This is a genomic window from Parascardovia denticolens DSM 10105 = JCM 12538 (assembly GCF_001042675.1).
Taxonomy (GTDB): domain Bacteria; phylum Actinomycetota; class Actinomycetes; order Actinomycetales; family Bifidobacteriaceae; genus Scardovia; species Scardovia denticolens.
In genome coordinates, this window is sequence record NZ_AP012333.1 from 1,727,264 (window position 1) to 1,890,857 (window position 163,594).

Here is a 163,594-nt window from a genome sequence, read left to right on the forward strand (position 1 = left end):
TTGGTGGTTTCCTTGCCAAGCTCCCTCTTGCCGCGCTTCTTCTCGCCTAGCTTCTTGTTGCCGGACTTCTTCTTGCCAGCCTTGTCGGATGTTTTGTCGATCTCCACGATGAGTCGAAGGATTCATTTCTACCTCTTTTCCGCCCTTTTCTTTCCGTGTCCGGAAGGGCGTTTTTAATGGCAAGTGTTTTCAACGGCCGGTCATTCGCGAAGACGGACCTTCCCCGTAACGAATGCTTTTCACTGGCGGGCACTGCTGATGGGCGTTTGCGGGAAAAACACCCTAGCCCACGGCCACCATGACCGATATGTCAATCGTATTCGATCGTAGGTCCGTTCGCATCGGCCGAATTCATAAAAAATGACGATGAAAATTGTCGAATTCTACAAGAATCGATGAAATCCGACACCTCGTGGAGCCGGTCTGGGCCACCGGCTGTGGACTAAGTCGAAGTTCAAAAATTCAGGGGCTAAAAATAAGGGGTCTTTTCAGATACTTTGACTTAGTACACGCGCGGAGTGGCATAAGCTGCATAAGCGGCGAGAATAGCCTTAGTGACGAAAACGCCAAGGCAATAAGGTAGGGGGAAGCCAAGCGCGGGCATGAAAGAGGGCCCCAACCACTTGGTTGGGGCCCTCTTTCCGTTTAACCGTTTTATGAGGCGGAGGCTATTTCTGAGCTTGGCGCTTCATCCTCAAAACCACGGACAGGGTCGTCACGGCGGAAACGAAGGCGACCGAGACGGAGATGACGACCAGGGCCAGGAGACCTTCCCGGGAGGAAGGATTGGTGGCGGTGGCGGTCGTCGCGGCATCGGCCTTGCGAACGGCGCCAGTGGCGCCAGAGGCGTTCACGGCTTGAGCCGCGGACTTGTCCTTGACTGTGCGGGCTTCCCGGGAAGCGGCCGCAGATGAATCTTGGCCCGCACGGGCGGACCCGAGCACCCTGGCATCTTTGGCATCCCCAGCCTTATCTGCGTCGTCGGCGGTCCCTGAGGGGTCAACCGAAGAAGCGGAAGCAGGAACCTTGTCCAGACCGGCCGCGGACTTCTTGAAAGCGGGCTTCCTGGAGGAAGACGGAGCGCGGTTCGCAGCGGACTCCTTAGCGGAAGAGCGCGCAGCACCCTTATTCTTCTCAGCCCTCTTCTTCACCTGGGCGTTCCGGGCGTTCCGAGAGGCCTTGCCCGCCTTGAAGATCACCCCGAGGGAGGAAGCGGGAACCCGCTTGCCGGCGTTGGGGTTGGCCTTGGCTGCGTCAGCGGCGGAAGAGACGATCCACTCGGCCTTCCGCACCTGCTGGAGGGCGGACAGCTTGCCGGCGACATCGACCGCGGCCAGGCCGGAGTTGCGGGCATCGGTGGCCCGCTTGGCCTGCTGCTGGGCGGTGGCCTTGGCCGAGCCGGAGGCGCCTGCCAGGGCCGAGGCATCCTGTTGTACCTTCTGCTGGGCCAGGTTCAGCTTGGCGTTGGCCAAGGCCCGCAGCTGAAAGTCCGCTTCCTGGGCGGTGACGGTACCGGCGTTCGCCTGGGCCAGGAGCCCGGCGCCAGCCTGGGGATCGCCGCTGACGGATCGTAGGGCGGCGATCTCATCCAGGGTGAAACTCCGGTCTTCGTCGTTCAGCTTGATGACGGCGCCATTGACCGCGGAGTCCAGATTGCGCTGGGCGGCGGCCAGGGCATCGTTGGATGCCTGGGGCGCGGCGGCGGCTGACTGGGCTGCGGCCAAAGCGGCCTGGACCTTGCTGACGGAGGCGGAGTCATACTTGCCGGTGGCGACCAGTTGACGGGCCCGGACCTCGGAGGCGGAAAGGAGGTCCTTCTGCTCCTGGCTGGCCGCGGGCGATCCGTCGGCGGTCGGCTTGACGGAGGTCACCTGGTAGGAGACGGCCTCGGACTCGTTGCCCGCGGCGTCCACGGTCTTGAAGAAGTAGGTGCCGTTAGCGGCCACCTGCACTCCTTCAGCCGGCAGGTCGCGGTAGGTGGCGCCGTCGTCGGAGCTGAAACGCACGGTCTGTGCCGCGGCCCCGGAAGCCCCGGCCGCCGCGTTCAGTTTCACCACGCGTCCCGAGTTCGCCAAGGAAGCCGTGACGTTCGGCTTATTCAGCGCCTTCTTCGGGGTGTAGTTGACGGTGACGACCTTGGTGACCTTGTTGCCGCCGAAGTCGGAGACGGTCACGGTAATCACGTTCTTGCCTTGCAACAGGTTGACGGTCTCATCGATGTCCATCTTGCCGGGCTGACCGCTGTTCATATCGATGTCGGCGTACTGATTCTTCACGCTGCTGCCGTTGATGAACAGCTGCAGGTAGTTGAGATTGTCGGTAGCGGTGCCACGAATGCGATACTGCGCCTTGTTGACGTTCACCTCCTTATCGGTGGGGTTCTTCAAGGAGAGGGTGGGAGGAACGGAATCCAGCTCGAAGACCAGGGTGTCCTGGACCACCTTCTCCTGGGAGGAATCGCCGTAGATGACGCTGAAAACCTTGCGGCCGGCCTGACCCAGCTTCAGCTGGACGCTGAAGGTGAGGTCGTCGTTGATGTCCACATCCTTGCCATCGATCTTGAGGGTCGTGGTGGGGTGCTTGACCTTGCCGGTGATGGTCGCGATGCCGGTCTTGGCGTCGTAGAAGCGGGAGGTGAGGCCGACCTCGTTCTCGCCGAAGGTGATTCCGTTGTCGAAGGAGACGGCGTTCTTCAGCACATCGGGGTCGTAAGAGGAGGAAACGCTCTTACGGACCGAGGTCTGATTGCCGTCGGCGTCGGTAGCGGTCACGGTCACCGAGTTGTCGCCGTAGATCACGGGCACCTCGGCGCTGAAGCTGCCATCATCCGCGATCTGGGCGCGGACGGTGGAGAAGGAGCCGGAGGAGCGCAGGACGACCATGACGGCGTCGGAGCTGACTTTGCCCTTGACCTCGACCTTCTGCTCGGAGGTCTCATCCTCGCCGCCGTTCACGGTGAGATCGGAGAAGACCGGGGCCTGCAGACGGACCTTGGCGGTCATCTTCTTGAGGACCTTGGTGCGGGCGGCGTTGGTGTACAGGGTCACCGTGGTCTCGTAATCCTTGGCCTCCAGCGGCAGGCTGGCCGCGAACAGGTGGCTTTGGGGATCGTAGGAGACGGTCAGGTTCCGCATCTTGCCATCGGCGTTGGTATAGGTGCCGTAGACCCGGGCCGGGTAGGTGCCGGTGAAGACGAAGCTACCCCCGCTGACCCCGCCGCGGTAGCCGGACGTCAGCTGGGTGATGCTACCGGGCAGGCCGCCCTTGCTCAGGACCAGGCTGTAGACGACGGACTCGGGCTTCTGGGCGGTCACCACATCGTCGAAGACGTTGCTGGCGTTGTCGGTCAGATAGAGTTCCACGATGTTGTCCCCGTCGCCCAGGGTTTTGGCCTGGGCCGGGGTCAGCGGGATCTCGATCTGGGAGTAGCCGTCGGCGGTGGTGCCGGTGACGGTGTAGCTGGCGTCGTTGTTGACCACCTGGTTGATCGCCGTTCCCGCGTTCCTCTTGGCGTCGAGGCCGGACAGGTCGTCCTTGGTCTCGGCGGTCAGGTAGTAAGAAGTGGCGCCGTTTTCCGTCTTGGCCGCCAGATCGATGTTGCGGACCTGGGGGGCCTGGGAATCCAGGGTGAAGGACACGTCGTAGGACTGTCGCTTGGCGCTGCCTTCAGGGGCGGCGGAGATGCGGTAGACGTACTTCCCATCGGCCGCCTTGACGGTCTTGCCGGTGGCCTGATCGTAGTAGCTGCCGTCCCAGCTGGGCGGGTGGAAGTAGACGAAGCGCTGCCCGTTGGAGTAATAGTAGCTCTTGGTCTCTTCCGCGGAAGTGGACAGGGTGGTCACGGACTTGCCTTTGGCGTCCAGGATCTCCACCTTCACGTCGTGCACGTTGCGCAGCAGGTAATACTGCATGCTGATGGCGTTGAAAGTTGCGTCAGGATTGGTGGAGAAGGCGAGGTGGGAGACGTCCACCTTCAGGTTCCCCTTCGCGTCCTGGGTGAGGCCGCCGTAATACTGGCTTCCGTTGGAGGCGTTGGTCAGCAGGGGGATGGTTCCGTAGTTGCCCACGGTCCCGTCGAAGGTGACGCCGTTGATGGCGTCCACGATGTCCAGGCCGGCCCAGTCGCCGAAGAATCCCAGGTAGGGGATGTTGAGACGGGAGCCGTCGTTCCCTTTGAAGTTGAGGAAGCCTTCCACATACTGGTCCTGATCGAAGGTCTTGGGCAGGGTAAGGGTGAAGGTGACCTTCACGGTCTTGCCCGCCTTGACCTTGATGCTTCGCTTGCCGGACTTGATGCTGGCCCCGGCGATCTTGGCGTCGTAAAGGACCCCGTTCTTGGGGTCGATGGCGGACGTGTAGACGCCGTCGGTGTCCTCATTGGAATCCATGGTGTAGACCAAGGTCTTCTTGGTCCGGTTGGTGAAGACCAGCTTGAAGGTCTTCCTGGTGGTGGTGAAGGACTTGAGCTCGACCGCGGGGTATCCGTTTTCGGAGACCACGGTGGAGGGGTTGTTCTCCAGGGCGTCGATGGCGGCCTTCACGTCGACCAGACCCGCGCCTTGGCGGCGGGGAGAGACGATGACGTTGTTGTAGGCCTCATCGTTGATGGGCTGGGCCGTATTCATCTCGATGGCCTTGATGAAGTCGGTCAGCTGGCTGCCCTTGAGGTTCTTATAGTAAGCCTCATAGAAAGCGTTCTTCTTGTTGTTGATCGCCTGCTTGAGGATCGCTTGGGAACCGGCCACGAAGGGGGAAGCCATGGAAGTCCCGGACAGGTTGGTGTAGCCGTTGTTGTTCTGGGTCGACCAGATATTCCCGCCGGGGGCGGTGATGTCCGGCTTGAAGGAAAGGTCGGAAACCGGGCCGTAGGAGGTGAAGTCGGACATCCTGTCCACCGAATACTTGGCGTTGGGCAGGAGGGACAGTTTGATGGCGACGCCGAACGTGTCGTTCGGGTGGGCTTTGACCCATTCCACCAGCTTCCGGCCGGACACTCCGGACAAGCCGAAGGTGGGGAAATCGGCGGACAGGGAGATTGAGGTCAGGGGAACGTCGGTGTCCTGGTTGTTGACGATGATCAGACCCGCGGCTCCGGCCGTCTTGGCGTTGGCCTGCTTGGCGGTGAAGGTCAGGCTTCCCCGACGGACGATGGCGATCTTGCCTTTGACGGCGTCGGTGAAGTCGCCGGGGCTGCCCAGGCTCAGGTTGCCCGAGGCGTCGGTGACGACGGCGAACTGCTTGCGGTCGAAGGCGGAGGCGTACTTGTTGTCGGACAGCTTGACGGCCTGGGGCCCCAGCTGGAAGTCACCATCCGTGATGGTGGCCGCCATGGTGGTGACCTTGGTGTTCTCGCCCGAAGCCACGGTGGTGGCCCCGCGGGAGGTGCCCGGGTTGCCCACGGTCTCGTTGTCCGGCAGGCCGTAGTAATCCTTGTTCACGCCTTCGGTGGACGAACCGGTGGTCCCCGCGTTGCCGGCGGAGATGACGGCGGCCGTGCCCGAGTCGTTGGCGTTCTGGACGGCTTGCTGCTCAGGGTCTTGCAGGCCTTGGTTGCCGGAGGTGGAACCGAGCGACATATTGAGCACGTCGGCCCCGATCTTGGCAGAATCCTCCACGGCCGCCACGATGGTGGTGGTGCCGGTGGTGGAGGAGGTGTTGGAGTTGGTGAAGACCTTCATGGCCAGGAGCTGGGATTCAGGCGCGACGCCCACGACGGAGGTGGCAGGGTCGCTGCCGGTGCCGTTGGCCCCGATGATGCCCGCCACGTGCATGCCGTGCTGCTCATCGACCGTGGTGTCGGTGATGATGGTGTTGTTGTCCGCGTAGTTGAAGCCGTAAGGCACCTTTTCGGTGAAGTACTTGCCATGTTTGGCTTGCTTGATGAACCGGGCCACGTCGGACTTCTTGAGCTTGACGACAGTGCTCTTGCTCAGACGCATGTCCTTGTGGTTGGGGTCGATCCCGGTGTCGATGACGGCCACGACCGTCCCTTCGCCCTTGTACTTGTAAGCCGACCACACGGCCTGCACGTTGGCCATGGAGTTGGCGTTGGCCTCCAAGGGGTAGAAGACCTTTTGCACGGTCACGGACTGGACGCCGGGCACTTGACGTACGCGGGCCAGGTTCTTCACCTGGACCTTGGTGGAGAAACCGTTGATCACGTAACCGTAGCTTTCCCCGGCAGCCTGACCGGTGACGGCCTGGACGGCCTTCTTCACTCCGGCTTGGGCGGCGATCACCTTGTCCGTCGCCTGTTCGATCTCGGCCGTACTGGAATAGTTGGCCTTGACGCTGCCGTTGGTGGAGGCCGGGGCGGCGGTCATCCGCACGACGACGTCCACGTAGGTGTTCTCTTGTTGGACTTTGCTCAGCTTGGAATAATCGATCTTCCTGGCGGCCAGCTGGGCCCGGATGGCCTGGGTGGTGGAATCGTCCTGCCCGTTGATGGCGGCCTGGACCGCTTGGTTGGCGGTCACCTTCCCGAGCAGTTGTTTCCCACCGGCCTTGGCTGACCGGGCGGTTCTCCCTGAGACCTGGGCCACCTGGGCGGCCTGGCTCCCGGGGAGGTCATCGGCGGCGAAAGCCTGCATCCCTGTGAATGGAACGCTGGCGAAGGTGCCGACCGCGACTGTCGCCGCTAGAAAAACCGAGAGATTTTTTCTTTGCGCTCGCATCAATCCCCTCCGTTATCTCATCGAATACCCATAAAAGATATTCTTATCAATCCTTATAACTTTGATAAATAATTCATATCCCCTAGAAGTTATGAAATATTTATCAGAAATTATACCCACAGTACCGACCATATATAAAGGGAGATGCAGGCCCATGTCCGCATATCGGTCAGACGAAGAAAACCCTTATAGGCGATGGATGTTATTATGCAGAGCATAGGTTGAAGAAGCTGAATATTTTCTTCCCTCGCCTAAGCAGAATAAAATGCCGAAACGAACATCCGAAGACCGGCAGGGCCGCCCTCGGATGCCTGGATGCAAACGCAGAAGGAGATGCTTGATGCGGAAGATGAAGACCCCCTTGACCCCCATCCTCGCGACCCTCGCAGCCGCCACCCTCTTGTTGGGCGGTTGCGGATCGTCCCCCAGCGTGGCCACCTACCAAGGCGGGGACGTGAGCCAAGAGGCCTTCTACCAAGAGCTCAAGAGCTCCCCCAGCAGCAAGACCATCCTCGCCAACCTGCTCATCTACCGGGCCCTGGACCATGCCTACGGGTCTTCCGTCAGCCAGGCCCAAGTGGACAAGGCCTACAAGGGCTATCAGGACCAATACGGGTCCGGATTCGACTCCTACCTGAGCCAGAACAACTACACCAAGGACTCCTTCAAACGCAGCCTTCGCACCAATCTTCTGAGCGAAGTGGCCTTGAAGAAACTGAAGAAGGTCTCCCCCGCCCAGCTGGCGGACGCCTGGAAGGACTTCCACCCGCAGGTGACCGTCCAGCATATCCTGGTCAGCGACCAGGCCACGGCCCAGCAGGTGATCGACCAACTGGGCCAAGGCAAGGACTTCTCCGAATTGGCCAAGACCTATTCCCTGGACACCTCCAGCAAGGACGAAGGGGGCAAAGTCACCTTCACCTCCAGCAACCGGGCCTACGACTCCACCTTCAAAGACGCGGCCTACGCTCTGACCCAAGGCAAGTACACGACCAGCCCGGTCAAGGTGGTGGACGGGTACGAGGTGATCAAGATGGTCTCCAACCCCAGCAAGGGCACTTTCGCGAGCCGGAAGAAGGAGCTGACCGAGGCCGTCTACGCCAAGTGGCTGCGCGATTCCACGGTCATGAAGCAGGTGATCAGCCAGGTGCTCAAGAACGAGAAGGTGCAGATCCAGGACAAAGACCTGTCCAACGCCTTGGATTCCTACAAGGTCCCTGCGGCCACCGTTCAGACTAAATAACCTCCGGCCGCCTTCTCCATTAACCGGGACATGGTGTCCAGACTGAAGCCTTCGAAGCTGTTGATGGTCTCGAAGGCCCCGGCCTGGCGGGCCGCCTCGGTCGTGGTCTCCCCTTCCATCCGGACCACCGGGAGCCCCGCGGCCAGAGCGGAACGGATGCCGGGGGCCGAATCCTCAAAGACCAGGCAGGAGGAGAGGGTCCGGGGGTCATCCGGATCCAGGCCCAGGATCTCAGCCCCCATCCGGTAAGGGTAAGGCAGGGGCTTCTTGCGCTCGTCCGGCAAGGATTCATCGCAGACGAAACCGGTGAAGACCCCCTCCGGGGACTGATCCACCAACCCCTGCACCAGGATCCGGGGGGATCCGGTGACCAAAGTCGCGGGGATCCCGGTCTGCCCGACCAGACGCAGGAAGTCCTGGGCCCCCGGTAGCCAAGGCATCTGGGCCTTCTCCCGCTCATACATGTAGTCGATCATGCCTTGGATGGCCTCCTGCCGGCTCATGGGCAGGCCATGGTCGATGAGAACCCGGGCCACGTTGTCCATGGAAGTGCCTTGCAACAAGGCGGGCAGGTCGTCGGTCAGCTCCAGCCCGTGTCTTTCCATGAGGACCTTTTCCGACTGAGCCCAATAAGGCTCGGAATTGATGAGGGTCCCATCCATATCGAAGAAAATCGCTAACGGCTTCATGCCGTCCATTCTCCCATAAGCAGCGGAGCATGGCAACGGAGCGGCCGGAGAGAGGGAGGCCGCCCTAAGTATGAGCTATATGTGTCAAGCATACGCCAAGTATGAGCTAAGTCACACGGTCAAGGGGGAATAGATCCCCTCCGCCAAGCGTTGACCTTCATGTTGCCCCGCCTGCGGGTCGTCCTGATGGGTTTCCTCAAGGATTCCCCCGCGGACTATCCTCACGACCTGTCCTTCCGACCTGTCTTGATGGCGGTCGGCCGGCGGGCATCATCCATCCGTCTCATTTCGCAAGGAGTCATACATGGCTAAGATTCTCATGGTCGTCGCTTCCAATCGTCAGGGGTCCTTCAACCGCCAGCTGGCCGACGTCATCGTGTCCGAGATCGGCGATCGGGCCGAGGTCAAATTCCTCGATTATTCCGCCCTGCCCCCGATGGACCAGGACGCCGAGTTCCCCGCCCCCAAGGCAGTGACCAAGGTCCGCCAGGAGATCAAGGACGCCGATGGCCTCTGGATCGTCTCCCCTCAGTATAACAACTCCTACCCCGGAGTTTTGAAGAACCTGCTGGACTGGGTCTCCCGCCCCGTCGAGGCCGGTGACCGCGACACGGCCGCCGCCGCCGGAGTCAAGGTGACCCTGAGCTCCATCGCCGGCGGGAACGCGGCCGCCCCGATGCTGGAGAAGCTGTCCGAGCTGGTCGAATTCATCGGCATGGACCTGCTCAAGGAACAGGTGAACGGCTTCATCGTCCCCATGGAAGCCTGGACCAACGGCATTGTGGTCCTCACCGACGAAGACAAGGCCCGCGTAGCCGCTCAGGTGGACGCTTTCCTCGACTTCATCGCCTGATCACCAATCGCTTCGTCGCCTGAACAGTCGGCATTTGTCGAGTCGGCGGTCCCCCCCGGGACCGCTTTTTCGTTTTGTTGGGAGAAGAGAAAGTGTTGGGAGAAGAGAAAGCGTTGGGCGGAGAAAAAGGACGCGGGCGGGAACGAATTCCGGAGGAAAACTCAGGCAAGCCCCGGCTCCCTACTTCCCCTTTTTCTTGAGGTCCCGGTTCTTGCGCATGATGTCGAAGACGATCCAGGCGGACAGGATGAAAGCCACCACATAGCCGAGGAAGCCCACGATGGGGATGCCGAAGATCACCGGTTTGATGCGGGCGTAATAGACGATGGACGAGCCTACGAAAAGGCCGACCACGATCAAGGCCATGGTCAGGCGGTCCACCATGAAGGAGAGCTGCCGGATGGGCTCCTCGGACCCCACCAGTTCGATGTTGGTCTTGAGCTGGCCCCGGGTGAGCATCTTCATGGCCGCGCCGGCCTGAACCAAAGCGTTGAGCCCCCCGTGCAAGGCCATCTGCGATTCCAGCCCTAGTTTGCGGGTCTCGTCCGCGACCGACCCCTTGACCGACCGGGAGGTGAGCACATGCTGGGTGATGATCTCGATCATGTTGGCCTGAGGCATGAGGTCGTCGATCAGGCCTTCCAAAGTGACCAAGGACCGGGCGACGGTGGTGATGGTCCCCGGCAGCTTGAGGTTGTTGCGGGAAGCCAGACGGATCATGGACATGATGAATTTGGCTATATCCAGCTCATCCAGGTCCACGTCCCCGTAATCGGCGATGATCAGGTCGATGTCGGCCAGAAGGGTCGCCCGGTCGACGTTCTGCCCGGTCGAAGAGATGTCCGCCAGGCGCAGGAGGCCTTCCTGCAGGGTGACGGAGTCCTTCTGGGGGACGGCGAAGATCATCTGTTTGAGGATGGACCTCATCTCCCCGTTGATCCGGCCGACCATGCCTAGGTCGATGAGGACGATCTGCCCCCCGCGGATGATGATGTTGCCCGAATGCGGGTCGGCGTGGAAGAAGCCGGCGTCCAGGACCTGGGTGGCGTAGTTGTCCACCAGTTTGGTGCCGATTTCGGTGAGGTCGTAACCCTCTTCCTGCAGGCGTTTGGTCTGGGAGATGGCGATCCCGTCGATGTAATCCATGACCAGCACATGCTGGGTGCACAGGTCCAGATAGGGCCGCGGGCAGTCCATGTAAGCGAAACCGTCGGCGAAGGCCTTGAATTCCTGCAGGTTCTTGGCTTCGATCATGAAGTCCGTCTCCGACTGGAAGGTCTCCCACAATTCGTTGACCACGCCCATGAAGTCCACGATCTGGGTGTTTTCCGAGGCGACCTTGGTGGCGGTATTGGCCACGGAACGGATGATCTCTATGTCTTGGGCCATGGTCTCCCGCACGCCCGGGCGCTGGACCTTGATGGCCACGTCCTCCCCGGTCACCAGGGTGGCCCGGTGGACCTGGGCCAGAGAGGCCGAGCCCAAAGGCTTGGGATTGATGGAAGAGAATACCTGGGAGACCGGTTTGCTGTATTCCCGGCTCAGGACCTGCTCCACCAAGGCGAAAGGCATGGGGTCGGCGTCTGATTTGAGTTTGGCCAGTTCCGAGCAGTAGTCTTCAGGCAGGATCTCCGACCTCATGGACAGGATCTGGCCGACTTTGACGAAGGTCGGGCCTAACTCCTCCATGGCCTTACGCAGTTTGACCGGGGTCACTCCCCGGGGGATGTCGTATTTCTGGGCGATGCGGATGATCTGGGCGATGCGGCGGGCCCGGCCATGCGGCCGGCTGTCCCCCAAAACCGGGGTCTGCTGTTGAGCCTGAGCTTGGTCCTGGGCCTGGGACAAGGCCAGGGGATCGATCATTGGATCAGCCATGAAAACCCTCACAGTCACACCGCGCCGCCCGAATCAGGCGCATCGCCGGTGAATCGTTCGCTGGAAAGGCCGTCCCCACGAAGGGGACGGCGACCGGATATTTTACAGGCCTTAAGCCTTGCCTAGTCCTAGTTCTTGCCCAGTCCTAGTCTTTGGCCGTCTCGGCCTCATCGGCCTTGTCGGATTCATCGGCTTCGCCGGCCTCTTCCTTCTTGGCCTTGTCGGCTTCGGTCAGGTCGTCGGCCAGCTTGGCCACGCGGGCGGCGTAGGCCTTGCGCTCGTCTTCGTCCATGGCGGCCAAACGCATGCGCAGCAAACGGTCCTGGGCGTCGGAGATGGTGTCACCGGCCTTGTCCTTGGCCTTGCGGGTCAGCTCCTTATTCAGGTCCCGGCCCTGTTCCACGGTCAACTGGCCTTTCTTGACCAGTTCATCGATCAGCTCCTTGCCCTTGTCGACCCCGATCGCGGCCAGGCCTACCCCTGCCAGGAAAATATCGCGAGCGCCATCAGTCAGCGATTCCAAATTCAAGTCTGCCATAAGTGCCTCCTTCGGCTTAGTGACTCAGCGGATTCGCCCTGAAGCGAAACCGCCCTTCCATTCTAGCCCACCAAGAAGAGGATAATATTTCACTATACGAAATATCTGCCCTAATTCCAGTTGCAGATACAACTATAATGGAAAACCGCATCCCCTCCTCATGATCATCGTGAGAGGAAAATCGGAGAGGAACTATGGCTGGTTTAGACGAGACCCTGGCGGAATTGAGGTCGGACCATTCAAACGAGGCGAGCGGAATTTTCTCCACTGTCCACATCTTCAATCACGTCCTCAACCGCTTGCTCAGCAAGGACACCCGCATCCCCGGCATCACCGGGGTCAACTCAAGAATCATCCTCTACGTGGCCCATCAGGAAAAGCTGGGCAAACCGGTCTACCAGTCGGATGTGAAAGCCCATTTCGGCATCACCCGGTCGACCTGCTCTCGGGTCCTGGGCCTGATGGAGTCCAAAGGCCTGATACAAAGGACCAAGCCCGAAGCGGATGGGCGCAAAAGCGAGTTGCACCTGACGGACAGCTCCCGCCGGTCGGTCTCCCACATCATGGAGTCAGCACGGAAGATCGAGGAGCGGGTCCTGCAGGGGGTGGACCCCCGCGACCTGGAAGTCAGCTACAAGGTCTTCAACCTCATGATGGACAACATCGCCCAAGTGGAGAAAGACCAAGAGGGCTCAGGGACTTCGGGGAATCCGGAAAGCCGCAGGAAACCGGCGGATTCGCGGTCCTGAAAACCGGAGTCAAATTTCAATCAAGGAAAGGAAGTCCATGGAGGATCAATTCTCCGCTGACGACCTGCAGACCGAGTCCAGCCAGGACGCTGCGGGTTTCGCTCGCATCGAAGAACGCATGGAAGAGGAGGCCGCCGATTCCTATGGGGACGACGCCAGCGGTTCTTGGAAGGATTTCGGCCTCCTGTTCAAAAGCCTGCGCGAATTCTCCAAGGCGAACTGGCTGACCCCCGTCCTCATCATCGGCGAAGTGATCATGGAGCTGCTCATCCCCACCTTCATGGCCATCCTGATCGACCGGGGGATCTACGGCAAAAACATGGGCGAAGTATGGAAATGGGGAATCTTCCTGGTCCTGGTCTCCCTGGTTTCCCTGGCCTTCGGCGTGGGGGCCGGCAAAACGGCCGCCGTCGCCTCCTCCGGCTTGGCCAAGAACCTCCGCCATGATCTTTTCGAGAAGATGCAAGGCTTCTCCTTCACCAACATCGACCGTTTCTCCACCGGCAGCCTGGTCACCCGCCTGACCACCGATGTGACCAACGTGCAGAACGCCTACCAGATGCTCATCCGCGTGGCCTTCCGCGCCCCTCTCATGATCATCATCGCCTGGATCTTCACTTTCAACATCAGCCACAGCATCTCCCTGATTTTCCTGATCGTCGCCCCCCTGCTGGGGGTGGCCCTGGTGGCCATCGGACTGGGGGTCCACCCCATCTTCGTGCGGATCTTCCACACCTATGATCGCCTGAACTCGGACGTGGAGGAGAACCTGCTGGGAGTGCGCGTGGTCAAGTCCTTCACTCGCGAGAAGTACGAGGACCGCAAGTTCAAGTCCGTTTCCCAGCGCATCTACGACAGCTTCGTCAAGGCCGAGCTCCGCCTGGCCTGGAACGGTCCTCTGATGCAGATCGCCATTTACTCCACCATCCTCCTGCTTTCCTGGATGGCGGCCCATCAGATCATCGCTTCCGGCAACAACCCGGCCCACGGCCTGACCACCGGCGACCTGACCGCCTTGTTCACTTACACCTTGCAGATTCTCATGGCCCTCATGATGGTCTCCATGATCTTCATCATGGTGGTCATCTCCCGCGCCTCCGTGGGCCGTATCGCGGCCGTCCTGCGCGAGCAAAGCACGGTGACCAACCCCGAGGCCCCTGTGCGGGTCGTCAGGGACGGGGCCATCAAATTCAAACATGTCACCTTCCGCTACAACGAAAGCTCGGAAAGCCCGGTCTTGGACGACATCAATCTGGACATCCCCTCCGGCTCCACCCTCGGCATCGTCGGGGCCACTGGCTCGGCCAAGTCCTCCCTAGTCCAGCTCATCCCCCGCCTGTACGACGCCAGCGACGGGATCGTCAAAGTGGGCGACGTGGACGTGCGCGGTTACGAGCTCGACGCCCTACGCCAGAACGTGGCCATGGTCCTGCAGAAGAACATCCTCTTCTCCGGAACGGTCAAGGAGAATCTCCGCTGGGGCAACCCCCAGGCCAGCGACGAAGAAGTGGAGCATGCGGCCAAGTTGGCCCAGGCCGACGAGTTCATCCAGAACATGCCCAAGAAATACGACACCTATCTGGAGCAAGGCGGTTCCAACGTCTCCGGCGGCCAAAAGCAAAGGCTCTGCATCGCCCGGGCCCTGCTGAAGAAGCCCAAGATCCTCGTCCTCGATGATTCCACCTCGGCCGTGGACACCAAGACCGACGCCTTGATCCGCCAGGCCTTCGCCACGGAAATCCCGGACACGACCATCATCATCATCGCCCAGCGCCTGTCTTCCGTGGAACACGCCGACCAAATCATCATGATGAATGAAGGCCGGATCGCCGCCCGGGGCACGCATGAGCAGCTCTTGGAATCCTCCCCGGAGTACCGCAGCATCTACGAGTCCCAGAACCGTTCGGAGGTGATCGCCGATGACGAGTGAACAGACGCACCCCTTGAGCCAGACAGAACGGCCGGGCCGAGCGAAGCAAAAAGAAACGAAACGAACGACCATGAAAGACGCAAAGAAAGACAAACCGAGGAAGGGGACCACATCCCACCTCCTCTCCTACATCTTCGCCTACAAATGGCAGATGATCGTGGTGGTGCTCTGCATCATCATCTCCGCCGCGGCCAACGCGGCCATGGGCTTCTTCCTGCAGACCCTGATCGACTCCTACATCATGCCCCAAGTGGGCAAGTCCCATCCTGATTTCCTCCCCCTGGCCCAAGGACTGGGAGTGCTGGCCATCGTCTTCACCGCCGGGGTCATCGCCACCCTGACCTACAACCGGATCCTGGTCAAGGTGGAACAAGGGGTGCTCAAGACCATTAGGGACGACATGTTCGCCCACCAACAGACCCTGCCGATCAAGTATTTCGACACCCATCTGCATGGGGACGTCATGAGCTTCTACACCAACGACACCGACGCCCTGCGCCAGGCCATCTCCCAGAGCCTGCCCCAGATGTTCTCTTCGATCATGAGCGTCATCGCCGCCTTCGTGGCCATGCTGCTCATCTCCGTCCCCCTGGCCTTCTTCGTCCTGGCTTTCGCCCTCCTGCTGATCGTCGTCATCCAACGCCTGACTTCCGCCTCCGGCCGCTACTTCGTCCGCCAACAGAAAGAGCTGGGCGACGTGAACGGCTTCATCGAAGAGGCCATCAATGGCCAGAAGGTGATCAAGGTCTTCACCCATGAGGATGCCACCCAGAAAACCTTCGACCAGAAGAACGACGACCTTTACCAGGCCTCCTCCCAGGCCAACTACTTCGGCAACATCACCATGCCTGTCGTCGGTAACATGGGCTATCTCCTGTATGTGCTCGTCGCCATCGTCGGGGCCGGGGCCGTTTTGGGCGGCTTCCGCAACGTCAGCCTGACCGGGTCGGCGGCCCTCACCCTGGGCGGAATCGTCTCCTTCCTCACCCTCTCCCGCAGCTTCATCAACCCGATCGGGCAGATCTCCAACCAGTTCGCCTTCGTCATGATGGCCTTGGCCGGCGCCTCCCGCATCTTCGACTTCCTGGACCAGGCGCCCGAAACCAATTCCGGCACAGTGACCCTGATCAAGGCCCATGTGGCCGAAGACGGAACCATCACCCAGGCCGCCCATCACACCGATAAGTGGGCCTGGCGGGTTCCGGCCAACGTCCAAATCGAAAAGGGCGTGGGCGCAGTGACCAAGACCGGGGCGACCACCCGCCTGGCAGGATGGAGAGCCGCATCCGTGGCCGCCTTGGCCGGCAAGACCTCCCGGACGGCCGCCGGGGCCTATACCCTGCTCAGGGGCGACATCCGCTTCAAAGACGTCAACTTCTCTTATGAGCGCGGGCATCAGATCCTCCATGACATCTCCCTCTACGCCAAGCCGGGTCAGAAAGTGGCACTGGTGGGCGCGACCGGAGCCGGCAAGACCACGATCACCAACCTGATCAACCGTTTCTACGACATCGACAGCGGGTCCATCCTCTATGACGGGATCAACATCCGCGACATCAACAAGAAGGACCTGCGCCAGTCCCTGGGCATCGTCCTGCAGGATGTGAACCTCTTCACCGGCACTGTTATGGATAACATCCGCTATGGCAAGTTGGACGCCACGGATGACGAATGCATCTCCGCCGCCAAGCTGGCCAACGCCGACGGCTTCATCCGCATGCTCCCCCACGGTTATGACACCGTCCTTCAAGGCGACGGATCCGGCCTGTCCCAAGGCCAGCGCCAGCTGATCTCCATCGCCCGCGCGACCGTGGCCGACCCCCCGGTCATGATCCTGGACGAGGCCACTTCCTCCATCGATACCCGCACCGAGCAAATCGTCCAAGCCGGCATGGACGCCCTCATGGAAGGCCGCACGGTCTTCGTGATTGCCCACCGCCTGTCCACCATCCGCAACTCCGATGTGATCATGGTCATGGACCACGGCCGCATCATCGAGCGCGGCACACACGACCAGCTGCTGGAACAGAAGGGCGAGTATTACCAGCTCTATACCGGGGCCTTCGAGCTGGAGTGATTCAAAGCGACCGCACGGCACCGGCGCTTCCACTCTCACCATGCATGCGATGCGAAGGCTGTCTGATTTTGTGAAAAAGAGCTGTCGTCGGACTCGCTTGCGCGGACCATTCAGCGCTTATCCCTGCGAGCCAGCGCTGAAGCTCATGCAACATCCACATCCCTGATGTCGGACTGAGCTTCTCGAACGATCTGCGCTTGACAGGGAGAACTTTTTAACCGGTTGACAATAGATTGACAATGGCCGATTGACAACGTGGTATCACGCGGGCATGGGCTCATCGGCGTCCTTCATACGGAAGATAATTCTCAGGGCAATCCTCGCCTGCCTCGTGCGGCCCAACTGCGGACAGCAGGAATGGCTTATGCATTCCCCGGTTCTCATCGAGGCACATAGAACCAGGTTATACAGCAAGTCCATATTTTGAGAGAACTCTCGACATATTCTCGCTAATATTCTACTATTAGAATTGCAAGTTTATTCACCCGATAATAAGGAGGTGAAAATGCAAACGGCGATTGCAACTGCAGCAGCTGAAACGCTACAAAGTGCGGTCGAAATCAATAACCTTGATTTCGATGCTCTTGAGGAAGAGTTCCTTCAAGACTCCGATTATCTCTTCGAGGATCATTTCTCTCATTGTAGCTGTAGCTCACAGCGAGATGACTAGGAATTCGCTATGCAAGAATTTCGAAAGACGGAAGCGCCGCTTTACCTTTCCAATGCGGTTTCGATTGTCAGTTTAAACACTTTTAAGCAGCAGTATTCGTTGACCAATCGACTCGTCAATTGTTGTAAAATCGTGTTTGGCTCACTGCTAGATCAGCAAAGATGTCTCAATGTCGGCGTTCCGTTTTTCTTCCGCTCTACTGAAGAAGAGAAAAGGTTCTATCGCTTTTATTTCAAAAATAACTTTGCATCTGTCAGATCTCCTTTCTTGGCCGTGCCCAATAGCTCTGTTTTAAATAAGACGATTCAACAATTTTCTCAGTCTCGTATTCTTAGCAGAATATGTATAACTATTCGAAATGCCGACTCAATACCTCAAAGCTATCAAACTCTGTATTCTGATAAAGTTACAGTTATTTTCAATACCGATATAATCAAACCTGATACAGTGCTAGAGGCGATGGGCCATCATGCGCAAACTGGTGCGACCATCATGCTGTCCGACACCCCCATGAGCCAAGTTCAGCCTTATTTTAGAGATATATGGCGAGCTCTTCATCTACACAAACCTTTATACTTCCAAAAAAACAGCTTGACCGCGCAAGGGTTGAACATCGCTCTTAAAGCGCCCATGCTTGCAAATTCTTTAACTGCAAGCATAGCAGAAATTTGGTATAAGCAGCTATTTAATAATCTGAAGGTTATTAATTCTAGTTACGCATAAGGAGAAAGACAGGAGGAAAGCAATATGGTAAGGAAAATGCTGACATTCCGCTTAAACAAGTACACTGATGTATTTGAAGCTGATGATGAACTTATCCTATATAGCTACATTACCAAAAAGCATATTTCAATCAAAAAAGACCAGCTTGACGGAAACGTTATAACTATCCCAGACCAAGACGTCAAACACTACCTTGGCACGCATATCATCGAAAATCAAACGATTGGTTCTTACGAAGAGTACCAAGTTCTGCGTGATATGGCTCGCTATTCTCACAGCCTACTTGACGTTATTCTTCATCTCAACTATGACTGTAATCTCCGGTGCCCATATTGTTATCAAAATAATGTTGACAAAAATGCGATTATGACTGAAGAGACCATAAATAAAGTTTGTGAACAAATCGTCTTTCTCATTGCTCAAGGGCAGTATCACGAATTATCACTTACGCTCATAGGCGGGGAGCCTACACTTCATCCGCGGATTGTACATGAAGTTTCAGACAAGCTGAGCAGTTTATCCTGTCCAATTAGTGGAATTGTCGTTTGCAATGGTACTTCTTTATCGGACCAATTAATTGAGGATTGTCGAAGGCTAGGCTCTTTCACTTTTGATATCACTCTTGACGGAGCTCAGGATTATCACGATCAGTTGCGCTTCTACCCTAATGGACAAGGCTCTTACCATGAAATCATGAGCAATATCAGATACATTCAAAACAAATACCCCAACGAAAAAATCACCATAAACTGCAATCTATCTAAAAAAAATATCTCTGGAATCAAAGGACTTTGCGACGATTTGCAGAGTTTCCATTTCAATGGGCGGCTGATATTTAGTGAAGTCTTTTCATCGCCGCATAGCTCATACGAAGAGATTTTAAATCGGCGAAATTCAGAATGGTATGAAGCAATCAAAATTGCCGAGAGATATGGCTTTGTAAATGATGCGTTCCTACGTACATCTCACTTAGGCTGTGGAATGTACCACTCAGACGCTTACTTTATCGATCCCTTCGGTCAGCTCTTCTCATGTATCAATGCGATTGGAAATTCAGCTTTTCGGCAGACTTCTTTCACAAACTACGAAGAGGCTTCGTTCGATTTTGCCCGTAGCCAAAGAATAGAGAGCGACGGGCTTCTTACAAAGCACTGTCGAGATTGCAAGTTCCTTCCTGTCTGCGAGGGAGGATGCACCTATCTCAATGAAGAAGTGCAAAAGTGGTGCCCCCGCTGGTCTTTTGAACACAATGAGAGAAGAGTATTAAAAGAGCACCTTCTGGAAGGAGTCGAATGATGCCGGAAGGATCCGAAAATGATATGCCGCCCGCCGCACCGATCCTCCTGACCGATCAGGTGAGCAGGGATTTTCACGGAAAACCTGCGGTGAGCAATCTGTCCATCGCCGTCAGACCCGGTCGCATCATGGGCCTGCTGGGGCCCAACGGGGCTGGCAAAAGCACCACTTTACGCATGATGTGCGGCCTCCTGCAGCCCACCAGCGGTCAGATCCTCTTCCATGACCGGCCTTTGGATTCATGGCGGAACTCCCTCTACGAACATCTGTCTTGTGTGCTGGAGGACTCTTCCCTGGCCTACATGTTCCTGACCGGCTGGGATAACCTCGCTTATCAGGGAGGCCTGTACGGCTACGGGCGCAAGGAGACCTTCGAACGCTGCCGGGAGCTCATGGATTCCCTGAAGCTGACCGAGCATATGGATAAGCCGGTGGGCGACTGGTCCCGCGGCACCCAGCAAAAGCTGGCCTTGGTCACCGGCATGATCCCCCGGCCAGAAGCCCTCATCCTCGATGAACCCACTTTAGGCCTGGACGTGGTCTCCAAACGCGACTTCCTCCAGGCGATCACGGCCCTCTCCCGGCAGGGGACAGGCATCATCATCGCCACCCATCAGTCGGAAGTGGTGGATGCGGTGGCCGATGACATCACTCTGATCCACCATGGCCGCACCCAATGGGCCGGCACCTATCCCGACTTCATCCGCGTCCATAGCCGGCGGTTGACCGGTCGGGATGACGCCTCCATGGACTTGGAGCACATTCTTCTGGAACTCTTCACCGTGGATGACGAAGACCAGGGGAATCCGATAGGATCGGTCGAAGCAGGCAAGCCGGGGAAAGCGGCAGAAGGAGAAGAACGATGAATATGACAGAGGATCTCCAGGGTTCCCAAACGTCCCCGGCGTCTCAAGCTTCCCATGGTTCGCGCCGACCAGGCCAGCCCGGCCTGCCGCATCCGTCCCCCGGTCCGCGCCGACCGTCCCATTTGCGCAAATTCAGCATCCTCCTGATCGCCGAACTGCATCGCTACGTTTTGGAGCTGCGCCGGTATCTGAGCAATTACATATCGGACCTGATCCTCACCGGAATCCTGGTGGCCATGATGGCCATGGCCACCAACGTCCGGAAGAATCCCACCGCCTGGCTGGGCTACTTCCTGTGGACGGCTTCGACCTTCCTCATCGAAGAAGGCAGCCTGTCCATCTCCACCGACAAACAGAACGGCACGTTCACCCAACTGATGCTCAGACCCACCTCCCTCTTCACCCAGGTTCTGGTCAAGACCCTCACCTGGAGTCTCATCTCCATCGCCATCAACGCCATTTTCATCGTAGGGCTTTTTGCCGTCATGCGTATACCTATGGTCATGAACCTGACAAGCCTGGGCCTGTGTCTGATCATGTTCGCAGGGCTTTTCGGCTTTACCCTGATTTTCGTCTCCCTGACCGTGGTCTATACCCGCACCCAGGCTTACTCCACCCTTTTCGGCTATGTGCTCATGTTGGTCTCCGGCGTCGTGGTGCCTTTGTCTTCCCTGCCGCCGGCCCTGATTTGGATGGGCCGGATCCTGCCTCTGCAATACGGGATCCAGCTGATTCAGCAATCCTGGACCAGGCCTGTCACCCTTTTCCAATGGGCGGCGGCCGGCGGCCAGAGTCTGGTTTACCTGGCCATCGGCTACCTCCTTTTCCGCCTCATCCTCAAACATGGCAGGAAGAACGGCATCAATATGCGCTACTGATTCAGTGCGCCACTGATTCCGGAGGATCCCGCTGAGGATCCCGCTTATCCTGGTCCGGTGGTCCGGTATGGACGGCAACGGCAAGAGTCAGACTCCGCCCCGCCTAAGAGGTCATGCCGCACCGGGCCTTGACGACCAGGCGGGCCACGTTCTCGGCTGTCCGGGACAGGTTGACGCCGGCACCGGCGATGGCGTCCTGCATGGTCGCCACCCCGGGCATGATGCCGAAGATGGCGTCTATGCCAAGTCCATAAAGCTGGTTGATTCCCTGACCCACGTTGCCAGCGATGGCGACCACAGTGCAATCGGGGGTCACCTCCTTCACGGCTTGGGCCGTGCCCATGGGAGTCTTGCCGAACTGGGTCTGGTAGTCGATGCCGCCTTCACCCGTGATGCAGAGGGCCGCTCCGGCGGCCAGTTCTTTCAGATGGGTGGCTTCCACCACAATCTGAACTCCCGGCTGCATGCTGGCGTCGGTGAAGGCCAGGAAGCCCGCCCCCAGGCCGCCGGCGGCGCCGGCGCCGGGGACATCGCGGACGTCACGGCCCAGTTGGCTTTCAATCACTTTAGCGTAATGGATCAGGGCTTCGTCCAGTTTCTCCACCATGGCCGGGGTAGCCCCTTTCTGCGGGCCGAAGACCGCGGACGCTCCCCGCAGACCGGTCAAAGGGTTGGTCACATCCGAGGCCAAGCGAATGCGGACCTGCTCCAGTCGAGGATCCAGCTGGCTGCAGTCCACCTTGTCCAGTTTGAGCAGGGCCTCGCCCCCGTAAGGCAGCTCGTCCCCATTGATGTCCAGCAGTTGAACGCCCAAGGCTTGAGCCATGCCCGCTCCCCCATCATTGGTGGCGGAGCCGCCCAGCCCGACGATGATCTCCTTGACCCCGTGGTCCAAGGCATCCTTGACCAGTTGCCCGGTTCCATAAGTCGTGGTGATCAGAGGGTTCCGGGTTTGCGCGTCCACGAACTGGATACCCGAGGCCGCGGCCATCTCAATGACGGCCGTGCTCCCATCACCCAGCAGACCATAAGCGGCTTCGGCCGGGCGACCTAGGGGATCCGTCACTTCGGCGGTGACGATTTGCCCGCCGGTGGCGTCAACCAAGGAACGGACGGTCCCTTCGCCTCCATCAGCCATAGGGACTTTGACCAGTTCCGCATCCGGAAGGATTTTACGGATGCCTTCCTCAATGGCATCGGCCGCTTCCTGAGCGGTCAGGCTTCCTTTGAAAGAGTCAGGTGCAATCACGATTTTCATTTTTACGCTCCTTCGCGAAAATCAGCAGATCTTCCGGTCTTCCGGTTTAAAGCACGATATACATGATGGTAGCCACGACTGTCATGGTCAGACCGACCAGGGCTTCGAATGGCAGAACCGACATACGCTCTTTCAAATCCATGTTCATGGCCTTGGCTGTCACATGGAAGTAATTGCCTTGAGGCAGGCCATCAATGACGGTCGCACCTGCCTGCATGGTAACAGCGGCAGCCAGCCGGCTCGTCCCAAAGGAGAGGATGGAGGATCCGAAGGCCTGGGAGCCCAAGATGACGCCAGTCGAGGTGGATGCCGTGGCGGCAGCCATCAGAATGCCGGCGATAGGCGCCAACAAAGTCCCGGGGATGCCGATGTGGTTGATGATGGAAACAATCTGTTGAGGAAGGTCGGACTTGGTGATGAGGGCCCCGATAGCACCGGCGCCGATGAGAATCATGACCACATCGACCATACGACCCAGACCGGCCTTGGTGTATTCCAGAATATGCTTGCCCTGCTTCATGGCCAGAAGACCAATGATTGCGGCCAAAGGCAAAATATACATGGCATCCACCTGGAACTTCTCCAGCAGGGAGATATGCAGCATGGAACCAATCGGGTTGAGGAGCAGAAGGACAACAGCCACTATAGGGGCCACTAGGGAAGCGCCGATGGATGGCAATTCTTTGTCTTCCTTGGTCTTCGCGGAGCTGCCGGTCAGATCGGATTCCTGCACGATCTTCCCCTTCTTCTTCATGAGGGTGGCCAGGAGGACCGCCATGGCCAGGCCGAAAAGTGCGGGAATCAGGCTGGCGACCATCACTTGGGATGGTTGGATGGTGACCGTTTTGGAGCTGAAACCTTCCGCGGCGGCTATGGTGTTGGGGTTGGGAGAAATGATATTTCCCGCCTTCCCGCCGCCGGAAAGCGCGATAAGCAAGGCCAGCTTGGAAATGCTCATACGACTGCCGACTTCTATAGCGATAGGGGCGACGATCAGAACGGCAACGGGGATGAAGACCCCGACGGCGCAGATAATCATGGTAGCGAAGGCCAGGGAGAAGATGGCCAGTTTCTCGCCGAACTTGGAGACGATGGTTCTGGCTATCTGATCGGCTGCGCCGGATTCCATCATGACCCCTGCCAAGACCCCTGCAGCTAAAACACGGATGATGGTACCCATAACACTTTCCCCACCGGCGACGACCACCTCCACCGTCTTGGGGAAGCCGACTCCACCAATCAGGCATCCGACGATGGTCCCTAGCAGGAGCGCGTAAGTAGGGTTCAGTTTCAGAAGGATAAGGATGATGGCGAGCGCAAGCCCTATCAAGGCTGCCCACCAGGCTAATGCTATTGTCATGGTACGTATAACCTCACTGTTAGTACATCTTTGAACTAGTCCCAACGAATTCGGCCTTGATTTTTCGTTGGGATTACTTTTATTATGCGTCTGCCATCCGGTGATTGCCCATGTCCTCGAAGACTGATTATCAGCCTCTCATCAACTCCAAAATGTTACGTGTAACATGTGTATACTGTTGATATGGAGATTGAAGCCGAGCTGGCGCAGACCATCGCCCAAGAGGTCAGCCGCAGCACCCACCACAACATCAATTTTTTCGACACTTCCGGCCACTGCATCGCCAGCACCGATCCCAGCCGCATCGGTAGCTTCCACGAGGCCGCTTTCCTAGCGGCCAATCGCAGGGTCACAGTGGAAGTCGATGACAGCAAACAGTATATCGGGGCCCGCAATGGAATCAACGTGCCCGTCTCCTTCCAGGGGCAGGTGGTCGCCGTCATCGGCATCACGGGCCGCAAACAGGACGTGAAGCCTTTCGGCGACGTGCTCCGCCGCATGACCGAGATCCTTCTCCAAGAGAATTTCGAACGGACGACCCGGTTCGACAAAAGCATGACCATGGCCAACCTGGTCACCCTGCTCCTGACGGACCAGAGCGACCCCTCCATGCTTTCCTACCTGTCTTCCGCCTTGAACGTCGATCTTGCGCAGGACCACATCTGTCTGGTCGCCGCTTTCGACGGAAAAGACCATTCATACCAGGACCGGGCCAGCCTCCTGAACGACATGAACGCCTTTCTGGAAAGGCAGGCCTCCGGCTCCTTCTTCTCCCTTCGCCCGCAGACAGCCACTTTCTTCATCCCCTTGGCATCCATTGGATCCGGGCAAGACAGCATCCTGCAGCTGGCCGACCGCTTGGCCGTCCCCCTGTCCCATCATGTGAAGTCCTTCTTCATCGGCATCAGCGATCCCTTCCACCCGGGAGACCAGGCCGAGGGCCAGGCGGAGGGCTTCCCTGCCGCCTACCAGACCGCCTTTCTCCAAGCCTCTATGGCCGCGGACAGCGCAAGCAGACGCATGACCGGGACTTATCTGACCTTTGATTCCTTGGATATCGACATCCTGCTCAGGTCCAGCAAGGAGGAAGACCGCCGGGTCTTCCTCTCGCATGTTCTGGGAGACATGACAGACGAGGAGATTCGGCAGGCGAGCGACCTCTTCCTGACCTACACCGCCTGCAACGGCAGCATCATCCGCACGGCCCGGGAGCTCTTCCTCCATAAGAACACGGTCCAGAACCGGCTCAACAAGATAACGGACCTGACCGGCTACAATCCCCGCGACCTGAAAGACCATACGGTCCTAGCCTTGGCCTTCGCCATTCAGCGGGCATACGGATATACTGGAAACTGATAGAAAAGCCGATAAACGCCGCCCAAATGCGCGCGCTTGACCGGGAGAATCCCTGGCAGGCGACATCCACGAGGGTAAGGAGACAACAATGGTGGATTCAAGCTCTTCAACCCGTCCCGGAGACCTTCCGGTGGGTTCCATGAATGACTATAACGACGAGGAGGGCCACAGCCAGCCCGGAAGGCCTGGTACGCCTCCTACCCCTCCCATCCGGCACGTCTTCAACCTGCCAACCTGGATGTATTACTTCTTCTGGGCCTTCGTCTGGCTTCTCGGCTTCGGCCTCCTGGCCTTCGCCACCGATAATTTCGGGAAGACCACGACCTGGGGCTATGTCCTCTATACCATCTGCATGGCCATTTCGGTCATCTTCGCCATCATCATCGGCTACGGAGTCGGCACTTCCAAACAAGGCCTGTCCAACGCTGGGCTGGCTGAACATATGATCCAGGGGACCCGGATCTGGGTGCTGGCCTGGCTGATAGCCTTCTTCGTGTGCGAGCTGGCCGTCAACACGGTCGCTTCCCAATACAACTTCAATCCTTCCGGCCTGGGGATCCTCAACTGCATCCTGGTCAGCGCCCTGGTCGGGTTGATGTATCTGACCGGGAGCGCCATTTTCGCCGACGCCCCCATGCTGATCGTCGGCCTGATCCTCCTCTTGGAGGTGCTCATCATCCCGGCTTTCCGCGTCCCGCGGGGCTACTGGATCACCGCCGTCATCTCGGGCATCGCCCTCCTGGCAGCCGGCATCGTGGACTACATCAGCCAGAACCGGAAGGCCAAGGCTTCAAAGACCAAGAAAAACGCTAAGCCGGAATCCTCTTCCCAGACCAAGAAGCGCGGATTCGGCCTCTTCAAGAAGAAGGCTTCATCCGGCAAGTCGGAAAACGAAGGAGGGGCCGGTGTTACCGGTAACAGTGAAGCGTCTACCGGCCCATCCTCATCGGGGACAAGGCAGCCAAGCTCCCGGACCAGCAACTGGTCCTGACGCGGACTCGCGCGGAGCAGAAGAAACTCGTGAGGGGAAAGAGAGGGCGGAGAGAAGAAGGAGAGAAAAGGGAGAAAGGGAGAAAGGGAGAGGCGGAGCAGGAGCAGGGGCGTAGGAAAGAGGACAAACGCACCCATCGCTCATTGCTACCGGGGCCGGGCCATGGCGGACTTGCGCGCCCGGGCGGCTAGACGATTGAGCATGGCCAGCTCCTTCTTCTGACTGGGAGTGCTCGCATCCTCGAATTTCCCATACCGATTCGTTATGGCGGTCTTGATCAGGAAATCGGCGACGGCCGGATTCTTGGGCAGGAGTGAACCGTGCAGGTAGGTGCCGATCACGTTCTTGTAACGGGCGCCTTCGGTGTGGTCCTGCCCGTTGTTACCGGTACCATCGGCATCCACCCGGCCCCATGCCTGGGATCCTGGCCCGAGGAAGGTCTGGCCCGAATGGTTCTCGTAGCCGATCACATCGCCGAATTCCTGGGTATGCTCGGTCAGGTTGCCGATCATCCGGACTTTCTGCCCGACGGTATGGACGTCCAGGAGGCCGATGCCGGAGATCTTCTCCTCCTCCACGGTCTCGAAATCATGGCCCAGCAGCTGGTAGAGGCCGCAAATGACCAGGATGGGCACGCCGGCGTCCGCCAGACCACGCAGCATCGGGGCGATCTTCTCCAAGTCCTCGCCCACGGAAATCTGCCCATGGTCTTGCCCTCCCCCGCCGACCAGGAGATCCGCCCGCTCCGGCCAGGGGTCGCCTACGTTGTACATGTGGACCATCGGCTGGTAACCATAGAGCCGGACCCGGGTCTCGATGACCTTGAGGTTGCCCAAGTCCCCGTAGATGTTCATATCCTGGGGATAAAGACAAACGATGTCCACCTGCTTGGGGGGCGTCTGTCCCGCAGGCTCGTTCTTCGCTTCGTTCACAGTCCCACATCCTCCACATCGGTGATTTGCGACAGGACCTGCCGCACGGTCAGCATGGCCGTATAAGTGCAGTAGATATGATGCGGCTGCTCCGGCTTGACTTGCAGGAAAGCTTTGACGGCCCGCTCGATGTCCGCATCCACCGCGGCGACCTCCACCTGATCATAAGCCAGGCGCAAGGCCATGTCGTCGGCCCGGACCCCGGAGACCATCGCTGCCCCTTCCCCGGCCAGACTGCTGAAATCGACGTCCCAGAGCCAGCTCATGTCACGCCCATCGGCGTACTGGTCGTTGATGACGATCATGGTCTGGCAGCCAGCCGCCGGGAAGGACTTCAAAGCCAAGCGGAAGCCCATGGGGTTCTTGACCAGGATCATCTCCACCGGCGTCTTGCCCACGGTCACGGTCTCCCCGCGACCGAAAGCCGGGGTGACCGCGGCCAGGGCATCAAGCATCCTCTCGGTCCCGATGAAAGTGTTCCTGGCCTTGTTCACATCCCGCATGACGGCCCGGACCAAGGTCAAAGCGGCAGCCGCGTTGTAGAGGTTGTAGACCCCCTCCAACCGCAAAGTCTTGCTATACTCCTGGTCGTCGATCAGATAGGTGGACGTATGCCCGTCCACCTTCGTCAAAACGACGTCGCCCAGGACCCCATGGGTGTCCGAGACCCGGACCCCTTGCGAGGCTTCCTCATGCATGTCGTCATCGGAGGGGAAGAAAGAGACCAAATCATCGGACAGGCCGAAATACTGCTTCTCCGTGGACCAGGGAGCCAAACGGGAGAGGCCGGACACGCGGGAATCCTCCCTGTTGAGGACCAGGACCCCGGTCGTGGCGGCGGCCGCCTTGCCTAAAAGCCTGGCGGTGGTGTCGATCTCGCCGAACCGGTCCAGCTGATCGCGCATGACGTTCAGCAGCAGACAGTACCGGGGCTTGACCTGCTCCACGAAATGGACGGCGTAGGCCTCGTCCAGTTCCAAAACGGCGATGTCAGCGTCAAGCCGCCCCCTCATATCCACTTGGTCGATGAGGGCGGATACCACCCCTCGGGTGAAATTGGACCCGGTGGGGTTGGTGAAGACCCTGAGCCCCAAGGCGGACAGCATGGAGGCCACGATGCGGGTGGTCGTGGTCTTCCCGTTCGTGCCCGACACCAGAACGACCCCGTAAGGCAATTGCCCCAGGGTCCGGGCCAGGAAGCCTCGGTCGATGGACTCCACCACTTTCCCGGGGAAGGCCGAACCGCCGCCTCTGAGACGGGCTAGGGAACGTATGGCTTTGCCGACTGCGGGCGTCAGAATTCTCACTGCCATCTTGACCTCTCAGACCCCTTGGGCGTAATCGTTGGGCATATCGGCGAACTTGGAGGTCGCCCCTTGGAATGCCAGGTGGAAGGTATCGGTGGGACCGTTACGGTGCTTGGCCATGATGATGTCCGCCTCGCCCGGCCGGTCCTCTTTGTTGTAGAAATCCGGGCGGTGGACCAGGAAGACCACATCGGCGTCTTGCTCGATGGACCCGGATTCGCGCAGGTCTGACAGCTGGGGGATCTTGTCCTGCCTCATCTCCGACCCGCGGTTGAGCTGAGAGAGGGCCACCACGGGCACCTCCAGCTCCTTGGCCAGGAGCTTCAGGGCGCGGGAGAACTCGGACACCTCCTGCTGGCGGGACTCGACTTTTTTGCCGGAGCTCATCAGCTGCAGGTAGTCGATGACCACCAGTTTCAGGTCCTCGGTCTGCTTGAGCCGGCGGCATTTGGCCCGAATCTCCATGAGGGACATGTTCGGGGAATCGTCGATGTACAAAGGGGCGTCGTGCAGGCGGTCGAAAGCGGCGTTGAGGGCCCCCCACCTCTCCGGGGTGATTTCGTCCGGCTTACGCAGGGCCCCCAAAGGGATGTTGGTTTCGGCGGCCAGGATGCGTTGGGCCAACTCGGTGGAGTTCATCTCCAAAGAGAAGATGACGGTGGTCAGGCCTTGATGCAAGGCAGCGGAACGGGCGAAGTCCACGCCTAGGGTGGATTTGCCCATGGCCGGGCGGCCGGCGACCACGATCATCTGCCCCGACTGCAGGCCTTGGGTGAGGGAATCGATGTCCCGGAAACCGGTCTTGACCCCTTGCTGGACGTTTCCCTGCTGGATGTCGTCCAACTGTTTGAGGGTCTCGTCGGCCACATCACCGAAAGGCCGGTAATCCTGGCGGACATTGCCCGTCCCCAGCTCGAAGGCCTGGGCTTGGGCCAGGTTGACGATGTCTTCCGCCTCGGACCCGTCCGCCGAGTAGCCCAGCTGGGTGATCTTGGTCCCGGTCTCGATCACATTGCGCAAGATGGCCTGCTCCCGCACGATGTTGGCGTAGAAGGAGGCGTTGGCGGCCGTGGGGACCGACTCCACCAGGCTATGCACGTATTCGGAGCCGCCCACTTTTTCGATCCCCCCGTTGCGGGTCAGCTCGTTCACCGTCATGATGACGTCCGTCGGCTGTGAGGCGCTGTATAGGTCCAGGATGGTGTCGTAGACCATCTGATTCTGCGGCTCGTAGAAATCGTCGGACTTGATCATTTCGCTGACTTCGCCCACGGCTTCCTTGCTCATGAGCATGCCGCCCAGAACGGCTTTTTCCGCCTCGGAATCATGGGGCGGCACACGGTCATAGAGAGAGCGGCCGGTCTGGGTCTGGCCGCCGCCCGCCGGCGCAGAGGAGGCGCCTGAGGCATAAGGATAGGTCTGATTCTGAGGCATATTCCTATTGTAAATGGCACCGGCTATGTGGACGGTGACGCTAAGGAGGCGAGTCTCCCTTGGCCCTGTGGAAAAACACCTGGATAACTTTTTGACTTATCCACATTCTAAGCGTGTCCTTGTGCACGGAAGAAAGACTTATCCACATTTCGTGGATAAGTAAGTGGATAACCTGTGCACGACACGGTTCGACTATGGAGGAAGTGAAAAAGTCGGCGAAAATTTGTCCAGAGTTTTTGCATTCGCATTCAGAGCGAAATCCATAATCAGAGCAAATCCATAAGGGAAACCAAGGAAACCCCTCTCCCCCAAGAAATCTCCTAGGGGAAGACCGAAGGAAAGACCTCCAGGAAGGACCCGCGGCGTATAAGAAGCCCCGAAAGACAAATTTCCTTAAAATATCCTTCCGAATATCCTTATAACATCTTTCCTTACAACATCTTTCCAGAGGCGATCGCGTATATTCAAAAAGAGGATTTCGAGTACTGGAACGGCCATCAAGGCAAGGTTAGCGACGTCATTAGAATGAAAAAGACACAAGCATCCCGGGGCTTTGGGCCTGGAACGGCCGGCTGAACAATCGCGGAGGAGCCGCGAAAGCCGGTAGACGGGCAACCTCGGCCATGCGAAGGGAGCATGATGACTGAAGCATCGCAAACATCACCGATATCATCAACATCACCGATTCCACCGACGGGGCAAGGGGCGCAGCGGCCCTGGGAAGAGCCGGAGGAAGCGGGGGACACCCGCCAGTTCATCGCCTTCAACGCCCGGCAGGTCGGGGAAGAAACCGCCCTGCCGCCGGCCTTGCGGACGGACATGGACCTGGTACTCCAGATCCTGAGGAAAATCCTGGGAGAATACAATCCGGAGATCCTGGCGAAATTCGACTCTTTGCGTGAAGACGTGATCGTGGCCAGCCAGGAACAATTCCATAAGGACGGGGAAGGCTCCGACTTCCATACAGCGGCGAAACGCAGTCTGGACGAGGTCGTCGGCCTGATTGACGATATCTCCATGGACGACGCCCAGGCCTTGGCCCGCGCCTTCGGAACCTACTTCCATCTGGCCAACCTCTGCGAAGAGAACTACCGCATGTCCGTCCTCCTGGAAAGGGAGAACCAGGTGGACACGACCGCTTCCGTGGACCCGCTCAACGCCATCTCCGTGGCCTATAAACAGCTGATCGACGAAGTCGGCCCTGCCGGGGCTCAGGAACTGCTGGAAAAGCTGGAATTCCACCCGGTCTTTACCGCTCACCCCACCGAAGCCAGGCGCAAGGCCGTGGAAGGGAAGATCCGTCGCATCGCCAACCTCCTGGCCATCCGCAAACACCAGGGTGGGTCTCTCCTGACCGAAACGGACCGTCAGCTTTACCAGGAGATCGACTCCCTCTACCGCACCTCCCCCATCGCCTTCAAGAAGCCGACCCCGGTGGAGGAAGCGGACACCATCCTCGACATCTTCGACAATACGCTTTTCACCATGATCCCCCGGGTCTACCGGCGCTTCGACAACTGGATCCTGGGCAAGAAGGCGGGCACGGTACCCCCGGTCTGCCCGGCCTTCTTCCACCCCGGCAGTTGGATCGGCTCCGACCGCGACGGCAACCCCAACGTGACCGCCAAAGTCAGCCGGAAAGTGGCCCTCAAGTTCTACAACCACATGCTGGAGACCCTGGCCCGGGCCACGCACGCCGTCGGCCGCAACCTGACCCTAGGCTCCCGGACCACCCCCGCCAACGAAGAGCTCAAAGCCCTCTGGAGCCGGCAAAAGGAGCTGAGCGAAAAGCTGACCGGCCAGGCCGAGATCCTCTCCACCAAAGAACCCCATCGGGCCTGCCTTTTCGTCATGTCCGACCGGCTTCGGGCCACCCGCGACCGCAACGCCGACCTCATGTACTCCTCATCCGAAGAGTTCCTGGCCGACCTGCGCATCGTGCAGAAGTCCCTGGCCGAAGCCGGGGCCGTCCGCAGCGCTTACGGCCCCGTCCAGGACCTAATCTGGCAGGTGGAGACCTTCGGCTTCCACATGGTCCAGATGGAGTTCCGCCAGCATTCCCTGGTCCATGCCCGCGCCTTGGACGACATCCGCGAACACGGCCTCCACGGGGAACGCGGGCCCCTGGCCCCCATGACCCAGGAGGTCCTCAGCACCTTCCGCGCCATCGGAGCCATCCAGAAGCACAACGGCCGCCAGGCGGCGGGCCGTTATCTGATCTCTTTCTGCAAAAGCGCCCAGCACGTGAGGGACGTCTACGAGCTCAACCGGCTCGCTTTCGCCGACCCTAAAGACGCCCCCGTCCTGGATGTGATCCCCCTCTTCGAGCAGCTGGAGGACCTGGAGAATTCCGTTTCCACCCTAGACGAAATCATCAAGATACCCGAAGTGAAGAACCGGCTCAAGCAGACCGGCAACCGGATGGAAGTCATGCTGGGCTACTCTGATTCGTCCAAAGACGCCGGACCCACCTCCGCAACCCTGGCCCTGCATCGGGCCCAAGGCCGTATCGCCGACTGGGCCAAGCGGCATGAGATCGACCTGACCCTTTTCCACGGCCGAGGCGGGGCCGTCGGTCGAGGAGGCGGCCCCGCCAACAGGGCGGTCCTGGCCCAACCGGTCGGCTCAGTCAACTGCCGCTTCAAGGTGACCGAACAAGGCGAAGTGATTTTCGCCCGCTACGGGAACCCAGTCCTCGCCGCCCGCCACGTGGAGGCCATCGCGTCGGCCATCCTGCTCCAGTCGGCCCCCAGCGTGGAGAAGATCAACACGGACATGACCGCCAAATACCAGCATATGGCGGACGCTTTGGACCTGGCCTCCCGGGAGAAATACGTGAGCCTGCTCACCGCCCCCGATTTCGCCCCCTGGTTCTCCGTGGTCACGCCTTTGACCGAGATCGGCCTCCTGCCCATCGGCTCCCGGCCGGCCAAGCGCGGGCTGGGCGCCCAATCCTTGGACGACCTGCGGACCATCCCTTGGGTCTTCTCCTGGGCCCAGGCCCGCATCAACCTGGCTGCCTGGTATGGGCTGGGCACCGCCTGCGAGAAGTTCGCCGACTTGGGGCAGCTGCAGGCCGCCTACCGCGAATGGCCCCTGTTCACCACCTTCATCGACAACATCGAGATGTCTTTGGCCAAGACCGACGAACGGATCGCCCGCATGTACCTGAGCCTGGGCGACCGGGACGACCTCAGCGCGGCGGTTTTGGACGAGATGGCCCTGACCCGCCGATGGGTCCTGCAGATCGTCGGCGACGACTGGCCTCTGGAACATCGGCACATTCTGGGGCAGGCCATCCGTATCCGGTCGCCTTATGTGGACGCCCTGTCCATCACCCAAGTGAGGGCACTGGGCTCCCTGCGGCGGCGGACGGACAAGGCCGAACTGAGCGAATCCCAGACCGCCGATTACATCTACCTGATTCTGTGCACCGTGTCCGGCGTCGCCGCCGGCCTGCAGAACACGGGCTGATACTTCCACCGAAGTGGCACTAAACGCAAGTATAAAATGAGAAACGGCGGAATTAAGCCGATTTTGATTTGGTACTTACGTTTAGTGCCACTTTATCTCTCAATCATCATGCGTATCATCATCCAAAAAGTCAGCCAAGCCGAGGTCGTCAACCATGACGAGCCGGAAATCCCGGCTCGGGCGATCGGGCCCGGTCTCCTGCTCCTGGTCGCCGTCCAAGACAGCGACGGCGACCGGGAAATCGCTTGGGCCGCGCGGAAAATCGCCCAAATGCGGATCTTCGAAGACCCGGCCGGCAAGATGAATCTCAGCTTCCTGGACGTGAGGGGGAAGAACGTGAAAGGGGAGGTCCTTTCTGTGTCCCAATTCACCCTTTACGCGGATATACGAAAGGGGAACCGGCCGAGTTTCGTCGGCGCAGGAGACCCCGGCCACGCCCGGGCGATCTGGGAGCGTCTTAATCGGACCCTAAGCGACGATTACGACCTCCCGGTAACGACCGGTTGGTTCGGGGCCCGCATGAGGGTCAGTCTGACCAATGATGGACCGGTCACCATCATCCTCGACACCGACCAGATGCCGGGGAAGACCCGAAAGGGCTGAGCCTCCTTATTCGGCTAAGGCCTTTCCCCGTCAGGCCTCTTCCCGCTTGACCTTTTCTCGCCCGGCTGTCTTCCGCCCGGCTGCCTTCGGCTCGAAAATCAGACCGACGAAGGCGGGCAGGACGAAGAAAAGCGGGATGGCGTACCAGGTCAGGGCGGCCGGCGAGAGGAAAAGCTGGATGACGAAGGCGGCGAGGAAGGTCCAAGCCGTCAAAGCGGCCCAGCGACGGCGGAAGAGAAGGAAAAGCCCCACCCCCAGAGGAAGGAAGACGGTATAGAGGGCCAGGGAGCGGACCGAGCTGTCCCAGGGAAGGCCGTCACCTCCTTGAGTCTGGGCGGCGACGGTGGATTCGGCTTCCTGCTCGGCCAGGCAAGTCTCTTTCATCGCCTTCTCCGACAAGGCCTTCACCGGCTGGCGTTCAAACCGCACCTGAGGGCCGGCCGCATCCAGGACGGCCTGTTCCTGCTGGTTTTCCTGCACCTCCTGCGACCTCAGCGCCCTCATGCAGACCGCGAACCCGTTCCGGCGAACGGGCTGCGAAGCGGAGTCCAGGTCCAGCCGGGCCGTCACAGTGGCGACCGCCAGGCGCCGCCACCACGGTTCACTCTCCAAGGTGAGCCTGCCCTCGGCCCGCAGGTCTTCCGTCGTCTCATAAGCGTCCAAAGGGCTATGTACTTCGCGCCCCCACTGGCTCATGTAGCTGGGGCTGAAGATGTAGCCGGAATCCATCGGGTAGCGCACTCCCCCATTGACGGACAGCCAGAGCCGCCACACATACAAGGTCGACATGAGGAAGGTCGCGGCGTTGCCCTTGTTTTTCAGGCCAATCCGGGCCGCAAGGAGGGCGAAATCCACCTTGTGATCCTCCAAGGCCTCGCTGTTGGCCGTATACATGGTCTCGTCTTCGCGATGGAGATTATACCGGTCCGCGGCCGTCGCCAGGTCCATATACCGGTTGACTTCCGCTTTCTCCTCTTTGGTCATGGCTTCGGGCCTGGTCCGCTCCAGCCGGGCCAGGGGCTGGGTGAAGAGACCGTACAGCTCCACCGGAGACCAGGTCGTAGCCCCGGTGACCTTCTGGGACAAAGGCGCCCACAAGGCGTTGGCCAGGACCAGAGGGAGGAGGAGGGACGAGATCACGGCCAAGCCGGCCTTGCCCCCGCTATGGGAGGCGAGGGTGAGGACGGTCAGGAAGAAGCCCGAGAACAGAAGGATCTCCACCCCGGTCCGCTTGATGGCCAGGAAGAGGAAAGCCAGGATGACGAAGGTCAGCAGGACCGGCAACCGCTTCAAGACCTTCCCTCGGGTGAGACAGGCTTCGATGAAGATCAGCGACAGAGGAGTCATGACCAATGCCCAGAGGGAGTCCTTGCTCATGGTGGGGATGGAGGCGACGATGGGATAGGAACAGGCGAAAAAAAGGGTCACCAACCACAGGAAAATCAGAGGCGCCCCTCTTTTGCGCAGATAGACTAGGACCAGGCTGCAATCAAAGGCCAGGCCGATGGCTTGGACCACGGTATAGGCGCCCAGTCCCCAGCTGACATGGCCCCAGGCTTGTCCAAGCCGCCAGAAAAGGCCAAAGATGAAGGTTCCCATCAGGGGGTGACGGGTGTAATACCCGCGGACTCCTTGGGATTGGAAGAACTGGGCCAAGGTATCATCCCGCAGGACGCCCGGCCAGGTCAGGCAGATATAGGGGATCCAGGCGAGGAGGATGAGAAGGAAGAAAATCCAGCCGTATTTCTTGAAGGCGGAGAAAAATCCCATGACCGGGCTGGGGCCGAATACTCGGTTGCGCCACGGTCGATCGTTCTTCGGCTGGCTGCGGCGGGAGACCCTTTCGGCCCAAGCGAAGACCAGGCCGGACAAGAGGAAAGCCACCAGACCGGAGATCAGGCCGGTCCGCAAAAGGGCGTGGAGGCGTTCGTGGGTGTGCGGCAGGCCGGCGACGTTGTCGTCCAAACGCAGGCTGACGATCACCGTCCCTGCGACGATCAGGCCGGTGAAGGCGGCCGCAAGAATCAGGCTGATCACGCCGGCTGGGCCAAGCAGACGGTCCCCCTGCAGTTGGTCGGGCGTGCCGGTGGAGGCAGGCGGATTCACCATGCCGGCGGCGGGAGAGGTAGATGCGGCGGGAGAGGCGGCGGCATCGTTCAATGCGGCCGCCATGGCGAGTCCACTCTCGCCGTGGGGATTTATACTGTTGCTTTTACTTTTCATCGACAGCGGGGTTCTCTTGGAAAATCCGTTCCCAGACCTGGAAGGAGGCCATATCGTAGTCGGCATACCAGCGGGCCAGGTCTTTCCATTTCCTGATGATGGCGCAAGTCAGACGGGCGTTCTTGGTCATGATCCGACGGGCCAGGCGGTCATCGCGGCGCAGCCAGACCCGGCCATTGCCATCGGGGGTGGTCACCAAGGCGGAATCGACCCCCTGCATGGCGATTCCCATCCAGGAAGCATCTTGGGCGGGGATAGACAAGGCCGGTCGCTCCTCATCCCTCCCTTGGGCCCGCGAGCCCAGGGCCATCCGCCCCAGGTAGCGGACCACGGCTTTGAGGTAGTCTTTCATGGTCAGCTGTTGGCGGCGGACTCCCCGATCGGCCAGGTCTTGCTCGGCTTCGGGGAAGGCCTCCGGATCGGTCGACGCTTGAGCGTCGGCGAAACGGGACCTTTCCTGACGGATCTGGGCCAGCTTGGTCGGAAGGGTCGCGACGATGTGTTCGGGCCCCCGCAGGATGTCCGCCAGGCCCAAGGTGTGCAGCCGCATGGCCGAGTAGAGGAAACGCAGGCCCACACTGGTATCCCACCGGAGGTTGACCATGGCCATGTCCACAGGCTTGTCGGGGGAGATCAGCAGGGCGGCGAGCCAACGATTGCGCTGGATGTAATATTCATCCCATCCCCGGGTGGGGTCTTTGTCATGCCAAGCCTGATGCCAGACGGCCACCCCGGGCAGACAAACGGTGGGATAGCCGTGCCGGCGGGCCCGCATGCAGAATTCGACGTCATCGAATTTCAGGAAGAAAGGCTGGGAAAGGCCGATCTCCTTGATGATGGAAACGGGGATCAGACACATCCACCAGCCGTTGTAGTCACTGTCGACACGCTGATGTCTTTCAGGCGTGTCGCGCAAAGTGCGGACCGCGAAATCGAAGTTGTAATCCAGTCCGAGGGAGGGGGCGTTCCAGATCGTCCGCGGGTTCAGGCGCTCGCCCTGGGTATAGAGGGTGGTCCGGTTATCCAGATGAAACATGGCCCCGCCCGTCAACAGGGGTTTGATGGCGTAATCCTCGAACTGCACGGCCCGCAGGATGGATTCGGGCTCGCTGATGGCGTCGTCGTCAAGGATGAGGACGTAATCGCTGCGACCAGCCTTGACCGTCTCGTACATGCCGCGGGAGAAGCCCCCCGACCCTCCCAGGTTCCCCTGACGCAGGTAGACCAGGCTCTCGCCCAAGTCCGCACTCACGGAGGCGAAATCCTCCTGGTCGCGGACCAGATCGGTCCCTTGGTCCACGCAGTAGATGGCGTCAAGCCGCTGGCGCAAGGCCTCAGCTCCGGCCAAGGTCTTCAGCTGCCGCATGCAGTAAGGGGCCCGGTTGAAAGTGGTGATGGCGATGGAGAAGGTGGTCTCATGATGGGCGGCTATCGCCTGGGTCCGATCACTGGCCGGAACGGACCACGACGCGCCGGACACGCGAAGTCCCAGACCGGATGCGGGCTCCTCCCCCACTTCCTGACCGGCGGCGATTTCGGCCTTGGTAACTTTGCCTTCCGCAGCTACTTCACCTTCCGCTTCGGCGTCGAACCAGAAATACCCTCCGTCCACGAGGCCGGTCATGGGGATATCCACGCGAACCGCTTTGCGGCCGTCGCAAACGATGCCATCGGACACCTGATAAATCAGACCCCGGCCGGTGGACCGGAAAAGCCGCAGGCAGCCCCGGCCGCTGACTTCCGCCTGGAAACGGACGGTCTCCACCCGGGTCCACCGCCTCCAATAAGCGGCCGGGAAGGCGTTGAAGAAAGTGCAGAAAGAGGTATGCCCCCCGGGCAGGATCCGGACGCTGGTCCGATCCAAAACGCGGAAGGAGTCGCAGGTGACGCAGGAGCTTCCGGCCGATCTGACCATGTCCTGGAAGGTCCCCCGATCCATGGAGGAGAGGCCGGCCCGGGGCAGGACGGCCGAGACCGCCACCGCCGCTTCGTGCAGGCGGGGGCGGGTCCAATCGATGGCGTACAAGGGCAGGGTCTGCTCGGCGTCTTCCAAGGGAAAGACCACCCGGCAGACGGTCTCCCATTGATCGGATGTTTCAGCGGTCATCATTTCACCGTCCTGAGAAATTCTGAGGGAAATCCTGGGGGAAGTCCGGATCCGCCAGAGGGCTGGGCATCGGCTGCCAGTTCTTGTCACGCAAAATCCTGTGTTCGGCCCGCCACCCTTTGCAGATTTCGACGAGGCCGGAACGGATGCTTTTGCGATCCACCGTCACAAGGCGGATGATCTCTTTGATGAAGGTGATCAGGTTCCCCAGGGCGAAGCCGAAGGGGTAGTAATCGCCGTACGCCATGTAGTACCGGGCCAGGAAGCCCCGGTTGCGCATGAGGTAGTAGCGCTTCACGTCCGACATGGAGTTGATCTGCGGCAGGCCGGCGATCTCCAGGTTGGCCATCTCCCGGGTCCGGCGCAGGACCTTGTCCTCGATGATGATCGGCCGGGTCACCGTGCTCGCCAGATAGCCGTAATTGGCGTCATCCCAAGCGATGAAGAAGCGGGGGTCGGGGAAGCCGATCTTGTCGACCACGGTCCGCTTGAAAAGCCCCCCCTCGAAACACATGGAGTTCATGCGGTGGAAGCGGGCGGGGCCGAAAGCGGGCGGGGAGAAGGGGTTGGGCACCCCCAAGAAGGTGATCGTCTGGTACTGCCAGTAGAAGTCGCCCCCGTCGAAGTCGTAACGGCCGCCTTGGATGGCTTCGTATTTGCCCATCCAGGGATCGAGTTTCTCCAAGGATTCCGGCAAGGCGGCCACATCGTCGTCCATGAGCCAGAACCATTCGGCCCCCCGCCGATAGGCCTCTTTGGTACCGGAATAGAAGCCGCCGGCCCCGCCGGTGTTGGCGGTCAAAGGCAGGTAGACCACATGGTCACTGCCTCCTTTGGCATCCACCGAGTCCGGGTCTTCCGGACGGCGGACGGCGGCCAGGTCGGCTTCCAGCCGCTGACAGATTCCTTTGGTCTCAGGCGAATTCTCGTTGTCCACGACCACGATCCGCCAAGGTTTGACGGTCAGGTGGACGATGGAGTCGAAGAGCTCCTGCAGGAGGCCCTGGCGCTTGAAAGTGACGATGACCATGGCCAGTTTGCCGTTGTTCTTGGCGACGGTCTTGTCATCGTCCTTACCGTTGGTCTTGCCTTGCTCAGTCATCAGCCACCTCATCTGCCGACCCTTGGGATAGGCTCATCGCCGCCTCTCCCTTGGCCGTCCCTTTCTCTGCCTCTTCGGCTGTCGCTTTGGCGGTCGCCTTCGGCTTCTCCTTCACCCTCTCCACAGCCGTGGGGTCAAGCGGCGAAATCATCAGCCCCCGGTCGCTGATCAGGGCGTAATCCCGGTTGCGCTCATCCCTGACGACGAAGTCCAAAGCGTTGTCGTCAATGGCGACGGCCACGAATTCGGCCCCTCCTGCGGATTGGGGGTTGGCCTTCCACAAGGATGTGATCAGGCGGAAATCCCCGTTGTTGAAAATGTCGAGCGGGAACTCGAAGTCCACGGTCTGGTGGCCGTGATGGAGCATCTTGAGCATCTTGTTGCCTGTGTCGTAGGTGATGCCGCCCCGGCGGATGTCGTGCAAGGCGATGGCCAGGTAGAAGTCGCCCGGTTCGTCGAACTGGTATTCCACCTGGAAGTGGAAGGTGTCGGAACTCTTGCAGATCAAGGGGGAAACGGCCGTGGTCCTCAAAATCGGCACCCGTTCGTTCAGGCCGTTGGGATATCCGCCGGCCTCTTCCTGCCGTTTCTCGGCCTCCTTCTTCTCCGCCTCGAGATTGGCCAGAGTGTACTGTTTGGAGACGGCCTCCGGATCGCCGATGGCCTTGACCTTCCCGTCGGAGATCATCATGGCCCGGGAGCAATAGCGGGTGACGGACGACATGTCGTGGGTCACCAGGATGACCGTCTTGGTGGGATCCTTCTTGATCTCAGTGAAGAAGTCGGCGCATTTGCGTTGGAAAGCCTCGTCCCCCACGGCCAGGACCTCGTCCAGGACCAGGATGTCCCCCTGGGCCTTGATGGCCACCGAGAAGGCCAGCCGGACCTGCATGCCGGAGGAATAGTTCTTCAGCTTCTGGTCCATGAAGTCTTCCAGCTCGGCGAAGGAGACGATGTCGTCATACATGGCGTCCACTTCTTCGCGGGAGAAGCCCAGCAAGGCCCCGTTCAGGTAGACGTTCTCGCGCCCGGTCAGCTCCGGGTTGAAGCCCACGCCCAGCTCAATGAAGGGGACCAGTTTGCCTTTGACCGACACCGTGCCCTGTTCCGGGTAGTAAATCTGGGAGATGATCTTGAGCAGGGTTGATTTTCCGCCGCCGTTACGGCCGACGATCCCGAAGAACTCCCCCTGATGGACCTGGAAGGTGATGTCTTTGAGGACATGCTGCTTGGTGTAGCCTTTGATGCCCCGGGTCCAGTTGACGAAGGCCTGTTTGAGGCCGGTCGCCTGCTCGGTCGGCAGCTTGAAATACTTGGAGACATGCTCCACATCCAAGACGACCGGTGCCTTGCTGAAGTCGGTCTTCACCGTGGAATCGCCACGGCCCTGATCCATGGAGTCGGTCATTTCAATCTTGGAAGTCATTACATCACCTCGGCGAAACGCTTACTGTTACGGCGGAAAAGCCAAATGGCAAACCATAGGATGAGAAGGGTGAAAACGATGGGGAAAAGCTTGGCGCACCAACCCAAAGCCGTGTCGTGGTAGAGGGTCCAGACCGTCGGCTGGGTCGCCGGGGCGATGAGATTATGACGGATGTCTTGGATGGCCTGGGCGATAGGGTTGAGCAGCTCCAAACGGCCGAGGACGGAGATGACCCCGCCGCGGTCCAGGACGAAGGACAGGGGGTAGATGATGGGCATCCCGTAGAAAATCACTTGGGAAAGCACTTCCCAGATGTGGGAGATGTCGCGGAAGTAGGCGTACATGGTGGCCATGATCATGGTCAGGGCCAGGGTGATGGCGTACAGCTCGATGATGTTGATCGGCAGGAACAGGGCCCACCAGGTGAAATGGACCCGGGAGATGATGGCGAAGACCATGACCACCACCAGGTTGATCCCATACGAAATCAAGGCTCCGACGGTGGCGGAGACCACGACGATGTAGTTGGGGAAGTGGATCTTGCGTAGGAGGTCGCCGCGGTCGACGATGGACCGCAGGCCAGAATTGGTTGATTCCTGGACGAACTGCCAAGAGCAGGTCCCCAGCAGAAGGACCACGGGATAGGTGGGGGTGCCATCGGTCATCCGCAGGAAGCGGGCGAAAACGATGTACATGACTACGAAAAGCATGAGCGGTTTGAGGACCGACCAGAGGATGCCGAGAAAGGATCCCTGGTAGCGCAGTTTGAAGTCCGTCTTGACCAAGCCTTTGAGCACGGTCCAAGCGTAGCCGTAGCGCGACTTGAGTTTAGATTCGTCAGTGTCCACTTGTTTCACCCTGCCATTCTATCAAGCGCGCTTACAAGGGCCGGGGAAATCGACGATTTCCCAAGTCTCTGCACAGGAACACAGCGCCCGAGGGGCTTCGGCGGCCAAGACCCCCACTATACTGAAGATAGACAGGCCCGGATAAGGCACAACAAACCGCGATAGGCCCCAACAGGCCGTGACAGGTCTCGACAAGATCTCAACAGGCCGACCGAAAGAAATCGAAAACCACCGTCCCAGCAAGGAAGCTTCATGTCCCATCGTTCTCCAGCCGATTCCCCATCAGACCCTTCTTCCCCGTCGAAGAACCATCCTCGGAACCTCCTGCGCTCGCTCAAACGTTTCCTTCCGGTCTCCTCCCGCTCCTTCCACGGGTACGAAGGCGAATTCCGCGATAAATTCGACCAAACCATGCGGGCCGTAAGCGACCAGACCGGCATGATCCGCGACCTGCAGCGCCGCCTAGACGAGTCCCAGGCTCAGGTGAGGGACCTGCAGGGTCAGGTGGCGCAGACCCGCGACCGGCTGGGCGACCTCCAGGAAAAGCATGATTACGAGGAAGACCGGCAGATGATGCTTTTCTGGTCTCTCTGGCGTGAACCGGGGGAATCGGAGGAAGAGGCGAAACTCCGCTTCTTCCGCGGTCTGCCCCAAGCGACCGGCGTCGACCGTCTTTACCAGCGGGCGGAAATCAAACTCTTCAAAACCTTCATCGACATCTGCGAGGAAAACCACATTCTCTACTGGGCCATCGCCGGAACTCTTCTGGGCGCCTATCGCCACGGGGACATGATTCCGTGGGACGACGACATCGACGTCCTCATCCCCCGGGACGAATTGAAGCGCCTGATGACCATCATCAGCGAAGACCCGCGCTACAAGAACGACTACCGCATCACCGAGCTTTGGGACTGGTTCGTGATCTGCCGCCAGATCCGCTTCCGGCTCCAGGACGACGACAATCCCATTTTCGTGGACCTTTTCCCGCTGGATTGGTCCTCCGGCGACGCGACCGCCGATTACAACACCAATCAGGACATCCGCCACCGGTTCTATGACGCCTGTCGGGCCACCTTCGCCGGAACCGAGTGGGAACGGCGGCCCTACCTGCCCGTCAGCGACCCCTTCGCCAGCCAGATGGATCGGCTTTTCGACCGCTTTTACCAGCAGTCGGTCAGCGCCTCCCACATCATTCCCAGCCGGGATGGGGCCACCGGCCTGCTGAACAGCATGGAGAACCTGGACGAACGGCATCCCAGCGGCCCCTACCCCATCGCCGACTGGCTCCCCACAACGACCATGACTTTCGCCGGTTTCCCCATGGCCGTCAACCCTGGCTGGCGCACGTATCTGACCAACATGTACGGCGACTACCTGGCCATTCCGCGGGATATCCATTCCCATAACCACGTGGACAAGAGCCTGGTTTACTCGGATAAGACGATCCGCATCCTCAAGGACTATGTGGGCGACTGATTAAGAGCCACCTGCCTCTTTCTTTGGCTCCTTTTTCGACTTTTAGAGTCTCTTCGCGCCTCTTTGGCGGTCTGTTGGCGGGTCCGTTTGTGTACTAACTCAAAGTTCAAAAAAAGACCCCGCCATTTAAGCCCTTCATTTTTTGTACATTGAGTTAGTCCACAGCCGTGGCAGAAGACGGAGTGACAGACGCGGGCCGGGACCCACGGCGAAAGCGATTGCCCCGAACCGCGCGGACGGCTAGACTGAAATCATGGAAGCCGAGGAAATCCACGAAATCATCGAACGCATGCGCCAGATCGGCAACGACACCCAGGACTGGGAGGTTAAGGAGGCCGCGAAAAAGCTGCCGACCACCTTTGTGGACACGCTTTCGGCCTTTTCCAACACCCAGGGAGGGACCGTCATCCTTGGGGTTTCCGAGAAGAACGGCTTCACCCCCGTGCCCGGCTTCCGCGCCCGCCGCATGCAGGACGCGGTCAGCGAGGCCTGCCAGAAACTCACGCCGCGGGTGCGGCCCATCATCGAGGTGGTTCCTTTCGAAGGCAGCAACATCCTGGTGGCCCAGGTGCCGGCCATGCGCCCGGCCGACCGGCCATGCTACATCACCACTCGGGGCATCTACCAAGGTTCCTTCGTGCGCACGGGCGACGGCGACCACAAACTGACCGCTTACGAGATCGACCGCATGCTGGAGATGAAGGAGCAGCCCCTGTTCGACAACGACCTGATCCCCGGCGCCGAAGTCTCCGACCTGGACCCCGACCTCCTCGGGCCCTTCCTGGCCAGGCAGAAAGGGCTGCATCCCCACGTCTTCGCCGATAAAAGTGACTTGTGGATCCTCTCCGGCTTGCACGTGCTCAGGCCAGACGGGAAGACGCATCGGCCGACTTTGGGCGGGCTCATGGCTTTGGGGACTTTCCCTCAGCAGTTCCAGCCGCGGCTCAATGTGATCATTTGCCAGGAGGGGAAGGATGATCGGACCATCATCGGACCGATCCCCCTGATGGTGGCGGACGCGGTGGATGAAGTCACGAAACGGGCCAAAGCCCACGGCGGTCGCGAAAGCCAAGGCCGCGGCGCCTCGGATTACCCGACCGCCGTTTTGCGGGAGGCGATCACCAACGCGCTGGTCCATCGCGATTATTCGCCGGAAGCGCGTAGCTTCCCGGTCAAGATCAGTCTTTTTGACGACCGGATCGAGATTCTGAACCCCGGCGGTCTTTACGGCAACATCACGGCCGAATCCCTGGTGGACGCGAGGGTCTCCCCCGCCCGCAACCAATACTTGGCGAACATCCTGGAAACCACGCCGGCGGTCGGTGGCGGCTATGTGTTGGCCCACCGAGGCAGCGGCTATCACGCCATGTCTCAGGAGTTGAAAAGCGCGCTTCTGCCTCCGCCTTCGCCGATCAGCACTCTGGCTTACTTCCAGTTGACGCTATACAAATCGCCTCCAAGCCTTGGAATCAACGGGGATCAGCGCTTATGCTTATAAAGAAGGCTCTGTTAAACCAAAGTTGACCTGAGGCCCGCATGTCCACAACTGTAGCTACACTGAGATTACAGTTATGGGGCCATGGGTTTCATCGACAAGATCTGCAACCAATTAAACGGCATGGGCGCATTGGAACGCCAACAGGCCATCGTGGAATTGCGCGAGGTCATCTACGAGGATGCCTAACAGAGCTCGAGGAGCAGAAGAAGAAACTCTCTGCATTCAAGGAGGCGCGTCGGTACCGTTTCGTCCCCGATCTCGTCGGCGGGAAAACGCAGTACGAAGAGAACCTTGCATAGATACGGTCGCTGGAGACCGAACTGGACAATCTCGTAACGGAAACGACGGAGATCCACGACTCCGAAGATATAGAAAAAGTCCGCCTCAAGTCGCAGCTCGATGCTGAAAGGCTGAGACTTGAAACGGACATACAGGTAAAACAGCGCCGGCTCACGCTTCTTGACATGAGCCTTGAATCCGGACTGTATCCGACAGAGGCAGACCTTTCTGCCCTGCAGGAGTATTTCCCGCTGATGAATATCAGGAAGCTGTACGAGGTGGAACGCTACCACCGCAAGCTCGCGAAGATACTGGATGACCAGTTCTCCGTCGAAAAGGAGCAGGTGGAAGTCGATATAGCAGAACTCCAGGAGCAGCTGCAGACGGTGCGCAGCCGGATCAGGGAACTCGGATTCGTCGGGAACGTGTCGAAGGAGTTCCTCGACCGGCATTCCGAACTCAAGGGAAGAATCGATGCACTCAAGGCACAGAACGAAGCTTGGCTGACGCTGCAGGATCTGCAGGACGCGAAGAAGCGGGCTGACGACACGCTTAAATCGGCGATAACAAGCATCCTTGCGGATATTGAGCATGACGTTAACGCCGAGATGAAGAAGTTCAACGACTCCCTCTACGCCGACGCTCGGAAGGCTCCGCGGCTGCATTTCAACAGCTACAACAGCTACACGTTCGAAACGCCGGACGATACAGGAACCGGCACGAACTACAAGGGCATGGTGCTGTACGACCTCGCCGTCCTCTATCTGACGGCGATTCCTGCCATTGCGCACGATTCGCTGATCCAGAAGAACATCAGCGACGGAGCAATCGACGGCATCATGAAGATATACACGGGAACGGAAAAGTAGGTGTTCATTGCCTTTGACAAGCAGGACTCCTACCGCGAGGGACCCGCAGGATACTGGCGGACAACACGGTGCTGAAACTCTCCGATGACGGTTCAGAACTCTACGGAGAGTCGTGGAACAAAGAGGAAAGCCAATGAAAAGAAAAATGAGCTACAAGAAACTGTGGAAGCTGCTGATAGACAGGGATATGAACCGCACGGATCTCCACAAGGACGCAGGAATCAGCTCGTCATCCCTCGCCAAGCTCGGCAAGGATGAAAACGTCACGACCGACGTGCTTCTGCGGATATGCAACTCGCTGGATGTCGAACTGAACGATATAGCCGAAACCGTGCCGGACGAGGAGACTCCCGCAGAGATAAGGCGGAACGCGGGAAGGAGCACGACCCGTTCGCACCGGAGCAGTATGACCGGCAGAGCCGACTGAGCCTGCAAGTCCCGTCCACACCGTATGGTGTGGGAACAAGATTGTGAGGAAGATGTACGCCGCAGGCGGATAAACAGAGCAGCTACAATTTCATAGACCTCTTCGCGGGAGCGGGTGGTCTGTCCGAAGGATTCCTTCAGGCAGGCTTCCGGCCTGTTGCGCATGTCGAGATGAACGAGTACGCAGCAAGGACGCTCGAAACCCGCAGTGCATACTACTATCTGAAGAACACGGGCAATCTCGCTCTTTACAGGAAGTACCTCTCCGGGAAGATCAGCCGCGACGAGTTCATGAAGCAGATTCCGTCTTCCGTGACGAAGACGGTCATCAACGAGACACTGTCAGATGAAACGCTTCCCGCCGTCTTCAAGACCATCGACGGCATCTGCCTGGATGTAACCTGGGGCGATTATACGAAATCAACTGAAAAGTACATTGACAAGGAAGAAAAGGAACGCAGTCGCACTGTTTACAAGCGGATTCCCGAGAAGGAAACCGTTCATTTGAAGTTCAGCGACTTCGGACGTACGAAAGAATATCAGCTTGTTCAGGATTCGAACGTTCACGTCCATGTATCCCGCATTCCGTTGAAGAACGGATATTCCCTCGTCACCGCCTATGTCGTGAACAAGCGGAGCAATCCGTCCAGCGACGTCGAGGGACTCATGTTCCAGGTCGGACTCAAGGCACATGCAGAGGACGATTCTGCTGTATTCATCGCCGAACACATCTGCAGGGACGTTCTCTCCACCGACGAGTTCTATTTCGAGCAGCGTCCGATCATGGGACGCGGAAGAGGCTGCGCCGCCGTATGGGGAAAAGCCGAGAATGGCAGAACCGACTATGTTGAAGCTGCTTTTATCCCGGAATACGAGTATCCGGGTGTCAGTGCCGCACTCAAGGGCTTTGATCCTAAGTTCTTCTCGACCTCGCAGATGGCGGCGAAGGGTAAGAAAGCGGAAACCATACAGAAGCTGAACACGCTTGCCGACTCTTACGAGAAGTGGATTAATGACACACTTGTCGGCAGCTCCAGAATGAGCGACCCGAAGTTCGTAGAGAAGGTCGGAAATACCGTCATCGGTCACTGCAGGGATGCCCTGGCAGAATCCGGGAAGGCATCCGCATCATCGAGACGGACGATATCTCCTTTGAGGCGTTCAGCTTCATGAACACCGTGATCTACATGCAGAACAGCATCAAGAATTATTCGAAGAAGCATGGTCAGGGAATCGAATGCAATTTCAAGGAGTTCGTCGATCCCAGAAAACCGGAGAACGAATTCGCGTGGAGACCGTTCCAGATTGCCTTCATTCTGATGAACCTCAAGGGAATCGTGCACCCGGAAGATCCGGAGCGGGAGATCGTCGACCTGCTCTACTTCCCGACCGGCGGCGGAAAGACGGAGGCATATCTCGGACTCATGGCATTCACCATCGCCAACAGGCGGCTTCGTGCCTCTGCGTCTGACGAATACAATCGCGACGGAGGCGTGACCATCATCCTCCGCTATACACTTCGCCTGCTTACGACTCAGCAGCGTGACCGCATTACGAAGATGGTTGTTGCCGCAGAACTTGTGAGGCAGAAGAATTATCCGAAGTACGGCACGGAACCCATCAGCATCGGTTTCTGGGTCGGCGGAGGTGTGACTCCGAACAGATTTGATGACCTGATAGAGAAACCAGACAAACCTTACGAGGCGCGGAATCAGAGAAATCTGATTTACAGGCAGCTCCTCACCTGCCCGTTCTGCGGGAAGCCACTCACAAAAGACGAGTTTGATATCGACACGGACAGAAAAACAGAGGAGATTCACTGCTCGGACGAACACTGCATGTTCTACAAATACAAGAATCCGGGAGAACGTATTTCCATTCCGGTTTACCTTGTCGATGAAGAAATCTATGCGAAGTGCCCGACCATCATTTTGTCAACCGTCGACAAGTTCGCAAGGCTTCCGTGGGATGTGAACACAAACACCCTGTTCGGCCGCGTTGACCGCAAATGTAGTCGTGACGGCTACATTGCAATCGGAGTGAAACATCCTAAGCGCCATAACAAGACGAGTAATCTACCGGCCGCTCAGGTAGAAAACGTGAAGCCCTTCCTTCCGCCGGAGCTGATTATTCAGGACGAGCTCCATCTGATCACAGGGCCTCTTGGAACCGTCTACGGTGCATATGAGACCATCATCGAGGATATGTGTACGCACGACGGCATCAAGCCGAAGTATGTTGTTTCCACGGCAACAATCAAAAACGCCGACAACCAGGCAAAGAGCCTGTACGCGAGGAACAATACGACGCAGTTCCCGCCGAACGGCTTTGAGATCGGCGACAGCTTCTTCATCCGGGAGATTCCGGTCGATGAAGATCCGTTCAGAAAGTATGTCGGAATATGTGCTCCTGGACAGTCTCTGAAGACCACTCTCCTGAGAACCTATGCCATCATCCTGCAGGACGTCTATAACCTCTCTCAGCAGGAGGAATATAAGGATGTCATAGACCCGTACTACAGCCTGATCGGATACTTCAACAGCATCCGTGAGCTTGGCGGCGCGGTCAGACTTCTCCAGGACGATATTCCGAAGCGCATGTATGTGATCAGGAAGAAGTACGACAATCCAAAGCAGCGTTATCTCAATGCAGGCAACAACGTGGAAATCACCTCAAGAATGCCATCTTGGCAGATACCGGAGAAGCTTACTCAGCTCGAGGCTCCATATACGTCCCGCGACTGCCTTGATACGGCCGTCGCCACAAACATGATTGCCGTCGGCATGGATGTGGACCGACTTGGGCTCATGGTCGTGGATGGTCAGCCGAAGCAGAACTCCGAGTACATTCAGGCAACGAGCCGTATCGGTCGTGCTCATCCCGGTCTTGTCGTGACGCTGTATAACGCATACCGGCCGCGAGACCTCTCGCATTACGAGAACTTCACGGGCTATCATTCCCAGCTCTATCGTTTTGTGGAGGGAATGACTGCCACGCCGTTCTCCGCAAGAGCGCGCGACCGCGTAATTCATGCCCTCGTGATTTCTGCAATAAGACTGCTTTATCCGAAAATGGCAAACAATGAGGATGCGGCGGCAATAGGTTCCCTGACGCCGGTGCAGATTAATGCGGTAAAGGAAATGATTCTTGACCGTATTAAGATCGTCAAGCCATCGGCAAGAAAAGACGCCTGCGAGGAAATCGACCAATTCATCGACTGGTGGAAACTCCAGACAGCATCAGCCCAGTCCAAGCCTCTTCGCTACTACGTCGTGGGCACTGAGAAATACAGTCGGCTCATGAACGGGTATGAACAGCCCCATATTGAAAACGAGAAGCCTACGCTGCGATCAATGCGAGACGTTGAAAGTGCTGCGAACATGTACTACTACGACACGGAGGAATAATATGGCTGGATACGACAACAATAAACTTGGCGAGCTTCGTCCGAACCAGATCATCACGACCTTCGGCCCCGGTTCTATTGTGGATGCGGTCAAGGATTCCGCCACCATTCTGGATATCCCTTACTGGAAAGACAAAGGGATGAGGATCATAGACGGCAGGCTTGCTTCCTACCTGAACGTGGATGCTTTCTACATGCCGAGAGCATCCTTTGCACATGACATACCGGTGCAATCGTTCCCGCGCTGGCATGTATGCTCCAATTTCAAGTGCGGACGGCTTTTCGACGCAAGTGAATCATTCGACCTGGAGAAGTATCTGAAATTCGGTGTGACCTGCCCGGACTGCGGAAGAAAGGCTTATCCAGCGCGTTTCATCACCATCTGCGAAAACGGGCACATGTCTGATTTTCCCTGGAGGTGGTGGGTTCATCACGGAGATACCAGCTGCAACGGCAGACTGAGAATGTACTCCACAGGAAATACGTCAACTCTGTCAGAAATGTGGGTGGAGTGCTCCTGCGGCGCGAAGAGAAGCATGAGCGGAGCCACGCAGGCACAGAACTTTGAAGGGCTGTCATGCCGTAGTACGCACCCGTTCCGGCCGAACAGCAGACCTGAGCACTGCGAAAAGTCCGTCATCCCGTCACAGCGCGGCGCATCGAACGTGTACTTTGCGGTAACAAGAAGTGCCATATCCATTCCACCGTGGATCAACCCGCTGTACAACCTGATAGACGAGCATTTTAAGGATATCGAACAGGCGAAGAAGATGACGGTCAGATTCGGCAGGACCGAAGAAGATGGCCTTCAACAGATTTATGAAGAATACTTCTCCAGATATACCCGCGAGCAATTTGATGAAGCCTACGAGCGGCGCATGAACAACATCCGGGAATTTACGGAAATCAAGCGAATGGAGTACGAAGCCATAACGCATCACGATGATCCGACCTATCAGTCCAACAAGAAGCATTTCAAGGCAGAGGAAGATTCACTGCCAGAATACTTCAGCCGCTACTTCAGCCGAATCATCCGTATAACGAGGCTGCGTGAGGTACGTGTGCTTCTGGGATTCACAAGGGTTGATTCGCCTGATCCGGATGCGGATGATCAACCTAATGTGGTTTATCTGAACAAAGGCAAGGACGAGCGCTGGCTCCCCGCTGTGGAAGTAAACGGAGAGGGAATCTTCATCGAATTCAACAGGCAGACACTTGCGGAGTGGCTGAGCAATCCGCAGGTGAAGAACATCTCAGAGAAGTATGTCGCTTCCTACCGGGAGTACTGTGACTCCAAAGGGTGGACGATAAAGACGGACAGGGACGCCGTTTACGTTCTCATGCACACGTTCTCCCACCTGCTCATCAAGCAGATGGCCATGTCGTCCGGCTATTCCTCTTCGGCGATTAGGGAGAGGATCTATTTCGATGACAAGATGGCGGGCATCCTTCTCTACACAGGGAGCTCCGACAAGGAAGGCTCTCTTGGCGGTCTTGTGGAACTCGGGACGGCAGACCAGATGACAAACCTCATGCGGGATGCCTTCCAGGAAGCCTTGGTATGCACGAACGACCCGGAATGCATGAGCACGCTTCCTGCCGGAAAGAACTCCAACGGCGCGGCATGTCATTCGTGCTGCATGATATCGGAAACCGCATGCGAGAACGGGAACCGCATGCTTGACCGTGGACTCGTTGTTCCTCTTGCAGGACGTGAGGAGACCTCGTATTTCAGAGAGCTGGTGAATGAGCTGTGTCAGGTGGAGATTTGAAAAGGGAAATACTGCTGAATACCATAAAGGCAGATGCCGCCAACGGTACCGACAATGCCACAGACATCCTGCACCGGCAATACCCTTGTCTGTCATCAGCAGATTGCGAGGAAATAGCTGCGACAATCTGTGCTGCTCTGACCACGGAAAACACTGAGAAGGTCTCTCTTGTCGTGACCGCGCCGCCGTCGTTCAGAATCGACGCAAAGCCGACAATGACCGTTGTCCAGTCCATGCTCGAAGGAGTGAAAAGGAACATCCTGATAACCGGATACTCCCTTTCCTCATATTTCTCCGAACTGACAGACACCATCATCGAAAAGAGCCAGAAAGGCGTATTCGTCAAATTCTTCATCAACAACGTTGAGAAGCAGCCGGATGTCGACAAACTGCTCCGCTACAAAGGGCGCTTTCTTCAGATATATGACTACAGCAATGAGGAAGACAAGATGGCGGCTCTTCATGCCAAGGTCATCTCCGTGGATATGAGGCAGACGCTGATAACCTCCGCAAACCTGTCATACCACGGGCAGCAGGGCAACATCGAACTCGGGACACTCATAGAATCTGGGCGCACTGCAAAGCAGCTCGACGAAGTGATGACGCAGCTTATCTTCAAGAAGATATTCAGAAAAGTGTGACGCATGGAGGTGATGCCGGTGTCAGACGTTTTGACGAAGGAACAGCGGCATCTCAACATGTCGCACATACACGGAAAGGACACAAAGCCGGAGGAGATCGTCAAGAAGTACCTGTTCTCCAAGGGATACAGATATCGCAAGAACGACAGCAGATATCCCGGCAGACCGGACATCGTGCTTCCAAAATACCATACGGTGATTTTCGTCCACGGCTGCTTCTGGCACAGGCATCCCGGATGCACGTACGCGGCAATACCGTCCACGAACCGTGAGTTCTGGCAGAAGAAATTCGACCAGAATGTTGCCAGAGACAAGAAGGTGCAGGGGCAGCTGAAGGCAGACGGATGGAATATAATAGTCGTCTGGGAATGCGAGATTTCCAGAAAATCCGACCGCAAAGAGCGGCTGCAGAGACTTGAGAATGAAATAAGAACGGCAATAACAGGAAGGGAAACAAAGAAAGATGAAAACAAATGACAGGCAGCTGACAGAACTCATGAAGGAGGTGGACGGCGGCGCAGCCCAGCTTCCGGACTTTCAGCGTGGCTGGGTATGGGATGATGGACGTATCCGAGCGCTTATTCTGAGTGTGATACATAACTTTCCTGTTGGCGCGGCGATGTTTCTTGAATATGGAAACGAAAACATCCACTTCAAGCACAAGCCGATTGAAGGATCACCTGCGAATCCGGACAGAGAACCTGACGAGCTGATTCTCGACGGGCAGCAGAGATTGACTTCTCTTTACAATGCGCTCTACAGCAGAAACCCTGTTCATACCCGCACAGACAAGGGCAAGGATATCGAGCGTTACTACTATCTGGACATTGCAAAGGCTCTTGATCCGAAAGCTGACGATGAGGAGGTCGTGATTTCTGTGCCCTCAAGCAGGCAGATCACATCCGATTTCGGCAGACACGTTGACAAGGATCTCACGACAAGAGAACAGGAATTCGAACTCAAGATGTTCCCGTTGAACATCATCCTGGATACCTCAGAGGAGCAGAACTGGCAGAACGACTACTATGCCTATCATAATTACAATCCAGAAGTCATAAAGCAGTTTACGGAGCTGTTCGCAAAAGTCATCAATCCAACGCAGCAGTATCAGATGCCTGTCATCCGCCTCGACAAGACAACACCGAAGGAAGCTGTCTGCCAGGTGTTTGAGAACGTCAATACCGGCGGCGTTTCACTGACTGTCTTTGAACTTGTCACAGCGATCTTTGCAATGGATAATTTCCAGCTCAGAAAAGACTGGGAGGAGCACAAGGAGAGGTACTTTTCCGGCGACCTGCTGTCTAAGGTAACCGCGACGGACTTTCTGACAGCACTCACGTTGCTCTCTTCCTTCAAGTCTGGCGGAACCGTCAGCTGCAAGAAGAAGGATGTCCTCGCCCTGACCCTTGATGAATACACAAAGTATGCTGACGGCCTGTGCAATGGCTTCTCGCTTGCCGAGAAACTTCTGAAGGAGGAACGGATTTTCTCAAGTGACGACCTTCCTTACAGCACGCAGCTGATTCCGCTTTCCGCCGTCTGCACAGTCCTGATGGACGGTAACAGAATTCACACGACTGCCGTCAAGAATATAGTCAAGCAGTGGTACTGGTGCGGAGTTTTCGGTGAATTGTACGGCTCGGCGAACGAAACCAGATATGCGAACGACATCGTCCAAGTTACCAGGTGGATCAACGATGACGGGGACCTCCCGAAGACCGTGACGGATTTCTACTTCAATCCGATGCGTCTGCTCGGCCTGCAGTCCCGTCAGTCGGCAGCCTACAAGGGCGTGATGGCGCTGATACTGAAGAACCATGCCCGCGACTTCATATCCGGAGCAGAAATGGACTTCTCCACGTTCTCTGACGAGAAGATAGACATCCACCACATATTTCCGAAGGACTACTGCATCAAGGAAGGCTACGACAAGCGAAAGTGGAACAGCATCGTGAACAAGACACCAATCTCAGCAAGCAGCAACCGCGAAATCGGCGGATATGCTCCGTCCGTTTACCTTGGCCGGCTTGAGAAGAAAGGCTCGGTGACGCCCGCCGACCTTGACAGTTATGTTGAATCTCACTGGATCGACCACAACCTGCTCCGGGCAGATGATTTCCAGAACTTCATCATCGACCGGGCTAAGAAACTGCTGTGTGCCATCGAAACGGCAACCGGCAGGACCATTTCCGGCAAGGACTCGGATGAAGTGCAACAGGCATTCGGAGCAACGTTGAACTGAACAATTCAAGGATACCCTTGTACCTTTCAAGGATAGCCTGAACATTTTAATTTCACCGAGAACCTTTCAAGAATTGCATGAGAGGTTTCTCGAAGGAGGTGACAAAGCCCGTGATGACAGCAGAAAAACCGGCGAAACAGACCGCATTTCATGACCGTACACTGCCCGTGCGGAATCGCTGCAGACGCAGAAACCGCATGGTTACGGGCTTTTCATACTCTTCATGCACATCCTGTCCTTGTATCAAAGATAAGGTCTTGTTAGATCCGGCGTGCGGTACCGGCGGATTCTTGTTTGAATCCTATAGGACGTTGCTGTCCAACGCCTCCGACGAGCAACGCGACGAAATCAGAACTTGGGCTCATCACAATCTCTATGGGGTTGATCTTGACCCGATCAACGTGAAACTGTCCCGTGCGCTTATGATCGGAGCAAAGGACGGCTCAACAAATATCGTCCTTGGCGATTCTCTTCGTGAGCAGAAATGGGGAGAGTTTCCCATGTTTCCTCCTGTAATCGGCAGTGAAGCTGATGGTTCCTACGATGTGGTTTTGACAAATCCGCCATTCGGGGAAAAGCTGAAAATCCGGACCACGGATGCAAAACGAGCAAAATACACCATATGCAAACACACCAATGGAGGTGCTAACAGTGAGCAATATGCGGACACGGAGCTCGGACTCGTATTTATGGAGCGCGCCTATCGTTTGCTTGCCGAAGGTGGTCGTCTTGGCATAGTTTTGCCTGAAACGTATTTCTTCTCAACGTCCTATAGATGGTTCCGGCAGTGGGTAGACCAGCATTTTGACGTAATTGGCGTAATGAACGTACCTATGGAGGCATTTCAAGGATTTTGCCGCGCGAAGACGAATTTCTACGTTATGACGAAGAAAACTACTAAAGGGAAAGTGATACTCAAGCCACCGTTTTGGTCCAAGCCAAACCAGACGTGGATTAGCTACGCGCCAACCATTGGTATCAACAAGGACGGAAAGACCCTTTATCGCGTCACGCGAGATGGGGTCCGTACGGATGAGATTGATGATGCTGTTCTGTTTGATGTTGAAGCGCTTCGCAACGGCGAATGCACCGATACCTCGCGATTTGTCTTCAGACCGGATTCACTTGTTAATTCCTATCTTGGCGTCCCGCAATACTACGATCAATCAAGCGTTATCGCGTTTGAGGAATATGTAGGCACCCATTTCGACTCTTTCAACACTTGCTCCCTTGGCGATCTGATAGATGAAGGAATAATCACCGTAAAAAACGGTTACGGGAGTCCGCCCGCCGACCTGAGAAACGGAGCCATCCCCTATGTGAAAGTATCTGACCTTCGCGCCGGAATGGTCAACTTCAACCCAACCAACATGGTGCCTTTGTCAGTCGCCCAACGTTTCTGGCACGGGAAAAGCAGTGGGCTCGTCCCGTGGAGCGTCGTTACCCCATCAAGAGCTTCCAAGAATATTGGCGAGCCATCCATGCTTCTTCCCGGACAGGAACAGGCCGTGTTCACCAAGGAGACGCTCATCATGAATGTGACCGACAAGGCCCCATTCGATAATTTCTATCTTGGATGGGCACTGGATCTTGATGCTGTAAGAAAACAATGGCCCAGAGTCGTGTTCATGCAAACCAACAGAGAAGACCTTGGAACGAGATATCGCGAAATACTGATTCCGATTCCCGACAGCAAGCAGCACGGAGAAAGCGTATCGTCTCATTATCGGGATTACTATCGCTCCATTGCAAAGTCACGTTCAGATTTTCTAAATGCCAGAAAAGCTCAGAACAGTTAAACTTTGACATGAAATGGCCGGAACTAGAACAAGTTCCGGCCATTTCATGTCAACATTGGTTTGACAGAGCCATAAAGAATTGTAAGGAGTTACAAAGAATCGTAAAGAGAAATGCCAGCTACACCTATCAAAAATGTCAAAAACGATAGATACAGCCGGCATTTATGAGCCGCCCCCAGTTATGAGACATCCTCGACTATGAGACACCCCGGTTATGTGATGTCCTCGGTTATGGGCCGTAGTCGGGACCTAGGGGCTTGAGTCTACTCCATCTTCAGGTAGTTCTTCCAGTAGGCCAGGGAGGTGACGGTCGGGCGGATGGCCGCGTATTCACGGCGCAGGCGATCGATGTTCTTCTTGTAGTAACGCAGGTCCCGATGATAGCGCTTCATGATATCCGCGTACCGGCCCGCGTCCTTGGTGCGGATGGCCCCCTTGCGGTTGTACCAATCGATGGCCACCAGCTTCTTCTTGCCGCGGATGACGCCGGCTGGGTAGATCCAACCGGCCAGAGGAATCACGGCGTAGCCCTTGCCTTCGCGCTTGATCCCCCGCTGCCAGTTGTCGGTCGTATAGTCCTGAAGACGCTGTTGCAGGCTCCGCGGCTGGTCCTCGTCGATGAGCTGGCGGTCGATGTCTTCCACCTTCAAGCCGGCCAGGTCGGGATCGGCGTCGATCTGCTCCTGCAGGGCGACGAAATCGTAGAGCTTCTCCTTGTCCTTGTTGGCCTTCATGAAGGTCTGTTCGGCCACGCCCGGTTGGATGAAGAAATCCGGCCCTTTGAGGAAATCCTCGAAAGCGTTCAGGCAGAGCTCGGCGTCGGCGTAACCGAACTTCTTCAACTCCAGATGGACGTTCTTATGCAGTTCCTTGAGGAAGTCGGCGTCCGGGGCCATGCCCATGACGGCCTGGGCGACCATGGTGTTGCGGGTGGTCTGGTAGCGCTCGACGGCGGCGTTGTAGCGCACGTGGAAGGACATGTGCCAGACGCAGAGGCTGTTCATGGTGATGAAGGGGCCCTTGCTGCGGATGCCGTATTCGGCGTCATCGCAGCGGACGAAGACGGGCAGGGGCAGGCCGTTCCTCTTGATGACGGAAATGGGGATGCAGCAATACCACCAGGCGGCGTACATATCCTGCTTCATCTGCTTGGTCGGCCGGAATTTCTCGTTGTAGACCAGGTCTTCGAAATGGGTCAGCTGCAGGGGCGGCTTGCAGGGGGAGAAAATCCCCTCCGGGGTCATATGGCCGATGTCCTCCCACTGCTCTTCCCCTACCTCGTAATTGAGCATGGCCCCGGAGATCATGGCCTCCTCATACTCAGGCTTCAAGATCCGCAGCAGATTATACGTCCGCTTGATGCTCTCCGGAGACACGGCCACATCATCATCCATCAACAGGATATTGGTCGCCTGGGGGGTCTGCTCCATGGCCGTGATCATGCCCCGGGTGAAACCGCCGGCCCCGCCCACGTTGTCGTTGGGGATGACGGTCACGCCATCGCCCGAGAGGGCCGCGGCGTCCAAAGTCCGGCCGTTGTCGATCACATACATGCGGAAATGCCGGGCGATGTCATCGGAAGAGGAAAGAATCTCCTTACGGACCAGACCGATGTTGTTGATGATGAAGCTTTCCTTCTTGAAAGTCGTCGTGCCGATGGCCAGCTCCACATCCCGAAGCCCACCCTCGACATCAAGGGAATAATAACTATTCCGAATGGCCACCCGCCCCTTGGTCGCGATCGAAAACCCCACGATGACCATCCGATCGGTCACCAGCAAAGGAAGATCGACGACCTGCCAGCCATCGGAGGCAGGCAGGGAGGCGGAGACGGACCCTTCGACGATCGGGTGGGCGGCGAAGGCGTCCCCGTAGGTCTCGGTGACCGTGCAGGCGGCCCCTTTCAGCTCCAGATGCAGGGTGAAACCGGTGGCGCGCGTGTACTTCTTCAGCTTCAGGACCGACAATGAGTTGAAATAGGTGTTGAAATCATAATTCCCGGCGGCATACATCTCCCAATCGCCGGAATCGGGATCATGGACGACTGGCTGGTCGGAACGGCAATAAAGCCCGGGATAGGCCACGGACCGAGGGTTGGTCTCCAACAAGACATTCGCGAATTTCATAGTAGGCATAAACGGACCTCATCCTTTCCGACGCCGCGGTCTTTTTCTCCATCCTAGCAAGAAACCCGAAAGAGTACTGGGAAAGCCCGTTAGTCCATCTTCAGATAGCGCTTCCAGAAGTCCACGGACGTCACGCGATCGCGGGAGGCGGCGTACTGCTGGCGCAGCTCATCCTCGTGGGCCTTCAGGTAGCGCATGGCCTTGTTCCACCGCTTCATGACGTCCGTGTAGCGGTCGGCGTCCTTGACCCGGATGATCCCCTGGCGGTTGAAGCGGTCGATGACCAGGAGCTTCTTCTTGCCGCGGATGGCGCCGGAAGGCAGCGCCCAGCCCATCAGGGGGATGACCGCGTACCCTTCCCCTTCGCGCTTGATCCCCCGCTGCCAGTTCTCGGTCAGACGGTCTTCCAGACGCTCGAAGGCGTTGCGGGGCTTGTCCCCATCGATCTTCTGCAGGTCCAGGTCACTCAATTGCAGGCCTTCGAAATCAGGGTCGGCGTCCAGAGCCTTCTGCAGCTCTTCGAAGTTGAGCAGGTGCTCCTTCTCCTTATTGGCCGCGATGAAGGTCTGCTCGGCCACGCCGGGGGCGCTGTAGAAATCCGGGCCTTTGAAGAAGTCGTTCATGGCTTTCAGGCAGAGCTCGGCGTCCACATAGTTGAACTTTCGCATCTGCTTCTGGAAGTGGTGCTTGGTTTCGGTCATGAAATCCACCTTGGGGGCGATGCCCGTGGTGAACTGGGAGATCATGGAATTCCTCACCACCTGATAGCAGTAGACGGCCGCGTTATAGCGGATGTAGAAGGGCATGTGCCAGACGCAGATGCCGTTCATGGTGATGAATTCGGTCTTGCAGCGGACCCCGTATTCGGCGTCGTCGCAGCGGACGAAGAAAGGCAGGGGCAGGCCGTTATTCGTGATGACCGAAATGGGGATGCAGCAATACCACCATCCGGCGTACATGGTTTCGTTCATCCGGTGGCTGGTGTGGTACTTCTCGTTGTAAACGATGTCTTCGAAAATCGTGATCCGCCGGCCGGGCTTGCAGGGGACGAAGGTCCCTTCGTCCGTGATGAAGCCCACGTCTTCCGATTGGTCTTCGCCCACCTCGTAGTTGAGCATGGCCCCGGAGATGGTCGCTTCTTGATGCTCGGGCTTGAGGAGCCGCAACAGGCTGTAAGTTCGCTTGATGCTCTCCGGGGAGACGGAGACGTCGTCGTCCATGAGGATGATGTTGGTCGCCTGGGGGGTCTGCTCCATGGCCGTGATCATGCCCCGGGTGAAACCGCCGGCCCCGCCCACGTTGTCATTGGGGATGACGGTCACGCGGTCTCCGGACAGGGCCGCGACGTCCAGGGTCCGGCCGTTGTCGATCACATACATATGGAAATGCTGGGCGATCTCATCGGAAGAGGAAAGAATCTCCTTACGGACCAGACCGATGTTGTTGATGATGTAGCTTTCCTTCTTGAAGGTGGTGGTGGCGAGCGCCAGCTCCACCTCGTTCAGCTCGCCTTCGTAGTCGGCCGTGTAGTAGCTGTTGCGGATGAAGACGCTCCCCTTGGTTGCGATCTGGAAGCCCAGGATAACCATGGTGGGGTCAAGGGCGAGAGGGAGGTCCACGGTTTGCCAATCGTCGGAGGCGGGCAGGCTGCGGCTCGCCGAATCGACCAACTGGGAGTGCATGCTGAAGGTGTCTCCGTAGGTCTCGGTGACCGTGCAGGCGGCCCCTTTCAGCTCCAGATGCAGGGCGAAGCCGGTGGCCTTGGTGTAACGCAGGAGTTTCTCGACCGACAAGGAATTGAAATAGGTGGTGAAGTCGAAAGTGCCGGCATTGCTCAGCTTCCACTCCCCGCTCATGGAGTCTCGGATGACGGGCTGATCGGAACGGCAATACATTCCAGGATAAGTGACCGACCGGGGATTGTTCTCCAGAAGGAGATCAGCGAACTTCATAGATGGCATAGCTTCTGCACCTCGATACTGACTTATTTTTCAACTCTTGTTTTCGACTATGGTTTGATTATGATGTGGCTACGGTTGAGCTACGGTTTGGCGAACCAGCGAACCACTGTTATTCTACCGTGATTCTACCCTCGAATCGCACGAAAGCGATTCCGAGTCGCCGGTAGAGGTGGATTCCTCCTTATTCGCATCTCTTTTCCCCCTTCCCCGGATAGAAAGGACGGAGTTGATTCCAAAAGCGGAGTAAGGAATCATCAATAGATAGGCAGGCATAATATACTGGGCCTGCGCTTCCCAAAGAAGATAGAGCAGAGCCATGCCAAAGGGGATTATGATGGCAGTCATACGCTCAATTCCCAGACTCTTCCGCTGACGAATCAAGCATAGAGCGGCGCCAAGCACAAGTAGGAACTGCAGGATATCGCACCAATTCTCGATGAAGGCCCTTCCTTTGCGATAGTAAATCGATCGTAGAATCGGGTTCATCGGGCGAGTGCTCATCTCAGCCCTGCCCGGCCCCGTCCCACTCCAAGAGCTAGCCAGCAGAGATTCATAGGTCGGTTCCGTCCACTCGGAGGCGAATTTCTTCGAGAAGAAAATGAATGCGTAGTGAGGGTCCTTCTGAAACTCTTTCACGTTTTCTTGAAGCATGCTTTCGGCCTGCCGATCAATCCGTTTAATATCATAATCTTCCGGAGCCCAGCTTGTTGGCAGACCGTTATACCACCCGAAATTATTGGTCTTCATATCTTGAGGCTTCTTCGTGCCCATCGCAAGCCACACGACTTTAGGTAAGCCATTCTTGGAATTATATCCAAGCGCATGAGCGCTGGCCGTTGTCACCAAGGAAGAACCGAAATAGAAGACAACAGCCAAAAAAACATAGCCGATGTAGCGCCATTGCTTCTTCTTGATTGAGCAGAGGAGCCAGACAACGACCATGGCCATCAGGACATAAATCATGGTCGATTTAAGAAGCATTCCAATGCTTACTGATAAAAGAGCAGCAGGAGCATATCTCCAATCATTGTTCTGAATGCCAACCACTTGCCATATGATTCCCAGGAAGACAAAGGGGAGGCTCAAAGTGTTCGCGTAAGCGAAAGTAACATAAAAAACGAGAGGCAGGAAAGCTGCGCAAAGGAGCAAGGAGAGGTTCGTCACTTCTCGATCGCCGAAAAGCTTCTTGGCCAATACCGCGATAAGAACGACCGTAATCGCCGCAGCCAAGGCGTTCAGGACTTCAAAGGCCTGATAGGTGTAAGAGCCAAAAATTTTATTCAGCCCTTTCACAAAAAGGAAGAAAGGAATCTGGTAGGGGAACCGATCCAGATACCCGCCAGGGCAGAGAATCCACGCCGTTTCGTCCCCGCCGCCCCCACAGACTAGTTTGAATGTGGGGTGATTCAGATATGCGGCTCCTTTGAGGATGTAAGCTGGATCCCACTCCGGCCAGACATTTGCGAAGGCGCCCCACCATAAACTGGCGATAAATGTGTATATGGCGACTATAAGGCCCAACGGTTTCTCCCTCATCTTCGCCAAGGCGCCGACCTTTTTTATGAAGAACAGGACAGTGAAGATTCCCACCGAGGAAAGGAGAACCAAAGGCCAGGATTTCCAGCTGAATTCGATATTATAGTTATTATGCGGCAAGTAGGAGGTCAGGAGGAGGGACAAGACAGCTAGAAATATATAGAAAAGGATTAGGACCCAGGCCGTTATACGTTCTAGAACAATCCCGACACGGCTATCTGAATGTGATTTTTTTGACGTATCACCCAAATCCATTTCTAAAACCCTCGCCTTAGGAAAAAGCCAAACCTGTCACTGTCTATAATAACCACCGATTCGTCTATTTTGACTATCTGCAAGCCGTATTAGCAAAAATGCTGTCAAAATCCAAACGAATCACTTATTTTCGCCGAAACTTTTACTCCGCCAACGATAAAGTAGCTTAAGCACAGCTCAAAAGAAAGGACGGCAACCAATGGCGTCGTCAGACATTTCGCAGCCGACGGTCTATTTCGTTATTCCATGCTTCAACGAAGAAGACGCCTTGCCGAAAACAGCGCAGATCCTAGGACGAAAAATCCGCTCTTTATTGGATTCCCGAATCATTTCAACCAGCAGCCGAGTTCTGTTCGTTGATGATGGCTCCCGAGACCGCACATGGGAGATCATCAAAAAACTTCACGCATCTTATTCCTTTTTCGGCGGCGTCAAGCTGTCCCATAACCGAGGACACCAAAATGCCTTGTTCGCCGGGCTTATGCAAGCTCTCGCCGCCGGCTGCGATGCTGCTATCTCCATGGATGCCGATCTCCAAGATGATATTGACGCTATTGATCAATTCGTCGGAAAATATCGCGAAGGAGCACAAATCGTTTACGGAGTCCGCAATAATCGGGATACCGATACCGCATTTAAACGAACTACTGCCCTAGGTTTTTATCGTCTGATGAATCGAATGGGGACCGAAACCGTTCCCAATCATGCCGACTACCGTCTTATGAGTAAGCAGGCGTTGAAAGCCCTCTCACAATTCGGGGAGGAAAACCTGTTCCTTCGTGGAATAGTCCCCTCAATCGGGTTCAAGACAGATAAAGTCTATTATAAACGCGGAGAGCGGGTTGCTGGCGAATCCAAGTATCCCCTTAAAAAAATGATTGCTTTCGCTATCGATGGCATCACATCATTCTCTACCGAACCGCTACGACTCATCACAATGTGCGGAATATTTACACTCATAGTAAGCATTATTATGCTAATTTACACAATAGTTTCCGTTGCAAGTGGCCATGCGGTCGCAGGGTGGGGAAGCATCATGGTCTCTCTCTGGTTCATTGGAGGCTTGATCATGACCGGTCTCGGAATCGTCGGAGAATACATTGGCAAAATTTACATTGAGGCTAAAGGACGACCGCGCTATATCATCGAAGAAACGTTGTAGAGAAGCTATCCGATTGATTCTGTAAAGGAGACACGCCTCGGATCTGGCGACCGACCAGAAGGTAAGATATTGCTGTGGACGAACCGGGCATAGGCAGTGATGCTTCACGCGTGATTCGCTAATGGATGTTTGTCAGGTTGACAAACTGCAAGGAAAGAAGTAATAATGACTCATTCAGTCAATAAAAAGAGCAGAATTTTCGTGATTCTGCTCGCTCTGGTTGTCATCGTCTCTTTGGGATGCGCAAATTTGCCAAAAGCGTTCGCCGACCCAATGGTTCCCGACTATGACTACACGGGATTCGTCTACGATAGCGCGACGAACGACAAATACTATGCCGTTGATGGACAAATCGTCAAGTCGAAGGAAATCCAAGACACAGGCGACTGGTATTGGTTCAAAGCCGACGGGAAGATGGCCCGAGACGAAGAAGTGTATCTGAACTCCAGCGGTGGGAAATGGGTCTATTATGATTCCTTCGGCCGTATGGTTAAAGGAGTGCGTTGGATCAATTCAAGTGGCGGAAAATGGGTCTACTATTCCATGGATACCGGAGCGATGGCCCACGGCGAAGCCTATCTGAACTATGACAGCGAACACACTGGATGGTACTACTTCGATCAAAACAGCGGGGCTATGGCCCACGGAGTGAAGTGGCTTAACACTGATGGTGGGAAATGGGTCTATTATGATCACGCCACCGGCATTATGGCTCATGGCGAAGCTTACATCAATTATGATAGTGAGCACACGGGGTGGTACTACTTCGATCAAAACAGCGGGAAGATGGCCCATGGCGACGTTTATTTGCCCTCCAATGGTGGGAAATGGGTACGTTATAACGAGAAGACCGGAAAAATGGTCTATGGCCTCGACTTCTACCATGGTGCATGGTACTACTTTGACAAAGGTACTGGCAAGATGGCCCATGGTCGCACTTGGGTCCCCGAATGGAATAAATGGGTGACTTTCGATCAAGCGACCGGACGCTACGTTGAACCAGCAAAACGACCAGTACCTAAGCCAGCCCCAGCTAGAGCTGGATATCAGGGGTATAAACACCATGGTTCGTTCTGCTCTCCACGAGGAGCAACTGCTACCGATGACCGAAACGGCAATTTCCTCCACTGCAAGGTTGCCCGCGACGGAAGATTGCGCTGGGCAAAGTAACTTTTTCCCCTTCCCATCGATTTAAAATGAGCGGGTGACGCTGGTAGACGTCCCTGCTCATTTTATATGAAGAAGTCTCAGCCCTTCATTATCTAGGAAGAGCCATAAAGTCTGAATCTTTCAGATAATGCTTGCCAGCGGTTATATCATACTGAATCAGCTTATAATCCGCCAGTAAATCCTTCTGCTCCTTGCTAAGCTTGGAGCTGCTGATCCTATTCCCATCTGAATCGAGAAAAGTAGCAGGATCCTGGGCGCTGATTGAACTCCAATCCGTACTGGCGTATATCGCAGGTTCCATGGCGGGAATCGCATGGTGCATCTGTGTCAAGAAGGCGAGATAGGGCGAAACTTTAGCCCCCATATGTTCCGCTGCTTGCGCCGCAAAATAATTCGGAGAAGTATATTGGTTCTGGGAGTTCGCAAGTCCGATTCCCGCATTGCGGCTGGAAGCATTGGACCAAATAAAGTAGTCCGTCTCATGCATCAACAGGTTATTCTTCGCATCCTTAATCTCATTATCATAAATCCCAGGAAGGTGATCGCCATACCATACAATGGTAATCGGCTTATCAAGCTTATCAAGGCTCTCTAAGAAGTCCTTCACCGCTTGATCCGTGTGGTTCACCCCTTTAGCATAGGTTTGGATATGGGTCTTCTCGGCATCACTCAACTGTTGCCCTGTCGTCGATGAAGCTTGGAATTGGTTATTGTCATACCAATTCTCAAAACCCATGTGATTCTGCATCGTTGTCAATTGGATGAACTGTGGATGCTTGTAAGTTATCTTGTTATTCAAAAGATCCAGCACTTCCTGATAAGCGGAGGCATCGGAGGTATAAGGATTGCGGTCGATCTTATCCTGATGCTTGATATATTCAGGGCCATGGGCGGTGTAGAAGTGCTTGAACTTAAATTTTTTGAAATCGGAATTCCGCATATACATACTTCCCCAGTTGGGATGTACTGCCTGCGACGCCACACCGGATTCCTTGGCATATTCCGAGTTCCAAATCTGATTAAAACTCGGCGCCCATGCCATCCGTGGCACAAGTTGCTGATAGGGGGATGTCAGGGATGCGGAAAAGTTCGATGTGGACATTCCCGTCAACTCTTGGAACTCGAGGTTCGCTGTTCCACCACCGTAGCCAGAAGAAAGCATAAGACCGGAAGTGGTGTTGGCTTTGGTCTGCCGAACAAACGGCAACGGATCTTCGTTCAAAGAAATACCCGGCACACGAGTCGGATCGGAGTATGATTCGGAAAGGACGAAAATAACCGTGCTATCCGTAAGTTTAGCTTTGCGATTCTCATTAATCGTCTTCGCAATATTCTTGTATTTCGCGGCGAGGGATTCCATCGTCTGTTGAGAATAATTCTGGGGTTTATCCATCACCTTCGGAGAAACATAACGGAGGAAAGAAACAAGAGGCCCATTTTGTTGACCGTCTGGAACCGCATCATACAGAATAGGTACATCTCCTTTGCTTTGCGCAAAGGTCCAGGACCAACTCCCAGGATTACCAAAGCCTTGAGCGAAAGAGACACAGATGATAATAGGAAGGATTGCAACGATGATTCTCGTAGGAACCCAGATCTTCTTATTCGCGTCCCACCAAACAAGTCTGCAACTTCCGAAAATCCACCAAAGCAGGGCGCAGATAACCCACAAAGACACAATGGCGAGTATCGCCGTACGAATCATGGGTATATAGGATGGCGGAACGAAGGACCCCACCTGTCCGGCATTACCTCCGACAATCGTTAAATCGGATGGGAGAACCTGCTCATCGCGCAGCGCAACCTTAATCCGAGTGGCAGCTGCAAAAACGATGACCAGCGTTGAATACAGACCTGTGGCCAACCAGAAATGATTAAAAATAGCGAAAAACAGAAGATATATAGCGCCGTAAAGGATTTGATTGAGAAAAACGCGCCCTTCTACGCCCCCCGGGTCCCCGGCTTGGCGCAAAAGGCTATTGCGATAATCATGACTGAATAAATCCTGGAAGCTGTATGCCGGAATATTATCCACCGTCGTATACGCATTAATAGCCCATTGAAGCAGCCTCACACTAGAGGAAACCAGAAGACAAAAGACAACCACTATCACGATGAGACGAAAAATCGAAAAGATGACGCAAGGAGCCGGGGACGCCGTCTTTTCTTCCACATGCTTTGAATGATGTCTCTTCGTCTTAAGTCTCTTTACCAGCTTCTGTAACCCGCTGTCACGCGGGTCGGTGATTTTATACCACCAACGAACTGGTGAGGAGGAGCCACTGGCGTTTACAGCGTTATATTCTTGCGACTGCGAGCTCTTTTCGGATTCAGTTCTCTGTTCTTCTATGGATTCTACTTTCGCCTTCTGTTCCTGATCCTCGATACCCATTGCTCACCTCATCGCCAGTTCACCAGTTCATCATTCATCTTTCATCGCTCGACCAATTGTAGCAGCTTCCTAGCAACAGACTGCATCATTCGCATCTGATTGAGCGTGGAAATCAACCTACGACGATTACACTGAAAGAAGCGGGCATCACTTCCCCGCCCACCACTGCTGGGCCCGGGAATCGTTGGCCTTCCACAGGCGGACGTTGGTTCCGCTCGCGGCCGAACCGTTGGCGAGGTCAAGGGCATAGGCCTCGGTGGAGGAGGAAGATGCCCTTAGGGCGGAAATGAAGGTATAGCTGCCATTGGCGTTACGGACCGCCACCCATCGCTGGGCCGCAGCCCCATTGACGTACCATTGGCGCACATTCGTCCCCGAGGCCAGCCTGCCGCCGGCCACGTCGGCGCTGAGGCCGGAGACCGCCGACGTCAGGACCACGTACCCGTCCCGGTCATGGGTCACCCGCCAGCGCTGGGCTGCAGCCCCATTGGACTTCCAGACTTGGATGTTGGCCCCGGCCTTACGCGAACCGCCGGACAGGTCGAGCTTATAGGAAGAGTCCGCCCCCGCCCCGAAAGTATAAGTCCCATCGGGCAGGTCGCCGCGATGGTCGTAAGCCAAGGCGGCCCCGGTCCGCGCTTCGGACACGGTCCACCGCTGGGCCGAGGCATTGGTGTTCTGCCAGATCTGCAAGCCGACCCCGTTGGTCGCCCTGCCGGCGGGCAGGTCCAGATATTTGCCGGACCCGGACCCGACGAATCCTAGGGAAGAGAAAGCGGAGGAAGCGGAAGCGCCCGAGGAAGCCCCGGTGGCCGACCTCAGCTGCCAGTGCTGATTGGCCCCGCCATTGGAGGAATACTGCTGCACGACGGACCCGTTCGCGCTCCTGGCCCCGGCCACTTCCAGGACCTTGCCCGAGTTGATGTTGGTCATCGTATACACCCCGTTGCCCACCTGCCGGAAGGTGTACAGCTGGGCCGAGCCGCCCAGCCAGCTGTAAAGCTGGGCCCTGGTGGAATCCGCCCGGGATCCGCTGGGGATGTCGATCACCCGGCCGGGATCCACGTCGGAGGAGATCCGCATGGCCCGCCCCTGAGGCAGGTTGATGGACGAAGCCAGTTGGAATTTCTGGGCCTTGGTCCCGTTGGGGGTGAAAAGCCGGACGGAGGTGAAATCCGCCGTGGACCCGTTGGCCATATCCAGAACCCAGTTGCCCAGGGCGGACTGCAGGTAGTAGCCATCCGAGGCGTCCCGGATGAACCAGCGCTGGGCCGCGGCCCCGTTGACCGACCACTGTTGGACCTTGGCCCGGTCATAAGTCCGGGACCCACTGACGTCCAGGGCTTTGCCGGAATTGACGTTGGTGATCACATAGCTGCCGTTCCTCTGCCGGATGAAGCGGAACCGCTGGGCGGTGGAGTTGTTCCAGCGGTAGATCTGCATGGCCTGCCCATTCGCCCGGCTGCCGGCGTTGACGTCCAAGGAGACGGAATCCTTCTGCTGGACGTTGACGTAGTAAATCCCGTTGGGGACGGTCACGATGGGCAGCCTGGCCATGTTGATCCCCCGGCCTTGGTTGCTGGAGGAACCGGAGGATTCCGAAGAAGCGGCGGTGGAGTAGCCGAAAGCGTTGAGATCCACGGAACCGGAGACCCCTTTGACCGTCCCCTGTGAGCTGTATTGCCATCCGCGGAAGTCCGAGGTCAAGCCGGTGAACCCCATGTTCGCCCCGTACTGGGCCACCCAACTGGTCTTCTGATGGATGCTGGAGTCGTTCAAAGCCGTGGTCAGATAGGAGGTGTAGGAATAAACGCCCAGTCGAGACCCGTAGCCGGCCTTCGTCAAAGCCGCGTAGAAGGCGTTGACGATGCCCCGGTAAGTGGCCGGATCCGAAGGCCTGGTATGTTCGCTCCAGGACCAGGCTTCCAGGTCGTAATAGATGGGATAGGCCAGGTCTTTGACGCTGACCCCGTACCGTTTGAGGAAGCGGGCGACGGATTCGCCCTCGGCCGCCGCGAAGGAGGCGTTGTAGGCGTAGGAATAGTGATACAGGCCGAAGGGGATGCCCAGGCGGCGGCATTCGGAGATGTTGCGTTGGGCCTTGGAATCGGCGATGTCGTTGCCGTAACCGATGCGGATGATGGCCCCTTGGATGCCCGCGGCTTTGACGGCCGCCCAGTCCACGTTCCCCTGCCAGGAGGAGACGTCGATGACCCGCTTGGCCCTTTGCGCGAACAGGGACCCGTTGGCGTTGTAGAAGGCGGGGGTCCCGTTGGCGCTCCCCCAGTAGGGGCCGCTCGCCCAGGCGGAGGGGTTGATGGTCCCTCTCGTTTTCGTCGACTTCTTCCTGACCACGAGGGCGGAGGCTTCGAAGCTTGACGGCTGATTGTTTTGCTGGCTGTTTGGTTGACTGCCTTGCTGACCATTTCGCTGGGATTGACGCAGCTCGCTGACTTCCACCGGGATGAAGGAATCTCCCCCGGTCTTGGCCAGAGGATCGGCCGGGACGGCGGAGGTACCGGCCACCGATTCCGCTTCCTGAGCGGACACCTTCCGCCCGGTCTGGGTCTGATAGACGGTCCCGTCAGGGCTGGCGGCCAAGGTGGGGGAAACCACCACCGCGTCATTGGGGACGGACGTCGCCACCGTCTGCGGCAGAGTCTGCCCTTGGACCTCGCCTTGCGCTTGGTTGGACGGCCGGGTAGGCTCCTGGCCCTGGCCCTGTGTCTGCTCCTGCGCTTGACCGGCTGCCTGGACTTGGGACGCCACTGCGGAATCGGCCCAAGCCGTCCGGGCGGACAAGGCAGGGGCCAAGGCGGCCACGCCCAAAGAAACGGCGAGGAGGGACGCCATAAACCGGCCGAAGGTCTTTCCGCCCTTGCCTGCCCTGGCCTGAGCCATCCCGTTTTCGTCCTGATGAGATCCCATCCTGACCATCTTTGTCATTGTCTTCGTCTTCTTTGCCTTTTTCACCATTGTCCTCATCCTTGCCATCATCGTCACCGATCCTCACAAACCCTTCTGCCGCAAAACGAACTCCCCCATATGCGGAACGGTGAATGCCACCGCCCCATTGCGGGGCATGTAAATCAACCCCTGGCCGATCAAAGTGGCCCTTACCGGGGACAGGGCGCTCAAAGTCCGCCCCAAGCGTTGAGCCACGCGGGAGCTGAGCACCTCATCGCCGGAGCCTTCCGCGGCCCCGATCTCCGCCATCGCCCGCAAATACCCCTGGCCGGCGGCGCTGGCCCTCTGCCACCGGGCCGAATACAGGCCCGTATCCAGCTGGGCCCGTGCCTGAGGCATCCCCCGCTTCACCGCCTGCAGGTCCAGGCGGCCATCGCGAGCCGCATCCCATGTGCTGTCCCCATAAGCCTGAATGAAGAAGGGATAGCCCTGAGCCAGCCCGACCAACAGATCCAAGGCGTCCTGGTCAAAAGAAGAACCGACCGACTGGGCCGTCTGCTGGAAAACCTGACGGCTGACCTCATCCGGCAGAGACCCGATCCGCCGGTACTCGAACAGGCGCTCGGCGTAAGAACGGGACCGGGTCAGGACGCGGGGGAGGTTCGGCAGACCGCCGCCGATCAGGTAGAAAGGCAGGTCCCGCTGACCGGCCTCATGCTGGAGGGAGATCAGCTCGCCCAAAACCGCGGGAGACATGTCTTGGAGTTCATCCACGAAAAGAACGACCCCGCTCTTCTCGCTTTTGGCGCTGGCGGCCAGATGGCTGATCAGGGCGTTCATCTGCCTCAGCAGGGATTCGCGCCGGGTGTTCTCCTCGTCCTTGGACAGGCCGACGGACACTCCCAACGCCCCCAGCGAGATGGAGCCGATGCTTTCGATCACCCGCTGGACCTTCTCCCGCAAGCTGGGCGAAAGCAGGCTCTGGGACCCGGCTTTCAGCTCGTCCATGATGGCGTGGGCCGCGTCGTCGGCGGCCCCTTCCCTGCGGGCCTCCACCCAGGCGGTGATGAGCCCACCTTGGTCGCACAGCTCCTGCATCCGCCTCATGAGGACGGTCTTGCCCATGCCCCGCAGGCCGGTCAGGATGACGCCCCGGTTGGGCAGTCTCCGCTGGGTGCGGCGGATCAGCACGGCCACATGCTCGAACTCCTCATCGCGGCCTAGGAGCTCCCTGGGCTGCCGGCCGGCCCCAGGCACAAAAGGGTTCAGGTCTTCGAAAGAGACCTCCAGATCATCAAGCACCATGTCCATCCCGCCTTATCCGTTTAGCGTCTTACGTCTTATCGTCTTCGTCTGCACAATTTCTTCACGAATGTTTTCCCCACTATAGCAGATGAACCTATAGCGGACAAATTCCCGATATACGGGGTGGAAAAATCCTATAAATCCTAGAAAACCTAGAAACTCGGAAATCCATAAACCTAATAGGCCCTAGAAGTCCCGACAAGCCCCTAATAAGCCCCGTCGCCCGTGAAAATGGTCTTGACCGTCTTCACCATGATGACGAAGTCCCCGGTCAAAGACCAGTTCTCCACATAGGAGACGTCCAGATACTCCGACTCCTCAGGGCCGAGGTTGGACCGGCCGGACACCTGCCACAAGCCGGTGATGCCGGGCTTGACCAAAAGGCGGGTGGCGTAAAGGGTCCCGTACTGGTCAACCTCGTATTTCTGCTGCGGCCGGGGGCCGACGATGCTCATGTCCCCCTTGAAGACGTTCCACAGCTGCGGGAGCTCGTCGATGGAAGTCTTGCGGATGAATCTGCCCACCCTGGTGATGCGGGGGTCATCCTTGAGCTTGAAGAGGACCCCGTGCTCCTTGCCGGATTCGGCGGCCAGGGCGACGTCGCGTTTGTCTGCGTCCACATACATGGAACGGAACTTGTAGATGGTGAATGGCTTGCCGTACAGGCCCACCCGCTTCTGTTCGTAGATGGCCGGGCCGTGGTCTTCGACCTTGATGGCGATGGTGGCCAGGAGCATGATCCAGGAAGTGAGGATCAGGCCAACGGTGGAGATGAGCAGGTCCACCAGCCGCTTGGCCAGGCGGAAAAGGGCCGAATACTGCGGCAGCTGTGCGGTCAGGACCGGCACCTGGGTGTTGTGGCGCAAGTGGAGGGCGCTGGAGGCGATGTCAGCGGTGTCGGCCTCCATGGCCAGCTCCAGGCCTTGAGAGCCGGCGGCCAGGGCCAGAGCGCGCATGAGTTCGGACTCACGGTCGATCACATCCACCACCATAAGGGTATGGGCGCCGGACTTCAAGGCGTTCTGCGGCAGATGCAGGTTGAAGGGGATGAGCAGGAGCTTCTCTTCCCCGGCGTTGCGGGGGAGGAATTCATCCGTGTAGATGCGGCGGTCTTGGGAGTCATAGACGATGGGGCACACGGCGATGGGCCGGTAGCCGATGCTGGTGGTCGAGGCCAGCTTGTCGATCATCCGGCGGATTCCTGCCGGGGAGCCGACGATGACGGTCGTGTAATAATCCCGGCCATGCCTGCGCATGCCGTGAAGGAAGCGGCGCATGAGCCAACGTTCCACCAGGGCCAGCGCATAGGCGATGAGCATGGTCACCAGGAAGAGGCCGCGGGGAGGCTGCCAGCGGATGATGAACAAGGCGGCGCAGGAGATGAAGACCGCGGACAGGGCGGCGTTGGTGATGTTGGAATACATCTCCATGCCTTCATCCATCACGTGGGTGGTATAAAGCTTGCAGACCCCGAAAGCGAGCAGCCAGGACAGGCAGATGATCAGGAAAAGCCAGGAAACGGCCGGACGATGGGCCAAAGGGTTATGGAGGGAGGAGGGGCTGATCCAGCGCACGAGCAGCCAGGACAGGCCGAAGGAGACGGCGACCACGATTACATCCAGGAGGGCGACGGCGATCATATAGTAGGGACGCCAGTCGGCCAGATGGGCCATCCTGGCCCCGGACGTGCGGGACGTGGCGAAGACCATGGGTTTGGTCCGCCGACCGCTCTCGCCCGCCGCCTCTTGCTGATTCCTCCTTTGCCGGTCCCCATCGCGCCGATTCCCGGCCTGGCCCCGGTCCCGCCCCTGCGGGCGGAACCAGGCGCTTCGCCCGGAGCCAGTCGGAACCACGGCCGAGGCGCCAGTTGGAATGCCAGCAGAGGCGTCAGCGGAAGCGCCGGCCAAAGGATCAGCGGAAGTGTCGATGGTCGGTTCGAAATCGGTCGGAGCGGACCCGTAAGGGTAGCGTTCCGTGCGGGTTTCATGCGCTACGAAGGAAGGGAAACTTTCGGATACCCGATCGATGGTCTCGGTGTCGGCCGCGGAGGCGCCATGGGAAGAATGAGGGGAAGGGCTCACGGAATCCCGCCCGTTGCCCACCTGCCCATCAAGCCCAGCCCGCGTCGACTGAGCCTGCTGGCGGTTGCGGAAATCCACGATCGGGATGTCGGACGTGGAGAGAAACGAGCCGTCGAAGTAGCTCGCTTGCTCGCTGTGCGAACCCGCGGAAGTCGCGTCTTCGGACACTGGTCCCCCAATCTATACCTTTACACCCACCCTTACAAACTCTTATCAAATACTACTTAATAGTACCCTTCAGCCCGGAAAGACCTCTTCAGAAACTCTTTCCGTACTGCTTCCTGCCGAATTTGGCCGCTAGGAAGGAGGTTCCCTTCTTCCACCAGTCGACCCGCTCCGGGCTGACCACCGGCAATACCGCATAAGAGCATCGGTTGGTGAGCAGCCAAACGTCCAGGAGCCTTTCGCTGATCCTCCCCAGGAAACGGGAGTCGAAGCCGTCGTACTGGGCCGGGTCGATCCGCCCGGCAAGCTCTTGCAGGACGGGGAAGAGGAAGGCGCAGTAGGAATCAAATTTATCGGCCTTCATGATGAACATGTTGAAGATGTGGGCGCTTCGGCCGGCCATCACCCAGTCGAAGGCGGGCAGGTACTGCGGGGCCAGCTCCTGCAGGATCCGCCGGGTGACGTCCAGCTGGCGGGCGCCGTCGTGCATGGTATGGGAGTAATGGGACTGGATAGTCTCGATGTAGTAGTTCCGCTTCCTGGGCAGGATGATATCGGTGGTCCTTAACAGACGGGCCACTTCCTCATAGGCGACGATCTGTCGTTTGAAGCCCTGCTGTACCCCTTGGCGACGCGTCCCGCTGGCGAAATGCCGGCGATAGTGGGCCAGCCCTTTGTAGGCGGAGGGGTCGTTCTTCCACATCCAGTAAAGGGCGGTCAGTTCGCTGTAGTAGGCATTCTGGGAGGAGATGTTGTCCCCGCTGTCATCCGGGGTGAACGGCCGACCGGAGACCGGGTCAGCCAGCGAAAGGTCCGGATGCAGGGCCTTGCCCACCTGCATGGGCAGGTACAGTTCGTCCTGCGGCATGGGGTAAGGCTTATGGGCGGCCACGGCCACGCGGATGCGGGCGGGAGGCAAGGGGGCGGCCGCCTCTTGATCGCGCCCTGCCCTGTCTTGATCTTGTTCCATCGTCTCCTGCTGTTTCATGATGGGGACTCGCTTTCCTGAATCGTTGCCAATCATGGGGGTCTGCGCCGGTCAGTGCGCCAGTGCGCCAATCTGTGCATCAGTACGTCAGTACTGATAGGTGACTTGCGGATCCTCGATCCCCATGGGCGATTGGTCCAGGACCAGCTTCGATGAACCGGGGGCGCAAGTCACGTCATAGTCGATGGTGACCGACTGGCCGGGCATGAGGGTGCTGGGGTCCGCCCGATAGATGGTCCGCCCGTCCAAGGGGAAGGACTTGAGCGTGGTCCCGTTGGAGAAGCGGACATTGCTGAGGTGGCCGCCTTTAGGTGGATAAATATACATTCTCAACCGGGATTGGCCGTCGAAATGCAAGGTGATGTATTTGGGCAGGGTCGGGGCGACGGACGGGCTGAGGGTGTTACGCACCACGCTGGTCACGTGATAGGTGGCGCCTTGGGGGTCGCTCCCCGTCTTCTTGATGGTCGTGGTGCGGCGGATGTACCAATCCATCTTGGAAGGGATCATCTCCTCGTTGTAGATGCCGGTCGCGTTGACGGTCGACTCCTGGTTGACCTCCCCGGTCACCCCCGCCTGACGGAGGGCGGACAGGTCCTCCTTGTGGAAGGACCAGACGTAAAGGTGACGCCACTGGGCGGATTCGGTCATGACGTCAGCCAGTTGGAGCATCTTCTTGGCCGTCATATGGGAGAAGGCGTTCTTGGTCACCTGGGAGACCACGGATTCGAAGTAAGCGTTCTGATAGGCCACCGGCACGTCTATGTAGACCTGGTTGAGCAGGTACTGGGCGGTGTCCTGGCCGGTCAGGACCTTGCCGTTGCCCATGGTCACGTTGCCGGTCACCCGGATGATCTTCTGCAGGGCCACCGGGTCGAGGGAGATCACCCCGTCGGCTGTGGTGTCGCCGAACCCTTGGTAGTTCCACATCTGCTTGACCAGGGCGGCGGTGTCGGGGAAGTTGGGGTTGACCGAAACGTCGTTGATGTAATGGCCGTACCAGGGGTATCCGTCGCAAACCAGGGCCTGGCATTGGGCGGGCGTCACCAAGTTGGAGACGGTCCCCCAGTTCTTGAACTCAGAGTTGGCGTGGAAGGCGCCGATGGTGATGACCCCCTTGTCGGCCTTCAAGGTCCCCACGGACCCGACCAGACCGCCGCCGGAACGGGCTTCGGATGAAGTCTGGGCGATGACCAGATAAGAACGGGCCTCGTTGACCCCCAGGAGGCTGGGCAAGGAGTTGGTCAGGCCGGTCACCGTGTTGATTTTGCCGCTCAGGCCCAGAATCGCCTTGCTGGCCTTTTGATTGGCTTTCTTGATTTGTGGGATCCGGGGCTGGGGCAGTTTGTTCAAGGCTGCCACCTGGGTCTGCAGGCTGGCATTAACGGAAGTCAGCTTGGCCCCCGTGGCCATGATGGGGGCCAGGTTGAGTTCGCCGTTGCCGGAAGAGAAGGAGGCCCCTTTCAGCCCTTGGACGATGCCGGTGAACTGGGGCAGGGAATCCGCGGCCAGGTTATGGGCGATATCGGTCAGGCCCTGCACGTTGACGATGTCGTTCCTGAGGAAGGGGATCCGGGAGGCGAAAGCCCACAGACGCCCGTGGGCGATGGTCTGGGCGGCCTTCGTTTCGTTCCGGGCTGTGGAGATGCTGGAATCGAGTTTTTTGAGGTCTTCGTCTCCTTGGGCGTTGATGAGGTTGGCCACATTGCCTTGGGAAGCGACGGATTGCAGGGCGGAGATGGCCTTCTGCTCATGGGCCTGCACCTGCTTGGCCTCTTTATAGAAGGTCAGGCCGCAGTAGGCTCCCCCCAGGAGGACCAAAAGCAGGATGATCAGCAGGATCCACCGGATGGGGTGATGCCTTTTCCCGCTTTTTTTCATCTGACCTTGGTTATGCATAGCCATGGGGCTCCTCAATCCTGAAATTCTTCGGGTCTCCTTCGCGCCCGCGGGAAGCGGGCCGAATGCTGATCTCAGTCTATCCCCGCCCTTGGCCTTCTCCCCTTCCTGCGGACAGGCTAGACTTGATTCTTAGTATGTAAGGTGACCGGTAAAGGACGCAGAATGACTATTTATCGTAAAGATGATGAGAATCTGGGCCGTGACGATTCCTTCCGCATGGCCGATTCCCCGGCCGACCCCTCGTCCGCATCCCTGACCCCATCCGAAGGGGTGGGCGAAACCACCCAGGCCATGGCCCCTTTGACCGATCCCGTGCTCATCACCCCCGAAGAAGCCGAAGAGCACAACCACGGAGGACTGGAAGCCAAAGGCCTCAACCCGGCCCCAAATCCGGAAGCGAACCAGAGCCCTGAGAAGGAAAGCCCGCTGGAGTCCACCCAGGCCTTCAATCCCTTCCAAGACGATGACTTCGCTCCCCTTCCCTCTCCCGGGCAGCCAAGGCAAGTAGGACAGTCCTCGCAAGAGAGCCAGGCCGCCGTATCCGGAGCGGGAACGGAGACCGGGGCAGCCACGGTCGAAGACCCTTCCTTGAAACCCAGCGTCCTGCCCGACCCCGACTTCGAGACAGCCACCCTCCTCTTCCCTACTCTGACCATGCCGACTGGCGAGACGGGCGCCCCGAAGGCGGCGGCTGATTCCGAACCCACCATGGTCAATCCCAGCCCGGCCGCAATGACCACCGCAACTGCAGCAACGGAAACGACTGCAGCGGCCACGGCGGCAACAACACCAATGGCGGCCGCGAACCCGTCCCTTTCCGAAGAAACCACGAACCTTGCCCCTGTGGAGCAAGGCGACGAGGCCAGGGCCGCCGCGGACTCCGCAGAGACGGCCGCCTTGGGCGAAGACGCCTTAAGCCCCCAGGGGGAAGCCACGGCCAACACCCCGGACGACCAGCTGGACCCCACCTTGGAGCAACTGGTCACCGACTTCGGGGAAGACACCACCGACGGCTACAACTCCTTCGGAACCGCCGGGACCCGTGGGACTACCGGAGCGGCTGAACTCGGCGACGGCGGGGTATCAGCCGTGGAACGCCGCGACGCGGACAACCAGCGCAAACTCATCATCGCCACCTTGGTCACCCTGGTGGCTGTCGTTGTCATCCTGGCCCTCACCTACGGGGGGTTGGCTATCCGCCGGGCCATGCGTCAGACCGAACTGAGCAACGCCCTCTCCACCTGCCAGGCCACCATCGCCAACCTGAACACGGCCAGCGGCAAACTCAAGTCCCAGCTCACCAACGCCGAAAGCCTCAACTCTTCGGTCAGCGCCAGCGATGTGGACGATCCAGGCACGGTCAACGCCTTGAGCGACACCCTCACCTCGGCCCAGACCCTCACTTCGGAAATCGAGAAGGTCGAATCCTGCGATCCTTCCATGGCCGAAGAACGCCTGTCCGACATCACCAAGACCAGCCAGAGCCTGGCGGACCGGGCCAACAAGACGGCCACCACCTTGAAATCCAACGCAGCGGCCGTGCAGAAGAGCCAGGCGGCCAAAGCCAAGTCCGACGCCAAGACCAGCCTGCAGACCAAGGTGGACGACGCCAACCTCTTGTACACCTCCTCCAAAGACCGCGTCCAGGACGACCAGACCAGGGTCAACCTGAAAGCGGCCATTGATAAGGCTTCCACCCTGCTCAAGCGGCCGAAGAAGTCATTGGAGACCAGCGACTACACCGACGAGCAAAAGAACTTGGAGCAGGCGATGACAGCCGTCAACAACTCCGTCAGCGCCAAAGAGCAGGCCGACAAGGCCGAACGCGAGCGCCAGGAACAGCTCCGCCGCCAGCAGGAGGACCAGGCCCGCAGGAAGCAGGCGGAAGAGGACGCCCGCAAGAAGGCCCAGGACGATGACGGCGATCAGGGGGAGTCCCCGGGCGACGACTCTTCGGACGACCAAAGCGGGGATACTTCCAACGGCAACTCGGGGAATTCCTCCAGCCCCAGCCCGAACAACTCCTCCAACTCGAACGGCAACGGCTCCGGCAATTCAAGCAATTCCCATAGCCCAGCCTCCACCCACTGAGAATCGAGACCATGAGGCAGAAAGATCCCGCCGGGCGGGGACAGAGCCAGTCCCTGCGCCAAGACCTGGAAAACCGCCATATCCAGCTCATCGCCTTGGGCGGGGCCATAGGGACCGGGCTTTTCTATGGGTCGGCCGAATCCATCAGCCTGGCCGGACCCTCCATCCTCCTGGCCTACCTGATCGGGGGATTCATCGTCTTCCTCATCATGCGGGCCTTGGGCGAGATGAGCGTCTACGATCCTAAAGCCGGGGCCTTCAGCTACTACGCCAGCCGTTACTGGCATCCGCGGGCCGGGTTCATCTCCGGTTGGAATTACTGGGCCAACTACATCCTGGTCTCCATGGTGGAGCTGAGCATGGTGGGCACTTTCATCCAATACTGGTTCCCCTCCATCCCCGCCTGGGCCAGCGCCGCCGTCTTCATGGTCCTTATCACCGGGGCCAACCTCCTGGGAGTCAAGGCCTTCGGGGAAACGGAATTCTGGTTCGCCATCGTCAAGATCGCCGCCGTCATAGCCATGGTGGTCGTCGGCATGACCCTCATCATCTTCGCCATTCCCAATTCCAGCAAGACCATCCCCTCCTTCGCCAACCTGGTGAACCAGCCCGGAGGTTTCCTCCCCCACGGGGTCCTGAGCAGGACCAGCGCCGCATCGGGGGGAAGGGCTTCCTATGCCGGTCTGCTCATGGCCCTGGTCGTGGTCATGTTCTCCTTCGGTGGCACCGAGCTGATCGGCATCACCGCAACCGAGACCAGGGACCCCCGGACCACCATCCCCAAGGCCACCGATCAGATCGTCTGGCGCATCCTCCTGCTCTACGTGACCGGCCTAGCGGTCATCATAGCCGTCGTCCCCTGGCGGCGCATCGGCCAGCCGAACGCCAACGGGGTCGTCGTCTCCCCCTTCGTGCAGATCTTCGATACGGCCGGCTTCCGCCTGGCCGCGGGCCTGCTCAATTTCGTCTGTCTGACCGCCGTCATCTCCGTCTACAACTCCGGCCTCTACTCCAACTCCCGCATGCTCTATTCCCTCGCCAAACAAGGCAACGCCCCCGCCTACCTGGGGAAACTGAATGCGAGGGGAATCCCCGCCGCCGGAGTGCTCACCTCCGCCGCCATCACCGCCATCGCCGTGGTGGTCGTCTTCCTTTGGCCGAGTTTCGCCTTCAACTATCTCATGTCCATAGCCACTTTCGCGGCCTTGCTCAACTGGTCCATGATAGCGATCACCAATCTGATGTTCCGCAGGCGCATCGGCCAGCAAGCGGCGCGAAAGTTGGCTTTCAGGCTTCCCTGGGCTCGGGTTTCTCCCTGGGTCATCCTCGGCTTCATGGTCCTGCTTTACATCCTCATGTGGCTCTACCCCAGCTACCGGGTGGCGGCCATCCTAGGGCCGCTCTGGGTGGCCGTCCTGTATATAGCCTCGGGCATGGTCAGACGGAAAAAGCTGGTCTCCCCGGGTCGGCGCGATTAGTGCGACTTCAGTGACGATTGGGCGCCGCTTATTGGGCGACGACCATTGTTTTACAGATCTTATCCGCGAATGTCTGCTTCTTCCGGTCCCAAAGGGCCCACAGAAAACCGAGGCAAATGAAAAGAAAATCAGGAAGGTGGGCAAGGTCCCTGAGGAACATATGAAAACCGTTGAGAGACTCCCCCTGGAGGGAAACCACACGGACCCGTAGGAGTCGGTGGGCCCATGTCTGTCCATTTTTGACGGATATGGCGGAGACTGCCACCGAAATCAGGAATGATATGGCTGCGATGGCGGTGTTCTTCAAACTGTCTTGATAGGTGACCGCTTCAAAAGACGAGCGTCCGAAAAAGATGGTTGAGAAAATCTGGGACAACAACGATGCCGGCACTATGATCCGAAGAAGGTATTCACAAACCCGCTTCCACCAAGGAGCGTATACAGGCCTATCCATCATCGCGTCACCTTCTTCATATGGAAATGGCACCAGGTCCCGAAAACCAGGAACCAGACGATCCCTCCGACGGCGGCCCAGAGCGTGTCCGGAGCCAGGAAGAGGGAGAGGTAGATAAGGACGAAGAAACCGATGGCGAGGGAGTCGAGGACTTTGTAAGCCGGCATCAGGAAGCCGTCGGCGCTGAAGTCAGCCGACTGCCGGTATTTCCAATGAGCGACCATGGTCAGGATGTAGATGAAGATGGTCACCGCCGAGGAGGCGGAGGAGAACCAGGTGAAGGCCTGGGTGATGGCCGGGAAGACGCTGACCAAGGGGGACAGGAGGATGAAGATCCCGGAGAAGACGATGGCCCGGGCCGGAACCCGGTGGGAGGAGACCTGATCCAGGCTGAAAAAGCGCAAAGGCGAAGTCTGCGGGCTTTCCACGGCGACCTGGTAAAGGTGCCGACCAGCTGAGAAAAGTAGGGAATTCAACGAGGAGCTGGCCGCGGTGATGACCACGAAGAAGACCAAGGCGGAGGCCCAGTCGATGCCGGCGTATTTGAAGACCATGATGAAAGGGGAGACGAATTCGCCCGACTTGTCAGGAACGAAGTTGCGCCAAGGGACGATCGCCATGATGGCCAGAAGGGCCCCCACGTAGAAGATGAGGATCCGGTAGATGATCTGGTTGGTCGCCTTCTTAAGCACCGGCCGGGGGTTCTTGGTCTCGGAGACGGTCACCCCCACGAACTCGATCAACTCATAAGCGAAGAAGACCATGGGGAAGGCAATGGCGAAGTTGTACCATCCGTTCGGGGCCAGGGTGAAACCGTTGAAAATATTGGACAGGCTGGCCGTCCCCGCCCGGGTCCTGATGACCGAGCCGGTGGTCTGCACGGTGACGGCTGAATAATGGTAATGCATGATCACCATGACGATGGCCGTGGCTATCATGCCGATGATCAGGGTGATCTTGATCATCGCGAACCAGAATTCCGCCTCTCCGAAGGCCTTGACCGCAATCAGGTTGATCATGACCAGGACGGCCAGGAAGGCGATCTCGATCAGCCATTTCCACGGGGACAAATCCAGTCCGTAAGTCTTGAAAAACTCCACGAAGTAACGGGAGACGGCGGTCAGCTCGGTCATGCCTACCAGGACCAGAACGATCCAATAAGACCATTGAGCGTAATGGCCCCAGGCCTTGCCCACGTATTTGGAGATGAAGTTGATGAAAGTATGCTGACTGGGGTCCTGATACATGAGTTCGCCGATGGCCCTCATGAGGATGAACATGATCAGTCCGACCAGGATATAGACCAAGACGATGGAGGGGCCGGTCAGGGCGATGGACTTGCCAGATCCCAGGAAGAGGCCGGTGCCGATGGTCCCGCCGATGGCGATGAATTGGACGTGCCTGTTGCTCAGTCCTCTTTCCATGGCGTTATGGGAATCCAGCTGTTCCACGGAGTCGAGGGAACCCGCCCGTGAAGAATCCGCCTGCTGACTCATGTTTTCCTCTGTCGTCACTTCGATTCCATTCTCCAGGCTCGGCTTGCTTCCGTGGCCAGCGGCCATGGATGACTCAATCAAAGTTCCACTCTAATGAGTTCCCTGGTCGAGACCCATCCTCTTCCGGCGATTTCCCCCAGTTTTGCACAATACAGCTTCTCTATCCCCAACAAAGTGCATTCCAAGCATCTGTCTTCGAATATTTCCGAACGAGCGCAACAATGTAACCGAACCTGCATGATAAGCGAAATTTGTGTAGTAAAGCGTGTATTATAATCATATAATCGTCTTGTTTATCAAGCGAAATTTTTTTGATTATTCAGAAAGAGGAGATAATGGACCAGCATCGTATCCAACACCGACTAAGTTCGCTTTTTACCCGGATTTTCGTAATTCTATTTTTAGCTTTAATAGCGCTCATGCTAAGTATGGTTCCTTCACCATTCGCGATGGCTAGCGAGAAGACTCCGGAAATCATCTTGAAAGAGTCATCCGATCCCTATACAACACTTGAGAATATGAGCTCAGAACAAAAGAAGGCAATGGAGACATTCTTAGCTTCAGCAACGAATCGACAGCTGGCAGCTACTTTTCAGAATACTAACCCAGCATAAACTGCAATCTGCCTCTTCATACGTAGGATATAATTATACTTCTCGAGTGTAAGGGAAAAAGCAGAATGCGTTATCCATGTTAGCGTACGAGGTTGCGAGCAAGGGGCAAAAGATGCATCTACAGCGAGTTCCGCAGCTGCAAAATACTTCAACCAATCTACCCTACACAACGGTAGAGGAGACGCTTTTCGACACTGTTACTGGAATGCGTTAATGACACATCATATTGGCGCAGCGAACGCTGAGATTATTGCAACGAATCACGAAAAATATAGTAAGGGCCCGAAGAGAGAAACGAACATGGATCTTGCGAATAATCGAACGGAAAGAACGGTTGGACGCCAAACAAAAACCTACTCTCAAGCATTAGCGAGATGTCGAGACCTTGCAAATCATGGAAAGCTGGTGACTCTCAAATGACAGTCAATGCCGATTGAAATCCACAAAATCATCAGCAAATGGAAACGCATAAATCAAGAAGGGCAGCCCTTCTCATACTGGTTATCGGTTTTACCGTGATTTTAATCGCACTCGCGATATTCATAGCGATCCACATGGAACGAAGTCGGCAAAACGAGCGGACCACAAGCGTTCAGAAGAATCTGACCAGTCAAGTAGAGGAGGGCAAAGATAAAGTGAAACTTCCACTCACTGTTAATAATGCCGGTTGGACGCAAGCCCTCATCGTCTGCCCTTACAGCCAAGCGAAAAACTTGCCCGCCACATTCCGAAAAGCGGCGGCCAAAATCAATACCCAAGACGAAGGCGCGCAATGGATCATCTTTTCGGACTCTAAAGGTCTAAGGACACAAAAAGTCTCAAGACAAACCATTGATTTCTGTTCCGCCACAGTGAAAGGCTGGATGGAGATCTCCCCAGGTCAAGAGATTCCCTATACGACATACGACGAAGAGCAATAAGCTAAGTACAAGAAAGGCCCGTCTTCCGTTTGCCCTCATCAATGAAAGCAAACGGAAGACGGGCCTTTCTTTACTCGCGATTCGGCGAAACCACCGTTTACTTGTTTACTTGACCTTCTTGATCTTCATGATCAAAGCCGCGGCGATGAGCACAAGCACGATGACCACGATGAAGATCCACATATAGGCCTGAGCGGAATAGCCGGAGGACTGATGCAGGATCGCACGAGCCACGACGGTGAGAACGGCGGAAGTGAAGAGGGAGCCAATCACCTGGGAAAGGGTGTTGGCTAGATTCAGGATACCCAGATCCTTACCGGCTTCGTCAGGGTTGGGCAGAACAGCCACATTCAAGGCCTGGTCGATGGCGTTGTAAACGCCATAGCCGAATCCGGCGATGCCCGCGAACAGGTACATGCCCAAGGGGCTGCGGAAGATCAAAGGCATAGCCGCGCCCACGGCGAAGAGGCAGGAAGCCAGAGCCACGGGCAGCTTGCGCATATGGATCTTATCGGTGATGGGGCCAGCGGTCACAGCGGCCACCAAGGAGACGACGAAGGTGATGACGGCCATGGTGGCGATCACGTCCGCCGCCCTGTCCTTGGCCTTGGGGTCACCCGCGAAAATGTAGTACTGGCAGATGTAGAGCTGGTAGGAGTTGATCATCCAGTAGCCACCCATCATGATGGTGCGGCCGATCAAGGCGAAATAGAAATCGGGGGCGTGCATGGGAGGCCGGAAGGAGAGGAGGATCATCCTGAGGCTGAACTTGTCCCGGGGCTGATCCAGATTCGACTTGTCCGCCGGCCAGATGGCGACGGTGATGATGCCGATCAGGCTGAAGACGGCCAAGCCCATCATCCATCCGGAGAAGATGCCGGGCTCACCCAGCTTGATCAGGCGGGCGCCGACGAAGTTGCCCAAAGTCTGGCCGACGGCGATGCCCGCCCCATAGAAGCCGGAGATGGTTCCACGGACTTTGTCGCGGATGCGGTCGATGCGTGGATGGACTGTACATCCGGGTTTTGCAGGCTTTCCGGGGTGGCGGGCTGGGCCCCGGGAATCGGCTCTGCCAGACGTTGGACGGAGACCTTCTCCTCTTCGCTCAAGGCGTTTTCGTAGTCCGGCCGGTCATCGATCCCCGGCCTGATGAAGCCATTACTGCCGCCCGTCGGAATGGGGACCTTCTCGGCATCCCCTTCGGTCAACTGATTGGAATCATCATTGGAAGACATAAGTTTTTACCCTTCCTTGTGGAAGAGGCCGGCGGGCGCGCCCAACCGGCCTCTTCCTCCATCGATTATTCTTTTTGATTTCCTCTTTTCTTTATCGCTTCAGCTTCGGGCGGCGGCACCGGGCGACGCGCCTCGGGCCGCGAATCAGGCGACGGCCGGAGGCTCGGCGATCAGGTCATCTGTCTTATGATCGCCAGCGGAATCCTTCCACCGCAAAGAGCAGACCGGAGCTTCGTCCTTGCCGACGCCCTGGGCCGGGGTGAAGGTCAAAGTCGCTTCGGTCTCCTTGCCGGTCCAGGCGAAGGTCAGGGAATCCCCGTTCTGAGCGAAGGAGAAGTCCCCGTCAAAGGCTTCCAGGCCGTTACGGAAGCGACAGAGGGCGTTGAGGGCCTTGACGACTGGACGCTCCAGATTCTGGTCGATCTCCTCCAGGCTGTAGTAATGCCGGTTGATGTCACGACCGACATTGGTCTCCTTCAGCAACTGCATATCGTTCTCGCCGGCCAAGGCGCCCACATAATAGACCTGGGGGACGCCGGGCATGAAGAACTGGACGGCGCGGGCGGCGATGTACTTTTGGTCGTCGCAGCCCAAGGCCGAGTAATAGGTGCAGTTGACCTGGTAGAGGTCCAGGTTGGAGGCGGCGGCGCCGGTGGCGGCTGCGGATTCGCCGTGGGAGTTCTCCTTGATGGTCTCCACCAGCTGGTCCACTTCCTCGTCAGGGACCAGTCCTTTGAGGGAGCGATCCATCTGGTCGGAGCCGATGTCGATGACGCCGATGCCGTCATGGGTATCAAGCACGTTGACCGCGTTCCCCGGGCGGACTTCCATCCACCGGGCCAGAGGGCCGGTCTTGCCGGTGGTCAAAGCATGCAGGAGCAGGCCAGGGATGGCGAAATCGTAGACCCGATCCACTTTGCCGGCGATCTCCACCTGCTTCATGTAATGGGAATGAACTTCTATCAAGGTCTCCATGCCACGCTTGGCGGACTCCTCCTTGATGCGGCCGATCAGCTCGAAGGTCTTGGGGGTCATGAAGCAGGTCGTCTTGGCCTGTTTGGCTCCGTAGCCAACCGCGTCCAGACGGATGAAGGAGACGTGGGACTGGGACATCTGGTCCAGGATGGACATGAGGTAGTCCCAGCCCTCGATGGAATCCGTGTTGATGTCCACCTGCTGGGGAGTGAAGGTGGTCCAGACCAGGCGGGTCTTGCCGCCCCAATTATAGTGGGTGAAAGGCAGACCCGGACGGGGACGGTAGATCCCTGCCAGATCCTCTTCCGTGGCCCCGTCGGGGAAGACGGCGGACATGGTCAGGAACATGCCATAGTAGGGAGAGGCTTCGCCATTCTTCATGACATCCTGGAATTGCTTGGATTCCCACGACATGTGGTTGACGATGGCGTCGACCATGATGTCGTGCGTCTTGGAAAGCTCGGCGATGTCATCCCATGTCCCCAAGCGAGGATCCACCTTGGTGTGGTCGATGGGGTCAAAACCGGCGTCCGCCCCATCGAAAGGAGTGAAGAAGGGGAGAATATGGACCCCCTCATAAACGCCATCGAACCGGGTGCGAAGCACATCGGTCAGAGATCGTATCGTCCCTTCCCCGAAGCGATTCGCATAGGTGATCAGCTGCACCTTGTTTTTCATTCAGGCCTCCTTGACTGAACCGGCGCCCGTCGATGGGAAAGCCGGATAGCTGTCTGGCAATTGCTTCGGAATGCGCTCCGCTTCTCGTCCAATCCTGCTCCATCAATGCGCAGCCTGGCCAGGGAGGCGCCCACCACGATGTAAATTGCGTCACTTCTGACTTTAACACGCAGAAAAACACGGCATGTCTCAAAATGGGGACCGTTTTATGCAATATGCCACATTTCGGAGACGAAATCCCTATCTGCCCGCTGGGGCGGAGCCTCGGTGAGCCAGCAGGTGGACCCCCGACCCAAGAATGGCCCCGAGGACGCAAGCCAACAAAGAGAGGGACGGAGCCACGACGGGGTCTCCTCCCGCGGGGTAGATGTAGGTTGCCAAGGCCACGAGGGAGCAAAGGAAGGCGAGGACCATGAACAGGCGCGAATCAGGATGGACGGCCATGAGGATCAAAGAAGAGACCGCCAGCAGAGGCAGACCGATGTACAGAAGCGGCTGGAGCGGCCCGTATTTCGTCAAGGCCTCGAAGCGCCGCGCGACAAGGAACGTGGCCGGATGAACCAGAATCAGCCAAAGGACGAAGAAGACCGCAGGGGCTGTACGAACGGTGGAGAAGGCAGCGGACAACACCTTGCCGGCCGCCGCGAAGCCTTTCTTGCCGGAACCGTCCTCGGCGGACTCATCCTGACCGGTCAGGGCCCACACGGCCCTTAAGGCGCAGGCCAAACCGGACCCCACCAGGAGGAAGACCAGGCTGGGAACGAGGTCCATGAGGAGGATGCCGCCTTCAGCCATGGAACGGCTGACGAAAAACCAGATGATTTCATTGATCACCGCTATGCAGAGAACATCCAGCAGGAACAAATAGACGATTGTGGACCATCGCGGATATTTGAAGGTGACGACCAAGGCCATGGCCCCGACCAGGGACGAATAGAGAACCAGGACCAAGCCCGGCACGGAATACACATCTACTGCCAGAGATATGGCGCACGCCACCAAGGGGATGACCGTCGCCGCCAGGAAAACCGCAAGCGCGGTCAAGGCCGCCCCTTTGCGACCCATATGTTTGCCAAGATCAGAGAACATCTTTATTCCCTCCCATTTATTGTCGAAAAGCAACTTTCATATGCAAAAAACATATTTCCCCTCTATTCTATCAGCAAAAAAGCAAACAAGGTTTTGTTTCTTTCCTCCTCTCGGCTCGCCACACGAATAGTCGCCGATCCGTGAACAAAGGTACGGGGACACAAGGGATACAAGGAAAGAGTCGTGGAAGGACTGGGGGAAACGCAGGCATTTGCCAATAGCACACATCTCTGTTATCCTAAAATCATCCTTGGGAAGCATAGGTAAAGACGCTTATGCAAAGGACGGAAAGGTTGGCGAAGACGCCAATTATGAAGAAGATTCAGGAATCACGGGGAAATGCTGAAATCACGCTTTAAGGAAATCCTGACGCGATTGCTGCCTCTTACTCTGATTCCGCCAGCCTTAGCCTCTTGCAGCCCTCCAGTCGAACATCAAGGGGAAACCTTTCATCTCTTTCTTCTCCATCAAAATCGAGACTTACCGATTCGCCCTCTTCGCCAGCCCTGAATGGACAAGCGGCAAGCCATTCCCCTCTGCCTATACGGTTCTGGTGAAGGAAGATGGGGGTTACGTCATCCACAAACACGCGCAGATGGACAGCGGAAAACTATCGTGGACAAAGCGTGGCCTCTTCTATTCCGACCGCTATGCGGATTATCGGCTCACCGACCAAGCGAAACCCCAAAGACGGAGCGTCCCCAAACCGAATGTGGAAGACGGCCTGGCTACCCTCGCTGATGAATCCACCACGGTCGGGATCTACAACGGGAGATTCACGGGAAAGGGAATGGATTACAACGAGCAAATCATCATTTCAACCCGTGGCCGATCCCCATCGTTACGATCCCATCGCCAATACGGCACCACCTTCGCCTATGGAAATGACGTTTACAACATCTCCGATGGAAAGAACCCCGATGGTCGCGGATACAACCAGCTCGACCGGACCGTGCGAAACAAACGCTTCTCCCTCTCCCGCATCCTTATACGCCAGGCTCCTCTCAGTGAGGCTGGCAGCCCGGTCACCAACGCCTCATGCTCCGGAGATGAGGCCGGCTTCCTGGGTTCACATCCGATTTTAAGCGAGGTCAAACCATTGGGAGGAAAAGAGAGCGAAAGTCTGCTGAGAGTGAAACAGAAAGATGAGACCGGCGTGGAAATCGCCCAGACGGTGGAAATCATCGATACCCGCCATCGGCGGTGGAAATCCCTTCCCCTGCTGAACCCGAATAAAACAGCCTTTGCCTCGCCCTATGCGAAATTCATCTACTCGCGCCAAGTGCCTCTTTCCTTGCGCGGACGCTTCCTCAACTGGCTGCATGGCGATGGCGTCTCCTGAAAACAGACATAAGGACAGGAACCACAACCATCGTGAACGCGGATTTATACGAAGGGAAAAGACGAGGAAGGTCCTCCCAGTATCACCTCGCGTTCAGTGATGATCGTGCGGCTATTTTGGAAGAGGACGCAGACTCCCCCGAACGAGACCTCACCATACACATCGTCGATCTGAAAACCGAGAAGATGGAGAAGACCATCCCCCTGCATGGACTAGGGAAGAAGCTTGACTCAACTATGGTCGTCACCGATTTCGCAGTCCGGCCCTGATCCAGGCGAGTTTATATATAACTCATCTATAAATAAGTATAAATAATGTATACCCTAAAGCCGATAGACGAAGGCCTCCCACGGGGATAGCTTGCCGATGAGCAGGGAGGCCGTCGTCTCCTCCTCCTTATAAGTGGACAGGAGGATCTGGTCAGCCCCGGCGTGGCCTCCCAGCAGGGCCCGCGTCTGAGCCGGGACCTTCGCCGGCCGGGAAGAGGCGTTGACGACGACCAGGAGCTTATGCCCTTCGGCCTCTTTGATTCCCGCCGCCTGCTCCGCGGGCAGGCTGCGAGTGAAAGCGTACACCTGTTCGTCCTCCGGATCCAGCAGGTCCCATTCCCCTGCGGACACCAGAACGTCACTGTGGCGGAGCTCGATGAGCCGCTGGTAGAAGGAGAAGACGGAATCGGGATCGCGCACCTGGCTGGCCGCATTGATTTGGTCTTTATTGGGATTGACGGGGATCCACGGCTCGCGGGGGGCGTATTCAGCGGTGAAACCCGCGTACTTGCCGTCATCCCACTGCATGGGGGTGCGGGAATTGTCCCTGCTCATGGCGGCCAAGCCGGCCAGCATCCTCTCGCCGCTGACGACCCCCGCCTGGTCCACCCGCTGATGGTAAAGATTGATGGATTCCAGGTCTCGGTACTGGTCCAAGCGGGTGAAACCGGCGTTGGTCATGCCCAGTTCCTCCCCCTGGTAAATATAAGGGGTCCCCCGGTGCATATGCATGAGCAAGGCCAGGGCCTTGGCGGACAGGACCCGCAGCCGGTCGGTGCTGGTATCCCCCCAACGGGAGACGGACCGGGGCTGGTCATGGTTGTCGAAGAATAGGCTGGCCCAGCCGGCCTGGGCCACAGCCCGCTGGTGACGGCCCAAGGTCTTCTTGAGGTCGGTCAACTTCCAAGGGACCACATCCCACTTGCTTTCCGGGCCATGGTCGATGTCCGTGTGCTCGAACAGGAACAGCATGTCCAGCTCGTGGTTGGCCGGATTGGTGATGAACTCGTCCCGGACCGGGCTGATTCCAGGGGCCTCGCCTACCGTCATGTAACCATGGCGGCCGTCGAAAACCTCGCGGTGCATCTCTTGCAGGAACTCATCCAGCCGAGGGCCGTCCTGACACAGCGGCCCCGGGTTGGAATAACCCTCCGGGCCGACCGGCCCCGCGGACATGGTGGAGCGGCCGACTCCGGGCAGCTCCCCATCCGCGTCCACATGCTTGGAGATGAGGGTGATCACGTCCATGCGGAAGCCATCGATCCCCCGGTCCAGCCACCAATTCATCATGGCGTACACGGCCTGCCGCATCCGCGGGTTCTCCCAGTTCAAATCCGGCTGCTTCTTGGAGAACTGATGGAAGTAGTATTCGCCCCGCTGGGGGTCATACTCCCAAGCCGAGCCGCCGAAGTAGGACCCCCAACTGTTGGGCTCCGCCCCCGGGGTGCCGGGCTCATGCCCCTCCTTGGCCGGCCGCCACCAATACCAGTCGGCATGAGGGTCTTGCGGGTCGCGAGAGGCCTGGAACCAGGCGTGTTCGTCGGACGTATGGTTGACCACCAGGTCCATGACCACTTTCAGCCCCCGTTGATGGGCTTCGGCCAGCAACCGGTCCATATCGGACAGAGTCCCGAACATGGGGTCGATGTCCTGGTAATCGGAGATGTCATAACCGTTGTCATCCTGGGGGGACTTGTAAACCGGGGAAAGCCAGAGGACATCCACCCCCAGGTCAGCCAGATAATCCAACCGGGAGGTGATGCCGGGCAGGTCCCCGCAGCCGTCCCCATTGGTGTCCTGGAAGGAGCGGGGGTAGATCTGATAGACCACGGCGTTGGCCCACCAGGGGTTATGGTTGCCTTGGGGGGCCGAGGACTCCCCAGAGGCGTCCGAAGATGCCCCGGAAGGCGCGGCCGCGGGAGCCGCCACAGGGGCGTTGGTGCGCACTTGGTCGGGGACGCGGGGGCGGTTGAAATCTGTCATTTTTTCTCCTTTGAACGTTCTTATCGCTTATCTTCCCATGATAGCGGGAAAGGGAAGGGGACGTCCCGAAGGACGTCCCCGATGTTCCAAGCCGGACCGGCTTATGCTTATGCTTGGCTTATGTTCAAGCCGGACATACGCTTTGCTCGCCTTACTTGACGGCGCCTCGCATGACTCCGGATACGACCCAACGCTGAGCGAAGATGTAAACGATCAGCACCGGGGCCATGGCCATGAGGTAGGAGGCGAAGGCGACCGGGTAGTTGGTGGCGAACTGGGAGGAGAAGACGTACTGGGAGAGCTGGATGGTGGAGTCCTGCTGGTTGGTCAGGATGATCAAAGGCAACATGAAGTCGTTCCAGACCCAGAGCACGGTCATGATGGCGATGGTGGCGTTGATGGGGCCCATCAAGGGGAAGATGATGGTCCAGAAGACGCGCCAGGTGGAAGCGCCGTCCATGCGGGCGGCCTCCTCCAGGGAAATGGGGATGGACCGGATGAAGCCGATCCCGATGAAGAGATTGGTGCCCAGGCCCAGGACCGTGTAAAGGATGATCAGACCCAGCTGGTTATCCAGGTGGAGCATGCCCATCTGGCGGGCCAGAGGAAGCATGATTACGGTGAAAGGCACGAACATGGCCGCCACGAAGAAGTAATAGAGGAACTTGAAGAAAGGACGGTCCATATTACGGGCGATGGCGTAGGCCACGAAGGTGTTGGACAGGAGGGTCAGCACGGTCGCGAAGACGGTGATGATCAGGGTGGTCCAGGCGGCGCGGGGGTAGTTGACCATGTTCCAGGCCTGGGCGTAGTTGTCCCAGTTCCACTTGGTCGGCAGCTCGAATCCGCCGATGCTGGCGTTGTCCTTCAAGGAGGACACGATGGCGAAGTAGAGCGGGACCAGGATGGTCAGGGAGAAGATGGCGGCCAGGATGGTCAAAGGCCAGCTGACCCGGTTCTGCTTGGAGAGCTTGATCTTCTCATGCTCGGCATCGTAGCGCTTGGCGGCGCCCACGTTATGGCCTTGGCGGCCCATGGAGCCGACAGGGCTCTTGCTTGATTTCTTTTCTGTGACGTCACTCATCAGATCTGCTCCCTCTTAGAGAAGAACTTCAATTGGATGAAGGCGATGATGGCCAGGAGGATGAAGTAGATGACTGCATCCGCAGTCTGGTAGGCGTACTCACCGCCGGTAAGACCGTTGTTGTAGATCAGGTAGGAGACCGTCTCGGTGGCCGAATCAGGGCCGCCGCCGGTCAAAGCGACAATCTGGTCGAAGGCCCCCAGAGTGTTCTTCAGGGAGAGGACGGCGTTGATGGTCACGAAAGGTCCCAACAAGGGGAAGGTGATCTGCCAGAAGCCCTGCCAGGCGTTGGCCCCGTCGATCTCGGCGGCCTCGTAGACCTCCTGGTCGATGGTCTGCAGACCGGCTAAATAGAGCAGGGTGTTGTAAGCCACGGACTGCCAGACTGTCAGGAAGACGATGGGGACCCAGGCCAGGTGGGCGTTGGTGATCATGGACTCGCTCAGCCATCCGATGTGCAAGGCCTGACCCAAGGCGGGCAGGGGAACCATGAAGATGTACTTGAAGACGTAGCCGATGACCAAAACGGCCAGGGTGTAAGGGATGAAGAAGATGGCCCGGAAGCCGTTCTTGAAGGCGATGCGGGAGTTGAGCAAGACCGCCAGGAACATGGCGATCAGGTTGATCAGGATCGAGCAGACGACGGCGATGAAGATGGAGAATCCATAAGCATGCCAGACGCGGCTGTCCTGGAAAAGCGCCCCGTAGTTCTTGAAACCGATCCACTTATAGGAGCCGAAGCCTTGGGAATTAGTGAAGGAGTAAAGGACGCCCTGCACGAAGGGCAGGTAAAGGAAAAAGGCGAAGATAATCGCCGCAGGGACCGTCATCCAGTAATAGGTGCGGTCGAACTTGAGTTTCTTCGGCGCGCTGGAGGCCTGGGAGACCCGGCGCGGGGACGATGTGGCGGATGTCATTCTTATATCTCCTACTCGAAGTTCCTGACTTGCACCTTATCCCATTCAGTCTGCATGGAATCGGTGAACCGCTTGGTGTTGCCCGTGGAGACTAGGGTCTGCAGGAAGCCGGCTAGGTTGATGGATGAAGGAATCGAGTGATCGCAGAAGTCCACGATGCGACCGGACTTGAAGAAGGGCAGGACGGAGGCGATCTCCCTGCCGCCGGCCTCGGTGTTCTTCAGGGGGGTGAAGGCGTATTGGGCCTTGGCGTATTCGGCCACGTTCTTCTCGTTCAGGAGGAACTCGATGAACATGCGGGCTTCCTTCTCATGCCTGGTGTTGGCCCCCATGGTGATGAGCACGTCATCGCCGGCGGTCAGCTTCTGGGCCTTGGCGTCGTTGGTGGCGGGCATGTTGGCGAAGCGCAGGTTGATCTTCTTGTTGACCGAAGTCACTTGCGGGATGGCGTAAGTGCCCAAGGGCAGGATGCCGGCCTTGCCTTTGGCGAAGTCCTGGGTGGCCTGCTGATAGGTGATGCCTTTGGTGGGCTGGGCGTAGGTGTAGAGCTGGTACTCTTTCCGGGCGACGTCCGTCCAGATCTTGCTGAAGCTGGTCGTGCCCTTCTTCAGGTCCGTGTACTTGCTCAGGGGGACCATGGTCCCGGCCAGGGAGGCCAGGGGGGCCTGAAGGGTCCAGGTGTCGGCCCAGGAGGCCTCGACCGGGGTGATGCCGGCAGCCTTGAGCTTCTTCAAGGCGGCGAGGAAGGAATCCCAGGTCTGGGGAGGGTTGGAGGGGTCAAGGCCGGCCTTCTTCCACAGGTCCACGTTGATGATGTAACCGGAGGCGTTGCCCGCGTAAGGAAGGGCGTAAAGCTTCTTCTTGGAGGCGTCGGTGGTCTGCACCAGGCTGCGGGAGATGTTCAGCATGCCGGGGTTGAGTTTCTTGGTGATGGGGTCGCCTTCCCAATTGTGGTAGACCCCGGAAAAGGCGAACATGCCATAGGAAATGTCGCCGTTGAGGGTGATGACGTCAGGGACGCGGCCTTTGACCAGGCGGGTGCGCATATCGGTCTGGGCGTTGGCCGTGTTGTTGATGTTGATTGTGATGTTCGGATGCAGTTTCTCGAATTCACGCGACTTCGCGGTGAACCAGGAAGCGGCCTCCGCCTTAAACTGGAAGAAATCCAAGGTGACGGTCCGCGAATTGGACGTGCCGCAGGCGGCCAAAGAACCCGCCAGGGCGACAGTCGCGACCAGAGCGACCAGTTTTCCCAGATATTTCTTCACTGTCAGGGTGCCATTTCTCATCATGACTCCTTTGAGTGGCTCTCCGGTCCAATCCCCACCGGCTGCCTCACCGGCGGAAGACTCAACCTTTATCCCTTCCATTATAATTTTTTGTCCTTTATATTCGATTTAGCGGCATGTTTGCTGGCCTAAGAAAGTAAACAGTGGTAATTTGGTTTTCGTGGAAACTATTTTCTCCGTCCGCCGCATCCCTTTATGGTTTAATCGGTCGGAAAACACGCATGCCATCGTTACCGATATCATGAAGCACGGCCCCCTGTCCCGCTCCCAGCTGGCCGTCACCCACCGCCTCTCCCAGGGGACCCTGTCCAAGATCACCAACAGTCTCATCGAAGCCGAGATCCTCAGAGAGGAAGGCCCCCGGGAGGAGCCCAGCGGCCTGAAGAACCCGGCCAACCGGGGCCGGCCCCAGACCGCCTTGAGCATCAATGCCGCAGCCCGCACCTACATCGGGGTCAACGTGCGGACACACGAATGCGTCCTGGTCCTGACCAACGCCATGTGCCAGGCCCTGGCCCCCCACATCACCCTGCATTACGTGGACAACAGGCCCGACATGGTCACCCAGACCATCGCCGACGGGGTGGACCAGATCCTGTACACGGTCAAACGGCAGGGCCTGCCCTTCCCCAGCGCCATCGGGGTGACCGTCGGTGGGCACGTGACCTCGGGCAACACCGTCACCGCCGCCCCCTTCCTTCAATGGAACGGGGCCGTCAACCTGGCCGACATGATCTCCAAAGCCTGCCAGATACCGACGGCCATCTTCAACGACCTGGATTCCCTCCTGATCTACGAATCCTGGTTCGGGGCCGGACGAAACGTGGACCGTTTCGCCATGCTCACCATCGGCCTGGGAATCGGCTACTCCTTGTGCGAGAACGGGCGGGAAGTCGACTATCCGGACAAAAGCTACGGCCTGGCCAGCCACATCCTGGTGGACCCGGAAGGACCCACCTGTTACGCCGGCCACAAAGGCTGCTCCCAATGCCTGACCACCACCTCCATGGCCGTCCAATACACCAACCTCATGCGGGAGCCGGAGACCTTCGACAGCTTCAAACGCGACCTGGACGCCGGCAACCCCATCGCCCAGCAACTGATGAACCTGACCTGCTTCCGGGTGGGGGCCTTCATCGCCACCATAGCCAACCTGGTCATGCCTCAGAAAATCCTGATCGGGGGAGAATCGGCCCAGCTGACCCTGACCTCCCTGGAATCCATCAGAAACGGTATCGCCCGCTACCGGCACAGCCGGGCGGGGGAAGTGAACTTCGAGATCCTGCAGAACGAATGGGAACGCTGGTCCCTGAGCGGGGCCGCCCGGGTGATCTCCCAATCGGTGATCAAACGGCCGGGCGAATGAGCCCGGCCAGACGGCGGAGAAAGCGGCCGGCCAGTCAGCCAGGTCAGGCTACCGGCCAGTCAACCAGATAAGGCGCCGGTCAGACACGTTCGACGGTGAAGATGACGGCCTGGGCCGGGTAAAGCTGAGGAGGCCGGACCCCGAAATTCATCAAGGACCAGGCATCCAGGACCACGCCCGCGGAAGTCCACCAATACAGAGGGCTCTGGCCGTTGCCGATGCCGGTCAGGTCTTCGCAGGGCTTGAGGGGACGGATCCGGTAAGAGGCATGGAGGTCCAGGCCGGGCAGACGGACAGGCTGGACCGGGTAATTGGGGGACGTGGTCACCTGGGTGAAGCGGAAATAGCCGAAGGACTGGTCTTCGGTCATGGCCCCGTCCAATCTGACGGCCTCGTCGTTCACGTCGGAATGGAACAAGGACCCCCCTCCCACCTTGACCCGGGCCTTCTTGTACTCGTCGATCCAGGAAGTCAACTCCGCCCGCTGGTGTTTGTCGACCTTGTTGAGGTCCCACTCCACCCCCATATGGCCGAAGAAGGACATGGCGGCCCGCATCTGCAAGGAGGCGGAACGCAAAGTGGTATGGGCCGGGGAGGCCCCGATGTGTTCGCCGATCATCTCCGGGGCAACCAGAAGGGAGGTGTAAGGCTGGATGCTGGCCCTTTCCACCGGGTCCACGCAGTCGGAGGCCCAGATGCGATCGCAGCGTGAAAGGATGCCCATATCCACCCGGCCGCCGCCGGAGCTGCAGGATTCGATCTCCAGACCCGGATGCCTCAGCTTCAAGGCGTCGAAGATGGCATAGACCGCTTCGGTCTGCCGGTGGACGGCCGGGAGCCCCGATTTGCGGGAGACGGCTTCGGTAACCATCTTGTTGTGGTCCCACTTGATGTAGTCGATCCCCACTTCCCCGACCAGGGAGTCCATGGCTTTGAAGATGTAAGAGAGCACTTCGTCATTGGTCAGATCGATCGCCTGCTGGAATCGTCCTTCCAGGGCCAGGCGGCTGTGAGTGGGTCCCAGCATCCAGTCAGGATGCGCCCTGGCCACCTCGGAGTTGGGGTTGACCATCTCCGGCTCGAACCAGAGACCGAACTCCATGCCCAGGCTATGCACGTAATCGGCCAGAGGCCCCAGGCCCTGAGGCCAGACCTCTCGGGAGACCTGCCAGTCCCCCAGGCCGGAAGTCTCGCTGCGGCGGGAACCGAACCAGCCGTCATCCACCACGAAACGTTCCACCCCGCATTCCTGGGCATGGTCGGCCAAGGCCTTGAGGGCCTCGAAGGAATGATTGAAATAGACGGCCTCCCAGGTGTTGAGGATGACCGGGCGGGGCTTGGTCCGCAGGTTGGGGTGCAGCTCGCGTTGCAGGTGATGGAAGCGTTGGGCCACCTGATTGAGGCCACGCCCGTAAGAGCCGTAGACCCAGGGGGTGGTGTAAGCCCCGTCTTCGTCCAGATCGGCTTCGCCCCCGAAGAGGAATTCGCCTCCGCCAAGCAAGGGCAGGGAGAAAGGAGTGGAATCCACGGACAGGGTGCTGTTGCCGGACCAGCCCACATGGGCGGACCAGACATCCCCTTCCTCGAAACCGAAACCGGCCGTACCCACGCTCATGAGCAAGGTGGCGTCGAAATCGGGTCGGCCCATGACACAATTTTTCTCATACCGGCCTTTGGTCAGCTTCTGCCTTTGGGGGGACCGCTCGCGCAGATGATGGCCGGTGGTGGTCATGACTTCGGTGGCCACAGCGGGCAGGGGGAACCCCAGCTCCACCATCTGCACGGACAGGACGGAATCGGAGGCCAGATTCCTGACCGTGGCCTTCTGTCTGACCAGGCCGGAATTCAGGACCTGCAGCTCCCAGACAAGCTCCACGCCCTGCTCTTTGTCCTGGCCGACGGCCACCACCCGGGGGACCAGGCCCTGATGGGGGTAGGTGGGGTTGTTGTCCTGGGCCAGACGGATCCTCTCGTCCGTCATCCCGGTCAGGCGCCGGGCCTGGTCGGACAGGCCGTCCACGGTCTCCCCTTCCAGGTCGGTGGTGAAACTGACCATCTCGAACTTGCAGAAGAGCTCCACCCCAGCGCGGCGGACCACGAAACGGGAGCGGCCCGACCAGGCCTCGGCCTGGACCGGCATGATGCTGGGGAAGGGGGTCTTGTCCAAGTTCCCCGAGACCCTCTGGGGGTGCAGGGCGTCATAAAGGTTGACGGCCGTGTCCGGGTTGGACAGGGGCTCCCCCCAGTGGACCAGATGGGGCAGGTTGTTCTCCCGGGAGACCAGCACCACGCTGATCCCGCCGTTCTCCATATAGATGGTGTGCAAAGGGGATCCCATGACGGATCGGGAATCATAGGTCTTGACCATGGCTTCATGACGGCAGTTTGTCATCGGGCATCGCTTTCCTTGGTGATCGCTTCCGGCCGAGCCGGTGGATTACTTTATTTCAGTTATCTTTTTACCGGGATCCATCACCGGTCCGATGTCTACCAACTATAACCAAAATGAGGAAGAAAACAGGCTTAGTTTCATCACTCGGGCGTGGCTCTGCGAGCGCGAAAGAAATTCGTCAGCAGGCTCTGGCATTCCGCCTCCCCCACTCCCCCGACGACTTCGGGCTGGAAGCCGATATGAGGGTCCCGGGGGATGTCCCAGACCGACCCGCAGGCCCCCATCTTCTGATCCCAGGCTCCGAAGACGATGCGGCCCAGATGGGCGCTGACCGCGGCCCCGGCGCACATGGGGCAGGGTTCCAGGGTGACCACCAGGGTGCAGCCCTCCAGATTCCAGCTCCCCCAGGCGGCGGCCCCGGCCTGCATGACTTCGATTTCGGCGTGGGACAAAGGCCCCTTTCCCCTTTGCCGGCCATTGCCGCTTTGGGCCAGGACCTTCCCTTGCGGGTCCACCAGAACGGCCCCGACTGGGACGTCCCCTGCCAGGCCGGCCGCCCGGGCCTGGGCCTGAGCCAGAGCCATGAAGGGGAACCAGGGGGAAGGGGAGTCGATCATGAGGCTATTTTACCGGTTTTCCTTGATTTTGCGAACCTGCCAGGCCGGCGCCTGGCCGTCTCCTTCTCTTTTTATTCTCTTTGTCGCGCAGGCCTTCCTTGTCCCGCAAAAGCTTCTCCTGGGCCATGGCCTGGGTGAAAAGCTCCACGGGGCTGACCTCCAGGGCCTGACAGATCTGCCAGATCTTGTCCACGCTCATGGCCGCCTCCCCACGTTCGATCCTGCCCAGATAAGAGCGGTCGACCGCGGCCTCCAAGGCCAAATCCTCCTGGCTGAGCCGACGATTGGCGCGCAAACGCCGCAAGGCGTCCCCCAGAGCCCTTCTTTTGCGCAGTTTGTCGTCAGAGTCCATGCGGATTATCGTCCGTCAGCCCGGGCAATCTTTCAACGGATTATAAGCCGCAATTCCTCCTGCCTTTCCGGGATCACGGGAGGGAAAAGTAAAAGAATCGCAAGAAGAAGGGGATAGGGAGGGTTCAGAAGAAAAGACTTTGCAATAATTTCCCCTGTATAAGGGGCAGTGAATCCTTTTGTTTTTAGGATGTAGACGTATGCGTAGGCAGACCGATGGAGTCAGTGGGCCCTATTCCCCGTCACCATCGGTCAGCGCGCAGTGCGTCTGTGCGACCAGGAAGGACTATGATGGGCTTTCTCGACAAATTCGAAAAAAGCATCGGAGGCGCCGTCAACGGCGTATTCTCCAAGTTTGGCTCCAAGGACCTGCAGCCGGTAGACCTTTCCAGCGCCTTGGAACGCGAAATCGACTCCCAGGCCATGGCCGTGCGCGGAGACAGGACCGTGGCCCCCAATGAATACCGGTTCAAACTGTCCACCCCCGACTTCGACCATATCGAACAGTGGGGGTCCGAGACCCTGGCCAACGAGCTGGCCGACAATCTGACCAAATACGCCGAAAGCCAGCATTACGCCTTCGTGGGATCGGTCGTGGTCATCTTCGAGGAGGACTTGAACCTGGCCCGGGGCGACTACAAACTGACCAGCGAATCCGTGCAGGGGAACGCCGCCCCGGTGACCACCGACAGCGACAACAAGGATTGCCCGATTCTGGAAATCAACGGGCGCCAGTACCTGCTGACGGCCGACAAGACCGTCATCGGCCGCGGGTCCAACTGCGACATCGTCATCGACGACCCCGGCATCTCCCGTCACCATCTGGAGATCGACATCACCGACAAAGGGGTGATCGCCCGCGACATGGGGTCCACCAACGGGACCTTCGTGGAAGGGCATCAGGTGCCGGCTGCTACACTGGTGGATGGAAACACCATCACCATTGGCCGCACCCGCATCCTCTTCTGGGCTTCCTCCCAGGTGCAGCAGTAGGCCTTTAGGCGGTACAGGCTCCCACACAAGGCCCTTATGATGACAGATTTAACCTTCGCCGTGATGAAGTACGGGTTCCTCATCCTCTTGTGGATATTCGTCTTCCTGGCCATTCAGTCCCTGCGCAAGGACGTGGCACAGATGAGTCCGGCGCCCCGCAAACGCGCCGAGCGGAACAAGTCGTCCCAATCCTTGCCGCGAGCGGGTTCCAACGCCGGCCAGGACATGGGCGCCGGCGCCGCGCCCACCCCCGATCGGCCGGTGACCCCCAGCATGCCTTATGACGAATCCGGGCCCCGGTCCACCAGCCGGACGACGGCCCCGGCTGCCAACGGGCCAACCCCCGTGCGCAAGGCCAGCGTCCTCACCATCATCGACGGGCCCCTCTCGGGTACCACGTATACTTTGGGCTCCCAGCCGATCACCATCGGCCGGGCCCCTGACAACACCGTCATCCTCAAAGACGAATTCGCCTCCTCCCACCATGCCCGAGTCTACATCGACCCCACCAGCGGCCGATGGGCCATCGAAGACCTCGGCTCCACCAACGGGACCGTGGTCGACGGCATGCGCATGACTCAACCGGTCATCCTCCCCTCCGGAGTGCCCGTCCGCATTGGCGGAACGACCTTCGAGTTGAGATAGGAGACCAGCGTCCCATGGCATCGTTACCCCTCATCCTGAGTTCCAGCACCGTATCCGACATCGGCTACGTGCGGCACGACAACCAAGACTCCTCCTTCGCCGGGGAGCATCTGGTGACCGTGTGCGACGGCATGGGCGGGCACGCGGGAGGCGACACGGCCTCCACCATCGCCATCCGGTCCCTGGCCCACATCGAAGGGGTAACCGGGGTCAACCCCAATGGCATGGCGGACATGATGGTCACCTCCATCATCGCCGCCCACGACGCCATCGTGGGCAAGGCCAAACGCGAACGCAAGCTGGCCGGCATGGGGACCACCGTCGTGGCCTTGCGAATGGTCGACGATTTCTGGGTCCTGGCCCATATCGGCGACTCTCGGGCCTACCTCTTGCGGGAGGGAAAACTCATCCGCGGCACCAAAGACCACAGCTACGTGCAACACTTGGTGGATACCGGCCGGATCACCCCCGAACAGGCGAAAAGCCACTCCCAGCGCAACGTGGTCATGCGGGTCCTGGGCGATTTCGACATCGACCCCCGGCCTGATGTCTCCATCCGCACCGCCCTGCCCGGCGACCGGTGGATGCTCTGTTCCGACGGCCTGTGCGGGGTCTTGGAGGACGCCACCATCCGCGAGGTCCTCCTGGGGACCCCGGACCTGCAGAAATGCGCGCAGAAACTGGTCTCCATGGCTTTGAAGGCCGGCAGCACCGACAACGTGACCATAGCCATCGTGGAGGCCCATCAGGCGGCCAACAGCGAAGACGCCACCCGACCCCACCAAGTCCCCCTATTGGGAGGGGCGGCCAGCAAGGCCCCCCAGCCCATAGCGGACATCATCGATTCCCCGGTGGCCATCGCCCCTCCTTTGCGGGAGAATGAAGACTCCCCCGCTTCCCGGGCGGCGGCCTTAGCGCACACAAGGCCTCACGCCGACTCCGGTTCTTCATCCTCTTCATCCTCAGCGGGGTCCGGTGCGGCGGAAGGAAACGAGAGAAGCCGCGAATCAAAGACGGAAGGGTCAAAGGGAAGCCCTGCGGATAAGGTCCTGCAAATCACCCTCCCCCACAGCGCCCATGAGGAAGGGGCCGTGCCAGAAACGGGCGAAATCCCCATAGTCCAGAAGGCGAACGGGATTCTATCCGACGACCCCCATGACCCTCAGGTCAAGGAAGCGGTCAGAGTGGAGGCCAGCAAGGCGGCCCGGAAGGCCCATAAACACAAGGTCGTCACCCGAACCGGCAAGGCCTTGGGGACCCTGCTTCTCATCGCCGCCCTCGCCTTGGGGGCCATGGGAACCTACCGGTGGTTCCAACAGCGTTATTATCTGGGCGAAGCGGATGGGGTGGTCGCCATCTACCGGGGCGTGCCTACCAACATCTTCGGTTTCAGCCTGTCCCGGGTGGAAGAGAAGACGGACATCCAGGTGTCCGACCTGCCTTCCGCCTGGCAGGACCAACTGGAAAGAGGGATTTCTGTGGATTCCCTGGCGGCGGCTTACGACCACATCAAACCGATCGAAAAGGAAGCAAAGGCCAACAAGGCCAACCAATCCAAGAAGACGACGGCCTCCCCCTCGCCTTCCGGCAAGCGATCCCCTTCGTCAAAGTCAACGAGCAAGTCATAGGAGGGCTGAAATGATCGTCAATCGAGTCAAACAGTTCTTCTGGCTGCTTTTCGTCATCCTCATCTCCGCCTTGGGCCTCTTCCAGATGTTCATGCGGACCGAGGGGACCATCCCCCACAACTACCTGGTCGCCTTCGGCCTCCTCCTGCTGGTGATCGTCGCCTCTTGGATCGTCCTGGCCATCAGGCAGAAGTACGCCTCGCACATCATCTTCTTCTGCGTCCTCTTGCTGGCCTTGACCGGGATAACCGAGATCGTCCGCATCGACAGCGAAGACCGCTTCCTGGGCAGCGGGCCGACCAAGGCGGGGATGAACCAGATCGTCTGGCTGATCCTGGCCCTGGTCCTCTGCTCCTGCCTGGCCGCGGCCCTGCGCAACTACCGGATCCTGCGCAAATTCACCTATACCAGCATGGTCATCGGTCTCCTGCTCATGTTCTCCCCCCTGGTCCCGGGCCTGGGCAAGACCATCAACGGAGCCCGCATCTGGATCGGCTTCGGCTCCCGCACGGTGCAGCCGGCCGAATTCGCCAAGCTTTTCATCGCCATCTTCTTCGCCGGCTACCTCTTCGACCATAGGGACCAATTGGCCGTGGGAGGCAAGAAGTTCCTAGGCCTGCGCTTCCCCCGCCTGCGCGACTTCGGCCCCATCCTGGTGGTCTGGGCCGCCTGCATGGGGGTCCTGGTCATGCAGAGGGACCTGGGCACGGCCCTGCTTTTCTTCGCCATGTTCATCTGCATGCTTTACGTGGCCACCGGCCATTCCAGCTGGATCCTCATCGGCCTCATCTTTTTCGCCCTGTCCGCCTTCATAGCCAGCAGGCTTTTCGGGCATGTGCAGAACCGCATCACCGGCTGGCTCCACCCCTTCGACCCGGCCGTCTACGGGGCACCGGGCGGGTCCGAACAGCTGGTGACCGGCATCTTCGGCCTGGCCGCCGGGGGGGCCTTCGGCACCGGCCTGGGCCACGGATACCCGGCCCTGACCCCCATGGCCAATTCCGACTTCATCTACTCCTCCTTGGGCGAGGAGCTGGGCCTGGTCGGCCTGCTGGGCATCCTCTGCCTTTACCTGATCATCATCTGCGCCGGGATCGTCACCGCCATGCGGATCAAGGACGGCTTCGGCAAACTGCTCATCTCCGGCCTGGTCTTCACCATGGCCTTCCAGGTCTTCATCGTGGTCGGGGGGATCACCCTGGTCATCCCCATGACCGGCCTGACCTTGCCTTTCATGGCCGCCGGCGGGTCCAGCCTGACCGCCAACATGCTCCTCATCTTCCTGGTCCTGGTCATCTCCAACGACGCCCACAAACCCCCACAGGACAAAATGTCCGACACCGTGGCCATGGAGGCCCTCCAGGCCCTGCAGGCCAACGAGCGCAGGCGGGAGCGGGAGGAAGCCTTGCGGGCTCAGCGGGAAGAGGACCTCAAATCGCAAGGAGCCCACTCCCCCAAGGTCATCGACGCCACGGAAGACAGCCGACCCACCCAGGCCTTGCCTTTGGTCGCCACCCATCAGGTCCCCCGGCCCGACGCCCAGGATGGCCCGGCCGAGACAGGCCCGGAGGTTGAGCAGGCAGAAGCCGGAAGCGAGACCGAGGTCATCGCCCAGGACGGGACCACGAACGAATTCACGGAGGTGAGAGCGGATGAACAATAATCTTCGCCGGATTTTCAACATCGTCATCGCCCTCATCGTGATCCTGGGCATCTCCAGCAGCCTCATGACGGTGGTCTTCTCCAACCGGCTCAACGCCGATTCCCGCAATTCCCGCGCCTTATACAGCGAATTCGCCACCGACCGCGGCCCCATCCTGGCCGGGGACGGGGAGACCGTCCTGGCCCAGTCGGTCAAGGTCAAAGACGCCTACCAATACCAACGCCAGTACCCGGCGGGAGAGGTCTACGCCCCCATCACCGGTTTCTTCTCCGTCACCCAAAGGGCCCGGTACGGGGTGGAAGCCAGCCGGAACCAACAGCTGAGCGGGATGAGCGACAGCCTCTGGCTGGGCCGGCTCAAGGCCCTGATCGAAGGCCAGGCCAACCGGGGGGCCATCGTGGAGACCTCCATCAACCCCAAGCTGCAGAACCTGGCCTACCAGCTCCTGCAAGGCCGGTCCGGGGCCGTCGTGGCCATCGAACCTTCCACCGGCCGCATCCTGGCCATGGTGAGCACCCCCAGCTACAACCCCAACCTCCTGGCCAGCCACAACGGGGGAAGCGCCAACGAGGCTTGGAACCGCCTGGCCGCAGGGTCCACCAGCCCCATCATCAACAAGGCCACCCGGCAGCTGTACGCCCCGGGCTCCACCTTCAAGATCGTCGTGGCCGCCGCCGCCCTGGAAAGCGGCAAATACACCATGGACTCCCAGATCCCGGCCGGCTCCTCCTTCACCCTGCCCAACACTTCGACCAAACTGATCAACGCCACCCCCTCGGCGGACGGGGTCGGGGGCAAGATCTCCCTGGCCGACGCCCTGGCTTATTCCTCCAACACGGCCTTCGCCCAACTGGCCATCGCCTTGGGCAAGGACGCCGTGGCCTCTGAGGCCAAGAAACTGGGCTTCGGCTCCTCCATCACCATCGATGGCACCGAGACGGGCGGCACCCCCATGCGGTCCGTCCCCGCGGTCTTCCCCGACGTCACCGGCGACGACCGCCTGGCCCTCGCCTCCATCGGTCAGGGGGACACCCTGGAGACCCCCCTGCTCAACGCCATGATCGCCGCCACCGTGGCCAACAAAGGCGTCATGCTCCATCCCACCCTGGTGGACCGGGTCCGTTCCAGCGACCTGTCCATCATTTCGGAACGTTCCACCACCACCATGTCCGAAGGCTTCTCGACCAAGACCGCGGACACCTTGACCACCATGATGCAAGGGGTCGTCACCAAGGAAAGCACGAACCTGACCATCCCCGGGATCTCCGTGGCCGCCAAGACCGGGACCGCCCAGGTGGGGGTCAACAACTCCTCCATCAACGCCTGGGTGAGCGGCTTCGCCCCGGCCGACAACCCCAAGATCGCCATCTCCGTCCTGGTCGCCAATGCCGGCGATTTTGGCGCCCTGTCCGCCGGGCCTATCATGAAACAGATGATGGAGGCCTACCTGAAATGAGACTTGTAGAAGGACAACTGATCCACCGCCGTTACCGGCTGGACCGCCGCCTGGCCCAAGGGGGCATGGGCGAAGTCTGGAAAGGGTACGACATCGAGCTGCGCCGGCCCGTGGCCATCAAGGCCTTGCGCAGCGACCTGTCCGAAGAGGATTCCAAGCTGCAACGTCTGCGCATCGAAGCGCATAATTCGGCCAATCTGGCTCACCCCAACATCGCCGCCTTGTTCGAGTATTACGAGAACGACGGGATCGGCTACATCATCATGGAATACATCCCCAGCCCCTCCCTGTCCGACATCTACAAGGCCCGGGGGGCCATCAAGCCCACCCGGCTCCTGCCCGTCCTCATCCAGACCGCCCGGGGGCTCTACGTGGCCCACAGCCACGGGGTCATCCACCGCGACGTGAAGCCGGCCAACGTCATGGTCTCCCACGAAGGCGAAGTGAAGATCACCGATTTCGGGGTCTCCCGATCCACCGACCAGGGGCAGATCACCCAGGACGGCATGGTGGTGGGCACGGCCCAATACATCTCCCCGGAACAGGCCCAAGGCGACCCGGCCACCCCCCAATCCGACATCTACTCCTTGGGCGTGGTGGCTTATGAAGGCCTCTGCGGCCACCGGCCTTTCACCGGCCGGACCCCGGTGGACATTGCGGCCGCCCACGTGAATTCGCCCGTCCCCCCCATGCCCGACACGATCGACAAGGAACTGCGGGACTACGTGATGCGCATGCTGGCCAAAGACCCCCATGACCGCCCCAAGACGGCCCTGGACGTGGCCCGCAGCCTGGGGAAGATCGAACGCCGCCTCCTGGACGAAGAGGCCCACGAAGCCACGGGGGAGTTCACCCAGTTAACCAACGGCTTGATTCCCCGCACGACCAAGAGCGATTTCGTGATCCCCCGCTACCTTATGCTGCGCGATGGGACCATCGTGGACCAATACGAAAACACCGTCGTCGACCGGGCCCAGCTGGAACCCGGCTCAGCCCCTGCGAATGGCCTGAGGAAAGACACTGAAGACGCGGACAGGCTGACAGAAAGGGAAGGTGCGCAATGAGTATGTTTATCCCCCAATCCTTGGCAGGAGGCCGCTACACCGTCGGCGAGCTGATCGGCCACGGCGGCATGGCCCAGGTGCACATCGGCACCGACACCCGTCTGGGCCGCACGGTGGCCATCAAAATCATGAGGTCCGACCTGGCCGAAGACAAGATCTTCCTGACCCGCTTCCGCCGCGAGGCCCGGGCGGTGGCCCAGCTGAACAATCCCAACATCGTCTCCATCTACGACTCCGGCGAGGAACTCCTGCAGGACGCGGCCGGCCGGCAGGTCCGGGTGCCTTACATCGTCATGGAATACATCAAAGGCCGCACCCTGAGGGATATCATCAAGCTGTCCGGCTCTTTGAGCCCCCAGGACGCCGAACAGGTGATGATCGGGGTTCTCAACGCCTTGGATTACTCCCACAGGATGGGGATCATCCACCGGGATATCAAGCCCGGAAACATCATGATCAGCGACCAAGGCACGGTCAAGGTGATGGATTTCGGCATCGCCCGGGCCCTGGACGATTCCTCGGCCACCATGACCCAGAATCAGGGGGTGGTGGGCACGGCCCAGTACCTGAGCCCCGAGCAGGCCCGGGGCGAGCAGGTGGGGACCAAGTCCGACATCTATTCGGCCGGCTGCGTCCTCTATGAGATGCTGACCGGCAAGCCTCCTTTCACCGGGGACTCGGCTGTGGCCATCGCCTATCAGCATGTATCCGAAACGGCCACCCCGCCCAGCACCCTGGTTCCGGGGCTGGATAAGCGGTGGGACGCCATCGCGGCTCGGGCCATGAGCAAGGACACGTCCACCCGTTATGACGACGCGGCCACTTTCCGCCAAGACATCATCACCATGGCCCATGGAGGCGTTCCCATGGCGGCCGTCGCCTCCCCCTTGTCCGACCTTGCCAAGGACTCCTCCGCCCAGGCCCAGACCCAAACCGCCGTCGCCCCGGTCGACATGCCTCTGCCCGGTTCCTCCGACCAACCTCTGGAAGCGACCTCGGCCCTGCCGGCTGCCATCCAACCGGAGACAGGCGCCATGGCTGTCCTGGAAGACGGCCAGTCGGAAGACGACCGGCCCCGGGCCCTGCGCCGGCAGGAAGAAGAGGCCGCCCAGAAGAAGAGACGGAACAAGAAAATCGCCATCGCCGCCATCATCGGCCTTCTGGCCTTGGCTGGGGTCATGTTCGGCCTCTGGTATTACTTCAACTCCCAAAGCCAGCTGGTCAGCGTGCCGACCATCGAGACCAGCATGTCCCGTACGGCCGCCAAGGAAGCTGTGGAATCCGCCGGCCTCAAGTTCCAAGCCGTGGATGACAACGATTCCAGCGCCGCCAAAGGCACCTTCACCAAGCAAGACCCCCGGGGAGGCACCAAGCTGAAGAAAGGATCGACCGTGCGCGTCTGGTTCTCCACCGGCCCCAAATCCGGGACCGTCCCCGACGTCTCCGGCCTCAGCCAGACCCGGGCCCGCGAAGTCCTGACCAAGGCCGGCTTCACCATCACCCAGACCTCCACCGAGAATTCGGACACCGTGGCCAAAGACATGGTCATCAGGACCGACCCGGCCGCCGGCACCCAGCAGGCGGAAGGGACCTCGGTCATCCTTTACATCTCCACCGGACAGACCACCGTCCCCTCGGGCTTGGTGGGCAAAAGCCAGGCCAGCGTGGTCAAGACCTTGAACCGCAAGGGGTTCAGCACCAACATCATGCAGGAGGAATCGGAGACGGTCCCTTCGGGAAGCGTGACCCGGGTCGACCCGGCCGAGGGGACCACGGTCTCCCAGGGATCGACGATTACGGTCTACGTGTCCACCGGCCCCAAGCAGGTTTCGGTGCCTTCCTCCTCTGACGACCTGAGCTCCACCAACGGGCAAAGCGTGAAAAAGACCTTCACCAACGCCGGCTTCACCTCGGTGAGCGTTCACGGGAGCGCTTCCGACCCGGTGAAATCGGTGACGATCAACGGCAAATCATGGGATTCGGCGCAAGGGACGTCCGTCCCGGCCAACAGCCCGGTTGTGATCACCACCGAGCCGGCCAGCTCACCCTCCCCCAGCGACACCCCCGGCGGCGGGAGCGGAAACTCCGGGTCCAGCGGTTCCTCGTCAGGCTCAGGAAGCGGGGGCGGCTCAGGGTCAGGGAACAATCCGTGAGCCCAGGCTCCGCCGGACCGGCTTAATTCACCGATACGTAATTGGACGAGAACCTCAGATAGGGGATGTTCGCCGCCGCCCAAGGGTAGCCCCATTGGAAGAGGGCGGCGACCAGGCCCACCACCAGGAGGATGAGCAGGACCGCCCGGATGGCCGCAGGGCCGGGTTGCAGACGGTTGATCCAGCTGAAGAGGCTGAAAAGAGGGCGGTCTTCGGCCGGGGTCCGCAGATGTGCGCGCAAAGCCCCGTATCGCAGGGAGAAAGCAGCGGCCAGGTAAGTCACGGTGTAGGCCAGGAAGGCGATCAAGGCGATCTTGCCCGTGTCCGGCAAGGCGGCAAAAGAGGTGGTCAGGCTGGGCTTCTCCTCCTGGCTGAAAGTAACCTGGCCATTGGCGTCTTTCCCGGCCAAGGCGGCTGGGATGCCTTCGGACACGTTGGACCAAGAAGACAGCTTCCCGTAAGAGACCCACCGGTGGGTGGCCGTGCTGTAACGAGGCTCGCAGGTGGTCAGTGTGATGAGCCGCTGAGTCGGGGTCTGGCCGGCTTGGTGGGGCACGGGGGCCACCACTTCCGCCTGGTCGGGGGTGACTATTTCATGACTGGTGTAATCATAGACGTACCAATAGTGGGCGGTCCGCACGATGATCTTGTCCCCGGTCTTGAATTCATCCACATGGGCCAGGGGTTCGCCATACCCGGCCCGGTGGCCCGCGGCCGCGAAATTGCCCACGGCCCCCGCTTTCTGCGAGGTCTCGTAATGGCCAAGCCCATGTAGGTTCAGGTCCTCCTGGCTGGTGCCTTCGACGACGTTCCTCGCCCAGCGAGCCCCGAACCGGGGGATGTAGATCTTCGCTATGACGCTCCCGCGGATGTAGGACCCGCTTTCCACCGGGGCCGTAGCGGCTTCGTGGGCGGGGGCCACCTTATAGGAGCCGGCTTGTTTGGCCGAGGTCCAGGAAGAGGTATAGGCCTGGGCGTCCTGCTCCTGGGTCTGTTGGGAGACCACGCCCGTCCACCAGAGCTGCCAGACCACATACAGGGCGATGACTACGGCGACGACCAAGAGGATCTCGCCGATGGAACCGATCACCCCGCCCACGACCTTGCGGGCCGTGCTCTTTCGCTTCTGCCGCGGCCGGTGGCTCCTCCGTTTTTCCGCCTGAGAATGCCGTCCTTTCATCCCTCTACCCCCGTTCCTTTCACTTTCGAAGCTCATGCCCGTCCTCCTGCTTGCCGCTTTCACTCGCCCTTATTTCCCACGGTGGACGCGTATTTCAGGGTCTGCGTGGTCATGGACGTCTTCGCGAAACGCAAAGATTTCACTTTCTTGGCCGAATATCCCAGACCATCCGCCTCAACATACTCCAAATAAGTGCGGATGGCGGGCGAAGAGTTGAGGGAGACCATGAGCTGGTCAGGGTCCCCGATGGCGCTGATGGTATAAGGAGGGGCGAACTGTTTGCCTTCGATCAGAAGGACGTTGCCGACGCAGCGCACGCTCGTGGAGGCGTTGACCCTCTGCCCCTGGATGGTCATGGCTTCCGCTCCCCCGGCCCACAAAGCGTTGACCACGGCCTCGATGTCCTGCTGATGGACCACGTAATCATTGGCGTTATCCGTAGTGCCGGCGTTGCCCCTCACATGTTGGCTCCACAAAGGGGAGTCATTGAGGGTGACGGTGACCCCCGGCCCTTGCAAGGCGGGCAGGACCGTTTGGGTCGAGTTGGAATTGGCGTTGGCTTCGGACGAGGCGTTCACATCGGAGGCCAGGTTCTTTTTGAGGACGTCGATCTGGTTGGTCAAAGATTTCACGTCGTTGGTGAGGGCGTTCACCGTCTGCCCCCGCTTGGCCAGGAGCCCTTCGGTGTTGGTGCTGGGATCATAGGAGGAGTTGGAATCGACGTTGATGAAGAAGAGCCATCCGACGAGGGAGAAAATTACGATGGTGACCAAGGTCATGTACCAGGGAGTCTGGTCCCTGTGCGAATGCACCCTCTGGGAGGAGGGCTGTCTCCTTGAGAAAAATGCCATGCCCGACGCCCCTATCTATCGTTGGGAACCATTTTATATGCAGGTGTCTATCCGGCCCGGACAGGCCCTTTTCTTCCAGCATAACCAGTAGAATGGCTTCTGGAATTTTGTGTGAGACTTCCGGATAATCTCGCGGATGGCCCTAAGGAGAACAATGGCAGACGAAGAGCAGACAAACGAGACCCTCAAGGATCAGACTGCTTCTGATGCGGCTGAGCAGACAGAGGATGAGACCGTAGACAAGGCCGAGGAAGAAACGACCGATACGACGGAAACGACGGAAGCGGCCGATCAAGCCAGCGAAGCCGAAGAAACCGAAGAGTCCGACGAAACAGGCGAAGCGGCCGAAGCCGACGACGAGGATAAAGCGGATACGAAGGAGGCGGAAGAGGCGGAAGACAAGGACGAGACCGCGGGCAAAGACTCACGCAAGAACTCCGGCAAGCCCTCCCTCCTAGGCCGCTCCAACAAGAAAAAGTACGAGTTCAAGCCCGAAAACCCCGAAGCCGTGGAAGAGGCCGTCAAGCGTCTGCAGGAAGGCATCAGCGACGAGAACATGACCCCTCAGATGGAAAAGATCATGCGTCGCCAGGAAGACCAGACCAAACGCGTGGAGAAGGCCATCGGAGAGACCCACGCCAACCCCCGTTGGTTCGTCCCCGCCTTCAGCTTCCTCCTGATCCTGGGCCTACTATGGGTGGTCGTCTACTACATCACCGGCCTGTACCCCATCCCGGCCGTAGGGGCTTGGAACCTGGCCATCGGCGCCGGAATCTCCTTCATCGGCTTCATCATGCTCATGTGGTGGCACTGATTCCGTCTCCCCCCTTCAACATCGAACACCCCTCTTGTGTCCTTCATGCAAGAGTGGAACTGTGCCCGCCAGGCCTATATGCCGTCGTTCTTCCGCGTCTGACAAACCAACCAATGCCGCTGACGGCCAGAGCGACTGAAAGCGAAGAGACGACGAAGAGACGATGGGGGAGGCGGTAAAAGCCGACGAACTCAGATGGTCAAGACCCTGACCAGCCATATGGCGAGCAAGAGCAGGGCCATGCCGCCCCCATACAGCCCCATCCTGAATCCGATGGACTTCCCCCGCAAAGAGGGGACCCCGTCCGTCATCAGCCAACTCAGAAGCGCCCCCACGGCGAAGCCGCCCAAGTGAGCCTGCCAGGCGACGCCTGAGCCAAAAAGCATGGGGACGACGAGGATCAGACCGAGGAAAACCACCATGCTCCAGGCGTTCTGCCGGCCGGGGCTCTTCAAGGCGGTCACCACCATGGCCCCGAACAGGCCGAAGATGGCCCCGGAGGCGCCAATCATGCTGGCCACAGCCGAGCTAGGCCCCGAGGCCAAAGCGGACAAAAGGAAGGCGACCGAAGCCCCCAAGCCCGAGACCAGGTAAAGGGCGAGGAATTCCCAGTGCCCCAGCATTCTCTCCAAAGACAGGCCCGCCAGATAAAGGGAGACCATGTTGAAGAAGATATGCGAGATGTCGATGGAATGCATGAAGAGGACGGTCAGCAGGGTCCAGGGGTGGGCCAGGGACTGGTCGGACCGGAGCACGAAAGCGCTTTCGTAAACGGCCAAGGCCGGCCGGTTGGTAAAGTAGAGGATTCCGGCGATCAGCCAGAAGAAGACGCATAAGGCTATGAGGATCACCGTCATGTTGGTCCCCCCATTGCGCCATTCGTAGAGCCACTTCCTGCGGCGGACGCGGAAAGACTGGCGGCGTTCGTCCTTGCTTTTGCGCGGGCGGCCCGAGGGGTTCTCGAAAGGATTCTGGTTTCCGTTATAAGCCATGCCTCTATCCTATATCAGGATTGCAACACCCTGGCTTCGCTCTGGTTTCAGGAGCGCAACACGCCGGGACACGCCTGAAATACCGGTGATAATAGCCCCTGGGAAAAATTCTCAGGCCGGAGACGGCGTGTTGTCACCACTTTCCCATAATTTCAGCATAGAATGAATACCAACGATGCCATGGCAGGTCATGCGCGTCTTAAACCGAAAGGAGCCATTATGGACGATCACAAGTCAGGAAACGGCTGGAAGTTTTTTGCACTGGTTTTCGGCGCCTTGCTCGCAGGCTTGGTCGGCTTTTACATCTACAAGCAACAGAACCCTGAGTATGACCCGTGGGAAGAACCATGGGAGAACAGCTCGTCTCCTGTAGACCTCGGTCTCACCGATGAGGATGAGGATGAGGACGCCGCGGATGAGGAAGCTGAAGCAGCCGAGGCTGCGGCCGACGAGAAGTAAACCCTTCAGTCTTCTTCCTGTATACGTCTTTTCACATTTATCAACCTTTATCACAGAGGAAAAGCCCAGGTGCCGAACCCGGGCTTTTCCTTTAAGCGGATCGGAAACACCAGGATGGGATCAGTTGAATGAACCGGCAAGATACTAGCCAATGAGCCGTTAACCGTCAACCGACAAGCCGATGACCAGCTAAAAAGATAAAAATCACGAATCGACCGAATCAAGAGACCAACTGAACCAATAAGGAACCAATAAGACAGAATCGAGGAATCCATGCCAGACAAAGACGCAGTGGACCAGAAAACACAGACCCCGCAAGGCCAGATCCCGCAAGGAGACCAAGCAAGGCCAAGCGACCAAACCCAGAAGAACAACGGTATGCCGGACGAAGCCGAGACCGTCAGCCGTCACAAGACCACCATCCAAGGAAAGCAAGTCAGCTATGACGCCGTCTGCGGCAACATCTGGGTGGAAACGAAAGAAGTGAAACCAGCCGCTTCCGTCTTCCATGTGGACTTCGTCAAGGTGGACGAAAGCGGCAAGAGCGATTCCACCCGCCCCGTCACCTTCATCTTCAACGGCGGTCCCGGGTCCTCCACCACCTTCCTGCTCATGGGGTCCTTCGGCCCCCGCCGGATCGACACCGGCGAAGTTGCCCAAGGCCTGTCCGCCCCCTACCAGGTAGTGGACAACGACTACTCCATGCTCCCCTTCTCGGACCTGGTCTTCATCGACGCCCCCGGGGCCGGCTTCTCCGACGTGGCGGACAAGGCCAAGAAGGAGATCTGGAGCGTGGACGGGGACGTGGCCGCCTTCAGCCAGTTCATCCGCCGTTGGTGCAGCAAGAACCACCGCTGGAATTCGCCCAAGTACCTCTTCGGCGAATCCTACGGAACCGTCCGCGGGGCCGCCCTGGCCCTGAAGATGCAAGTGGATGGCGCCTCCCTGACCGGGGTCACCCTCATCTCCAACATCCTGGATTACGCCCACACCTTCAGCGGGGACGACCAGCTTTACATCGGTTACTTCCCCACCTTCGCCGCCACCGCCCACTACCATGGCAAGGCCGGGGCCGGGGAAGACGCGGCCGCCTTCATCCAGAAGGCCCGTGAATTCGCGAATGGCGAATACAGCAAGGCCCTGGCCTTGGGAGACAGACTCAGCTCCGAAGACCTGGATAAGGTGGCCCATGACTACGCCCAGCTGACCGGCCTGAGCGAGGACTACGTCAAGCGCAACAACCTGCGGGTTCCTATGGAACGGTTCAGCAAGGAGCTCCTCCACGAGGAAGACAAGGTGGTCGGAGTATATGATGGCCGCGTGACCGGCTATGACCTGGATCCGGCTCGCAGCGAGGAGACCTACGCCGCCGACGACGCCTATCTGGACCCGGCTTACACCTCCGCCTGTGAGAATTACCTGCGGGAAGAGCTGGGGGTCAAGGACCACCGTCTGCGTCGGGGCTTCGCCGATTTCGACCTGGGCGGCACCGAGCCCGGCAAATCCTGGAACTGGCACCACACCCTGCCCGATTCCTCGGTCACCAAGGCCCTGGCCTCGAGCTTCGTCCCCTTCCCCCGCGTGATCGATGACCTGGCCTGCGCCATCAGCCACGAGCCAGGGCTCAAGGTACTGATCGGCAACGGCTGGTACGACCTGTGCACGCCTATGTCCCAGACGGAGTACGACATCGACCATCTTGGCCTGCCTAAGCCGCTGCGGGCGAACGTGGCTTTGACCTACTACCCCTCCGGCCACATGATCTACACGGCCCCACAGGCCCTGGCCAAGATCTGGAAGGACCTGGCGGCTTTCTATGCGGCCGATGCCTCCCAAGTCGCCCAGCTGGATGAGCGGCAGCGCCTGCCTGGCGCCTTCGCCTAGGCTCGATATTCACATCGGTGATATTCACATAGGAATAACGAAAAATAACGAGGGGGGAGGGGCTCGGCTCTGATACCGGGTTCCTCCCCCCTGTTTACAAGTTCCCTTGCTATAACTGAGGAAAACTTAGCCTTGTTGGCCTTACGAAGCCTTAGTCCTCGCGGGACTTGAGCTTCTCGTCCTCAGGCAGAGGACCTGTCAGCCAGACGCGCTCCAGGTAATCGGCGATGGAGCGGTCGGAGCTGAAGTAGCCGGAACGGGCCGTGTTGAGCAAGGCCTTGCGGAACCAGGTCTTCTCGTCCGCGTAGGTCTTCTCGATCTCGGCCTGGATGCCCACATAGGCCCTGAAATCAGCCAGGGTCATGAAGTAATCCTTGTTCAGCCAGTCATTGACCAGGTTCTGATAGGTAGACTTGTCTCCGTTGGAGAAAGTGCCGTCAGCGACCATGTCGATGGCCTGCTTGAGGCGGGGGTCGGACTCGTAGTACTGGCGGCTCATGCCCTTGTCATAGCCCTTGGCGTACAGGTCCTCGACCTCATCCACAGTCATGCCGAAGAGGAAGAAGTTCTCATGGCCCACCCGGTCGCGGATTTCCACGTTGGCCCCGTCCAAAGTACCCACTGTCAAGGCGCCGTTGAGGGCGAACTTCATGTTGCCGGTGCCGGAAGCCTCCTTGCCGGCCTGGGAGATCTGCTCATCCAGTTCGGTGGCGGGGATCAGGTTCTGGGCCAGCTCGATGTTGTAGTTCCATGGGAAAAGGACGTTGAGCTTGCCTTCCACCTCGGGGTCGTTGTTGATCACGCGGGAGACGTTGTTGATCAGCTGGATGGTCTCCTTGGCCAAAGCGTAGCCGGGGGCGGCCTTGGCGCCGAAGATGACCGTGCGGGGAGTGAAGTCCTCCAGCTTGGTCTGCCCAGACTTCAAGGAAGCGTAGCGAGAGATGACGGCCAGGATCTTCAAGGACTGGCGCTTGTACTCATGCAGACGCTTGATCATGGAGTCGAACATGGTGTTGGGGTTGACTTCGAAACCGTAGCGTTCCTTGGCGAAGGCGGCGAAGTCGCGCTTGTTGGCACGCTTGACTTCGGCGAAGCGATGAACGAACTCATCGTCATCGGCCAAAGGAACCAGACCTTCCAGCTTGGACAGGTCGGAAACCCAGGAGTCGGTGCCCAGGCCTTCGGTGATCAGGTCGGACAGACGAGGGTTGGCGATGCGGACGAAACGACGGGGAGTCACGCCATTGGTCACGTTGGTGAACTTGGCGGGGAAGAGGTCGTTGAAGTCGCGCAGGGTCACGTCCTTGAGCAGCTGGGAGTGGAGTTCGGCCACGCCGTTCACGTGGGAGCCGCCGGCGGTGGCTAGGTAAGCCATCCGGACCTGCTGGTTGTCGCCTTCGGTCACGATGCGCATGCGATCGATCTTGGCCTGGTCGTCGGTCAAAGAGGAGAGAAGCTTGACGAAGTTCTCGTTGATCTTCCTGATGATCTCCAGATGACGGGGCAGGAGCTTGCCTATCAGGTCCGCAGGCCACACTTCCAAGGCCTCGGGCAAGAGGGTATGGCAGGTGTAGTTGAAGGTACGGGTGGTGACGTCCCAGGCGGTGTCCCAATCATAGCCGTACTCATCCATGAGGATCCGCATGAGCTCGGGGATGCCGATCACGGGATGGGTGTCGTTGAGCTGGAAGGTGATCTTGGTGGGGAAGGTGGTCAGATCAGGCTTCTCCTGGCCGGGATAGAAGGTGCGGATGGCGTCGTGCAAAGAGGCGGACACGAAGAAGTACTGCTGCTGCAGGCGCAATTCCTTGCCTTGGGGGGTGGAGTCCTCCGGATAGAGGATCTTGGTGATGTCTTCGGCCTGGATCTGGTTGTGGACGGCGCCATAGTAGTCGCCGCGGTTGAAGGTGCGCAGGTCGATCTCGTGATAGGCCTTGGCGGTCCACAGACGCAGGGTGTTCACCCGGCCGGATTCATAGCCGGGAACCAGGTAATCCACGGGGATGGCGCGGACGGACCAGTCGGGGACCCATACCCGCTTGCCATCCTTCTCTTGGACGGACCCGCCGAAGTTCACGCGCACGTCGCGGTTGTAATCGGTGTGCCCCCAAGGATTCTCGTTGGTCAGCCAATAATCGGCCCGCTCGTACTGGCGGCCCTGATCATCGAATTCCTGACGGAAGATGCCGTACTGGTACTGGATGCCATAACCGAAGGCGGGCACCCCCAAAGAAGCCAAAGAGTCCACGAAGCAGGCAGCGAGGCGGCCAAGACCACCATTGCCCAGACCGGGTTCGGGTTCGGAGAAGACGACCTCGTTGGCGTCGAAGCCCAGCTCGGCCATGGCCTTGGAGAACTGCTCGCTCAGGCCGGCGTCGAGCAGGCTGTTGCGCAGCTGACGGCCCAGGAGGAATTCTGCGCTCAGATAGCCGACCGCCTTGGTGTTCCCCTTGACCATGTCGGCCCTGGTCTTGGCCCAGGCGGGTACCAGATGGTTGCGGGTCGCCTTGGCGGTGGCCACATAGACATCCTTGACGGTCGCCTCTTGCGGGGTCACGCCTTGCTCGGTGAGCAAATAATTACGGATTTCATCTGCAAAAGCCTCAGCGGTGATTGGGGCATGAGGCGCAGTCATTTGTGTCATAACAATTTTTCCTTCTGTCGTTAACACACTCCATTATGCCTGACCTTATCTACCTTGGGTCCTTATGGCAGTAGCTCGTCGCCTCTGTCTTCCCGGTCCCCCGCCTAGGGGCTGGCCCGGTGGGTAAGCAGGCTGGATGGAACCGGTCATTTACCATCTGCGGCTTCCACCCATCGTTTCCGCCCTGGCCCTGGGGCCCGGTCGGCTTTCTCGCGATTCCATCAGACCGTGCTTTTTCTCGGTATTCCCGTGATTTTCACGTTCTAAAACGCTCACTATATATTACATGCAGATAAGCACAAGGCAAGCCGGCCAAGTCGCATCCGTCGCAGCCCCTTCACCGTTTCCTCTTTATTTCCTCTTTATGCCCTCCCCGTGCCAGAATCAAGGCATGGCAGTAATCAGGAATTCCGACATCCTTCAAGGAGAGAAGGCTTTGATGGCTTGGGCTAGGGAAGCCAGGCATCAAGCCGGCTGGCAGGAAGGAGAAGAAAAACGATACCCGAAAAGTCTGGACGAGCGTCTGCTGATCGACCCGCCCCTGGCTCGTCGGGACTACGCCATGGCCGTGCGTTATTCCCTATATCTGATGGAAAAGCTCGTCCCCGGGCCGGGAGTCGAATTGCGCGTCGCCCCCTTCGGGGCGATCAAGATCCTGGAAGGGCCCAGAAGCGATCCCCACAATCTGACCCCTCCGGACGTCATTGAGGTGGATCCTCCCGTCTGGCTCCGCCTCGCCTGTGGAATCACCACCTGGCAGGAAGAGAAGGAAGCCGGACGCATCGGCGCCGTCGGCCCCCGAGACGACCTATCCCCCTACTTGCCCCTCCCTTTGGATTGAGCTCGGAAGCTCAGCTGGAAGCTCAAGTTCGGACGCGGCTTGGGTCTTGGGTTTGAGTTCGGCTGCGAACAGGAATCCGGCCAACAATTAAGAACCCCGGTGGAGAAACACCGGGGTTGAGAGAGAAGAGAGAAGAAGGGTTCAGTTATCAGGCTTAAAACCTGGTCAGCAATACTGACATGTTCAATACTACAGAAATGCCGGACAAAATCAAGCGGATTTTGTCGGCGTGTCACAATCTCGAGGAATTTTTCTGGCCGACCAGGACCTTTTGACCGGCCGGGACGGAATGCGTCACCCAGACATCGGCCCCGATCACGCAGTCATCCCCGATCACCGTGTCGCCCCCCAGAACGGTGGCATTGGCGTAGATAGTCACCCGAGAGCCCACATTCGGATGCCGTTTCCCCCCTTTGACGACGGCGCCGGCGGAATCCCGCTTGAAGGACCGGGCGCCGAGGGTCACCCCCTGGTAAAGCTTCACGTGGTCGCCCAAGCGGGCGGTCTGACCGATGACAATCCCCGTCCCGTGGTCGATGCAGAAGCTGGTACCGATCCGGGCGCCGGGGTTGATGTCAATCCCGGTCTTTTCGTGGGCGTATTCGCTCATGATCCTCGGCAGGAAGGGGACGTCCAGTTGGTAAAGGACATGGGCGATGCGATAGATGAAAGTCGCGTAAAACCCCGGATAACAGATGACGATCTCCTGCAGGGAGGGGGCGGAGGGGTCGCCTTCGTAGATGGCCTGGATGTCCGTGAGGACCTCGGCCTTGATCCGGGGCAGCTGTTCGAGAAAGACCCGGCTTTTCTCCCTGCAGGACGAGCAATCCCTCTTCTGAAGCTGGAGGGCCAAGCGAATCTGGTTCTCCAGACGGTGAGAGAGCTCTTGCAAAGAACGGGCCTGATCCCAATCCTTGAACCGGTAGAAGCGGGGAAGGAGGACGGTCTGCACCAGCTTGAGCAGGACGACCGTGCTTTTCCGGTCCGGAACGGGGATGGGGGTGTCCAAGGCGGACGCATCGATGGCGTTGATCCGATCCAGCAGCCGGCCAAGATCCTCGTCTTGGCTGACCTTCTCGGTATCATTGACGGTTCCGTTCGCGCATGTCAACATAAATCACCCCACAGTCCCCGATCAGGACTTCACACCTGTTTCATCTTACCGGCTTAACCCATTTTGGCGCCCATAATCACGCCGAATTCAGCGCCTAATAACCCAATAAGACTGACCCGGCTTAAAACCCGAGCCCCCGTCAGCCGGCGAAAAGGGCAGTGGACAGATACCGGTCGCCGGAATCAGGCAGGACCACGACGATCTTCTTGCCTTCATTCGCCGGACCCGCGGCCAGGTCCAGAGCCACCTTCAGGGCCGCCCCGGAAGAGATGCCAGCCAGGATTCCTTCCTTTCGGCCCAGCTCGGCCCCGGTGGCGAAGGCATCTTCGTTGGTCACGCGGACCACCTGGTCATAGACGGAGGTATCGAGAGCCTCCGGGACAAAGCCGGTCCCAATGCCTTGGATTTTATGGGCTCCAGGCTTGTCCCCGGAAAGGACGGCGGAAGCGTCGGGCTCCACGGCGACCACGCGCACCTGCGGGTTTTGCTCCTTCAGATAACGACCTGCCCCGGAGATGGTCCCGCCGGTGCCCACACCGGCCACCAAGATATCGACCTGGCCGTCGGTATCGCTCCAGATCTCAGGGCCAGTGGTCTTGTAATGGGCCTGGGGGTTCGCCTGATTGGCGAACTGATTCGGCATGAAGGAGCCGTCAATCTCGTCCAGCATCTCGGCGGCCTTCTTGATGGATCCGGAAATGCCTTGGGCCCCGGGGGTGAGAACGAGCTCGGCCCCATAGGCCTTCATGAGGCGCTGGCGTTCCACGGACATGGTGTCCGGCATGACGATGATCACCCGGTAGCCTTTGGCGGTGCCGATGGCGGACAAAGCGATGCCGGTGTTGCCGGAAGTGGGCTCTATGATGGTGGAGCCTGGCTTGAGCTTGCCTTCGCGCTCGGCGGCCTCGACCATGAAGAGGGCCGCCCGGTCCTTAGTGGACCCGGTCAGGTTGAAGGCTTCCACTTTGGCGTAGACGGAGGCCTTCAGCCCCTTATCCTTTTCCAAATGGGTCAATTCCAAAAGGGGGGTGTTGCCAATGAGTTGGGTGATGGATGTGTTGATTTTCATGGTGCTCCCTCAGATCGTGAAAATTCGTTAACGATTGATGTCGATCATTGATGCCGGTTTTATCAGCACGAGGACCAACTCAGGCCGAGGGGGAAACCATACCGATCCTATCCTGAGTATCTCTACAGGCATAAAACCCGATCCGCCTATCAGGAGGAAGCGAAGACCGGGTTGGGGGGGTTGGGAAGACATCCATAGATATTCATGGACGTTCATAAGGCAAACCGCAGGCGTTTCTGCCCCTTTCAGTAGAATGAGAGCTTGACAAGCCTGTCTGGACCCGCCTGAATCGGCGGGGATGGCGGAAGGCAGACGGATACCGAACAACGGGGGCAAGAATGATCATTGGCGGAGACAAACACGAGGTGGTCATGAACATTCGTCATGCCATCGAGAACAAGACGCCTTACAAGTCGGTGGAGACCGAAGACCCCGTCATCGACAGGGCAGTCGTCCGCAAAATGGCCGATGACCAGATCCAGTTCATGCGCACCCGCCGCTTCCATTTCATGAATCATGCCGTCCGCGGGGTCATGAGCCTGATTGAGCTGATTTTCAGCCATTCCACCACCATCGAAGGCCTGGATAAGATCAAAGGCATGGGGGGCGGGGTTCTGGTGGCCCCGAATCACTTCAATCCGTTGGAGAACCTGGCCGTCCGCAAGACCCTGAAGAAGGCCGGATGGAAGCGCCCCTTCGTGGTCAGCCAGGCCCTCAATCTGGGCATGACCGGTTGGGTAGGCATGATTTTCAAGTATTTCGACACCATCCCCATCATCAAGGACCACGAATTCCTCTCCACCACCTTCCCTGACGCCCTCAACCGGGTCTTCCAGGGCGGGGACGCGGTCATCATCTACCCGGAAGAACAGATGTGGTTCAACTACAGGCGGCCACGCCCCGGGCGTCACGGGGTCTATGATTACGCCGCCGCTTTGGGTGTCCCCATCATCTCCCTCTACACCGAGGCGATCGATACCGGCAAACCGGAACGGAGCACCAAGGAGTTCGACAAGACACATTACGTGGTCCATGTGCTCGATACCCTCTACCCCGACATGTCCCTTCCCCAGGCGGAACGGAGCAAGGCCTTGCGCGAGGCCGATGACGCCCAGAAGAAAGCCTTCTTCGAAGAGCATTTCCACATGCCCATCGACGCCCCCTTCGAAGTGGCGGACATCGTCGGCTGGCATCCTGAGCGGCGGGAAGACCAGGAAGAACGCAAATCCGGCTCTCCAGCCGATGCCTCCCCTGTCGACGGAAGTGAGACCGGCGCCTCCTCTGCCAACAGGGTCGAAGCCAACGGAAGTGAGACCGATGGACCCCAGGCTGAGAAAGCCCCAGCTGAGGAAGCCCCCAAGGATGCCGAATAAGACCTTCACCTATCAGTCGGCGGCGGACGACCTGGTCGAGTCACCCAATCAAGACTACCGGATCAATGAGAACCACGTCTGGTTCAGGCATGGTCCGGTCTTCCGCTTCTTCTTTTCAATCGCTTACACCATCCTTTTCCTGATTTCCTGGTTCTACGTCCGTTTCCGGCTGCGGGCGCGGATCATCGGCGAAGAAAAGCTCAAGCCTTACCGGGGCAAAAGCTTCTTCATCTATGGCAACCATACCCTGACTTTCGGGGATGTGGCCCTGACCATCGTCATCAATTATCCCCGGCCGGTGTCGGCCATGATGAGCCAGGCGAATTTCGGCATCCCCGTGGTCGGGAAAGTGCTGGAATGGGCCAACATGCTGCCCGTCCCCCACACCCCGGCCGAACATGAAGGCTTCCACCGCGAAATGGACGCCTTGGCCAAGCAGGGAACGGCCATCGCCATCTATCCTGAGGCCCATGTCTGGCCGTATTACACCAAGATCCGTCCCTTCAGCGACCGGTCTTTCTCCTACCCGGCCCGGTACGGGCTCCCCGTCTTCTCCTCCACGGTCACCTACCAGAAGCCACGCTTGGGACGTTTCCCCCGCGTGACCGTCTACATCGACGGCCCCTTCCTCCCCCAAGGGCTGGCTGACCCCGCTATGACGGAGGGTCTCTCTGGGGAAAACGCAGGGAAGGAAGGAAACGAAGGCGGCAAGCGGAAGCAGGATGCGGAGGCGATGGCCAAGAGGAAGAGCGCCGAGGCCGCTTCTCTTCGAAATCAGGTGGCATCGGCTATGATGGACAGAGTTCAGCTGTCCACTTATGAATACGTGCGCTACAGAAAGGCATAATCTATGGATCTTCTTTACTGCGGCGACGAACATATGCGCGACGGCCTCCTCATCTCCCTTCTTTCCTTACTGGAGCACACCACCGTTCCGCTGAACGTCCACGTGCTCACCGCCACCATCGACGTTGATGGCGAGCAGTGGAGCCCCTTAAAGCAGGAGGACATCGACTACCTGGACCGCCTGGTCCGACAATCGCCTTACTCGGGCGGCGTCGAGCTGATCGACGTGACCGAACAGTTCAAGGCACAGCCGCCGACGGCGAATCTGAAAACCCGCTTCTCCCCTTATTGCATGCTTCGTCTTTACGCGGATCTGGTGGACCTGCCGGACCGAATCCTTTACTTGGACACGGACGTGGTCTGCAAGAGCGATCCCAGCGAATTGTGGCAGGCGGATATGCATAATCGCCAGATCGCCGGCGTCCCCGACCACTTCGGTTTCATCCTCCCCACCGCCAATTGGTTCACCAAACCCTTCTGCTACCTGAACTCCGGGGTCTTGCTCCTCAACATGCCCTACATCCGTGAGACGGGTCTGTTCGCCAAGTGCCGCGACCTCTGCTCCCGCAAACGGATGTTCCTGTGCGACCAGACCGCCATCAACCGCCTGGCCCGTAAGCGAAGGGTCCTCCCCCGCCGTTTCAACGAGCAAATCAAAACAAGGCCCGATACGATCCTGCGGCATTTCACCACGACCTTGCACATGACCAAGCCCCATACGATCACTGTCAAGCCTTGGGATGTGCCCCGCATGCATAGCGTCTTGGATGAGCACGCCTACGATACGCTTCTTCAGCAGTACCAGTACCATATCGCCCGGATGGACGATGGCTTGGACGATGATTCAGGCGACAATTTCAGCAAGAACCTGGACGGCAACCCAGGCGACGATCTGGGCGACAATCCAAACAACGGCCTGGACCTGCAGGGTCAAACGGGTTTGGCACTCCTTCAAGAGGAGGGGCCGAAAGAACCAGAGGGAACAGAGCCAGAGGTTCTGGAATCAGCGGCGCTGGAGGGAGAGGAAGAACCGAGGGAATCTGAATCTGAAGTTTTGGCGGAGGAGCCGAAGACCGAACCGCTCACCGAACCAATACCAGAGTCGATGTCGGAGCCTGCCGCGGAACCGATTCGGTAATCATAACCACCCCAGAACCTGTCCGAGCCCAAGAAAAGGAAGGCCGACCGTCATCGGTTAGTTCCTTTCCTTTTCCCCACTTTCTTCAACAACCACTTGTCCCGCCTGATTTCCACGACGCTCAGGGTGAGGGCGGCGGCCGCCAAGGCGGCGATCAAGAGGGAATCCACCAAAGGCATATCGACGACGATCCGGAAAAGGACGGAAAGCAAGGCATACACGGCCAAGGCCAAAATCACCTTCTCCCACTTCCCGGATAAGAATTCTCTATGATTTTTATCCTTCAAGAGTCCTCCTTATGCCTGCGACTCAAGCTCTGGCTATCATTCATTCCTTTGCGGGATGGGATGGTTATTCTTCAATTTCTCGAAACAAGCCACAGCCAGTTGAGCAATATCATACATTTTACTGCATGACTAGTACACATCATAGTCCGCAAGGATGAAAAGGAGGCGAAAAAACGCAAATCTTCCAACGAATACCGCTAGAAGCAAAACCGTCAGACAATCAAATACGGTCCGGGAGACGGGGAGGGAGAAAAGAAAAGCCCGGTCGCTAGACCGGGCTATCAGAGAGAAGGAGAGAAGAAAGGTTTCAATTATTAAGAGTGGGTATCTCTTAACCAACATCAGGTTGGTAGTTATTATTAAAGGGCCCAATCCTTAAGGCTTTCCCTGTGTGTTCCTGAGAAATCGCTGGGAATTGTGCCCTTTTTGTAAAAAACAGCCCTAAGAACTCCCCTTTCGAATCATTCGCGGATCATTCGCAGGGCTTTTGCGGCTATTCATCCTTCCGGGTGAGCTTTTCCTGCTCCGATTTCAACCGGGCTTCCTCTTTGGCTTGACGGGCGGATAGCTCCTTTTCGAACCGATCCAATTCCTCCTCCACAGCTTCGGGAGGGATCTTCTGGAAGAGGGGGCTGGGCTTGGCGATGGGAGTACCTGGCCGGAGTTCCTCCCGTTCCCAGGCATGGACGGTCTCCCCCAGTCTATAGTTTCCGGTGATGATCGGGTACGAGAAATCAGGATCATCCAAATCGGTCACTTCCTCCACATGCGGAAGCGGGGAGAAAGTCCCGGTGCCGCCCAAGGTCTCATACACCTTCTGGGCAGAATGCGGCAGGAAAGGAGCCAACATGGTGTTGGCATCCATCACGGCCTGGGCGGATGTATACAAGATCGCAGCCAGACGGGCGGGATCGTCCTTCACCTTCCACGGTTCGGTGGCCGAGATGTACTTGTTGATTTCCTGGACGATGCGCATGGCCTCTGTCAGGGCCGCCTTTTGCCGATGATCCTCAATCAGGCCGCCCACGGAGGCGAACCCCTCTTCGGTCATCTTCAGCAAGGCCTTATCCTCCTCCTGGAAATCGGAAGGATCGACGGCGGGGATCTGACCGAAATTCTTATGCAAAAGCACGGCCACGCGGTTGACCAGATTGCCCCACGAGGAAACCAGCTCATCGTTGTTATGGCGGACGAATTCAGCCCAAGTGAAATCGGAGTCTGACGTCTCCGGGCCGGCGATGGAGATGTAATACCTGACGGCATCCACCTGATAGCGGGCGAGGATGTCTTTGACGTAAATCACGATGCCACGGGAAGAGCTGAATTTCTTGCCCTCCATGGACAGGAATTCAGAGGCTACCACCTGGGTGGGCATGTTCAGCTCGCCGAACTCGCCCGGCTCGCCTCCTTTGCTGCCTTGACCGTTATAGCCCAGGATCTCCGAAGGCCAAATCTGCGAATGGAAGGTGATGTTGTCCTTCCCCATGAAATAGTAAGCCGGGGATTGGGGGTCATTCCACCACTGACGCCACAAATCCGGGTCCCCTTGGCGTCGGGCCCACTCGATGGAGGCGGACAGATAGCCAATCACGGCGTCGAACCAGACGTAAAGCCGTTTATTCGGGTTATCGATCCAGCCATCCACTGGGATGGGGATGCCCCAATTGATGTCCCTAGTGATGGCACGAGGCTCCACCTCGTTGAACAGTCCCAGAGAGAAGTTGATGACGTTGGTCCTCCATCCTTGGCGGGTCTTGAGCCAAGCGTAATTCGCCTCGGCCAAGGCGGGGAGATCCAGGAAGTAATGTTCCGTTTCCTGGAAGACCGGGGTCTCACCGTTGATTTTGGAGCGGGGGTTGATGAGATCGATGGGGTCCAACTCGTTGCCGCAATTGTCGCATTGATCGCCGCGAGCCCCATCCGCACCGCAAATCGGACATGTCCCTTCAATATAGCGGTCAGGCAGGGTACGCCCGGTGGAGGGGGAGATGGCCACCATCTGCGTGCCCTTGTAGATGTAACCGTTCTTCAGGCACTGTTTGAACATCTCCTGGACCACGTTTTCGTGGTTCTTGGTGGTGGTCCGGGTGAAAAGGTCGTAGCTCAAACCCAAGTTGCACAAATCCTGGGCGATGACGCGGTTATACCGATCCGCCAGTTCCTGGGCGCTCACCCCTTCGGCGTCGGCCTGGACCAGAATGGGGGTCCCGTGCTCATCCGTCCCCGAAACCATGAGGACCTCATTCCCCTTCATACGTTCGTATCGGGCATAAACATCGGAGGGGACGCCGAAACCGGCCACGTGGCCGATATGGCGAGGGCCGTTGGCATAAGGCCAGGCAACAGCTACTAATACATGAGTCATAAGGCACATTATCCCTAGTAATCCTGACAAAGCAAGCGTTTTTCGATGAGGTGAGTTATTCACTTTTCCTGCTCGAATGGTTGGGGACAAGGATGGTGGATTCATGTGGATCGTCACCCGCCGGCTGGGTATAAGTCAGGACTTATCCACCCTGTCCACAATTTCCTGACCTCCTCTTGCCTTCCCGGCCTGGCTGGATACACTGTGATTTACCCCTTGCGAAGACGGGGCGCCGTCGTCCCGGATGCGCAAGGAAGAAGGAAGGACATCCCATGAGAACCGAAATCGTACCCACCATGTACGGGTTGAGAGGCAGCGTAGCCAGCGGCCGGACGCCCATATTCCGCACCTGCGGCATCAGCGGGCAAGCGGGCATCTACCGGTTGGTCCACGCCGGGGTCATCACCCGGCTCGACGAGCAATCTTTCTTCCTGACCACGCAAGCGTCCGACGTCCCCGGCCGGGCGCGGATCATCCGCGGAATCCTTCCTTACAACACTGTCGCCAGCGTCTGGCTGGCCGCATGGATCTGGGTTGGAGGGGATTTCCCCTTCGTCATCGATTTGATTTCCTCGTCCCATTTCCGCTCCCCCATCCTCGGCAGATCGGTCAGGGTATCCAACCGTTACCTGTCGGATGAAACCATCGCCCATATCGGGGTGCAGAAATTGACCACTCCGGTGCGTACCGCCTGTGAAATCGCCTGTTTAGGCGAAAAGGAAAGACGAGAGGGGAAAGCCTATTCCGTCATCGGGAAACTGGCCCAGGACTTCGACTTCACCCATAAGGATTGCTTGCGTTTTCTGGACGCCAATCCTCGCTGGCCCGGCCATGACGACGCCACGGTCGCCTTCCACAACACCAACCTGCAGGCCCATATGCGCCTTCGCCCGGCGAAGGAACAGACCAGGGAGACCACCTTGCTTTTGGAAGGTCCACAAGGAAGGGACCAGGTGGAGGATTTGACTGGTCTATATGACGGACAGGATGCGGGCGGCCATCATATCGGGCAGGAGGCCAAGGGGTCGGCCAAGCGGGAGACCAAACGAGATTCAAGGAGGGATGTGGGGCAGGAGGCCGAATGGCAACTCCAACAGGGAACCGAGCGCAGGCATGCTCTCCGATTATGACGGGTTCCAGTTAGATCCCCTTCCCTCCCTTCCTCAGCCGCCCCCGCCACCGCTGAAACTGACCGCTTATCTGGCAGCCAGCAGCGACCGGGAAGAGGTGCTGACCTATATCGCCGAGAACCGGCCGGATCTGCGTTGTTGGATCATAGCCAACCCACACGCTTCGACCCGGTTGTTGGAGCGCATCTCTCAATTAGGAGGACCTCATGTCAAGGATTGCTTTGATCTTCTTTTTGATTTTCTGGGCCTTTAGCCGCCTGCGACGGGAATCATTCCTTCCCCTGGAGGGCGAGCACGGCGCTGTAGACCTCTTTGCGATTCGGCAAAGAACCATCAGGCAAAGGATGCTCGGAGACCACTTGGGCTATGGCCTCTTTCACTTTCATCCCTCCCTCTTGCGAGCGCTCAAAGGAAAGCCGGGCCAAATCGGCGAGGGACAGGACGGTGGCCGAAGCGCTCGCGGCTTCCGCGATGCTGGCTCCTGCGATGACCAAGACGATCTCCCCTCGTGGCGGGTCGGTTTCAACGCCTCGTCTGATACCCGCGATCGGGCCCCGCCTGACCTCCTCATAATCCTTCGTCAATTCACGGGCCAAAGCCATGGGCCGATCATGACCAAAGACCGCTTCCAAATCCTGGATGGACTCTCCTATGCGGTGAGGGGTCTCGTAAAACACGATGGTGCGCATCTCAGCTTTCAAAGACCGCAAGGCCTGCATACGTTCACTGTGTTTGCGGGGAAGGAAACCCTCATAGCAGAAGCGGTCCGTCGGCAGGCCGGACAAGACCAAGGCGTCAAGGACCGCTGAAGGGCCAGGAGCGCAGGTGACCGGAAGGCCACGGTCAATCGCCTGCCGGACAATGGCCAATCCAGGGTCGTTGATGGTGGGCATTCCGGCGTCGGACACGACCAGCACGGTCTCCCCCTGCTCCACCTGGTCCAAAAGCCCCGAAGCCTTAACCCGCTCATTGTGGTCATGATAAGCGACGACTCTGCCCGAGACCTTCACCCCCATACGATTGGCCAAATCGTAGAGACGACGGGTATCTTCGGCGGCAACGACGTCTGCCATCTCCAGCAAGGCGGCCAGACGGGCGGACCCGTCCCCGATGTTCCCTATAGGGGTCGCAGCCAAGACGACCTTGCCTTTCATAGGCTCGTACCATTTCTCTAAATTGTCAGGGTTGGCCCAGGAAGTGGTAGTGGAGGCTGGCCCCAGCGGTTCGACGAACTCATCAGTCATACTTGTAAACCTACCATGCGGCGAAAACGCAGGGCGAAGGCCGTACTCTGCGAAGATTGGTGAAAGATGGAAGCCAAGACCGGACCTGTCTTGGTTTGGCTGCCTAAGATACGAAAAGAGCGATAGTACCGATATGCATCAAGACGACATACCCTCAGAACTCGTCGAGACGACGAGGGATCCGCTAAGGAAGATATGGGAGGCGCGATGGCGGCGAAAACGCAGATGGACAAGAAGGACGATGAAACCAGAGAAGCCATAAAGACGCCGAAAGACGGGTATATGCCTATTCTTCACGGCAAGTCCGCAGGGGATGGACGCAGAATCAACCGGCTGCCTAGTCTGGGCGGGAGAGGTTCAGCGCCTACGCAGTATCCCCGGCCTTCCCAGTCTTCGCAACCACCTTCGCGGTCTTCCCAACTTTCCCACTCTTCCCAACCCGCTACGTCCGCCAAGGCGGCCCAAGCGTCCCTACCTGCCGTGCGACCAATCGGAAGACAGGAGACCCGGCTTAGCTGGCTCATCACCGCCTTGGTCACCATCTTCGGCGGCATGCTCAGATTCATTCGACTGGACCAGCCCCACGGCATCGTCTTCGACGAGACCTACTACGTCAAGGACGCCTGGACCATGCTTCTGACCGGAGAGGCGCGGGACTGGCCCAAGAAGATCGGGACGACCTCAGTCAACGACCTTTTCGCCTTCGGCAGCACCAACCACTGGAAATCCACGGCTGAATACGTCGTGCACCCTCCTTTCGGCAAATGGCTGATCGCATTGGGCCTCAAATTCTTCGGAGGGGCCTATAACATCGCCGCTTGGCGCATCTCCACCGCCATCGCTGGAACCATCGCAATCCTCCTCCTGTGCAGGGTGGCTTTCCGCCTCTTCCGGAGTATTCCCCTCATGGCCATCGCCGGCCTGCTCATGAGCGTGGACGGTCTGGGAATAGTCATGAGCAGGACAGGAATCCTGGATAACTTCCTCATGGTCCTGGTCCTGGCCGCCTTCCTTTGCCTGCTTCGCCACCGGGATTGGGCCATTCATCGGCTGAGCACCGCCAGGGATTCCGCGGCAGGCAAGGCCGCCCTGGGGGCTGGGCCCCGTCTTTTCTTCTCCTGGTGGCGACTCGCGGCCGCGATCTTGCTTGGTCTCAGCTGCTCGGTGAAATGGTCCGGCATTTACTTCTTCGCCGCCTTCGCCGTCATCTCCGTCCTTTGGGATGCCTGCAACAGGCATGAATTCGGTTTCCGCGGATGGTTCGCGAGCGCCATCCTGCGCGATGGCCTACCTGCGGCCTTATACATGATCCCCACCGTTTTCCTGACTTATCTGGCAACTTGGGCCGGCTGGTTCATCCACCCTGATTCCTACATGCATCAGTGGGCATCGGCCCATCCAAGCCAAGGGATCGCATGGCTTCCGGAAGGCCTGCGCTCTTTCGTCGAATATCATCGGCAGATGTGGATCTTCCATACCGGTTTGGATACCCCGCATACATACATGGCCAACGCCTGGCTTTGGCCTTTGCAGATCCGTCCGACCAGCTTCTGGTGGACCGACCATATAGATGGGTCCCCCGCGCTCTGCTCTCTCTCGCACGGACCCGCCTCTAATTGCGTGACCGATGTGGTCGCCTTGGGCAATCCCCTCATCTGGTGGCTGGGAACCCTATGCGCCATCCTGGTGGTCGATATCGCCGTCATCGCCCGTCAAGGCGATTGGAAGGCAGTGGCGGTCCTGGCCGGATGGCTGGGCGGATGGCTGCCCTGGATCCAATACACGCATCGCACCACCTTCAACTTCTATGCCATCGTCATCCTGCCTTGGCTGATCCTTTCCATCATCTACCTGCTTGACTGGTTGCGGCAGACGATCCGGGTCCGGGCTTACAGAATCACGGTGGGAATCCTCTTGACCACCATCATCGCCATTTCCATCTTCTTCTACCCCATCTGGACCGCCATCCCTGTCACCTATGACTTCTGGCGGGCCCATATGTGGTTCACCACATGGATCTAGCCCCCGCTTGGCCTCTTCTTCCCCCACCCCGTGATTTGTCAGGATTTTGTCGAGCTTCCCGCCTCCTGGCTCCTCGAGAGGCCACAGGAAAAGTCCTCATGTTAGACTTAGCTCAGCGGTTTTGCCTACAGATAAGCAAGGAGCAGCATGCAGGTCATCCACTTTTTCGTCAATCTTCTTAAAGATCCCCGCACCGCTATCGCCGGCTGGATCACGACTTTGGGGCTCGGCCCGACCTATGCGATCATCTTCCTGATCATCTTCATCGAGACAGGCGTGGTCTTCTTCCCTTTCCTGCCGGGCGATTCCCTGCTTTTCGCCGCTGGATACTTCGCCGCCGACCCCAAATATCCGATCACCATCGGCGCCTTGCTGCCTATCGTTTGGCTCGCTCCGATTCTTGGCGATGAATGCAACTACTTCATCGGCCGTTTCTTCGGCCGCCGAATCGTGGAATCCGGCAAGGTCAAGTCCATGACCCCTGAGCGCATCGCCAAAACCGAAGGCATGATCGACCGCTGGGGGCCTCTGGCCGTTTTCCTCGGCCGCTTCTTCCCCTTCATCCGCACCTTCATGCCTTTCTTCGCGGGCATCACCGGGATGAAATGGCGCCGGTTCGCTCCGTTCAGCATCTTGGGCGGTCTGACTTGGAGCTCCATCTTCACCCTTCTCGGCTACTTCTTCGGCGGCATCCCCACCGTTCAGCGGCATTTCGAGCTAGTGATCGTGGGGATTCTGCTCATCTCCCTGATTCCCACCTTCGTAGGACTGATCAAGGCCAAGACGAACTCCTCCAAGAGAAAGAAGGCCGCTCAAGCGGTCGCCAATGACTCCGAGGCTGCTGAAGAAGCCGAAGCCACTGCTGCCTCCGATATCGCCTAAGGTTTCATGTAAGGTCTTATGTAATGCCTCGCAGGAGGCCTCGCCTAAGGAACACAGGCCGAAGCGGAAGCGGGAAACCCTCAGTGGCGGCAAGGACTGGGGGCTGGTGTACCATAGGTGACGTTGGCTTTCAAGCTTGGGGCTGTAGCGCAGTTGGTAGCGCGCTTCGTTCGCATCGAAGAGGTCGGGAGTTCGACTCTCCTCAGCTCCACTCCGTGATGCGGGGTAACCGATGCCCCTGCCCCATCGGTCTTCTTATCGATTTATCGATATTCTTCACTTGTCCAGGCGGCTTTTACGCGGCTGACATGCGGATCGGTCATCGTCATTGCTTTGCCCGCACATGGTGCTACAACGATTACTGTCATTCCGATCGCTTATGGCTTCGGACGCAAAATTCAAATAAGGTTTATTCAAAGGCAGGAAATGTTCGAGAGTCTTTCCGACGAAACGATGCTCATAGCGGTGGACATCATCATAATCATGACGATTTCAGCTCTCCTCGGATATACAGCCTACCGCATCCTCCGCAACCCTTTTCGCTACCCATATTTCGTTTATACTTTCGACGTATCCTATAAAAGGAATGTTGACATCACAGACTACGTTGATGGATTCCTGTGCGATGAACGCAATTGGGACATGCTCATCGCCCATCAGCGAAACATCATCGATTGGAAGGAGACGACCGAGGATTACCTGGCATCCTGCGTTCTGAAGAAGCACCGGACAAAACAGTACCGGGAAATCCTGGATGATCAGCGCGCTTTCCAGTTCGAGACGGTACGCGGGCAGACGCGTTACCGGCAACGGAATTATATAAGGTCGTCATATCGGGTCCCTGTTTCGGATAAAAGGCTGGTGGCCAATTGGCAATGGCTCCTCCAACGTCATTACGCGTTATCACAAATCGGATATGAGACGACACTCAAAAATTACAGCAGGAAGAACCAGCGTAAGTTGATGACTGCGGCTTTACGCCGACGAATTATGGAACGCGACAACTATACGTGCAGACATTGTGGGAAGTATATGCCAGATGAGGTCGGGCTCCACATCGATCACATCATCCCCATCGCGAAAGGCGGCAGAACCATTCCATCGAATCTGCAGGTGCTCTGCTCAAAATGCAACGGGCGCAAAGGATCCCGAGGCTAGCCACCCACCCTGGCGGCAGGATCTCGGTGCCGGATTTCAGAGCCTGATCCCTCTTTGCCGGCAATAGGAGACCAACGACTGCGGGTAGACCAAAGACGCCGAACTCCTCAGGTCCTGTATATCGCGTACCCCCAAAAGGGCCATCAGAAGGCGGATATGTTCTTTCCACTCGTCAACCAGCGCAACGGTTCCCTCCACGCCTTCCTCCTGAATGGCTTTGAGGAAGAATCCGGACAAGCCCACGCAGTCGGCTCCTGATGCCAGATATTTCACCACGTCAAGCGGGTTCCGCACTCCCCCTGAGGCGATGATGTGCAGATCGCCGAAACGCTCGCCGACGCTGCGGGCTTCCAGCAAGGATCGCAAAGTGCTGATCCCCCAGGAACGAAGATAGGAAAAATCGAGGGAGTCTGCATGAGCTGAACCGTGTAGTTGAAGTTCATTTCGAGCCTCGCCTTGGCAGCCGAGGCGGCGCAACGCTTCCTTCCGCCGCTCATTTTCGATGCGGATAAAATTCGTTCCCCCCTTACCGGCGAGATCAACCCAGCGAACTCCCAGGGAATAAAGCCGTTCCACCGTTTCCCGGCTCAAGCCGAACCCCACCTCTTTGACGATGACCGGAACGCCTTTCTTGTCCATGGCGTCCACGATGCGGCCGATATGGTCCGTCCAGCCGCGGAAATCACGGGATCCTTCCGGCATCACTATTTCCTGGGCGGCATTGAGATGCAGCTGCAAAGCCTGAGCGTCCACCGTCTCCACCACCAGCTGAGCCGCCTCAACCGAGTGCTCCGCCCCAAGGTTGGCGATGAAATTCACGTTCGGGTTATCCTTGCGCAAGGTCCGATAAAAACCCTGCACTTCCGGTTTCTTGACCAGAATGCTCATGGACCCCAGAGCCATGGCCACACCCGTCCTGGAAGCGACGGCGGCCAGCTGGGAATTCAAAGCGTTGGTCCCAACAGTCCCTCCTGTCATCGCGTTGATGAAGAAAGGGGAAGACTGGGCGATGCCAGCCACAGTGGAGCTGATGTCAACCTGGTCCACGGCGATTTCCGGCAAAGCCTGATGAATGAACTCGCATTGATCCAGCTCGTCCCAGACCGCCAGTTGATAAGGCTCGACCTCCTGGGAGCGAATACGGGCGGCCAGGCGAACGTGGTCGTCTTTCCGGCTGGAGATAGTGGCCCGGTCGTCCACCAGCTCCTGATGAGAACGACCTGGGTTTATCGTAGGCTTGGTCATGCTTGTCCCTGCTTTCCTTGGAAAACAGCCATGGGCGGTCCCGCCCATGCTTATTCTTCTGGTTTGATTTTTTTGATTTCCTCGTGGTATTTGTCTGTGATGGCTGTGCTGTATTTGCCTTCCATGGCTTTGTTGAGGCGGGAGACGATGCTGGTCAGATGGGTGGAGGCGTCGGTTTCCAAAGGGGTGAGCGTGGTCGTGGCCTTTCTTTTCAGGGCGGCCAGATCAGTGCCAAGAATAATGGTGACGTTTTTGCGGGCGAGGGCGGTGGCAATCTTGTCTTTGGGAAGTCCCTCGGATTGGATTTCCTTTGTCATTACCATGCGTGTTCCTCCTTGCTTATGATGGCCTCTCCCGGGCGGAAGCGATTGTTGTTCATAGGTTGTCTTCCTGGTGGTCGAGTTGGGTGTCCCATTGGCGGAACCGGGTGGCCAGGTGGGCGTCCTTGTCCAGGAGGGTCTTCAGGGCGGCGCTGGTTGTGCGTGTCAGCTCGTCCAGGTTCTCATGGGCTTTCTTCACCCGATCCCGGTAGGCGTCCATGCTGGCGGTGGCCTGCTGGATGAACCGTTGCTTGGAGTGGCCTTCCTGGGTGGCGATGTCGACCAGGTCGTCGCGGGAAAGATCGCCGACGGAGGTGAACTGGTAGACGTAGATGTCGGTGATGTCCTTCTCCCACACGTCCCCGGCGGTGGCGGCCTGATGCTTCCTGGCGGCGGCGACCAGCGCGTCGGTGCGCCCCATCTCCTGGCTGACGGCGGTCAGCAGGCTCATCGCCTGCTGGTAGTCCAGGTAGATCTTCTGCCCGGCGGACAACGCCCCGCCGTCCTTCTCCCACTGGGAGCGCAGGTTCTTGAGGGCTGTGTCCGTGCGTAGCTGCGTGGCGTCGATGGTCTGTTCGGTGAGGGCCAGGCTGCCGTCGGAAGCCCACTGGTAGCCGCCCCAGGAGTGTTGCTTGCCGATATGGTCCATCGGGTTGGAGCCTCCCGCGTCCGTGGATTCCACGTGCCGCACCTGGCCGACGGCCTGCTTGTCGTCCCGATAGCCGATGGGCACGAGGTCCTGGGAATCCACGTAGTTCTTCACCCGGCTGCCGTAGGAGCGGGCGCGCTTCTTCTGCCCCTCATTCAGGGCGGGGTAGATGTCGGGGCCTTCGTACAGCCAGGCGCCTTTGATTCTTTTCGCCTCCGCCTCATCCAGACTGGACACCGCGTACTGGCCGTCCATGGACCCCCGGGAATGCCCATACACCTCCACGCTGTAGCCGGGATTGTCCTTCAACGTCTTCTTCAACAACCGCGACGCGTCTTTCAGCTGGCCCGTCACCCAGGGAGGGCGAAGGTCGGGCATAGACGGGCGAGTCAGCATGTTGAGAAGAGGAGGGCAAGGCCGATCCGGCACAGGAGGGGGCGACGGAGAGGACCCCATGATCCGCCCGGCCATCGGCCAATCGTTCATCGTCCAATCCTTGCTGAGCAGCATATTCCCCCGCGACCCCTGGTAGATCACCCGGATCGTCTTCGTCTTCGGATCCTTGACCACCAGGGCGTCCAAACCGTTCGGATTATCCCCCTTCACCCCGTCCCGGCCACGCACCACCCGCGTCACCGTACCCAATTTTGTCTTGTAATGGTCAATGGAAAAGGGATGTCCGACATGCCAATTCTCATCCTTATACCCCTCATTAGTGATCTCCATACGCTGCTTCTCCGTGTAATCGTCCATTACTCACTCCTCACCGCTCTCACCGGACTTGTCGGATTGGGTCTTCTGTGGCGTGGGGAACTCCTCGGGATGCGCCTTACGATACTTCTCCGCCGCGTCATCCGTCTCATCCCACCCCTTCCCGTAACGCCTGTCCAACAAATCCGCCAGCTCCACGGAAGGGCTTCCGTCGCCGTCGATGGGCCCGTACCCCTCGCCGGCGATATAACGCCGATCAATGGCGAAGCTGACGCCTAGCTTGCGGTCATTGTTGACGATGACATCGAAATCGTATCCTCCCATAGGATTGTGCTCAATGGAACCGTCATTGATATAGTAGGTTCTGATCACCCCCTGGCCGTCCAAGGCATGCGGATCTATTTCTCTTAGGTTTACTTCGATGACTTTTTTCACTTCCTGGGAGTGGACGATGCTAATCATCTCCTGCCGGTAATCCATGGCTTTCCTCCTCTCATACACATAACAACCGGAAGGAACACCCACCACCACGACCAGCAGAACAGCCAAAGCCATCACCCAGCCAGGCATCCGACGCTTCTTCTGCAACGCCACGGCAGCCTCCTTCCATCAAAAAACTTGCGTCCCCATTATGTGCGCCGATTTCACAAAAGAACAGTTCAGAGGGGTCACGCCTTTCTCCAACCATTTTTGACGCAACCGTGCCCTGGTCTCTTCCGTCACCTGCAAGCCAACGGCGATTCCGCAATCACCGCCGCCTGCGCCGGAAACCTTGGCCGCCAGGCTCAGCTCATTCGCGCTTTCAATCAGATCGGTCAAAGCATCGGTCTCGATTCTATCAGCCGCGGGAACCATGGTCGCCAGCCATGCGGAAAGATGCGCCATTTGAATGCGGGCATCATCAATATCGCGAATCTGAGCCAAAAGCAGGGCGGCGTAAGAGGACTGCGAAGAAAACGCCGGGCAATCCTGGTCGTCTTCCCCGGCCTGCCTGGCGTCATCGGTATGATCCACCTTTTCACGTCCAGCGGGAACAGGATTTTTGAGAAGATCCCCACCACAGACGAAGCCAGGATGTTTCAGGCGAAAAGACTCCACCTCCTGTTGCGAGCGCATGAAGGATTCCACGATTTTTTCAGTCTCTTTGCAGTAAGACCTGAAATCCCGGGGATGCGATTCCTTAAAAACCCTTACCGCCTGCACCAAATGGGAGGAAGAGGCGGGAGAACCGGTCCAGCCGATGAAGAAATCAAGCTCAGGCGCCAGGTCAAACGGTTTGATAACAAGCTTCGGCCATGGCAAGGCGACCAAATCAGCTATGGGCAACGCGCGGTTTTTCTGCAGCCATCCCCTGCTCGGACGCGAGTAGCAGAGAGGGCGGCCGAAGGAACAGACGGCGATGTCGCCGCCGGAACCGTTGTCTTTCAGAGCCAGCAAGGTTGCCATAGCCAACTTGTAGACGATGACTTCACGTGAGGCGTCTCCGGGATTTTCCGATGATGGCTGCGGCGTTTTTTCTTTGGAAGGCCATCCGCAGAATTCCAGCAAGACGGATATGACGGCGACGATAGAGGCTCCGGATGAGCCGAAACCGTACTTGCGGCCGGAGACGCAATCGTCCAGATCGGAGTCCACGAACACTGTTCCCGGTCGAAGGTCGATCCCCTGGGAAACCAAAAATGCGAGACAAATCCGAGCGGCCGCCTCCACCGTCGCCAGGGGGGCCTTCCCCGTTTTCCGCCGGGCCAGGGAATCCCTCACCGCCTGGGGGGACAAAGCGGCAGGCCCCTGATGCCTGTCCTCGTACTCGGCAAGGTCGATTCGGCTCTGTTGATCGGGGAAAAGGGAGGAGGCGAGGGTCATGGCCCTGGGGGAGCCCATGCCGGACTCGGGGGATTCGTTCCCGTCCGACTCACAGGGACCATCCTCTTCCGGTCCGCGAGGGCCGTCTTCTGAGGCTGTCGCGGTCAAATACCGGGACACCGGAGCCACAATCGCCGGATATCCTTCCACTACGGCGTATTCCCCCAGCAGATAGAGCTTCCCCGGCACATGGACGGTCACTCGATCCGGGGTCATAGGGAAGCCGCCGGGAGCATTTTGAGAAGCGGAAGGAGGGGTCATCATACCTGCTTTCGTACTTTATGGCCTTAACGGGCTTAATGGTTTTGGTGGTTAATAATCTTAAAGGTCCTGCCGGCCTGGGGCCAAAGAAGGGAACCGGCCTGCCAAAGTCTAACAGGGATCTGACAGAAGTCTGACAGGTTCAGACGGTGCAGACGGTTCAGACGGAAGGCTCCCCATAAAGCTGGGACCATCGGGCGAAATCCAGGGAGATCGGCCCCGGTCCACTGGTCGACTGGAAAAGAGCGGCCTGAGGGAAACGTTCCCGCAGCCGACGGGAGATCTCTTCCATCTGGCTTTTACGACAAAGGATTTTCACGTTCGGGCCTGCGTCCATGGTGAAATAAGCCGAAACGCCTTCTTGCCGCATAGCCCACACGAATTCGATGACCTCCCAGGAGCGGGCGGTCAGATAAGTGAGGGGAGGGTCCGCGGAGAACATGGTGGCATGGAATTTCATCGCGTTCGCCTCCATGGCCTGGCCGATCAAATCCACATCCCGGTTTGCGATCCCCTCCAGAACACGCTGAAGATCGCGCTCGGAAGCCTGGCGCCACAAAGGGTAGAAGGCGGAGGTCTCCGCCGTGTGTTTCATGCCAGCGCGGGAGCTGATCTTCTTCTTCCCCGTGCTCAAGGCGACGGCGATGAGGCCCAGGTCCCATTCCCCGTCATCAATCGGCCGGGCGAAGGAATCGGCCCCATCCTCACGCTGACCGTATGTCCACTCGACGAAGCCGCCGAAGATGCTGCGCGTGGCCGAGCCGGACCCCTGCCGGGCGCAGGCGGACAGGGCCTGGTCCGATAAGGATCGGCCGTCCCGCCCGGGGCCAGCCAGCCCGAAGTAATCCCGCAAAGCCCAGGCCAGGGCGGCGAAAGCCGAGGAGGAGGACGCCAAGCCAGCGGCCGTCGGCACATGATTATGGCTGATGATGGTCAGCGGGGTTGCGGCTGCGGGAGTTGAGGGAATCGGGGCAGTTGCGGAAACAGGGAAAATCCGCGCGAAATCCACGACCCTCTTCAGGGCTTCTCCTCCCTGCTCCTGGCCGTCCAGGACGAAATGCCAGCGGCCATCCGAGCTGGGCATCAGGGCCGTGTCCGTATAAAGGGAGTCCAAAGTCAGGGAAAGGCTGGGGCTGATGGGAAGAATCAGCTTCTCGTCCCGCTTGCCCCAGTATTTGATCAAAGCGATATTGGCATGCGCCCGGGCGGCGGCGAAAGGCAAGGCGTTATCAGGCAAGGATTTCCTCCTCCACGGTCACTTGACTATTCAGGGGCAGGCGCCAGGTATGGACGGCTCCGGCAGCCAGCAGGGCCTCTTTCACCCGCTTGACCCGGTCTTCCCAAGACTCCCCGGGAGCCAGCCCATCAGCGGAAGAGCTTTCCGACACCACTGCGGGATCGGCAACCAAAGCGATCATGCAGCCTCCGCGGCCGCCTCCGGTCAGCTTGGCCCCCGCGGCCCCGGCCCGGCGGGCGGCGGCCACCAGACGGTCAAGTTCGGGACTGGAAACAGCCAGGGAAGAGAGAACCTCATGGGCCTCGTCCATGATGTAGCCCAAACGGCGCACATCCCCCTGCCGCAGGGCGCGAGCGCAATCGGCCGTCAGCTCGCCCAGGCGATCGATGTCCTTCGCCGCCTGCCGGGCCTCCCCCCGTTCTTGTGAATAAAGCAATTTATGCACATCCTCCACGGCCTCCCTCGTCCCTCCCCGAATCCCGGTGTCGGCCACGATCAGGACGCCCGGACAAGCCAGATCGAAAGTCCGGGTCTGCGCCCCACGCTCGAACCAGACGGCCTTGTCGTGAGCGGTGGCGATGGAATCCAGGCCCGAAGCGTTGCCATGGGCCACGTTTTCGCTGATCTGACTGTAATCGAAGATCTCCTGCTCGCTTAAGATGACCCCGGAATAGGCCGCTATGGCCCGGGTCAGGGCGACGGCTACGGCGGCCGAAGACCCCATCCCCCTTTCGCGCGGGATGGTGGAGACGATGTTGATGTCGAAGCCCCCCAGCTTTTGCGGCAGGCAGAGGCGGTTATGGAGGGCGGCCTGAAGCTTCTTCAGGTTGTTGAGGTTGAACGGGGCCGATTCGAGGGGGCCGCTGTAATAGTCGCAGGTCAGGTGGAAGCGGGGGTCCAGATAGCTGCTCCCATTCGCGCTGACCGCTACGTCAATCGCGGTGGTCATCAAAGGCAGGGCGATGGCCGGCTTGAAATGAACCACCGAATGTTCCCCAATCAGGATGACCTTCCCGTGGGCCCGGCCACGGTAAATCCGGCCAGGCTGAGCGGGGGCGGGTTCCGGCGTCTTTTCCGTCTGCGATGATAAACCTTCACTCATACTCGCCAGATTAGTCATGATTCTTACGCCTTTCTCTCAAGGAGAGAAGACCTCTGCAGAATCTACCCCGAAAGCGGGAAGATGGGGAGAAAAGAAGAAGGGGGCGGGAATGAAGGGGAATGAACCCGCCCCCTATGTTGAGGGCACGAAAGAAAAATGCCCTCGATTTGCCCAGAATCCGCGAGAATTCGGTGGGCATTCCGGAAAACGTTTGTACTTCCATTCTATCGCTCAAAAAGCAAGGTTAGCCGACGACACGCGAAAAAATCACGGGATTAGGGCACATTTCGATTACAAAGAGGCGAAAATTATGGACAAATCGTTCTTATTCCCTGTAATCTCAGCGTTTTTCGACCATAATTCATAGACTTAGGACCACAAGGGTCTTTCGGTCCGGGGAATCCGTGAGCGCGATCGATTCCCCCGCGGAATCGTTCAGAAGTTTCAGCCCGCCTGAGTCGGACCCGGGCGGGAGCAATCCAAAGGATGATGAGGACACTATGACACGTCGGTGGACACCGCAAAGTTTTATCAAACATCGCCGCTGGCGTGTGGGTTTGTGCGCGGCTTTCGTCTTCATCGCCTGCCTGGTGGGCTTCTTTTTCGTGGCCATGAAGACGGTGACCATCTCCTACGATGGAAAAATCCGCACCGCCCATACCATGGCCATGACCCCGCACGGACTCCTGACCGAGCAGGGGATCCCGGTCAAATCCCACGATTTCATCACCTCCTCCCACGGCGATCTTCTGCGTAATGGGGACACGGTGACCGTCCGCACGGCTTACCAGGCGACCATCACCATCGACGGGCAGGCGGTCTATTTCTGGACATACGCCCAAAACGCCGCGGATATCCTCAACTTCTTCAAACAGAGCGAGCGGAACGCGGTCAAGGTTTCCGTGGATATCAACAACGTCTACAACACCCTGACCGGAGGTTTCGTCATCTCAGCCAAGGGGCCCGTTTACCTGCAGGTCGATGGGAAGAAGATCCGCGTGGCCGATGGCGACACGACGGCCGCGGCGATTCTGGACGCCCACAACGTCCAACTGGGCAAGAACGACCGCGTGAACGTCGTCAAAGAGGGGACGGCGACCATCATGCGCGTGCAAAGGGTCTCCTATGCCACTTCGACAAAACAAGTGATCCTGCCTTACACGACCCAGCGCATCGACGACCCCTCCCTGCCCCAGGGCGCCGAAGTCATCTCCCAGGAAGGGAAGACCGGCTTGGAGGTTGATACTTACCGCAATGTCCTCGTGGATGGGAAGGTGGAATCCTCCGCTTTGATCAAACGCGAAGTCACCTCATACGCGGTCAACGAAATCATCTCGGTCGGCACCAAGAAGCCCCAGCCCCGGCCTTCTGCGGATGGTGATTCCTCGTCCGGGAAGGATTCCCAGAAGAAGGAGGCGGGAGACTCCTCTTCCCAGGGCCCGAACAAGTCCAGCTCCTCCCCCTCGCCACAATCGTCTGACTCTGCCTCTGGTCCCTCTTCGGGTTCAAGCTCCCCCAAGGGGGACGATTCCCCCGGCGATGCGTCGGCGAAGAAGGATTCCGTCAAAGCGAAGTCCCAGGCCAATGAGGCGGCCCGCAAGGCGGCGGAGGCGAAGGCAGCCGCAGATAGGCAGGCTCAGCAGAAAGCCGCTGCGAAGGCAGCCGCGGCCCGCAAAGAAGCCGAAGAAAGGGCTCGGCGTCAGCAAGAAGCCGCGGCCGCCCGTCGCCGGGCGCAAGCTGCCGCTGCGGCGGCCGCCCAAAGGGCCCAAGCCCAACAGCAAGCATCGTCCACCTGGCACGCGACCCCGGCCCAAGCCCAGGTTTACGGCCGGGCGGCGGCAGCCCAATACGGGTGGACCGGAGCCCAGTGGGACGCCGTGGTCTGGCTTTTCAACAAGGAATCCAGCTGGATGTGGTCGGCCGAAAACCCCAGCTCCGGCGCCTACGGCATCCCCCAAGCCCTTCCCGGAAGCAAAATGGCCACCGCCGGCGCCGATTGGAGGGACAACGCTGCGACCCAAATCAACTGGGGTCTCGGTTACATCCGCGGCCGTTACGGAAACCCTCTCGCGGCCAAGGCCTATCATCTTCGGATGAACTGGTACTGATCGGCACGAGCCAGACTTGCATGAACGGACTATGCATATGATCACGGAAGAATCCTCGGCCCTCTTGGGAGCGGCCGACATCAGGCGCATCGCGGCTTCGACGGGGATCAACCCCACCAAGAGATTCGGGCAGAATTTCGTGGTCGACCCCGGCACCGTCCGCCGTATAGCCCGTCTGGGAGACCTAGGGCCTGACAGCCGTGTCATCGAAGTCGGTCCCGGTTTGGGGTCCCTCACCTTGGCCCTCCTGGAGACCGGGGCCCAAGTGCTGGCGGTGGAGATCGACCCCCGCCTGGCGGACCTCCTGCCTTCGACCGTCCGAGCCCAGATGCCCCAAGCGATGAGCCGCTTCCATCTGATCCGCGAAGACGCCCTCCAGCTGGGTTTGGACCAGGTGGAGGAAATCTTCGGCTCCCCCCTGCCGCAGTTGACTTTGATGTCGAACCTGCCTTACAACGTGGCGACCCCCATCATCCTGACCCTTTTGGAACGCTTCCCCAGCCTGGCCTCCTTCACCGTCATGGTCCAGAAGGAGGTGGCCGACCGTCTGACCGCCCAACCAGGTTCGAAGATTTACGGGGTCCCTTCGGTCAAACTGGCCTGGTACGGCCAGGCGAAACCGGCAGGCATCGTCGGGGCCAGCGTCTTCTGGCCAGCCCCCCATGTGGACTCCGCCCTGGTCGCTTTCACCCGCTACGACCAAGGGCAGGGCCCACGAACCGATCTGCGAGAGCGAACTTTCACCTTGGTGGACGCCGCCTTCAGCCAACGCAGGAAGACCCTTCACGCCGCCTTGAAGAAGATGGTCCCTACCGCCGCTTTCGAGAAGGCCGGAATCGACCCGACCCGACGGGGGGAGACCTTGACGATGGAGGAATTCACGCGTCTGGCCTCCGCCTGGCGGTGATGGCCCCATGCATCGCAAACGAAAGCGTCGTGCCCCACATATGCCGAGGCTCGTTTATCATAGAAGAGAACGCAGGAGGATAACCGATGCCTAAATCCACTACCAGGGAAGAGCGCGCCGAGCGCGCCCTCTATCTGCGCGACCGTCACAAGGTCGTACTCACCACCGTGATCATCGCCTTGGTCATAGCCGTCGCCATCGCCATTCCTCTGGCCATGGGCTGGATCGGATCTCCGAAGAAGGACGCCTCCGGGTCCCAGGCCAACAACTACGGGGTCCAAACCTCCTGTCTCGTGCCCGGCAAAGAGACCGCCCTCAATATGAGCGACATCCACCTGCGTGTGCTCAACGGCACCACGTACGCCGGCCTGGCCACGGCCGTCGCCCAGGAGTTCACCAACCGTGGCTTCGGCGTCCAAGGGGTGGGCGATTGGGAGTCCAAGACCACCACTAAGAACTCCATCATCTACTTCGGCCGGAACGCCATCCAAGAAGCCTACACTTTGCGGGCCCAATTCCCCAACGACGTGGTCCTGCGCATGGACGACCGCCAGGACCAGCTCTTGGACGTCGTCATCGGCGAGAATTTCAAGAACCTGAACTCCACCTCCAAGATCACCGTGACCGCGGGCAAGAAGATGCAGTCCGTGGACGGCTGCCTGAAAGCGGATAAGATGGCCAAGCTTCCCAAGGCCCAGGAACACACGGCTTACAACCGCGGGAACTGATTGGCCCACCAGGATTGGAGCTCGGCCACCGCCGTCTCATGGTCCACGGGCCCGTTATCCATGCGGAATTCCAGCATATGCTTGTAGGCCTTCCCCACTTCCCTGCCCGGGGCCAAGCCTAAGATCTGCATGATTTGGTCTCCATTCAAGTCCGGGCGGATGGCCGCGAAATCCTCTTTTTTCTTCAGGTCCTCCACGCGCCTTTCCAACTCATCCATGGCTTGTTCGAAGGCCAGGGCCTTCCGCTTGTTCTGGGTGGTGGCGTCCGCCCGGGTCAGCCTGTTGAGCCGGTGATAGAGAGGACCGGCGTCTTTCACATACCGGCGGACGGCGGAGTCGGACCAGGGCTCATCCACGTAACCATGGAAACGCAGGTGCATATTGACCAAGTCAGCCACGTCGTTGACGATGTGGTGGTCGAAATGCAGGGCTTTCAACCTTCGTTTGGTGATTTTCGCCCCGACGGCGTCATGATGGTAAAAGCTGACTTTGCCGTCAGGCTCGAACCGGCGGGTCCGCGGCTTGCCGACGTCATGCATGACGGCTGCCAGGCGCAGTTCCAAGTCGGGAGCGGGGACCGGCCCTTCGGCATCCGTCTCCAAGGCGATGGCCCGTTCCAAGACCTTCATGGTGTGCTCGAAGACGTCTTTATGATGATGTTGGGGGTCCATCTCCATCTGCAAGGCGGGCAGCTCCGGCAGCACATAATCGGCCAGACCGGACGCGACGAGGTTTTCCAGGCCTTTGCGGGGGTGGGCGCTCAAAAGCAATTTGACCAGTTCGTCGCGGACCCTTTCCGCCGAGACGATTTCAATCCTGTCGGCCATCCGGGCGATGGCGGCGGACGTGTCCAGGCTGATGCGGAAATCCAGCTGGGCGACGAACCTCACCGCCCTCATCATGCGCAAGGGGTCATCGGAGAAGGACTGCTCCGGCTCCACCGGAGTCCGTAGGATGCGACGGTCCAGGTCTTCCAGACCGCCGAAAACGTCGACGAATTCCATCTCGGGCAGGCGGATGGCCATGGAATTGACCGTGAAATCGCGGCGGGAAAGGTCGCCTTCCAGGCTGTCCCCGTAGTCCACTTCGGGTTTGCGGGAATCAGGGTCGTAGACCTCGCTGCGGTAGGTGGTCACTTCGATGGAGACTTCGGTCCCATCGGCCAGCTTTTTCAAAGTCCCTAGAGTGCCGAACTTGCGGCCCATATCCCAGAACCCGTCCCCCCACTTGCGCAACAGGGGCTCGAATTCCTCCGGTTTGGCGGAAGTGCAGAAATCCAGGTCATGGGGGTCGCGGCCCAGAAGCAGGTCCCGGACGGGGCCTCCCACCAGGGCCAGGTCGAAGCCGGCTTGGGAGAAGACCTCCCCCAGGTCCAGAGCCACCTGAGGAAGGCGGGAGATCCGCGATTCCACGGATCCACCTTCCTGCTCATTCGCCATCGTCATGGTCGTCATGGACCGGGCCTCCGCTTCCGTCTGTTCGCCGTTCATCGTCCGCCGTTCGTCATTCATTCTTCGCGCCCTTCGAGCTTTGTGACAGCCGTTCTGGGAAGGAGCGCCGTTTTCTTACCGAATCCATCTTAACGGAATGCGTAAAAAAGACGAAGCCGGCCGGTCCCCCTTCCCCGCCGGCCGCGATAGGCTGACAGGCTCCCCGATGTTCGCGAAGCGCCATTTTTTCAGGAAATTTACCACCTATTACCCCTTTCCCACAAATTCCACGTAAACTAGTACATGTGACTGTTACTCCAGGCGATATTGCGCGAATGATGAAACGCGCCAAAAGCGGCCTGAAGTATGCCCAAAATCGCAGTCAAAACGATTGCAGCGGCCCTGGCGGGCAGAAGAGCCATGAAAATGGTTACAGCGGCAGCCGCAAAGACAATCGCGCCAGCGGCCATCAGGATCAAGGCCCCCAAACGGACGGCGCCCCCGACCAGGGCCGTTCTCCTGCCTCCCAGGATTTCACCCCGGATCTGGGGCTTGATGACGATTCCTCCCCGGTCTACAGTTCCCAGACCCCTCATTCTTCGGTGGAGATCCGTCCCCATGGCGACTATTCCTATGAGGATGACGACCCTCATTCCCTGCTGACGGCTGTTTACGAGGAACTCCTGCAAGAAGAGGCGGACGCCCACCTGTACGAGGAGTCGGACTCCGATTCCCTTAAGGACAATCACTCCCGGGTGACCGCCACTCCCGCGGTCATGGCCCATAAACGCGATGACGCCGGGACCTTCCCTTCCCTGGATAATCAAGATCTGCCCATCGTCCGCGAATATTCAGCAGGCGGCCTCATTTTCGATGACCAAGGCCGCGTCGCCATCATCGTCCGTCATTCCCGCTCCGGCCATATCGAATGGTGCCTGCCGAAGGGACATATAGAAAAAGGGGAGACCCCCGAGCAGACGGCCGTGCGCGAAGTCCACGAGGAAACCGGGATTCTGGGCGAAGTGATAGATTCCATCGCCACCATCGATTATTGGTTCACCGGCACGACCCAGCGCGTGCATAAGTTGGTCCATCATTACGTTTTAAGGCAGACCGGCGGCCATTTGACCGTGGAAGGCGACCCCGACCATGAGGCTGAGGACGCTATCTGGGTCGATTTCAAAGACCTGCCTGATGTTTTGTCCTATCCCAATGAGCGGAGGATCGTCTGGTTGTATGAGCGAAAGAACAAAAAAGCCCATGAGACCGACATCTGAAGCGGAAAAGACCCTGACCGATCCCCGCCGGCGCGGCAATCATTCTTTTCGTCTCTTGCTGGCCTTCCTCCTCGCCCTCGTCCTGCCTTCCGCGATCGCTTTGCCCAGCCAGGCTTTTGCCGCCAGCCAAGACGGACAGGGCAGTCAGGGCAGTCAGAGCGGAACTTCCTACACGAACAAGTCCGACTACCAGACTTCCTCAGCCGGGCTGACGATCACCCTAATCTCCTCCACCCCGGTGGTCACCGCGGAATCCGGCTTCAAAGCGGTCATACGCATCCGAACCAACCGGGCCATCCGGAGCGGGACGGTGGAGCTTTTCACCAACCCCACCTATCTTTTCCCCAACAGCAGCAGCATCTCCGATTGGGCTTCGGGAAAGGCCGACTCCAGCGCGATCACGACCAGCCAAAGCCTGGGGACGGCCACCCTGCCAGCCATGAAAACCGGAGATTCGCGGACGGTGGACATCTCCTTGGATTCCTCCCAGCAGACCCTGACCTCCATGACCTGGGGAGCCAAACCCTTGCTCATCAGCGTCAAGGCGGTGGCTCCTTTGGGCAGCCAGATCACCACGACTTTGCGCACCTTCCTCACCCGTTCCAACGCCGATCGGCCGGAAAAAGACCTGCCTAAGCTCGGTCTGGTCTTCCTGCTGCCGGTGACATCACGATTGGAGCAAGGCCAGGCTCCATCCAGTCAGGCATTGAGGCGGCTGGTCCAAGGCGAAGGGGCCATAGCCGTCAAAAACCTGTCCGCCTTCCTTTATCCGACGAGCAAAGAGAGCAAATCCAGGCAGGAGACCTTGCAAAAACTGGCCTCCGACTATTCCTTCCTCAACCTGGTAGCCGACCCCCGCCTGGCCGGGACTCTGGTCGGTTCCAAGATCTCGGCTTTCAGCCAAAGCGACGGCCTGGATATCAATACCATCAGCCAGGTGAAATCCTCTTCCTGGCCGGAGACCGGAATCAACGAGGAGACCCTCAAGGCCCAGACCAGCGACGACCTGGCCAAACGGGCGGGAACAAAGGCGGCCAGCTCCCCCATCGCCCTCTCCAACAAGACGACGGCCTGGACCTTGGATTCCTTGACCCAGGCACGGACCCTCGGCTATAAGACCGTGCTCTCCCAAAAAGGGTTCAGCGACCTCGAGGATTCCACCGTGCATACGGACAAGGTGACCGTTCCCACCAGCGCCGGGGATGTGACTGTACTCACCGCCGACCGGAACCTCAGCTCGTCCCACATGGACCAGGCCATGTCCGTCAACAAGACGATCGCTTACAGCGCCTTCTACGAGACCCAAGCCCCCTATGAAAAGCGCATCCTCCTAGTCAATCTCGGCACTTCCTGGGCGGACCGGGGCGAAGGGGGCTATCAGGCCTACCTCAAGTCCCTGCGCGCTTTCCTAGGCACCGTCCATAACCTTCCCTGGGTGGAGACCAAACAATTGACCGACCTGATCGCGGCCGACAGCCATTACAGCCCGGACCAGGCCAAAACCATGGCCCAAGCCAACGAGCCCGTAACCGAGGGGACCGCAGTGGACGCCTACCGGTCCGCCCTCGCGCAGCTGTCCAAAGACAAGGCCAACCTGAGGGATTTCCGCGACCACGTGCTCGTCCCCTCCAAGAACCGCGGCCAATCCTCCTCCGCGAACGCCCAGGGTCTTTCCAAAGGGAACGTCCGCAAGGACTCTCAAGCCACGGCCCCGGGCTATACCCTGCAGAATTCCGATAGCTGGATCTCCGGTTTGGAGAAATCCCTGGAAGCGATCGCCCAAAGGGGCTTCACCTGGGACGCGACTCCGGAAAGCGTCTCCAAGCAGGGGGAAGACATCCATGCCGTCATCCGGGCCTTGGCCGCCGCCATTCAGCTCAACCGGGTCGGCTCCTTGAACGCCGTGTCCGATAAGGTCACCCTCCCGGTCACCATCACCAATGACCTCCCTTTCCCCATCCAGGTGGGGCTGCGGGGGACGGTGGAGAAGGACGTGGCCCAGAACCTGGGGATCAGCCTGACCCCGGTCGATGGAATCACCGTCGGCGCCCATGACGATCAGCAGGTCTCCATGACCGTCTCCGTGCTCAGCGGCAGGCGGGGCAAGGCGCGGATCAGCCTGGTGGACAGGCGGGGCAAGGCCTTCGGGACGGCCTCCAGTACGCAAATCATCGGATCTTTCGCCGTCAATGGGCCGGTCGGTTACGCCATCATCGCCTTGGCGGTGGTCTTGGGACTCCTCGGTGCTTACCGACAGACCAAACGAGCCCTCCAAGGCAAGACGGCGGCAGGGAATGAAACGGCTCCGATCAGGCCAGGCGGCTAAATTCGACCGGATCGGTCACAGCAGGCAGGACAGTCACAGCACAGGCAGAACAGGATTTCATATGAGTACAGGAAAGACCAAACGAGGAAAAGCCCCTCAGGGGAACCCCCAGGCGGAATCCGGGAAGAGCGGTCAATCCTCGGTCGGGCGCAACTCGGCCATCATGGCCTTGGGAACCTTCTTTTCCCGTCTGACCGGGCAGGCACGCAGCATCCTTCTGGCCTGGGCGGTCGGCACCACCGGCATCGCCGCCAACGCCTACCAGACCGGATCCATGATCCCCCAGGTCCTCTTCACCATCCTCTCCGGCGGAATCTTCAACGCCGTCCTGGTCCCCCAGATCGTCCGGGCCTTAAAGGAGGAGGACGCCAAGGAACGCCTGGATAAGATCATCACCCTGTCCATCGTCCTCCTGCTGGGCGTCACCCTCCTGCTCATGGCCGGGACCCATCTGGTCACCAGCCTTTACCTCAGCTCCAATTGGACGGCCAGCCAGCACGCCCTGGTCGATTCCTTCACCCTCTGGTGCATGCCTCAGATCTTCTTTTATGGCCTCTATACCATTCTGGGGCAGATCCTGGCCGCCCAGGAACGCTTCGCCGCCTATTCCTGGAGCTCGGTTGGTGCCAACGTCATCGCCTGCCTAGGATTCGGCCTTTTCATCCGTCTTTTCGGCAACGCCAGCCACGCCAGCATGGCCTTCTGGACCACCCCCCGGGTCTTCCTTCTGGCCGGCATGTGGACCTTGGGCGTGGCTTTTCAAGCCCTGGTCCTTTTCATCCCCCTGATGCAGACCGGCTACCATTACCGTCCCCGCTGGGGGCTGCGAGGAATCGGCCTACGATCCATGGGTTCCGTGGGCGTCTGGAGCCTAAGCATCGTCCTGCTGGGCCAGGCGGTCAACATCTTCAACACCCGCATCGCCAGCGGGGCGCCCATCCAAGGCGACGATGTTTTCGGAATCGCCGGCAACGCCACCTATCAGAACGCACTCACCATTTACCTCCTGCCCTACTCCCTGGTGGCTGTTTCCATCGCCACAGCCATCTTCCCCCGGCTGTCGGCGGACGTGGCGGAAGGCAACCTCAAGGACGCCCGCGACACCCTCAGCCAATCCCTGCGCCGCTGCGGTGTCATCATGCTCTTTTTCACCGCGGTTCTGGTGGCCATCCCCGTCCCGGTGATCAAAGCCCTGCTGCCTTCGGTCCCCCTGAAAGAGATCAACCTGATCGCCCCCGTGCTCATCGCCTTGAGCCTGAACTGCTGGGCTGCGTCCACCTTCCTCTTCCTCCAGCGCACTTTCTACGCCTTCGAGGACGGAAAACATCCTTTCATCTTCGCTTTGATCCAAAACGCTTTCTTCGTGGTGGGATTGGCGGTCATCCGCTTCGGACTTCCCCCGCGCTTCTGGACTGTGGGAATCGGCGTCTCCATGACGATCAGCTACGCCATCAGCATCCCCTTCCTGATTTATATGACCCAAAAAAAGCTTTTCCACGGCAGTCTCAATGTAGGCCGCATCTTCCTGTCTTTGGGTAAAAGCCTGGTCGCCGCCGTCGCGACCGGGTTCGTCTCTTACTATCTCTACCGACTCCTTCTGATGGTCTTCCATGTGAACCTGGCCGGCCCTCAGGGTCATATTTCCTGGGTCCTGTCCATCTTGTTCTGCGCCATCACCGGTCTGGTGGCTTTGGCGGTTTATGGGGCCCTTCTGGTCCTGACCCGTACCGACGATGTGGTGGATATTGCCTTGCAGATCGTCATGAAGCTGGGTTTGGGCAAGGTGAAGTTCGGGCGGACCATCATCGACCGCCTCCACTCCCGTCAGGTCCAGACCCGCAAGGTCGTTTCCGAGCCGGTGAAGCCGGATGATGACTATCTGGCCACCGCCCTTGACCGGGCGGATCAGGCCGATCAAGTCAATCAGGCCGCCCAGCCCGACCAGGCGGCGGAACTCGCCTCCTTGGCCCCCTACTCCCAACCCCACCTGGCCAAGGATTCCCTGCCTTCGGACCAGGCGAACGGGTCCGGTCAAGTCGGTGGCTCCAACCAGATCAGTCAAATCAACCGAGCCAAACAAACCAGACAAACCAACGACGTCAACGTCCCCGCCCAGCCCATGAAAACCGCTTCATCCGTGGTCTCACAAAGGGTGACCCCTGTCCATACAATGGAAGGCGGTAAGGGGTCACAACGAACCGAGCAAAAGAGACTATCCATGAACATCAAGCCTGGTGATGTGGTACTCAATAGGTACGAGCTGAAGCGCCTGCTGGCCGATGGGTCCGGCATGGCCGCTTTCACCGCGCATGATATCTCTTTCTCCCGCGATTGCCAGCTTTTCCTGGTCACTGACACTTCCGTCTTCAACCAAATCAACCTGCTCACTTCCACTCTGGCCACCTCTCGCTTCGATTTCTGCACACCTTTGGACCAGTCCTACCGGACTTCCCAGGTCTATCTGATCGCCCAGCCATATGATCCCGGCATCAGCCTGGCCCAGTACATCCACTCCCCCGCCCAGGAGGCGGATTCGGGCGCCAGCTCGGCCCCGAGCGCCAAATCCCCGGCTGGCGGTCCGTCCTCCGCCCTGCCCTCTTCGGCTTCTTCCATTTCGTCCGACCACGGTCTGACCCGGCCGGTCGCCCCGAACCGCCGCCTGAGCCAGAAGGCCATCAGGTCCATCATCGGCGAGTTGATCGGCTACGGGCAGGCCCTTTCCCAAGCCGGCATCTACCACCATCTCATCAGCACTCAGACGGTCCGCATGACCCAGAAGAAGCTCTTGCTGGCTGATTTGGCCGTATCCCCCATCCTAGTTCAGGATTCCCCCCTCATGACCGACGCCCGCGGCATGAGCGGGCAGACGAGCATGGCCCGTCAGATCGCCGCCGTGCTCTTCGAGCTCCTCACCGATCGGCCCTTCGACCCGGATAAGGATTCCAGCCTTGCCGACCTGGCCTCCGCTTCCACCGTGCAGCCTCTTCCTGATGAATTCTCCATCATCTGCGCCCGCGGCCTTGGGTTGAAGGACGAACAGGGCCTTTCCGTGGCTCCTGTTTATACCCTCTTCGAGTTGTCCGCCTTGTTGGGGGACTTCCTGCCTTGGGACCAGCTCTCCTTCTCCGACGTCGAAGGCCCCTTCCGGCAGGAGACGGCTTCCGTCAGTTTGATGAAACTGGTTCCTCAGGCTCCCCATCTGGTTGGGCCGGATAACGACCTGGACTTCTATCTTCCCCCGGAACTTTTCACCAGGCCGAGGGCGAACGCCCAGAAGCCGGCCAGGGTCATCCAATCCCATCAATCCTGGGACAGAGACCAACTTTTCGAGCGCGATCAGGAGATTTCCCTCCGGCCGCACACCGACGATTTCTTCTCCGAATTCGATGACGACAATAACTTCGATGACGTCTCCTCCTTGACCGGGAACACCCCGCATATCGCCCCCCGTGCTTACCCCGAGGAGGCGAACAGCAGCACCCGGGCCATCGCCATCAATCCGGCTGCGACCGCAGCCTCGGTCGTTTCCGCAGGAGCTGAAGGCCTGCCCAAGAGCGACCGGGGAGAGGCTGGCCAGGCTGGTACATCCGGATACTCCAGCCAATCCGGAAAACCAGGTCAGCTAGGTCAGTCCGGACACCCTGACCATTCTGTCCATCCCCGGACTATGACCACTTCCGAGCGTCTTTCGCAGGTCGTGCAGCCTCAGGATCAGGGAGGAAAGGCTTCGCGCGGGCCAGAATCACTGCCTCCCACGATTCTTCCCCGGACCTCCGCAACCGCCGGCACTGACACTTCCAGCGATTTCAATGCCGGCTTCTTTAAGCCCTCTGGAAACTCCGAGTCCTTTGAGCCCGTTGAAATCCGACCCGGCTCCGTGGATTCCCGTGGCGAATCAGCCTCCGCTCAAGCTTCCGCTTCGAATTCTGGCCCGGCATCGCCTTCGGCCACGGCCCCGGCATCGCTCTCTTCCAGCCGCCAAGCTCGCTCTTATCTTTCCTTCCCCTGGTCCGGAAAGACCGGTGGGTCTAAGAACAATATCAGGGCTGACTCCGGCAAGAACGCCCCGGAAGATGAGCGCGAGCGTCTCTACCGGCAGCAGGTGGCTCGACAAAAGCGCGAGGAAAGGAACACCCTTGTCCGCAAGCGCACGCTCACCGTGGCTTTGGTCGGAATCATCCTGATCGTCGCCTTGGCCGTGGCGTCGTCGGCTTTGGGCATCTTCAACCACCCCGCCCTCAAGTCCGGTGGCAATGGGGATGTCTGGCCAAGTTTGCAGGCTTCTTATCCCGGTGAAGAGGGCAACTCCTCGTCATCTGGAAAGGCGTCGCCCAAGGAGTCCGCGAAGCCCTCTTCCAAGCCGGCTCAGCCTTCCGCCAAACCTTCCTCCTCCCCTGCGCAGCAGAAAGAGAAGCCCAGCCAAAGTGCGCCGGCGGCCGGCCCCCAGGCCACTTCCTACCCCCAGCAGATGAACGCCCAAGCGGTCCCCGCTCCCCCGGCTTCCACCAACACCACCCCCTTGCCTATCAAGAGCCGGGTCTTCCTCAATAAACCCAATGGGCAGAACGGTTATGGCTTGGCCATCACCTTCTCCCAGAAGGTGACCGTGAGCAAGCTCAACATCGGCATGCGGGATTCCGGTGGGACGGCCTACATCTACGCGGATGCGGACCAGACCAACCCAATCAATGGCTATGCTTTGGCGAAGTTCTCCTTTGACCTCTCCGGCAGCACGATGGTGACTTTGAGCAGGCCAGTGCAGACCGACCGAATCGTCATCTGGGTTCCGGCCGACTCCCTTCCGACCAGCCGTTACCTCTACTTCACCCACCTCATGGCTTACTGACGGTTCCCATGGCTACAGGGGCTACAGGGCGGATTGATTATAAGCCGCCCTGTCCTCTTCTTCCCCTTCCTCCTGCGGTGTCCCCTTCCCCAGCGGCCTCCTCGTTCCATCTGTTTCCTCGCTCCATGACTTTTCTCGTCTTTCCGCGGCCCCTTCTCACGGTCTCTTCTCGCGATCGACTGTTTTGCTTTTCTCGCTCCGCAGACTCCCATGCTCTTGCGTTCTCCTCCCTCTGTGGCGCCATCACCCCCGCATATAGTCTCTTACCCCTCCACGACTCCTCTATGCTGTCAGAAGAATTCTGCCCTTTCCCCTTGTTTCGGGAATTTTATTCGACCTGATTCACTTGTTCTGATTGCGTCCAGAATTGAGTTCCTGACACGGCCTTGAGAACGCGAATAGCTAAACATGAACGAGCAAATCTGAAGACGGGCGACTTAGCCCCCTCTGATTTATTAAAGGTTATATTCATGTTTTCGTATGATTATTAATGAATATTGTGAGGTTTATGCGTTCCGATATCGTTCGGTTTTCAGGAATTGACTCGCTGCGAACCCACAGAAGATACACGAACCACCAGCCACCGGCAGGTGAAAAACAGGCAAGGAACTGGATAAGATCCAATACCTGCCAACAGACAAGGAGAATCATGGCAAACCTCATCTCCCTCTCTCCAGAGACATCGCCCACAAATCCTCAGAATTCCCAGAACTCTCAGAACTCGCAACTTCAGGCATCCGGAAACCCCATGGGCAACCTCATCTCCTTGTCCCCCAACGCGAACGCGAAGAAGCAGGCGGCGGCCCAAGCATCGGGACCACAGAAAGAGCGAGCGATCATCATCGGTTCCGGCCCCGCCGGTTACACCGCCGCCTTGTACCTCGCCAGAGCCGGCTATCAGCCTTTGGTTTTGGCCGGGGCTTTGACTCCTGGCGGACAGCTGGTCAACACGACCGAAGTCGAGAATTATCCAGGTTTCCCAGACGGCGTGCTCGGTCCTGATTTGATGGACAAGATGCGCGAGCAGGCGGAACGCTTCGGGGCGCGCATCGAGTACAAAGACGTCGTCTCCACCGCGCTTGACCAACCATCCGATTCAAAACATCCCCTGCATTCGGTCGCCACCGACGACGGGCAGACCTATCAGGCTGAGGTCGTCCTTGTCACCACCGGCTCCAGCTATCGCAAATTGGGGGTGCCGGGAGAAGTGGAATTTTCCGGCCGCGGTGTCTCCTACTGCGCCACATGCGATGGGAGCTTCTTCCGCAAACAACCCATCGTCGTTGTGGGCGGGGGCGATACAGCCCTGACTGACGCCCTCTTCCTGACTCGCTTTAGCAGCTCTGTCACCATCATCCATCGTCGTGATGAGTTCCGCGCTTCGCAAGTTCAGGTGGACCGGGCCAGAAACAACGAGAAAATCGACTTCGTTCTCGATTCCGTCGTCACTTCCGTCAACGGCGAAGACAAGTCCGCCCAGTCCGTGACCGTCAAGAACGTGAAGACCGGCGAAGAGAAGCAAATCCCCGCCCACGGCGTCTTCATCGCCATCGGCAGCGATCCGCAGACCTCTTTCCTCAACGGCCAGATCAATACGGACCAAGATGGTTACATAGTCATTGAAGGCGCTTCCACCCGCACTTCCATTCCTGGGGTTTTCGCCGCTGGCGACGTAACTGACAAGGTCTATCGCCAAGCGATTTCCGCAGCCGGGATGGGCTGCCGAGCCGCACTCGACGCCCAGGCTTACCTTGAAGAGGAAGCCTCCTAAGTCGCTCTCAGAAGGACTGACTAAGATCATGACTTCGAGGAAACCGTATATACGGATTGTTTTCTGTATATACGGTATTTTTTGTAAGATGATTTGAGAAATTTATTTATTCATTCATCATCAGTTGATCATCAATCAATGATTGACAGGTTTTTCGGTACTCAATTTCGCTGATATGCCGCTTCCCTAGAACCAACCATCCGTATTATCGTCTTTCCCATCGTTGGTATCGCCATAGCCTTTGACCAAATCAATGATACGATGAAGATCATCAGCGGAAGTAAAGGTGATCTCAATCTTGCCTTTCTTCCCGCTGCCTTTAATATCGACCTTCGTCTCGAAGAAATCACTCAGTTCGGTGATTTCGGGAGATCCCGACCAGATATTGGCCGGCTTACGCTTTCGTTGATTCTTCTTGTTCCCAAGCTGAAGCGCGACGATTTCTTCCGTGGAACGAACCGAAAGACCTTCTGCCACAACCCTCTTAGCCAACGATTCCATCTGTTCGGCGGATGGTAAAGCCAAAAGCGCTCGAGCATGTCCAGCAGAAAGCACTCCCGATGCGACTTTCTTCTGGATACTTCCAGGCAGTTGCAGGAGCCTCAAAGTATTAGCGATCTGTGGACGCGACTTGGAAATGGACTGGGATAGCTGTTCCTGCGTCAAACCGAAGTCCTCCATCATTTGCTGGTAAGCCGCGGCTTCCTCCAACGGATTGAGGGCGACTCGATGAAGATTCTCCAAGAGCGCATCTCGGAGCATGCTGTCATCAGCTGTTGTCCGCACAATCGCAGGGATCTTATCGAGACCTGCAAGTTTGCTTGCCCTCAGTCGCCTCTCCCCCATGATGAGCTCATAAGGCGTGGCGAAGTCATCACGCTTCCGGACAACGACGGGCTGAAGAACGCCGACTTCTTTGATGGAATCCGCCAATTCCTGCAGCTCTTCTTCGGCGAATACGGACCGAGGCTGCTTCTCATTGGGAGAAATATCATCAATGGCGATTTCAGCGAGATATCCCCCCTCAACCGGGACAAGATCTGGCTCTTCGCCTTCACCCGATTCAGCATTCTGAGAGGATTCTACCGCTTGAGAATTCTTTTTGTTTTTCACGATTCCGATATCCTCCGGTTGCTCTATAGCAGCCGGATTCTTGTCACTCGCTTCATCCTGTTTTTCAGAAGACTGCTGCTCAGACGGAGATTGATCTGGAATTGTTTCACGTGAAACATTCACTTCCAAGTGGCTCTTCTCCCCTACTACTTGCTGGGTTTCAGGTTTATGAGCACTCTCATCAGTCATCTGTTCTGCTAGGGTTGCTGGGCTTGGATTCGCAGATTCGACCAAATCAGAAGAGTTTCCAGAACCAACCGAGCCTGTGAGACCATGTGATTCTTTGACCGCTCCGTTTGAATCAACGATTCCCCCGGATTCATTCGTCATCTCTTGGATCCCTGCGGATTCATTATCCGTTTGAGAGATCTCTTGCTGACGAATGGTAGATGAATTCACTCCCGCAGGGGCGACCTGGACACTATTCAGGCCAGTCAAATCGTTTCCTTCGATCACATCGCTAAAGTTAGGAAGACTGGAGTTTATCTTTTCACTCCCTCCTTCTTCCTCAGGTGTGGATCTTTGGCCTTCCTTCTGCCGCTGATTATTCTTAGCACCGACTACAGCGGTTCCCCGTTCCTCATTCTTCGGTGGAATAGAACTGCTCTTCGAAGAATCAGTAGACTCGCTAGAGCTTTCATCCAAGTTCATGTCTTCAGAATAAGCCATCTGAGAGGAAGCATCAGGAGTATGAGGAGATGCCATCGCATTGACGCTTGACGATCCCTCAGAAGTTGAGTCATTCTCTTGGTTATTGCTAGGACTGTCCTCTTCCCCTGAAGAAGAAGACTGAGCGAAGCTAGTCTTCTTTGGCTTAGAGTCGTTTGAATGATTTACTTCGTCTTTCTTATGAAGATGATTCCTCGTTTTCTTGTTCAGGTCTAGAATACCGGTTGAATCAAAGAAGAAATCAGAAGGATGAATGGAATCCGCTAAAGATGGAATGTAATTCTTTTGCTTTTTGTTAATCCCACGCTTTTTACTGGTCAAAGATGATTCGGCAGGTACCGAAGAACTGTCATCGGAAAAACGACTATTGCCGGTTTTGGTAGTTTTCCGCCGTTTTCCTACGTTTTTTCCTGAGGAAATTTGAGATGTTTCACGTGAAACATTCACCGATTCACGCGCTTCAAGCTCGTTCTCTTCGTCAAGGGTAGGCAAAGTTGGGAAAAGTGCACCGACACCTTTGCCTAGGCGCGACTTCTTAGGCATTCTTATGTCCTTTCTCATGAAGAAGGGCTAAAATTTTCTTTGAATTACGATTGATTTCAAGAGCTGCTTCACGATAAGCGATGGCACCATTCCCACGCGAATCGTAAGTGATGACGCTCTGGTTGAAACTTGGAGCCTCAGAAATCCGTACAGATCGAGGGATCGTGGTCTTCAACACGATATCTTTATAGTGCTGTTTGATTTCGTCATAGACCTCTCGGCTCAAGAGAGTTCTCTTATCGAACATCGTCACAATCATCGTGGAAATAATCAGGGAATGATTCATCGATTTTTGAACGAGCTGGATGGTATGAAGAAGCTGGCCAAGCCCTTCCAAAGCATAATATTCCGCTTGAATAGGAATCAAGACCTCGGTAACGGCACATAAGGCGTTCAAAACCAGTAAACCTAGGCTAGGGGCGCAATCAATGATGACGTAATCGTAATGCTTCGACGATGTTGAGATATACCTTTGAAGCTGTTGCTTCAAAAGCTCTGTCCGATTTTCCATATCGACTATTTCCAACTCGGCACCGCTGAGATCAATGCTGGAAGGGACGACATCGAGCGAGTCAAAGTCAGGACAGACCTCGACGGCATCAGCCATGTCGTATCTTCCTTCAATCACATCATAAACAGTCACGTCCTCCGGCCCGTGGGGGATACCCAAGGCGGTGGAAGCATTCCCCTGCGGATCCATATCGATGATAAGAACTTGCAAGCCACCCTCAGCGAAAGCAGCAGCAAGATTCACGGCAGAGGTTGTCTTACCGACTCCGCCCTTTTGATTTGAAACCGCAATATACCTGGTTTCTTTCGGGTGCTCGAATTTACTCCCTTTGAGTTTCTTCAGGCGAGCGTTCTCATTAGCCAGCTCACTACCAAATCCAGAATTCGAACCTTGGAAAATACGGTTAAGGATGTCCTGCGCAGACTCGAAAACCGGTTCGTCAGAAGCACTTCCCTCATTCTTCGAAGAAAATGTTTCACGTGAAACATCGGACATAGGACCCCCTTAAAACGACTACTCCATTCTTCTATATTTCATCGACACAAGCAAATCGGCCGAGCCGAATGTGGATAAGTCGGGCCGAAATAAGGCGGAAGTGATGAAAAATCGAAGTCAGCTTTATCAGAAAGCAAGTATGAGATCAAGAAAGATAAGGGGAGGGGATCAATTCAGGGGAAGGAAGAGAAAAGAGGTCAGCTAGGGAAGAGAGGAAGAGGAGCGGGAAGAAGATCAAGCCAGTGGAGAGGAAGAAAGCGGAGAGGGGAGAGGAAGGAGAAAAAGCTGGGGGAAGTGAAACGGTTGGACTCTTTGGAATCCTACTTTTTGGAGACAGTCACCACATGCGTTGGTTCAAGTCCTGGACCGATAGGAGCGAGATAGGCATGATAAGAATCAGCATGGTTTTTCCTGAGTTCTTTTTCGGCCTTATCAAGTTCCGCCTGCGCCGATTTCCCCTTGAGCGCGATCAAACGACCGCCTGGCACTAATAGGGGAAGGGTCATCCGAGCAAGTTTCGTCATCGGAGCGACAGCCCGGCAGGTGACGATATTGAAACCGGAGAAATACGGGTTCTCCTCTTGGAAGAGCTCCCAGGCATCAAAATAAGAGGTGTTCCTGTGAAGAGACAGCATCTTGTGGAACTGATTGGCATCTTCGGTATATTTGGCGTTCTCAGACTTGTCAATGTGATTTGCGTTGTTAACCGCGTCAACTGCGTTATTAATTGCATCAATATTCGGCGCCGTACCCGCTTTCTCCAGCTTTCCTATATTCTTGGCGGAGGCGGATCTGTCAAATTTCAGAGAGTTTTTGCCTTTTCCTCGAGTTTTCCCGGATTTTCCACCGGCTTTCCTCTTGAGGATGGCCTCCAGCTCCTCCGTGCGGGCGCGCACAATAGTGGCGTTATTCAAATCAAGTTCTTCCACCACTTCCTGAAGCCATTCGCAGCGTCGTTCCATCGGTTCAATAAGGAAGAACCTGACATGGGGGAGAAGGGCGGCAAGAACGATGCCAGGAAATCCACCACCAGAGCCGATATCTCCCACAATGGGAGCGTTTTCGCCATCAACTTCGCCCAAATAAAGCCGGGAAGGGATAGCATCCAAAGCCGTGCGAACGAAGGGGAGAAGGGCTGCGGAATTGAGGATATGCCGCTCCCAAATGATATCGACATCACGGGGACCAATCAGGCCGCGGGGTTCGCCTTCTTTTTCCAATTTCGCATGGAATCGCGTCAATTTCGCGGTCGCAGGGCCTAGAACCTGCTCAATGATGGGGGAGGAGTCCAGCTGATCGGCCACGCTTATTCGCCAGCCTCCTGCTCTTTGGCGGCTTCTTCAGACCCGTCATCCAAAGGAGCTTCCTGATCGAAAACAGCATCCGCATGATCATCATCGGAAGAATCGACATCGTCCTCATCAAAGTCATCCGACTCATCCGAATTGTCCGACTCGGCCGCCTCATTGATTTCGTCGATGTCGTCGACCTGATCAGTCGCGATTTCGCTGAAATTCATCTCTTCGTCATTAACGTCATTCGATTCATCCACAACACCAACTTCATCAATGGCATCAAGATCATTGACCTCATCAGCTTCGTCGGCCAGATCGCCATCATTCTGGGCCTTCATATAAATCGTCACATACCGCTTGGGCTCCACGCCATGCGACCTGGATTTGAGGCCTTCCTCCCGAACGACATCATGCACAATCTTGCGTTCGAAGGAATTCATATAACGAAGAGAGACGGGCTCCCCAGACTCCCGGACCTCATCCACGGCGTCCAGAGCAACATCCTCCAGATGCTTGCGCCGCCGGGACAAATACCCGTCCACATCCAGAATCAGACGGGAACGTTCGCCGGTCTTCTGCTGCACAGCCAGACGGGCCAGCTGCTGCAAGGCGTTGACCACCTCGCCATGGCGGCCAATCAGGTTCTTGATATCACGGTCATCGTCAGCGACGATCTCCACAGTCGGACGCCCATTGCGAACGGCCAGTTCAATATCGCCCTCATAATCGACGATATCCAAAAGACCTTCCAGGTAATCGGCCGCGATGTCGGCCTCGTCGTTCAACTGCTCGATGGAACGCTCTTCCTCGTCCGCCATATCAGCTCCTTGTTCCTGCTTTTGTCGAGTCTTCATACCGCCCGACCGCCATACAGCGCCATGCTGCATCAAGCCAGACAATGCCTATTCATCTAGTCTATATCAAGGGGAAGCGAAACTGGCGCAAAACGTCGGAATCCCGGAAAGCCCGGACCAGATGAAGTCCACGTCCCAGGCCTTACCAGGCTTTGGCAGACCCCTACGTGCGCTTCTACTTGCGCTTTTTGCGGACCGGCTGTTTGCGTTGATGTCCCTCGCTCTTCAGCCGTTCCTCTTCTTCCTTGGCCTTGAGCAGGGCTTCCTCTTCTATGGAGATCTCCCCGGCCCGCTTGCGGCGAGCGGTCTCGCGCTTATAATCGCGCTTCTCTTTGGCCTCGGCGGCGGGGGAGCCAGGAGTAGGCATATTGTAGGTCTGCCAGAAGGTCTGTCCCAAAGTCCAGATGTTGTTGGTCAGCCAGTAGACCAGGACGGCGAAGGGGAAGGCGATACCGGAGAAGATGTACATGACCGGGAAGATGAAAGACATCATCATCTGGGTGCGGTAAGACCGGCCTTGCATGGATGCGCGAGGCATGTTCCGGCGGGTGTTGTGCCACTGGGAGTAGAACATGGTGAAGCACATGAGGGCCACGAAAATGCCGATGGTGATTTTTCCGCCAGGATTCGCCGTGGTGAACATGGAGGACAGGGTGATGTTGAAAACCCGAGCCTGAGCGAATTCAGTGGAAACAGCCTTATCAAAAGCGCCGAGAGGACCACGGGCCCCGTTGGAGATATAAGTGACCATGGAAAGGGTATAGAACATGGCCATGAAGACGGGGGACTGGATGAGGGCGGGAATGCAGGACCCGGCAGGGTTCACATGATTGTCCTGGTAGATCTTCATGGTTTCCCGGCTCATGGCTTCACGGCTGGCTGGGTCGGTCTTCCCCTTGTACTTGTTCTGGATTTTCTGCAGTTGGGGTTGGACTGCCTGCATATTCCGCATGGAGACCATCTGTTTGATGAAGAGGGGAAGAATCAGCAGGCGGACAAGCACCACCAGAAGCATGACGGAGATCACCCAGGCGATTCCTTGCTGCCCTCGAAGGCCGATGTTGGTCAGAATGTCATGAAAGAATTTGATGATGTAGGTCATCGCGATTTCGAGCGGTCGCAGAATCTTGTAGATCCAGCCGAAGAAGCCTTGATCGAGAGCCATGAAATCCCCTTAGTAGTTACGTTTCTTAATTCGTCCGATCATGTCGATCGTGAAAAATCCGGTGATAAGAATCAGCTTTCAGGTCTAAGGCCCGATTATACATGAACGCCTGGTTCTGCTTGGTTTTCCGCCTGTGAGACCGGTTTTTCAAGCCAAGCCTCAGGAACGAGACGGGGCTCTTCATGGGCTTTTGACCAGGAAAAACGGTAGAAAAGAGAGAATTTCCGCGGGACGTCGTCGATGCCCCCATCACTCCAGGGACGGCAACGGGCGAGACGAAGCAGGGCCAAAAGCCCCCCGCGAAAAGCGCCGAAGCGGTCGATTGCCGTCAAAGCGTAAGCCGAACAGGTGGGGTAGTACTTGCAGGAAGGCGGGCGAAAAGGGGAGATTTTCCTCTGATAGAACCGAATCAGGCGTAGGAACAGGTCCTTCATGGCCGCCCGTCCGAGCCGTTCATCTGCCGGACCAGCTTGACAAAGGCCTTCTCCACCTGCTGGTCTAGGTCAGCGAAAGGGACATGGGCCGTCTGAGGCTTGGCCCGCATGACCAGGGAAAGCCTCGTCCCCGGTCGATCCTTCAAGGCTTGGGCAAGCAAAGGCTCGTATTTTCGGGCAAGGACACGGAAACGCCGTTTGACCTTGTTCCTCTCTACGGCATGCCCGACCGCCTTGGAGACGGCCAGCCCCAGGTAGATAGGTTGATCGCTTGAACCGTTAAAGCCTTTTGGGGACGGATCCGCCACTTCCCTTTGGGAATCGGCAGGGGAAGACAGGCCCGACGAAAGGTCCTGCAAACGATAATGCAGGACCAAATCCCGGGTCGATACTTTGCGTCGATGCTTGAGCACCGCCACGAAATCACGATGAGATTTCAGTCGTTCCATACGCCTTCCATACGTCTTATCCTATAAATCTAAATCTATAAATCTGTTTAAATCCCTTGCCAAAAAGACAGATGCGACAAATCCACAGGCATCGCCGACATAAAATTAAAGCGCCACCGAAGTAGCGCTTTCACTTCATCTCGTCGTGCGAACGATCGTGCTTGACCGCTTGATTGATCTTGTTTGAGTTGATCAATCCGATCGATAGGAATCAAAGGGATCCGCTACCGGAATCAAGCGGCAAGGGTCTTGCGGCCTTTGGCGCGACGACGATTGATCAGTGCGCGACCTTCGCGAGTACGCATGCGCTGGCGAAAACCATGCTTCATGTGACGACGACGATTATTAGGCTGGAAAGTCCTCTTCATAATAAACGCTCCCGTTTTTCGGCCTGTCCGGGCGCGCCCGGGCAGGGCAATTTGAAGTCCTACTAAATTACCTTGACTACTTTACACGAAGACCCGGTCTAAACAGGGGTTTTCGCCTGGATAGTACTCGAATCTTTATAGCATGTTCACCACCCTAAGGGAAGTTTTCCACAGATTATCCATCCATCTCCAGTTCAAAGGCAGGACGATGAAGGGAAGACTTCTTCACAATCGCAGGCAAATGACACCTATGTAGTTTATCCACAAAATCATTGTGAATATGTGGATAAGTCAGATCCTTGCCCAAACTTCTATCCACAAATTACAGGAGTGTTATTCACATTTGTGTATTTACAACACGCTAGCCTGTGGATAACTTCCAGAGTGGGGATTATAAATAGGAGTCTGTCAGCTTGCTGATGACCACGATCCGCGATCGAACCCATCCCGAATCGACCTTGCCCCGGCCCATCACCGACCGATGGCCCGGCAGACGGACACAAAAAAACGAATAGACGAACCGACTTGTTGGAGGAACC

General features: G+C 58.2%; 120 protein-coding genes, 1 tRNA gene and 3 pseudogenes (1 of these 124 only partly in view). 63 read left to right on the plus strand and 61 right to left on the minus strand.

The window, feature by feature from the left end; all coding sequences use genetic code 11:
• On the plus strand, positions 1–177 hold the 3' portion of the coding sequence (locus PSDT_RS08290) for a hypothetical protein (RefSeq protein ID WP_143828273.1). 117 nt of this gene lie to the left of the window's left edge; only the last 177 of its 294 coding nucleotides appear in the window; its start codon lies off the left edge, out of view; it ends in the stop codon at positions 175–177.
• A 491-nt stretch (positions 178–668) separates the two neighbouring features.
• Here the strand turns inward: PSDT_RS08290 and PSDT_RS07185 are convergent, their stop codons facing one another.
• Positions 669–6,590, minus strand: a complete 5,922-nt coding sequence (locus tag PSDT_RS07185; RefSeq protein ID WP_006288584.1) for a S8 family serine peptidase — start codon at positions 6,588–6,590, stop codon at positions 669–671.
• A gap of 424 nt (positions 6,591–7,014) precedes the next feature.
• Between PSDT_RS07185 and PSDT_RS07190 the strand changes: the two genes are divergently transcribed.
• Entirely contained in the window at positions 7,015–7,917 is a 903-nt protein-coding gene (locus PSDT_RS07190) for a peptidylprolyl isomerase (RefSeq protein ID WP_006288582.1), read from the plus strand.
• Here the strand turns inward: PSDT_RS07190 and PSDT_RS07195 are convergent.
• Complete coding sequence (locus tag PSDT_RS07195) at positions 7,905–8,606, minus strand: HAD family hydrolase (RefSeq protein ID WP_006291152.1); 702 nt, start codon at positions 8,604–8,606, stop codon at positions 7,905–7,907. The genes PSDT_RS07190 and PSDT_RS07195 overlap by 13 nt on opposite strands.
• Before the next feature lie 304 nt (positions 8,607–8,910).
• On the opposite strand from PSDT_RS07195, the gene PSDT_RS07200 reads away from it, so the two are divergent.
• Entirely contained in the window at positions 8,911–9,459 is a 549-nt protein-coding gene (locus tag PSDT_RS07200; protein ID WP_006288579.1) for an NADPH-dependent FMN reductase, read from the plus strand.
• Positions 9,460–9,639: 180 nt separating this feature from the next.
• Here the strand turns inward: PSDT_RS07200 and PSDT_RS07205 are convergent, their stop codons facing one another.
• The gene (locus PSDT_RS07205; protein WP_006290059.1) at positions 9,640–11,325 is read right to left on the minus strand and encodes an ABC1 kinase family protein; all 1,686 of its coding nucleotides are present in this window, start codon (positions 11,323–11,325) and stop codon (positions 9,640–9,642) included.
• 157 nt (positions 11,326–11,482) lie between these two features.
• Positions 11,483–11,875, minus strand: coding sequence for a phasin family protein (locus PSDT_RS07210; protein ID WP_006288577.1), 393 nt, complete (start codon positions 11,873–11,875; stop codon positions 11,483–11,485).
• Between the two features lie 194 nt (positions 11,876–12,069).
• Here PSDT_RS07210 and PSDT_RS07215 point away from each other — a divergent pair, with 194 nt between their 5' ends.
• From PSDT_RS07215 to PSDT_RS07245, 8 genes are all read left to right on the plus strand, one after another.
• The gene (locus tag PSDT_RS07215) at positions 12,070–12,624 is read left to right on the plus strand and encodes a MarR family winged helix-turn-helix transcriptional regulator (RefSeq protein WP_006288576.1); all 555 of its coding nucleotides are present in this window, start codon (positions 12,070–12,072) and stop codon (positions 12,622–12,624) included.
• Between the two features lie 37 nt (positions 12,625–12,661).
• Positions 12,662–14,554, plus strand: coding sequence for an ABC transporter ATP-binding protein (locus PSDT_RS07220; protein ID WP_006288575.1), 1,893 nt, complete (start codon positions 12,662–12,664; stop codon positions 14,552–14,554).
• A 70-nt stretch (positions 14,555–14,624) separates the two neighbouring features.
• Positions 14,625–16,631, plus strand: a complete 2,007-nt coding sequence (locus tag PSDT_RS07225; protein ID WP_036737362.1) for an ABC transporter ATP-binding protein — start codon at positions 14,625–14,627, stop codon at positions 16,629–16,631.
• 505 nt (positions 16,632–17,136) lie between these two features.
• Positions 17,137–17,301: a hypothetical protein gene (locus PSDT_RS08370; protein WP_154645715.1), complete on the plus strand. Its 165-nt coding sequence runs from the start codon at positions 17,137–17,139 to the stop codon at positions 17,299–17,301.
• A gap of 9 nt (positions 17,302–17,310) precedes the next feature.
• Positions 17,311–18,024: a hypothetical protein gene (locus PSDT_RS07230; protein ID WP_006288572.1), complete on the plus strand. Its 714-nt coding sequence runs from the start codon at positions 17,311–17,313 to the stop codon at positions 18,022–18,024.
• Between the two features lie 36 nt (positions 18,025–18,060).
• The gene (locus PSDT_RS07235; RefSeq protein WP_223293520.1) at positions 18,061–19,320 is read left to right on the plus strand and encodes a radical SAM/SPASM domain-containing protein; all 1,260 of its coding nucleotides are present in this window, start codon (positions 18,061–18,063) and stop codon (positions 19,318–19,320) included.
• The gene (locus tag PSDT_RS07240) at positions 19,317–20,186 is read left to right on the plus strand and encodes an ABC transporter ATP-binding protein (RefSeq protein WP_006288570.1); all 870 of its coding nucleotides are present in this window, start codon (positions 19,317–19,319) and stop codon (positions 20,184–20,186) included. Before PSDT_RS07235 ends, PSDT_RS07240 begins: the two co-directional genes overlap by 4 nt.
• Positions 20,187–20,188: 2 nt before the next feature.
• Complete coding sequence (locus PSDT_RS07245; protein ID WP_223293519.1) at positions 20,189–21,064, plus strand: ABC transporter permease; 876 nt, start codon at positions 20,189–20,191, stop codon at positions 21,062–21,064.
• 103 nt (positions 21,065–21,167) lie between these two features.
• Here PSDT_RS07245 and PSDT_RS07250 read toward each other — a convergent pair whose 3' ends face one another.
• Complete coding sequence (locus PSDT_RS07250) at positions 21,168–22,322, minus strand: glycerate kinase (RefSeq protein WP_006288568.1); 1,155 nt, start codon at positions 22,320–22,322, stop codon at positions 21,168–21,170.
• A 46-nt stretch (positions 22,323–22,368) separates the two neighbouring features.
• Positions 22,369–23,682 (minus strand): GntP family permease, encoded by a 1,314-nt coding sequence (locus PSDT_RS07255; RefSeq protein ID WP_006288567.1) that lies wholly within the window; start codon positions 23,680–23,682, stop codon positions 22,369–22,371.
• A gap of 183 nt (positions 23,683–23,865) precedes the next feature.
• Here PSDT_RS07255 and PSDT_RS07260 point away from each other — a divergent pair, with 183 nt between their 5' ends.
• The gene (locus tag PSDT_RS07260) at positions 23,866–25,038 is read left to right on the plus strand and encodes a CdaR family transcriptional regulator (RefSeq protein WP_006288566.1); all 1,173 of its coding nucleotides are present in this window, start codon (positions 23,866–23,868) and stop codon (positions 25,036–25,038) included.
• 88 nt (positions 25,039–25,126) lie between these two features.
• Positions 25,127–26,029, plus strand: a complete 903-nt coding sequence (locus PSDT_RS07265; protein ID WP_006288565.1) for a hypothetical protein — start codon at positions 25,127–25,129, stop codon at positions 26,027–26,029.
• A gap of 146 nt (positions 26,030–26,175) precedes the next feature.
• Here PSDT_RS07265 and PSDT_RS07270 read toward each other — a convergent pair whose 3' ends face one another.
• From PSDT_RS07270 to dnaB, 3 genes are read right to left on the minus strand one after another with little or no spacing between them, the layout of a single operon-like run.
• Positions 26,176–26,961, minus strand: coding sequence for a type 1 glutamine amidotransferase (locus PSDT_RS07270; RefSeq protein ID WP_006290052.1), 786 nt, complete (start codon positions 26,959–26,961; stop codon positions 26,176–26,178).
• On the minus strand, positions 26,958–28,274 hold the full coding sequence (locus PSDT_RS07275) for a Mur ligase family protein (RefSeq protein ID WP_006288563.1): 1,317 nt from the start codon (positions 28,272–28,274) through the stop codon (positions 26,958–26,960). Before PSDT_RS07275 ends, PSDT_RS07270 begins: the two co-directional genes overlap by 4 nt.
• A 9-nt stretch (positions 28,275–28,283) precedes the next feature.
• Positions 28,284–29,702, minus strand: coding sequence for a replicative DNA helicase (dnaB, locus tag PSDT_RS07280; protein ID WP_006288562.1), 1,419 nt, complete (start codon positions 29,700–29,702; stop codon positions 28,284–28,286).
• Between the two features lie 819 nt (positions 29,703–30,521).
• Between dnaB and PSDT_RS07285 the strand changes: the two genes are divergently transcribed.
• Both PSDT_RS07285 and dtd read left to right on the plus strand, forming a co-directional pair.
• Positions 30,522–33,176: a phosphoenolpyruvate carboxylase gene (locus tag PSDT_RS07285; protein WP_223293573.1), complete on the plus strand. Its 2,655-nt coding sequence runs from the start codon at positions 30,522–30,524 to the stop codon at positions 33,174–33,176.
• Between the two features lie 108 nt (positions 33,177–33,284).
• Entirely contained in the window at positions 33,285–33,779 is a 495-nt protein-coding gene (gene dtd / locus PSDT_RS07290; protein ID WP_006288560.1) for a D-aminoacyl-tRNA deacylase, read from the plus strand.
• A gap of 30 nt (positions 33,780–33,809) precedes the next feature.
• Here dtd and PSDT_RS07295 read toward each other — a convergent pair whose 3' ends face one another.
• From PSDT_RS07295 to PSDT_RS07315, 5 genes are read right to left on the minus strand one after another with little or no spacing between them, the layout of a single operon-like run.
• On the minus strand, positions 33,810–35,951 hold the full coding sequence (locus PSDT_RS07295; protein ID WP_143828272.1) for a DUF6020 family protein: 2,142 nt from the start codon (positions 35,949–35,951) through the stop codon (positions 33,810–33,812).
• A gap of 40 nt (positions 35,952–35,991) precedes the next feature.
• A complete protein-coding gene (locus PSDT_RS07300; protein WP_006288558.1) occupies positions 35,992–38,112 on the minus strand; it encodes a glycosyltransferase in 2,121 nt (706 codons plus the stop codon).
• A 1-nt stretch (position 38,113) separates the two neighbouring features.
• Positions 38,114–39,211 (minus strand): glycosyltransferase, encoded by a 1,098-nt coding sequence (locus tag PSDT_RS07305; RefSeq protein ID WP_006288557.1) that lies wholly within the window; start codon positions 39,209–39,211, stop codon positions 38,114–38,116.
• Entirely contained in the window at positions 39,204–40,619 is a 1,416-nt protein-coding gene (locus PSDT_RS07310; RefSeq protein ID WP_397224530.1) for an ABC transporter ATP-binding protein, read from the minus strand. The genes PSDT_RS07305 and PSDT_RS07310 overlap by 8 nt, the downstream gene beginning before the upstream one ends.
• A 17-nt stretch (positions 40,620–40,636) precedes the next feature.
• Positions 40,637–41,494, minus strand: coding sequence for an ABC transporter permease (locus PSDT_RS07315; RefSeq protein WP_006288555.1), 858 nt, complete (start codon positions 41,492–41,494; stop codon positions 40,637–40,639).
• Between the two features lie 243 nt (positions 41,495–41,737).
• On the opposite strand from PSDT_RS07315, the gene PSDT_RS07320 reads away from it, so the two are divergent.
• The 11 genes and pseudogenes from PSDT_RS07320 to PSDT_RS07365 all read left to right on the plus strand — a co-directional run bounded on the left by PSDT_RS07320 (position 41,738) and on the right by PSDT_RS07365 (position 55,893).
• Positions 41,738–42,961: a LicD family protein gene (locus tag PSDT_RS07320; protein ID WP_223293518.1), complete on the plus strand. Its 1,224-nt coding sequence runs from the start codon at positions 41,738–41,740 to the stop codon at positions 42,959–42,961.
• A 253-nt stretch (positions 42,962–43,214) separates the two neighbouring features.
• Positions 43,215–44,459, plus strand: a complete 1,245-nt coding sequence (locus tag PSDT_RS07325; RefSeq protein ID WP_006288553.1) for an ATP-binding protein — start codon at positions 43,215–43,217, stop codon at positions 44,457–44,459.
• Between the two features lie 464 nt (positions 44,460–44,923).
• Entirely contained in the window at positions 44,924–45,607 is a 684-nt protein-coding gene (locus tag PSDT_RS08435) for a DUF2326 domain-containing protein (RefSeq protein WP_006290044.1), read from the plus strand.
• Between the two features lie 133 nt (positions 45,608–45,740).
• Positions 45,741–45,971: pseudogene (locus PSDT_RS07335) on the plus strand (helix-turn-helix domain-containing protein); the annotation flags it as partial.
• Positions 45,972–46,126: 155 nt separating this feature from the next.
• On the plus strand, positions 46,127–47,206 hold the full coding sequence (locus PSDT_RS08440; protein ID WP_197540487.1) for a DNA cytosine methyltransferase: 1,080 nt from the start codon (positions 46,127–46,129) through the stop codon (positions 47,204–47,206).
• A complete protein-coding gene (gene drmA / locus PSDT_RS07340; RefSeq protein WP_231859845.1) occupies positions 47,164–49,440 on the plus strand; it encodes a DISARM system helicase DrmA in 2,277 nt (758 codons plus the stop codon). Before PSDT_RS08440 ends, drmA begins: the two co-directional genes overlap by 43 nt.
• 1 nt (position 49,441) lies before the next feature.
• On the plus strand, positions 49,442–51,211 hold the full coding sequence (drmB, locus tag PSDT_RS07345; protein WP_006288551.1) for a DUF1998 domain-containing protein: 1,770 nt from the start codon (positions 49,442–49,444) through the stop codon (positions 51,209–51,211).
• Complete coding sequence (locus PSDT_RS07350; RefSeq protein WP_223293517.1) at positions 51,193–51,852, plus strand: phospholipase D-like domain-containing protein; 660 nt, start codon at positions 51,193–51,195, stop codon at positions 51,850–51,852. Before drmB ends, PSDT_RS07350 begins: the two co-directional genes overlap by 19 nt.
• A 3-nt stretch (positions 51,853–51,855) precedes the next feature.
• On the plus strand, positions 51,856–52,329 hold the full coding sequence (locus PSDT_RS07355) for a very short patch repair endonuclease (protein ID WP_006290040.1): 474 nt from the start codon (positions 51,856–51,858) through the stop codon (positions 52,327–52,329).
• Entirely contained in the window at positions 52,316–54,094 is a 1,779-nt protein-coding gene (locus PSDT_RS07360) for a GmrSD restriction endonuclease domain-containing protein (protein WP_006288548.1), read from the plus strand. The genes PSDT_RS07355 and PSDT_RS07360 overlap by 14 nt, the downstream gene beginning before the upstream one ends.
• Before the next feature lie 113 nt (positions 54,095–54,207).
• A complete protein-coding gene (locus PSDT_RS07365; RefSeq protein ID WP_223293572.1) occupies positions 54,208–55,893 on the plus strand; it encodes an HsdM family class I SAM-dependent methyltransferase in 1,686 nt (561 codons plus the stop codon).
• Between the two features lie 263 nt (positions 55,894–56,156).
• Here PSDT_RS07365 and PSDT_RS07370 read toward each other — a convergent pair whose 3' ends face one another.
• The 3 genes from PSDT_RS07370 to PSDT_RS07380 form a co-directional block, all read right to left on the minus strand.
• Complete coding sequence (locus PSDT_RS07370) at positions 56,157–58,028, minus strand: glycosyltransferase family protein (protein WP_006288546.1); 1,872 nt, start codon at positions 58,026–58,028, stop codon at positions 56,157–56,159.
• Between the two features lie 80 nt (positions 58,029–58,108).
• Positions 58,109–59,980, minus strand: a complete 1,872-nt coding sequence (locus tag PSDT_RS07375; protein ID WP_006288545.1) for a glycosyltransferase family protein — start codon at positions 59,978–59,980, stop codon at positions 58,109–58,111.
• 114 nt (positions 59,981–60,094) lie between these two features.
• Positions 60,095–61,771: an ArnT family glycosyltransferase gene (locus tag PSDT_RS07380; protein WP_006288544.1), complete on the minus strand. Its 1,677-nt coding sequence runs from the start codon at positions 61,769–61,771 to the stop codon at positions 60,095–60,097.
• Between the two features lie 199 nt (positions 61,772–61,970).
• Here PSDT_RS07380 and PSDT_RS07385 point away from each other — a divergent pair, with 199 nt between their 5' ends.
• Positions 61,971–62,933 (plus strand): glycosyltransferase family 2 protein, encoded by a 963-nt coding sequence (locus PSDT_RS07385; RefSeq protein ID WP_006288543.1) that lies wholly within the window; start codon positions 61,971–61,973, stop codon positions 62,931–62,933.
• 165 nt (positions 62,934–63,098) lie between these two features.
• A complete protein-coding gene (locus PSDT_RS07390) occupies positions 63,099–64,103 on the plus strand; it encodes a hypothetical protein (RefSeq protein ID WP_006290037.1) in 1,005 nt (334 codons plus the stop codon).
• 88 nt (positions 64,104–64,191) lie between these two features.
• Here the strand turns inward: PSDT_RS07390 and PSDT_RS07395 are convergent, their stop codons facing one another.
• The 6 genes from PSDT_RS07395 to PSDT_RS07420 all read right to left on the minus strand — a co-directional run bounded on the left by PSDT_RS07395 (position 64,192) and on the right by PSDT_RS07420 (position 75,846).
• The gene (locus PSDT_RS07395; protein WP_006290036.1) at positions 64,192–66,495 is read right to left on the minus strand and encodes an LTA synthase family protein; all 2,304 of its coding nucleotides are present in this window, start codon (positions 66,493–66,495) and stop codon (positions 64,192–64,194) included.
• A 147-nt stretch (positions 66,496–66,642) separates the two neighbouring features.
• A complete protein-coding gene (locus tag PSDT_RS07400; protein ID WP_397224525.1) occupies positions 66,643–69,432 on the minus strand; it encodes an RICIN domain-containing protein in 2,790 nt (929 codons plus the stop codon).
• 72 nt (positions 69,433–69,504) lie between these two features.
• A complete protein-coding gene (locus tag PSDT_RS07405) occupies positions 69,505–70,707 on the minus strand; it encodes an ATP-binding protein (protein WP_006288539.1) in 1,203 nt (400 codons plus the stop codon).
• 206 nt (positions 70,708–70,913) lie between these two features.
• On the minus strand, positions 70,914–72,956 hold the full coding sequence (locus PSDT_RS07410; RefSeq protein ID WP_006290033.1) for a sugar transferase: 2,043 nt from the start codon (positions 72,954–72,956) through the stop codon (positions 70,914–70,916).
• Between the two features lie 88 nt (positions 72,957–73,044).
• The gene (locus PSDT_RS07415; protein ID WP_223293515.1) at positions 73,045–73,923 is read right to left on the minus strand and encodes a DUF4422 domain-containing protein; all 879 of its coding nucleotides are present in this window, start codon (positions 73,921–73,923) and stop codon (positions 73,045–73,047) included.
• A 105-nt stretch (positions 73,924–74,028) separates the two neighbouring features.
• Complete coding sequence (locus tag PSDT_RS07420) at positions 74,029–75,846, minus strand: DUF4012 domain-containing protein (RefSeq protein ID WP_006290031.1); 1,818 nt, start codon at positions 75,844–75,846, stop codon at positions 74,029–74,031.
• A gap of 159 nt (positions 75,847–76,005) precedes the next feature.
• On the opposite strand from PSDT_RS07420, the gene PSDT_RS07425 reads away from it, so the two are divergent.
• Complete coding sequence (locus PSDT_RS07425; protein ID WP_006290030.1) at positions 76,006–77,934, plus strand: hypothetical protein; 1,929 nt, start codon at positions 76,006–76,008, stop codon at positions 77,932–77,934.
• Positions 77,935–77,945: 11 nt separating this feature from the next.
• Positions 77,946–79,412 carry an amino acid permease gene (locus PSDT_RS07430; RefSeq protein WP_006290029.1) on the plus strand — a complete coding sequence of 489 codons (1,467 nt, stop codon included), beginning with the start codon at positions 77,946–77,948 and terminating at the stop codon, positions 79,410–79,412.
• Positions 79,413–79,440: 28 nt separating this feature from the next.
• Here PSDT_RS07430 and PSDT_RS07435 read toward each other — a convergent pair whose 3' ends face one another.
• A complete protein-coding gene (locus tag PSDT_RS07435) occupies positions 79,441–79,869 on the minus strand; it encodes an RDD family protein (protein WP_006290028.1) in 429 nt (142 codons plus the stop codon).
• Positions 79,866–81,428: an amino acid permease gene (locus tag PSDT_RS07440; RefSeq protein WP_006290027.1), complete on the minus strand. Its 1,563-nt coding sequence runs from the start codon at positions 81,426–81,428 to the stop codon at positions 79,866–79,868. The genes PSDT_RS07435 and PSDT_RS07440 overlap by 4 nt, the downstream gene beginning before the upstream one ends.
• Positions 81,429–82,048: 620 nt before the next feature.
• Between PSDT_RS07440 and PSDT_RS08755 the strand changes: the two genes are divergently transcribed.
• Both PSDT_RS08755 and PSDT_RS07450 read left to right on the plus strand, forming a co-directional pair.
• Positions 82,049–82,396, plus strand: coding sequence for a DUF6973 domain-containing protein (locus tag PSDT_RS08755; RefSeq protein WP_397224522.1), 348 nt, complete (start codon positions 82,049–82,051; stop codon positions 82,394–82,396).
• A 38-nt stretch (positions 82,397–82,434) separates the two neighbouring features.
• Positions 82,435–82,896, plus strand: coding sequence for a hypothetical protein (locus PSDT_RS07450; RefSeq protein WP_006288531.1), 462 nt, complete (start codon positions 82,435–82,437; stop codon positions 82,894–82,896).
• A 105-nt stretch (positions 82,897–83,001) separates the two neighbouring features.
• On the opposite strand, the pseudogene PSDT_RS07455 reads toward PSDT_RS07450, so the two are convergent.
• The 4 genes and pseudogenes from PSDT_RS07455 to PSDT_RS07470 all read right to left on the minus strand — a co-directional run.
• Positions 83,002–83,892 (minus strand): annotated as a pseudogene (locus PSDT_RS07455) (MFS transporter); the annotation flags it as partial.
• Positions 83,793–84,131 (minus strand): hypothetical protein, encoded by a 339-nt coding sequence (locus tag PSDT_RS07460; protein WP_006288529.1) that lies wholly within the window; start codon positions 84,129–84,131, stop codon positions 83,793–83,795. The pseudogene PSDT_RS07455 and the gene PSDT_RS07460, both read right to left, overlap by 100 nt.
• 144 nt (positions 84,132–84,275) lie before the next feature.
• Complete coding sequence (gene gtfA, locus PSDT_RS07465) at positions 84,276–85,784, minus strand: sucrose phosphorylase (protein ID WP_006288528.1); 1,509 nt, start codon at positions 85,782–85,784, stop codon at positions 84,276–84,278.
• Positions 85,785–86,024: 240 nt separating this feature from the next.
• Positions 86,025–86,873, minus strand: a complete 849-nt coding sequence (locus PSDT_RS07470) for a LuxR family transcriptional regulator (protein WP_223293514.1) — start codon at positions 86,871–86,873, stop codon at positions 86,025–86,027.
• A 553-nt stretch (positions 86,874–87,426) separates the two neighbouring features.
• On the opposite strand from PSDT_RS07470, the gene PSDT_RS07475 reads away from it, so the two are divergent.
• Both PSDT_RS07475 and PSDT_RS08620 read left to right on the plus strand, forming a co-directional pair.
• Positions 87,427–88,215 (plus strand): hypothetical protein, encoded by a 789-nt coding sequence (locus tag PSDT_RS07475; protein ID WP_006288526.1) that lies wholly within the window; start codon positions 87,427–87,429, stop codon positions 88,213–88,215.
• A 116-nt stretch (positions 88,216–88,331) separates the two neighbouring features.
• Entirely contained in the window at positions 88,332–88,484 is a 153-nt protein-coding gene (locus PSDT_RS08620) for a hypothetical protein (RefSeq protein ID WP_223293513.1), read from the plus strand.
• 54 nt (positions 88,485–88,538) lie between these two features.
• Here PSDT_RS08620 and PSDT_RS07485 read toward each other — a convergent pair whose 3' ends face one another.
• From PSDT_RS07485 to PSDT_RS07500, 4 genes are all read right to left on the minus strand, one after another.
• Positions 88,539–90,467 carry a glycoside hydrolase family 13 protein gene (locus PSDT_RS07485; protein WP_006288524.1) on the minus strand — a complete coding sequence of 643 codons (1,929 nt, stop codon included), beginning with the start codon at positions 90,465–90,467 and terminating at the stop codon, positions 88,539–88,541.
• Between the two features lie 151 nt (positions 90,468–90,618).
• Positions 90,619–91,503: a carbohydrate ABC transporter permease gene (locus PSDT_RS07490; RefSeq protein ID WP_006288523.1), complete on the minus strand. Its 885-nt coding sequence runs from the start codon at positions 91,501–91,503 to the stop codon at positions 90,619–90,621.
• 47 nt (positions 91,504–91,550) lie between these two features.
• The gene (locus PSDT_RS07495; protein ID WP_006288522.1) at positions 91,551–92,468 is read right to left on the minus strand and encodes a carbohydrate ABC transporter permease; all 918 of its coding nucleotides are present in this window, start codon (positions 92,466–92,468) and stop codon (positions 91,551–91,553) included.
• An 11-nt stretch (positions 92,469–92,479) separates the two neighbouring features.
• Positions 92,480–93,760 carry an ABC transporter substrate-binding protein gene (locus tag PSDT_RS07500; RefSeq protein ID WP_006288521.1) on the minus strand — a complete coding sequence of 427 codons (1,281 nt, stop codon included), beginning with the start codon at positions 93,758–93,760 and terminating at the stop codon, positions 92,480–92,482.
• Positions 93,761–93,917: 157 nt separating this feature from the next.
• On the opposite strand from PSDT_RS07500, the gene PSDT_RS07505 reads away from it, so the two are divergent.
• Positions 93,918–95,123: an ROK family protein gene (locus PSDT_RS07505; protein WP_223293512.1), complete on the plus strand. Its 1,206-nt coding sequence runs from the start codon at positions 93,918–93,920 to the stop codon at positions 95,121–95,123.
• Positions 95,124–95,202: 79 nt separating this feature from the next.
• Here the strand turns inward: PSDT_RS07505 and PSDT_RS07510 are convergent, their stop codons facing one another.
• The 3 genes from PSDT_RS07510 to PSDT_RS07520 all read right to left on the minus strand — a co-directional run bounded on the left by PSDT_RS07510 (position 95,203) and on the right by PSDT_RS07520 (position 98,484).
• Positions 95,203–97,515: an alpha-galactosidase gene (locus PSDT_RS07510; RefSeq protein ID WP_006288519.1), complete on the minus strand. Its 2,313-nt coding sequence runs from the start codon at positions 97,513–97,515 to the stop codon at positions 95,203–95,205.
• A 140-nt stretch (positions 97,516–97,655) separates the two neighbouring features.
• On the minus strand, positions 97,656–98,132 hold the full coding sequence (locus PSDT_RS07515) for a nucleoside deaminase (protein WP_006288518.1): 477 nt from the start codon (positions 98,130–98,132) through the stop codon (positions 97,656–97,658).
• Positions 98,133–98,136: 4 nt separating this feature from the next.
• Complete coding sequence (locus PSDT_RS07520) at positions 98,137–98,484, minus strand: helix-turn-helix domain-containing protein (protein ID WP_006288514.1); 348 nt, start codon at positions 98,482–98,484, stop codon at positions 98,137–98,139.
• Positions 98,485–98,774: 290 nt separating this feature from the next.
• Between PSDT_RS07520 and PSDT_RS07525 the strand changes: the two genes are divergently transcribed.
• From PSDT_RS07525 to pknB, 7 genes are read left to right on the plus strand one after another with little or no spacing between them, the layout of a single operon-like run.
• Positions 98,775–99,476 carry an FhaA domain-containing protein gene (locus PSDT_RS07525; protein ID WP_006291094.1) on the plus strand — a complete coding sequence of 234 codons (702 nt, stop codon included), beginning with the start codon at positions 98,775–98,777 and terminating at the stop codon, positions 99,474–99,476.
• Between the two features lie 39 nt (positions 99,477–99,515).
• A complete protein-coding gene (locus PSDT_RS07530; RefSeq protein ID WP_006288512.1) occupies positions 99,516–100,121 on the plus strand; it encodes an FHA domain-containing protein FhaB/FipA in 606 nt (201 codons plus the stop codon).
• A gap of 14 nt (positions 100,122–100,135) precedes the next feature.
• Positions 100,136–101,749 (plus strand): BofC C-terminal domain-containing protein, encoded by a 1,614-nt coding sequence (locus tag PSDT_RS07535; protein WP_006290019.1) that lies wholly within the window; start codon positions 100,136–100,138, stop codon positions 101,747–101,749.
• A gap of 10 nt (positions 101,750–101,759) precedes the next feature.
• A complete protein-coding gene (locus PSDT_RS07540) occupies positions 101,760–103,412 on the plus strand; it encodes an FtsW/RodA/SpoVE family cell cycle protein (protein WP_006288510.1) in 1,653 nt (550 codons plus the stop codon).
• A complete protein-coding gene (locus tag PSDT_RS07545) occupies positions 103,402–104,868 on the plus strand; it encodes a peptidoglycan D,D-transpeptidase FtsI family protein (RefSeq protein ID WP_006288509.1) in 1,467 nt (488 codons plus the stop codon). Before PSDT_RS07540 ends, PSDT_RS07545 begins: the two co-directional genes overlap by 11 nt.
• A complete protein-coding gene (locus PSDT_RS07550) occupies positions 104,865–105,932 on the plus strand; it encodes a serine/threonine-protein kinase (RefSeq protein WP_006288508.1) in 1,068 nt (355 codons plus the stop codon). Before PSDT_RS07545 ends, PSDT_RS07550 begins: the two co-directional genes overlap by 4 nt.
• On the plus strand, positions 105,929–108,085 hold the full coding sequence (gene pknB, locus PSDT_RS07555; RefSeq protein WP_006290018.1) for a Stk1 family PASTA domain-containing Ser/Thr kinase: 2,157 nt from the start codon (positions 105,929–105,931) through the stop codon (positions 108,083–108,085). Before PSDT_RS07550 ends, pknB begins: the two co-directional genes overlap by 4 nt.
• Before the next feature lie 22 nt (positions 108,086–108,107).
• On the opposite strand, the gene PSDT_RS07560 is transcribed toward pknB, so the two are convergent.
• Positions 108,108–109,265, minus strand: a complete 1,158-nt coding sequence (locus PSDT_RS07560; protein WP_006288506.1) for a class E sortase — start codon at positions 109,263–109,265, stop codon at positions 108,108–108,110.
• A gap of 59 nt (positions 109,266–109,324) precedes the next feature.
• Complete coding sequence (locus PSDT_RS07565; protein WP_006288504.1) at positions 109,325–110,116, minus strand: DUF881 domain-containing protein; 792 nt, start codon at positions 110,114–110,116, stop codon at positions 109,325–109,327.
• A gap of 154 nt (positions 110,117–110,270) precedes the next feature.
• On the opposite strand from PSDT_RS07565, the gene PSDT_RS07570 reads away from it, so the two are divergent.
• Positions 110,271–110,930: a cell division protein CrgA gene (locus tag PSDT_RS07570; protein WP_006288503.1), complete on the plus strand. Its 660-nt coding sequence runs from the start codon at positions 110,271–110,273 to the stop codon at positions 110,928–110,930.
• Between the two features lie 191 nt (positions 110,931–111,121).
• On the opposite strand, the gene PSDT_RS07575 is transcribed toward PSDT_RS07570, so the two are convergent.
• Entirely contained in the window at positions 111,122–111,922 is an 801-nt protein-coding gene (locus PSDT_RS07575) for a rhomboid family intramembrane serine protease (RefSeq protein WP_006288502.1), read from the minus strand.
• Between the two features lie 219 nt (positions 111,923–112,141).
• Here PSDT_RS07575 and PSDT_RS07580 point away from each other — a divergent pair, with 219 nt between their 5' ends.
• Positions 112,142–112,381 carry a hypothetical protein gene (locus PSDT_RS07580; protein ID WP_006291081.1) on the plus strand — a complete coding sequence of 80 codons (240 nt, stop codon included), beginning with the start codon at positions 112,142–112,144 and terminating at the stop codon, positions 112,379–112,381.
• Positions 112,382–112,654: 273 nt separating this feature from the next.
• Positions 112,655–114,265 (plus strand): S10 family peptidase, encoded by a 1,611-nt coding sequence (locus PSDT_RS07585; protein WP_006288500.1) that lies wholly within the window; start codon positions 112,655–112,657, stop codon positions 114,263–114,265.
• 151 nt (positions 114,266–114,416) lie between these two features.
• On the opposite strand, the gene PSDT_RS07590 is transcribed toward PSDT_RS07585, so the two are convergent.
• Positions 114,417–116,909: a glycogen/starch/alpha-glucan phosphorylase gene (locus PSDT_RS07590; RefSeq protein WP_006288499.1), complete on the minus strand. Its 2,493-nt coding sequence runs from the start codon at positions 116,907–116,909 to the stop codon at positions 114,417–114,419.
• 391 nt (positions 116,910–117,300) lie between these two features.
• Here PSDT_RS07590 and PSDT_RS07595 point away from each other — a divergent pair, with 391 nt between their 5' ends.
• Positions 117,301–117,750, plus strand: a complete 450-nt coding sequence (locus tag PSDT_RS07595) for a sterol carrier family protein (protein WP_006288498.1) — start codon at positions 117,301–117,303, stop codon at positions 117,748–117,750.
• A gap of 232 nt (positions 117,751–117,982) precedes the next feature.
• Here the strand turns inward: PSDT_RS07595 and PSDT_RS07600 are convergent, their stop codons facing one another.
• Both PSDT_RS07600 and cysK read right to left on the minus strand, forming a co-directional pair.
• The gene (locus PSDT_RS07600) at positions 117,983–118,864 is read right to left on the minus strand and encodes a serine O-acetyltransferase (RefSeq protein ID WP_006288497.1); all 882 of its coding nucleotides are present in this window, start codon (positions 118,862–118,864) and stop codon (positions 117,983–117,985) included.
• Positions 118,865–119,003: 139 nt separating this feature from the next.
• Positions 119,004–119,933 carry a cysteine synthase A gene (cysK, locus tag PSDT_RS07605; RefSeq protein ID WP_006288496.1) on the minus strand — a complete coding sequence of 310 codons (930 nt, stop codon included), beginning with the start codon at positions 119,931–119,933 and terminating at the stop codon, positions 119,004–119,006.
• A gap of 371 nt (positions 119,934–120,304) precedes the next feature.
• Here cysK and PSDT_RS07610 point away from each other — a divergent pair, with 371 nt between their 5' ends.
• The 3 genes from PSDT_RS07610 to PSDT_RS07620 are packed head-to-tail and all read left to right on the plus strand — an operon-like array spanning position 120,305 to position 123,290.
• Entirely contained in the window at positions 120,305–121,306 is a 1,002-nt protein-coding gene (locus PSDT_RS07610) for a 1-acyl-sn-glycerol-3-phosphate acyltransferase (protein WP_223293511.1), read from the plus strand.
• Positions 121,296–122,153 carry a lysophospholipid acyltransferase family protein gene (locus tag PSDT_RS07615; RefSeq protein WP_006288494.1) on the plus strand — a complete coding sequence of 286 codons (858 nt, stop codon included), beginning with the start codon at positions 121,296–121,298 and terminating at the stop codon, positions 122,151–122,153. The genes PSDT_RS07610 and PSDT_RS07615 overlap by 11 nt, the downstream gene beginning before the upstream one ends.
• 3 nt (positions 122,154–122,156) lie before the next feature.
• A complete protein-coding gene (locus tag PSDT_RS07620) occupies positions 122,157–123,290 on the plus strand; it encodes a glycosyltransferase (RefSeq protein ID WP_006288493.1) in 1,134 nt (377 codons plus the stop codon).
• 50 nt (positions 123,291–123,340) lie between these two features.
• Here the strand turns inward: PSDT_RS07620 and PSDT_RS07625 are convergent, their stop codons facing one another.
• Both PSDT_RS07625 and metG read right to left on the minus strand, forming a co-directional pair.
• Positions 123,341–123,577, minus strand: a complete 237-nt coding sequence (locus PSDT_RS07625) for a hypothetical protein (protein WP_006288491.1) — start codon at positions 123,575–123,577, stop codon at positions 123,341–123,343.
• A gap of 493 nt (positions 123,578–124,070) precedes the next feature.
• Positions 124,071–125,942: a methionine--tRNA ligase gene (metG, locus tag PSDT_RS07635; protein ID WP_006288490.1), complete on the minus strand. Its 1,872-nt coding sequence runs from the start codon at positions 125,940–125,942 to the stop codon at positions 124,071–124,073.
• Between the two features lie 272 nt (positions 125,943–126,214).
• Here metG and PSDT_RS07640 point away from each other — a divergent pair, with 272 nt between their 5' ends.
• Together PSDT_RS07640 and PSDT_RS07645 are read left to right on the plus strand one after the other, a co-directional pair.
• Complete coding sequence (locus PSDT_RS07640) at positions 126,215–127,072, plus strand: hypothetical protein (RefSeq protein ID WP_006290009.1); 858 nt, start codon at positions 126,215–126,217, stop codon at positions 127,070–127,072.
• On the plus strand, positions 127,056–127,325 hold the full coding sequence (locus tag PSDT_RS07645; protein WP_006288488.1) for a variant leucine-rich repeat-containing protein: 270 nt from the start codon (positions 127,056–127,058) through the stop codon (positions 127,323–127,325). Before PSDT_RS07640 ends, PSDT_RS07645 begins: the two co-directional genes overlap by 17 nt.
• 16 nt (positions 127,326–127,341) lie before the next feature.
• Here PSDT_RS07645 and rsmI read toward each other — a convergent pair whose 3' ends face one another.
• Complete coding sequence (rsmI, locus tag PSDT_RS07650; protein WP_006288487.1) at positions 127,342–128,316, minus strand: 16S rRNA (cytidine(1402)-2'-O)-methyltransferase; 975 nt, start codon at positions 128,314–128,316, stop codon at positions 127,342–127,344.
• Between the two features lie 195 nt (positions 128,317–128,511).
• On the opposite strand from rsmI, the gene PSDT_RS07655 reads away from it, so the two are divergent.
• The 4 genes from PSDT_RS07655 to PSDT_RS07670 all read left to right on the plus strand — a co-directional run bounded on the left by PSDT_RS07655 (position 128,512) and on the right by PSDT_RS07670 (position 132,378).
• A complete protein-coding gene (locus PSDT_RS07655; RefSeq protein WP_006290007.1) occupies positions 128,512–130,338 on the plus strand; it encodes a dolichyl-phosphate-mannose--protein mannosyltransferase in 1,827 nt (608 codons plus the stop codon).
• Positions 130,339–130,485: 147 nt separating this feature from the next.
• Entirely contained in the window at positions 130,486–131,220 is a 735-nt protein-coding gene (locus PSDT_RS07660; RefSeq protein WP_006288485.1) for a DedA family protein, read from the plus strand.
• Between the two features lie 138 nt (positions 131,221–131,358).
• A tRNA-Ala gene (locus tag PSDT_RS07665) sits at positions 131,359–131,431 on the plus strand.
• A gap of 215 nt (positions 131,432–131,646) precedes the next feature.
• A complete protein-coding gene (locus PSDT_RS07670; protein ID WP_006288484.1) occupies positions 131,647–132,378 on the plus strand; it encodes an HNH endonuclease in 732 nt (243 codons plus the stop codon).
• 36 nt (positions 132,379–132,414) lie between these two features.
• Here PSDT_RS07670 and fni read toward each other — a convergent pair whose 3' ends face one another.
• From fni to mvk, 7 genes are all read right to left on the minus strand, one after another.
• Positions 132,415–133,623: a type 2 isopentenyl-diphosphate Delta-isomerase gene (gene fni, locus PSDT_RS07675; protein ID WP_006288483.1), complete on the minus strand. Its 1,209-nt coding sequence runs from the start codon at positions 133,621–133,623 to the stop codon at positions 132,415–132,417.
• Positions 133,624–133,673: 50 nt separating this feature from the next.
• Positions 133,674–133,946, minus strand: coding sequence for a hypothetical protein (locus tag PSDT_RS07680; RefSeq protein WP_006288482.1), 273 nt, complete (start codon positions 133,944–133,946; stop codon positions 133,674–133,676).
• A 52-nt stretch (positions 133,947–133,998) separates the two neighbouring features.
• Entirely contained in the window at positions 133,999–135,345 is a 1,347-nt protein-coding gene (locus PSDT_RS07685) for a DUF2974 domain-containing protein (protein WP_006290006.1), read from the minus strand.
• 3 nt (positions 135,346–135,348) lie between these two features.
• Entirely contained in the window at positions 135,349–135,897 is a 549-nt protein-coding gene (locus PSDT_RS07690) for a DUF1310 family protein (RefSeq protein ID WP_006290005.1), read from the minus strand.
• 15 nt (positions 135,898–135,912) lie between these two features.
• Positions 135,913–137,430 (minus strand): phosphomevalonate kinase, encoded by a 1,518-nt coding sequence (locus PSDT_RS07695; RefSeq protein WP_223293509.1) that lies wholly within the window; start codon positions 137,428–137,430, stop codon positions 135,913–135,915.
• Between the two features lie 157 nt (positions 137,431–137,587).
• Positions 137,588–138,664, minus strand: coding sequence for a diphosphomevalonate decarboxylase (gene mvaD / locus PSDT_RS07700; RefSeq protein WP_006290004.1), 1,077 nt, complete (start codon positions 138,662–138,664; stop codon positions 137,588–137,590).
• A complete protein-coding gene (gene mvk, locus PSDT_RS07705) occupies positions 138,657–139,766 on the minus strand; it encodes a mevalonate kinase (protein WP_048349435.1) in 1,110 nt (369 codons plus the stop codon). The genes mvaD and mvk overlap by 8 nt, the downstream gene beginning before the upstream one ends.
• Before the next feature lie 16 nt (positions 139,767–139,782).
• On the opposite strand from mvk, the gene PSDT_RS07710 reads away from it, so the two are divergent.
• From PSDT_RS07710 to PSDT_RS07725, 4 genes are all read left to right on the plus strand, one after another.
• Positions 139,783–140,133 (plus strand): hypothetical protein, encoded by a 351-nt coding sequence (locus tag PSDT_RS07710; protein ID WP_006290002.1) that lies wholly within the window; start codon positions 139,783–139,785, stop codon positions 140,131–140,133.
• Between the two features lie 133 nt (positions 140,134–140,266).
• Complete coding sequence (locus PSDT_RS07715) at positions 140,267–141,874, plus strand: aggregation-promoting factor C-terminal-like domain-containing protein (protein ID WP_048349436.1); 1,608 nt, start codon at positions 140,267–140,269, stop codon at positions 141,872–141,874.
• Between the two features lie 31 nt (positions 141,875–141,905).
• Positions 141,906–142,781: a 16S rRNA (adenine(1518)-N(6)/adenine(1519)-N(6))-dimethyltransferase RsmA gene (rsmA, locus tag PSDT_RS07720; RefSeq protein ID WP_006288473.1), complete on the plus strand. Its 876-nt coding sequence runs from the start codon at positions 141,906–141,908 to the stop codon at positions 142,779–142,781.
• An 86-nt stretch (positions 142,782–142,867) separates the two neighbouring features.
• The gene (locus tag PSDT_RS07725; protein WP_006288472.1) at positions 142,868–143,509 is read left to right on the plus strand and encodes a LytR C-terminal domain-containing protein; all 642 of its coding nucleotides are present in this window, start codon (positions 142,868–142,870) and stop codon (positions 143,507–143,509) included.
• On the opposite strand, the gene PSDT_RS07730 is transcribed toward PSDT_RS07725, so the two are convergent.
• Positions 143,491–144,948, minus strand: a complete 1,458-nt coding sequence (locus tag PSDT_RS07730) for a CCA tRNA nucleotidyltransferase (RefSeq protein ID WP_006288471.1) — start codon at positions 144,946–144,948, stop codon at positions 143,491–143,493. The two genes, PSDT_RS07725 and PSDT_RS07730, sit on opposite strands and share 19 nt — an antisense overlap.
• A gap of 326 nt (positions 144,949–145,274) precedes the next feature.
• Between PSDT_RS07730 and PSDT_RS08690 the strand changes: the two genes are divergently transcribed.
• The 4 genes from PSDT_RS08690 (at position 145,275) to trxB (ending at position 155,159) form a co-directional block, all read left to right on the plus strand.
• Positions 145,275–146,216, plus strand: coding sequence for an NUDIX hydrolase (locus PSDT_RS08690; protein WP_006288470.1), 942 nt, complete (start codon positions 145,275–145,277; stop codon positions 146,214–146,216).
• A complete protein-coding gene (locus tag PSDT_RS07740) occupies positions 146,200–148,542 on the plus strand; it encodes a DUF6049 family protein (protein WP_006289998.1) in 2,343 nt (780 codons plus the stop codon). The genes PSDT_RS08690 and PSDT_RS07740 overlap by 17 nt, the downstream gene beginning before the upstream one ends.
• A gap of 163 nt (positions 148,543–148,705) precedes the next feature.
• Positions 148,706–153,388 carry a murein biosynthesis integral membrane protein MurJ gene (locus PSDT_RS07745; RefSeq protein ID WP_006288468.1) on the plus strand — a complete coding sequence of 1,561 codons (4,683 nt, stop codon included), beginning with the start codon at positions 148,706–148,708 and terminating at the stop codon, positions 153,386–153,388.
• A gap of 649 nt (positions 153,389–154,037) precedes the next feature.
• Entirely contained in the window at positions 154,038–155,159 is a 1,122-nt protein-coding gene (gene trxB, locus PSDT_RS07750; protein WP_006289996.1) for a thioredoxin-disulfide reductase, read from the plus strand.
• Positions 155,160–155,345: 186 nt separating this feature from the next.
• Here the strand turns inward: trxB and PSDT_RS07935 are convergent, their stop codons facing one another.
• The 8 genes and pseudogenes from PSDT_RS07935 to rpmH form a co-directional block, all read right to left on the minus strand.
• On the minus strand, positions 155,346–156,461 hold the full coding sequence (locus tag PSDT_RS07935) for a ParB/RepB/Spo0J family partition protein (protein WP_036737505.1): 1,116 nt from the start codon (positions 156,459–156,461) through the stop codon (positions 155,346–155,348).
• A 1,015-nt stretch (positions 156,462–157,476) separates the two neighbouring features.
• Positions 157,477–158,490, minus strand: a complete 1,014-nt coding sequence (locus PSDT_RS07760; RefSeq protein WP_006288465.1) for a ParA family protein — start codon at positions 158,488–158,490, stop codon at positions 157,477–157,479.
• A gap of 320 nt (positions 158,491–158,810) precedes the next feature.
• A complete protein-coding gene (locus PSDT_RS07765) occupies positions 158,811–159,794 on the minus strand; it encodes a 16S rRNA (guanine(527)-N(7))-methyltransferase RsmG (RefSeq protein WP_006288464.1) in 984 nt (327 codons plus the stop codon).
• A gap of 275 nt (positions 159,795–160,069) precedes the next feature.
• Positions 160,070–160,603, minus strand: a pseudogene (locus PSDT_RS07770) (Jag family protein); the annotation flags it as partial.
• A gap of 211 nt (positions 160,604–160,814) precedes the next feature.
• Positions 160,815–161,804, minus strand: a complete 990-nt coding sequence (gene yidC, locus PSDT_RS07775; protein WP_006288462.1) for a membrane protein insertase YidC — start codon at positions 161,802–161,804, stop codon at positions 160,815–160,817.
• 95 nt (positions 161,805–161,899) lie between these two features.
• Positions 161,900–162,238 (minus strand): membrane protein insertion efficiency factor YidD, encoded by a 339-nt coding sequence (gene yidD / locus PSDT_RS07780; protein WP_006288461.1) that lies wholly within the window; start codon positions 162,236–162,238, stop codon positions 161,900–161,902.
• The gene (gene rnpA, locus PSDT_RS07785) at positions 162,235–162,687 is read right to left on the minus strand and encodes a ribonuclease P protein component (protein WP_006289992.1); all 453 of its coding nucleotides are present in this window, start codon (positions 162,685–162,687) and stop codon (positions 162,235–162,237) included. Before rnpA ends, yidD begins: the two co-directional genes overlap by 4 nt.
• Before the next feature lie 233 nt (positions 162,688–162,920).
• Positions 162,921–163,055, minus strand: coding sequence for a 50S ribosomal protein L34 (rpmH, locus tag PSDT_RS08200; RefSeq protein WP_006289991.1), 135 nt, complete (start codon positions 163,053–163,055; stop codon positions 162,921–162,923).
• Positions 163,056–163,594: the final 539 nt, after the last annotated feature.

What these genes read in the sequence shown, in the direction of transcription:
- PSDT_RS07185 (WP_006288584.1), bottom strand. Translation starts at nt 6,590, where the DNA reads ATGCAGGCTTTCGCCGCCGATGACCTCCCCGGGAGCCAGGCCGCCCAG.
- PSDT_RS07190 (WP_006288582.1), top strand. Translation starts at nt 7,015, where the DNA reads ATGCGGAAGATGAAGACCCCCTTGACCCCCATCCTCGCGACCCTCGCA.
- PSDT_RS07195 (WP_006291152.1), bottom strand. Translation starts at nt 8,606, where the DNA reads ATGAAGCCGTTAGCGATTTTCTTCGATATGGATGGGACCCTCATCAAT.
- PSDT_RS07200 (WP_006288579.1), top strand. Translation starts at nt 8,911, where the DNA reads ATGGCTAAGATTCTCATGGTCGTCGCTTCCAATCGTCAGGGGTCCTTC.
- PSDT_RS07205 (WP_006290059.1), bottom strand. Translation starts at nt 11,325, where the DNA reads ATGATCGATCCCCTGGCCTTGTCCCAGGCCCAGGACCAAGCTCAGGCT.
- PSDT_RS07210 (WP_006288577.1), bottom strand. Translation starts at nt 11,875, where the DNA reads ATGGCAGACTTGAATTTGGAATCGCTGACTGATGGCGCTCGCGATATT.
- PSDT_RS07215 (WP_006288576.1), top strand. Translation starts at nt 12,070, where the DNA reads ATGGCTGGTTTAGACGAGACCCTGGCGGAATTGAGGTCGGACCATTCA.
- PSDT_RS07220 (WP_006288575.1), top strand. Translation starts at nt 12,662, where the DNA reads ATGGAGGATCAATTCTCCGCTGACGACCTGCAGACCGAGTCCAGCCAG.
- PSDT_RS07225 (WP_036737362.1), top strand. Translation starts at nt 14,625, where the DNA reads ATGAAAGACGCAAAGAAAGACAAACCGAGGAAGGGGACCACATCCCAC.
- PSDT_RS08370 (WP_154645715.1), top strand. Translation starts at nt 17,137, where the DNA reads ATGCAAACGGCGATTGCAACTGCAGCAGCTGAAACGCTACAAAGTGCG.
- PSDT_RS07230 (WP_006288572.1), top strand. Translation starts at nt 17,311, where the DNA reads ATGCAAGAATTTCGAAAGACGGAAGCGCCGCTTTACCTTTCCAATGCG.
- PSDT_RS07235 (WP_223293520.1), top strand. Translation starts at nt 18,061, where the DNA reads ATGCTGACATTCCGCTTAAACAAGTACACTGATGTATTTGAAGCTGAT.
- PSDT_RS07240 (WP_006288570.1), top strand. Translation starts at nt 19,317, where the DNA reads ATGATGCCGGAAGGATCCGAAAATGATATGCCGCCCGCCGCACCGATC.
- PSDT_RS07245 (WP_223293519.1), top strand. Translation starts at nt 20,189, where the DNA reads ATGACAGAGGATCTCCAGGGTTCCCAAACGTCCCCGGCGTCTCAAGCT.
- PSDT_RS07250 (WP_006288568.1), bottom strand. Translation starts at nt 22,322, where the DNA reads ATGAAAATCGTGATTGCACCTGACTCTTTCAAAGGAAGCCTGACCGCT.
- PSDT_RS07255 (WP_006288567.1), bottom strand. Translation starts at nt 23,682, where the DNA reads ATGACAATAGCATTAGCCTGGTGGGCAGCCTTGATAGGGCTTGCGCTC.
- PSDT_RS07260 (WP_006288566.1), top strand. Translation starts at nt 23,866, where the DNA reads ATGGAGATTGAAGCCGAGCTGGCGCAGACCATCGCCCAAGAGGTCAGC.
- PSDT_RS07265 (WP_006288565.1), top strand. Translation starts at nt 25,127, where the DNA reads ATGGTGGATTCAAGCTCTTCAACCCGTCCCGGAGACCTTCCGGTGGGT.
- PSDT_RS07275 (WP_006288563.1), bottom strand. Translation starts at nt 28,274, where the DNA reads ATGGCAGTGAGAATTCTGACGCCCGCAGTCGGCAAAGCCATACGTTCC.
- dnaB (WP_006288562.1), bottom strand. Translation starts at nt 29,702, where the DNA reads ATGCCTCAGAATCAGACCTATCCTTATGCCTCAGGCGCCTCCTCTGCG.
- PSDT_RS07285 (WP_223293573.1), top strand. Translation starts at nt 30,522, where the DNA reads ATGGACCTGGTACTCCAGATCCTGAGGAAAATCCTGGGAGAATACAAT.
- dtd (WP_006288560.1), top strand. Translation starts at nt 33,285, where the DNA reads ATGCGTATCATCATCCAAAAAGTCAGCCAAGCCGAGGTCGTCAACCAT.
- PSDT_RS07295 (WP_143828272.1), bottom strand. Translation starts at nt 35,951, where the DNA reads ATGGCGGCCGCATTGAACGATGCCGCCGCCTCTCCCGCCGCATCTACC.
- PSDT_RS07300 (WP_006288558.1), bottom strand. Translation starts at nt 38,112, where the DNA reads ATGATGACCGCTGAAACATCCGATCAATGGGAGACCGTCTGCCGGGTG.
- PSDT_RS07305 (WP_006288557.1), bottom strand. Translation starts at nt 39,211, where the DNA reads ATGACTGAGCAAGGCAAGACCAACGGTAAGGACGATGACAAGACCGTC.
- PSDT_RS07310 (WP_397224530.1), bottom strand. Translation starts at nt 40,619, where the DNA reads ATGACCGACTCCATGGATCAGGGCCGTGGCGATTCCACGGTGAAGACC.
- PSDT_RS07320 (WP_223293518.1), top strand. Translation starts at nt 41,738, where the DNA reads ATGTCCCATCGTTCTCCAGCCGATTCCCCATCAGACCCTTCTTCCCCG.
- PSDT_RS07325 (WP_006288553.1), top strand. Translation starts at nt 43,215, where the DNA reads ATGGAAGCCGAGGAAATCCACGAAATCATCGAACGCATGCGCCAGATC.
- PSDT_RS08435 (WP_006290044.1), top strand. Translation starts at nt 44,924, where the DNA reads ATGAGCCTTGAATCCGGACTGTATCCGACAGAGGCAGACCTTTCTGCC.
- drmB (WP_006288551.1), top strand. Translation starts at nt 49,442, where the DNA reads ATGGCTGGATACGACAACAATAAACTTGGCGAGCTTCGTCCGAACCAG.
- PSDT_RS07355 (WP_006290040.1), top strand. Translation starts at nt 51,856, where the DNA reads ATGGAGGTGATGCCGGTGTCAGACGTTTTGACGAAGGAACAGCGGCAT.
- PSDT_RS07360 (WP_006288548.1), top strand. Translation starts at nt 52,316, where the DNA reads ATGAAAACAAATGACAGGCAGCTGACAGAACTCATGAAGGAGGTGGAC.
- PSDT_RS07365 (WP_223293572.1), top strand. Translation starts at nt 54,208, where the DNA reads ATGACAGCAGAAAAACCGGCGAAACAGACCGCATTTCATGACCGTACA.
- PSDT_RS07370 (WP_006288546.1), bottom strand. Translation starts at nt 58,028, where the DNA reads ATGCCTACTATGAAATTCGCGAATGTCTTGTTGGAGACCAACCCTCGG.
- PSDT_RS07375 (WP_006288545.1), bottom strand. Translation starts at nt 59,980, where the DNA reads ATGCCATCTATGAAGTTCGCTGATCTCCTTCTGGAGAACAATCCCCGG.
- PSDT_RS07380 (WP_006288544.1), bottom strand. Translation starts at nt 61,771, where the DNA reads ATGGATTTGGGTGATACGTCAAAAAAATCACATTCAGATAGCCGTGTC.
- PSDT_RS07385 (WP_006288543.1), top strand. Translation starts at nt 61,971, where the DNA reads ATGGCGTCGTCAGACATTTCGCAGCCGACGGTCTATTTCGTTATTCCA.
- PSDT_RS07390 (WP_006290037.1), top strand. Translation starts at nt 63,099, where the DNA reads ATGACTCATTCAGTCAATAAAAAGAGCAGAATTTTCGTGATTCTGCTC.
- PSDT_RS07395 (WP_006290036.1), bottom strand. Translation starts at nt 66,495, where the DNA reads ATGGGTATCGAGGATCAGGAACAGAAGGCGAAAGTAGAATCCATAGAA.
- PSDT_RS07400 (WP_397224525.1), bottom strand. Translation starts at nt 69,432, where the DNA reads ATGGTCAGGATGGGATCTCATCAGGACGAAAACGGGATGGCTCAGGCC.
- PSDT_RS07405 (WP_006288539.1), bottom strand. Translation starts at nt 70,707, where the DNA reads ATGGTGCTTGATGATCTGGAGGTCTCTTTCGAAGACCTGAACCCTTTT.
- PSDT_RS07415 (WP_223293515.1), bottom strand. Translation starts at nt 73,923, where the DNA reads ATGGAACAAGATCAAGACAGGGCAGGGCGCGATCAAGAGGCGGCCGCC.
- PSDT_RS07420 (WP_006290031.1), bottom strand. Translation starts at nt 75,846, where the DNA reads ATGGCTATGCATAACCAAGGTCAGATGAAAAAAAGCGGGAAAAGGCAT.
- PSDT_RS07425 (WP_006290030.1), top strand. Translation starts at nt 76,006, where the DNA reads ATGACTATTTATCGTAAAGATGATGAGAATCTGGGCCGTGACGATTCC.
- PSDT_RS07430 (WP_006290029.1), top strand. Translation starts at nt 77,946, where the DNA reads ATGAGGCAGAAAGATCCCGCCGGGCGGGGACAGAGCCAGTCCCTGCGC.
- PSDT_RS07435 (WP_006290028.1), bottom strand. Translation starts at nt 79,869, where the DNA reads ATGATGGATAGGCCTGTATACGCTCCTTGGTGGAAGCGGGTTTGTGAA.
- PSDT_RS07440 (WP_006290027.1), bottom strand. Translation starts at nt 81,428, where the DNA reads ATGGCCGCTGGCCACGGAAGCAAGCCGAGCCTGGAGAATGGAATCGAA.
- PSDT_RS07450 (WP_006288531.1), top strand. Translation starts at nt 82,435, where the DNA reads ATGGAAACGCATAAATCAAGAAGGGCAGCCCTTCTCATACTGGTTATC.
- PSDT_RS07460 (WP_006288529.1), bottom strand. Translation starts at nt 84,131, where the DNA reads ATGTCTTCCAATGATGATTCCAATCAGTTGACCGAAGGGGATGCCGAG.
- gtfA (WP_006288528.1), bottom strand. Translation starts at nt 85,784, where the DNA reads ATGAAAAACAAGGTGCAGCTGATCACCTATGCGAATCGCTTCGGGGAA.
- PSDT_RS07470 (WP_223293514.1), bottom strand. Translation starts at nt 86,873, where the DNA reads ATGTTCTCTGATCTTGGCAAACATATGGGTCGCAAAGGGGCGGCCTTG.
- PSDT_RS07485 (WP_006288524.1), bottom strand. Translation starts at nt 90,467, where the DNA reads ATGACAGATTTCAACCGCCCCCGCGTCCCCGACCAAGTGCGCACCAAC.
- PSDT_RS07490 (WP_006288523.1), bottom strand. Translation starts at nt 91,503, where the DNA reads ATGGGCCGCCAAGGCCATAACGTGGGCGCCGCCAAGCGCTACGATGCC.
- PSDT_RS07495 (WP_006288522.1), bottom strand. Translation starts at nt 92,468, where the DNA reads ATGACATCCGCCACATCGTCCCCGCGCCGGGTCTCCCAGGCCTCCAGC.
- PSDT_RS07500 (WP_006288521.1), bottom strand. Translation starts at nt 93,760, where the DNA reads ATGATGAGAAATGGCACCCTGACAGTGAAGAAATATCTGGGAAAACTG.
- PSDT_RS07510 (WP_006288519.1), bottom strand. Translation starts at nt 97,515, where the DNA reads ATGACAAACTGCCGTCATGAAGCCATGGTCAAGACCTATGATTCCCGA.
- PSDT_RS07515 (WP_006288518.1), bottom strand. Translation starts at nt 98,132, where the DNA reads ATGATCGACTCCCCTTCCCCCTGGTTCCCCTTCATGGCTCTGGCTCAG.
- PSDT_RS07520 (WP_006288514.1), bottom strand. Translation starts at nt 98,484, where the DNA reads ATGGACTCTGACGACAAACTGCGCAAAAGAAGGGCTCTGGGGGACGCC.
- PSDT_RS07525 (WP_006291094.1), top strand. Translation starts at nt 98,775, where the DNA reads ATGGGCTTTCTCGACAAATTCGAAAAAAGCATCGGAGGCGCCGTCAAC.
- PSDT_RS07530 (WP_006288512.1), top strand. Translation starts at nt 99,516, where the DNA reads ATGACAGATTTAACCTTCGCCGTGATGAAGTACGGGTTCCTCATCCTC.
- PSDT_RS07535 (WP_006290019.1), top strand. Translation starts at nt 100,136, where the DNA reads ATGGCATCGTTACCCCTCATCCTGAGTTCCAGCACCGTATCCGACATC.
- PSDT_RS07540 (WP_006288510.1), top strand. Translation starts at nt 101,760, where the DNA reads ATGATCGTCAATCGAGTCAAACAGTTCTTCTGGCTGCTTTTCGTCATC.
- PSDT_RS07545 (WP_006288509.1), top strand. Translation starts at nt 103,402, where the DNA reads ATGAACAATAATCTTCGCCGGATTTTCAACATCGTCATCGCCCTCATC.
- PSDT_RS07550 (WP_006288508.1), top strand. Translation starts at nt 104,865, where the DNA reads ATGAGACTTGTAGAAGGACAACTGATCCACCGCCGTTACCGGCTGGAC.
- pknB (WP_006290018.1), top strand. Translation starts at nt 105,929, where the DNA reads ATGAGTATGTTTATCCCCCAATCCTTGGCAGGAGGCCGCTACACCGTC.
- PSDT_RS07560 (WP_006288506.1), bottom strand. Translation starts at nt 109,265, where the DNA reads ATGAAAGGACGGCATTCTCAGGCGGAAAAACGGAGGAGCCACCGGCCG.
- PSDT_RS07565 (WP_006288504.1), bottom strand. Translation starts at nt 110,116, where the DNA reads ATGGCATTTTTCTCAAGGAGACAGCCCTCCTCCCAGAGGGTGCATTCG.
- PSDT_RS07570 (WP_006288503.1), top strand. Translation starts at nt 110,271, where the DNA reads ATGGCAGACGAAGAGCAGACAAACGAGACCCTCAAGGATCAGACTGCT.
- PSDT_RS07575 (WP_006288502.1), bottom strand. Translation starts at nt 111,922, where the DNA reads ATGGCTTATAACGGAAACCAGAATCCTTTCGAGAACCCCTCGGGCCGC.
- PSDT_RS07580 (WP_006291081.1), top strand. Translation starts at nt 112,142, where the DNA reads ATGGACGATCACAAGTCAGGAAACGGCTGGAAGTTTTTTGCACTGGTT.
- PSDT_RS07585 (WP_006288500.1), top strand. Translation starts at nt 112,655, where the DNA reads ATGCCAGACAAAGACGCAGTGGACCAGAAAACACAGACCCCGCAAGGC.
- PSDT_RS07590 (WP_006288499.1), bottom strand. Translation starts at nt 116,909, where the DNA reads ATGACACAAATGACTGCGCCTCATGCCCCAATCACCGCTGAGGCTTTT.
- PSDT_RS07595 (WP_006288498.1), top strand. Translation starts at nt 117,301, where the DNA reads ATGGCAGTAATCAGGAATTCCGACATCCTTCAAGGAGAGAAGGCTTTG.
- PSDT_RS07600 (WP_006288497.1), bottom strand. Translation starts at nt 118,864, where the DNA reads ATGTTGACATGCGCGAACGGAACCGTCAATGATACCGAGAAGGTCAGC.
- cysK (WP_006288496.1), bottom strand. Translation starts at nt 119,933, where the DNA reads ATGAAAATCAACACATCCATCACCCAACTCATTGGCAACACCCCCCTT.
- PSDT_RS07610 (WP_223293511.1), top strand. Translation starts at nt 120,305, where the DNA reads ATGAACATTCGTCATGCCATCGAGAACAAGACGCCTTACAAGTCGGTG.
- PSDT_RS07615 (WP_006288494.1), top strand. Translation starts at nt 121,296, where the DNA reads ATGCCGAATAAGACCTTCACCTATCAGTCGGCGGCGGACGACCTGGTC.
- PSDT_RS07620 (WP_006288493.1), top strand. Translation starts at nt 122,157, where the DNA reads ATGGATCTTCTTTACTGCGGCGACGAACATATGCGCGACGGCCTCCTC.
- metG (WP_006288490.1), bottom strand. Translation starts at nt 125,942, where the DNA reads ATGACTCATGTATTAGTAGCTGTTGCCTGGCCTTATGCCAACGGCCCT.
- PSDT_RS07640 (WP_006290009.1), top strand. Translation starts at nt 126,215, where the DNA reads ATGAGAACCGAAATCGTACCCACCATGTACGGGTTGAGAGGCAGCGTA.
- PSDT_RS07645 (WP_006288488.1), top strand. Translation starts at nt 127,056, where the DNA reads ATGCTCTCCGATTATGACGGGTTCCAGTTAGATCCCCTTCCCTCCCTT.
- rsmI (WP_006288487.1), bottom strand. Translation starts at nt 128,316, where the DNA reads ATGACTGATGAGTTCGTCGAACCGCTGGGGCCAGCCTCCACTACCACT.
- PSDT_RS07655 (WP_006290007.1), top strand. Translation starts at nt 128,512, where the DNA reads ATGGGAGGCGCGATGGCGGCGAAAACGCAGATGGACAAGAAGGACGAT.
- PSDT_RS07660 (WP_006288485.1), top strand. Translation starts at nt 130,486, where the DNA reads ATGCAGGTCATCCACTTTTTCGTCAATCTTCTTAAAGATCCCCGCACC.
- PSDT_RS07670 (WP_006288484.1), top strand. Translation starts at nt 131,647, where the DNA reads ATGTTCGAGAGTCTTTCCGACGAAACGATGCTCATAGCGGTGGACATC.
- fni (WP_006288483.1), bottom strand. Translation starts at nt 133,623, where the DNA reads ATGACCAAGCCTACGATAAACCCAGGTCGTTCTCATCAGGAGCTGGTG.
- PSDT_RS07680 (WP_006288482.1), bottom strand. Translation starts at nt 133,946, where the DNA reads ATGGTAATGACAAAGGAAATCCAATCCGAGGGACTTCCCAAAGACAAG.
- PSDT_RS07685 (WP_006290006.1), bottom strand. Translation starts at nt 135,345, where the DNA reads ATGGACGATTACACGGAGAAGCAGCGTATGGAGATCACTAATGAGGGG.
- PSDT_RS07695 (WP_223293509.1), bottom strand. Translation starts at nt 137,430, where the DNA reads ATGATGACCCCTCCTTCCGCTTCTCAAAATGCTCCCGGCGGCTTCCCT.
- mvk (WP_048349435.1), bottom strand. Translation starts at nt 139,766, where the DNA reads ATGAGTGAAGGTTTATCATCGCAGACGGAAAAGACGCCGGAACCCGCC.
- PSDT_RS07710 (WP_006290002.1), top strand. Translation starts at nt 139,783, where the DNA reads ATGATTCTTACGCCTTTCTCTCAAGGAGAGAAGACCTCTGCAGAATCT.
- PSDT_RS07715 (WP_048349436.1), top strand. Translation starts at nt 140,267, where the DNA reads ATGACACGTCGGTGGACACCGCAAAGTTTTATCAAACATCGCCGCTGG.
- rsmA (WP_006288473.1), top strand. Translation starts at nt 141,906, where the DNA reads ATGCATATGATCACGGAAGAATCCTCGGCCCTCTTGGGAGCGGCCGAC.
- PSDT_RS07725 (WP_006288472.1), top strand. Translation starts at nt 142,868, where the DNA reads ATGCCTAAATCCACTACCAGGGAAGAGCGCGCCGAGCGCGCCCTCTAT.
- PSDT_RS07730 (WP_006288471.1), bottom strand. Translation starts at nt 144,948, where the DNA reads ATGGCGAATGAGCAGGAAGGTGGATCCGTGGAATCGCGGATCTCCCGC.
- PSDT_RS08690 (WP_006288470.1), top strand. Translation starts at nt 145,275, where the DNA reads ATGATGAAACGCGCCAAAAGCGGCCTGAAGTATGCCCAAAATCGCAGT.
- PSDT_RS07740 (WP_006289998.1), top strand. Translation starts at nt 146,200, where the DNA reads ATGAGACCGACATCTGAAGCGGAAAAGACCCTGACCGATCCCCGCCGG.
- PSDT_RS07745 (WP_006288468.1), top strand. Translation starts at nt 148,706, where the DNA reads ATGGCCTTGGGAACCTTCTTTTCCCGTCTGACCGGGCAGGCACGCAGC.
- trxB (WP_006289996.1), top strand. Translation starts at nt 154,038, where the DNA reads ATGGCAAACCTCATCTCCCTCTCTCCAGAGACATCGCCCACAAATCCT.
- PSDT_RS07935 (WP_036737505.1), bottom strand. Translation starts at nt 156,461, where the DNA reads ATGACTGATGAGAGTGCTCATAAACCTGAAACCCAGCAAGTAGTAGGG.
- PSDT_RS07760 (WP_006288465.1), bottom strand. Translation starts at nt 158,490, where the DNA reads ATGTCCGATGTTTCACGTGAAACATTTTCTTCGAAGAATGAGGGAAGT.
- yidC (WP_006288462.1), bottom strand. Translation starts at nt 161,804, where the DNA reads ATGGCTCTCGATCAAGGCTTCTTCGGCTGGATCTACAAGATTCTGCGA.
- yidD (WP_006288461.1), bottom strand. Translation starts at nt 162,238, where the DNA reads ATGAAGGACCTGTTCCTACGCCTGATTCGGTTCTATCAGAGGAAAATC.
- rnpA (WP_006289992.1), bottom strand. Translation starts at nt 162,687, where the DNA reads ATGGAACGACTGAAATCTCATCGTGATTTCGTGGCGGTGCTCAAGCAT.
- rpmH (WP_006289991.1), bottom strand. Translation starts at nt 163,055, where the DNA reads ATGAAGAGGACTTTCCAGCCTAATAATCGTCGTCGTCACATGAAGCAT.